Source organism: Caulobacter hibisci (genome assembly GCF_016135805.1).
In the GTDB taxonomy this organism is placed as follows: Bacteria; Pseudomonadota; Alphaproteobacteria; order Caulobacterales; family Caulobacteraceae; genus Caulobacter; species Caulobacter hibisci.
Map to the genome: position 1 here is coordinate 113,986 of NZ_JADWOX010000003.1, position 219,606 is coordinate 333,591.

Sequence of the window (219,606 nt, forward strand, 5' to 3'; positions counted from 1 at the left end):
GGCCGCCTGCGACGACTTCTCGGTCTCGATCTATTTCGACCGCGACTCCGCGGCCATCACCCGCGAGGCCCGGCAGGTGCTGCGCGGCGCGGCCGACATCGCCAAGGGCTGCGTGGCCAAGAACGTCCACGTGGTGGGCCTGGCCGACGCGGTCGGCGCGCCCGACGCCAACTTGGCCTTGTCCGAGCGTCGCGCCGCGGCCGTGACCGGCGCCCTGGCCAAGGTCGGCTTCCGGCAGGTATCGTTCGAGGTCAGCGCGGCCGGTGACGCCGGCGCCATCACCCAAGACGGCGAGGCCCGGCCGCTGCGCCGTCGCGCCGACGTGCGCATCGACCTCGAACTCCCGCCCAGGACCTGAAGAAGCCCAGACAGAAGAAAGGCGGGCCGGTCGACCGGTCCGCCTGAGGCATGACAGAAAGAGGGGGTGCGGAGGCGACAGGCCAGCTTTCGCCAGCCTCAAGTCGGGGGGGCGTCGCCGCCTCCGCAAAGAGTAAACGACCTCCCCCTGAGGGCGTTCCCGAGAATCTCAAAAAATTTTTCGCGTCTCCGGCGAGCGGAGATTCTCGACGCCGCGAGCTTGTAGCCGAGCGGAACATGACCGTGCGCGGAACGTTGTTTCTCCGACCCCGCGATTTCGCGGGCGAATGGGGAGCGATGCGATGATCCGCGCCTATCAAGCCGCGCACGGTGGACTGGTCTTCGAAACCCAGCATCGTCGAAGGCAGGCCCGGAGTTCGCGTCTGCTTGCCCTGGCGACTGTGCTGGGCATGGCGCTGGCGGTCGGCACCGTCCAGCATTTCGCCGCCGCCCGGCTCGACGCCGACCGCGCCGCCGCGTCGCAGGATGCGGCATGGGGCGCGGCCTGGACCGCGAACTAGACCGAGGAGGTCTCCATGGCGACCGACATCAATACCGACCACAGCCCCACCCTGAAGGCCACGCGCGCCCGCCAGGGGCGCTATGGACGCCACATCTTCTGGATCCTGGTGATCTCGACCGTGCTGGCGGCCATCGCCCTGTTCGGGGCCTGGGGCATGCGCTCAGGCGACCTGGCCTCGGTGGAGAACACCAAGGGCGCCACGACGACGGCCGAGGCCCAGCAGGGCACGACCGAGTTGACCGCGCCCAAGCAGGCTCCGGGCGAACAGACCGCGCCGGCCCACTAGGCCAAGCTGGACAGGGAAGGGCCCGCAGAGGCTGCAAGGAAACCGCCCAATGAAAAGCCCCCGGCGATCGCTCGCCGGGGGCTTTGTCGTTTCGAACCGTCCAGAACCGTCAGGCGGCCTGGCGGGCGCGGCGCGGGTGGAAGAACAGCGCCTGGCCGATGGCCGCCTTCACCGTTTCCGGCTGGAACGGCTTAGTGATCAGGAAGGTCGGCTCCGGACGCTCGCCGGTCAGCAGGCGTTCGGGGAAGGCGGTGATGAAGATCACCGGCACGTCGAGGCGGGCCAGGATGTCCTTGACCGCGTCGATGCCCGACGAACCGTCGGCCAGCTGGATGTCGGCCAGCACCAGGCCCGGCGTCTTGCGGGCGACGGCTTCGACGGCCTCGCCGCGGGTGGCGGCGATGTCGATGACGTCGTGGCCCAGTTCACGCACCAGCGCCTCGATGTCGGCGGCGATGACCGGCTCGTCCTCGATGATCAGGACTTCCGTGGCCAGTTCGGCGTCGATCTCGCTCTGGGCGTCGGCGATCAGTCGTTCGACCTCGCCGAAGTCGCAGTCGAGAATCTGGGCGGCCTCGGTCGGCGTGAAGCCTTCCAGGGCGGTCAGAAGGAACGCCTGGCGCGACCGCGGCGCGATGCGCAGCAGGCGTTGCGAGGCGTCGTCCGACAGATCGTCGCGACGGGCTTCGAGCTGGGCGCCCGAAGACAGCCAGATGGCGTGGAACACGCGGTACAGCGCCACGCGGGGCGACAGGGCCGCATCCAGAGAGCGCTCGCCGGCGGCCAGGGCCTCCAGCGCGACGCGGACATAGTGGTCACCGGTGGTCTGGTCCCCGGTCAGCGCGCGGGCGTATCGGCGAACGTAGGGCAGGTGCGGCGCCAGTCGGGCAAGAAGACTCATGACCCCTCCCGTAGAGTGTCTTCGAAACAAAAAAGTCCGTCCATCACGGCAAAGCTATGCCGTTCAGTCGGATGCATAACGTGCCCTGCGCGACGACGGTTCCGTAGGTCTTCGATTTTTGCCACTCTACGCTCAAGCTTATGGAACCCGATGCGGAATCTGGCGTTGACCTCCAGCATTTATAAATTCGGCCGCAGGGGGCGGACGCTGCGCACAACCGGCGTCGAGGACATGATCGAACACGTACCCATGGAAGATCAACGCAAGGGAGCCGCCTCGCTGGACGAGGCGCGGCTTCGTCAGCAGGCCATCGGCGTCAAGCTTCGCCAGATGTTCGACGAGGTGGTCAACGAGCCGATCCCGGACGAATTCCTCGACATTCTGCGAAAGGCTGAAAAGCCTTCGGGAGAGCGTTGAGCATGAGCGAAGCTCAAGTCGGCCGGTCGCCCATCGATCCGGTCCGTGACGAGGTGTTCCGCAAGGAACTCGTCACCCTCATCCCGCACCTGCGGGCCTTCGCGCGCACCCTGACCGGTGACCCGACGGCCGCTGACGACCTGGCCCAGGACGCCATGATGAAGGCGTGGGACGCCCGGGTCAGCTTCCAGCTGGGCACGAACATGAAGGCCTGGACCTTCATGATCCTGCGCAACCAGTTCTATTCGGAAAAGCGTCGCTCCTGGCGCCAGAGCCAGCTCGACCAGGAAGCCGCCGAGCGGACCCTGGTGGCGGTGGACGATCCCGAAGCGCCGGTGGCGCTGGACGAGCTGCGGATGAGCCTGGCCATGCTGCCGCCCGAACAGCGCGAAGCGCTGATCCTGGTCGGGGCCGGCGGCTTCGCCTACGAGGAAGCGGCCGACATCTGCGGCTGCGCGGTCGGCACGGTGAAGAGCCGGGTCAGCCGGGCCCGCCGGGCCCTGCAGGCCATCCTCGAGTCGGGAGGCTACGAACGCGACGGCGGCGCCGCGGGTGACGCGATGCACGCCATCCTGGCCGATGCGGAGCGCCTGAGCACCCAGCGGTGAAGCCCTTGTCCGGCCGCGCGGCGGAGGTCGTCGGCACCATCCGTGTCCGGCTCGGCCTCGCGCTGGCGCTGGCGCTGTTGCCCGTACTGCTGTTCGGCGTGCTGCAATCGATCCTGGCCTTCCGGGCCGAGGACGACGCGCGTCGGCAGAGCCTCGAGCTCGCCGCCGGGCGCAGCGCGGCGATCGCTCGCGCCCGTATCGAAGCGGCCGGCGTGCTGCTCCAGACCCTGGGCCCCGGCTCGGTGGGTCTGGAGTGCGCCCGGCGGCTCGACGCGGTGAAGGATCGCCTGCCCGGCTACGCCAACCTGATCCGCTTCGACACCTATGGCCGCGTCTCCTGCGCCGCCGGCACGACGCCGCGCGACCCGGAACGCTCGCAACGGCCCTGGTTCCTCGACCTGGCCGCCGGCGCCCACCTGGCCGTCGCCCCGACGCCGGGCGCGGTCTATGCCGGCGAGCCCTCGGTGCTGACCGCCGTGCGTTCCGAAGACGCGGCAGGGGTGTTCGACGGCGCCATGGCCGCGGTGCTGACCCTCTCCAGCCTCAAGCCCGAGACCGCGACCCGCTTCCTGCCGGACGGCGCCGAGATCGGCCTGGCCGACACCCGTGGCGCGGTGTTCTCGGCCACCGCGCCGAACGCCTTCAGCACGACGCCGCCGGACCTGCGCGAACGGGCGGGCGATGATCGCACCATCCTGTGGTCGGGCAAGGACGCCCAGGGCCGCCGCCGGCTGTTCTCGGCCGCGCCGCTGGTCGACGACGACGTCTTCGTGGTGCTGTCGGCCCCGGCCCCCGGAATCCTGTCCTGGGCCTCGCTGAGCCCGATCTCGCGGATGCTGCTGCCGATCCTGGCCTTCGCCCTGGCGCTGATCTCGGTGCTGTGGACGACCGAGCGCGCGGTGGTCCGCTGGATCGTCTATCTGCGCCGCGTGGCCTCGATCTACGCCCGGGGCCGCTTCACGGTGCGCCCCCTGCAGGCCGAACGCGCCCCGCCCGAGATCCGCGAACTGGCCGACGCCCTGGACCACATGGCCTCCGGCATCGTCCAGCGCGACGCCTCGCTGCGCGACAGCCTGGCCGAGAAGGACGCGCTGATGCGCGAAATCCATCACCGGGTGAAGAACAACCTGCAGATCATCACCTCGCTGCTGAACATGCAGCAGCGGGCCCTGACCGATCCGGCGGCGCGCACGGCGATGAACGACACCCGCCAGCGGATCACCGCCCTGGCCCAGATCTACCGCGCCCTCTACCAGGGTCCGGACCTCAAGCGCGTCGACCTGCGGCCATTCCTCGAGGAGCTTACCGCCCTGCTGCTGGCCGGCGACATCAACGGGCCGGGCGCGGTGCGCACCGAGGTCCACGCCGACCCCCTGGTCATCGATCCCGACCGCCTGGCCCCGCTGGCCCTGTTCGCCGTCGAGGCCATCACCAACGCCCAGAAGCACGCCCTTCACGACCGGGGCGGGGTGCTGACGGTCGACTTCTTCGTGCGCGGCGAAGAGGCCGAACTGGCCATCGGCGACGATGGTCCCGGCGCCCCGACGGGCCCCGGCGAGGGCGTCGGCCGCACCCTGATGACAGCCTTCGCCCGCCAGCTGCGCGGCACGGTGAAGTTCGATTCCAGCCCGATGGGCGGGCTGCTCGTGCGGCTCGTGTTCCCGACGCCGCAAGCCCTTCCGCCCCCACAATCCCAAGCCGGAACCTAGACCGGTCGGCCACGTTTGCTCTGGGCAATCATCGACGCCCGACAGGGCGAACAGTGGAGAACCTCCCCATGCGCAAGCTCGTCATCCTGGCCGCCCTGGCCGCCAGCCTCAGCGTCGCCGCCTGCAACACCGTCGAAGGCGCCGGCAAGGACGTCTCGTCGGCCGGCAAGGCGGTCACCGACACCGCCAAGGACGCCAAGAACTGATCCTGTCCCACCGGACTGGAAAATGAGGGACCCGCTTCAACCCTGGAGCGGGTCCCTTTCCATTTCGGATCGCCGCGTTACGCCGACGACGTCCAAAACCGGACGCGGCGCTCACCCAAGCCTCAAGCTTTGCAGCGCTGAAACGAAACAGCCCAGCTTTCTGTCCGCCGCGAGATAAGGCGGCCAAGTCCGCAAGCGACGCTGTGGGCCATGATGGTCCCGGTCGCCCCCCACGATCCCTCCCTGGCTCCCGTCTTCGTGCACAGCGGCTGGCGCTGCTCGAGCACCTATGTCTGGAGCCGGTTTCGCGCCCTGCCCGGCGTGCGCGCCTATTACGAGCCCTGGCACGAGCACCTGCAGACGATGACCCACGAGATCATCGCCCGCGAGACGCCCGAGCACACGCGGCTGCGCCACCCGGGCGGCGACCGTCCCTACCTGGCCGAGTTCTCCGAGCTGATCGCGCCGAACGGCGGCGTCGCGGGCTATCAAGAGCGTTTCGCGCTGGACGGCTATCGGCTCGACGCCGAACAGGACGACGCCGAACAGCAGGCCTATGTCGCCGGCCTCGTCGGCCACGCCCAGGCCCAGGGCGAGGTCCCCGTGCTGGCCTGCTGCCGCACCCTGGGCAAGATCGGCTGGTTGAAGCGCCGGGCCGGCGGCTTCCACATCGTGCTGATCCGCGACCCGCTGCAGCAGTGGCTGTCGTTCTATTCCCTGCGCAAGCGGCCCCGGCCGACCTATTTCGAGATCTGCCAGTACGTGCTGATGTCGGAATTCGCCGAGGCCGACGGCCTGCGCGCCGAGCTGCGCGTGCCCGAGTCCCGCGGCCGCGGCTTCGCCGGACGGCTGGCGGCGGTGCGCGAGCGGCTGAAGCGCGCGCCGGCGGCGGTGTCGTTCGCGGCCTTCCTGGCCGTCTATATCCTGTCCTACCTGAAGGCCCTGCCGGAAGCCGACCTGGTCATCGACGTCGACCGCCTGGGCCGCGACGCCGACTATACGGCCACCGTGTCGAAGGCCGTCGCGGCCGGCTGCGGCCTGGCGCCGGACTTTTCGGACTGCCGCACGCCCGAACCGCGCGACACCGCGCCGGCCGTCGCCTATCGGCGGATCTCGCGGCGCGTGGTCGAACGTCTGGACGTCCGGGCGGCCCTGGCCGCGCCGGGGGCCACGGCGCTGCTGTTCGGCAAGCTGGCGCGGGCCATGGTCGACGCGCCCGAACCGGCGCCGTCGTCATGGAAAATGCTGGGATCGTGGCTGCGCGGCCGTCGCGACGTCCTGGCCACGGCCATCGCCCGACGAGCCGCCGCCTAGCTAGGCTGCCGCCGCGCGGAAGGCAGGGTCGCGGGCGAAGACGCCCGGACGGCCCGCGACCGGATGCAGGGCGTCGGCGCCGCCGGCCAGGCTTTCGCCCTCGCCCAGCACCAGCAAGCCGTCGTCGGTAAGACGGGCGGCCAGGCTTTCGACCACGCGGCCGCGCACCGACGGGTCCAGGCCCGGCAGCACGTTGCGCAGCATGATCAGGTCGAAGGCGCCCATCCCCGACAGGTCGGCCATCAGGTTGATCCGCCGCCAGCGCACGGCCTGGCGGATGCGGGGCGAGATCGCCCAGGTCTCGTCCTGGTTCTCGAAATGCTCGATCAGCAGCCGGATCGGCAGGCCGCGCTGCACCTCGAACTGGGTGTAGAGGCCGCTCTGGGCCTTCTCCAGGCAGCGCTCGGACAGGTCGGAGGCGAAGAACTCGAAGCGGACGCCCGGCTCCAGGTCGCGCGCCGCGTCGGCGGCGATGGCCAGGGAATAGATCTCCTGGCCGGTCGAGCAGGCCGCGCTCCAGATACGCACCGAGCCGTCCTTGCGGCGCCGCGACAGCTCCGGCAGCGCCGTCTCGCGCAGATAGGCGAAGGTGGCCCGGTCGCGGAAGAAGGCCGTGTCGTTGACGGTCAGGGCCTCGACCACCGCCCAGATCAGCCGCTCCTCGCGCTTGGCGCGCAGGGCCGCGACCAGGGCCTCGATCGAGGGATAGCCCTCGCGCCGGGCCAGCGGGGCCAGGCGGCTTTCGACCACGTAGTGCTTGTCGATCTCGACCTTCAGGCCGGCGCGGGTGCGGCCCAGGGCCGCCAGCAGGTCCATGTCCTCGGGGGTCATATCAGGCCCGCCTCGGCGAACTTGGCGGCGATGATCTCGCCGTCGAAGGGCTTCATGATGTATTCGTCGGCGCCGTGATCGAGGGCCAGGCGGATGTTCTCGACCTTGTTCTCGACGGTGCAGAACACCACGACCGGCGTGGCGCCGCCCGGTTCCTGACGCAGGCGCTGAAGGAATTCCAGGCCGTTCATCACCGGCATGTTCCAGTCGAGAAGGACGGCGTCGGGCATGGCCGCGCGACACCAGGCCAGCGCCTCCATGCCGTCGGCGGCCTCGGCGATATCGAAGCCGATGTCCTCCAACGCACGGCGGGCCACCTTGCGTATCACCCGGCTGTCGTCGACGACGAGGCAGGTCTTCACGGCGCGCTCCAAATCCTAGACCGCCGAGAGTGGCCGATCCGGGTTAAGGAGCGGTGACGGTCGGGAAAAACGCCGACTTCAGTCCGCGGTTCAGTCGGCGGGCGTCCAGGCGGCGATGCTGACCCGCTCCTCGGCGATCTCGACGCCGATCTGGCCGCCGGCGGCGCGGACCACCGCGAACAGATAGGCCGCCTGCACCCACGGACCGCCCAGGCCTTCGCCCAGCGGCTCGCCCTTCAGGCCCGCCAGGACCTCGGGACGCAGGCGGGCGCGGGGACCGACGGCGTCGGCGGTGATGGCCGTGCGGCCGTCGGCGACGACGGCGCGCAGGGTGGCCGTGCCGCCGGCCGGCAGGGCGCTGGCGGCGATCTGGGCGATGTTGAGCAGGGCGCGCGAGGCGGCCTTGTTCAGCGACTGCGGCGCGATGTCCCAGGTCAGGTTAGGGCGCACATGGGCGAACACGCCTTGCTGAGCGAGTTTTTCCAGCTCGCGGGAATCGAAGTTCTCGGCCGAGGCCGAGGCGCCGAAGGCCACGCGGGTGAACTGCAGCAGCTCGGCCAGCTTGCGGGCCGAGCTGGTGATCAGGCTCATGGCGTCTTCGCGCATGTCCTGGGCGCTGGGATCCTCCAGCAGGTCCAGGCCCGAGACGATGGCGCTGGCCGGGCTGATGAAGTCGTGACACAGGCGCGCGGCCACCAGGGCGGCGAAATCCGGACCATTGACGTCGAGCGCGGCCGGCGGCGGGGCGGCGGGCGCGGGCGAGGCGGGGGCGTCTGCGTCGGTCATGGCCCGATCTTTGGCGTGATTTGGAACTTTGGCAAACGGGACCGCCAAATCGCCCCACCGACTTTTCAGGCGTCGCAGCGTCTAAAACCTCTCACGCTTTGCCCCGCCAGCCTCTATCAGGTGCGGGTGATGGATCCCTTTCTCGAACCCGGCGTCCTTGTGCGCCATCCGGGCCAACCCGACTGGGGGCTGGGCCAGGTGCAGTCGGTGACCGGCCATCGCGTGACCGTGAATTTCGAAGAGGCCGGCAAGCAGACGATCGACGCCCGCGTCGTGACCCTGGACTTCGTCGGCGACGACCCCCGAGGACAAGCATGACCGCCGCGCCCCTTCCCACCGACATTGGTCGCGACCTGGCCCGGATCGTCGAGGCCGCCGCCGAGGTGATCCTGCCATTCTGGCGCACCGAGCTGGACGTCGTGCGCAAGGCCGACGAGAGCCCGGTGACCGAGGCCGACCGGGCCGGTGAGAAGGTGATCCTGGCCCTGCTGGCCGAGCAGTTCCCCGACATTCCCGCCATCTCCGAAGAGCACGCCTGCGAATACGGCACGCCCGACGAGATCGGCCCGCGCTTCTTCCTGGTCGACCCGGTGGACGGCACCAAGGCCTTCGTGCGCGGCGACCCCAACTTCACCGTCAATATCGGCCTGGTCGACAACGGCCTGCCGGTGGCCGGCGCGGTCTGCGCCCCGGCGACGGGCGAGGTCTGGTTCACGGCCGACGGCGGCGTGGTCAAGCGCGAGGGGCCGAACGCCGCCGAGACGCCGGTGCGGGTCCGCGCCTGGCCGCAGGGCGAGGCCCTGGCCCTGGTCAGCCACACCATGAAGGAAGACAAGGCCACGGCCCTGGCCGACCAGTACGGCTTTTCCCTGCGCGCGCCGATGGACTCGTCGATCAAGCTGGCCCGCATCGCCGAGGGCGCGGCCGACATCTATCCGCGCCACGGGCCGACCATGGAGTGGGACACCGCCGCGGGCCACGCCCTGATCGTCGCCGCCGGCGGCCGCTTCACCACCCCGGAAGGCGAGCCCTTCATCTACGGCAAGGCCGACCAGGGCTTCCGAAACGGCTGGTTCGTCGCCCGCGGCGCCTGATCCTCTCCTCCTAGAGGCCTCCTGGCCCTTTCCGAGCATTCAGCGCCCGCCGGCTCCCACCGGCGGGCGTTTTCTTCGAAATGTTTCCGAAATATTGCGCCTAAGAATCATTCTTATTGCCTGGCTATGGCGATGTAGATAAGAACCGCTCGCAAATTCAACGGAGCCGCACAACGGCTCGAGCGGGGGTCTCGAAAAGACATGCGCAAGCCTTCCTCCCCGGCCGCCGTCGGCGTCCGCAGCCACGCCCGTCGCGCCCTCGGCGCCGCCGCCGTCGCCGGTCTGGCCGGCCTGGCGATCGCTCCGACCGCCCTGGCCGCCGAAGCCGACGCTCCGGTCGCCACAGCCCCGGCCACTGCCGACGCCGATGTCAGCGAAGTCTCGGGCGTGAAGGTCGACGCCCGCAAGCCGGCGCCGGAGTCGCCGAAATACACCGCCAAGCCGCTGGACACGCCCCAGACCATCACCGTCGTGTCGCAAGGCGTGATCGAGGCCCAGAACCTGCTGTCGCTGCGCGACATCCTCTCGACCGTGCCGGGCATCACCTTCGGCGCCGGCGAAGGCGGCGGCGGCTTCGGCGACAGCATCAATCTGCGCGGCTATTCGGCCAACAACGACCTGACGATCGACGGCGTGCGCGACAGCGCCCAGTACAGCCGCTCGGACCCCTTCAACCTCGAACAGCTGGAAGTCGTGAACGGCGCCAACGGCGTCTATTCGGGTTCGGGCTCGGTCGGCGGCACGATCAACATGGTCACCAAGCGCCCTGGCCGCCGCGACTCCATAGGCGTCAGCGCCGGCGTGGGCACCGAGGGCTATCTGCGCGCCACGGTCGACGCCAACCAGCGCATCGGCGAGACGATCGCCGTCCGCCTGAACGCCATGGCCCACAAGAACGACGTGCCCGGTCGCGACGTGGAAAAGTTCGAGCGCTGGGGCGTGGCGCCGTCGATCGTCTTCGGCCTGGAGGGCCCGACCCAGTTCACGATCCTCTACAGCCACCAGGAAGACACCAACACGCCGCAGTATGGGGTGCCGTTCTATAACGGCCGCGCTCTGCCGGGAGTCGATCCCTCGAACTACTACGGCTACAGCAACGTCGACACCCAGGAGCAGACGGTCGACGTCCTCACCGGCATCATCGAACATCGCTTCAGCGACAATTTCTCGATCCGCAACCTGGCGCGCTTCCAGAAGGTCACCCAGCTGACCATCGTCGATCCGCCGCAGGGGACCTTCTGCCTGGCCAACGGAACCAAGGCCGCCGCCTGGAGCCAGACCAACCTCACCGGCTTCACCGCCTGCCTGGCCACCGACCCCGCCCCCGGCTTCTACCAGCCCAGCGGTCCGCGCGGAAACCTGCGGGATTCCGAGAACACCCTGCTCTACAACCAGACCGACGCGACCCTGAGCTTCACGACGGGCGCCCTGAAGCATCGTCTGGTGGTCGGCGCGGCCTTCCTCAGCGAGGACTTCCACCTCGACACCGGCAACGTCCTGCGTACCGCGACCGGCGGCGCGGTGACCCTGCCGACGATGAACATCGCCAACCCGAACACGGTCTATGCCGGCCCGCGCAACTACTTCCGGTCCAGCATCCAGGACGGCGAGCGTCGCAACCAGTCGAGCTATGCGTTCGACAACGTCGAGCTCAGCGAGCAGTTCGCCTTCAACTTCGGCGTCCGTTACGAGTACAACGAAGGCGAGAACCGCACCGACAACTACGCGACCACCGGCGTGGTGACCCCGGGCACGGTGTTCGGCAACGACGAGCATCTGGTCTCGTATCGCTTCGGCCTGGTCTACAAGCCGATCCCCAACGCCAGCCTCTACCTGGCCTACGGCAACGCGCAGACCCCGTCGCAGGCGACGGTCAACGGCGCCGGCGCCTGCTCGGTCGCCACCTGCACGGTCGATCCCGAAGAGGCCGAGAACTTCGAGCTGGGCGGCAAGTGGGACCTGCACGGCGGCCGCCTGTCGCTGACCGCCTCGGTGTTCCGCAACGACCGCAGCAACTACAAGGTCGCCTCAGGCGATCCCACCGTGCCCGACCAGCAACTGGACGGCAGCGCGCGGGTCGACGGCGTGGCCCTGGGCGCTTCGGGTCGCCTCACCGACAAGTGGTCGGTGTTCGCCAACTACACCTATCTCGACAGCAAGGTGCTGCAGGGCGTGTCGGACTACAACGCGGCTCTGGGCCTGGACTTCACCAGGGGCGACCCGCTGACCAGCGTGCCCGATCACGCCTTCAGCCTGTTCACCACCTACGACCTGCCCCGCGACATCCAGGTCGGCTATGGCCTCACCTACCAAGGCGAATACTACCTGACCCAGCACGGCCAGGTGACCGCCGTCCCGCCGGTGCGCACCAGCTTCCCGCTGGTCACGGCCGAGGACTACTGGGTGCATCGCGCCACGGTGTCGTGGCGGGTGAACCGGTCGCTGGACCTGCGCCTGAACGTCAACAACCTGTTCGACGAGGTCTATTACAACCGCGGCCGCAACAACGGCTGGGCCACGCCGGGCGAACGCCGCAGCGCGCGCCTGACCCTGAACTACCGCTTCTAAGGTCGACGTCTCCACACGTCGATCAAGACCCCGCCCGGAGCGATCCGGGCGGGGTTTTTCGTTCCTGGACGCGGGGGTGCGAAATTCTTCGCCCTGCACGGTCGAACGCCAACCTAAAGTTTACCCTTGCACGCGACGATCCGCCTCACCTTCCGCCGGGAGTTGGGATTGTCCTCGCCGCCCTCGCCAGACACGCCGCCCGCGCCTCTGAGCCAGGCCGAGAGCGCCCAATGGTTCTTCGAGAACGCCCACGACCTGTTCGCCGTCGTGGTCGAGGGCCGCTTCGTCACCGTCAATCCGGCCTGGACCCGACTGACCGGCTGGGCGACCGCCGAGCTGATCGGCCAGCCGGCCTTCGACTTCGTCGATCGCGAGCACCACGCCGAGCTGGCCGAGGCCAGCAAGGTGATCCGCGCCATGGGCGGAACCGTGCTACGCGTGCAGATGGTCTGCAAGGACGGCCGCCGCGTCTGGCTGGAGGCGCACGTGCGCCTGGGTCCGGCCGGCGAGATGGTCGGCACCCTGCGCGACATTTCGGTCGAGGTGGCGCGCAAGGCCGAGCAGGCCGTCTCGCGCCGCACCCGCGACATGCTGGCCTCGGCGGCCGGCGTGGGCGTCTGGAGCTTCGATCCCGTCACCCAGCGCATAGACTGGTCGAGCGACATCCTCAGCCTGACGGGACTGCGTCCCGAGCAGGTCTCGACCCCGGACACGTTCTACGCCCAGCTCGACGAGCCCGAGCGCAGCCGCGTGCGGGCGACCTTCACCCGCGCCGTGCGCACCGGCCAAGGCGGCACGATCGAGCATCACATGCGCGGCGCCACAGGCCAGAAGTTCTCGTTTCGCGCCACCTTCCAGACCGAGCCGCGGCCGGGCGGCGTGTTCGCCCTGCGCGGCATCTCGCAGAACATCACCGAGGTCGCCCGCGACCGGGACCTGGCCCGCTGGGGCGAGCAGAAGTCGCGCCGGCTGGTCGAGAGCGCGCCCTTCGCCGTGGCCCTCTACGACCGCGACCTGCGCCTGAAGGTGGTCAGCCCGCGCTTCCTGGAGATCTTCCAGGCGACCGAGGCCGAGGTCGTCGGCAAGTCGCTGCAGGAACTGACCTACGGCGCCCGCAAGCGCTTCGTCGCCGCCGTCGAGCGCGCCCTCACCGGCCAGACCGTGGTCCGCCGCGAGGACAGCCTGACCGACGGCCAGGGCCGCGAGCATCGCCTGCGCTGGGAGGCTCGCCCGTGGCGCGACGCCACCGGGGCCATCGCTGGCGTCATCACCTACATGGACGACGTCACCGCCCTGGCCGACGCCCGCCGCGAGGCCCGCGCCAACGCCCGGCGGCTGAAGACCGCCCTCGGCGCGGCCCAGGCCGGGGTCTACGAGATCGACCACGTCGAGAAGTCGTTCTGGGCCTCGCCCGAGTTCCATCGCATCCTGGGCGGCCGCATCACCTTCGACGACGTGCGCCAGGCCATCTGGCCGATGATCCGCTCCGAGGACGTGGCCGCCGTCTACGCCGCCGGCGCGGTCGGCCGCTGGGGCGAGCGGGCCTTCGACGCCCGGGTCGTGCGCCCCAACGGCGAGGAGCGCTGGATCCGGCTGTTCCACGAGGTGCGCCGCGACGCCTCCGGTCGGGTGCGCAAGGCCTACGGCCTGGTGCTGGACATCGACGAGCAGAAGCGCGCCGAGCTGGCCCTGGTCGAGGCCGAACGCGCCGCCCAGGCCGCCAACGAAGCCAAGGCCCAGTTCCTGGCCAATATGAGCCACGAGATCCGCACGCCGATGAACGGGGTGCTGGGGATCATCCACCTGCTCAAGCGCCAGGGACTGTCGGCGGAGGCCGATCACCTGCTGGGCGAGGCCCTGGCCTGCGGCCGCATGCTCTCGACCCTGCTCGACGACATCATCGACTTCTCGCGGATCGAGGCCGGCCGGCTGGACGTGACGCCCGAGCCGATCGATCCGGCCGAACTGGTGCGCGGCGTCGCGCGGCTGCTGCGCGCCCAGGCCGAGCACAAGGGCCTGGCCCTGATCGTCGAGGCTCCGGACGTCGGCATCGTGCTGGCCGACCCCACCCGGCTGCGACAGGCCCTGTTCAACCTGGTCGGCAACGCCGTGAAGTTCACCCTGTCGGGCTCGGTGGCCCTGCGCCTGCGCCGGCTGCCCGATGATCGCCTGGTCTTCGAGGTGGCCGACACCGGCGTCGGCATCGCGGCCGAGGCTCAGGCGCGGCTGTTCCAGCGCTTCCAGCAGGCCGACGCCAGCACCACCCGCCGCTTCGGCGGCTCGGGCCTGGGCCTGGCCATCACCCGTCGCCTGGCCCAGATGATGGGCGGCGAAGTCGACTTCACCTCGGCAGAGGGCGAGGGCTCGACCTTCCGCCTGACCATCGCCGCCCCGCCGGTCGCCCAAGCCCCGCAGGACGACGCCGCCGGCGAGCGCATGCTGGAAGGCCTGAAGATCCTGGTGGTCGAGGACAACGCCACCAACCGCATGGTCGCGCGCCGGATCCTGGAGATGCTCGGCGCGGCGGTCGAGACCGCCGAGGACGGCCTGTCGGGGGTCGAGGCGGCCGAGCGCGGCTTCGACCTGATCTTGATGGACGTGCAGATGCCCGGCGTCGACGGGCTGGAGGCCTCGCGCCGCATCCGCGCCCTGCCCGGCCCGGTCGGCGCCACGCCGATCGTCGCCCTGACCGCCAACGTCCTGGCCCACCAGCGCGCCACCTACCTGGCCGCCGGCATGAACGGCGTGGCCGCCAAGCCGATCTCGCCCACGGCCCTGCTGGCCGAGATCGTCCGCGTGGCCGAGACCGCGGCGACGACGGCGAAGGCGGCCATCGCCTGACGCCAGGCGAGCAGACAGCGTTCGTCGACCATCGCTCCCAAGGCTTTCCACGACGCGGCGTTCCAGGCTAATCCTCCAGGCAATTAGGGGGATTTCCGAATGACGGAAACGACGGGCGGCCAAGGTCGCGGAGACGGCGCCTCGATGCGCACCGTGGTGGCGGCCTCGTCGGCCGGCACGGCCTTCGAGTGGTACGACTTCTTCATCTTCGGCAGCCTGGCCCAGGTCATCTCCAAGACCTTCTTCACGGGCCTGTCCGACACCGCCGGCTATGTCGCCGCCCTGGCGCTGTTCGGGGTCGGCTTCGCGTTCCGGCCGCTCGGCGCGCTCGTCTTCGGCAAGATCGGCGACCAGGCCGGCCGCAAGGGCGCGTTTCTGGCCACCGTGCTGCTGATGGGCGGCGCGACCTTCGCCATCGCCCTGCTGCCCACCTTCAAGCAGGCGGGGATCATCGCCCCGATCCTGCTGATCATCCTGCGCTGCGTGCAGGGCTTCGCCCTGGGCGGCGAGTACGGCGGGGCGGCGATCTACGTCGCCGAGCACTCGCCGGCCGGCCAGCGCGGCCGGGCGACCTCGTGGGTGCAGAGTTCGGCGTCCCTGGGCCTGTTCGCGGCGCTGCTCGTCATCCTGGCGACCCGCTGGCTGCTGGGCGCCCTCGTCGGCCCCGAAGCCTTCGACGCCTGGGGCTGGCGCATCCCGTTCGCCGTTTCGATCGGCCTGCTGGCGGTCTCGGTCTGGATGCGCCTCAAGCTCAGCGAAAGCCCGACCTTCGCCCGCATGAAGGAAGAGGGCGCCGCGTCCAAGGCGCCCTACGCCGAAGCCTTCGGCCAATGGAAGAACCTTAAGCTCGTGCTGCTGGCCTTCTTCGCCGTCATGTCGGCCCAAGGGGCGGTCTGGTACACGACCTTCTTCTACATCCAGACCTTCATGGAAAAGTTCCTGAAGGTCGCGCCCGCCACCATCAACGGCCTGATGATGGCGGCCGCGGCGGTCAGCGCGGTGCTCTACGTGGTGTTCGGCGCCCTGTCGGACCGGATCGGCCGCAAGCCGGTGATGCTGGGCGGCATGACCCTGGCCCTGGTCTTCTATTTCCCCGGCTTCCATCTGCTGGAGCGCGCCGCCAACCCGGCCCTGGCCGAGGCCTCGGCCCGGGCACCGGTCAGCGTCACGGCCGATCCCGGCGACTGCGCCCTGCAGTTCGACCCCATCGGCAAGGCCGCCTTCGTCTCGTCCTGCGACATCGCCAAGAGCAGCCTGGCCAACGCCGGCGTCTCCTACGCCAACCAGGCCGGCCCGGTGGGTTCGCCGGCCGTCGTCCAGATCGGCGAGACGCGCATCGTCTCGAAAAGCGCCAAGGGCCTGCCCCCGCAGGAGGCCAAGGCCGTAAAGGCCGCCGGCGAAGCGGCGATCAAGGCGGCGCTGGCCAAGGCCGGCTATCCGACCGTCGCGGACCGGGCCCGCATCAACCTCTGGGGCGTGTTCGGCGTCCTGCTGGTGTTCGTGATCGGAGCCACGGCCCTCTATGGCCCGCTGGCCGCGGCGCTCGTGGAGCTGTTCCCGACGAAGGTGCGCTACACGGCCCTGTCGCTGCCCTACCACATCGGCACGGGCTGGATCGGCGGCTTCGTGCCGTTCAGCGCCTTCGCCATCGTCGCGGCGGTGGGGGATATCTATGCGGGGCTCTGGTACCCGGTGGTCTTCACCCTGATCAGCGTGCTGACGACGCTGTTCCTGCTGCCGGAGACGAAGGGGCGGTCGCTGGATTGAAGCAGCCTTAGGAAAACCTCTCCCGTGGGGAGAGGGGCAGTTTAGTGATCCGCCGCGCGCGCCAGCTTCCAGCGGATCTTGGCGCCCTTCTCGGCGCGGACCTGGCTCTTGAGCACGATCACCCCGGCCTGCCGGGCATGGCCGTGGTCGAAATGGGGAGCCGCCAGCACCGACACGTCGGGAGCATCGTTGCGCAGCCACCAGCCGATGTTGGACGGGCCCTTGATCAGCACGCTCTTGCCGTCGCGCGCCAGGGAGGCGCGGGCGTCGGGATGCAGGTGGAAGCTGATCTTGAAGGGGTGGTAGCGACGCGGGCCGTCGGCCTTGGCCTCGGCCATCGGGATCAGGCTGTCCTCGCCCCGCAGTTCGTCGGCGGCGAGGTCGAGGAACAGGCGGCGGGCGTGCTTGAGGCCCAGACGCCGCCAGCCGTCATGGACGATGTCGAGCCAGACGCCCTGCTCGCCGTCGTGGCGGCGGGATTCGACGCTGGTCGCGCCGTCCACCAGCCAAGGGCCGAGGGCCGTCGCTCGGAAGCCCGACAAAGGCCGGCCGGCCGAGCCGTCGCCCACCGACACGGTCGAGGCGGCGTCGGACAGCCGGAACGCCTGGGCGTTGGCGGCCTCGGGGCTCCAGCCGCTGGAGGTGATCAGCCGGTCCTTGCCGCAGATGATCTCCAGGGCCGCCGGCTGGGCGCAGGCCGAGCGGCTCAGCGCGCCGACGGGCGGTGCGCCGGCGTCGGCCATCACCTGGATCGTGCCGCCCTGCATCTTCTGGAAGCCGGCGTGGGGCATGTCCATCGGCGGCTGCGGGCCGTGGTCGTCATGGGCGAGGGCTGCGGCGATGCGGGGCTGCTCGATCGCCTCGCCGCCATGGAAGGCCGCCAGCCGGCCGTCGGCGAGGGTGAAGAAGCGCGCGCCCGACGACAGCCGGTCGATGGCCCGGCTCATCGCCTCGGGCGTCGGCCGGCCGCGCTGGCCCAGGGCGTCATCGAGGGTCAGCAGGTCGAACAGAAGTTCCAGCCCGGCCTCGGGCGAGCGCGACGCGTGGCCGCCGTCGGCCAGGACGATCGTGTCGAGCTCGCGCTGCACGCGTCGCAGCCCCTCGCCCATCAGCCGGTCGCTGGCCTTGCCGACCAGGGCCGTGCCGGCGATCGTCACCACCACCGCCCGTTCGAGCACGCGGTCGGGGGCGTCCGAGGCCTTCAGCAGCTGGCGGGCGCCGCGGGCGATGTCGAGGGCCAGGGCGGTCGCCTCGGCGTCCGACGCGCCCGGCGAAAGCGTCTTTGCGGCGCAGGCCAGGTGAAAGGTGCGTCGCTCCAGGCATTCGCCCGACCACGAAAACTGGTTCCAGGTTCCAAACACCCGCCGCCAGTCCTGGATCAGGCGCAGAGCCCGGCGCGCGCCCTCGGGCCCCTGGGCCAGCAGGTTCGGCAACCAATCGAAGCGGTGCAGGGCGATGGCGAAGGCGCGCGAGGGGCTGGGGGTGTCGAAGGGATCGCCTTCGGCCCCGACCCGCAGGCTCTCGTCATGCAGCGTGAGGACCCCGTCGAGCAGCTGGCGGCCGCGATGGGCGTCGACCGGACGGGGATCGTGCGGCCGGGCCGCAAGACCGACCGGCTTGGGATTGGAGATCAGCGCCCGATGCGGCGGCGAGCCGAACCACTCGCGCTCGAACCCGGCGCGGGCCGAGGCGGCGATCGATCGCGCCAGCACCACGCCGCGCCGCAAAGGACGCCCCGGGGAACGTCCGTTCGGACGCCCGGCGGCCTTGGAAGCGGAGGGCGTGTCGGGCGCGCCGTTCATGCGGTGGCGTCAGTCCCCTTTGAGGGCGCGGATATTGGCGGCGTAGGCGTCCGGACCGCCCTTGAACACCGCCGAGCCGGCCACCAGGGCCGTGGCGCCGGCGGCGACGCACTGGGGCGCGGTGACCGGGGTCACCCCGCCGTCGACCTCGACGATGACGTCCAGGCCCTGGGCGTCGATCAGCTTGCGCAGGGCTTCGACCTTGCGCAGCTGGCCGGGAATGAAGCTCTGGCCGCCGAAGCCGGGGTTGACCGACATGACCAGCACCAGGTCGACGTCCTCCAGGATCCATTCAACGTGGTCGAGGCTGGTCGAGGGGTTGAACACCACCCCGGCCTTGGCGCCCAGCTGGCGGATGCGCTTGAGCGAGCGGTGCAGGTGCGGGCCGGCTTCCGGGTGGATGCTGATGATGTCGGCGCCGGCCTCGCGGAAGGCTTCCAGATACGGATCGGCCGGGCTGATCATCAGGTGCACGTCGAACGGGATCTTGGCGTGCGGCCGGATGGCTTTGACGATGTCGGGGCCGAGCGTGATGTTCGGCACGAAATGGCCGTCCATGACGTCGACATGCACCCAGTCGGCGCCGGCCGCCTCGATGGCGGCGACTTCGGCGCCCAACTTGGCGAAGTCGGAGGCGAGGATCGACGGAGCGATGATCGGCGCGGTCATGGTGTTCCTGGCTTACCGGGCAAAGGCTCGCGCCACAAGCGAGCGGTTGAGTTGCAGCCTTATGCGGCCTTGACGAAGCGGGCCGCGAAGAAGCCGTCCTGGCCGCCTTCGCGATGGTGCGGCAGCAGGCGCAGGGTTCCGCGCGGGGTCAGGCTGGCCTCGGGGGCGCCGCCCTCGCCGGCCGCGATCGGCGACAGCGAGAACTCCGGATGGCGGGTCAGGAAGGCCTCGACCTGGGCCTCCCCCTCCTCCGGCTCCAGCGAGCAGACGCAATAGACCATGCGGCCGCCGGGGGCGGTGCGCTGGGCGGCGCTGTCGAGCAGGGCCGACTGCACGGTCGCCAGGCTGGCGATGTCGCCAGGCCGGGCGGCCCACAGCACGTCGGGGTGACGGCGGAAGGTGCCGGTGGCCGAGCACGGGGCGTCCAGCAGCACGGCGTCGAAGGTCCGCTCGTCGGCCCAGGTCGCGGCGTCGGCGGCGACCACCTCGGCGGTCAGGCCGATCCGCGCCAGGTTCTCGCTGACCCGCTTGAGGCGCGAGGCCGAGCGGTCGACGGCGACGACGGCGGCGCCGGTTCCGGCCAGTTGCAGAGTCTTGCCGCCAGGGGCGGCGCAGAGGTCGACGGCGGTTTCGCCCGGCTTGGCGTCCAGCAGGCGGGCCGGGATGGCGGCGGCGGCGTCCTGCACCCACCAGGTCCCGTCCTCGAAGGCGGGCCAGGCGGCCACGTCGCCGCGACGGCGGGTGCGCAGGGTGTCGCCCGGCAGGACGTCGGCCTCGATCAGTTCGGCCAGGGCCGCGACGTCGGTTCCAGGCTTCAGCGACAGGTCGGTGGCCGGCTCCTCGGCGACCACGGCGGCAAGGGCGCGGGCGTCGTCCTGGCCCCAGGCGCCGGTCCAGCGGGCGTAGAGCCACGGCGGCACCAGGGCGGCCGGATCGTCGGCGGGCGGGCCGTCGCGCAGCAGGCCGCGCAGCACCGCATTGACCAGGCCCTTGAACGGACGGCTGGTCTTGTTGGCGCCGGCCAGCTCGACGGTCGTTGCGACGGCGGCGAAGGCCGGCACGTCGAGGAAGAAGGCCTGGGTCGCGCCCAGCCGCAGCAGGTTGCGCACGCGCGGCGGCGGCTCCTTGCTGAGCTTGGCGGCGAGCACGCGGTCCACGGGTCCCAGACGGCGCAGGGCGGCCATGGCCAAGGCGCGCGCGAAGGCGCGCTCTCGCGGCTCCAGGGCGCGGAAAGCGTTGGTCGTCGCGGCCTCGTCGAGGCCGCCGCGGCGCGAAAGGGCCGCGTCGAGTAGGGCGAGGGCCGCTTCCCGAGCGGGAAGGCCGTCGTTCAATTCCTGAGTCACCGCCCCGCCGTGCCCCGCAATGAGCCCGAGCGCAAGCCCCTTGGATGTTTGATCGACGCTCACGTGCTATGAAAGCGCATGTCCGACGACCTTTCATCCCCCGTTTCCGCGCCTGAAGACCCCGAACTGGCCCGTCTCGGCGCCGCGCCCGGCAAGGATCTCAGCCCCGCCGCCCGCCGCGCCCTGGAAGAAGCCGCCGCCCGCCGCGAGGCTGAGGCGGCCGCAGCGCTGCCGCCCGAACAAGGCGGCCGCCAAGGCCTCGAGCCCACGCGCTTCGGCGACTGGGAGCGCAAGGGCGTCGCGGTGGATTTCTGATTTCCCCTTCTCCCCTTGCGGGAGAAGGTGGCGCGACGCGCCGGATGAGGGGTCGCACCGACGAAAAACGCCGCGACGGCGGCCAGGCTGTCGCGGCGTCTGATTTTTGAGAGACCCCTCACCCGACCTCCCTTCGGGAGGCCACCCTCTCCCGCAAGGGGAGAGGGCTCAGGCCTTCGGCTTGCGCGGGGCCGCAGGCTTCTTGGCCGCGGTCGTCTTCGGCGCGGCGGGCGCCTTCGCGGCCGGCGCGGGCTTCTCGACCGCCTGAGCCACTGCCGCCACCGCCGGCGTGGCCAGCAGGTCGCGGATCTCGGTCAGCAGCTTTTCTTCCGGGGTCGGGGCCGGCGGAGCGGCGGGAGCCGGGTCGGCAGCGTCGGCGCGGCGGATCTGGTTGACCAGCTTGACCAGCAGGAAGACCACGGCCGCGACGATGAAGAACTGGATCAGGGTGTTGATGAAGGCGCCGTACTGGATCGCGACCTTCTCGACCGCCTCGGTGGCCGGATCCTCGGCCCGCAGCACCCATTCCAGCTTCGAGAAGTCGAGACCGCCGGTCAGCAGGCCAATCGGCGGCATGATCACCTGGTCGACCAGGCTTTTCACGATGCCGTTGAAGGCCGCGCCGATGATCACGCCGACGGCTAGGTCGATGACGTTGCCGCGGGCGATGAACTCGCGGAATTCCTTGACGATGCTCATACGCTCTTCCTCGCGCCTGCTCCCGGGGCTTACCGGAACGCCGAAAGGCTGAGCCGGTTCGCCGCCCTGGGCAAGCGATAGGCGGGCAAGAGAGTCGGGAAGCCGACTACTCGGCGTTCAGGCGCGCGCGCAGTTCCTTGCCGCTCTTGAAGAACGGAACGTGCTTGGCGCGGACGTCGACGGTCTCGCCGGTGCGCGGGTTACGGCCGGCGCGGGCCGGGCGCGAACGGACCGACAGGGCCCCGAAGCCGCGCAGTTCCACGCGGCCGCCGCTTTCGAGCGCGCCGATCATGCGCTCGAGGATCACGCCCACGACGCGCTCGACATCCTTCTGCGTCAGGTGCGGGTTTTCGTTCGCGAGCCTGGCGATAAGTTCAGACTTGATCATCGATATCCCCTGCGCCGAGGGAGCGGCGCGCCGCGACCTTTGCCCAAGCCCACCGCAATCTTCAAGGAAAAGGTTGCGATCAATTCCTAGAGACCCTTCGGCGCCCGGACGATCCGCGTTTCGGCGGCGGCCTTGCGAATGGCGGCGTTGGCGGCCTCGACAGAGGCGAGCGGCAGTTCACGCGCCTCGACGCGGGTGACGATCTCGAACCGCGCCACACCATCGACGATGCGGCTCGACTTCGTCACCCGGGCGCCGGTGGCGGTGTCGTCGCCGGCCCCGCCCTTGACGCTGAAGCCCTCGCCCTTGGCCGGCAGCACCACCTCGACCAGCGAGCGGCTGTAGAAGGGATAGCGCAGGGCGTAGGGCGCGTCGTCGTTGGGACCTTTCTCGCGGCGGGGAAAGGCGGACTGGAGCTCGGGCGGATCGAGACGGAACTCCCGAACGCCAAGGTCGTCGTTCAGCCGCCATTCGGGCGTGGCGGTTCCCGTCATGGTCACGCGCAGAACCCCGTCGTCGTCGCGCGCCCACTGGACGGTATCGAGGGTGATCCAGCTACGGGTCTTGGTGACGCCCTCCTTCAACATCGTTTCGGCCTCGGCGCGGGGCGCGGCCTCCAGAATGCGACTGAAGCCGCGCGCCGTTTCATCGCGCATCACCAGGTCGAAACGCACCGGCGCCGGCTTGTCGAGGCCGCCGGACACATCCAGGCGGAAGAGGGTTTCGTTCGACGCCTCGGCAAGCGGCGGCAGGTCGATCGGCTCCAGATCCGCGCCCGCGGTCCTCAGCGGCAAAGCCCACTGGAACGACGGCGGGCGCAGCCGGTCGAGGCCGCCCCGGTCGCCCGAACGCACGCCGTCGAGCCAGTAGCTCTTGCCGCCGATGCGGGCGCGCACGATGACGTGGTTGAACTGCGCCGCGGCGGGCACGCGCTCGTCCAGGCCGTCGCCGCCGCTCGCGTGGACCAGGGTCGGCTCGGCCTCGACGCCCAGCTCCCGCAGCAGGGCCAGCAGCAGGACGGTCTTGGCCTTGCAGTCGCCAAAGCGCCGGGTCCAGGTCTCGTCGGCCGGGGCGGGCTGGTAGCCGCCGTCGCCCATGCTGAGCGCCAGGTAGCGGATCTTGTCCTCGACCAACTGAAGGGCGGCGAACGCCCGAACCTTGGGATCCTGGCTCTGGCCGGCGATGCGGGCGGCCTCGGCGCGCACCGGCGAGGCCGGCGCCAGCTCGGCGGCCTTGGCGTAGAGCGGGGCCATTCGCCGCGACAGCTCCGCCCAGTCGGCATAGGTGGAGGCCTGCAGCTCGCCCACCCGCTGGAAGCGGATCGGAGCGCCGGCGGGGCGCCTCGGCGTCTCGATATCGGTCACATCGACGCTCAGGCGCGTAACGTCGCCGACCTTGGCGACGACGGGCTGGGGAAAGCCCGCTGAGGCCTTCCAGGTCACCGGCGTGTCCCGCGACCATTCCAGGCGCACGCGATAGCGACCGACCTTGCCGGCCCAGCCCATGCGCTCGAAATCGTGGACGCGATTGTCGAGCAGCGGCTCGCTGCGTTCGATGGTGTAGGCCCAGTCGATCACGTCGCCGACCCGCAGGTCCTTGACCTGGATGCTGGCGGTCAGCCGCCCGTCGAGCGCGGCCCGTTCCAGATTGGTTTCGCGGCGGATCACCAGCACGTCCTTGCCGCCCTGCAGCAGGTCGATGACCTGGTCGCCCCGGTGGATGGCCAGGGTGTGCAGCGTGACGCGCTCGTGGGTCGGGCTCCAGGCCAGAGAGAACGACCCGGCAGCGGACAGACCCTCGGGCTTCACGATACGCGAGACCCGACGGTTGTAGTAGGTCGCGCCAGAGCGATCGAGCCGGCTCTGGTTGTCGTCGAGCAGCCGCTGGACAATGGGCGCTTCGGGCCCGGGCGCGACCGCGGGGATCGGCGCGATATCGACCCACTTGGCGGGAGGCGCGTAAAGCGGGGCGTCGGCCGCCGCGGCCTGACCGACCAACGGACCCGCCCACAGGGCGGCCGCGACCAGCGCGGACGCCGCAAACGCCGTAATCCTGAACATGACGCCCCCGCACCGCTACGCCTACAAGCGCGACCATACAATCTCAGGGCGCATAGCCAAGTCTGCACGCAAAAGAAAAACGGCGGCCGGATCACTCCGGCCGCCGCCTGTCTTTCAGCTAAAGCCGTGAGGCTGAAGCCTATTCCTTCGGGGTGGCCCGCTCGCGCAGGGCGGCGCCGAGGATGTCGCCCAGCGAAGCGCCGGAGTCCGACGAGCCGAACTGCTCGATGGCTTCCTTTTCTTCGGCCATTTCCAGCGACTTGATCGACAGCGAGACGCGGCGCGCGGCCTTGTCCACGTTGGTGATCTGAGCGTCGACGCGGTCACCCACGGCGAAGCGCTCGGGGCGCTGTTCCTGACGATCGCGCGACAGGTCCGACTTGCGGATGAAGGCGGTCATCGGGGCGTCGTCTTCACCGAAGCGGACTTCGATGCCGCCCGAGGTGACTTCCGTGACGGTGACGGTCACGGTCTGGCTCTTGCGGAAGGTGTCGCCCGACATCGGGTCGCCGGCCAGCTGCTTGATGCCCAGCGAGATGCGTTCCTTCTCGATGTCAACGTCGAGCACCTTGGCCTTGACCAGGTCGCCCTTCTTGAAGCGCGCCATGGCTTCTTCGCCAGCGACGCTCCAGTCGATGTCCGACAGGTGCACCATGCCGTCGATGTCGTTATCGAGGCCGACGAACAGACCGAATTCGGTCGCGTTCTTGACTTCGCCTTCGACGGTCGAACCGATCGGGTGAGCCTCGACGAAGGCTTCCCACGGGTTGGCCAGGGCTTGCTTCAGGCCCAGCGAGACGCGGCGCTTGGACGGATCGACGTCCAGGACCACGACGTCGACTTCCTGCGAGGTCGAGACGATCTTGCCGGGGTGGACGTTCTTCTTGGTCCACGACATTTCCGACACGTGCACCAGGCCTTCAACGCCGGCTTCCAGCTCCACGAAGGCGCCGTAGTCGGTGATGTTGGTGATGCGGCCGGTGAACTTGGCGCCGACCGGGTACTTGGCTTCGACGCCGTCCCACGGATCCGACTGCAGCTGCTTCATGCCGAGCGAGATGCGCTGGGTGTCCGGGTTGATCTTGACGATCTGGACCTTCACGGTGTCGCCCACGGCGAGCACTTGGCTCGGGTGGTTGACGCGCTTCCAGCTCATGTCGGTGACGTGCAGCAGGCCGTCGATGCCGCCCAGGTCGACGAACGCACCGTAGTCGGTGATGTTCTTGACGACGCCTTCGCGGATTTCACCCTCTTGCAGCTGCGACACCAGTTCGGTGCGCTGCTCGGCGCGGGCTTCTTCCAGGATGGCGCGACGCGAGACGACGATGTTGCCGCGCGGACGGTCCATCTTGAGGATGGCGAAGGGCTGTTCCTTGCCCATGAGCGGGCCGACGTCGCGCACCGGACGGATGTCGACTTGCGAGCCCGGCAGGAAGGCCGAGGCGCCGCCGAGGTCGACGGTGAAGCCGCCCTTAACGCGACCGACGATCGCGCCCATGACGGGTTCGTTCTTGGCGTAGACACCTTCCAGGCGGGTCCAGGCTTCTTCGCGCTTGGCCTTTTCGCGGCTGATGACCGCTTCGCCCATGGCGTTCTCGAGGCGCTCGAGGAAGACTTCGACGGTATCGCCGGTCTTGATGGTCGCCTTGCCGTTCTCGTCGACGCCGAATTCCTTCAGCTGGACGCGGCCTTCGGTCTTCAGACCGACGTCGATGATCGCGAAGTCCTTCTCGATCCCAACGACGATACCCTTGACCACGGAGCCTTCCGCGAAGTCGCGGCCGCCCATGGAGTCGTTGAGGAGCGCTTCGAAATCGTCGCGCGTGGGGTTGAAGCTCATGTCGTCAGCCATGCTGATCTTTGGTCTCTGGGTTGTGGGAAGCCCTTGGGTGAGCGCCGTCCAGACGACGGTTCTCGGGATTCCGGGTGAAATGATTTTTGATGCGATCCGGCGCTTCCAAAGCGGCGGCGAGGCGGGCGTTAGATTAGCCCTTGGGGTTTCCCCACCGGGCGCGCGCCGTCTCGACGATGCGGAGAGCCGCATCGAAGGCCAGGGGTATAGTCATTTCCGACGTATCAAGCAAGGTCGCGTCCTCGGCCTGGGCCATGGGCGCGTCCTTGCGGCCGCCGTCGCGCTCGTCGCGCTTGCGGATGTCGGCCAGGATCTCTTCGAACGAGACGGTTTCGCCCTGGCCGGTCAGCTGTTTCCAGCGGCGATCGGCGCGGACTTCGGGGCTGGCCGTGACGTAGAGCTTGGCCGGCGCTTCGGGGGCGATCACCGTGCCGATGTCGCGCCCGTCCAGCACCGCCCCACCCTCTTGGCCGGCGAAAGCCCGCTGCAGGTCGAACAGGGCCGCGCGCACGCCGGGGTGGACGGCCACGCGGCTGGCGGCCTCGCCGGCGGCGCGGGTGCGCACCTCGGGGCGTTCCAGTTCGGCCAGATCCAGACCCCGGGCCGAGACCTCGGCGGCCGCGGCGTCGTCGAGATCGCCGCCGGCGTCCAGCAGCCTCACCCCGACCGCCCGATACAGCAGGCCGGTGTCCAGCATCGGCAGGCCATAATGGGCGGCCAGGCGCGAGGCGATGGTGCCCTTGCCGGACGCGGCGGGGCCGTCGACGGCGATCACGAAGCCCATGGGATCAGGCCTCGACGATCGAGCCGCCCAGGCCCGTCATCAGCGACACGAAGCCGGGGAAGCTGGTGGCGATCATGCCCGGCTCGTCGATCTCGACCGGCTCCTGGGCCGCCATGCCGAGGATCAGGTGGCTCATGGCGATGCGGTGATCGCCGTGGGTGATCACCTTGCCGCCGCCGCGCACCGGGTGGTTGCCGCCCTTGGTCCCAACCACGGTCATGCCCTCGGGCTCTTCCTCGACGGTGACGCCGCAGGCCGTCAGGCCCGCCGCGGTCAGGGCGATGCGGTCGCTTTCCTTGACCCGCATCTCGCCGATGCCGCGCATGACGGTCGGCCCGTCGGCGAAGGCAGCGGCCACGGCCAGGATCGGATATTCGTCGATCATCGCCGGAGCGCGTTCGGGCGGCACGACCACGCCCTTCAGCTGCGAGTGGCGGGCGGTGATGTCGCCGACCTCCTCGCCGCTCTCGACGCGGACGTTCGAGATCACCAGGTCCGCGCCCATCTCCTGCAGCGTCGTGAAGAGGCCCGTGCGCAGCACGTTGAGCATCACGCCCTCGACGGTCACTTCCGAGCCTGGGACGATCAGGGCCGCGACCAGCGGGAAGGCGGCTGAGGACGGATCGCCCGGCACCTGCACGTGCGTGCCCTTCAGCTTCTGCCCTTCCGGCAGACGCACGTGGCGGACGTTGTTTTTATCCTCGACGATCACTTCGGCGCCGAAGGCGCGCAGCATGCGCTCGGTGTGGTCGCGGGTGGCTTCCGGCTCGATCACCTCGACGCCGCCCTCGGCGTGCAGGCCGGCCAGCAGCACGGCCGACTTCACCTGGGCCGAGGCCATGGGCAGGGTGTAGACGAGGCCGCGCAGGCTCCCGCCCTTCAGGGTCAGGGGCAGGCGGCCCTTGTCGCGGCCGAGCCAGGTCGCGCCCATGCGGGCCAGCGGATCCAGCACCCGGCCCATGGGGCGGCCACGCAGGCTGCTGTCGCCGGTGAAGGTTGCGCACATCGCAAAGCCCGCCGCCGCGCCCATGATCAGGCGCACGCCGGTGCCGGCGTTGCCGCAGTCGACCACGTCGGAAGGCTCGGCGAAGCCGCCCTTGCCCTCGACGCGCCAGCGGCCGACGCCTTCCTGTTCGACGCGCGCGCCAAAGGCCTGCATCGCCCGGGCCGTGGCCAGGACGTCGTCGCCTTCCAGCAGCCCTTCGATCGTGGTGGTCCCTGTCGCCAGGGCCCCGAGGATCATCGAACGGTGCGAAATGGACTTGTCGCCAGGCGCCCGAACCGTACCGCGAAGGGCTCCGCCGGGGGTGCTCTTCAATCCAGCCGTCGTCATGCCGAAACCGGCTCCTTGCAACATAGGTGTTTCGCGAAGGGGTTTGCTTTTGACAGCGGCCCTTCGTCATGGCAAGTCAGCCGCCGCTTTTCCCATCAGGATCAAAGGGTCGCCACCTTGGCAAATCCCGACTTGGGCGCAAAACAAATCTGCCCCAGCTGCCAGTCGAAGTTCTACGACCTCAACCGCCGTCCGGCCGTCTGCCCCAAATGTGGTGAGCAGTTCGATCCGGAAGAGGCGCTGAAGTCCCGCCGTGTGCGCGCCCGCGCCATCACGCCGGACTATGACGCCGAGGACGAGAAGGAAGTCGTCGCGCCCAAGGAGCCGGACGGCTTCGAGGACGAGGTCGACGAGACCCCGGAAATCGACGAGGCCGTCGAGGCCGACGTCGTCGAGACCGATGACGAGGACGGCGATCCGACGGCGGCTCCGGCCCCGGGCGGCGACGACCTGGGCGTCGACTTCGCCGAGGACGAAGACCTGGCCGAAGACGAAGCCGACGACGTTCCGTTCCTGGAGGACGAGGACGACGACGACGATCTCGGCGACGAGATCGAAGGTCTCCCGGACGGCGACGACGACGACCGGTAAGATCGAATGCGCCGGGGTCGGAGCGATCCGACCCCGGGTTTTCGGGTTCTCCACAGCGTTTCGTCGCACCCCGAAAAAAAGTGCGCCGAGGGGGTTGATCCCGGAAAATCCTCGGCATAGGTTCCGCGCCTCTTCGGGGGACAGGCACTCGGAACCGTCGAAGAGACTAAGGAATTCAAGAGACAGTCTTCGCGACTTTCTTTCGAACCTTGGGGCTATAGCTCAGCTGGTAGAGCGCTTGAATGGCATTCAAGAGGTCAGCGGTTCGACTCCGCTTAGCTCCACCAAGACGGCCGCTTCCCTAAAGGGAGCGGCCGTTTCCATTTCCGGACCCTTCCTGAAAACTTGCGCCCAGCCTGTTGGATGGGGGTTGATCCGCAAGATCGACCGTCATAGGTTCCGCGCCTTCCCGGGGCGACCACCCGGGAGACCAAGGCCTTTTCGAAGCGCCTCGGGGCTATAGCTCAGCTGGTAGAGCGCTTGAATGGCATTCAAGAGGTCAGCGGTTCGACTCCGCTTAGCTCCACCAAGACGGCCGCTTCCCTAAAGGGAGCGGCCGTTTCCATTTCCGCAGGGGCCCTTCTCCCCTTGCGGGAGAAGGTGTCATCCGCAGGATGACGGATGAGGGGTCTCTCAGATCTGAGCCGCCTCACCCAAGCCGATCCGCCTTCGCGGCGGACAAGCCTTTCGACCCCTCATCCGACCGCCTTCGGCGGCCACCTTCTCCCGTAAGGGGAGAAGGACGGCAAATCTCAGCCCTCGATCAGCGCGGCCAAGCGCCGCACGCCTTCTTCGATCTGCTCCGGCGGCAGCAGCGAATAGCTGAGGCGCAGGGTGTTCTGCGCCGGAGCCTCGGCGAAGAACGGCGCGCCGGGCACGAAGGCCACGCGGGCCTCGACCAGGGCCCGCTCCAGCAGGGTCTTGCCGTCGATCCCCTCGGGCAGGGTCAGCCAGACGAACATGCCGCCCTCGGGCGAGATCCAGGAGACGCTCTTGGGCATGTGGCGCTCCAGCGCCGCCAGCATGGCGCGCGCCTGGCCGCCATAGGCCGCCCGCAGGCGTCCCAGGTGCTGGTCGTAGCCTTCGGAGACCACGCGGTGGGCGACTATCTGGTTGATGGTCGAGACGTGCAGGTCGCCGCCCTGCTTGAGCAGGACCAGCTTCTCGATCGCCGCCTTGGGGCCGCAGATCCACCCGATGCGCAGGGCCGGCGACAGGGTCTTGGACAGGGTGCCGCAGAACAGGGTGCGCGCCGCCTCTATCGAACCGTTGCGGGCGATGTCGAGGGCCAGCAGCGAGGGGATGGCCTCGCCGCCGAAGCGCAGCTCGCGATAGGCCGCGTCCTCGATGAGCGGGAAGTCCTGAGCCTGCGCCAGATCCAGCAGGGCCTCGCGCTCGGCCAGGGTCAGGCTGACGCCGGTGGGATTGGCGAAGTCGGGGACGAAGTAGCCCAGGCGCGGCGCGCGGGCCTCCACGACCTCCTGAGCCGCCGCATCGCCGCTCAGCGCGCCGTCGGGCAGGTCGAGATAGGCCGGCTGATAGGCGTTGAAGGCCTGCAGGGCGCCCAGATAGGTCGGCCGGGCCACCATCACCGTCGCGCCAGGATCGAGGAACAGCTTGCCCAGCAGGTCCAGCGCCTGCTGCGAGCCGGCGGTCAGCAGCACGTTGTCGGGCTCGCACGGCATGCCGTCGCGGGTCATGCGCTCGGCGATCCAGCGGCGCAGCGGGCCATGGCCCTCGCTGACGGTGTATTGCAGCGCCTGGGCGGCCTGGGCGCCGTCGGCGAGGATCTCGCCATAGGCCTGGCGAATCGTCTCGGCCGGGAACAGGGCCGGGTCAGGAATGCCGCCGGCGAAGGACAGGATGTCGGGCTGCTCCAGAAGCTTCAGCAGCTCGCGGATCTCGCTGGCGCGGATGCCGGCCATGCGCGCGGAAAAGCGCCCGGCCCAGTCTTGGCCAGCCGGGTCTTGGGTGTCGATGGTCATGAGGTCGGATTTTCTTGATCGAGTATCGGGTCGAGTAGTGCGGTCGAAGCGGCGTGGCCGCGATGGGGCGCAAGGGCGCCCGGCCTGATCCCTAGCGGTCAGGCGCGTCGTACGAGGCAGGTCGGTCCCAGGGAGCGGCGGCGCCAGAAGCGCCGCGGCCCGCGTTCGATCTCGAGCATGGCGGCAACCTAGCCGCCCGGCGGCCGCAAGGGAACCCGCCTTCGGGCCTAGAGGCGCGGACTGCTCAGGCTGTCGGTCCATTCCTCGTTGGGGTCCGGCGGGCCGCCGCTCGGCAGCCGCCATTCGCCGCGATAGGAGAAGTCCAGCGTGCCGCACAACCGCGCCTGGTCCGGCGCCTTGGGATCGTCGCCAAAGGCCTGGATGCGCAGGTCGCGGCGCACGGCGATGCGGCTGAAGCTCAGCCACAGCCGCTTGGAGCCGGGGCAGAAGGCCCGGACATAGACCTTGCCCTGCTCGGCCTGGCCGTTGACCTCGAACAGGGCCGCGTCGGTGTCGACGCCGCTCATGGCCGAAAGCCCGCCCTTGCCGAGGTCTTTCTCGGCGCCCTTGCGCAACAGGGCCTGGGCCGGCACGCCGGTGGCCAGCACCTTGATCGGCCGCGCACCCAGCAGGCTCTGCTCGAACAGCACGGTCAGCCCCGCCCCGGTCAGCCGCTTGGCGTCGGGCGAGATCGGGTCGTAGGAGAACATCCGGCGGTCGGCGGCCTCTGCGGGCCCCGCCAGGGCGCCCAGAAGCGCCGTGGAGGCCAGGAGGGCGTAAAGCGCGGCCCTCATCGCTTGAGCTGCAGGTTCACGGCCTGGGCGTCGAAACCCGACAGTCGCCAGGTCGCGCCCTCGCGGGTGAAGGTCAGCATGCACGGGCCGTCCTTCTTGGCGGCGCAGACACGGCCGTCGCCGGCCGGTCGCAGGGCCGAGGCGATGGCGATGCGGCCCGGGATCGGCTTGTCGGGGGTGTAGCCGTAGTAGTTGGCGGCGGCGCGGAACACTTCCGGGCGGATCAGGGCCGAGCCGGCGAAGTCGGCGGCCGGACCGGCCAGGGCGATGGCGGCGGCCTGCCAGCCGCCCTTCAGGCCCGACTTGCGGGCCTCCTCGACCATGCGGGTCTCCAGCGCGCCCTTCAGCGCCTGGTGGTCGACCAGGCTGTCGAAGGCGGCTCGATCGTTGTTGCGGATCGAGGTCAGCAGCGCGTGCACGTCGCCGGCCGCGTCATAGCGGTCGGCGGTGGCGCAGGCGCTCAAGGACGCGGCGGCCGCGGTCAGGGCGAGGAGGGCTCGTATACGCATGACACAGGGCTAGCGCCCAATTTCGGCGAATTCCAGTCCGGCGCGTATCGCCGGCCTCTCGGCACCGGCGAAGAGGCCAAGCAAAAGGGCGCGGCCCTCGCGGACCGCGCCCTCTGCATTTTCGATCTGGCGAAAGCTCCTAGTCGAGCTGGCGCTTGATCTCCTCGACGGTGAAGCACTCGATGGTGTCGCCGACCTTGATGTCCTGGAAGCCGGCGAACATCATGCCGCACTCCTGGCCGACCGGAACCTCGTTGACCTCGTCCTTGAAGCGCTTGAGCGTCTGCAGGGTGCCGAGTTCGAGCACGACGATGTCCTGACGGATGATCCGGACCTTGGCGCCCTTGCGGACCACGCCTTCGGTGACCTTACAGCCGGCGACCTTGCCGATCTTCGTGATGTCGAAGGCCTGCAGGACTTCCGCGTTGCCGAGGAAGGTTTCGCGCTGGATCGGGGCCAGCATGCCCGAGAGCACGCCTTTGATGTCGTCCAGCAGGTCGTAGATGATCGCGTAGTAGCGGATCTCGACGCCTTCGCGTTCGGCCAGGGCTCGCGCCTGGGCCGAGGCCCGGACGTTGAAGCCGATGACCGGCGCGCCGGCGCCCTTGGCCAGCATGACGTCGCTTTCGCTGATCGCGCCGGCGCCCGACAGGATGATCCGCGCGCGGACCTCGTCGGTCGACATCTTGTCCAACGAGCCGATGATCGCTTCGGCCGAACCCTGCACGTCGGCCTTGATGACCAGCGGCAGTTCTTTCAGCTTCTTGTCCTGCAGCTTGGCCATCATGTCGGCCATCGAAGCGCCGGCGCCCACCGGGGCCATCGTCTTCTCGCGCTTCTGGCGGATGCGGTACTCGGTCAGCTCGCGGGCGCGGGCTTCGTTCTCGACCACGGCGAAGGCTTCGCCGGGCGAGGGAACGCCGTCCAGGCCGAGGATCTCGACCGGGGTGGCGGGACCTGCTTCGGTCAGCTGCTCGTTGCGCTCGTTCAGCAGGGCGCGAACCCGACCGAACTGGGCGCCGGCGACGACGATGTCGCCACGCTTCAGCGTACCGCGGTTGACCAGCACGGTGGAGACCGCGCCGCGACCCTTGTCCAGCTTGGCCTCGATCACCACGCCGTCGGCGGTGCGGTCGGGGTTGGCCTTCAGGTCGAGCACTTCGGCCTGCAGCAGGATGGCGTCGAGCAGGTCGTCCAGACCCGTGCGGGCCTTGGCCGAGACTTCGATGATCTGGGTGTCGCCACCCAGGCTTTCGACGACGATCTCGTGCTGCAGCAGCTCGTTGACCACGCGGGTCGGATCCGAGCCCGGCTTGTCCATCTTGTTGACGGCGACGATGATCGGCACGTCAGCGGCCTTGGCGTGTTTGATCGCCTCGATCGTCTGCGGCATGACGCCGTCGTCACCAGCCACCACCAGCACCACGATGTCGGTGATGTTGGCGCCGCGGGCGCGCATCGCCGAGAAGGCGGCGTGGCCGGGCGTGTCGAGGAACGTCACGCGCTGGCCGTCCTTCAGGCGAACCTGATAGGCGCCGATGTGCTGGGTGATGCCGCCATGCTCGCCGGCGGCCACGTCGGTGGCGCGAAGGGCGTCGAGCAGGCTGGTCTTGCCGTGGTCGACGTGGCCCATGATGGTCACGACCGGAGGACGACCCTCCAGGTGATCGTCGTGGTCCTCGGCGCCGATGAAGCCTTCTTCGACATCGGCTTCCGACACGCGGCGCACGGTGTGACCGAATTCGGTCGCCACCAGCTCGGCGGTGTCGTTGTCGATGACATCGTTGATCTTCAGCATCACGCCCTGACGCATCAGGAACTTGATGATCTCGACGCCGCGCACGGCCATCCGGTTGGACAGCTCCTGCACGGTGATGACGTCGGGAATGACGACTTCACGGGCAACGCGGGTCTGTTCGGCCACGCCGCCGCGACGCTTTTCCTTCTCGCGCTCACGAGCCCGGCGAACCGAGGCGAGCGAACGCATCCGATCGGCGGAATCACCGTCACCGGCCACGGCCTGGATGGTCAGACGACCTTCGCGGCGCTGCGGAGCGCCCTTGGCGCGCGACACGGCCTTGTTCGGCGCGGCGCTCTTGCGACGATCGTCATCCTCATCCGGACGGCGATCGGTCAGGCCGCCGCCGGGCCGCGGGGCCGAGCGGGTGGCGCGTTGGATTTCCGGGGTCGCCGGAGCCGAGGCGGGCACGCCGGGACGCGGACCGCGCGGCGGACCGCCGGGACCCGTGCGGGCGCCGGGCGCCGGACGCGGGGCCAGGGCCGAATAGCGGACGGTCTGCTGCGGGCGGTCGCCTTGCGGACGATCCCCCTGCGGACGGTCACCGCCCGAACGGTAGCCGCCGCCGGCGCCGGCGCCGCCTTCCGGACGCGGGCCGCGCGGGCGGTCGCCTTCCGGACGCGGAGCGCGCTGGTTGTACGGGCCGTCCTGACGGGGGGCGCGTTGATTGTAGGGACCATCCTGACGCGGGGCGCGCTGGTTGAACGCGCGGTCGCCCTGCGGACGATCGCCTTGCGGGCGATCCCCTTGGGGACGCTCGCCGCCCGGGCTCGGACGGTAGGTCGTGGTCGTCGGACGGTCGTCGCGGCGCTCACGGCTGGGTTCATAGGTGCGGGTCTGGCCAGGCGAACCGGCGGCGGGGCGAGGGCCCTCGCTGCGCGGGGCTTCGGCGCGCGGAGCGGCGGCGACCGGCGCGGCCGGAGCCGGGGTCGGCGCGGGCGCCGGGGCCTGAGCCACGGGAGCCGGCGCTGCCGGAGCAGCCGCCGACGGCGCGACCGGCTTGGCGGCGGCGGCTTCAGCGGCGGCCTTTGCGGCGGCGGCCTTCGCAGCAGCTTCGCGAGCCGCGTTCGCCTCGGCGGCGGCGCGGGCCTCGGCGGCGCGGCGTTCGGACGCCTGACGCTCCTGGGATTCGCGAGCGGCCTCGATGGCGCGCTGACGCGCACGCATCTCGTCCTGCGACAGACCGCCGGCCGACGATCCGCCACCACCGCCTTGCCCTTGCGGACGCGGTGCGTCGTAACGACGCTCGGCCTGCGACGGCGCGGCGAGGTTGCCGGCGGCGGGCGCATGCGGACGCGTGCGCTTGGTCTCGACGACCACCGTCTTTGTCCGGCCGTGGCTGAAGCTCTGCTTCACAACGCCGGCGCTCACCGAGCCCTGGCGGGGCTTCAGGGTGATGGGCGCTCGCCCACCGGGGTTGGAACCAGGCCGACCGTTATCGTTCTCGTCGCTCATGCGCTCGCTTGTACTTCCGCCGGGCGGGTTCCCGGCCCAAAAACCGATCAATCCATACGAGAAAGGGGCCTGGACGTACCTCCATACGGAAGCGCGTTTCCCGGCCCTTCGCTCAAGAGCGAGACCGCATGGGCGGCTTGCTCCAACATTCAGGTTCTAGGCTTTTTTCGTCGCCGAATGAAGTCATCCGAGGACGCCTGAAGCCTAGGTCTCTTCGCTTTGACGCGCCGACCATTCCGGCGGCGCGAGAGGACGGAAGCCTGATAACCGCTCGACATCCAATGTCCAGCGATCCGTGCCCCGCCCCGCGAGGAGCGCCGTGTGTATCACATTCTCCCCGCCCAAGGCCAAACCCAATTCGTCGGATGTGAACATCCCGAGGATTCTGGGCGTGTTTGGCGCTCTGCGGGCGGCTGAAAACACCTTTCGGCGGCCGTCGTCGGCGCCGTTGGCGGCTTCGATGAGCCAGGCGGTCTTGCCCGAGGCCAGGGCCGCCAGAACTTTTTCATAGCCGGAGATAATGCCGCCGGAGCGGCGTGCAAGCCCCAGCCCGTCCAGAACCCGCTTGGCCAGGAGGCGTTCCACCTGGTCGGCCAGGTCGGCCGGGGCCGAAAGCTTGGTCTTGGCCGAGCGGGAGAAGGCGTTCTTCTTCACCGCCGCGGCGATCGACTCCCGGTCGGCCGCCACCCACATGCCCCGCCCCGGCAGCTTGCGCGCCACGTCGGGGATGACCACGCCGTCGGGACCGGCCACGAACCGCACCAGACGCGCCTCGTCGACCGCCTCGCCCAGGACGACGTCCTTGCGCAGGCGATTGGCTTCGGCGTGGGTCTTGGGCGCCTGGGATGCGGCCGGGTCGGTCATGAAGTCCTTGATGGGATCCTGAAAGGAAGCGGCCCCTCCGAAGGCCGGAGGGGCCGATCCGTCTTACTGCTCGTCTTGCGCCGGCTCTTCAGCGGCGGCGGGCTCGGCGTCTTCGGCCGGAGCCTCTTCGCCTTCCGTCGCTTCGGCCTCGCCGGGCTCTTCGGCGCCGTCTTCAGCGCCTTCGAACTCTTCTTCGTATTCCGGCTCGGGCGGCGCCTCGACCCAGCCCATGACGATGCGGGCGCGCATGATCAGCGCTTCGGCGTCGTCGGGCGACAGGTTGAAGGTCTCGAGGATGCCCGGCTCGCGCACGCGCTCGCCGTTCTTGCTCTCGAACCAGCCGCGCATGTCGTCGGGCACCAGACCGGCGAGGTCCTCGACCGACTTCACGTCGCCTTCGCCCAGGGCGACGGCCATGGCCAGGGTCACGCCTTCGATCTCGAGCAGGGCGTCCTCCACGCCCAGTTCGACGCGCTTGGCGTCGAGGGCGGCGGCTTCCTTCTCGAGGAATTCGCGGGCGCGGGTCTGCAGTTCTTCGGCGGTCTCTTCGTCGAAGCCTTCGATCGAGGCGATCTCGTGCGGCTCGACATAGGCCACGTCCTCGACGGCAGTGAAGCCTTCGGTGACCAGCAGCTGGGCGATGACCTCGTCGACGTCCAGGGCTTCCTGGAACAGGGCGGTGGCCTCGGCGAACTGCTTCTGACGGCGCTCGCTCTCCTGGCTTTCCGTCATGATGTCGATCTGCCAGCCGGTCAGCTGCGAGGCGAGGCGGACGTTCTGGCCGCGGCGGCCGATGGCCAGCGACAGCTGCTCGTCCGGCACCACGACTTCGACGCGCTCGTCTTCCTCGTCCATGACGACCTTGGAGACTTCGGCGGGAGCCAGGGCGTTGACGATGAAGGTGGCTTCATCTTCCGACCACTGGATGATGTCGATCTTCTCGCCCTGCAGCTCGGCGACCACCGCCTGCACGCGCGAACCGCGCATGCCGACGCAGGCGCCGACGGGGTCGATCGAGCTGTCGTTGGAGATGACGGCCATCTTGGCGCGCGAACCCGGGTCGCGGGCCACGGCGCGGATCTCGATGACGCCGTCGTAGACTTCCGGCACTTCCTGCGCGAACAGCTTGGCCATGAAGCCGCCGTGGGCGCGCGACAGCATGATCTGCGGGCCCTTGGTCTCGCGACGGACGTCGTAGATGTAGGCGCGGATGCGGTCGCCGACGTTGAAGTTCTCGCGCGGGATCGACTGGTCGCGGCGCATGATGCCTTCGCCACGGCCCAGGTCGACGATGACGTTGCCGTATTCGACGCGCTTGACGCTGCCGTTGACGATCTCGCCCGAGCGGTCCTTGTACTCTTCGTACTGGCGCTCGCGCTCGGCTTCGCGAACCTTGTGCATGACGACCTGGCGGGCCATCTGGGTCTGCACGCGGCCGATCTCGAACGGCGGCAGGATTTCTTCGTAGACCTTGCCAATCTCGGCGTCGCGCCAAGTGCGCTTGGCCGGCGTGATCTGGACCTTGCCGATCTCGCCTTCCATCTCGTGGTCGTCGCCGACCACTTCGATCACGCGCTTCTGGGTCGTTTCGCCGGTGCGCGGATCGATCTTGACGCGGATGTCGTGCTCGGCGCCGTAACGAGCGCGAGCGGCCTTCTGCAGGGCCTCCTCGATCGCCTCGATGACGACTTCCTTCTCGATGCCCTTCTCGCGGGCGACCGCGTCGGCGATCTGCAGCAGTTCAAGCCGGTTGGCGGCGATGCCGATGGCCATGGTCAGTCCTCTTCACTTTCGGACAAATCGTTGTCGTTCTCTGCGCCGACGCGGGCGGCGCGCTGGTCGGCGCCCCGCTTCATCAGCTGGTCGGTGAGGACCAGCTTGGCGTCGACGATCCAGGCGAACGGGAAATAGACGGTGACGTCGTCCTCGCCCTCGATGTTGAGGCCGACCTGGTCGTCCTCCACACCGGCGAGCTCGCCCTTGAAGCGCTTGCGGCCCTCGGCCACGCGGTCGAGCTCGATGCGCACCTCGAGACCGGCATAGGTCTCGAAATCCTTCAGGCGGGTCAGGGGGCGATCGACGCCGGGGCTGGACACTTCCAGGGTGTATTCGCCGGCGATCGGGTCGGCGGCGTCCATCAGCTCGGAAATGGCGCGGGACAGCTTGGCGCAGTCCTCGACGTTCATGTCGCCGCCCGTGCCGTCTTCCAGCAGCGGACGTTCGGCCATGATCTGCAGACGGCGCTGCTCGGCCCCGCCCATCAGGCGCAGGCGGACGATCTCGTAGCCGACGGTCTCGGCTATGGGATCGAGCATCTCGATCAGGTCCAGGTCTTCTCGCGTCTTGCCGCGCACGGTTCTCTTCTCAAATTCGGGGCGCTCGCCGGACCTAGAAGGCCAAGCTGGCGAGCGACCAAAGAAAAAGCGGCAGCCTTTCGGGCCGCCGCTCGAAAGCGCCAATCAGCGCTAACGGACGATGTAGGAGCTATATAGCGCGATAGGCGAGCGGGTGGAAGCCCCTCTGGAGCCGGCCCCGACGCCCCAGCGCCGTAAACCAAGTCATCGCGCTGTACATCGCGCTTCTCTGACGGTCACTCGACCGTTCCGAGCGCAGATGCCAATAGCTTTCGTTCCGTTCAGTGGAGGCTTGAGCAATCGGCCTCTTTCGCATCGCAACACTTGTGGCCTATACAGGCGGCCGCTCGAGGCCCGCCTCCCCGCGGGAGCCTTCCCACAACGAAGAGTCATTATGGACCTCTCCAAGATCGCCGTGGGCGTGAACCCGCCCTACGACCTGAACGCCGTCATCGAGATCCCGCAGGGCGGCGAGCCGGTGAAGTACGAGATCGACAAGGAAAGCGGGGCCCTGATGGTCGACCGCTTCCTGCACACGGCGATGTTCTACCCGGCCAACTACGGCTTCATCCCGCACACCCTGGCCGACGACGGCGACCCCGCCGACATCATGGTCGTGGGCCCGACCCCGGTGGTGCCCGGCGCGATCATCCGCTGCCGCCCGATCGGCGCCCTGATGATGGTCGACGAGGCCGGGTGCGACGAGAAGATCCTGGCCGTGCCGGTCGACAAGCTGCACCCCTTCTACACGGGCGTGAACAGCTGGCGCGACCTGCCGACCATCCTGACCGAGCAGATCGCCCACTTCTTCCAGCACTACAAGGACCTGGAAAAGGGCAAGTCGACCAAGATCACCGGCTGGGCCGATCCGGACGAGACCGCCGAACTGATCCGCGCGGCGATCAAGCGCCACGACGAAAGCTACTGATCCTTCCGAGATCAGCGAACGGCGCCGGAGACCTCTCCGGCGCCGTTTTCTTTTGGGGTTTCAAGCGCCCGGTGTGACCTCGGCGACCTTGCGCCAGGGGCTTCGCGACCCCATAACCTCGCCGGATGAGCGAGACCCCGCAAAAGCGCCTCTTTATCAAGACCTACGGCTGTCAGATGAACGTCTATGACAGCGAGCGCATGGCCGATGTCCTGCGCCCGCTGGGCTATGGCGTGGTCGATGATCCCGAAGGCGCGGACCTGGTGGTGCTCAACACCTGCCACATCCGCGAGAAGGCCACCGAGAAGGTCTATTCGGAGCTTGGCCAGATCAAGCTGATGAAGGACCGCAAGGCCCAGGCCGGCGGCAAGATGACCATCGCCGTGGCCGGCTGCGTCGCCCAGGCCGAGGGCCAGGAGATCATGAACCGCCAGCGGGCGGTCGATCTGGTGGTCGGGCCGCAGGCCTATCACCAGCTGCCCGAGCTGATCGCCCGCGCCCACCGGGCGACCGGCGAGCGCCTGGCCGCCGACTTCGCCGCCGACGAGAAGTTCGACGCCCTGCCGGCCGAGCGCCAGGTCGAGGGCGTCAGCGCCTTCCTCACGGTTCAGGAGGGCTGCGACAAGTTCTGCACCTTCTGCGTGGTGCCCTACACCCGCGGCGGGGAGTGGTCGCGGCCGCCCGAGGCCATCGAGGACGAGGCCCGGCGCTTGGCCGACCAGGGCGTGCGCGAGCTGACCCTGCTGGGCCAGAACGTCAACGCCTATGACGGCGGCGGCTCGACCCTGGCCAAGCTGGTGCGCCGGCTGGCGCACATCGATGGCATCGAGCGCATCCGCTACACGACCAGCCACCCACGCGACATGGGCGAGGACCTGATTGAGGCCCACGGCGAGCTGCCGGAGCTGATGCCCTATCTGCACCTGCCGGTGCAGGCGGGCAGCGACAAGATCCTAAAGGCCATGAACCGCGACCACACGGCCGAGAGCTATGTGAAGCTGATCGAGAAGATCCGCGCCGCCCGACCCGACATCGCCATGAGCGGCGACTTCATCGTCGGCTTCCCCGGCGAGCGCGACGGCGACTTCGAGAAGACCCTCGAGCTGGTCCGCCAGGTCGGTTTCGCCAGCGCCTTCTCGTTCAAGTATTCGCGCCGCCCCGGCACGCCGGCTTCGGCCATGCCCGGCCAGGTCGACGAGGCCGTGAAGTCCGAGCGCCTGGAGCGCCTGAACCAGCTGCTCGACGAGCAGCAGCGGGCCTTCAACGCCAGCCAGGTGGGCAAGACCCTGCCGGTGCTGTTCGAGAAGGCCGGCCGCCACCCCGGCCAGATCGTCGGCCGCAGCCCCTATCTGCAAGCCGTCCACGTTTCGGGCGGGGAGCACCTGATCGGGACGATCGTTCCCGTCCGTATCGAGAGCGCCGCCAAGATGAGCCTGGCCGGCGTGCTCGCCAACGAACCCGCTTTGGAGACCGCGTGAGCCGCACGCCCGAGTTCCTGCCGCTTTCCGACGACGCCGTCGTCGCCGTCACCGGCCCGTCCGGCCGTCATGCCGCCCTGATCGAGGACGCCTTCAAGGTGCTGCTCGAGACCCCTGGCGGCGGGGTCAAGATCACCGGCGATGTCAAGGGTCGCTCGTCGGCCAAGCGCGCCCTGCTGGCCCTGGCCGAGCGCGCCGACGCCGGCCATGAGGTGGTCGAGGCCGACATCCGCGTGGCCGTGGGCGAGGCCCAGAGCGCCGGCGGCCAGGCCTCGCCGCGGGCCGTGCGTCGCGGTTCGGTGTCGCCCAAGACCAAGGGCCAGGCCCGTTACCTGGAAATGATGCAGGCCGAGCCGCTGGTGTTCGGCCTGGGTCCGGCCGGCACCGGCAAGACCTTCCTGGCCGTCGCTCACGGCGCTGGCCTGCTGCTGCGCGGCGAGGTCGACCGCCTGATCGTCACCCGCCCCGCCGTCGAGGCCGGCGAGCGCCTGGGCTTCCTGCCTGGTGACCTGAACGAGAAGGTCGACCCCTACATGGCGCCGGTCTGGGAAGCCCTGACCGACATCATGGGCGCCGAGCAGCTGCGCCGCCGCCGCGACAAGGGTGAGATCGAGGTCGCCCCGATCGCCTTCATGCGCGGCCGCACCCTGGCGCACGCCTTCGTCATCGTCGACGAGGCCCAGAACTGCTCACGCCTGCAGATGAAGATGGTGCTGACCCGCCTGGGCGAAGGGGCCCGCATGGTCGTCACCGGCGACCCGACCCAGATCGACCTTCTGAACCCGCGCGACTCCGGCCTGGCCCACGCCGTCTCCATCCTGGACGGCGTCGAGGGCGTGGCCGTGGCTCGCTTCACCGCCTCCGACGTCGTGCGCCACCCGCTGGTGGAGCGCATCGTCAAGGCCTACGACGCCGATGCGGCCCTGGTGGCGACCACCCGATGATCACCGTCGATATCGAGATCGAGGACGAGGCCTGGACCAAGGCCGAGCCGGAAGCCGAAGCCCTGGTCTGGCGCGCCGCCCAGGCCGTGCTCGACGCCCACGAGGATATCGAGGGCAAGAACATCGTCATCCTGCTGGCCGACGACGACAGCGTCCAGGCGCTGAACCGCGACTTTCGCCAGAAGGACTACGCCACCAACGTGCTGTCTTTCCCGGCGCCCCAGGATCCCGGCGCCAATCCGGAAGGCCAGATCGGCGACATCGCCCTGGCCTTCGGCGTCTGCGCCCGCGAGGCGGCCGAGCAGGGCAAGCCCCTGGCGCACCACCTGCAACATCTTGTGGCGCACGGGGTGCTGCATCTTCTAGGATACGACCACGAGGGCGACGACGAGGCCGAGGCCATGGAAGCGTTCGAACGCGAGATTCTGGCGGGGCTGGACGTTCCTGACCCTTATGCCGAAGATATCTCGGCTTAGAGCGTGACAGCCGAAAGTGTGAGCGGTTTCGGCGTCTGTCACGCTCTAGATGTCAAAGATGGAGCCTGTCATTCGACAGGCTCCAAGCAGGGGTGAAGACCTAGGGCATGCCCGACGACGACCAGAGTTCCACGCCCGCCGGCCCGGCTCGACTTAGCCGAGGCCTGCGGGCGTTCTTCCGCAAGCTGCGTCGGGGCAGCGCGCCGGCCGAGCCCGCGCGGCCGATCGATCCCGACATGCCCCCCGCCCCCGACCTGGTCGACCAGGCCGAGGCCTTCAAGACCCTGAAGGTCGGCGACGTCATGACCCCCCGGCCCGACGTGGTCGCGGTGGAGGTCGACACCCCCTTCGCCGTGGTCGTGGCCCAGTTCGTCGAGGCCGGGCACTCGCGCATGCCGATCTATCGCGAGGCCCTGGACGCGCCGATCGGCGTGGTCCACGTCAAGGACGTCTTCCGCCTGCTGGCCGACGGCGACCTGCGGCCCGAGCCCGAGGATCGGGTCCTCGAACAGCTGCGCCGCGACATGCTGCTGGTGCCCGCATCGATGCGGGCGGCCGACCTGCTGCTGCGCATGCGCACCAAGCGCATCCACCTGGCCATGGTCATCGACGAGTTCGGCGGCGTGGACGGCCTGGTGACCATGGAGGACCTGATCGAGTCCGTGGTCGGCGAGATCGACGACGAGCACGACGACGCTGCAAGCGTCAGCGTCGTGGTCAATGACGACGGCGCCCTGGAGACCGACGGCCGCACCCCGCTGGAAGATCTGGAATTGATGGTCGGCGAGACCCTGGCCCCGCCCGAGCACGAGGAAGAGGTCGACACCGTCGGGGGCCTGGTCGCCGCCCTGGCCGGTCAGGTGCCCGAGCAGGGCGAGATCGTGCTGCATCCGGCCGGCTATGCGCTGGAAGTGCTGGAGGCCGACCCCCGGCGGGTGCTGCGCGTGCGCGTCCGCCGCTCGGACGAGCCGGCCGAGGCCGACGCCGCCCTCGACGCCGTGGACATCACTTGAAGCTTTCCCTGCTGACCGCTCGCTCGCCCTGGCGTGACCGCGTGCTGGCGCTCGTCGCCGGCCTGGCCGCGGCCCTGGCCCATCCGCCGTTCGGGGTGCTGCCGGGCCTGCTGGGCTACGCCCTGCTGTTGTGGCTGCTGGACGGGATCGACGGCCCTAGGCCCCTACGCTCGGCCTTCCTGCGCGGGTGGCTGGCGGGCCTGGGCTATTTCGGGCTGGGCACCTGGTGGATCGGCGAGGCCTTCCTGGTCGACGCCGCCAACCAGGGCTGGATGGCCCCCTTCGCCGTCGCCGCCATGGGCGCGGGTCTGGCGCTGTTTTGGGGTCTGGCGGCGGTGCTTTATCGCCGCTTCCGCCCCGCCGGCGCGGTGCGCGTGCTGGCCTTCGCCGCCGCCTTCTCCGCCCTGGAGTGGGTGCGCGGCCACGTGCTGACTGGCTTTCCCTGGAACCTGCCGGGCGAGACCTGGCGGGCCGGCTCGGCGCCGTCCCAGGCGGCCGCCCTGATCGGCGCCTACGGCCTGACCTTCGTCACCCTGGCCATCGCCGCCGCCCCCGCCGTCTGGCGCCAGGGACGGGAGGGCCGGATCGCCGTCGGCGCGGCGCTCGCGGTCCTGGGCGGGCTCTATGGCGGCGGCTGGCTGGCCCTGCGCGCCGCACCGCCCGAGACGACAGCCGGTCCCCGCATCCGCATCGTCCAGGCCAATGTCGGCCAATCGGCCAAGTGGGACGCCGCCAGCTTCCAGGCCATCGTCCGCGACTACGTCTCGCTGACCGCCCAGCCGCCGGCCGACGGCAAGCCGGCCGACATCGTCGTCTGGCCGGAAGGCGCCCTGCCCGCCGCCATCAACGACTACATGGCCCCCGGCGTGTGGGTGCGCCAGGCGATCATGGACGCCCTGGAGCCAGGCCAGTTGCTGCTGATCGGCGGCTATCGCTACGAGGGCTCGGCCGAGGCGCCGACCTACTACAACAGCCTGGTGGCCCTGCGCCGCGAGCCCGGCGGCTTGACCGTGGTCGGTGTCTACGACAAGCACCGCCTGGTGCCGTTCGGCGAGTACCTGCCGGCCGAGGGCCTGCTGACGGCCATCGGCATCAAGAGCATGGCCCACCTAGGCGACGGCTTCGTCACCGGCCCGCGCCCCGCCCCGCTGACGGTCGCGCCCGGCCTGAAGGTCCAGCCGCTGATCTGCTACGAGAGCCTGTTCCCGGGCCTGGCCAAGCCCGACCCGGCCGTGCGGGCGCTGGTCAACGTCTCCAACGACGCCTGGTTCGGAGTGACCTCGGGGCCGCTACAGCACCTGAATCTCGCCAGCTACCGCGCCATCGAGGCCGGCCGGCCGATGATCCGCTCCACCCCGACCGGGGTGTCGGCAATGATTGACGCCAACGGCCGGGTGGTGGGCGACCAGCGCCTGGATCTGGGCCGGCGCGGCGTCATCGACGCCAACCTGCCGGCGATCGGCCGCGACACTTTCGCGTCCCGCTTGGTGGATTGGCCGCTCGCTTTGCTGATACTCGCGTCGGTGGCGATCTGTATCGGAAGTTCGCGTATCGGCGGCCGCAAGTTTGCTGGCCTGAAAGATATGGGCTGAACTAAAACCGCAATCTCAGGTCTATGCCTAAGCATGACCGTCGCCATCGAATCCCCCGCCGAAATCGAGCGCTCGCCCAATCCCGTGGACATGCACGTGGGCGCCCGCATCCGCATGCGCCGCAAGATCCTCGGCGTCAGCCAGGAGAAACTCGCCGAGAGCCTGGGCCTGACCTTCCAGCAGGTGCAGAAATACGAGCGAGGCGCCAACCGCGTCAGCGCCAGCAAGCTCTACGAGATCGCCCGCAGCCTTCAGGCCCCGGTGGCCTACTTCTTCGAAGGTCTCGCCGATCCGGCCGAGCCCGGCGAAGGCGACAACCGCAACGACCTGCAGGTCCATGAATTCCTGATGACGCCGGAAGGCCTGGAACTGGCCTCGCTGTTCCCCAAGCTGACCAAGGCCCCGGTTCGCCGCCGCCTGCTCGACCTGGTGCGCTCGATGGCCGACGAAGAGGTCTGACGACCTCTTTCCGGCTGGAGACGCCCTCTGGGAAGCGGACGAAGAGGTCCAGGCGCCTCTCCGCCCGCTTGCGGACATAAACTTATCTTTATATGTTCCGCGGGAATGTTCGCGAGGCTGCCGCCCCGTGGGCGCAGGTCCCCAACCGGAGCGTTTCCACTTGAGCCGTTCGTCCTACATCTTCACGAGTGAAAGCGTCTCCGAGGGCCATCCCGACAAGGTGGCCGACCGGATCAGCGACACTGTCGTCGACGCCTTCCTGACCGCCGACCCCGAAGCTCGCGTCGCCTGCGAGACCCTGGTCACCACCAACCGCATCGTCCTGGCTGGCGAGGTTCGCGCCGGCAAGCCGGACGGCGACAAGGCCGCCAACAAGGCGCTGACCAAGGATATCCTCAAGTCACTGGAGCCCAAGGTCCGCGCGGCGATCAAGGACATCGGCTACGAGCAGAAGGGCTTCCACTGGGAGAAGGCCAAGTTCGCCAACTACCTGCACGGCCAGTCGGCGCACATCGCCCAGGGCGTGGACGCCACCGACAAGAAGGACGAAGGCGCCGGCGACCAGGGCATCATGTTCGGCTACGCCAGCACCGAGACCCCGGAGCTGATGCCAGCGACCCTGCAGTACAGCCACAACATCCTCAAGCGCCTGGCCGAGCTGCGCCATTCGGGCGAGCTCTCGGAGCTTGAGCCCGACGCCAAGAGCCAGGTGACCCTGGAATATGACGGCAACGGCGTGCCGCAGCGCGTCGTCTCGATCGTCGTGTCGCACCAGCACAAGAAGAAGATCGACGGCAAGGCCGCCACGTCCAAGCGCGTGCTGGATCTGATCAAACCGCACATCCTGCCGATCTTCCCGGAAGGCCTGATCACCAAGAAGACCCAATGGCTGGTCAACCCGACCGGCCGCTTCGAGATCGGCGGTCCCGACGGCGACGCGGGCGTCACCGGTCGCAAGATCATCGTCGACACCTACGGCGGCGCGGCCCCGCACGGCGGCGGCGCGTTCTCGGGCAAGGATCCGACCAAGGTCGACCGCTCGGCCGCCTATGCCTGCCGCTACCTGGCCAAGAACGTCGTGGCCTCGGGCCTGGCCGAACGCTGCACCATTCAGATCGCCTATGCGATCGGCGTGGCCCAGCCGGTCTCTTTCCACGTCGACCTGCACGGCACCGGCAAGGTGGATCCGGCGATCCTGGAAAAGACCCTGCCGCAGCTGATCGGCGGCGCCACCCCGCGCTCGATCCGCGAGCACCTGAAGCTGAACCGCCCGATCTACGCGCGCACCGCCGCCTACGGCCACTTCGGCCGCACGCCGGACAACGAAGGCGGCTTCTCCTGGGAGAAGACCGACCTGGCGTCGGAGCTGAAGGGCCTGGCGTAAGTCACACCCTTCTTCTGAATTGAAGAGCGGGCCCCGGTCGCAGGATCGGGGCCCGTTTTCATTTGCCCGTCAAAGCTCTAAACACCCGCTCCATGACCAATCCCCAACAGCCCCATGGGCCGCTGCGCTCGTTCGGCCGCCTGAAGTCGCGGCCGGTGAAGCCGCGCCAGCAGGCCCTGCTCGACACCCTGCTGCCGACCCTGGCCGTGCCGCACGAGGCCTTCCAACCCCGTGACCTGATGCCCGAGGCCAAGGAAGTCTGGCTGGAGATCGGCTTCGGCGGCGGCGAGCACATGGCCGCCCAGGCCGGTCGCCGTCCCGACGTGCTGGTGATCGGGGCCGAGCCCTTCGTCAACGGCGTGGCCAGCGCCGTGCGCCACGTCGAGGAGCAGGCGCTGAGCAACGTCCGCATCCACGAGGGCGACGCCCGCGACGTGGTCGGCTGGCTGCCCAACGCCAGCATCGACCGCCTGTTCGTGATGTTCCCCGATCCCTGGCACAAGGCCCGGCACAACAAGCGCCGGATCATCCAGCCGGAATTCGTCGCGGACCTGGCCCGGGTGCTGAAGCCCGGCGCGGCCTTCCGCTTCGCCACCGACTGGGCCGACTACGCCGAGTGGACGATCGAGCGGGTGCTGGCCAATCCCGCCTTCCGCTTCGCCGTCGAGGAGGCCGATCGCCAGGCCATCCCGGCCGACCACGTGACCACCCGCTACGAAGAAAAGAAGCTGGGCGACTGCGCCCCGGTGTTCCTGGATTTCGTGCGGGCCTGAAAACGAAGAAGGGGCGCGGACCGGATCCGCGCCCCTTCTTTTCGTCGGCTGGAGCCCGATCACTCCTCGAACGGCACGCCGTACAGTTCGAGCCGGTGATCAATCAGCTTGTAGCCGAGCTTCTTGGCGATCGCGTGCTGCAGAGCCTCGATCTCCTCGTCCACGAACTCGACGACCTTGCCGGTCTTCATGTCGATCAGGTGGTCGTGGTGATGGGTCGGGGTCTCTTCGTAGCGCGAACGGCCGTCGCGGAAGTCGTGGCGCTCGATGATGCCGCTTTCCTCGAACAGGCGCACCGTGCGGTAGACCGTGGCGATCGAGATGTGCGGATCGATGGCGTGGGCGCGGCGGTGCAGCTCCTCGACGTCCGGATGGTCGTCGGCGGACGACAGCACGCGAGCAATGACACGACGCTGGTCGGTCATGCGCATGCCTTTTTCGATGCAGAGCTTTTCGAGGCGGTCCAAGGCGCAATCTCCGTCGGGGGATTCGCGGCACAATAGGCAATCGCTTCTTAAGTGTTAAGCGTCCGCCGCATGACGACGGCGTCCTTGGCCCCGTCTGGATGGGGATAATAGCCCTTCCTGAGACCCACTTGCGAAAAGCCGGTCGCCTTGTAGAGGCCGATCGCCGCCAGATTGTCGGCCGCAACCTCGAGAAACAGGTCGAAGGCCTTGGCCTCGGTCGCGATTCCAGCGGCCATCTCGACCAAGGCCCCGCCCCAGCCGCGCCGGCGGGCGGCCGGATCGACGGCGATGGTCAGGATCTCGGCCTCGCCGGCGATCGCCCGGCACAGGATGAAGCCGCGCGGCTCTTCCGGCTCGCCCGAACCGCCCAGCACGGCGAAGACGCCGGGCGAGTTGAACAGCGCTTCGAACTCGGTGGGGCTCCAGGGCCGGTCAAAGGCCTTTTCGTGCAGGTCCGCCAGGGTCCAGCACGCTTCCAGTCCGACGGGGCGCAGGTTCATGCGGCGGGCATCGTGGCGTAGGGCGCCCGCAGATAGAGCGGCCGAGGCGAATGGGTCGGGGCCGGCCGGGCGGCGGCCAGGCGGGCGATGGCGACGGGGTCGGCGCTGGCGGGCGTCAGCAGGACCGCTTCGGGCAGCACGCCCTCCAGCAGGGTCGCGCCGGAGCCGACCAGGGTGGCCGGACCGCCCGAATAGAGCTCGGCCAGGCGGGCGGTCGCCGCGCCCAGGTCGAGGGCGTCGGGGGCCATCAGGGCCGTCCCGCCGTCGAAGACCTGCAGATAGACCTGGCCCATCTTGGCGTCGAGGACGGCGGCGACGAAGCCGGTCGCCCCCGACGAGACCGCCAGGGCCTCCAGGCTGTTGAGGCCCACGCAGGGGATCGACAGGGCCTGGGCCAGGCCCTTGGCGAAGGACAGGCCCACGCGCAGGCCGGTGAAGGATCCCGGGCCGACGGTGACGGCGATGCGGTCGAGCTGGGAAAAGGTGATCCCGGCCTCGGCGGCGACCGCCTTGGCCAGGGGCGCGATGCGCTCCTGATGGCCGCGGGTCATCGGCTCGGTACGGGCGGCCAGGACGCGGCCGTCCTCGATCACGGCGACCGAGGCGGCCGCCAGGCAGGTGTCGACGGAAAGAACGCGCAAGATCAGGCGGCCCCGACCTGGGCGGTCTCTGCCGGACGCCAGACGAATTCGTTGAGCTGGGCCTTGGCCTTGAGGGTCTTCTCGTCGGGCACGCCGCCCTTGGTCCAGCCGGGCACGCCAAAGACGTAGGAGACGCTGGGCGCCTCAGGGCGCACGCAGACCACCTGGTTGATGGTGCGGCCCTCGCCGGCGCGGCACTGGTCCACGGTGAAGCCCAGGGCCTCCCACTTGGCCAGCAGGCTCTCGCCCTTGGGGCCACGCACGTCGCCGGCGGCCAGGCGGATCTCGGAAATGCCGCCCTCGGGGCCCTTGCCGATCTCCAGCAGCGGGACCTGGTCCTGCTCGACGACGATGATCGGCCCGGGCGGACCCTCGCCGGTGTGGATAAAGGCGCTCTTGACCTGGGCCTTGGGGAACAGGGCCGCGATGGTCGGCTGGTCGAAGGCGGTGGCGGCGGTGATCGGGCCGACGCCCGCGTCGCCCACCTGCAGCGGACCGCCGACATAGGGGGTGATCCGCACGGCGACAGGACCGTTCGCCGGCTTGGCCGCTTCGGGAGCGGCCGAAGATTGGGCGGGGGTCTTTTCGGCGGGGCCGCAGGCGGCCAGCAGAGCCAGCGGGGCGGCGAGGAGCGCGAGGCGGAAGGTCATGATGAGGGTTTTAACGCCGAAGCGCGAAATTCGCACCCTTCGCCTCGTCTTCTCGCTTGTCCCTCCCCCGAGAAGTCATCGCCCGGCTTGTCCGGGCGACCCAAGCGGCCTGTCAGTATCGGCCAGCTGCGCTTGGGTGGCCCGCATAAAGCGGGCCATGACTTCCAAGGGGGGAGCGACCGCGATCAGACGATCGAGGCGGCTTCCTCGAAGTCGAGGCGCGGGCTGCGCGGGAACAGGTTCTCGTCGGTGCCGTAGCCGATCGAGGCGATGAAGTTGGACTTGATGTTCGTGCCCTCGAAGAAAGCCGCGTCGACGCCGGCGTTGTCGAAGCCCGACATCGCCCCAACGTCCAGGCCCAGAGCGCGAGCGGCGAGGATGAAGTAGCCGCCCTGCAGCGAGCTGTTGCGGAACGCGCCCCACTCCTTGGCCACGGGGTCGCCGAACCAGTTCTTGGCGCCCGGGGCGTGCGGGAACAGCTTGTCGAGGGTTTGCGGGAAGTCGAGGTCGTAGCCGATGATGACGGTGACCGGGGCCTTGCGGATCTTGGCGCCGTTCGAGCCCGACGACAGGGCGGCGAGCTTTTCCTTGCCCTCGTCGCTGGTCACGAAGACGAAGCGAGCCGGGGTCGAGTTGGCGGCGGTCGGGCCGAACTTCACCAGGTCGTACAGCTCGCGCAGCACCGCTTCCGGCACGGGGTCGGACTTCCAGCCGTTGCGCGTGCGCGCCTCGGTGAACAGCTGAGCGAGAGCGGCAGTGTCGAGCTTGGACATCAAGCGATCCTCATAGGAAACCATAATCGCAACTTATAGAGTTACAGTATGGTGCTCCCAGCGGATTTCGCAAGGGCGTCCGGCCCGCTAAGGCCGCCGAAAATCAGAGCGTCTGCTCGACCCGGGTCACTTCCGGCACATAGTGCTTGAGCATGTTCTCGACGCCCGACTTCAGCGTCGCCGAGGACGACGGGCAGCCCGAACAGGCGCCGCGCATGTGCAGCCAGACCACGCCGGTGGCCGGCTCGAACTTGCTGAACACGATGTCGCCGCCGTCCTGGGCCACGGCCGGGCGGATGCGGGTGTCGAGCAGTTCCTTGATCTCGGAGACGATCTGGGCCGCGTCCTCGTCATAGACGCCATCGTCGTCATGGCCGCTCTCGGCCTGGTCCAGCAGCAGCGGGCGGCCGCTGGTGAAGTGGTCCATGATGGCGGCCAGGATCGGCGCCTTCAGGTGCGGCCACTGGGCGTCTTCGCCCTTGGTCACCGTCAGGAAGTCCGGACCGAAGAACACCCGCGTCACGTCGCCCAGACGGAACAGGGCTTCGGCCAACGGCGAGGCCTCGCCTTCCTCCGGCGTGCGAAACTCCCGCGCGCCCTCGCCCAGCACTTCGCGGCCGGGCAGGAACTTCAGGACCTCGGGGTTGGGCGTGGTTTCGGTCTGGATGAACATGGGCGAGATGTGGCGCTTGAATGAGGGAAGAACAAGTAGCTTCTGGCCCGTTTCAATGCGAGCGGAGCTCGCATGCGTCCGTTGACGCTACTACCCCAAGCGCGTACCAACGGTTTTTGTTGTTTTTCACAACAGTTTTGGTGTTGGCCACACCGAAACAAGGCGAAGGGGCCGTACCGAAAGTACGACCCCCTCTAGTCCCCCAACGGGGCTGCGGACCGAGGCAACACGTCGGTTAGAACGGCCCGGACAGGCGGCGAATTGCACTCGCCGCCTGATCCAATTCGTTAACGCGACTCGGCAAGGCGAGTCCAGCACCTAACCCGCTGATAAGACTCAGATAAACATCGGACCGATATCGGCGATATTATCGGTGAGAGGCCAAGCAAGGCCTGCCCCTCAACCTTCTCAAGCCCCCCAGAAGCCGACCAGCTTCTTGACCTCGGCCACCGTCGGGGCGGCGACCTCGCGGGCTTTTTCGGCGCCGGCGGCCAGGATGCGGTCGAGCTCGCCCTTGTCGGACAGCAGGCCGCGCATCTTCTCGCCGACCGGGGCCAGCTTCTCGACCGCCAGTTCGGCCAGGGCCGGCTTGAAGGCGCCGAAGCCCTTGCCGGCGTAGTCGGCCAGCACCTCGGCCTTGGTCCGGCCAGACAGGGCGGCGAAGATGCCCACCAGGTTGTCGGCCTCGGCGCGGGTCGCCAGCTCCTCCAGGGTCTCGGGAAGCGGCTCGGGGTCGGTGCGGGCCTTCTTGATCTTGCCGGCGATGGCGTCGGCGTCGTCGGTCAGGTTGATGCGGCTGTAGTCCGAGGGATCGGACTTGCTCATCTTGGCCGAGCCGTCGCGCAGGCTCATGACGCGCGCGCCCGGGCCCTGGATCAGCGGGTCGGGCTGCGGGAAGAAGCCCGGGGCCTTGAAGTCGTGGTTGAACTTCTGGGCGATGTCGCGGGTCAGCTCCAAATGCTGCTTCTGGTCCTCGCCGACCGGCACGTGGGTGGCCTTGTAGATCAGGATGTCGGCGGCCTGGAGCACCGGATAGGTGTAGAGGCCGACGCTCGAGCGCTCCTTGTGCTTGCCGCTCTTCTCCTTGAACTGGGTCATGCGGTCGAGCCAGCCCAGGCGGGCGACGCACTGGAAGATCCAGGCCAGTTCGGCGTGCTCGGGCACGGCCGACTGCGGAAAGATGGTGGCCTTGGCCGGGTCGAGGCCGGCGGCCAGATAGGCCGCGGCGATCTCGCGGGTCTGGTCGGCCAGGGCCGCCGGCTCCTGCCAGACGGTGATGGCGTGCAGGTCGGCGACGAAGATGAAGGTGTCGATCTCGTGCTGCAGGCGGGCGAACTTCACCAGCGCGCCGAGATAGTTGCCCAGGTGCAGGGCGCCCGAGGGTTGGACGCCGGACAGCACGCGGGACGGACCCGTGTAGGCCCCATGGGGGGCAACGGGAGCTTGATCGGTCATGGCTTCAGCCTTGGGTGTCGGAAACGGGCGATATGGCGAGGCGCGCGAAGGCGCGGGCCGCATCCGGGAATGCGGCGGTCGGGTTCAGAGCCAGTTGCGCCATCGGGGCGCGCGAGAACCGTTGAAAGCCATGCGTGCTGGTTACCGGGCCTGAGCCCTCGGATCAAGCCTTGCCCCGACGCAGCACCGCCTTCAGCTCGCTGGGCTTGACCCCGCCGAACAGGAACAGCAGCGGCGGATAGACCACCGCGCCGGCCAGGCAGGTCAGGGCCAGGGCGAACTCCTTGGCGCCGATGGCGTGGCCGGTGAGGCCCAGGCTCCGCAGCGGCGCCTCGATCAGATCGCGCCAGTGCGAGGCGGCGGCCAGCAGCACGGCCATGCCCAGGCTGGCGGCCAGGATCCGCGCCAGGCGCGACCAGGTGTCGAGCGAGGGGTTGTAGTCCTTCTTGCGCCACAGGCCGAAAGCCATCTGGCCGACATTGATCCACGAGGCCACGGCGGTGGCGGCGGCGATGCCCTTCACCCCCATCAGCTGGAACAGGATCAGGCCCAGCACGATGTTGACCGCCACCGAGATCAGGGCGAAGCGCATCGGACTCTTGGTGTCGCCGCGCGCGAAGAAGGCCCGCGAATAGAGCTGCTGCAGCACGAAGGCCGGGGTGCCCAGGCCGTAGAAGAACAGCGCCGCGGCCGTCTGGCTGGCGTCGAAGGCGGTAAACTCGCCGCGGGTGTAGAGGCCGTCCGACAGGAAGCCGGGCATGGCCGCCAGGGCCGCCGCCGCCGGCAGGGTCAGGGCCATGGCCAGGGCGACGGCCTGGTCCATCGCGCCCTGGGCGTCGTCGCGGTCGCCCGAATGCACGGCGCGCGACAGCCGAGGCAGCAGGGCGACGCCGATGGCCACGCCCACCAGGCCCAGCGGCAGCTGGTAGAGGCGGTCGGCCGTGGCCAGCCAGGTGCGGCCGCCGGGAACGTGGCTGGCCAGGGCGCCGGAGATGAAGATGTTGACCTGGGTGGCGCTGGCCGCCAGGGCGCCAGGGATGGCCTTGCCGATCAGCTCGCGCACTTCCGGCGTCAGGCGCGGCAACCGCCAGTGCACCTTGGCGCCGGACTTGTTGACGCCCCAGGTCAGCAGGGCCGCCTGGGCGACGCCCGCCACCACGACGCCGGCCGAGCCCCAGGTCGCGGCCGAGACCGCCGTGCTCTGGGGCAGGATGAAGGCCAGGGTGAAGATGTTCAGCAGGATCGGCGCGCCGGCCGACAGGATGAAGCGGTCGCGGGCGTTCAGCACCCCCGACAGGTGGGCCACGATCGCCATGCACGGCAGGTAGGGCATGGTGATCTGGGTCAGCAGGACGGCCAGCTTGTACTTCTCGGTGCCCCAGCCGAAGCCCGGGCTGATCAGCATCATCAGCCACGGCATGGCCAGCTGACAGATGACGGTGATGATGATGGTCGAGGCCGCCAGGGTGGCCATGGCGTCGGCCGCCAGGATGTCGGCCTTCTCCTCGCCGTCGCGCTGCAGCGACTTGGCGTAGGCCGGCACGAAGGCGGCCGCGAAGGCGCCCTCGGCGAAGAACCGGCGGAACAGGTTCGGGAAGGCCAGGGCGGCGTTATAGGCGTCGGCCGCCGGGGTGGCGCTGGCGCCCATCCGGTAGGAGACGGCCAGGTCCCGCGCGAAGCCCATGAACCGGCTGACCAGGGTCAGGCCCGAATAGATCGCCGACGACTTCAGCAGTCCTCCGCCCTTCTTGGCGGCGGGAGCGGGCGTTGGTTCGGGCGCGGCGGTCGGAAGGTCGGTCACGCTCGGCTTCTGGGCGCTGGGCGAACAGGCGTCAAGCGGCGGCGCGGCGGCTGCACCGAGGTTTCACGGGAACTGCACCAGGAGCCCCGCTTCAGAAGGGCGTCAGCGTCACGTTGGCCGGCAGCGCCACGGGCGCTGTGTCGCCGCCCGCCTCCACCTTGGCGGCGACCGTCGTCAGGATCGTGGCCAGGGTCGCGCTGTTGGGACCATGACCGCCGCGCTGAACGACGAACATCGCGCCCGGTCGATGGGCCGCGACCGCCGCGGCGCGCAGGGTCTCGCCCTGGACGAAGGGGACCACCGGGTCGGCGTCGCCGTGGACCAGGAAATACGGCTCGTCCAGCTTCGCCACCGCGGCCTTGTTGTCGTAGCGGTCGATCAGCAGCGGCCGGGCGAACGCCGGCGCCATGGCCGGCAAGCTGGAGAACGTGCCGATGGTGACCAGGGCGTCCAGGGTCTGGCGGCCGGCCAAGCCGAAGGCGACGCCGCCGCCCAGGCTGTGGCCGACCACGATCAGCTTGCCCGCGCCGGCCGTCTGTCGCGCCCGGGCGTAGAAGGCGTCGGCGTCCGCCGCCAGGCCCTTCTCCGACGCCCGGCCCGGATTGCCGCTGTATTCGCGGTACTCGGCCGCCACCACGCCGTAGCCCTCGGCGACCAGCGGGGCCAGCCAGACGACGCTGCGCGAGGCCGCAGAGCCGTTGCCATGGAAGATCAGGAAGGTCGGCTTGCCCGGCCGGGGCGCGACCTCGATCCCCTTCAGCGACAGGTCGTCCGCCGTGGTCACGGTGATGAAGGCCGCCCCTTCGGGCAGGCCCGACAGGCTCAGCGGCGCGGTGGGGGCCGGGTAGATCCGCTCATGGATCTGACCGAAGGCCGACATGCCCGCCCCCAGAATGGAGACGGCGATCACCACGGGCATAGCCCAGCGCCAGCAACGGGTCATGTCCTGTACTCTCCCCCACGCGCGTCGCCGGTCGCTGCCGGCGACAAAGCCTCACGCAGCCAAGCTAGGCCGCATCCGACTTCGACGTAAAGTTGAATCGATCTAGCGGGCCACGCTGGCCCGAGCGCGCTTCAACCCTGGACGGGTGTTGGGCGCGCCGGCCTCGTTCTGCTCGAGGGCCGCCAGCAGGTCGGACTTCAAGGTCGAGATCTTGCGGTTGTCGGCCAGCTTTCCGCCTTCGCCGGTCTGGACGTAGAAGGCGTCGACCGCGCGCTCGCCATAGCCGTCGATGTGGGCCGACTGGATGGACAGGCCGTTGTCGGCCAGGGTGCGGGCCAGGGCCTGCAGCAGGCCTGGACGATCCCGGCCCGAAGCCTCGACGACGGTGGCTTCATTAGAGGCCTCGTTGTCGATCACGACGGTGGGGGCGATGGCGAAGGCGGCGGTGCGGGCCAGTTCGGCGCCCCGGCGGGCCTCGACGCTGACGCCCTCGCCGCGGCCGGCGGCTTCCAGGGCGTCGGCCAGGCGGCGCAGGGCGCGGGGGTTCTCGCAGCCGAGCGGCGCGCCGGTGACGTCCTGCACATAGAAGACGTCGAGCGCCTGTCCCTGGCGGGAGGTGAAGACCCGCGCCCCGACGACGTTGCCGCCCAGGGACGAGATGGCCAGCGCCAGATCTGCGAACAGACCGCGACGGTCCTTGGCGGCGACGACGATCTCGGCGGCGTTGGAGCCCGAGGCCACCCGCCCCTCGGCGGCGGCCCCGCCCTGGATGGCGGCGCGGCGGGCCAGGGCGGCGTGGTCGAGCAGGTCCTGCGAACCGAAGGCGCCGAAATAGGCGTCCTCCATGGCCGCGGCCCAGCCCTTGGCGGCCGGATCGGCGGCGACCAGGGCCTCGCGGGCCCCGGCGGCGGCGGCTTCCTGATGGCGCTGGACATGGACGGCCGCGTCGCTGCCGCGCCCGCCGCGGAACACCGCTTCGGTGGCGTTGTAGAGCTCGCGCAGCAGCTGGCCCTTCCAGCCGTTCCATACCCCCGGCCCGACGGCCCGGATGTCGGCGACGGTGATGACCAGCAGCAGGCGCAGGCGCTCGGGATTCTCGACGATGCGGGCGAAGGCCGCCACCGTGCCGGGATCGGAGACATCGCGCTTCTGGGCGAAGTCGCTCATGACGAGGTGGTTCTCGACGAGCCAGGCGACCAGCTCGACCTTGGTGCGCTCGACGCCCAGGCGCTCGCAGGCGCTGCGGGCGCTTCTGGCCCCGGCCTTCTCCTGACCGCCGACTCCGCCCTTGCCGGTGTCGTGCAGCAGCATGGCCAGGAACAGGGCCTCGCGGTCCTCGATCAGCGGCATGATCGAGACGGCCAGCGGATGGTCTTCGGAAAGGCGGCCGGCGGCCATGTCGCCGATCAGGCCGACGGCCCGCAGGGTGTGCTCGTCAACCGTGTACGAGTGGTACATGTTGAACTGCATCTGGGCCACGACCCGGCCAAACTCCGGGATGAAACGGCCCAGCACGCCGGCGTCGTTCATCAGGGTCAGGGTGCGATAGCTGCGCTTGCCGCGCGCCAGGAGATCCAGGAAGGCCTGGGTGGCGTGCGGATCGCGCCGCACCTTCGAGGTGATGAGCCCGAGGTTGCGGGTCACCGTCGTGAAGGCGTCGGGATGCAGGTCGAGATCCCGTTCGTCGGCGATCTTGAACAGGCGGATCAGGTTGACCGGGTCACTCTCGAAGACCTCTGGCCCGTCAATGTTCAGGCGGCCGCCGTCCTCGTAGAAACCCGGCGCGTCCAGGGCCTTGCGCTTGGGCTTGCCGCCCGGGAGGAAGCGCGAAATGCCCTTGGGCTCGTTCTTGAAGTGCTCGGCTTCCAGCTTGGCCGAGAAGGCGCGGGTCAGGGCCCCGACCTCCTTGGCGATCAGGAAGTAGCGGCGCATGAAGCGCTCGACCGCCGGCGCGTCGCCCCGATCGCCATAGCCCATGCGGCGGGCGATCTCGGGCTGCAGATCGAAGGTCAGCCGCTCTTCGGGGCGGCCGGTCGTGAAGTGCAGGTGGGCGCGCACCGCATGCAGGAAATCGAAGGCGCGGATGAAGCCCTTGGCCTCGCGGCTGGAGAACAGCTCCAGCTTGAAGACGTCCTCGGGCCGGTCGACGGGGTGCAGGTACTCGGCGATCCACACCAGGGTGTGCAGGTCACGAAGACCGCCCTTCCCTTCCTTGACGTTGGGCTCGACCATGTAGCGGCTGGCGCCGGCCCGGGCCTGGCGGTCGTCGCGCTCCTTGAGCTTGGCGGCCACGAACTGCTGGCCGGTGCCCTTCATGACCTCGTCGCGGAAGCGCTTCTTGAGGTCGGCCGCCAGGCGCTCGTCGCCCGTCAGCCGCCGCGCCTCGAGGATCGAGGTGCGGATCGTGAAGTCCTCCTTCGACAGGCGGACGCATTCCTCGATCGTGCGCGAGGCGTGGCCGACCTTGAAGCCCAGGTCCCACAGCGCATAGAGCATGTACTCGATCACGCTCTCGACGTGCGGCGTCTGCTTGTAGGGCCGCAGGAAGAGGAGATCGATGTCGCTGAACGGGGCCAGGGTGGCGCGGCCGTAGCCGCCGACGGCCAGCAGCGCCAGGCGCTCGCCCTCGGTCGGGTTGCGGGCCCGGAACACGTGCACCGTGGTGAAGTCGTAGAGGGCGGTGATCACCTCGTCGGTGACGCCGCTGAGCAGACGCGAGGTCTCGACCCCGCTGGCGCCATTCTCCAGCCGCTCCTTAGCGATCATCCGGCCGCGAAACAGCGCCTGCTTGAGGATCTCGATCGCCCGGGACCGCTGGGCGGCCTCGTCGCCGATGGCGTCCAGGGCGGCGGCCGACAGCCGGGCGCGCAGGGCGTGACCGTCGACGACATGTTCGAGAGGCGTGGGACGAAGGCGACGGGGCATGGCGATTATATGGTTACTCGAGCGAGACGACCAAAGCGGCCGGTCGAACCGACCGCCGCCATGCTCCTATGATTGTTCCTAGGTCTTGAGCAGACCCTTAAGACGATAAAGCGCCTCCAGGGCCTCGCGCGGGCTCATGCCGTCGACATCGAGGTCCTTGAGCGCCGCATCCACGACGCTGGGCGCCAAAACGGCAGGCGCCGCCATGACCGGCGCGGCGGCCGCGAACAGCGGCAGGTCGTCGAGCTTGGCCGGTGATTCGGTCTTGCTCTCCAGGCGGTCGAGCACCTCCTTGGCGCGGGCGACCACCTGCGGCGGCACCCCGGCCAGCTTGGCCACCTGCACGCCGTAGGAGCGGTCGGCCGGGCCGTCGGCGGCCTCGTGCAGGAAGACGAGGTCGCCGTTCCATTCCTTGGCCCGCAAGCTGAGGTTGGAGACGTGCGCCAGGCGCTCTTCCAGCGTCGCCAGCTCGTGATAGTGGGTGGCGAACAGGGCGCGGCAGCGGTTGGTGTCGTGCAGCGACTCCGCGCAGGCCCAGGCGATCGCCAGACCGTCATAGGTGGCTGTGCCGCGGCCGATCTCGTCGAGGATCACCAGGCTGCGCGGCGTGGCCTGGGTCAGGATGGCGGCGGTCTCGACCATCTCCATCATGAAGGTCGAGCGGCCACGGGCCAGGTCGTCGCCAGCCCCGACGCGGCTGAACAGGCGATCAACCACCCCCAGCCTGAAGCTCTTGGCCGGCACATAGCAGCCCGACTGCGCCAGGATGGCCAGCAGGGCGTTCTGGCGCAGGAAGGTCGACTTACCGGCCATGTTCGGGCCGGTGACGATCGAAAGACGCGCGGCGACGTCGCCGGCGGCGTCCAGCCGGCAGTCGTTGGGGGTGTAGGGGTCGCCGGCGCGGCGCACGGCCGCCTCGACCACCGGGTGGCGGGCGCCCTTGGCTTCGAAGGCCAGCGACTTGTCGACGGCCGGGCGTACGGCCCCGGCGTCCTCGGCCCATTCGGCCAGGGCGGCGGCGACGTCCAGCCGCGCCAGGGCCTCGGCGGCGGCCTGGATCGGGGCGGCCAGGGCGACGGCCTCGGCGCGCCAGTCCTCGAAGGCGGCCACTTCCATGGCCAGGGCCCGCTCGGCGGCCTGGGCGATGCGGGCGTCGAGATCGGCCAGCTCCACCGTGGTGAAGCGCACCTGGTTGGCCAGGGTCTGGCGGTGGATGAAGGTGGCGTTCAGCGGTGGCTGGAACAGCGGGTCGGCCTTGCCGGCCGTGGCCTCGACGAAATAGCCGAGCACGCCGTTGTGGCGGATCTTCAGCGAGATCCCCGCCTCCTGGATCAGCCGCTGCTCGAGAGCGGCGACCACCCGGCGGCTGTCGTCGCGCAGCGAGCGGGCCTGGTCGAGCTCGGGGCGCACGCCCGGCGCCACGAAGCCGCCGTCGCGAGCCAGGGCCGGCAGGTCTGGGCCAAGGCCGGCTTCCAGCGTGTTCAGCAGCTGCGAGATACCCTGGTGCAGCGATGGCGTCAGGGCGGCCAGGGCCGTCTCAAGTTCCGCGGGCGGCGGCGATAGCGGATCGCCCGAGCCGCCGACCATGCCGGCCAGCTTCTCGCCGGTCTTCAAGCCGTCGCGCAGGCAGGCCAGGTCCCTGGGACCGCCGCGGCCGAGCGCCAGCCGGGCCAGAGCCCGGGCCATGTCGCCCGCGCCCTTCAGCTGCTCGCGCAGGCGCTCGCGAAGGCTGCGGTGATCGACGAACCACTCGACGGCGTCGAGGCGCTGGTCGATGGCGGCGGGATCCAGCAGCGGCCGGGACAGGCGGGCGGCCAGCAGGCGCGCGCCGCCGGCGCTGACCGTGCGGTCGATGACCGCCAGCAGCGAACCGTTGCGGTCGCCGCCCTGGGTGCGGTCGATCTCCAGGCTGGAGCGGGTGGCCGGGTCGATCGACATGACGTCGGCCTCGGCCGCGCGGCGTGGGGCGCGCAGAGCCGGCAGCTTGCCGGCCTGGGTCATTTCCAGGTGGGCGGCGATCAGGCCCAGGGCGCCGATCTCGGCGGGCGCGAGACCGCCGAAGCCGTCCAGGGTGTCGACGCCGTAGAGACGCTTGACCCGGGTCTCCGAAGCCTGCGGCTCCGAAAGGGCCGAAGGCATCGGTTGGATAAGCCCGCCGCAGATCTTCAGGGTCTGGGCCAGGTGGTCGTCGGCCAGAAGGCGGTCGGCGACCAGGGTTTCGGACGGCGACAGGGCCGCCAGCAGCGCGCCGACGCCCTCCTTGCCGGTCGAGAAGCATTCGACCTCGCCGGTGGACAGCTCGACGGCGGCCACGGCGGCCTGGCCCGCGCGGATGGCCACGGCCGCCAGGCGGTTGGCCCCCCGGGCGTCCAGTAGGCCATCCTCGGTCAGGGTGCCCGGCGTGACGACGCGGACGATGTCGCGGCGCACCACCGATTTGGAGCCGCGCTTCTTGGCCTCGGCCGGATCTTCCATCTGCTCGCAGACGGCGACCTTGAAGCCCATACGGATCAGCTTGGAGAGATAGGCCTCGGCCGCGTGGTGCGGCACGCCGGCCATCGGGATCGGCTGGCCGTTATGGTTGCCCCGGAAGGTCTGGGAGATGCCCAGGGCGGCGGCCGCGCGGATCGCGTCGTCGAAAAACAGCTCGTAGAAATCGCCCATCCGGAAGAACAGCAGCGCATCCGGCTGCCGGGTCTTCATGTCGAAGAACTGCTGCATCACCGGCGTGGCGCCGGTGGCGTCGAAGGTCTGGACGGACGGAGAAACAGGGGCGTTCATCCCGCCAGACTTAACGTTTGACGCTGCTTCGCAGAAGCGCGATGTAGCGAGTTCATGTTTTGTACTGGGGACTTTTTGTGACCATGGGAGCGGCGGCGTGAACCGGGGCGAGATCGTTCTCTACAACACCGAGGACGGGCTTGCGCGCGTGCAGCTTCGGGCCGCCGACGGCACGGTGTGGCTAACGCAGGCCCAGATCGCCGAGCTGTTCTCGACGACGAAGCAGAACGTTTCGCTCCACCTGAAGAACCTGTTTTCCGAGGGCGAGCTGGCCGAGCCGGCAGTTGTCAAGGAATCCTTGACCACTGCCGCCGACGGAAAAGCCTATGCCACGCTGTGGTACAGCCTCGAAGCCATCCTGGCCGTCGGCTATCGCGTACGCTCTGTCCGGGGGATCCAGTTTCGCCAGTGGGCCACGACCCGGCTCAAGGAATATCTGGTCAAAGGCTTCGTCCTCGACGACCAACGCCTGCGCGACCCTGGGCCTTTCGACTATTTCGACGAGCTTCTGGAGAAGATCCGCGACATCCGGGCCTCGGAGAAGCGCTTCTACCAGAAGGTCCGCGAGGTCTACGCCACCGCCGTCGACTATGACGGGCGATCGGATTCCGCGCGCCTGTTCTTCGCCGCCGTCCAGAACAAGATGCTGCACGCCGTGACCGGGAAGACGGCCGGCGAACTGATCGTCGCCCGCGCCGATCCGGCCGCGCCCAACATGGGCCTGCAAAGCTGGAAGGGCGAACGCGTCCGCAAGGGCGACATCGACACCGCCAAGAACTACCTGGCGGCCGAAGAGGTCGAAGACCTCAACCGCATCGTGACCATGTTCCTCGACTTCGCCGAGGATCAGGCGCGGCGACGCAAATCGATGACCATGGCCGACTGGGCCGAGCGCCTGGACGCCTTCCTGGCCTTCAACGACCGCGACGTCCTCAAGAACGCCGGCCGAATTGGCGCGGACGAAGCCAAGCAGACAGCCCACAACCGCTTCGAGACCTTCGACGCCGCACGGCGCGACGCCGAGGCGCGCGACGCGCAGGCCGAGCACGTCGAGGAAATGCGGCGCCTGACCGAAGGACTTAAGCCCCCCCGAAAGCCCTAGCTGCCCGTCACTTCTTCCCAGAAGCGCTTGGCCTTGCCGACGAAGTTGGCGGACTTGGGGTTTTGCTTGTCGTCGCAGAGGCCGGCCAGCTCCTTGAGGAGCTCCTTCTGGCGGGCCGACAGGTGGGTCGGGGTTTCGACGAACAGCTCGACCACCAGGTCGCCGCGCTGGCGGTTGCGCAGCGACGGCATGCCCTTGCCCTTCAGGCGGACGGTCTTGCCGGTCTGGGCGCCCTCGGGAACCTTGACGCTGACGCGGCAGGTGCCGTCGCAGGTCTCGCCGCCTTTCAGGCACGGGGCTTCGATCTCGCCGCCAAGGGCCGCGACCGTCATCGGCACCGGCACGGTGCAGAGCAGGTCCAGACCGTCGCGCTCGAACAGCTCGTGCGGGGTCACCGAAAGGAAGAGGTAGAGGTCGCCGCGCGGGCCGCCGCGCACGCCCGCGTCGCCCTCGCCCGCCAGGCGGATGCGGGCGCCGTCGTCGACGCCGGCCGGGATGCGGACCGACAGGATGCGTTCCTTGCGGACCTGACCGTGGCCATGGCAGCCGGCGCAGGGGTCGAGGACCAGGCGGCCGGAGCCGCCGCAGCGCGGGCAGGCCCGCTCGACCGAGAAGAAGCCCTGGGTGGCGCGCACGCGGCCGGCGCCGCCGCACGAGCCGCAGACGGTGGGGCTGGTGCCCGGCTTGGCGCCCGAGCCGTCGCAGACCTCGCAGGTCATGGCGGCCGGAACCTTGATCTCGACCTCGGCGCCGGCATAGGCCTGCTCCAGGGAGATCTCCAGGTCGTAGCGCAGGTCCTGGCCGCGTTGCGGACCGTTGGACTGGCGGCGGCCGCCGCCGAACATCTCGCCGAAGACATCCCCGAACACGTCGCCGAAGATGTCGCTGGCGTCGAAGCCCTGGGCTCCGCCGCCGCCCTGCGGGCCGTTGACCCCGGCATGGCCGAAGCGGTCATAGGCGGCGCGCTTCTGCGGGTCGGAAAGAACCGAATAGGCCTCGTTGATTTCCTTGAACCGGCCGCTCGCATCCTCGCAGCCGCCGTTGCGGTCGGGATGGTGCTGCATCGCCAGCTTGCGGAAGGCGGATTTCAGGCCCGCGTCGTCGCAGGTCCGGTTCACGCCGAGAATTTCGTAATAGTCGCGCATCGTCAGCGTTCGGCGCCCGTAAGGCTCAACAGGACAAGGATTGTCGTAGGAGAGGTGGGGGAGGCCGCGTCCCGCCGCAAGGCGTCAAACGGGCGCACCTGAAAAGGAACGCGCCGGCGAACGGTCCTCGAAAGGGCGTTCGCCGGCGCGGCCATGGCTTAGGACGCCGGCTTGTCGGCGCCGTCGACTTCCTCGAACTCGGCGTCGACCACGCCGTCGTCCGCGGCGGCTTGCGCGCCGTCAGCGCCCTCGCCGTCCTGCTGCGAGGCGTACATCGCCTCGCCCAGCTTCATCGAGGCCTGGATCAGGGCTTGGGTCTTGGCCTGGATGGCCTCGACGTCCTCGCCCTCCAGGGCGGTCTTCAGCTCGGTGATCCCGGTCTCGATGGCGGCCTTCTCGGGCGCGCCGACCTTGTCGCCGTGATCGGCCAGGGCCTTCTCGGTCGAGTGCAGGATCGCCTCGCCCTGGTTCTTGGCCTCGACCAGCTTCTTCTTCTGCTCGTCCGCGGCCTTGTTGGCCTCGGCTTCCTTGACCATGCGCTCGATGTCCGCGTCCGACAGGCCGCCATTGGCCTGGATGCGGATCGAGTGCTCCTTGTTGGTCGCCTTGTCCTTGGCGTGGACCTGGACGATGCCGTTGGCGTCGATGTCGAAGGTGACCTCGATCTGCGGCACGCCGCGCGGCGCGGGCGGGATGCCCACCAGGTCGAACTGGCCGAGGATCTTGTTGTCCACGGCCATCGGGCGTTCGCCCTGGAACACGCGGATGGTCACGGCCGACTGGTTGTCGTCGGCGGTCGAGAAGGTCTGCGAGCGCTTGGTCGGGATGGTGGTGTTGCGCTCGATCAGCGGGGTGAACACGCCGCCCAGGGTCTCGATGCCCAGGGTCAGGGGGGTCACGTCGAGCAGCAGCACGTCCTTGACGTCGCCTTGCAGCACGCCGGCCTGGACGGCCGCGCCCAGCGCCACGACTTCATCGGGGTTCACGCCCTTGTGGGGTTCGCGACCGAAGAAGTCCTGCACCGCCTGCTGGACCTTGGGCATGCGGCTCATGCCGCCGACCAGGATCACTTCGTCGATGTCGCTCTTCTTCAGGCCGGCGTCCTTCAGGGCCTGTTCGCACGGACCGATGGTGCGGGCGATCAGGTCATCGACCAGGGCTTCCAGCTTCGAGCGCGACAGCTTGATGTTCAGGTGCAGCGGGCCCGAGGCGTTCATGCTGATGAACGGCAGGTTGACCTCGTACTGAGCCGTCGAGGACAGCTCCTTCTTGGCCTTTTCCGCCTCTTCGCGCAGACGCTGGAGGGCCAGCTTGTCCTTGCGCAGGTCGACGCCCTGCTCCTTTTTGAACTCGTCGGCCAGGTAGTCGACGATCCGCAGGTCGAAGTCCTCGCCGCCGAGGAAGGTGTCGCCGTTGGTCGACTTCACCTCGAACACGCCGTCGCCGATCTCGAGGATCGAGACGTCGAAGGTGCCGCCGCCGAGGTCATAGACGGCGATCTTCTTGCCGTCGTTCTTGTCGAGGCCATAGGCCAGGGCCGCCGCGGTCGGCTCGTTGATGATGCGCAGCACTTCCAGGCCGGCGATCTTGCCGGCGTCCTTGGTGGCTTGGCGCTGGGCGTCGTTGAAATAGGCCGGAACGGTGATGACGGCCTTGGAGACCGGCTCGCCGAGGTGGGCTTCGGCGGCTTCCTTCATCTTCTGCAGGATGAAGGCCGAGACTTCCTGGGGCGAGTAGTCCTTGCCGTGAGCCTTGACCCAGGCGTCGCCGGTCGGACCCTTGACGATCTCGTAGGGCACCATGCCCTTGTCCTTCTCGACCACCGGGTCGTTCGCATTGCGGCCAATCAGGCGCTTGATCGCGAACAGGGTGTTGGTCGGGTTGGTCACGGCCTGGCGCTTGGCGGGCTGGCCAACCAGGCGCTCGCCGTCCTCGAGGAAGCCGACCACCGACGGGGTGGTGCGTGCGCCCTCGGCGTTCTCGATCACCTTGGGGTTCTTGCCGTCCATGATGGCCACGCACGAGTTCGTGGTGCCAAGGTCGATACCGATAATCTTGCTCATGTGTGGTGCCTGCAGCTCCTCGAATGGCGGACGGCGGTGACAAGGGCCTATGAAAGCGCCCCGGTTTTTCTCGGTCCGTCCCCGTTGGTCGCGTTGATCCAAAATCCTGCCGCCCGCGAACGAGCGAAAGGAGAGGGTTCAATCGAAGTTGACGAGCCCGTCAACCCCGCTTCGATGCCCGATATGGGGGATACGCAGCGACCCGCAACCCCATTCCCGCAGGGAAAGAAGGGGAATCTGCAAGACAGGCCGCCGCAGCGTCGGCCTGTCGACGCTGCGGCGACGCTCAGAAAGGCCCGTTCAGCCGGCCTTGGAGACCCAGGCGGTGATGGCCGGCAGGCGTTCCTTGCGCACCTTGGCCCGGTATTCGATGGCCGAGATCGCCTTGTCGGCCTCCTTGCGCGAGCCTTCGGCGAGGTTGGCCGCGGCCCAGGTTTTCAGCTTAGCGGCCGTCTCGATCTTGCCCGAGGCCGTGGCCAAGCTGGGGATGAAGCGGCTGCGGGCGCCGTTGTCGACCTTGCCGTTGACCGTGTCCTTGTTGGCGGTCGCGAAGTCGAAGGCCAGATCCGGGTGGCGAGCGGCGACGCCCGAGATCATGCTGGCCGAATTGGTCTCGCCCGGCTCGGCGGTCAGGGCCAGATCCAGGGCCTTGCGGGCCAGGGCCTCGTCCTGCGCGGCCGCCAGCAGGCTGTAGAGCTGGGTGCGGACCAACGGGGTCTTCTCGGCCTTGGCCTGCGCGTGCAGGGCGTCCCAGGTCGCCGCGTCGGCATTGGCCGCGACGACGCCGAGGATGGCCTTGCGCAGCGGGGCCGGGATGGCCGTCGCATCAGTCTTGTCGGCGGCGTAGCGGCGCCGAGCCTCGGCCACCACGGCGGGGTCGCCCAGGCCGCCGAGCGTGGCGATCAGGTCGCCGCGCAGGATGGCGACGGGATCGGGCTCGCCGGCCTGGGGCGTCCAGCCGACGCGGGCCAGCATCGGCGACAGCTTGGCGATCGCCAGCTTGCGGAAGGCCGCGCGTTCCGGCTGGCCCTGGTAGTAACCGTCGATGGCCGACAGCACGCCGGCGACCTTGGCCAGCACCTGCGGATCGGCGTCGGCCGGCGTGGCGGCGATCAGGTCCAGAGCGTCGGCGGCGGGCTGCTGGCCGGCCGTGCCCATCGACCAGGCGTCCGACAGGAGGCCCAGCTGGTCGATGGCCGGCAGCTGGCCGAAGCGCTCGGCCAGCGCCTGGAAGCGGGCCGGGGCGTAGAGGGTGCGGTAGTAGCCGGTCTGGCCGGCGTTGACGACGACGGGGCCGCAGCCCTCGACCGTCAGGCTGGCCTTGCCGCCCTCGACCACGGTCTTGGCGACGGTCGAACCGTCCAGCGCCCTGGCGTTGACCGGCACGCGCCAGACCAGGGGCTTCTTGTCGGGGAAGTCCTTGCTGAACTCGCCCTGGGTCAGGGTCAGCACCTGCTTGCCGCCCTCGCAGGCGCCGCCGTCGACGCGGATCAGCGGCACGCCGGGCTGCAGGGTGAAGTCGTGGGCGATGGCCGTGATCGGCTTGCCGGCCGAGGTCTCGACCGCCTTCCACAGGTCGTCGCTGACCGTGTTGCTGTAGGCGTGGGCCTTGATGTAGGCGCGCACGCCGCCGCGCCAGGCGTCCTCGCCGACATAGCCCTCGAGCATGCGGATCACCGCCTCGCCCTTCTGGTAGGTGATGCCGTCGAAGGCCTGGCTGGCCTGCTCGACGGTCTCGACGTGCTGCACCACCGGGTGGGTCGAGACGAGGCCATCAAGGTTCATGGCGTATTCGCGGCCCGCCACCGCGCCCAGCTGGGCGTTCCACTCGGGATGGAACGTCTCGGTGGCCCGGCTCTCCATCCACGAGGCGAAGCCTTCGTTGAGCCACAGGTCATCCCACCAGGCCATGGTGACCAGATTGCCGAACCACTGGTGGGCGGTCTCGTGGGCGATCGTGGTGTAGATGTTCTGGGCGTCGCGCTGGGTCGAGATCGAGGGATCCATCAGCAGGGCGTATTCGAAGTAGAAGATCGCCCCCCAGTTCTCCATGGCGCTGAAGAACTGGCTGCGGCCCGGAGCGGCGATGTGGTCGAGCACCGGCAGCGGGTAGTCGACGCCGAAATAGTCGTTGTACCAGGCCACCAGAGGGCCAGCGGCCTCCAGGGCGAACTTGGCCTTGGGCAGGTCGCCCTTCTTGGTGACCACGCCGATGTCGACGCCGCCGGTCTTGACGCTGGCGCGGTCGAACTCGCCCAGGCCGAAGAACAGCAGGTAGGTCGACATCTTCGGCGAGGTCGCGAAGGTCACGCGGGTCTTGCCGCCGGGAAGGTCGACGCTCTTGGCGATCGGCATGTTGCCCAGGGCCATCTGGCCGGTGGGGATGGTCGCCTCGACGCTGAACGTCGCCTTGTGGAACGGCTCGTCCCACGAGGGGATGAAACGGCGGGCGTCGGAGTTCTCGAACTGGGTGTAGAGGGCGCGCTTGGGGCCCTGCTCGGTGTCGTAGTCGAGGGCGAACAGGCCGGCGGCCTGGGTGTAGATCTGGCCGGCGTAGTCGATGACCAGCACATGCTTGCCCTTGGCCAGCGGCGCCTTGACCGTGAAGGCCGCCGTCTGGGCTTCGTCGTCGACCTTGATGGTCGCGGCCTTGCCGTCGATGGCGGCCTTGGCGAAGGTCAGGTCGGCCGCCTGCAGCGTGATCGTCGCGGTCGGCTGGGTGACCTCGACGGTGATCTTCACCGACGCGGTGAAGCTCATCTTGGCCGCGTCGGGCGTGAAGGACAGGTCGTAATGGGTCGGATAGGCGCTGCGCGGCAGCTGGGTGGTGACGCTGGCGAAGGTGGCGCCCTTGGTCCCGGCGGGGGTTCCAGCGGGCGTTCCGGCGGCGAGAACGGTTCCGGAAGCAAAAACCAACGCGACCGCCGCGGCGGTGGACAGAAGACGACGCATGTACGGCCCTGGTATGCAACGATCGTGCGGCCAGCAGCCGCTCGGCGCGAAAACAACACCCATCCGGCCGCTGGGCGGCATTAATTCCGCGTAATGATGAATCCCGTCAGCCTCGTTCCCGGCTTCGATCTGTGGCCCGGTCTGCTGTCGCCAGACGCCCAGGCGGCGCTGGTCGTGGCGGTGCTGGACGCCGCGAAGATCGCCCCGGCCGCCCACTACGCCACGCCCTACGGCAAGGCGATGAGCGTAGCCATGACCAGCCTCGGCCCCCTGGGCTGGACCAGCGACGCGGCCGGCTACCGCTATGCCGAGCGTCATCCGGGCACGGGCGCGCCCTGGCCGGACATGCCGCAGGCACTGCTCGATCTCTGGACGGCCCTAGGCGATCCGAACGTGCCGCCCGACGCCTGCCTGGTGAACCTCTACGGCCCCGAAGCCCGGATGAGCCTGCACCAGGACCGCGACGAGGCCGACCCGCATTTTCCGGTGCTGTCGATCTCGCTGGGCGACACGGCCGTGTTCCGCATCGGCGGGACGAGCCGCAAGGACCCGACCCGCTCGGTGCGCCTGGCCTCGGGCGACGTCTGCCGGCTGTCGGGACCGGCGCGGCTGGCCTTCCACGGCGTGGACCGGATCCTGCCGGGGTCGTCGCGGCTCGTGCCGGACGGGGGGCGGATCAATCTGACGCTGAGACGGGCGCGGCCAGGCTAGCCGCCCCTCTCCCCTTGCGGGAGAGGGTGGCCTGCGAAGCAGGTCGGGTGAGGGGTCGCTCAGAAATCAAAGCTGCTTGCAGCGGCTAGGCCGGGCGAGACGTCTCATATTTGAGAGACCCCTCATCCGTCGCCTTTCGGCGACACCTTCTCCCGCAAGGGGAGAAGGAACCACGCAAACGAAAAAGGCCGCCCCTTGCGGAGCGGCCTCTTCAGTTCGACGTCAGAAGGCCGATCAGCCGCGCAGCTTGCGGGTGATGGTCTCCAGGTCCTGGCTCAGCACCGCGTCGTCCTGGCGCAGGGCCTCGATGCGGCGCACGGCGTGCAGCACCGTGGTGTGGTCGCGGCCGCCGAAGCGACGGCCGATGTCCGGCAGCGAGCGGGTGGTCAGCTGCTTGGCCAGCCACATGGCCGCCTGGCGTGGACGGGCGATGGCGCGGTTGCGGCGCTCGCTGAGCAGGTCGGCCTGCTTCATGCCGTAGTGTTCGGACGTGGCCTTCTGGATGTCGTCGATGGTGATCCGCTTCTCGCCGCCACGCAGGTGCGGGCGCAGGATCGCCTGGACCTCGTCGAGCGTCAGGCGCGACAGGCGCTCGCCGGCGCGGGCGGTCAGGGTGTTGAGCGCCCCTTCCAGCTCGCGGACGCTGTCGGTGAAGCGGTCGGCCAGGAACTGCAGCACTTCGGGGCGCACCGAGCCGACGAAGCCCTGGGCGCGGCCGAGGGCCTCGATCTTGCGCTCCAGGATGCCCAGGCGCAGCGAGCGGTCGGCCGGCTCCAGGCCGCAGACCAGGCCCGCCGACAGGTGCGAGCGGAGGCGGGCGTCCATCTCGGTCATGGCCGAGGGCGGACGGTCGGCCGAGAACACCACCCGGCGGCCGTCCTCGACGAGGGCGGTCAGGGTGTGGAACAGCTCTTCCTGGCTCGACTGCTTGCCGGCGATGAAGTGCACGTCGTCGATGATCAGCAGGTCGGCGCCGCGCAGCTCGTCCTTGAAGGCGGCGGTCTGGCGATCCATCACCGCGCGCACGAAGGTCGACAGGAAGCGCTCGGCGGTCAGATAGACCACGCGCTTGTTGGGCGCGTTGCGCATGGCTTCCCAGGCCAGGGCGTTCAGCAGGTGCGTCTTGCCGAAGCCGTAGGGGCCGTGGAACAGCACCGGGTTGAAGTGGCCGTCGGCCCAGCTGGCGACGCGGCGCGCCACGGCGTGGGCGAACTCGTTGGCCGGACCCGGGACGAAGGTGTCGAAGGTGAAGCGTTCCTGCAGGCCCTGGACCGGCGAGGTCTTGCCCGGGGTCGGCGCGGCGGGGACGTCGCTGGAGACCGGCAGCACGATCTCGATCGGCTGGGCCTTGGCCTCGACATAGACGGCGCCGGCGGTCGCCGAGGCGGCGTCGGCCGAGGATTCAAATTCCAGGCGCGACTTCAGATCGAGGCGGCGGCCCACGGCGTCGCCGGCGGCCCACAGCTCGCCGATGCGGCGCCAGGCGCTGCGACGGATCCAGTCACGGGCGATGCCGGTCGGCGTCACGAGGACGACGTCGCCCCCTTGGGTTTCGCGCAGCACGGCGGGCGCGATCCACGAGCCGAAGGCGGCGTCGCCCAGCTCGCGCTTCAGGGAGACGCAGACCTTGTTCCACACGATGCCGGCAGGCTCGCGCGTGACGGCGGCATAAGCCGCCGACAAATCCTGACTGGCCACCCCGACCTTGATCGACATCAGTTCACCGCCTCGCGCCTGCATACACACAATTACAGATTGTCGGTCGCAAGCCCCCCATGGCGCACGACCGTACTCGAACACTCCCCCACACATTTAGTGAAGACACACAGGGGCTTAACCGGCGAACGCATGGTGTCCGCCGCCGGCCGCTGTCGTCAAAGACTGGGAGAGCGTTGAGACGCTTAAACTAGCCACCGGCCCCCGCCGGTCAAACGGAAAACTTGCGTCCGATCGCGGATATTTCTGTTGACTCGCGAGAGCTCCTCGCTCGCCAAGGGAATGAGGTTTTATCGACTTTCGTTCGACGAGCGAGGAGGCAGGTATAGGGGTACGTAGACAAAGCAAAAGCCGATCGAGTTTCCTCGATCGGCTCTTACAAGTCTTTGAATTCGCTAGGATAACAGGGTTCGCTAACGATCTGGACTTAGGCGGCGGCCTTGTCCAGCTTCTTCAGGCGGGCAGCTAGGCGAGACACCTTCCGCGAGCCCGTGTTGGGGTGGACGACGCCCTTCGAGACGGCGCGCATCAGTTCCGATTGCGCTTCGACGAAGGCGGCCTTGGCGACGGCGACGTCGCCGGCGGCCAGGGCGTCTTCGAACTTGCGCAGGAAGGTGCGCACGCGCGAACGGCGAGCGGTGTTCACTTCGGTGCGACGGGCGATCTTGCGGATCGCTTTCTTGGCGCCGGGATTATTGGCCATGAGTTGGACCTTCAAACGGACAGCCGCGCGGGCGGCCGCGAAGCAGGAGAAATCAAGAGCGCGCGGATATACGGGAAGCCCGGGTTTGGGTCAATCCATCCACATGGGGATTCTTCGCCGCACGATAAGGTGAAGCTTCACGACCCCTTGAACGCCGGTTTGCGCTTCTCGACGAAGGCCGACATGCCTTCCTTCTGGTCGTCGAAGGCGAACAGCGAGTGAAACAGCCGCCGCTCCAAGGCCACGCCCGTGGTCAGGGTGGTCTCGTAGGCGGCGTTGACCAGTTCCTTGTTCATGGCCGTGGCCAGGGGCGACTGGGCGGCGATCTTGGCGGCGACCTTCAGGGCCTCGTCGACCAGCTGGTCGGCCGGGAAGATCCGCGACACGAGGCCCGAACGCTCGGCTTCGGCCGCGTCCATCATCCGGCCGGTCAGGATCATGTCCATGGCCTTGGACTTGCCGACCAGGCGGGTCAGGCGCTGGGTGCCGCCGATGCCGGGGGCGACGCCGAGATTGATCTCCGGCTGGCCGAACTTGGCGGTGTCGGCGGCCAGGATGAAGTCGCACATCATCGCCAGCTCGCAGCCGCCGCCCAGGGCGTAGCCGGACACCGCGGCGATGATCGGTTTGCGCACCGTCTCGATGGCCCGGGCCTGGGCCGTGAAGAAGTCGGCCTTGAACATCTCGGCGTAGGACTTCTCCGACATCTCCTTGATGTCGGCCCCGGCGGCGAAGGCCTTGGCCGAGCCGGTCAGCACGACGCAGCCGACGCCGTCGTCGCCCTGGGCCTGCGCCAGCGCCTGGCCGAGCTCGGTCAGCAGCACGCTGTTCAGCGCGTTCAGGGCCTCGGGCCGGTTCAGGCGGATCAGGGCCACGCCGGGCGCGGCCTCGGGGCGTTCGACGATCAGGGTCTCAAAGGCCATCGGCCGTCCTTCCAAGCTTGCGACCGTCTAGCGCGGTCCTTGCACGTCATAGCCCAGCGCGCGCAGGCGGGCCGGCAGGCCGTCGGGACCCAGAAGGTGCCCGGCGCCGACCACCACCACCGTCCGGCCGGAGCCGGCCAGGCGGGCTTGCAGGGCCTCCATCCACCGTGCGTTACGCTCGACGATGAAACGGCGATAGAGGGCCGGCGAAGATTTCCGCATTCCGCCGACGACGGCGCGTTCGAGCGCCTTCTGGTCGCCCTTCGACCATGCGGCGACGAGCCGGCGATAGGCGCCGGGGTCCTTGTCCAGTTGCCTGACCGTGGCGTTCAGGGTCTTGATCTGGTCGGCCTGCGAGGCGCCGGCGAACAGGGCCATCTGCTCGTCGGGGGTCTCGAAGGCCTTGCGGGCCACGGCCGGCGGCGCGGCCGCCTGCAATCTTCGCTCGACCCCGTCCTCGGCCAGGCCCTTGTCGAGGGCGAAGGCGGCCATGGTCAGCCGCACCTCGGCCATCCAGGGCTGGAGGCGCTCCAGCTCGCTCATCGGCACAGCCAGGCGATCGGCCAGCTTGCGCAGCCGGGCCGCGGCCCGGGGCTTAAGATGCGAGGTCAGAGCTTGGCCCGGCGGCAGCAGGCCGTAGGCGCCGGCCAGGGCCTGCATCCGCTGATCGGCCGCCGCGTCCATCGGCAGCTCGAACCACAGGTCGTCGGCCTTGGCGAGGGCGGCGTCCAGCGCCGGCGGCTCCCAGTCGAGGTCCTTGGGCAGAACGTGCATCGAGCCGAACAGCACGATCTCGGAATCCGCGTCGCGCACCGTCCACATGGCCGGCTTGGCTAGGGAAGGCTCGGCCAGGGCCGGTGTCGCCAGCAGCGCAGCCACAGCAATGAGAAGCGAACGAAACATCACGCCCAACCGAAAAGCCGCGCCTCAACTCAGCAAGGCGCGGCCTGGGTCATTTCTGACAAACGGGGCAGAAGAAGGTCGAACGCCCGGCCTGGACCTCGCGGGCGATCACGCCCTTGCAGCCCGGCGTCGGGCACGGCTCGCCCTCGCGATCGTAGACGCGGAAGCGGTGCTGGAAGTAGCCCAGCGCCCCGTCGGCCGCCGCGAAATCCTTCAGCGACGAGCCGCCGACCTCGACCGCCTCGGCCAGCACGTCCTTGATGGCCTCGGTCAGCGGCCCCAGGCGCTTGCCGGCGATCTGGCCCGACGGCTTGAACGGCGAGATGTGGGCCCGGTGCAGGGCTTCGCAGACATAGATGTTGCCCAGGCCCGCCACGGTCTTCTGGTCGAGCAGCAGGGTCTTGGGGCCCTGCTTGCGGCCGCTGAAGGCCTGGACCAGCGTCTTGGCGTCGAAGGCCTCGCTCAGGGGCTCGGGGCCCATGGTGGCGAACCAGGGGTGGCGATCGACGCGGTCGGTGGCGATCAGGTCCATGAAGCCGAACCGACGCGGGTCATAATAGGTGATCGTCGCGCCCTCTTCGGTCTCGAAGACGACGTGGGCGTGCTTGTCGTCGGGCTTGACCTCGCGGGCGAACTCGCCGGGCCGCACCGATCCCTCGGGGGCGGCGATCTCGAACCGTCCGGTCATGCCCAGGTGCATCACCAGCGTGTCGCCGCGATCCAGCGGGGCCAGCAGGTATTTCGCCCGCCGGTCCAGTCGCAGGATCTTCGCCCCCGTCAGCCTCTGGACGAAGCCCTCGGGCAAGGGAAAGCGCAGGTCGGGACGGTTGGCGCGCACGCGGATCAGACGCGCGCCGGACAGGACGGGCTCCAAGCCCCGGCGGACGGTCTCGACTTCGGGCAGTTCGGGCAAGACGGCTCCTTAAGACGGTGACGCGACGCAAGGCGCGGTCTAATAGGCGAAGATCATATAGAGAGCCCGACCCGTAGACGTCATGAGCAAGCCCTCCGCCACTTTCGGATTCAAGGACGTGGATCCTGCCCTCAAGGCAGGTCTCGTGCGCGGGGTCTTCGACCGCGTCGCCAAGAACTACGACCTGATGAACGACCTGATGAGCGGCGGCGTGCACCGGCTCTGGAAGGACGCGGTCGCGGCCCGCCTCAATCCGCAGCCGGGCGAGGTGATCATCGACTGCGCCGGCGGCACCGGCGACATGGCCCGCCGCTTCGCCAAGATGGCCCGCAGCGCCCAACAGCGCCGGGGTGGTCCGGACGCGACGATCAACATCGTCGACTACAACGCCGAAATGATCATGGCAGGGATCGAAAAGGGCGGCGAGCCCGAGATCACCTGGACCGTCGGCGACGCCCAGCGCCTGCCGCTGCCCGACGCCTATGCCGACGCCTACGTGATCTCGTTCGGCATCCGCAACGTCACCGACATCGACGCGGCCCTGCGCGAAGCCCGCCGCGTTCTGAAGCCCGGCGGCCGCTTTCTGTGTTTGGAGTTTTCGCGCCCGGCCACGGAAGCTCTGGCGAAAGCCTACGACGCCTACAGCTTCAAGGTCATCCCGCAGGTCGGCGAATGGGTCGCCAAGGACCGCGACGCCTACCAGTACCTGGTCGAGAGCATCCGCCGCTTCCCCGACCAGCGCACCTTCCTGTCGATGATCGAGGCGGCCGGCTTCAAGCGGGCGACCTACACCAACTTCACCGGCGGCGTGGCGGCCCTGCACCAGGGCTGGGCGCTCTAGGCCCATGCAACGCCTGTCCGCGTTCGTTCGCCTGATCGGCGCCGGCTGGCGCCTGGTGCGCGCCGACGCCCTGGTTCCCCGCGAGGTCGAGCCGCTGCTGCCGCCCGCGGCCAAGCTGGCCGGCCGGTTCCTGCGGCTGTTCGCCGGCGGCAAGACCCGCAAGGGCCGGCCGGGCGAGCGCCTGGCCCGCGCCCTGGAGGGCCTGGGCCCCGTGGCCATCAAGATGGGCCAGTTCCTGTCGACCCGGGCCGACATCTTCGGCGCGACCTTCGCCGAGGACCTGTCGCACCTGAAGGACCGCCTGGCTCCCTTCCCCACGGCCATCGCCCGCGCCGAGGTCGAGCGCAGCCTGGGCCGGCCGATCGGCGAGCTCTACGCCAGCTTCGGCGAAGTGGTCGGGGCGGCCTCCCTGGCCCAGGCCCACGAAGCCACGCTGCACGACGGGTCCAAGGTGGCCGTGAAGGTGCTGCGCCCCGGCATCGAACGCCGCGTCGTCGAGGACAGCGCCACCCTGCGCCTGGCCGCCGACCTGGCCCATCGCCTGGTCCCCGCCGCCCGCCGCCTGCGGCCGCGCGAGTTCGTCGAGGTGGTGATCCGCTCGCTCGACCTGGAGATGGACCTGCGCTTCGAGGCCGCCGGCTGCGCCGAGCTGGGCGAGGCCATGGCGCTGGATCCGCACATGCGCGCTCCGGCGGTGATCTGGGACGGCGTCGGCAAGCGCGTCCTCACATTGGCCTGGGCGCCAGGCACGCCGCTGTCGGACCCCGCCGCGCTGGAGCTGGAGGGCCTGGACCGTAAGGCCCTGGCAGAGAACGTCACCCGCGGCTTCCTGGCCCAGGCGCTGGACCACGGCCTGTTCCACGCCGACCTGCACGAGGGCAACCTGTTCGTCAGCGCGCCCGCCGCCATCACCGCCGTCGACTACGGCATCGTCGGGCGGCTGGGACCGGCCGAGCGCAAGTATCTGGCCGAGATCCTCTACGGCTTCCTCAGCCGCGACTATGTACGGGTGGCCAAGATCCACTTCGACGCCGGCTACGTGCCCGCCCACCAGGACATGGACGCCTTCGCCCAGGCCCTGCGCGCCGTCGGCGAGCCGGTGTTCGGCCGCGACGCCCGCCAGGTGTCGATGGGCAAGCTGCTGGCCCAGCTGTTCGAGATTACCGCCCTGTTCGACATGGCGCTGCGACCAGAACTGGTGCTGCTGCAGAAGACCATGGTCACGGTCGAGGGCGTGGCCCGCCGGATCGATCCGACCCACGACCTGTGGGCGGCCTCCGACCCGATCGTCCGCCGCTGGATCGCCCGCGAGCTGTCGCCCGTGGCCCGGATGAAGGAACTGGCCGACGAGGCCGTGCGGGCCCTGAAGGCCATGGCCCGCTACGCCGAGCAGCCCCAGGTCCCGCCGACCGTGATCGTCGAGAAACGCCCGGCTTGGCCGTGGTTCGTCGCCGGCGTGGCGTTCGCCGCCCTGGCCTTCGCCGCCGGCCTTGGCGTAGCGCTGCTCTAAGCCGCCCGGGCCCTGGCCGGGGCCGCGCCCGAACCGATCTTGAACCGGCCGACCAGCCGCGCCAGCTCGGCCGCCTCGTTGGACAGCGAGTGGCTGGCCGCCGTCGATTGCTCGACCATGGCGGCGTTCTGCTGGGTGGCCTGGTCCATCTGATTCACCGCGACATTGACCTGAGCCAGGCCCGTGGCCTGCTCCTGGGCGCCGGCGGCGATCTCGGCGACGGTGTGGTTGATGTCGAGCACCCCGGCGGTGATGCGGCGCAGGGCCTCGCCGGTCTGGCCGACCAGATCCACGCCCGCCTCGACCTGCTGGCCGGAGGCGCCGATCAGGCCCTTGATCTCCTTGGCCGCTTCCGCCGAGCGCTGGGCCAGGGCCCGCACTTCCGACGCCACCACCGCGAAGCCCCGGCCCGCTTCACCCGCACGGGCGGCTTCGACGCCTGCGTTGAGGGCCAGCAGGTTGGTCTGGAAGGCGATCTCGTCGATGACGCCGATGATGTTGCCGATCTCGCGCGAGCTGGCCTCGATCTGGGTCATGGCGGCGACGGCGCGCTCGACCACGGCCCCGCCGGCCTCGGCGTCCTTGCGGGCGGCGTCTACCGACTTGCGGGCCTGGGCCGCGCCCTCGGCGGCGCGGCGGACGGTGGCGGTGATCTCGTCGAGGGCGGCGGCGGTCTCTTCCAGGCTGGCGGCCTGCTGCTCGGTGCGGCGCGACAGGTCGTCGGCCGCGTGGCTGATCTCGCCCGAGCCGGCGCGAATGCCGCCGACCGCGCCGGTGATCGTCGTCATGGTCTCCTGCAGCCGGCCCATGGCGGCGTTGAAGTCGTCCTGCAGCTTGCGATAGGCGGGCGGGAAGGCATGGTCGAGGCGGGCGGTCAGGTCGCCGCCGGCCAGGCGCTCCAGCCCCTCGCCGACCTGGGCGACGACGACGGCCTGCTCGCGGGCCGACGCGGCGCGTTCGGCCTCGTTGGCGCCGCGCTCGGTCTCGGCTCGGCGGCGCTGCTCGACGGCCTCAGCCTCGACCCGCAGCTTCTCGACGGCGGCGTCCTTGAAGGTCAGCACGGCCTGGGCCATCGCCCCGATCTCGTCCTTACGGCCCAGGGCCGGCACGTCGACGGCGTTGTCGCCGCCGGCCAGGCGGCGCATGGCCGAGGTCATCGCGTCGACCGGCGCGGCGATGCTGCGGGCCAGAAGCCACCCCATCAGCACGGCGATGCCGACAGCGGCCGCACCGCCCAGCATCAGGGCCAGGCCGGCGCCGGCGAAGGCGCGCTTCTGCTCCTCGATGCGCTGGGCCAGTTGGGCCTGCTCGGCCTCGTCGATGACCTTCAGCGCCTTGCGCACAGTGGTCAGGCGGCCGCTCTTGCCGATGCCGACGCGGGCGGCCTCCAGCTTGGCGGGGTCCTGGGCGTCTGCAATCTGCGCCCTGGTTTCGGCGCGGAACACGGCGACGGCCTGGGTCAGGGTGTCGAGATGGGCCTTCTCGGCATCATCCTCGGCGCCGACGGTCAGGCCCTTGAAGGCCTCGTCGTACTTGCCCTGGTTGCTCTCGTACTTCTCGACGAACGACGGGTCGAGGCTGGCCACGAAGCCGCGGGCGGCGTTCTGCTGCTCGACTAGGTCGGCCCCGGCCTTCTCGACCAGCGCCAGGTAGTCGTAGCTGTGGGCGTTCAGCGCGGTGACCCGCTGGATCGATGCCAGGCCGCTCCACGCCAAGGCGCCGGCTCCGGCCACGGCCGCCACCAGGACGGCGAAGGCCAGGAGCAGCTTGTGCGCCACCTTGAGGTTGCTGAGCATGACGAGACTTCCCAGGAGAGTGTTGGGAACAGTTTCGCCGATGCGGATTAATGGATGTTATTCATGAACACACGACGCACAAGCCGAACGATGTTCTTGATTATTCAGCGCGTTCAAATCATTATCCGGCAAGGATAGAACGTAGGGTGCGACGTGTGGTCGCAGGCTTTGACTCTTCGAGTCGAGCCACTCGATATTCGTCCGTGTTCTGAGTATTATTGAATACAGCAGTCGACATCTCTCCGAATTGGAGAGCCGCGCCATTTTTCGCCTTTTGCGCGAATCGTGACATGAAAAACCGACGCGTGGTCGCAACCGGGGGACGGGGCCGCGCGTATTGCTAAGCAAGGCCGGACAACGGCCGACCGCGCCAAGGACGCGCCCCCCGATGGAAGCCCCCCGCCCCCTGCCCCTGGTCCGTCCCATGCTGTGGCTGGCCGCCGCCGCCTTCGCGGCCGGCTTCGGCGGCTACCTGCTGGTCGGCATGAGCGCGATGCGCTGAGGGCTCGAAGACCCCTTCAAAGAGAGGGGTCGAGCTACGGCTTAGCGCCCGCCGGTCGAGCCGAAGCCGCCGGCCCCGCGGTCGGTCTCGTCAAGGCTGGCCACCAGGCTCCACGAGGCCTGCACCACCGGCGCGATGACCAGCTGGGCGATGCGGTCTCCCCGACGAATGACGAAATCCTCGGCGCCGAGATTGGCCAGGATCACCTTCACTTCACCGCGATAGTCGCTGTCGATGGTGCCGGGCGAATTGAGGCAGGTGATCCCCGCCTTGGCCGCCAGGCCTGAGCGCGGCCGCACCTGGGCCTCGAAGCCGGCCGGCACGGCGAAGGCCAGGCCCGTGGGGACCATGAACCGCGCGCCCGGCTTCAGGGTCAGGGGCGCATCCTCCTCGACGGCCGCGCGCAGGTCCATGCCGGCGGCGCCGACGGTCTCGTAGGCGGGCAGCGGCAGGCCGTGGGCGTGGGGCAGCTGGACGACAGGAATGTTCGGGGAGGTCATGCTTTCAGGGCTTCCGCGATGCGTTGGGCGATGGCCTGGGCGACGTCGTCCTTGGACGCGCGCTCCCAGCGTTCTGTATGGTCCTTGGCGATCAGCAGGACGGCGTTTTCCGTCCCGCCCATGACGCCGGGCTCGGTCACGTCGTTGGCGATGATCCAGTCGCAGCCCTTGCGCGCCAGCTTGGCGCGGGCATGGGCCTCGACGTCGTCGGTCTCGGCCGCGAAGCCGACCACCAGTTTCGGCCGGTTCGGGCCGGTGGCGGCCAGGGTCGCCAGGATGTCGGGATTCTCGACGAAGGTCAGGGCCGGCGGGCCGCCCTTGTCCTTCTTCAGCTTGGAGCCGAACACCTCGTCGACCCGCCAGTCGGCGACGGCCGCGACGAACACGCCGACATCGGCCGGCAGGGCGGCCTTGGCGGCGGCCAGCATCTCGCGGGCGGTCTCGACGTCGATACGCTCGACGCCTGCTGGGGTCGGCAGCGACACCGGCCCGCTGACAAGGGTGACCCTGGCGCCCAGCTTGGCCAGGGCGCCGGCGATGGCGTAGCCCTGGCGGCCGCTGGAGCGGTTGGTGATGCCGCGCACAGGGTCGATCGGCTCGAACGTCGGACCGGCCGTGACCAGGGCGCGCTTACCGGCCAGAGGCCAGGACTCGAAGATCTCTTCGGCGGGAGTGTTCAGCGCCTTCACGATGGCGGCGAAGATTTCGGGCGGCTCTGCCAAGCGGCCGGGTCCGAATTCGCCACAGGCCATGGCGCCCTCGTCGGGCCCGACGAACGACACGCCGTCGGCCTTCAGGGCCGCCACGTTGCGCTGCACGGCCGGGTGCAGCCACATGCGCACGTTCATGGCCGGGGCCATCAGCACCGGCTTGTCGGTCGCCAGCAGGGTGGTCGAGGCGAGATCGCCGGCCAGGCCGTTGGCCGCCTTGGCGATTAGGTCGGCCGTGGCGGGCGCGACCACCACCAGGTCGGCCGAGCGCGACAGCTGGATGTGGCCCATCTCGGCTTCGTCGGTCAGGGAGAACAGGTCGTCATAGACCTTGTCCTCGCTGAGCGCGGCCAGCGACAGAGGCGTGATGAACTCGGCGCCCGCCTTGGTCAGGATCGGCCGCACGGCGATACCGGCCTTGCGCAGCAGGCGGGTCAGCTCCAGCGCCTTGTAGGCCGCCACGCCGCCGCCGACGATCAGGAGCACGCGCTTGCCGCCCGGGATGTCGCTCACCTTGAAGGCCTCTCGTCCGCCGGTTCCCCTCCGCGCATAGAGCGCCTCGCGGCCGCAGGCAATCGCGCCCGGCGACCGAACGCGGAAAGTGCATCGAGCGACTCGACTCGCGTTCCTTTTTCGTTCACTAATCGTTAAGGTAGCAAAATCGGGGAGCGAGCGATCATGACGGGAGCGTTGCGTTTCGGAATCCTGGCCTTGTCGGCCATGGTGTTGACAGCCTGCGACGGCGGGGCCTCGGCGGTGAAGGCGTCCAACGGCGGACAGACGGCGGCGGCCGGTGAAAACGTCGGCGGCAACGCCGCGACGACGCCCGCCGAGGTCGCCGACGCCTCGGGCGCGGCTCGACAGGCCGCCGACCCGCGCGACGCGCCGGTGACCCTGATCGCCGGCCGGCCGATGTGGGCCGCTAACAAGACCCGCAGCGCCGAGGAAAACGCCCAGCGCGGCTTCGAGCGGTTCGGCGAGGCGTTCGGCGCGCGCGACGTCGACGACTATGTGCGCAAGACCCACGCCTTCGTGGCCAAGCCGCCGGCCGGCAGCCAGACCCTCAAGCGAACCAATGGCGACACCCTGATCTACGACCCGGCCGGCAACGTCTTCGCCGTCGTCACCAAGGCCGGCGCGCCGCGCACCATGTTCAAGCCCGACGACGGGGCCGACTACTGGCGCCAGCAAAAGGAGGGCCAGGCCCGCCGCACTGCCGCCTCCGAACGCCGGGGCGACCGGGGCGGGAACGGCTGAGGCCAAGCGGGCGCGAACCGGCGCTAAAGGGGGAGCACATGAGGGAGCAACCGATCCCGGCCGCGGCCCTGCGCGATGCGGGCGCGACCGAGATGGCGCGGATCTGGGTCGCCGAGCACGGCCTGCATTGCGGTCTTTGCATCGGGATCTACGAGGAGGCCCCGATCGACGAGGCCCTGGCCTGGGGCGTGATGCTGGCCGACCTGCTGCGCCATCTGGGCCGAGGCCTGTCGGCCTATTATCACCGCGATCCGACCGAAGTGGTCGATACGGTGCTCGGCGCCATGCGCGACGAGCTGGCCAGCCCGACCACGCCGATGGAAGGCGACCTGGTCGGATCGCTCGACGATGAGCCCGACGAGGCGGCGAGCCGGTCGCACTGAGCCGGTCCGGATGTGGAGCGCGGGTCGTGGCGCGCCCTAGGCGCCCGCCCCCCGCAGCCGCGCCTCGGCCAGGTCGAGTTCGCGGGTCAGGCGGGTCTGGGCCTCGCCCCCGACGGCGCGCTGGCGGATCAGGGTCAGCAGGGCCTGGCGCTCGGCCTGGACGGCCGCCAGGCGCACCTCGCGCTCGAAGCCTCGGCCTCGACGAGCGGCGACGGCGACCTCGCCGGACTGGGCCAGGCTATCGAGCCGGTCGCGATAGATGTCGACGACCCGGGCCGAGGCCGCCTGGAAGTCGGCGTCGGCGGCGTGGGGCGAGGCGGCCTGCATCTGCTCCACGGCCTGGACGGCGGCGATGGCCAGGGCCTCGCGGGCTCTCTCGGCCTGTTCCTGGCCGTGGAGGTCCGGCGGCAGCTCCAGGTTCTTCATCAGCAGCGGCAGGGCGGTGCTGGAAATCAGCAGCGACAGCACGATCACCCCGGCCGCCAGAAAGATCGCCAGGTCGCGGGCCGGGAACGGCGAGCCGTCGCCCATGGCCAGGGGCAGCGTCAGGACGCCGGCCAGGGTGATGGCCCCGCGCGCGCCGGCGCAGGCGGTGGCGGCGATGATCTTCCAGTCGGGGCTGGCGCGATCCTCGCCCCGGCGGCGGGCGCGCAGCAGGGTCAGCTTCAGCGAACCCCAGACCCAGGCGAAGCGCAGGGCCCCGAGGCTGAGGGTGATGGCCACGACGTAGATGGCCAGCCACCAGGGCTCGTGGTGGCCGGTGGTGCGCACGGTCTCGACCGCCCCGGCCAGGATCGACGGCAGCTGCTCGCCCAGCAGCACGAAGATCACGCCGTTGGCGGTGAACTGCAGGGTGTCCCAGACCATGTTGCGGCGGACGCGGGTGGCGGCCACGGTCTGGCGGGCGACTTCGGAAAAGCTCATCGCCACTCCTGCCGCCACGGCCGCGAGGATGCCCGAGGCATGGACCTTTTCGGCCAACAGATAGGCCGCGAAAGGGATCAGCAGGCTGACCAGGGTCTGGGGACCGGCGTCCTCGGCCCCGGCCCGCGACAGCCAGGCGTTGAGGGTGGTGACCACCAGGGTCGTGGCCACGCCGATGACCACGCCGGCCAGGGCTACCCAGGCGAAGTTCAGCAGCGCCTCATGCAGCACGAAGCCGCCCGTCAGGGCCGCGGCGACGGCGAAGCGCAGGCAGACCAGGCCCGAGGCGTCGTTGAGCAGGGATTCGCCCTCGAGGATGTGCATCAGCCGCTTGGGGATGGGCACGCGCTGGGCGATGGCCGAGACGGCGATCGGATCGGTGGGCGAGACCACCGCGGCCAGGGCGAAGGCCACGGCCAGCGGCATCGACGGGATCATCCAGTGGATCAGCAGGCCGACCCCGACCACGGTCAGCACCACCAGCCCCAGGGCCAGTTCAAGGATCACCGGCAAGTCCTTGAAGAACTCGCTCTTGGGGATGCGCCAGCCATCGAGGAACAGCAGCGGCGGCAGGAACAGCAGGAAGAAGAGGTGCGGGTCGAGCGAGACCGGCGTCTTGGTGAGCAGAGCGATCAGCGCGCCCAGGCCGATCTGCACCAGGGGCGCGGGCACGGCCAGGGGCAGGAACCGGGCGGCCGCGCCGCTCAGGACGACGGCGGCCAACAGGGCCAAAACGATCTCGACGGTCTGCACGCTCACCTCTTCGCCGTTGAAGACGTCGGGAGCTTAGGGGCATGCGGCGGGCGGAGCGAGCCGCCTTGAGCGGCGGCCGGTCAAAAATGGGCTGGCGGCCGCCCCGCTCCAGATGGTCGCGTCAGCGGCGCTTCTTGCGGGCCCCCGAGGCGGCGGGTTTCTTCTTGCCGCCGCTCTTGACCGCCTTGCCCTTGCCGGCCTTGCCCTTGCGCGCCACCGAGCCCTTGCCCGATTTCTTGGCGGCGGCGGCGCACTTGGCCTTGGCGGCCTTCAGCGCCTTGCCCTTCTTGCCCTTGGTGACGCAGGGCGCGGCCTTGGCCGGGGCGGCGGCCGTACGGGCGGCGGGGGCGATGCGCGGCGGCCAGACGACCGGACCGCGGGCGGCGCTGGCGTAGCCAGCCGGCAGGACCATGGCCCCGGTGCGCTCGACGCCGACCGCCGTGGCGGCCACGCCGTCCTCGGCCAGGCGGCCGCTCCAGGCGCCGTCGGGGCCGACGGTCAGCGACAGGGTCGAGCCGACCCCGGCCCGGGCCATGAACCGCACGGCCGCGCCGCCGTCATAGGTGCGCTCGATGCTGTCGATCAGGCCGGTGGATCCGACCGCGCCCGGGCGGCGCAGGTCGCGCCAGGCGCCCTCGACCGGGCCGTAGCCGCCGGCCGGATCGACGATCTGCAGGGCGTAGAGCGCGGTCCCGTCGGCGCCCCGGATCGTCCAGCCGCCGTCGAGCGGGCCTTGCAGGCCCTGGGCGGCGGCGATCGAGCCCTTGACCCGCAGTTCATAGGCCTGCTCGACGCTCATCGCCCCGCCGGGCGCGGCCGGGGCGGCGGTCTCGGGGGCCGGGATCGGCAGGATGGTCGGCTTGTGGCGCGGAGCGGGCGCGGCGGGCTGGGCCTCGTCCTCCTCGTCGGTGGTCTGGGGACCGCTGGCGGCGATCAGGTCGGCCAGGGGATCGGTCACGGCGGGCGCCGGCGTCGCCGGAGCAGTGACTGGCGGGGCGGCGACCACCGGGATCGCGGGCGCGGTCGCCACCGCTTCGGTCGGCGGCGTCGGAACAGGCGTCTGGGCCAAGGCGCCCATCGGCATCGACAGCAGGGCGGACAGCAGAACCGGCAAGAAAAGGCGACGCATGAGGTTCCTTATCAGCCCGCCGTTTTCGCGGCGATGGCCTCGGACACGGCGACCAGCCGCTCGGCCTGAACCAGATGCAGGCGCTCGGCCATCTTGCCCTCGACCCGCAGGGCGCCCTTGCCGGCATTGTCCGGGTCGGCGAAGGCGGCGATGACGGCGCGGCTCCAGGCGATCTCGTCGGCCGACGGCGAGAACACCCGGTTGCAGATCTCAAGGTGCTTGGGATGGATCAGGGTCTTGCCGTCGAAGCCGAAGTCGACGGCCTGGCCGCAGACGGCTTCCAGAGCGACGAGGTCCTCGATGTCGTTGTGCACGCCGTCGAGGATCGACAGGCCATGGCCCCGCGCGGCGGCGACCGACAGCGACAGGATCGGCAGGAAGGCCTCGCGGCCCGAGGTCTGGCGGGCCCGCATCTCCTTGGCCAGGTCGTTGACGCCCATGACCCAGGCCGACAGCCGCGTAGTCTTCGATGCTTCGGCAATCTCCCACAGGTGGAAGGCGGCCTTGGCGGTCTCGATCATCGTCCACAGCCTGGTGTGGATCGGAGCGGCGTGCAGGGCCGCGTCATAGGCGTGGACGTCGCCGGCGTCGTTGACCTTGGGCACCAGCACCGCGTCGGGTCCGGCCTCGGCGACGGCCTTCAGATCGTCGGCGCCCCAGGGGGTGTCGAGGCCGTTGGTGCGGATGACGATCTCGCGTGGGCCAAAGCCGCCGGCCTTGACCGCGGCCACGGCGGCCTCGCGCGCGACCAGCTTCATCTCCGGCGCCACGGCGTCCTCAAGGTCGAGGATGATCACGTCGGCGTCGAGGGTGCGGGCCTTCTCCACGGCCTTGGCGTTGGAGGCGGGCATGTAGAGGGCGCTGCGGCGCGGCCGGGCGATGTCGGTCATGGGTCGGGCGGGCTCGCGCGTTTTCCGGGGTCGCCCGACCTGTAAAGCACCTGCCGCGCGGGCCGGGAAGTGGAGATATCGCGCCAGGTATCGTGTCGGGCGAAGCCATGGCGGGATCGGCGCAAACGGGTTTAAGCTCGCGCCATGACGACGCGCGCCACGCCCATGCGATACGACGAGACGGCCCGCAACGTGCTGGGCGGCGAACTGCTCCCCTGCTCGCTGGACCCGGTGACCGGCTTCTACCGCAACGGCTGCTGCGAGACCGGGCCGCACGACCTGGGCCTGCACACGGTGTGCGCGGTGATGACCGACGAGTTCCTGGCCTTCTCCAAGGCCGGCGGCAACGACCTGTCGACCCCGCGTCCGGAATTTGCCTTCCGCGGCCTGAAGGCCGGCGACCGCTGGTGCCTGTGCGCCGGCCGCTGGCGCGAGGCGCTGGACGCCGGCATGGCCCCGCAGGTGATCCTCGAGGCCACCCACGAGGAGACCCTGGCGATCGTCTCGCTGGGAGTGCTGAAGGACCATGCGGCGGCTTAAGGCGGCCGCGCCATGACCGGAGCCCCGATGGTCGATTACGAACGCAGGCTGCTGGTGCTGGTCGGGCTGATCGCCCTGGCCTTCCTGCCGTTGCTGGCCGCGTCGCTGTTCTTCCTCGCCCGCGTCTCGACCACCCAGGACCGGCTGGACGCGGTCTATACCCGCACGGTGATCCTCGCCCACGAGCTGCGCGGCGAGAAGATGCGCCAGAACGCCCTGGTGCCGGTGATCGTACTGACCGGCGAGCGCCGGCTGCTGGACGAGCTGGAGGGCTCCAACAAGCGCTTCGACAGCCTGGTCGGCGACCTGCGCGGCCAGGCCCGCGACGGTGAAGACCGCGCCGCCCTCGACGCCGTCGCCGCCCTGCAGCGCCGCCTGCTGGCGATCCAGCGCACCGGCGTCGCCCAGCGGCTGGACGGCGGCACGACCACCGCCACCAACAGCTATTTCCAGCGCAACGCCGGCCCGCTGACCAGCGACATCGAGACGGCCATCGACCGCTTCACCGACCACGCCGCGGGCCGCTACGCCGCCGAGCGCGCCCACAACCAGCGTGTGGTGCGCATCGTGTTCTGGGTGCTGGCTGTCGCCTCGGTCTGCGCCTTCGCCTTCTGCGCGTTCCTGGGCCGGCTGCTGCTGCGGCTGGTCGAACAGAAGCGGGCCTATGACCAGGTCGCCGCCCAGCTGGCCGAGCGCGAGAAGGCCGTCTCCCACGCCCGCAAGGAAGCGGTCGAGGTGGTGGCCCACGACCTCAACAACCCGATCACCACCATCCTGTTCGCCAGCGAGAACCTGCTGGAGGATCCCGACCTGGAGGCGCTGCCCAGGACGCGGCGGGCGATCGAGAACATCCAGCTGGCCACCGACACCATGCGGCGGCTGATCCGCAACATCCTCGATCACTCCAAGATCGAGGCCGGCGGGCTGGTGCTGAGCAAGGAGACGGTCGACCTGCGGCGACTGCTGGCCGACATCGCCGGCCAGTTCGAGCTGTCGGCGGCCCGCAAGGGCGTGGTCTTCTCCTATGCGCCCGACGAACACGGCGCGATCCTCGAGGCCGACGGCGCCCGCATCGGCCAGGTGGTGGCCAACCTGTTGTCGAACGCCATCAAGTTCACCGCTCCCGGCGGCCAGGTGTCGCTGTCGAGCGCCCTGTCGGACGACGGCGTCGTGGTCGAGGTGCGCGACACCGGCTGGGGCATGACCGCCGAACAGGCCGCCCGGATCTTCGACCGCAACTGGCAGTCCGACGCCGCCGCCCCGCACGGCAACGGCCTGGGCCTGACCATCAGCAAGGCCATCGTCGAGGCCCACGGCGGCCGCCTGGGCGTCGACAGCCGGCCCGGCGAGGGCTCGGCGTTCCGGATGGTGCTGCCGCTGGCGGCGTGAGCTTGCCTCGGTGTTCCTTCTCCCCTTGCGGGAGAAGGTGGCGGCCGAAGGCCGTCGGATGAGGGGTTTCTCGGATGTCGGACGCTCCGCCCGGTCTGTCCGCGGTACGCGGCTGCGAGGTTTGAGAGACCCCTCACCCGACCCCCGCCTTCGCGGGGGCCACCCTCTCCCGCAAGGGGAGAGGGGCATGGGTTTGCGGCCTCTCGCGGAAATCCGCGAAAGTGGATGGGAAGGCGCGGAGCGGCCGGGCGGAGCCCGGAGACCGTAGGGTTTGTTTGCGTTTCGGCTTCGTCTGACCGCTCCGCCGCATCATTTGTCTCGGAGGGGCCAGGAGCGCGGGTGCTATTTCAACCCAAGTGCCAGCCTTGCCCCCGGACGGGCAGGATCAACAGCCCCGCGGTAATCCGGCGGCGGCCTCGGCTGATCCTGTTAGGCCGGTTTAACGATCCCGACCCTGTCGACCCGCTTGTCTCGTCACGGAACGGCTGGCGGCCCAATCACGCCTTCTGAGCGATCCTGCAAACCCGCCCTTCCCGCAACGCCCCAAGCGGCCCCGCTCGATGCGATCACAGCCGCAACTTGGGCCGGTACCAAGAGCCCTCCCCATGGCTGGGATGGAGTGATTATGCGGGCGGTTTGAGTGGGTGGGGATCGATTGGGGTCGAGAAAGTTTATGGCTTTGAATTGGCTCGATTCTTTTCCGAGTTCACCGTGTGAGTGGTGTGCGTATCGCCCTTCTTCTCCCTTCCCCCTTGATGGGGGAAGGGCCGGGGTTGGGGGTGGTTGCGGCGGTTCAGCTCGAAAAGCCTTGCAGGTGGAACGCGCGGCTCCACCCCCATCCCAACCCTTCCCCCATCAAGGGGGAAGGGCTTTGGGGACGGCCGCAGTTGCAGAAAAAGCCTGGGTCCCCGCTTTCGCGGGGATTTTACGGGTGGGGGCGAACGGGGGATGGGACCGCTGGCGGTGTAACCCCTCACCCTCCCAGGCTATCGCCTGGGCCCCTCCCTCTCCCTATGGGAGAGGGTCTCGCCTAGTCGAGCGGCTTCAGCTCGCCCAGGACGGTGGGGATCAGTTCGGAGACCGTCGGGTGGATCGGCACGGTGCGCTGGAGGACCGTGTACGGCGCCTTGGCGTACATGATGTCGAGGATGCCGTGGATGGCCTCGTCGCCGGAGACGCCGAGGATCGAGGCGCCGAGGATCTGCTTGGTCTCGGCGTCGACCAGCACCTTCATGAAGCCTTGGGTCTCGCCCTTTTCGATGGCGCGGCCGACGCGGGTCATCGGGCGGGTAGCGACCAGGGCGGGGCGGCCGCGGCTGCGGACCTCGGCCTCGGTCAGGCCGACGCGGCCGAGCGGCGGGTCGGTGTAGAGGGCGTAGGCGGTGAGGCGGTCGGTGACCTTGCGCGGATCATCATCGAGCAGGTTGGCGGCGATGATCTCGAAGTCGTTGTAGGCGGTGTGGGTGAAGGCGCCGCGGCCGTTGCAGTCGCCCATGGCCCAGATCGACGGGACGTTGGTGCGCAGGGCCTCGTCGACCTGGATGTAGCCGCGCTTGTCGAGGGTGACGCCGGCGGCGTCGAGGCCCAGGTCGTCGGTATTGGGCTTGCGTCCGACGGCCAGCAGCACATGCGAGCCCACCACCGCCGGCTCGCCCTCGCGGCAGGAGACGTGGACGCGAATACCCTCTTCGGAGGGCGAGAAGCTGATGCATTCGGAGTTCAGCCGGAAGGCGACGCCTTCGGCCTCGAGGATCTCGCGCACGGCGTCGGAGACCTCCGGATCCTCGCGGCCGATCAGGCGCGGGCCCATCTCGACGACCGTGACCTGGGCGCCGAAGCGCCGGTACATCTGGGCGAACTCCAGGCCGATATAGCTGCCGCCGACGATGACCAGGTGCTGCGGCAGGACGTCGAGCTGCATCATGCCGGTGTTGGTCAGGTAGGGCACGTCGTTGACGCCGGGCATGTCGGGCACGTTGGCGCGGCCGCCGACATTGAGGAAGATCTTCGGGGCTTCCAGCACCTCGTCGCCGACCTGAACGGTGGTGGGCGAGGTCAGGCGGGCGTGGCCTTCGAAGACGGTCAGGCCGTCCATGCCCTTCAGCCACTTTTCGACGCCGCCACGGGCGTTGTGGACGACGGTCTGCTGGCGGGCCTTGACCGCCTTCATGTCGATCCCGACCTCGCCCTGCAGCACGACGCCGTAGTCGGCGGCGCGGCGGGCCAGGTGCGCGGCATAGGCGCTGGCGACCAGGGTCTTGGTCGGCATGCAGCCGGTGTTGACGCAGGTGCCGCCGAACAGCTTGCGCTCGACCAGGGCGACCTTCCAGCCGGCGGCGGTGAGGCGGCCGGCCAGGGACGGTCCGGCCTGGCCCGCGCCAACGATGATCGCGTCGAAAGCCCGGGACATCAGCCGACCGCCGAGACGATCAGGTAAGCGCCGCCGAGGGCGACGACGTCCTCGATCAGGGCGGCGGGGGTGTCGCGCTTGAAGACCTTGGCCAGGCGGCCGCGGCCTTCGGCGCCGCCCAGCGTGCCGAGCACCGCCCCGACCACGCCGAGGGCGGCCCCGGCGATCCAGGAGCCGGCGACGAAGCCGATGGCCGCGCCCGAGAAGCCGCCGGCGACGATGCGGGCGCCGAACTGCGGCGGGACCTTGCGGCTGGGAGTGAAGGGCAGCTGGTCGCTGACCAGCTCGACCGCCGCCAGGGCGGTGAAGATCCAGACGGCGATGTTGCCGCCCAGCCAGGCCAGCGGCGTGCCGTGCAGCGGGATCCAGCCCAGGTGCGCGCCCCAGGCGACGGCGGCGGGGGCGGTCATGGCCCGCAGGCCGGCAATGACCCCGATCAGCAGGGCGAGGACGTAGAGGGTCATGCGAAAGCTCCCGAGCGTCGCCGTGATCAGGCGCGCAACCGGGAGCAAACCGCAAGCCCGGCGTGCGGGCTTGGACGTTTCGGCCGCTACGGGAGCGGCGGCTGGAGCTACTGGAGCTCCAGGGCCGCGCGCGCCGCCGCGATCGCCGCTTCGCGCAGGTCGTCGGGATAGGCCAGGCCGGCGCTGTGGCCCCAGACCGGCCCCGGCCAGGCCGGATCACCGTCGCGGCGGCCCAGGACGTGGACGTGCAGCTGGGGGGTGACGTTGCCCAGGGCCCCGACGTTCAGCTTGTCGACCGCCAGGCCCAGCACGGCGGCCACGGCCCGCACGGCGGCGCCGGCGGCGACGATCTCCTCGGTCAGGGCGATACGGCCTTGCGGCGACAGGTCCTCGATCTCGACCAGGCCGTCGGCGCGGGGGATCAGGACCAGCCACGGATAGCGGGCGTCGTCGTGCAGGCGCAGGTGGCACAGTTCCAGCTCGCCGACGGCGTGGGAGGAGGCCGGGAAAGCCGGGTGAAGATCGAAGTCAGCCACGTTTCGGAACCGCCGCCCAATAGTCGAAGTCGAGGATCACGGCGGGGTCATAGACGCCTTCACCGTCCTTGTCGGGGAAATCGGCGCAGGGCTTGTCCTTGGTCGCCACCAGCCGCAGGCGCAGGGCGCCGACACTGCCCAGGTCGGCTTTGTCCAGCACCTGGCTCCAGGCGAACACCGTCGCGCCGGCGAAGAATGGGGCCACGTGGCGGCCGCCGTTGATCCCCAGGATCAGGCCGGCGTTCTGCAGACCGTTGAACGACAGGGCCTTGGCGGTCGAGATCACCACCCCGCCATAAACGAGGCGGCGGCCGGACGGGTCCTTGGCGCGCTCGAACTGGTTGAAGTGGACCTTGGCGGTGTTCTGCCACAGACGGGTGGCCATCTGGTGCTCGGCTTCCTCCACCGCCATGCCGTCGACATGGTCGATCTTCTCGCCGATCTCGTAGTCCTCGAAGGCGTGCGGCGCGCCGGCCAGGGCGTAGTTGTAGACGGAGAAATCCAGGCCGGGCGGCGCGACCAGGTCCGAGGGCGCGACCGCCTTGGCCAGGTCCGGAACCGACTGATCCGCGACCACTGCGGCCGGATCGCGCTTTCGCACCATCACCCAGCGCACATAGCTCAGCACCGCCTCGCCGCGCTGGTTGGTCCCGGTGGTGCGGACATAGACGACGCCGGTCTTGCCGTTGGAATTTTCCTTCAGGCCGATGACGTCCGAGGCCGCCGTCAGGGTGTCGCCGGGGAAGACCGGGGCCAGGAACCGGCCCTCGGCATAGCCGAGATTGGCGACGGCGTTCAGGCTGATGTCGGGGACGGTCTTGCCGAAGACGATGTGGAAGGCGACCAGCGGATCGATAGGCGCAGCGGCCAGGCCGCTGGCGCGGGCGAATTCGTCCGACGAGAACAGCGAAAATCGCGGGCCGTACAGGGCAGTGTAGAGCGCCACGTCGCCGGCGGTCACCGTTCGCGGGGTCGCGTGGACCAGCCTTTGTCCCAGCTGGAAGTCCTCGAAGAAGTTCCCCGGATCGGTCTTGCTCACGGCGCCTCTCCTTATCGGTGTTCAGATCGTTTTGCCGCAGCGCAGCGAAACGGGAAAGGGGGCTTGAGACTGAGCCGCTACGGGCGTAGACCGCGCCCCGACATTTCCTGTCCACAGCCTGATGGAGACACCATGGCTCGCGCGAAGATCGCCCTCATCGGCGCCGGCATGATCGGCGGCACCCTGGCCCACATCGCCGCTCGCGAAGAGCTGGGCGACGTGATCCTGTTCGACATCGCCGAAGGCACCCCGCAGGGCAAGGCCCTCGACATCGCCGAAGCCTCGGCCGTGTTCGGCAAGGACGTGGCCCTGAAGGGCGCCAACGACTACGCCGACATCGCCGGCGCCGACGTCTGCATCGTGACCGCCGGCGTGCCGCGCAAGCCGGGCATGAGCCGCGACGACCTGCTGGGCATCAACCTGAAGGTCATGAAGGCCGTCGGCGAAGGCATCAAGGCCCACGCCCCGAACGCCTTCGTCATCTGCATCACCAACCCGCTCGACGCGATGGTCTGGGCCCTGCAGCAGTTCTCAGGCCTGCCCAAGGAAAAGGTCATCGGCATGGCCGGCGTCCTGGACTCGGCGCGCTTCGCCTACTTCCTGGCCGAAAAGACCGGCGTGTCGGTCGAAGACATCCACGCCTGGACCCTGGGCGGCCACGGCGACGACATGGTGCCGATGGTCCGTCACTCGACCGTGGGCGGCCTGCCGCTGCCGGACGCCGTGAAGGCCGGCTTCCTGACCCAGGAAGAGCTGGACGCCATCGTCGAGCGCACCCGCAAGGGCGGCGGCGAGATCGTCGCCCTGCTGAAGACCGGCTCGGCCTTCTACGCCCCGGCTGAAAGCGCCATCGCCATGGCCACCAGCTACCTGAAGGACAAGAAGCGCGTCCTGCCGTGCGCCACCTTCCTGAACGGCGAATACGGCCTGTCGGGCCTGTATGTCGGCGTGCCGGTGGTGATCGGCGCGGCTGGCGCCGAGAAGATCATCGAGTTCGACACCAACGAAGCCGAAAAGGCGATGTTCGCCAAGTCGGTGGAGTCGGTGCAGGGCCTGATGGAAGCCTGCAAGGCCATCGACCCGTCGCTGGTCTAAGACCGGTTCGACAGTCCGAAACGACGAAGGGCGGCTCCTCGCGGAGCCGCCCTTTTTCTTTCGTCCCTCTCCCGGAGGGGAGAGGGAGGGGCCCGCGCGAAGCGTGGGAGGGTGAGGGGTGACGCCGTCAGCCGGCGTGCCGGCACGCCGTCAGGCCTCGTAACCCCTCATCCGGCGCTTCGCGCCACCTTCTCCCTCTGGGAGAAGGGAGCCCGTTCAGTGCGCCGCCTCGCCGTCCTGCGAGATCTCTTCCAGCGTCTTGCCGACCTGCTTGGCGCCGTAGTCCTTGGCCACATCGCCCAGGGACAGGATGCCGGTCAGGTTGCCGGCCTCGTTCAGCACCACCAGGCGGCGGACCTGGTTGTTGGCCATGCGGGCGGTGGCGTCGGCCAGGATGTCGTCTTCCTTGACCGACAGCACCTCGCCGTCGCTCATCACCTCGGAGACCGGGCTGTCGAAGCTGCGGCCCTCGGCGACCACGCGCAGGACGATGTCACGGTCGGTGACCAGGCCCAGCACCTTGCCGTCCTCGACGATCGGCACCACGCCACTGTCGATCTTGGCCATCACTTCGGCGACCTTGCGCACGCTGTCGCCGGGACGGGCGACCGAGACCTGGCTGGTCATGGCGTCGCTGACTTTCATCGGGTGTTCCTCCTTCAGGGGGAATGCAAATAGGACCCGACAGAAACCCCGCGACGCCGCAGACCGTTCCGCTTGCTTCCGCGGCGGCGCTTAGGCCAGGGCCGCCTTGTTGGCCGCCAGGAAGGCCGCGACGCTGGTCGGGGCCTTGCCGGTCAGGCGCTCGACGGCGTCGGTGACGATGGCGTGCTGGCCTTCGGCGGCCTGGGCGTCGAAGTCGGCCAGGACGTCGACATAAACGGGCGGCAGGCCGGCCTGGGCGAGCCCGGCGCGCAGGGCTTCGAGCGGGATGTCCTGATGGGCGACCGGCTTGCCCGAAGCCTCGGCGAGCAGGGCCGCCAGCTGGTCCTGGGTCAGGGCCTGCGGGCCGGAAACGTCGAGGATCTGGCGGCCTTCCGCGCCCAGCAGGGCGGCGGCGTCGATCGCGGCGCAGTCCTCGCGGGTGACATAGGCGCGGCCCTGGGCGGCGGTGGCGGCGTAGAGCGTGCCGCCGGCGATGGCCTGGCCGGCGCCCATCAGGATGGTCTCGGCATAGAGGTTGTGGCGCAGGATGGTCCAGTCGAGCGACGGCTGGGCGATGATCGCCTGCTCGCTCCAGAAGTGGTCGTCGATCACCCCGCCGCCGGCCTGGGGCCGGGCGCCGGGGGCCGAGGTGTAGAGCACGTGGCTCACGCCCGCCTCTACGGCCGCGGCGACGGCGGCGCGATGCTGGGCAATGCGGCGGCCGGGCTTGTCGAGGCTGTCGGTGCTGACCAGCAGCACCCGGTCGGCGCCGGCGAAAGCGGTCTTCAGCGAGGCCGGATCGTCGAAGTCGGCGGCGCGGACGTCGACGCCCCTGGCGGCCAGGTCGGCGAGCTTGGCCGGATCGCGGGTGGTGGCGATCACGTGCGGGGCGCCGGCCTCGAGCAGCAGCTCGACGATGCGGCGGCCCAGCTGGCCTCCGGCGCCGGTCACCAGGAGGCGGTCGTTGAGGAAGGGGCGAGCGGCGGTCATCTACGGCGTCCTTTGCTGGTCTCTTTTCGAGACCTGGTGTAAATGTGAGAGCAAGGCTCCGTCGTAAAGACGGCAGTTTTCCGGGAGATAGGCACCTTGAAGGAACCACCTACGCTTTCACCAGAGGCGCTCTGCGAGGCGATGGACGACTGGCGGGGCCAGGGCTTCAGCAGCGCCGATTGCCCGGTGCGCGATGTCGTCGATCACCTGGGCGACAAGTGGAGCACGCTGATCCTGTCGCTGCTGTTCATCGGCCCCAAGCGGTTCGGCGCCCTGCGGCGGGCCGTGCCCGATATCTCCCAGCGCATGCTGACCCAGACCCTGCGCGACCTGCAGCGCGACGGCCTGATCCTGCGCGAGGTGTTCCCCACCAAGCCCCCCAGCGTCGAATACAGCCTCTCGCCCCTGGGCATGTCGCTGCAGACGCCCCTGAACGCCCTGATCGCCTGGGCCGTCGAGCACCACGGCGCCATCCGCGCGGCGCGGTCGCGCTATGACGAGGCTGAAGCGGCGGCTTAGGAGATCCTCTCCCCTTGCGGGAGAGGGTGGCCCGCGCAGCGGGTCGGGTGAGGGGTCGAAAACCCTGTCCGCCGCCAAGACGGATCGGCTAGGTGCGGTTGTCGGGATCTGAGAGACCCCTCATCCGACGCCTTCGGCGCCACCTTCTCCCGCAAGGGGAGAAGGGTTACATGCGGTCGCCAAGCCTAACTGGAGCCTCCATGACCATCACCGCACACCGCGTCAGCGTTCCCGTCTTCGTCCAGGGGCTGAAGGGCCTGTCGGGCGTGTTGGCCAAGGCCGCCGCCCATGTCGAGGCGCTCAAGCTCGATCCCGAGGCGCTGCTGAAGGCGCGGCTCTATCCCGACATGTTCCCGCTGATCCGCCAGGTGCAGATCGCCACCGACTTCGCCAAGGGCGCCAGCGCCCGCCTGGCCGGGGTCGAGGTTCCGGCCTGGGACGACGCCGAGACCAGCTTCGCCGACCTGTCGGCCCGCGTGGCCCGCGCCATCGCCTATGTGGAAGGCCTGGACCCGGCCGCCTTCGACGGCGCCGAGGACCGCACCGTGGCCCTGACCCGTCGGGGCGAGACCACCGAGCACAACGCCCTCGACTATCTGACCGGCCAGGCCCTGCCGAACTTCTACTTCCACCTGACCACCGCCTACGCGATCCTGCGCGAGAACGGCGTGGTCGTGGGCAAGCGCGACTTCCTCGGGACCGCTTGAGGAAGAAAGGCGGCGGCCCCTCTAGGGCCGCCGCCGGATCGCCCAGACCAGGCCGGCCAGCGCCGTCAGCACCCCGCCGGCCGCCGACAGCACGACCGCCAATTCCTTCAAAACCTCCGGCTCCATCGCTCCACCCGTCTACTCACCCCGCATCGCGGTCACGGCTCAGCCTGACCTGCGCCGACGTCGAGTCCGGACGTATGTTGCTATTTTGTTCTCACTCGGATTGGGCTGCGCTCCAGCGGGAGGGACACAGCTTGGCCTGGGAACGCTTCGCCTCGCCAAGCGGGGATTACGACCTTTCCCATCTGGATCCTTTCCTCCTCACCGTCTCGCCCCAGGACGGCTCTGCGGGCTACCGCGTGCTGGTCAGTTTCGGCCACCACACCTTCACGCGAGAAGTTCGCGCAGGCGATGAGGAAGGCCTGAAACACGCCGTCGATGGCGACGTTCGCTGCTTCTGCGCCGAGCGCCATCGCTGCTCGCTGCGCCTGCCGGCCATCGTTCGGGCCTCGGGCCGAGGCCGGGCATACTTCAGCCAAGGCCGAAACTTTCTGCTGGTGGAAGACATGCCGGGGGCGAAGGGTCCGTATGCGGTCTTCTTCAACATCGGAAGGGCGAGGGCCAAGGCGTTCGACGCCAATCTCTTCGTCGTCAGCGCCTATCTCAAACCGAACCTGCCGCCGCGGCGAAAGCTGGCGTCCATCACTCTGGTCACATTGATCGGCAAGACGGTCCGCGGAGAACCGATCACGCGTCCCAAGCCGCGGATGAAAAAATAGCCCCTCCGAAGAGGGGCCATTTCCGTGCGAGAACCCCTTGCCTTCGCGCGCCGCGAAACCCTTGCGGGCGGGATCGTCGTTTTTCGCTCGCCATCGACGATCTTTGAAATCTACCGGTTTTCGGGTGGAAATTCAAGAAAAGTCAGAGGCCCGCGACATCGCTACGCCACCTCCTGCACCGCGACGGCCTCCATCCCCAGGATCGCGGCCTTGCGGGCCAGGCCCCAGTGGTAGCCGGTGAGGCGGCCGTCCTTAGCGATGGCGCGGTGGCAGGGGATGAGCAGCGAGATCGGGTTGGCGCCGATAGCCCCGCCGGTGGCCTGGAAGGCCTTGGGCTTGCCGGCCCAGGCCGCGACCTGGCCGTAGGTGGCGGTCTCGCCCGCCGGAATGCGCAGCAGCGCCTTCCAGACCTGCACCTGGTAGGGCGACCCGATCAGCACCACGGGCAGGGGGCCTTCGCCCATGCCGAAGGCCCGCAGGGCCGTCTCGGCGGCGGCCGCGTCCTCGCGCAGCCAGTCGGCGCCGGGCCAGCGACGGTGCATGTCGGCGAAGGCGAAGTCGTCGTTCCCGTCAGAGAAGGCCAGACCCGCCAGACCGCGCTCGGCCAGCACGAACAGGCCGCGCCCGAACGGGGTGGGCGCCCAGCCCCAGCGCAGGGTCATGCCCGCGCCGCGCCGGCGCACGTCGCCCGGGGTCGCCGCCTCCTGGGCGATGAACAGGTCGTGCAGGCGCGAGGGGCCCGACAGCCCGGCGTCATAGGCCGCGTCGAGTACGCTGGCCCCGGCCTCCAGCGAGCGGCGGGCCTCGGCATGGGCGATGGCGGCGACGAAGGTCTTGGGGCTGACCCCGGCCCAGCGGGTGAAGATGCGCTGGAAGTGGAACGGCGACAGGCCGACGGCGGCGGCGGCCTCGTCCAGCGACGGGCGATCCATCCAGCGCTGGGCCAGCCAATCGAGGGCCACGGCCATGCGGTGATAGTCGGCCGAACGTTCGGCGAGGCGCGCGAGGGTTTCGGAAGGCGAGACGTCGAGAGGCATCGGTTCAGTCTAGCCCCGGCGGGGGAGGGCGTCCGCCCGCTTCTTGCGCTCGGACGCGCCTCACGACCACCGCTCGGCCCGCGCCGCCTTGATCGCCCGCTCCAGGGCTCGTGCGAAGGCCACGCGCTCGTCGGGGCTGAGCGCCCGGGCCAGGGTCAGGCGGCGGCGCGACATGAAGAGGCGCACGCGGCTTTCGTGCTCGCCGGGCTGGTCGAGGTCGACGCGGGTGAAGGCGGTGGGCGAGGTCCAGACCACATGAGCGCCCTTGGCGTCCTCGCGGCTGACGGTGATCGCCTCGGCCGTGACCCGCACGCGTTCGGACCGCGACAGGGCGCGGTTGCTGGCGCGCAGGGCCAGCCAGACGGCCAGGACATCGAGCCCCAGGAACGGCAGCACCGGCGGCGCCCCCAGCACCAGCAGGAACACCGCGACCATCAGGTTGAAGGCGACGACCACGCCCAGAACCACCGCCGTGCCGGTCGGGCTCAGCGAGCGGTTGGGCCGGATGACGGCGTCCATGTAGAGGGCGGCGGCCATGACCGGGATTTACGCCGCTTGCGCCGCCTTGGCGAGCCGGCCGCATCACGGCATGGTCGCGGCGATGGCCGCCTCCCAGAAACCCGCGATAACTCTCGTCAGGAAACGCCCCGCGACCAAGCGGATCTCGCCCGCCGAGCGCGAGCGGGTGCGCATCCTGTTCGAGCGCTTCGAGAGTCTCGAACTTCGGCCCAAGACCGAGCTGAACTATTCCAACCCCTATGAGCTGGTCACCGCCGTCGCCCTGTCGGCCCAGGCCACCGACGTGCAGGTCAACAAGGCCACCGGCCCGCTGTTCCAGGTCGCGGGCAGCGCCGAAAAGATGCTGGAACTCGGCGAGGATGGGCTGATCAAGTACATCGCCTCGATCGGCCTGTTCCGCACCAAGGCCAAGAACGTCATCGCCTCGGCCCACATCCTGATGGACCGCTATGGCGGGCAGGTGCCGCTGAACCGCGAGGCGCTGGAAAGCCTGCCGGGCGTGGGCCGCAAGACCGCCAGCGTGGTGCTGAACGAGCTGGACGTCGAGCCGGCCATCGCCGTCGACACCCACGTGTTCCGCGTCTCGCACCGCCTGAAGCTGTCGGCCGGCAAGACGCCTGACGCGGTCGAGGACGACCTGATGCGGATCGTGCCGGGCCCGTACCAGACCCGCGCCCACCACTGGCTGATCCTGCACGGCCGCTATGTCTGCATCGCCCGCAAGCCCAAGTGCGAGATCTGCAAGATCGCGGATCTCTGTCCGTCGATCGGGCTGTTCTGAGGCGTCGGGACACGCGCTTTCGGCATTTTCGCCGCCCCGCGCGAACCATGGGTTGCGCCAGGGCCCAGCTTCTGGTCTTGCAGCGCGCAGTGCGCCTTTCGCGACCGGGGTGATCGTCGTGACGTCCAAGACCAAGTACGGGCGGATCCTCGCCGCGACCCTGACTCTGGCGCCGGCGCCGTGGCTGGGCGGCGCGGGCTCCGTCCTCGCCGATCCGGGGATCATCGCGCCCGCGTTCAGCGAAAAGACCTATGTGATCACCCGCGGCGCCGAGGGCAGCATCACCACCGGCCGGATGAGCCTGGCAGGCCGCGGCCTGCCCGATCCCCTGCCGGCGACCTTCGCCTGGAAGGGCGAGGTTCTGGAGCACCGGCCCACCGGCCTGCGCTTCCCCAGGACCCACGCGGGATGCCGCCTGGCCGGGATCGCGCCGCTGGACGCGACCGGCTACCAGCGTGGCGGCCAGGTCGAGTACGACTGCCGCCCCGAGACCGGCCTGACCTATGTCACCGTGGTGTTCGAGGGCGGCGCCTCGTCCCTGGCCAAGAAGAAGCCCGAGGTGTTTCCCTATGTCCTGGCCCAGATCGCCGCGGGCATTACGACACGCGAGTCCAAGACCTACACCGCGCCTTGCAAGCTGGTCGATCTGACCGCCGTGTCCGGCCACGTCAATCGCGGCTTCGTGGGCGCCTCATGCGGGGCGCGCTGGGCCACGGAGGAGGGCGGCGAGCAGTTCGGCACCGCCGCCTACATCCTCGGGCGCGGCCAGACCTATGCGGCCTTCACCAGCACCTGCGCCGGAGAAAAGGCCTGCGACGCCCGCCTCACGAAGCTGGGTCCATTCCTCGACAGCTTCGACGTGTCGACGATGAAGGGGCGCTGACCCGTCAGCCGACGCGAGCGTCCGGCTTGAACCGCGTGGCCATCACCATCATCGCCACGACGCCGAAGGCCATCAGCAGCCAGGCGCCCGACAGGTCGGACGAGGCGTCGCGCACCCAGCCGGCCAGGAACGGCATGACGCTGGCCATGACGTAGCCGCCGCCCTGGACGAAGGCCATCAGGTCGCCGGCCTGGTCGGGGTCGGCGGCGTGGTCGAGGGTGACGATCAGCGACAGCGGGAAGATCGCGCCGATGCCCGCGCCCAGCAGGCAGACGGCCGGCAGGACCAGCCACGGCGCGAGCAGCAGGAAGCCGATGCCGGCCAGCAGCGAGGTCAGGGCGACGGCGAGCAGGGGACGGCGGTCGGGGCGGCGGGCGATGGCGGCGGACACGGCCAAGCCCGCGGTGACTTCGCAGACTGTCAGGGCCGACAGGGCGTAGCCGGCCTGGTCGGCGGTCAGGCCGCGGCTGGCGTAGAACGGCGGAAACCAGGCCAGCACCAGGGTGTAGGCGCCGGTGCCGACGCCGAAGAAGGTCAGCAGCAGCCAGGCGCGGGGGCTCTTCCACAGGGCGTTCCGGCGAACGGCGACGGGACCGCCGGCCGGGGCGGCGGCGGGCGAGCGGCGGGTCGCGCCGGTCCACAGCAGCAGGGCCAGCACGGCGGGAAGGGCCCACAGGCCAAACATCGCCTGCCAGCCGGCCAGGCGGGTCAGGCCCGTCGCACCGGCCGCGGCCACGGCGGCGCCGGCCATGATGCCGGTGGTATAGAGCCCCGTCAGGCGGGCGGCGTCGTCGCCGGCGAAGCGCTTGATGAAGCCGGGCATCAGGGCCTGGACGGCGGCGACGCCGATCCCGACCAGGGCGGCGCTGGCGAACAGGCCCGAAAGGCCGGGCCACACCGCGCGCAGGCCGCAGGCGACGGCGATGGCGACGAGGCCGGCGGCCACGCCCTTGCGCTCGCCAAGCGCCCGCCGCAGCGGTGCGGCCAGCAGGGCGCCCAGGCCCATCAGCAGGATCGGCAGGGTGGTCAGCAGGCCGGCCGCCGCCGACGAGGCGCCGGTGGCGGCCTTGACGGTGTCGAGCACCGGCCCGAGCGCGGCCAGGGCCGGGCGCAGGTTCAGGGCCGCGACGACGATCGCCGCGATGGTGAGCAGGGCGCCGCTTTTGGCGGCATGTCGCGACGCAAGGGCCGATTGGCGCGCCTTGGCGTCTTCTTCGTAAGCGAGGACCACGATATATCTCGAAGGAAAGTATCTTGATGGCGAGATATATCCGATGACGGCGAAAGCCAAGCGTCACGACCGCGCAGGCGCGGCCTCGGTCCAATGGCGGCGCGAGCGGCCAGACCTCGATCCGTTCCCGATGGAGCTGGTAGGCCGCCTGTGCGAGGCGGCCGAGATCGTGCTGAAGGACCGGCTTGCGCCGTTGTTCGCGGCCCACGGCCTGCAGCGCGGCGAGTTCGACGTGCTGGCCACCCTGCGCCGGGCCGGCGGCGACTTCGCCCTGACGCCGACCGACCTCTACGAGACGGCCATGGTCTCATCGGGCGGCATGACCGCCCGCATCGACCGGCTGGAGAAGATGGCCCTCGTCGAACGCCGGCCCCATCCGAGCGACCGGCGGGGCACGCTGGTGGCGCTGACGGGCGAGGGCCTGGCGGTGCTCGACAGGATCCTGCCGCTGCATATCGACAACGAGCGGGCGCTTTTGGCGGCGCTCGACGATGAGGAGCAGCAGGTGCTGAGCGGCCTGTTGGCCAAGCTGCTGGTGGGGCTCGAGGCGGAGTAGCGGGTGAAAACCTCGCCCTTCGACAGGCTCAGGGTGAGGTTTTTCAATCGCCGAGCCTATCCTTGGTCCTCATCCTGAGCTTGTCGAAGGACGAGGACCACGCAGTGCTTTGGCAGAAGCCTAAAGCCCCAGCCCCAGACCGCCGCGCGCCTTGGGCGGGTTGATGTGGCCGGCCTCGCGGGCGCGGGTCCAGTTCAGCTTCTCGATGTTTTCGCGGAAGGCAAAACGCAGGATGTGGTCGGCGACCACCTGCTCCAGCCTGGCCAGGGCCTCGAAGTCGTCGGCCTCGACGGTGATGTCGAGGCCTTCGGCGTCGGCCGTCATGCGGCAGGGGCCCAGCGGCAGCGGGAAGGCCGCCGTGCTCTCGGTCAGCTCGACCTCGAACTTGTGGCCCCAGTGCTTGGCCAGCTGGGTCATGTAGCGGGCGGCCTTGTCGGTGACGAGGCGGGCGTGGCTCTGCATGGCTCTGCTCCTTGGCTCCCCGACGTCAGACAGCTTCGATCGCCGCGGCCGCGTCGTCCAGGGCCTTGGCCACGGCCGCGATCTGCTCGGCCGACAGGGCGCCGGCGTGCAGCTTGAGCCGCAGGGCGGTCTTGAGGTTCTCGCGGGCCCGCAGGATCTGCGGCGCGAAGGCGGCGCTGCGCGAGGCGGCTTCGGCCATGCGGGCGAAGAGGCCGTTCACCGGCTGGGCGTTGGCGTCCAGGAAGACCTGGCCTTCGTCGGTGAGGGTGTAGAGCTTCTTGCCGCCGCCGGCGTCGGTCGCGGCGACGTAGCCGAGCTCTTCCAGCAGGGTCAGGGTCGGGTAGATCACGCCCGGGCTGGGGCTGTAGGCGCCGCCGGCCGCGGTCTCGACCGCCTTGATAAGCTCGTAGCCGTGGCTGGGCTTCTCGGCGATCAGCTTCAGGACCACCAGGCGCAGGTCGCCGTGGTCGAAGAACCGGCCGCCGCCGCGCGGACCGCCGCGGCCGAAGCCCCGACCGCCCATGCCGCCGCCGTGCTCGCGACCGTCGAAGCCGAAGGGATGGCGGCTGTGATGACCGCCGTGGCGGCCGTGGTGGGGATGGTGATGACGTCCAAACATGTATGCTCTTTCGATGCAGTTTCGTTATATCGAAATGATAGATATATCGAAATCGCAGGACGTCAAGAGCTGTTTAGATATATCTGATGCTATCGGTTTGCGACCGGCTTGGGAAAGGCCTGGGTGCAGACCTCTTCGCCGAAGGCGTCGCTGAGCTGCTCTTCGGCCTCGCCCATCTTGATGACGGCCAGGCGGCCGCCGACGATCGTCTTGCCGATGGCGTAGTCGCCGACCACCTTGCCGGTGCGCACGTCGACCAGTCGGGCCTTGCCGCGCAGGACGTTGGCGCCGGCGACCAGGGCGGTCATGGCCGGATTGGCCTTGTCGAAGCGGTCCAGCTTGGCCTCCAGCCGCAGCGGCCGGTCACCCTTGGCGCAGCCGTCGAGCTTGGCCTGGACGTGCTGCTTGAAGAGGGCGTCGAAGCCGTCGGTGACCTTGAGGTCGCCACGCGTCAGCCGCACCTCGGAGACCTTGGCCTGGGCGCGCCAGTCGGCCGGCAGGGTCTCGACCGCCGTACTGCGCGAAAGGCTGACGCAGCCGCTAGCCATCGTCGCAACGCCCAGCAGGGCCAAGATCGTCGCCGTCTTCATCGCGTGCTCCAGTTCCGGTCCCGGCAGCAACGCGCCGAGCGGGGAAAGGTCGCAGAGTCGGAGAACGATGGTTGGACGAAGGCGCTGAGAGCGGCTTCCATCGGCCATCACCCCCCCTTGAGGAAGTCATCGCCCGACTTGTTCGGGCGACCCAAGCGGCCGGTCAGGATGTGGCTAAGTCGGCTTGGGTCGCCCGCATGAAGCGGGCGATGACTTCTGGTGGGGGTGGCCGTTCAACGAAGACGCGGCGATCAGGCCGCGCGCAGGGTCTCGGCCAGGAGCCGCCCCTCGGGGGCGCGGCTGGAGCCGGCGCGCCAGGCGACGACGATCTCGCGGCTGGACTGGGCGGTGTTCAGCGGCCGCACGGTCACCGGGGCGTTCTCGGCAAGGCCCGCTTGCACGGCCATGGCCGGCAGGAACGACACCCCCAGGCCCGAGCCGATCATCTGCACCAGGGTGGGTAGGGAGGTGGCCGCGAAGCTTTCGTCCTCGCCGTTGGTCTTGGGCGGCTCCAGGCCGCAGGCCGACAGGGCATGGTCGCGCAGGCAGTGGCCGTCTTCCAGCAGGATCAGGTCCTGGCCGTCGAGGCTGGACGGATCGACCCGGTCCTGCAGGGCCATCGGGTGGTTGGCGGGCGCGGCGGCCAGCAGTTCGTCGTCTTCGACATGGGCCCAGTCCAGGCCGCTCATGTCGTAGGGCAGGGCGATCAGGGCGGCGTCCAGCGAGCCGGCCTTCAGCGAGGCGATCAGGCGCTGGGTCAGGTCCTCGCGCAGGAACAGGCGCAGCTTGGGGAACTGGTCGCGCAGCATCGGCAGGGCGCGCGGCAGCAGGTAGGGCGCGACGGTCGGGATCACCCCCAGGCGGAAGCGGCCGGCCAGCGGCTGGCCCGCGCCGCGGGCGGCCTGCACCAGGTCTTCGGTTTGGGCGAGGATGGCGGTGGCGCGGCGCACGGCCTCCTGGCCGGCGGCGGTCAGGATCACGCCCGAGCGGGCCCTGTCGACCACCGGGGCGCCGAGGATCTTCTCCAGCTCCTGGATGCCGGCCGACAGGGTGGGCTGGGTGACGTAGCAGGCCTCGGCCGCCCGGCTGAACGAGCCGTGCTCGGACAGGAGCTTGAGGTACTGCATCTGGCGAAGGGTGGGGAGCATGGCTCCGATATAGGCCCGATCTATCGAAAAGCCAAAACCGATCGACCGATAGCGACGCCCTCTCGCTCTGAAACGCCGATCATGCGCATCTCCCGGGCACGAACCCCTCCGGACTGCGCCCATGCCGCCCCTCGACGCCCTCGCCTCGACCCTGCCCGCCTACGCCCGCGACGTGGCGACCAATCTGCGGGTGCTGAGCGAGGAGACCGTGCTGGGCGAGGCGGCCAGATGGGGCTGCTTCGTCGCCTGCGCCCATGCGGTCGGACCGGCGGCGCTGGTGCGTGCGGCGAGCGCCGCGGCGCTGGAGGCCGGGGTTTCGGCGGAGACGATCGCCGCGGTCAAGGCGGCGGCCGCGACCATGGCCATGAACAACGTCTACCACCGCGCCATCCACCTGATGGACAACGCCGAGTACCGCGCCCTGCCCTCTCGGCTGCGGATCAACGTGACACGCAATCCCGGCGCGCCGCGCGTCGACTTCGAGCTGTGGTCGCTGGCCGTGTCGGCGATCAATGGCTGCGGCGCGTGCCTGGACGCCCATGAGGAAGAGCTGCGGGCGCTGGGCGTAACCGCGCTTCAGGTGCAGGCGGCCCTGCGCATCGCGGCCGTCGTCCATGCGGCGGGCCGGGTGCTGGCGGCGGAGGCGGTTTAGGTTCTTTTTCAAGAAGTCATCGCCCGCTTCATGCGGGCGACCCAAGCTGACTTGGCCAATTCTGACGCGCCGCTTGGGTCGCCCGGACAAGCCGGCCGATGACTTTCTTTTGTTTGTTAGGCCTTTTGAAGCTGAAGCCTCTACATCGCCGACTTCACCGCCTTGGCGAACGCCGCCCCGTGGTCGTGGGCGTGTTCGAGGAAGAGGTCGGGCTCGATGATCTCCAGCTCCATCAGCTGGGGCGTGTGGTCGAGGCCGCGGATCAGGTCGACGCGGGCGTAGGTCAGGGGCTGGCCGACGGCGTCCAGCACCATGCGGGCGGCGTGCAGGGCCTCGGGCTCGGGCGCGATCTCGGAGACCTTGCCGCCATACTGCGGCTGCACCCGGAAGTCGCCGGGCACGGCCACCTTGGTCACCGCGTGGCTGAAGGCGCCGTCGAAGAAGAACAGCGACAGCTCGCCCTCCTCGCCCACCGCCGGCAGGAACGGCTGGATCAGCGCAGGACCGGTCGGCGCGCCGGAAAGGTCGAAGTCGCGGCCGAGCTTCACCGTCTGGTGCGAGCCGCCGGAGACCTGCGGCTTGGCGACCACGACATCGACCTGGAAGCGATCGCGGGCCTCGACCACCGCCTCGGGCGTGACCTTGTCGAGCGTGACGGTCGGCACCACCGGCGCGCCCTTGGCGGCCAGTTCGGACAGATAGGTCTTGGCGGTGTTCCAGCGCAGCAGGGCTGGCGGATTGGCCGTGCGCACGCCGGCCGCCTCCAGGGCGTCGATCCGCGCATGCCATTCCGGCTCGCGATGGTGATAGCCCCATGACAGCAGCGGCAGGACGATCCCCTGCCCGCCCGCCTCGACCGGATCGGTCCAGGACCGCGAGGCGACGCTCAGGCCCAGCGCCCGCAGCGGCGCGGCCAGGCGCTCGAACAGCGGCGGCCAGCTCTGGGCGAAGCGCGGCTCGTCGGCGGCGGGGACCAGGATCAGGACGTCGGGAAAGGTCGTGCTCATGCCCACAGGGTTAGAAAGCCGCACCATATCGGGCAAGCCCCGCGTTGCCTTGCCGGCCCCGTTCCTTTACTTGCCAACGGTTCTCTTTTCGCAGTCCCCATCGGAACCGCCCCATGACCGCCCTCTACGACGTCGCAGCCATCGGCAACGCCATCGTCGATGTCATCGCCCAGTGCGACGACGCCTTCCTGGACGCCCAAGGGCTCGTGAAGGGCTCGATGGCGCTGATTGACACGACGCGCGCGGCCAGCCTGTACGACGCCATGGCGGCCGGCATCGAGGCCTCGGGCGGCAGCGCCGGCAACACCGTGGCGGGCGTGGCCAGCTTCGGCGGCAAGGCCGCCTTCATCGGCAAGGTCGCCGACGACCAGCTGGGCCGGGTGTTCACCCACGACATGCGCGCCATCGGCGGAACCTTCACCACCCCGCCGCTAGCCGAAGGCCCGGCGACCGCCCAGTGCCTGATCAACGTCACCCCCGACGCCCAGCGCACCATGTCGACCTATCTGGGCGCCTGCGTCGAGCTGACCGCCGCCGACGTCGATCCGGCGATCATCGAGGCCGCCCAGTACGCCTATCTGGAAGGCTACCTGTTCGACCCGCTGGAAGCCCGCCGCGCCTTCGCCAAGGCGGCCGCCCTGAGCCACGGCGCCGGGCGCAAGATCGCCATCACGCTTTCCGACAGCTTTGTCGTCGACCGCCACCGCGAGGCCCTGCTGGGCTTCGTCGAGACCCAGTGCGACATCGTCTTCGCCAACGCCTCGGAAGTCTGCGCCCTGTTCCAGACCGACGATTTCGACGCGGCCGTGAAGGCCCTGGCTTCGCGGGTCGAGATCGCCGCCGTCACCCGAAGCGAAAAGGGTTCGGTGGTCGCCCAGGGCGACAGCGTTCAAGAAATCTCCGCCTTCCCGGTGGAAAAAGTCGTGGACACGACGGGCGCGGGCGACCAATACGCCGCAGGTTTCCTCTACGGCCTGTCCCAGGGCCGCTCGCTGGCCGACTGCGGCAAGCTGGGCTCCCTGGCCGCCGCCGAGGTGATCGCCCACTATGGTCCGCGCCCGCAGGTCAAGCTGCGCGAGCTGGCCGCCCAGAACGGACTCTAACCACCCAAGGCCCCCCGGGGCCTTCAAGGACGAAGCATGGCCCGCACCGCTGAAGTGGTCCGCGAGACGAAGGAGACCCAGATCCGGGTCTGGATCGATCTCGACGGGACCGGCGCCTCGACGATCTCGACCGGCATTGGTTTCTACGACCATATGCTGGAGAGCTTCGCGCGCCACGGCGGCTTCGACCTGAAGATCGAGACCAAGGGCGACCTGCACATCGACATGCACCACACGGTGGAAGACACCGGGATCGTGCTGGGTCAGGCGATCAACAAGGCGCTGGACGGCTTCAAGGGCATCCGGCGCTTCGGTCACGCCTATATCCCGATGGACGAGACGCTGACGCGTTGCGCCATCGACCTGTCGAACCGCGCCTATCTGATCTGGAAGGTCGAGTTCAAGCGGCCCAAGGTCGGCGAGATGGACACCGAGCTCTTCAAGGAGTTCCACCACGCCTTCGCGATGAACTGCGGCGCGTGCATCCATCTGGAGACCCTGTACGGCGACAACACCCACCACGTGGCGGAGAGCGGCTTCAAGGCGCTTGCCCGGGCCCTGCGCCAGGCGGTGGAGTTCGATCCGAAGACCGGCGGCCAGGCGCCGTCGACCAAGGGCGTACTGTAGGTTCCATGCAAACTCTCGCCCTGATCGACTACGGGTCGGGCAACCTGCGATCGGCGGAAAAGGCCTTGAACGAGGCCGCCCGCCGGCGCGGCGTCGCCGCCTCCATCGTCGTCACAGCCGACCCCGACATCGTGGCCAAGGCCGACCGGGTGTTCCTGCCCGGCGTCGGCGCCTTCGCCTCGTGCCGCGCGGGCCTGGACGCCTCGGGCGTCTATGAAGCCATGAACGAGGCCGTGCACCAGCGCGGCGCGCCGTTCATGGGCATCTGCGTCGGTCACCAGCTGCTCGCCACCGAGGGCCTGGAGTTCGGCGTCACGCCGGGCCTGGACTGGATCTCCGGCCAGGTGACCAGGCTCGAACCGACCGACCCTTCGCTGACCATCCCGCACATGGGCTGGAACGCCATCGCCTTCCGCCGCGCTCATCCCCTGTTCGTGGGGATCGAGGACGGCGCCCACATGTACTATGCCAATTCCTTCGCGCTCTCGGCGGCCGATCCGGCCGACGTGGTGGCGACCAGCGACCACGGCGGCGCGTTCGTCGCGGCGGTGGCCAAGGGGAATGTCGCGGGCGTACAGTTCCACCCCGAAAAATCACAAGCCGCCGGGCTCGCCCTGCTCGCCAACTTCCTGGAATGGCGCCCATGATCCTCTATCCCGCCATCGACCTGAAGGACGGCCAGTGCGTGCGCCTGCTGCACGGCGACATGGACAAGGCCACGGTCTTCAACAACAGCCCGGCCGACCAGGCCCAGCGGTTCGTCAAGGACGGCTTCTCGTGGCTGCACGTGGTCGACCTGAACGGCGCCATCGAGGGCAAGTCGGTCAATACCGACGCCGTGCAATCGATCCTGGAGTCGATCTCGATCCCGGTGCAGCTGGGCGGCGGCATCCGCACCCTGGAAGGCATCGAGGCCTGGATCGAAGCCGGCGTGTCCCGCGTGATCCTCGGCACCATCGCCGTCCACGATCCGGAGCTGGTCAAGAAGGCCGCCCGCCTGTGGCCCGAGCAGATCGCCGTGGCGGTCGACGTGCGTGACGGCAAGGTCGCGGTCGACGGCTGGACCGGCCTGTCGGACATCGACGCCATCACCCTGGGCAAGCGCTTCGAGGACGCGGGCGTCGCCGCCCTGATCGTCACCGACATCAGCCGCGACGGCGCCCTGACCGGCGTCAATGTCGAGGGCGTGGGCGAACTGGCCGACGCCGTCTCGATCCCCGTCATCGCCTCGGGCGGCGTGGCCGCGGTGGCCGACATCGAGCGGCTGAAGGCCCGCAAGGGCGTCGAGATCGCCGGGGCGATCCTGGGCCGCTCGCTCTACGCCGGCACCATCAAGCCCTCCGAAGCCCTGGTCGCGGCGGCGCTCTGATGCTGAAGACCCGGATCATTCCTTGCCTCGACGTCAAGGACGGCCGGGTCGTCAAGGGCGTCAACTTCGTCGACCTGCGCGACGCGGGCGACCCCGTCGAGCAGGCCGCCGCCTATGACGCGGCCGGCGCCGACGAGCTGATGTTCCTCGACATCACCGCCTCCAGCGAGGGTCGCGGCCTGATCCTGGACGTGATCTCGCGCACCGCCGAGGTCTGCTTCATGCCCGTCTCGGTGGGCGGGGGCGTGCGCCAGGTGGCCGACATGCGCCGCCTGCTGCTGGCCGGGGCCGACAAGGTCTCGACCAACACCGCCGCCGTCGAGAACCCCGACCTGATCGCCGCCGGCGCCGACGCCTTCGGGGCCCAGTGCGTGGTGGTGGCCATCGACGCCAAGGCCCGGCCCGACGGCTCGGGCTGGAACGTCTGGACCTATGGCGGCCGCAAGGACACCGGTCTCGACGTCGTCGACTGGGCCGCCAACGCAGTCGAACGCGGGGCGGGTGAACTCCTGCTGACCTCGATGGACCGCGACGGCGCCAAGATCGGCTACGACATTCCTCTGCTGCAGGCCGTGACCGACGCGGTCAACGTGCCGGTGATCGCCTCGGGCGGCGCGGGCAAGACCGAGCACCTGGTGGAAGCCGCCCGCGACGGCCACGCCGCCGCCGTGCTGGCCGCCTCGATCTTCCACTTCGGCGAGATCTCGATCGGCCAGGCCAAGGCCGCCATGGCCGCGGCCGGCGTGCCGGTGCGCCTGGATCCAGCCGCATGAGCCGGTTGTTCGAGGTCCTGGAGCGCCTGGCCGCTACGGTCGAGAGCCGCAAGGGCGGCGACCCGGGCGCGTCCTACACCGCCAAGCTGCTGAACGATCCGGCCCTGGCCGCCAAGAAGCTGGGCGAGGAAGCCGTCGAGACGGTGATCGCCGCCGTGGCTCAGGGGCCCGAGGCCCTGGCGGCTGAGAGCGCCGACCTGCTGTACCACTGGCTGGCGTTGATGGCGGCGGCCGGGGTGTCGCTGGACGCCGTGGCCGAGAAGCTCGAGGCCCGCGAGGGGACTTCGGGGCACGCGGAAAAGGCGGCGCGGGGCGGCTGATCCTTCTGGCCGGAAGGTCGGCTCACGACACTTTCCGGATCTATTCAATAACACCCGTCATTCCCGCCCTTGTGGCGGGAACCCCTCTGTCCGCCGCAAAAGCGGGAGGGGCGGACTGCCGGGCAGTCCGCAGGCGTCTCACGTGTCAGCTGAACCAGGGTTTCCCGCCACAAGGGCGGGAATGACGGGAGGTAAGAAGCGGCGCCCTCAGCCCGACATCACCCCTTCCGCTTCAGCGCCACGTAGAGCGCGCCCTCGCCGCCGTGGCGTTGGTCGGCCGGCGACACCCCGGCGATCATCTCGCGCAGGGCCGGGGCGGCCAGCCACTCGGGCGTGCGCTGGCGCAGGACGCCGTGGCCGATCTTGCCCTTGCCGGTGATCACCAGCACCGCCCGGTGGCCGTCGTCGAACGCCCGGCGGATGAAGCGCTCCAGGGTGGCGCGGGCCTGGTCCTGGTCGAGGCCGTGCATGTCCAGCCGCGCGCCGATCGGGTCATGGGCCTTGGCGATGCGGCGGTGGCGGTTGGGCTCGATGCGCTCGGGCGGCGGCTTGGCGGCCTTGGGCTTGGGCTTGAGCGCCGGAATGTCGGCCGGGTCGATGCGCAGCGGCGCGATCGAGGCCAGGCGGGTCGGCGGGGCGACCTCGGCGGCGTGACCCATCAGCTCGGTCTTGGCCGGACGAACCTTGACCTTGGCGCGCATCTTCAGCGGCGCCTCGCCGGCCTTGGCGCGCACGGTGGAGGCCACCAGCCGCCAGAGGCGCTGGCCGTCGTCTTGGGGCGGCCCCTTGCTCATCGGCCTAGAACTGGGACTGGGGGACCAGACGCCACAGGCGCAGGTCGTGGCGCACGCGGCCGGCCTCGGTTCCGGCAGCCTGGCCGGTGCCCATGTAGAGGTCGGCCCGCACCGCGCCCTTGATGGCGCCGCCGGTGTCCAGCGCCATCACCGCGCGGCGATAGGTCGGAAAGGCCCCTGCCAGCTTGGGCGCGCTGGCGTCGATCCAGTAGAGGCCGCCCAGGGCGTTCTGGCTGGGATCGACGGCGATGGCCCGGCCAGCCGGCAGCGGCACATTGGCCGCGCCCGTGGCCTGGCGGCCGTCGTCGGGGAGGGTCTGGAAGAACACGTAGCGCGGGTTCAGGCGCATGATCTCGTCGGCCCGGGGACCGCGATTGGCCGCCAGCCAGCCGCGGATGGCCTCGCCCGAGGTGTCGCCGTCGGCCAGCAGGCCGCGGTCGCGCATGGCCGTGGCGATGCCGACGAAGGGCTTGCCGTTATGGGCGGCGAAGGCGGCGCGAACCCGGCGGCCGTCGGGCAGGGTCAGGACGCCCGAGCCCTGGATCTGCAGGAAGAACAGGTCCTCGGGCCGCATCCAGGCCAGGGGACGGTCCAGCGGCGAGGCCTCGATGGCGGCGCGGTCGTCATAGGGAACAAAGCCCGCCCCGGCGACGCGGCCGGCGATGGTCTTGCCCTTCAGGCTGGGATCGAAGCCGCCGAGGTCGAGCATGACCAGGTCGGCCGGCCGGCCGCGCACCGGGGCGCTGAACTCGGCCGAGCGCGACATGCGGGCGTCGTATTCGGGGGCGAAATAGGCGGTGAGCAGGCCCTGGCCGGCGATCGGCTCGGGGCGGAAATTGGCCTCCAGGAACAGCCGCGCGCGGGCGTCGTCGACCGGGCCGGCGGCGCGGGCCTTGCGGCAGATCCCGGCCGTGGCCGCATCCTTGGAGACGCCGCAGGTCTCGCGGAAGGCCTGCAGGGCGGCGGCGTGGTCTTCCTCGCTCCAGCCTTGCAGGGCCGCGAAACTGCCGGTCGCGGGCGCCGGAGGCTGTTGCGGCGTCGGTTGCGGAGCCTGGGTCGAGGGCGAGACCGGCGTGGTCGGGGCGATGGGCGGCGGCGGCGTGGCCGTCGTACAGGCGGCCAGCAGCAGCGCGGCCGCCGCGGCGGTCAGGACGTTGCGCAGCATCAGGCTTCGGCGACCGCGACGCGCACCAGGGTCCAGTTGGGGTCGCGGCTCTTGAGGTCGCGCTCGAAGGTCCAGAGGTCGGCCGTGCGGCGGTCGTCCACGGCGTCGCCGGCGGCGCTGCTGGAGCGGGTGCGCACCTCGGCCAGGATCCGCACCACGGCGCGGCCGACGTCGCCGTCGACGGCGGCGCTGTCGAGGTCGACGCGCGGCGGGGCCAGGATCTCGACGCTCTCGGTGCGGCCGTCGGCCTCGCGGGCGACGATGGCGGCCTCGAAATTGGCCATGACGTCGGGGGCCAGCAGCGGCTTTAGGGTCTCGCGATCGCCGGCGGCGAAAGCCTTGAGGATCATCGCATAGGCCTGGCGGGCGCCCGTCAAAAAGCGGCCGACGTCGAAATCGGGCTGGCGGGCGCGCAGGGCGGCCACGCCGGTAGCGGCGACGGCGGGCACGGGCTCGGCGTTGTCGGCCGGACGGCCGGCGGCCGGGGCCGCCACGGCGGCGGGCGTGTCCTCGGGCTGACGGCCGACGCGGCGCCCGAGGGTCGCGTACAGCTGGTAGAGGACGACGGCGGCGAGCACCGCGAAGACGATCAGTTCAGGCACGACAAATTCCGCAACGGGCCGTCGATGGCGACGACAGCCTTCCTATATAGGCGAAGCGACCGCCCGCGTCAGGCGCCTGACGTTGCACGGCGTTCTTGCACATGTTAGCAGCGCCGCTCACGCCTAGCGGCCGGGCGTCCCGCGCCGAGTATGGAAAAACCGTTCATGACCGACATCACCGGCGCTCCGTCCGCCGCCCAGGACGACAACGAAGCCGCCGCCGCCGGCATCCGCATCGTCGCCCAGTTCGTTCGCGACCTCTCGTTCGAAAACCCGCTGGCTCCGGATTCGCTCCGCGCCGCCGCCGAACAACCGGCGATCGACATGGGCGTCGAGATGAACGCCCGCGGCCGCAACGACGGCCTGTTCGAAGTCGACCTGAAGCTGTCGGCCCGCGCCACCCGCGGCGAAACCGCCGTGTTCCACGTCGAGGTCGTCTATGGCGGCCTGTTCCACATCAACGGCGTGCCGGAAGAAGCCCTCGAGCAGGTCCTGCTGATCGAGTGCCCGCGCTTCCTGTTCCCGTTCGCCCGTCGCCTGATCGCCGACGTCACCAGCGAAGGCGGCTTCCCGCCGTTCCTGATCGACCCGATCGACTTCGCCGGCGTCTACGCCGCGCGCAAGGCCCAGGCCGAAGGCGCGCCGGTCGGCAACGCCTAAGTCCAGGCGCACGCCACCCGAAAACGAAGAAGGCCCGGAGCGAAAGCCCCGGGCCTTTCTTTTTGTCGCCCGCCGGCGGCGCGGCTAGGGCTGAAGCCGGTAGCCGCCCGCCTCGGTGATCAGGATCCGCGCCACGGCCGGATCGGGTTCGATCTTCTGGCGCAGGCGGTAGACGTGGGTTTCCAGCGTGTGGGTGGTGACGCCGGCGTTGTAGCCCCAGACCTCGGTCAGCAGCTCCTCGCGCGACACCGGCTTGGAGCCGGCGCGGTAGAGGTACTTGAGGATGTTGGTTTCCTTCTCGGTCAGCCGCACCTTCTTCTGCTTGTCGTCGACGAGCAGCTTGGCCGAGGGCCGGAACTCGTAGGGACCGATGCGGAAGAGCGCGTCCTCCGAAGCCTCGTAGCTGCGCAGCTGGGCGCGGATGCGGGCCAGCAGCACCCCGAAGCGGAAGGGCTTGGTGACGTAGTCGTTGGCGCCCGATTCCAGGCCCAGGATGGTGTCGCTGTCGCTGGCGGCGGCCGTGAGCATGATCACCGGCGCGGTGACGCCGTTCTTGCGCATCAGCCGGCAGGCCTCGCGGCCGTCCATGTCGGGCAGGTCGACGTCGAGCAGGATCAAGTCCGGCTTGATCTCGCGGGCCTGGCGCACGCCTTCGCCGGCGGTGGCGCACTCGGCCACGGCGAATTCCTCGTGCAGGGCGAGCTGTTCGGCCAAGGCGCCGCGCAGGTCGTCGTCGTCGTCGATGAGAAGCAGGGTCTTGCGTTGCGCCATGAGCCGGAACATGACCGTTGCGAGGCCCGGCGCCAAGGGGCGAGGGCTTGCGGGAGCTGGGTTTGCGATGATCTTCCAGGCGCGGGCGGCCGGAAACACCCATAGCATCGACCTGGGCGACGGCCAGACGGTGCGCTGCGCCCTCGGCAAGGCCGGGGTGATCGCCGCCGCCGACAAGCGCGAGGGCGACAACCGGAGCCCGCTGGGGACCTGGACGATCCGGCAGGTGCTGTACCGCCCCGACGTCTATCCGGACGGCCCCAGCACCGCCCTACCCGTCGCCCCGATCGCGCCGGACGACGGCTGGTGCGATGCGCCGGGCGATCCCAACTACAATCGCCCGGTCAAGCTGCCCTACCCCGCCAGCGCCGAGCGGATGTGGCGCGACGACAGCGTCTATGACCTGGTCGGGATCCTGGCCCACAACGACGATCCACCGGTTCCAGGGATGGGCTCGGCGATCTTCCTGCACCTGGCGCGGGAGGGGTATCCCGGCACGGAGGGCTGCGTGGCCCTGGCGCGGGCGGATATCGAGGCGCTGCTGGCGAAGGCGCAGCCGGGGGATGCGGTGGGGATCTCGGAGGCTTGAGGATCACCAAATTCAGAAGTCATCGCCCGCTTCATGCGGGCGACCCAAGCCGACCTAGCCACATCCTGACAGGCCGCTTGGGTCGCCCGAACAAGTCGGGCGATGACTTCTGTTTATTGACTGCGGTTGGGATCGATCAGCGAGAACCGAACAGCGCCGAGCCGACGCGCACCGAGGTCGCGCCGCAGGCCACCGCCACTTCGAAATCGTCGCTCATGCCCATGGAGAGCTTGGCGACGCCGTTGCGGGCGGCGATGTCCGCGAGCATGCGGAAATGCGGCGCGGGGTCCTCGTCGGCGGGCGGGATGCACATCAGGCCTTCGACGTTCAGGCCGTAGGTCTCGCGACAGGCCGCCACGAAGGCGTCGGCCTCGGCGGGGATGATTCCGGCCTTCTGGGGCTCCTCGCCAGTGTTCACCTGCACATAGAGGCGCGGGGCCTTGCCCTGGGCTTGGATCTCGTCGGCCAGCACGCGGGCCAGCTTTTCGCGGTCGAGGGTCTCGATGACGTCGAAGAAGGCCACCGCGTCGCGGGCCTTGTTGGTCTGCAGCGGGCCGATCAGGCGCAGCTCGATCTGGCCACGGTGCTGCGCCCAGCGTTCCTTGGCCTCCTGCACACGGTTCTCGCCGAAAACCCGCTGGCCCCCGTCGAAGACCGGGGCGATATGGTCCCAGGGCTGCAGCTTCGACACCGCCACCAGCTGGACGGCGTCGGCCGGGCGGCCGGCGGCCAGGCTCGCGGCGGCGATGCGGGAACGGATGGAGATCAGGGCTTCGGACATGGCGAACCAGGGAACGGACAGTCTGGAGACCCTCTCTAGAACGGCCGCGCGGCTTCGCCCATGGGCCTGGCCGGGCGATCCCCTGCCCCGGCTGCTGTTTTTCACCGATCCGGTCCGTACGCCCGACCCCGAAGCCGTCGCCGAACGCCTGCCGGCCGGCGCCGGGATCGTCTACCGACCGTTCGACTCGCCCGACGCGGTCGAGCGCGGCCTGCGCCTGGCCGCCATCGCCCGCCGGCGGGGCCTGCTGCTGCTGGCCGGCGCCGATCCGGCCCTGGCCGAGGCGATCGGCGCGGCCGGCCTGCACCTGCCCGAGCGCCTGGTGGAGACCGCGCCGGCGATCCGCGCCGCCCATCCGGCCTGGCGACTGACCGCGGCGGCGCACGATGCGGCGGCGGCGCGGGCGGCCGAGTTGGCGGGGGTGGAGGCTCTGGTCGTCTCGCCGGTCTTCGCGAGCAACAGCCCCTCGGCTGGAACGCCGCTGGGCGTGGAGGGCTTAGCGGCGATCGCGAGCCTGACCGCCCTGCCCGTCTATGCCCTGGGCGGGGTCAGCGCCGAGACTTCGGACGCCCTGATCGATGCGGGGATCTACGGCTTGGCGGGGATAGAGGGGTTCGGCTGATCATCTCCCCCTCCCTCTCTCAAAGAGAGAGGGTTCCTAGGCAGAGGCCAGCGCGCACGAACGAGCTCCCGGCTTGAGCCGAGATAGCTGGAAGATTTGAAATCTTTGGGATCGAGCTAGACGCTCGGATCAGAACTTGAACGCCGTCTCGAGCTTCACGCGCGGGGCGGGCTCGCGGGTTTCGTTCTTGCGGGCGGCCAGGGCGGGGTTGTTCTCGCCCAGGGCCACAGCGCCGCCGACGCGGATCGACGGGGTGACCTTGAAATAGGCCCCGGCCTGGACGTCCTTCAGCTCCATGTCGCGCCCGACCGGCTGGTCGAGGTCGAGCTTCAGGCCCCACTTGCCCTTGCGAGCGTCGAATTCGAGGGTCTTCTTCGGGCCTTGCGGGCTGAACGGGGCGCCTTGCGAGCCGGTGAAGTCGTTCTTCACGGCGAAGTCGGCCGTAGCCGGCGCGGTGCGGGTCTTGGTCTGGGCGTGCGCAATCGAAGCCGATCCCGTCAGGATCAACGCGGCGGCTGCGCCGGCCATCACATACTGGGTCGCGACCTTGGTCACTCGACACCTGTCCCCAAAATTACCCCTGCCCGCACCTATATAGGCACGAACACCCTGAACGCCGAATAAAGGCCGGAATACAACGCGGTCAACAGGCCTTGGATCACGCTGATCGTCGCAGGTTACGATTCAAGCGGCGCCTGTGGCGGTCATGTCACGCGATTCCTGTTTTGACGTCGCGCGGCCATGCTATAGAGCCGTTCCGGCTGCGGGGGCGCGCCTGAGCTGCGCGAATGCGCCGGCAGACATTTGGAGCAAGGTACTATGGCGTTTGAGCGTGGGTCGGTGTTGCGCGGCGTCGCCGCTGGCGTTCTGGCGCTGTCGGTTCTCGGCGTGGCCGCGTGCAGCAGCAACAAGCCCCCCAAGACCTTCACGACCCAGAGCGACGAAGGCGGCTTCCAGCCCTTCGGCCTGTTCAAGAAAGACGCGCCCAAGTCCGCCCCGAGCGAAGGCTCGATCGGCGTCAACGGCTTCCTGTGGCGCGCCTCGCTGGACACCCTGGCCTTCATGCCGCTGGCCTCGGCCGACCCGTACGGCGGCGTGATCGTCACCGACTGGTACGTGAACCCGGAAAAGCCGGACGAGCGCTTCAAGGCGACCGTCTACATCCTCGACACCCGCCTGCGCGCCGACGGCCTGAACGTGACCGTCTTCAAGCAGGCCAAGGACGCTTCGGGCGCCTGGATCGACACGGCCGCCGCCGACCAGACCGCGACCGACATCGAGAACGCCATCCTGACGCGCGCGCGCCAGCTTCGCCTCTCGAACATCAAGACCAACTAAGGACTCATCAGTCCTTCGCGCCTTTCGGGAGCCCCCTGGCGACAAGGGGCTCCCGTTCGCATATTTAGGCGCGCCCGTATTTAAGCGCACTCTGGCCGCGAAACCGCTTATGACCATTGCGGAACGCGCCAAACGCGTCCTGTCCGTAAGCACTGTCTGGTTTCCATGGCCCGCTACAATCCCAAAGACACCGAGCCGAAGTGGCGTGAAACCTGGGCCAAGGCCCAGACCTTCCTGACGCCGATCACCCCGGATGCGCGGCCGAAATACTACGTGCTCGAGATGTTCCCCTATCCGTCGGGGCGCATCCACATGGGCCACGTGCGCAACTACGCCATGGGCGACGTCGTGGCCCGCTACAAGCGCGCCCAGGGCTTCAACGTGCTGCACCCGATGGGCTGGGACGCCTTCGGCATGCCGGCCGAGAACGCCGCTATGGAGCGCGGCGTCCACCCCAAGGGCTGGACCTACGACAACATCGCCGCCATGCGCGAGCAGCTGAAGGCCCTGGGCCTGTCGGTCGACTGGTCGCGCGAGTTCGCCACCTGCGACCCGGAATATTACGGCAAGCAGCAGGCCTGGTTCCTGCGCCTGCTGAAGCGCGGCCTGGTCTATCGCAAGGAAGCCTCGGTCAACTGGGACCCGGTCGACATGACCGTCCTGGCCAACGAGCAGGTCATCGACGGCAAGGGCTGGCGCTCGGGCGCGACCGTGGAGAAGCGCAAGCTGACCCAATGGTTCCTGCGCATCACCGACTACGCCGACGCCCTGATCGACGGCCTGAAGACCCTGGATCGCTGGCCCGAGAAGGTCCGCATCATGCAGGAGAACTGGATCGGCCGGTCCAAGGGCCTGCGCTTCAAGTTCCAGTTCGAGGGCGAGGCGCCCGACGGCCTGGCCGAGGGGCTGGAGGTCTACACCACCCGTCCCGACACCCTGTTCGGCGCCAGCTTCGTGGGCATCGCTCCCGAGCATCCGCTGGCCGAGCAGCTGGCGGTCGAGAACCCCGACCTGCAGGCCTTCATCGCGGAGTGCCGGAAAGGCGGGACCTCGGAAGCCGACATCGAGGGCGCCGAGAAGCTGGGCCGCGACACTGGCCTGCGCGTGAAGCACCCGCTGGACCCGTCGATCACCCTGCCCGTCTGGATCGCCAACTTCATCCTGATGGACTACGGCACCGGCGCGATCTTCGCCTGCCCGGCCCACGACCAGCGCGACCTGGACTTCGCCCGCAAGTACGACCTGCCGGTCAAGCCGGTGGTGCTGCCGGCGGGCGCGGACCCGGCCGAATTCGAGGTCGGCAAGGAGGCCTATGTCGGCCCCGGCAAGATCTTCAATTCGGAGTTCCTGGACGGGCTGGACGTCGAGGCCGCCAAGGCCGAAGCGGTGGCCCGCATCGAGGCCGCCGGCCAGGGCCAGGGCGCGACGGTCTATCGCCTGCGCGACTGGGGCGTCTCGCGTCAGCGCTACTGGGGCTGCCCGATCCCGGTGATCCACTGCGAGGCCTGCGGCCCGGTGGCCGTGCCGGAAGACCAGCTGCCGGTGGTGCTGCCCGAGGACGTCACCTTCGATCCCAACAAGCCGGGCAACCCGCTGGTGCGGCACCCGACCTGGAAGCACGTCAACTGCCCGCAGTGCAACGCCCCGGCCGAGCGCGAGACCGACACGCTGGACACCTTCGTCGACAGCAGCTGGTACTTCGCCCGCTTCACCGACCCGACCGCGGCCGAGCCGATCGACAAGGCCTGCGCCGACCACTGGATGCCGGTCGATCAGTATATCGGCGGCGTCGAGCACGCGGTGCTGCACCTGCTGTACGCGCGCTTCATCACCAAGGCCCTGAAGGACGAGGGCCTGCTGTCGGTGGACGAGCCGTTCGCGGGCCTGTTCACGCAAGGGATGGTCACCCACGAGGCCTACAAGAACGAGGCCGGCGAATGGGTCGAGCCGTCGGACGTGGTGATCACCGCCGAGGGTAACAGCCGCAGCGCCAAGCACGCCAAGACCGGCGCGCCGATCGTCATCGGCGACATCGAGAAGATGTCGAAGTCCAAGAAGAACGTCGTCGCTCCCGAGGACATCTTCGAGGCCTACGGCGTCGACGCCGCGCGCCTGTTCGTGATGAGCGACAGCCCGCCCGAGCGCGACGTGCAGTGGACCAATTCCGGCGTCGAGGGCAGCTGGCGCTTCACCCACCGCCTGTGGAACGAGTTCGACAGTCAGCCGGCCGGCGACTTCGCCCATGACGAGGCGGATGAGGCCGCCCTGTCGCTGCGCAAGGCGGCCCATAAGCTGATCGGCTTCGTCACCGACAGCATCGAGGGCTTCCGCTTCAACAGCGGCGTGGCGCGGCTGTACGAGTTCCTGAACGCCCTGAAGGCCGCTCCGGCTGAAGGCGCTTCGGATGGCGTGCTGGCCGCCCGCGTCGAGGCCCTGGACATCCTGGCCCGCCTGGTCGCGCCGTTCACGCCCCACCTGGCCGAGGAGGCCTGGGTGCGCCTGGGCCGCGAAGGCCTGGTGGTCGACGCGCCGTGGCCCAAGGCCGACCCGGCCCTGGCCGCCGACGACGAGCGCGTGCTGCCGATCCAGATCAACGGCAAGCGCCGCGGCGAGATCAAGGTCAAGGCCGGCGCCGCCGACGACGAGGTCCAGAAAATCGCTCTGGCGGATCCGGCCGTCATGGCCCACCTTGAGGGCGTCACGGTCCGCAAGGTGATCGTCGTCAAAGACCGCATCGTCAACATCGTGGCGAACTGATCCATGAAGCGTCTCCTGGCGGCCGCCGCCCTCCTCTCCTCGCTCGCCCTGTCGGCCTGCGGCTTCACGCCCCTGTACGGCCAGCAGGGCGTCACGGGCGGCCTCGGGGCCATCGAGGTTGTGGCGGCCGAGGGTCGCGCCGGCTACCTGGTGCGCGAGCAGCTGGACGACGCCCTGGCGCGCAATCCCAACGTGCTGGCCTCGCACCGCCTGAGCTACACGGTGAAGGAAAACCGCTATGCGCGCGGCGTGCGGGTCGACAACGTCGCCAACCGCTACGAGCTGAACATGAAGGTCGACTGGAAGCTGGTCGACATCACCACCGGCAACGAGGTCCGCAAGGGCCAGGCGACCGCCGTGGTGACCTACGACTCGGCCGACCAGCCCTATGCCGCCATCTCCGCCCAGCAGGACGGCCAGGATCGCGCCGCCGCCGAGGTGGCGCGCAAGATCCAACTGGACCTCGCCGCCTGGCTGGCCGGCAAGGCGCCCGCCTGACCTCGTGGCCATTCTTTCCAAGCGGCAGGACGTCGAGCGGTTCCTGAAGGACCCGACGCCGGACATCCGGGCCGTCGTCATCTATGGCAAGGATCGCGGCGTGGTGCGCGACCGCGCCGTTCAGCTGGCCCACAAGGTGGTCGAGCGGCCCGATGACCCCTTCGACACCGCCCTGCTGACCGAGGGCGACCTCGACAGCCAGCCGGGGCGTCTGGAAGACGAGCTGGCGGCCCTGTCGATGATGGGCGGCAAGCGCCTGGTGCGCCTGCGGCTGATGGGCGAGAAGGCCGGTCCCGACAAGCAGGCCGCCGAGGCCCTGACCGCCCATGTCGAGGGCCGCCTGAACCCCGAGGCCTTCTTCCTGGTCGAGGCCGGGGCCCTGGGCCGCGACTCCGCCCTGCGCAAGACGGCCGAGAAAGCCAACGGCTGCTTCGTCATCCCCTGCTACGAGGACGAGGTCGGCGACATGGCGCGCCTGACCCGCGACGCCCTCTCCAAGGACGGGGTCAGCCTGAACGGCGAGGCCCTGGACCTGTTCGTCAACCGCCTGCCGAAGGAGCGCGGCGTGGCCCGCGCCGAGATCGAGCGGCTCGCGCTGTTCCTCGGCCCGGGCAGCGGCGTGGTCGCCACCCCGGCCGACCTGACCGACTTCCTCGGCGTCGAGCCGGAAGCCTCGCTGGGCGACGCCGCCGTCGACGCCTTCGGCGGCAAGATCGGCGCGGCCCACGCCGGCCTGCGCCGCGCCGCCCAGGAGGGCGAAGGCGGTCCGGCGGCCGTGCGGGCCATGGGCTTCCACCTGGGACGCCTGCGCCGCACCCTGACCCTGCACAAGAACGGCGTCGACCTCGCGGCCGCCGCCAAGGCCTCGGGCGTGTTCTGGAAGACCGAGCGCGAGTTCCTGCGCCAGGCCCGCGCCTGGACGCTCGAGCACCTGCTGACCGTGCAACAGGACATCCTGGTGGCCGACAAGGCCTGCAAGACCTCTGGCTCGCCCGACCAGCTGATCTCCGAGCGCCTGGCCCTGCAGATCGCCGGCCGCGCTCGGCGGCTGGGGCTGTGACGCGCTAACACGACACGGTCCGTGAAGCTGCACGCAGGGCGTGGGACCGTCACCGGCCCGCGACTGCGATTCGCGCTCAAGGTCAAAGATTTGACGAGCGGGGCCGGCGATTTTTCACGAAAAAGGCCGCCGAAGCAGCCTTTCCGGCGTCGGCGGCCCGGCCGCATTTTCCCTTGCAGCGCAGGGCTTTATCCCAGAATTGGGCGCGCGCCGCCCTCGCCTGTGGCGAACGGCGTGGCCCGGAGTACGGCCACGCCCTCTTCCGTGCGCGACAGAAGACCCTCTCAGACGCCCCGGGTCAGGCGGTTGCAGAGGTCGTCCAGCTGCTCGAGCGTCGCGTAGCGGACGATCAGCGAACCGGCCCCGCCGCGATGGTCGATCTCGACGTCGAGGCCGAGCACCGACGACAGGTCGGCCTCCAGGGCCTGGGTGTCGGTGTCCTTGACCCGCGGACCCTTGGGCGGGGCGCCGGCCTTGGCGCGCGGCGTGGCGTCGCCGGTCTGGGCGACGCGGGCCAGGGCCTCGGTCTCGCGCACCGACAGGCCGCCGTCGATGACCTGCTGGGCCAAGGCCGCCGGGTTCTCGGCCGTGGCGATGGCGCGGGCGTGGCCGGCGGTCAGGGCGCCGGTGACAAGGTGCTGTTGCACGGCTTCCGGCAGGGCCAGCAGACGCAGGGTGTTGGCCACGTGGCTGCGGCTCTTGCCGATGGTCTGGGCGATGGCGTCCTGGGTGCGGCCGAACTTGTCCATCAGCACGCGGTAGCTCAGCGCCTCTTCGAGGATGTTGAGGTCGGCGCGCTGGACGTTCTCGATGATGCCGATCTCGAGCACGGCCAAGTCGTCGAGCTCGCGGACGATGATCGGCACGGTCTTGAGGCCAGCCCGCTGGGCGGCGCGCCAGCGACGCTCGCCGGCGACGATCTGGTACTCGCCCGGAGCCCCCGGCGCCGGCCGCACCAGGATCGGCTGCAGCACGCCCTTCTCGGAAATCGAGTTGGCAAGTTCTACCAGGTCATCCTCGCGGAAGGTCCGGCGGGGCTGATCGGGATTACGCTTCAGCAGTTCGATCGGCGCCTCGCGCGAACCGCCGGCGTTGTCGCCGGGCGCCTGGGCGGGGGCCGTCTCGACCTCGCCCAGCAGCGCCGACAGGCCGCGACCCAGACCCCGACGGCCTTCCGACATCCCCGCTTCACCGACCACAACCGTCTCCTCGAAACTTCAGATTCAATAACGACTTCGACCCGTATCCTCAGGTCGTCTGACCTTCAGGATCAGGCCGCCTGGGCCTGGCGATCCTTCTCGCGGCTGATGACCTCGCGGGCCAGGCGCAGATAGGCCTGCGACCCGGCGCACTTGAGGTCATACAGCAGCACCGGCTTGCCGAACGACGGCGCCTCCGACACCCGGACGTTGCGCGGTATGACCGCGTCATAGACCTTGTCGCCGAAGTGATCCCGGACATCCTTGGCCACCTGCTCGGACAGGCTGTTGCGCCGATCGTACATGGTCAGCACCACGCCCTGGATCTCCAGGCGGGGATTGAGGCTGCCACGGACGCGCTCGATGGTGCGGATCAGCTGGGTCAGGCCCTCCAGGGCGAAGAACTCGCACTGCAGCGGCACGAACACCGCGTCGGCGGCGGTCATGGCGTTGACCGTCAGCACGTTCAGCGACGGCGGGCAGTCGATCAGCACATAGGTGTAGGGACCGTTGGCGCGCAGCGGTTCCAGGGCGTCGCGCAGGCGGTAGGAGCGGCGGGCGGTCTGGCCCAGCTCCAGCTCGACGCCCGACAGGTCGGCGTCGGCCGGGATCACGTCCAGGCCCGGCAGCGAGGTCTGGACGGCAGCCTCGACGATCGGGGCCTCGCCCATCAGCACGTCGTACAGCGTCTTCTTGCGCTGCAGGCGACCGATGCCCAGGCCCGTGGAGCAGTTGCCCTGCGGGTCGGCGTCGATCAGCAGCACGCGCTCGCCGCAGGCCGCCAGGGCGGTGCCCAGGTTGATGGCCGTGGTGGTCTTGCCCACCCCGCCCTTCTGGTTGGCGACGGCCAGGACTCTCAGCTCAGACTTTGCGGACACGGCTCAGCCCCTTGATTTGCACGACATGGCCGCGCGGATCGCTCTTGGAGCCCCGCACGTCCGACTCGAACTTCCAGGTCTTCTTGGCTTCAGCGATCTCGGCGGCGACCTCCTGGCCCTTCAGGAGCCAGGCGACCGCGCCGCGCTTGAAATAGGGTTGGGCGAACTCCAGCAGGCGCGGCATCGGCGCGCAGGCCCGGGCCGTGACCACCTGGACCTTGAGGTCCAGGCTCTCGGCGCGGGCGTTGTGGATCTCGACCGGCAGGTCCAGGGCGCCGCAGACGGCGTCGAGGAAGCGGCAGCGCTTGGCCATGCTCTCGACCAGGTGGACCTTGGCTCCCGGCGTGTCCTTCAACAGGATGGCCAGCACGACGCCCGGCAGGCCGGCGCCGGCCCCCAGGTCGGCCCAGACCTTGGCCTGCGGGGCGAAGGTCAGCAGCTGGGCGCTGTCCCAGGCGTGACGGTTCCAGTAGGCGGCCATGGAAGCCGGACCCACCAGGTTCATCACCGCGTTCCACTCGGCCAGCAGCTCGCGATAGCGGGTCAGGTCGGCGATCTGGACGTCGCTCGCCCCCGTCAGCCGCTGGAAGGCCGCGGCGTCGACCGGGTCGAGGGCCTCGATGACCAGTTCGGAGGTCGCTTCGGGAAGGGCCATCAGGCGGCGCGACCGCGACGAACATGGGCCAGCAGGGCCGTCAGGGCGCCGGGGGTGACCCCCTCTATGCGGGCGGCCTGGCCCAGGGTCAGGGGCTTCACCCGGATCAGCTTTTCGCGGACCTCGTTGGAGAGGCTGCCGATGTCGCGATAGTCGAGGTCGGCCGGCAGGCGCAGGTCCTCGTCCTTGCGCAGGGACTCCGCGTCGGCGCGCTGGCGGTCGAGATAGCCGGCATAGGCCGCCTCGATCTCGATCTGCTCGCGGGCCATCGGGCTCCAGTCGGCGATCTCGGGCCAGACGCGAACCAGGTCGTCGAGGCCGACGTCGGGATAGGCCAGCATGGCGAGGACGTCACGGCGCTGGCCGTCGGCATTGACCTTGAAGCCGGCCTTCACGGCCTCGGCCGGGGTCATGTTGAGGGCGCGGGCACGGGTCCGGACGGCGTCCAGCTCGGCCTTCTTGGCGTCCCAGGCCGCAGCGCGAACTTCGCCGACCACGCCCAGTTCGACACCGCGGCCGGTCAGGCGCTGATCGGCGTTGTCGGCGCGCAGCGTCAGGCGGAACTCGGCCCGGCTGGTGAACATCCGGTAGGGCTCGGTCACACCACGTGTGACGAGGTCGTCGATCATCACGCCGATATAGGCCTCGTCGCGCGCGAACACCGCCGGCTCCTTGCCCAACGCGGAGAGCGCGGCGTTCATGCCGGCGACCAGGCCCTGGGCCCCGGCCTCTTCATAGCCCGTGGTGCCGTTGATCTGGCCGGCCAGATAGAGGCCCGGCAGGCGCTTGGTCTCCAGCGTGGCGTAGAGCTCGCGCGGATCGACATAGTCGTATTCGATCGCATAGCCGTAGCGCACCACCTCGACGGCCTCGAGGCCCGGGATGGTGCGCAGGAACAAGAGCTGGGTTTCGGCCGAGACCGAGGTCGAGACACCGTTCGGATAGACGGTGTCGTCGTCCAGGCCTTCCGGCTCCAGGAACACCTGGTGGCTGGTCTTGTCGGCGAAGCGGACGACCTTGTCCTCGATCGACGGGCAGTAGCGCGGGCCGATCCCCGTGGCGCGGCCGCCATAGACGGCGGATTCGCCCAGGCGCTCGGCGATGATCTTGTGGGTTTCCTCGGTCGTATAGGTGATGCCGCAGCGGATCTGCGGCACGTCGATACGGTCGTTGAGGAACGAGAACGGCACGGGATCCTCGTCGGCCGCCTGCATCTCCAGGCGATCCCAGGCGATGGTCTTGCCATCCAGGCGGGCTGGCGTGCCCGTCTTTAGGCGGCCCATGTCGAAGCCCAGGCCGTAGAGGCGGTCGGACAGGCCGATCGACGGCTGGTCGCCGACGCGGCCGGCCGGGATCCGGGTCTCGCCCTGATGGATCAGGCCCTTGAGGAAGGTGCCGGTGGTCAGCACGACCTTGGGGGCGCGGTAGACCGTCCCCTCCCCGTCCACGGCGCCGGCCACGTGGCCGTCCTCGACGATCAGGTCTTCGGCGGCGGCGGCGATGACGTCGAGGTTCGGATAGGCGAACAGCTCGGCCTGCATGGCCTCGCGATAGAGCTTGCGGTCGATCTGCGAGCGCGGACCGCGGACCGCGGGGCCCTTGGAACGGTTCAGCATCCGATACTGGATGCCGGCCTTGTCGGCCATGCGGCCCATCAGGCCGTCCAGGGCGTCGATCTCGCGAACCAGGTGGCCCTTGCCCAGGCCGCCGATGGCCGGGTTGCACGACATCTCCCCGACGGTTTCACGTTTGTGGGTCAGCAGCAGGGTGCGCGCGCCGGTGCGCGCGGCCGCGGCCGCGGCTTCGCAGCCGGCATGACCGCCGCCGATGACGATGACGTCCCAGGCCTGTTGGCCAAGGTTGGGCGAGGTGTTGGACAAGGAAGAAGCGCCTCAATGCGGAACGCCCCCGTCGCGGCGGGGGCGTGTGCAGACTTATAGCCGCAAGCCGCCCTGTGGGCGAGTCGCGACCGGCGCGTTTCACGTGAAACGCCGTGGGCCTATCTGTGGTCAGGCTGTGGACGGTTCAAGGCGGTGTTCCACGTGAAACATTCATTTGCCGATGCAGAAGCTTGAAAACACTCGCTCAAGCACGTCTTCCGGATCGATACGGCCGGTGATGCGCGACAGCGCCCGGGCCGCGAGACGAACATCTTCCGCCACAAGTTCCACGTCGTCTGTCTCCGCCAAAGCACGCTCCAGAAAGGCTCTCGCCTCATCCAGACGCTCGGCATGGCGGATGCGAGTGGCCGCCGGGAACTCCGCACCCGACAATGCCTCCACCACGTGGGCGGTCAAAGCCGACCGGATCTGGTCCGCGCCATCTGCCCGCGCCGACAGCGCCACCACGTGCAATCCCAGCGCGGCCGTCGCGGCGCGTATGGCCTCTACAGCTGCTGGCGCTACCAGATCGGTTTTGTTGATCACCAGCCAGTCGCCGGGCCGGACAATTATGTGGGTATCGGAATGTTTCACGTGAAACTGCGCGGCGTCCACGACCCACAGCCGCAGATCCGCCTCCTCCGCCCAGGCTCGCGCCCGGCGCACGCCCTCGGCCTCGATATCGTCGGCGGTCTCGCGGATCCCGGCCGTATCGGCCAGCAGGGCCTTGTAGCCGCCCAGCACCAGCGGAACCTCGATGACGTCCCGCGTGGTGCCCGGCGTGGCGGTGACGATGGCCGCGTCGCGCTCGGCCAGGGCGTTGAGCAAGGTGCTCTTGCCGGCGTTGGGCGCGCCGACCAGGGCGATGCGGAAGCCATCGCGCACCCGCCTGCCACGTGAAACATCGTCCAGGGCCGCGTCGATCTCGGCGGCCAGGATCTCAAGCCCGGGCCGTGCCCGAGCGGCGACGTCTTCCGGCAGTTCCTCGTCGGGGAAATCGACGGCGGCTTCCAGCATGGCCAGGGCCTGGACCAGCAGGTCCCGCCAGGCGTCGTAGCGGCGGCCCAGCGCCCCTCCCAGCTGGCCCAGGGCCTGTTTGCGCTGCCCTTCCGTCTCGGCGTCGATCAGGTCGCCCACGGCCTCGGCCTGGGCCAGGTCGAGCTTGCCGTTCTGAAAGGCGCGGCGGGTGAACTCGCCGGGCTCGGCCAGACGTAGCCCCAGGGCCGACAGGGCGCCCAGCAGCGCCTCGACGACCGCCCTGCCCCCGTGCACGTGAAACTCGGCGGCGTCTTCGCCGGTGTAGCTGGCCGGCCCCTGGAACCACAGCACCAGCGCATCGTCGAGCGCGGCGCCGTCGTGGCGCAGGGTGCGCAGGGCCGCCTGGCGCGGCTTGGGCAGGTTTCCCGTGAGGGCGCGCACGGCATCGCTGCTGGCCGGACCCGAGACGCGGATCACCGCCACGGCGGCGCGGCCGGCGGCCGTCGCCGGCGCGTAGATCGTATCGACCATCAGATCAGTCGCGCTTGCCGACCGCCGCTCCGGCCGCGGCCGTCATCAGCTTGCGGAAGCTGTCCTGAGCGCCGGCCCCGAAGGCCATCCAGTTCTTCAGCAGCTCCTCGGGGGCCAGCATGGCCATGTTTGAATCCATCCGCGCCTGCATCTCTTTGACCAGATGCTCGTTGAGGGGGCTCACGTCCGGCAGGCCCAGAAAGGCCCGGGCCTCGACCGGGGTGCAGTCGATCTCGATCGTCATCTTCATCGATAGAGGTTCCTTGGGAAAAGGTTCCCTGGCGGCGGGCCACGAGATTGTGACGTCGCACCCTGCTCGCCCCAGGTTAGAGCGCTTCGGTCGAAAGTCCCAATCGGGCCGGAAAACGGCCGAGCGTACGGAGAGAGCCCCTTGAGCGAGACCCTCACGATCAACACCCCCGACGGCGACTTCTCGGCCTATGTGGCCCGACCGGCCGGCGCCACGGGTGACAATCCCCCTGCCATCGTGGTCATCCAGGAGATCTTCGGCGTCAACCAGGTGATGCGCGACATCTGCGACAAGCTGGCCGGCGAAGGCTTCCTGGCCGTCTGCCCCGACCTGTTCTGGCGGATCGAGCCCGGCATCGACATCACCGACAAGTCCGAGGCCGAGTGGAAGAAGGCCTTCGAACTGTTCAACGCCTTCGACGTCGACGCCGGCGTGGCCGATATCGACGCCACGATCGACGCCGTCCGCCCGCTGTCGTCGGGCAAGGTCGGGGCGGTCGGCTACTGCCTGGGCGGCCTGCTGGCCTTCCTGACGGCGACCCGCACCGACGCCGACGCCGCAGTCTCCTATTATGGAGTCGGCCTGGAGAAGCATGTCGGCGAGGCCGAGAAGCTGGAAAAGCCGCTGCTGCTGCACGTGGCCGAAGAAGACCAGTTCGTGCCCAAGGAAGCCCAGCAGGTGATCTTCGCCGCCCTGAAGGATCATCCGCAGATCACCCTGCATACCTATGCCGGCCGCGACCACGCCTTTGCCCGCGACGGCGGCGAGCACTATGACGCCGCCGACGCCGCCACGGCCAACGGCCGCAGCCTGGCCTTCTTCCAGAAGACCCTCGCCTGATGCTGGCCGTCGAAGCCAAGGCCGCTGGCGGCCCCGAAGTGCTGGAGGTCGTCGAGCGCGACCTCCCCTCGCCCGGCCCCGGCCAGATCCTCGTCCGCCATGCGGCCGTCGGTCTGAACTTCATCGACACCTATCACCGCTCGGGCCTCTACCCGGTGAAGTACCCGCAGGTGCTGGGCCTGGAGGCGGCTGGCCACGTGGAAGCCATTGGTGACGGCGTCAGCCGCTTCGCCGTCGGCGATCGCGTCGCCTATAACGGCACGATGGGCGCCTATGCCGAAGCCTCGGTCGTGCCGGCCGATAGGGCGGTGAAGGTTCCGGAAGGGGTCAAGCTGGAGGTCGCCGCCGCGGTGCTGCTGAAGGGCATGACGGCCGAGTTCCTGGTCCGCCGGTGCTTCCCCGTCCAGGCCGGCCAGACCGTGCTGGTCCACGCCGCCGCCGGCGGGGTCGGCCAGATCCTGGTGCAGTGGGTCAAGGCCCTGGGCGCCAACGTCATCGCCACGGTGGGCTCGGAGGCCAAGGCCCAGATCGTCCGCGATCTCGGCGCCGACCACGTGATCCTCTACGACCACGAGGACGTCGCCGCCCGGGTGGCCGAGATCACGGGCGGAGCCGGCGTGCCGGTCGTCTATGACGGCGTCGGCAAGGACACCTTCCAGGGCAGCCTGAAGAGCCTGGGCCGTCGCGGCGTGCTGGTGACCTACGGCAACGCCTCGGGCCCCGTGCCGCCGTTCGCCCCGCTGGAGCTGGGCGCCAAGTCGGCCTGGATCACCCGCCCCCGCCTGTTCGACTACATCGTCACGACGGAGGAGCTCGACGAGAGCGCCGCGGCCCTGTTCGAGGTCCTGGCCTCGGGCGCGGTGAAGATCGAGATCGGGCAGCGGTTCCCGCTGGCGGAGGCCCGTCAAGCGCATGAGGCGTTGGAGGGACGGAAGACGACCGGAGCGACGGTGTTGGTGCCGTAGGCGGGGTAACACCCCCTCCGGCCCTTCGGGCCACCTCCCCCAGAGGGGGAGGATCTCCGGGCCAGATGCTCCCCTTCTGGGGGAGGTGGCCCGAAGGGCCGGAGGGGGTCAGCCCCAACAAAAAAGGCCCCGGAGCGATCCGGGGCCTTTCTCGTGTTTCACGTGAAACACCAAGCTTAAGTATTCATGCTCTGGAAGAAATCACCGTTCGTCTTCGACTGGCGCAGCTTCTCGAGCAGGAACTCGATGGCGTCCGAAGCGCCCATCGGATTGAGGATCCGGCGCAGCACGTAGGTCTTCTGCAGCTGGTCCCGCGGGGTGATGAGCTCTTCCTTGCGGGTGCCCGACTTGAGCACGTCGATGGCCGGGAAGATGCGCTTGTCGGCCACCTTGCGGTCGAGGACGATTTCCGAGTTACCGGTGCCCTTGAACTCTTCGAAGATGACTTCGTCCATGCGGCTGCCGGTGTCGATCAGGGCCGTGGCGATGATCGACAGCGAGCCGCCCTCTTCCACGTTACGCGCGGCGCCGAAGAAGCGCTTGGGACGCTGCAGGGCGTTGGCGTCGACACCACCGGTCAGGACCTTGCCCGACGACGGCACCACGGTGTTGTAGGCGCGGCCGAGGCGGGTCACCGAGTCCAATAGGATGACGACGTCGCGCTTGTGCTCGACCAGGCGCTTGGCCTTCTCGATCACCATCTCGGCGACTTGCACGTGGCGCGTGGCGGGCTCGTCGAAGGTCGAGGCGATGACCTCGCCCTTCACCGTGCGCTGCATGTCGGTGACTTCTTCCGGGCGCTCGTCGATCAGCAGGACGATCAGATAGCACTCGGGGTGATTGGTCTCGATCGACTTGGCGATGTTCTGCAGCATCACCGTCTTGCCGACCCGCGGCGGGGCGACGATCAGGCAGCGCTGGCCCTTGCCCAGCGGAGCGACGATGTCGATGACCCGGCCCGAGCGATCCTTGATGGTCGGATCGGGCAGTTCCATGTTCAGGCGCTCTTCGGGATAGAGCGGCGTCAGGTTGTCGAAGTGCACCTTGTGGCGCACGTTCTCGGGGCTTTCGAAGTTGATCTTGCTGACGCTGGTCAGGGCGAAATAGCGCTCGCCTTCGCGCGGCGAGCGGATCGCGCCCTCGACGCTGTCGCCGGTGCGCAGGCCGAACTTGCGGATCTGCGAGGGCGAAACGTAGATGTCGTCCGGACCCGGCAGGTAGTTGGCTTCCGGCGAGCGCAGGAAGCCGAAGCCGTCCTGGACGACTTCCATGGTGCCCGACCCGAAGATCTCCACGCCTTCTTCGGCGAGGGTCTTCAGGATGGCGAACATCATGTCCTGCTTGCGCATAGAGTTGGCGTTCTCGACCTCGAAGGTCTCGGCGAACGCCAGCAGGTCGGCCGGGGACTTTTCCTTCAGTTCCTGCAGCGACATGCGCGTCAGGCCCATGGCGGCGATGGCGGCGGTGATTTCGGCGTTGTCGTCCTCGTCGCCGACGTCGCCTTCAGCGGCGCTGTCGGTGGAGGCTTCGACGGTGGTGTCGATCGCGGCGTCTTCCGTCGTCTCGACGGTTTCCAGCTCGGCGGGGATTTGCGGGTCGGTGTCTTCAGACATGCATGGACTCACGGTGGCCCGGATACGATCCGGGCTTGGGTAGAAATTCAGCCGGCCTCCACGTGGAAGCGGCGATGGGGTCGCGCCATTGACGACGGCGCGGATCGATCAGGGGAACGGATCATGAGGCGCACCAGGACGGGCGCGATCCGTGAAAGGCGGGAACGCTGCGGTATGGCCGCAACGTCTGACCAAGACGGGAACCACAAGGCGGCCCTGGGGTCAAGCGCTACCGGAGGAGTCCTGTGGGCGCTCGTCATCCTGCCTGAGGATGAGGGTGGAGGAATGCGGGAGCCAGGCTCCCGCTCCCCGTCAGTTCAGGTACTTGGTCGTCACCGACAGCACGATGACGATGGCCGCCACGAAGGGCAGCTCGTTGGTGGCGCGCCAGAATTTTTCCGAGCACGTGTTCTGGCCGGCCTCGAAGGCTTTTCGGGCCTTCGACAGGAAGCCGTGCCAGCCGAACAGGAAGAACACGCCCGCCAGCTTGGCCAGCATCCAGGGCTTCAGCAGGAAGTCCCAGCCGCGGATCGCGCCGTCGGCCATGATCAGACCCAGGCCGAAGACCAAGGCCGCGATCATCGCCGGGTTGATGATACCGCGCAGCAGCCGGCGCTCCATGACCTTGAAGGTCGCGTCCATCTCCGAGCCGAGCGTGGCGCCGGTGTGATAGACGTAGAGGCGCGGCAGGTAGAGCATCCCCGCCATCCAGGCGATCACGGCCAGGATGTGCAGGCCGCGGATCAGGTTGAAATGCTCGACCAGGAAGTCGGTCACGCGGCGGCTCCTGCACAAGGTTGGTCGTCTTCGCAGATCAGCGACGACGGATCAGCGAGGGCCTGCGTGACCAGAGTCCCCAAACAATCGATGAACGCCGGCGTCACGCCCAGGGCCGGTACGCGGACATAGATCGAGCCGCCGTGCTTGTAGGCCAGCTCGCGATATTCGACGTCGAGCTCGACCAGGGTCTCGATGTGCTCGGAGACGAAGGCAATCGGGGTGACCACGAGCGCAAGACCCGCCTTGGCCGCGGCCTCGACCTCCTCGTCCGTCGACGGACCGATCCACTTCAGCGGACCGACCCGGCTCTGGTAGCTGATCTTCCAGTCGACGCCCTCGCCGAGGATGTCGCCCAGCTGGGCGACCACGGCGGCGGCCGTGGCCTCGACATGGCGCTGGTAAGGGTCGCCGCCGAGGATCACCTTCTCAGGCAGGCCATGGGCCGAGAACAGGATCCGCGCCGGCTTGGGCGATCCGGCCTTGAGATATTCCGCCCGGATCAGATCCGCGTGCGCCTGCACGAAACCCTCGGCGGTCGGATAGCAGCAGACGGTCGTGGTGCGGCTGGCGTCCTTGCGACCAGTGAGCTTGCGCCAGGCGCGTTTCCACGCATTCAGCGACGAGGCCGTGGTCGTGGTCGAGTACTGCGGATAGAGCGGCAGCAGCACCACCTCGTCCGGCGCGAAGGCCTTGACCGCCTTGGCGGTCTCGCCGGTCAGCGGGTTCCAGTAGCGCATGGCGATGAAGGTCTGGACCGTGTCGCCCGGCAGGCGCTGGGCCAGCACCGCCTCGAGCGCCTTGGCCTGTTTCTGGGTTTCCGGGAGCAGCGGCGAGCCGCCGCCCATCAGGGCGTAGTTCTCGCGCGCCAGCTTGGCCCGGGTGGTCGAGATCAGGGTCGCCACCGGATAGCGGACGAAGAACGGCGCCTGGATGATCGCCGGATCGCGGAACAGGTTGAACAGGAACGGCCGCACGGCCGCCTGGCCGTCGGGCCCGCCGAGATTGAACAGGACGACGGCGATCCTGCGCCCGCTCTTCAGCTCGCTCATTGGCCGGTCACGCGCTTGAGCACCTGCTCGACATGCGGGATCGGCGTGTCGGGCAGGATGCCGTGGCCCAGGTTGAATATATAGGGGCCCTGCCCCCACTGCTCCAGCATCTGGTCGACGCGAGCGTCCAGCGCCGGTCCTCCGGCCCGCAGCAGCAGCGGATCAAGGGCGCCCTGGATGGTCTTGGTCTTCTGGATGGTCTGTCCGAGCTTCGCCGAGGCCGAGGTGTCGAGCGCCACCCCCTCCACCGGCACGGCCTGCGCGTAGGCCTCGACCAGCGTTCCGGCCCCCCGCGGGAAGCCGATGATCGGCACGGTCACGCCGCGGGCGCGCAGGCCCTCGACGATGGCGATGTGCGGCCGGGTCACCAGGCGCTCGAACAGCGGCTCGGACAGGCCCTCGGCCCAGCTCTCGAACAGCTTCAGCGCCTGGGCGCCCGAGGCGGCCTGCATGGCCAGGTAGTCCACCGTAGCGTCGACCAGGATCTGGATCAGGCGATCGAGCTTGTCGGCGTTCTGGTAGGCGAAGGTGCGCGCGCCGGAGCGATCGCTGGAGCCGCCTTCGATCATGTAGGTGGCCACGGTCCAGGGCGCGCCGGCGAAACCGATCAGGGCCTTTGAGGGGTCGATGTCGGCGCGAACGAGCGACAGCGTCTCGCCGACTGCCTTCAGGGCCTCGCCCGCCTGGTCCACCTTGTCGGCCATGGCGTCGAGATCGGGCAGTTCGCCAAGCTTGGGACCTTCGCCGGCCTCGAACCAGACCTTCTGACCGAGAGCGCCGGGGATCAGCAGGATGTCGGCGAAGACGATGGCCGCGTCATACGGAAAGCGGCGCAGCGGCTGCAGCGTCACCTCGGCGGCCTTTTCCGGGTTCAGGCAGAAGCTGATGAAGTCCGGCGTCGTCGCCCGCACGGCGCGGTACTCGGGGAGATACCGTCCCGCCTGGCGCATGAACCAGACCGGAGGACGCTCGGCGGTCTCGCCAGCCAGCACGGAGAGAAACTTCGGGATCGGGGCGCTCGTCATACCGGCGTTAAATCCCGGCGAGCCGTTCCACTCAAGTCCGGGAGACCCCGTACCCTCTTATTCTTCTTAAAAATAAGATTCTTAGAAAGATAGGAGGAAGGGGATGGGCAGGTGCAAGGCGGGGATAAGTCCGTCTTTGTGGAGGACTCCCACCGGCCCTACTCAGTATGCCCAAGCTTGGTCCACATGGGGGTCATACCTTGTGAACTCCGTGGACAAGCCGCCAAGCCGCCGGAATCCCTCAGGAACCCAGCGGCTGGTAAAGACGAAATTAACCCTTCGTTAGGAGTTTCCACAGGCGTGGACGGACGCTCGGGCACAGGTCCCGGATCACAGGTTCAAGCTGGGGATTGTCCGGCGTCAATGAGGCCGTTTATCACAGGGGCGCGGCGCAAGGTCGCGACGAGGCGCATTTGGCGCCCGCTTGTCCCCAGGGGGCGCCCAGAGTGGTAAAGCAATCTTTAACGGACGATCCACAGGAAGGCGCCTCGGCTGAGGCCGATCGCCACACCGCGCGGTTCGCCACCTACTTCCACATCCACCTGGTGTCGGACTCCACGGGCGAGACGCTCAACGCCATGGCGCGCGCGGTTTGCGCCCGTTTCACCGACATCCTGCCCATCGAACACATCTACGCGCTTGTTCGTTCCACCCGTCAGTTGGACCGGGCGCTGGAAGAGATCGCCGGCGCGCCGGGCGTGGTGATGCACACCATCATCGACCCCAACCTGCGGGCGGCGCTGGAGGAAGGCTGCCGCAAGCTCGACATGCCGTGCATCGCCGCCCTGGATCCGGTGGTCAGCGCCATGTCGCGCTATCTGGGGGCCAAGATCTCGACGCGGGTGGGCGCGCAACACGCGCTGAACAACGATTATTTCGACCGCATCGAGGCGCTGGACTACGCCATCGCCCACGACGACGGCCAGGGCGGCCAGGATCTGACCCAGGCCGACGTCATCCTGGTGGGGGTGTCGCGCACGTCCAAGACCCCGACCTGCATCTATCTGGCCCATCGCGGCGTGCGGGCCGCCAATGTGCCGCTGGTGCCGGGCCGCCCGCCCCCCGACCAGCTGTTCGAGCTGAAGAACACCCTGATCGTCGGCCTGATGACCAGCCCTGAGCGGCTGATCCAGATCCGTCGCAACCGCCTGCTGTCCCTCAAGGAGAACCGCGAGAGCGACTATATCGACACCGACAGCGTGCGGGCCGAGATCATCGCCGCCCGCCGGCTGTTCGAGAAGAACGGCTGGCCGATCATCGACGTCACCCGCCGGTCGGTGGAAGAGACGGCGGCGGCGATCATCAACCTGCTGTCGGGCGGCCGCGGCCAGGTCGAGGTGCTGGGATGAGCGCGCCTCCGATCACCCTGGCCTCCACCAGCTGGACGCGTCAGACGATCCTCAAGAACGCCGGCGTGCCGTTCGAGGCCGTGGCTTCGGGCGTCGACGAGGATGCCGCCAAGGCCGGGCTGCTGGCCGAGGAGGTCACGCCGCGCGACGTCGCCGACGCCTTGGCGCAGACGAAGGCGGTCAAGGTTTCGGGCAAGCGCTCGGGCCTGGTGATCGGCTCGGACCAGACCCTGGAGCTGAAGGGCGCTCTGTTCGACAAGGTCGACACGATCGAGGCGGCCCGCGCCCGGCTGCTGGAACTGCGCGGCGAGGTCCACAAGCTGCATTCCGGCGTCGTCGTCGCCCGCGACGGCCAGCCGATCTGGCGCGTGGTCGAGACGGCGAAACTGTCGGTGCGGCCGTTCAGCGACGCCTGGCTCGACGGCTATCTGGAGCGCAACGGCGAGCAGATCCTGTCGTCTGTCGGTTGCTACATGCTCGAGGGCGAAGGCCTGCAGATGTTCGACCGTATAGACGGCGACTATTTCGCCATTCTCGGGCTGCCGATGACCGGCCTGCTCGATTTCCTGCGCCTGCACGGAGCGCTTCAGGCATGAGTTCTCAACACGGCCAGGCCATTACCGGCGCAGCCCTGGTGGCCGGCGTCTGCGGCCAGCCGATCATCCATTCGATGAGCCCGATCCTGCACAACGCCTGGTTGGCGGGGGCCGGGATCGACGGCGCCTATGTGCCGATGGGGCCGGCGGAAGACCGCTTCGAGGCCTTCGTGAACGGCTTTCGCGGCGGGGTGATCCGGGGGCTGAACGTCACCATTCCCTTCAAGGAACGGGCCCTGGCCTGCGCCGACACCGCCAGCGACCTAGCCCGCCTAGCCGGCGCGGCCAACCTGCTGCGCTTCCACGCGGACGGGACGATCACCGCCGACAATACCGATGGTCCCGGCATGCTCGGCGCGATCGCCGCCCAGGCGCCGGACCTCGCCATCGCCGGCTGTTCGGCGGTGATCCTCGGGGCCGGCGGCGCGGCCCGAGGCGCGGCGGCGGCGTTGCTTCTGGAGCAGGCGCGCGAGGTGCGGATCGTCAATCGCACGGTCGAAAAGGCCCAGGCGATCGCCGACGCCCTGGGGGATGTGGCCACCGCCCATGGCGAGGCCGAGCTTCCGGCTCTTCTGGCGACCGCCGACCTGGTCATCAACGCCACCTCCCTCGGGCTGGGCGGCGGCGACGGTCCGGCGGCGGATCTTTCCCTGACGCCGAAAGGCTGCGTGGTGATGGACATGGTCTACAAGCCGCTGCGCACCGAGTTCCTGGCGCGGGCCGAAGCCGCCGGCCGGCGCACCGTGGACGGGCTGGAGATGCTGCTGCTGCAGGCCGTGCCGTCGTTCGAGGCCTTCTTCGGGCAGGCGCCGCCGGCCGACGTGGACGTGCGCGCCATCGCCCTGGCGCATCTGGGGATCAGCAAGTGATCATCCTCGGCCTCACCGGTTCCATCGGCATGGGCAAGTCGACGACCGCAAAGATGTTCGAGGCCCAGGGCGCGCCGGTCTACGATTCCGACGCCGCGGTGCATGCCCTGTATACGGCCGGCGGCGCGGCCGTGGCGCCGGTCGAGGCGGCGTTTCCGGGCGTGGTCGTCGACGGCGCGATCGATCGGGCGCGGCTGAGCGCTCAGGTGGTCGGCGATCCGCAGGCGCTGGAGAAGCTGGAGGCCATCGTCCACCCGCTGGTCGGAGCCCATCGCATCGGCTTTTTCGAGAAGGCCGCCAACGAGGGCCACCAGATCGTCGTGCTCGACGTGCCCCTGCTCTACGAGACCGGCGGGCAGAAGCACGTGCACAAGGTCGTGGTGGTCTCGGCGCCGGCCGAGGTGCAGCGCCAGCGGGTGCTGGCCCGGCCGGGCATGACCGCCGAAAAGCTCGACGCCATCCTGGCCCGCCAGCTGCCCGACGCCGAAAAGCGCGCGCGCGCCGACTTCGTCATCGATACGGGCCAGGGCCTGGCGGCCGCCGAGGACCAGGTGCGCGACATCCTGACCCTGTTGAGAACCTCCGCCCACGCTTGATGCGCGACTCGAACCGGCCCATTGAAAGGTCATGGCCCGGGAAATCATCCTCGACACCGAAACCACCGGCTTCGATCCGAAGACGGGCGACCGCCTGGTCGAAATCGGCTGCATCGAGGTGGTGGACTTCATGCCCACCGGCCGCTCGTTCCACGAATATTGCGACCCGCTGCGCGACATGCCGGCCGAGGCCGAGAAGGTGCACGGCCTGTCGGCCGCCTTCCTGACCGGCAAGCCGAAGTTCCACGAGATCGCCGACAAGTTCCTGGAGTTCGTCGGCGACAGCGTCGTGGTCGCCCACAATGCCGCGTTCGACCGCAGCTTCGTCAATTTCGAGCTGGAAAAGTGCGGCCGCGCGCCGCTGCCGGAAGAGCGCTGGATCGACACCCTGGCCATGGCCAAGAAGCGCTTCCCGGGCATGTACAACTCGCTCGACGCGCTCTGCAAACGCTTCAAGATCAGCCTCGACAGCCGCGACAAGCACGGGGCGCTGATCGACTCGCACCTGCTGGCCGAGGTCTATCTCGAACTGCAGGGCGGCAAGGAACGTGCGCTCGAGCTGACCCATGCCGTGGCGGTAAACGCCGTCAGCGCCGCCCGCGCCGGCGGCTACGGCGCCCGCCCGCGCCCCCTGCCCTTCCGCTCGACCGACGCCGAGCGCGCGGTGCATGCCGACTGGGTCAAGTCGACCCTGAAGGACAAGGCTGTCTGGCTGAAGTTCGACCTGCCGGAGCTGGCGCCGCCGGCGGCGGAATAGGCTAGACCTTCAAATCCGCCGTCACCGGGGCGTGGTCGCTGGGGCGTTCCCACTCGCGCACGGTGTCGTGCACCTTGGCCGAGACCTTGCCGTCGACGATCGCCGCGTCGCGCAGGCCGGGGCTGGCCAGGATGTGATCCAGACGCAGGCCGCGGTTGGATTTGCGGAAGTCGGCCGCGCGGTAGCTCCACCAGGAAAACAGCTTTTCCGGCTCGGGCACGGCCAGGCGCGGCAGGTCCAAGAGGTCCATCGACTTGATCATCGCGTCGAAGGCTTCGAGCTCGGCTGGGGTATGGCTGACCACCTTCAGCATCTGGCGATGGCTCCAGACGTCGTTTTCGCCCGGGGCGATGTTCAGGTCGCCGGTGACGATCAGCGGGGCCTTGGGATCGCGCTTCTTCAGGGCGGCGGTCAGGGTCTCGTAGAAATCCAGCTTGTGGTCGAATTTCGGGTTGCCGACCCGGTCGGGCGTGTCGCCGCCGGCCGGGATGTAGAAGTTCTGGATGTCGACCCCGGCCACCTTGACCGCCACGCAGCGGGCGTGGCCCTCGCGGCAGTTCATCAGGGTCGGAACGTCCTCGAACGGCAGGCGCGAGGCGATGGCCACCCCGTGCCAGCCCTTCTGGCCGGCGATCTTCAGGTGCGGCAGGCCCATGGCCTCGAAGGCCTCGCGCGGAAACTCGCCCTCCTGGCACTTGATCTCCTGCATGCACAGGACGTCGGGCGCCTGCTCGTCGACGAAGCGGGCGGCCTGTTCGGCGCGCAGGCGGACGGAATTGACGTTCCAGGTGGCGATACGGAGGCGCATGCCGCTCCCCTACCCCGCTTTTATGGTCGCCGAAAAGAAAAACGCCCGGACGCGAGGGGCGTCCGGGCGAAAGTCAGGTCTCTCATGCCGCCGCCGGGAGGGGATAGATCCGGCACGGTTTGCGAAGAGCGGGTCGGGCGCTCATCGCCATGCGTGGTAAAAGTGCCACGGCGAAATTTTAAGTTCAAGAGGAAAAGTGCTTGGCGCTTGCATGTTGTGAGAATGTCACAAAACGACGACGCCAAGCGCGAGCGCTCAACCGGTGGCCTGCTTGCCGACGCGGCGGCGCGGATCGGTCAGGACGAACAGCTTGGGATCGATCGCGCCGACCTTTTCCAGATCCGCCAGGCGCACACGGGTCTGGCCGCCCTTCACGTCGCTGATGGTCCAGCCGATCAGTTCCGGGCCATTGCTGAAGTTCAGCTCCAGCCGGCCAAGGGTCTGGCGACGGGCGTCCTGGGCGACGATGGTGAAACCGTCGGACAGCTTGCGCACGCCGGTGATCTTCACGCCGCGATCCAGGCGCACCTCGCGCGCCAGCAACAGCGCCAGCGGCGTGCGGCTGAGCGGGTAGCTCTCGAAGGTCTTCAGGCGGCTGTCGAAGATGTTGACGTTGTTGCCGTTGCTGACGACCAGCAGGCCGCCCGGGCCGTCATATTCGAAGCGGGCCTTGCCCGGACGCTGCAGCCACAGCGTGCCTTGGGTGGTCACGCCGCGCGGATCGGTCTGGACGAAGCGGCCCTTGGCGTTGGTCAGGCCCTGGATATAGGCCGTGGCCTTGGCGATCAGGGCCTTGTCCTCGGCCGAAAGCGCCTGGGCGAAAGCGGGCGCGCCGATCGCGGCGGCCGACAGGCCCGCGCCGGCGGCGGCGATCAGGAAACGGCGGGTCGGGTTGGTCTGCGTCATGCGAACTCCTTCAACTCAACCTTTGCCCTGTGCGCGCGTCGCGGGAAAGGCCATGGCGCGGCCGTTTTCCGGCGCCGCGATGAAGGGCCGTTCAGGTTGGGGTCGATGCAGAACCCCTGGCGGAGCTCATGGTTTCGCTTGATCGACCACGATGGTCGTACCGTTCGCCAGCTTGGTCGCCAGAACGCGCTTGCGGTCAGGACGCCAGAGTTCAGCGGCCATCCCCTCGGCATCCAAGGCCGCAAAGGCTGCGATCGCTTCGGCGTCGTCGCGAAAGGCCAGAGTCCCGAGGGCTCGGAATTTCCGATGACCGACGTCGAAGCGGAAGGCGTATTTGGGCAAGGGCGCCTTAGAGCGCCGGCGGAGGCGGCGCGAGGATCTCGCGCTTGCCGGCGTGGTTGGCGGCGCCGACGACGCCTTCCTTTTCCATCCGCTCCATCAGCGAGGCGGCGCGGTTGTAGCCGATCTGCAGGCGGCGCTGGATGTAGCTGGTCGAGGCCTTGCGGTCGCGGGTGACCACGGCCACGGCGTGGTCGTAGAGGTCGTTGGCCCCGCCCTCGCCGGCGAAGGCGCCCTCGATGGCCTCTTCCTGCTCCTCGTCGCCGCCGGCCGTGACCTCCTCCAGATATTGGGGGATGCCCTGGTCGCGCAGGAACTTGGCGACCTGCTCGACTTCGCCGTCGCTGACGAACGGGCCGTGCAGACGGGTGATGCGGCCGCCGCCGGCCATGTAGAGCATGTCGCCCTGGCCCAGCAGCTGCTCGGCGCCCTGCTCGCCCAGAATGGTGCGGGCGTCGATCTTGGAGGTGACCTGGAAGCTGATCCGGGTCGGGAAGTTGGCCTTGATGGTGCCGGTGATGACGTCGACCGACGGGCGTTGCGTCGCCATGATCAGGTGGATGCCGGCGGCGCGGGCCATCTGGGCCAGGCGCTGGACGGCGCCTTCGATGTCCTTGCCCGCCACCATCATCAGGTCGGCGACCTCGTCGATCACCACGACCAGATAGGGCATGGCCTCGGGGCGGATCTGCTCGGTCTCGTAGATCGGGCGGCCGGCGTCGTCGAAGCCGGTCTGCACGGTCCGCTCGAAGTGCTCGCCCTTTTCGAGGGCCTCGTTGGCCTTCTCGTTGTAGCCGCCGATGTTGCGCACGCCGATCTTGGACATCCGGCGATAGCGGTCCTCCATCTCGCGGACGGTCCACTTCAGCGCCACGACAGCCTTCTTCGGGTCGGTCACGACCGGGGCCAGGAGGTGCGGGATGCCGTCATAGACCGACAGTTCCAGCATCTTCGGGTCGATCATGATGAAGCGGCACTTCTCGGGCGGCAGCTTGTAGAGGATCGACAGGATCATGGCGTTGACGCCGACCGACTTGCCCGAGCCGGTGGTGCCGGCGATCAGCAGGTGGGGCATCTTGGCCAGGTCGGCGATGTAGGGCTCGCCGCCGATGGTTTCGCCCAGCGCCATGGGCAGGATCGAGCTGGCCTTGTCGTAGTCGGCGCTCGACAGCAGGTCGCGCAGATAGACGGTCTCGCGACGCGAGTTGGGCATCTCGATGCCGATGGCGTTGCGGCCCTGGGCCACGGCCACGCGGCACGAGATCACGCTCATCGAGCGGGCGATGTCGTCCGCAAGAGCAACGACGCGGGCGGTCTTGACGCCCGGGGCCGGCACCAGCTCGTACATGGTGACCACGGGGCCGGGGCGGATCTGGTCGATCTGGCCCTTGACCCCGAACTCGGCCAGCACGCTTTCCAGCAGGCGGGCGTTCTGGCGCAGGGCGCCTTCATCGAATTCCGACGAGCGCGGCTTGGACTTGGCCAGCATGGCCAGTTCCGGCAGCTGGAAGCCGTCTTCGTCCTCTTCGAAGTCGAAGGTCTTCTGCTGCTCGCGCAGCTCGCGGCCGCTGGTGGCGGCCGGGGCCTTGGGCTGGCGGATGGCCAGGGGACGGGCGTCGAAGCTGGGCGCGAAATCGTCTTCGTCGTCCACCGGCGGCGGAGCGGCGCGGGCGGCCTTGGCGGCGCGGGGCGCGGGTTGGGGGGCCACCGGAATGTCGGTTTCGTCGTCGGCCGGCGCAGGGGCGCGGGCGTTGCGGCGGGGCGAGGGAGCCGGCTGGTCGTCGATGGCGTCGATGGCGTCGCGCACCGGACGGCGGGCGGCGGCCTTGGCGCGCGGGGCGCGGACGGGTTCCGGCTCGGCCTGCCTGTCCATGGGACGGGGGGCGCGTTCGCGCGGCGCGGTCAGGCGGGCGATCAGGCTGATGATGCTTTCGGGATCGACGCGGCGCACGCCCAGGGCGTAGCCGACGCCGAGCAGGGCGCCGACGAGCAGCAGCAGGGCGGCGACGATCCGCGCGCCGGGAATGTGGGCGAAGCCGAACAGGCCGCCGAACAGGTTCAGGAGGCCGTCGCCCCAGAAGCCGCCCAGGCCCTTGGCCAGCGGCCAGACGGCCGGCGGCGCCAGCACGGTCAGGAAGCCGGCCAGGGCCAGCAGGCCCAGAACGCCGACGCCGGCTCGCACGCGCAGTTCCTTGCGGTGGGCGTCCGGATCGGGCTGGGCGGTGCGGGCCAGGCCGAACACCAGCATCATGATCGCCGCGATCCAGCCGGCCAGGCCGAGGGATTGCACGACCACGTCGGCGATCATCGCGCCGGCGCCGCCCAGAGCGTTAGTCGCCGGGGCGCTGCTGACGGCGTTGAAGCTGGGGTCGGCCGCGTCGTAGGTGGCCAGCGACAGCAGCAGGCCCGCGCCGAGCACGGCCAGCACGCCACCGCGGAATCGGGCCGTCCACGGCTGCGCCCAGCCGTAGCGGATCGCCTCCCAGACCAGCTCCAAATTCGATCGCCGCGCCACTCGCGCCATGAACCGCTCCAAAGTCGTATGGAGCGCATCTTGTGGGCCGGTTTGGTTAAGAGCCGTTTACCGAGCCAGGCCGTCGGCGCGGTTTACGAACGAAGACTTAGTGTCGCAGGGGTTGTGGAACGAACGCGCGGCCGCGCGCATTTCACCCTCGTATCCCCTAGTAAGTCCCCTCTGATTTCAGGCCCGGACGGCGACGCCCGGGCCTTTCTTCGTCTCTGTTGATCCTTCTCCCCTTGCGGGAGAAGGTGGCGACCGAAGGTCGACGGATGAGGGGTCTCTCAAACCTGAGACTCCGCACCCGCCTGGCCGCCGCTTGCGGCTTGGATTTCTGAGAGACCCCTCACCCGACCTGCTTCGCAGGCCACCCTCTCCCGCAAGGGGAGAGGGATTCAAAAGTGGGACTTAAAGAATATACCGGCTCAGATCGGCGTTGGCCGCCAGGGCCCCTACCCGCTCCTTCACGTAGGCCGCGTCGATGGTCACGGTCTCGCCGCCGCGGTCGGCGGCGGTGAAGCTGATCTCCTCGACCACCTTTTCCAGGATCGTCTGCAACCGGCGGGCGCCGATGTTCTCGACCGAGCCGTTCACGGCTACGGCCGCGTCGGCCAGGGCGTCGATGGCCTCGTCGGTGAACACCAGCGTCAGGCCCTCGGTGGCCATCAGGGCTTGGTGCTGGCGCAGCAGGTTGGCTTCCGGTTCGGTGAGGATGCGGCGCAGGTCATCGCGGGTGAGGCCCTTCAGCTCCACGCGGATCGGCAGGCGGCCCTGCAGTTCGGGCAGCAGGTCCGACGGCTTGGCCACGTGGAAGGCGCCCGAGGCGATGAACAGGATGTGGTCGGTCTTCACCGGCCCGTACTTGGTCGACACCGTCGTGCCCTCGATCAGCGGCAGAAGATCACGTTGGACCCCTTCCCGGCTGACGTCGGCGCCCGAGCGCTGCGAGGAGCTGGCCACCTTGTCGATCTCGTCGAGGAAGACGATGCCGTGGTTCTCGGCCAGGGCCAGGGCCTCTTGGGTGAGGGCCTCCTGGTCGAGCAGCTTGTCGCTCTCCTCGGCGATCAGCGGGGCCCAGGCGCCCGAGACCGTGGTCTTGTAGGTCTTGGTGCGGCCGCCGCCGCCGAACGACTTCATCATCTCGCCGAGGTTCAGCACCGAGGCGCCGGGCTGGCCGGGGATCTCGAACATGCCGCCACCGCCGTTGTCGGCCAGTTGCAGCTCGATTTCCTTGTCGTCCAGCTCGCCAGCCCGAAGCTTCTTGCGGAAGCTGTCGCGGGCGGCCGTGGCGCCGGGGCCGGTCAGGGAATCGAGAATGCGGTCCTCGGCGGCCGCTTCGGCTTTCGCCTTCACGCCGGCCCGGCGCTTGTCGCGAACCATGCCGAGAGCGCTTTCGACCAGGTCACGGACGATCTGGTCGACGTCGCGGCCGACATAGCCGACCTCTGTGAACTTGGTGGCCTCGACCTTCAGGAACGGGGCCTGGGCCAGGCGGGCCAGGCGACGGGCGATCTCGGTCTTGCCGACGCCCGTGGGGCCGATCAGCAGGATGTTCTTGGGCGTGATCTCGTCCTGCAGGTCGGCCGGCGTGCGGCGGCGACGCCAGCGGTTGCGCAGGGCCACGGCCACGGCGCGCTTGGCCTCGGCGTGGCCGACGATGAAGCGATCCAGTTCGGAGACGATTTCGCGGGGGGAGAACTCGGTCATCAGAGGCTCTCCACCGTGAGATTGCCGTTGGTGTAGACGCAGATCTCGGCGGCGATGGCCATCGCCTTGCGGGCGATCTCCTCGGCGGTGAGGTCCTGGTCGATCAGGGCCTTGGCCGCGGCCAGGGCGTAGTTGCCGCCCGAGCCGATGGCCGCGACCGCGCCGCCGCCCGCGCTTTCGCCCGGCTCCAGCACGTCGCCGACGCCGGTGACGGTGTAGATGGCGTCCTTGTCGGCCACGAGCAGCATGGCCTCGAGCCGGCGCAGGTAGCGGTCGGTGCGCCAGTCCTTGGCGAGATCCACGCAGGCCCGGGCCAGCTGGTTGGGATATTGTTCGAGCTTGGCTTCCAGCCGCTCGATCAGGGTGAAGGCGTCGGCGGTGGCGCCGGCGAAACCGGCGATGACCGCGCCGCCGGCCAGGGGACGGACCTTGCGGGCGTTGCCCTTGACGACGGTTGGCCCCATGGAGACCTGTCCGTCGCCGGCGATCACGGTCTGGCCGTTCTTGCGCACCGCGAGGATGGTCGTGCCGTGCCAGTCGGGAAACGAATTCGAGCTTTGCATGGCTTCGCATGTGGCGAGGCCGGCCTGGAGGGTCAAGCTGCCATGAGCTTTTCGCAAGGCGAGGTCGAGCGCTACGCCCGCCATCTGGTGCTGCGCGAGATCGGCGGACCGGGCCAGCAGAAGCTGAAGGCGGCCAGGGTGCTGCTGGTCGGCGCCGGCGGCCTGGGCGCGCCCGCCGCCCTCTATCTGGCCGCCGCCGGCGTGGGCATGATCGGTCTGGCGGACGCCGACGCGGTGTCGCTGTCGAACCTGCAGCGCCAGGTGCTCTATGCCGAGGCCGATGTCGGCCGGCCCAAGGTCGAGGCCGCCGCCGATCACCTGACGGCGCTCAATCCGAACGTGACGGTCGTGCCCCACCCCGTCTGGCTGGACGGGGCCAACGCCCGCGAGATTGTGCGCGGCTACGACATCGTGCTCGACGGCACCGACGATTTTTCCACCCGCTTCGCCGTCAGCGACGCCTGCTTGGCCGAGGGCAAGACCCTGGTCAGCGGGGCCCTGGGCCGCTGGACCGGCCAGGTCGGGGTGTTCCACGGCCAGCCCTGCTATCGCTGCCTGGTGCCCGAGATCCCGCCCGACGCCGAGACCTGCGCCCTGGTGGGCGTGGTCGGGGCGCTGGCGGGCGTGATCGGCTCGATGATGGCCCTGGAGGCGGTGAAGGTGATCACCGGCGCCGGCCAGCCCCTGGCCGGGCGCCTGCTGATCTACGACGCCCTGGCGGCCGAGACTCGCACGGTGCGGATCGGCGCGGATCCCGCCTGCCCGAGCTGCGGCCCATCCTCCAAGGGCTAGGCGAACCCCTTGCGGATGTGCTCGACCGACTTGGTCAGCAGCATCTTCCAGTTGTCGTCCGACCAGTCGCGGTGGCCGACGCCCTTCATCTCGACCAGTTCGTACGGCTTGCCGGCCGCCTTCAGGGCCTTGGCCATGATCTTCGACTGCTTGGGCGTGACAATGGTGTCCTCGGTGCCGTGGATCAGCAGCACCGGGGCCTTGATCTCGGCGGCGCGCTCCGACGGCGAGGCGGCGATGAGCTTGGCCTTGTCGGTCTTGGGATCGCCGATCGTCTTGACCCAGTAGGCGTAGGTGTCGGAGTCCGCCCCGTCTTCCGAGCGTGAGAAGGCCAGGGTCTCGACCAGGTCGGCGTCGCCGGCGATGGCCACCACGGCCTTGTAGAGCTCAGGCTTGCGCACCGCGCCCATCAGGGCCGCGTAGCCGCCGTAGCTGGCGCCGCAGATGGCGATCTTGTTGGGATCGGCCGCGCCCGAGGCGATGACCTGGGCGATGGCGTCCTCGACGTCCTCCTGCATCAGGTCGCCCCAATGCTTGCGGCCGCTGTCGGCGAAGGCCTTGCCGTAGCCGCCCGAGCCGCGGAAGTTGGGCTGCAGCACCAGCCAGCCCTGGGCCGCGAAGGTCTGGACGAAGAGGTCGAAGTCGAGGGTGTCGCGCACCTCGGGGCCGCCGTGCGGCAACACCACCATCGGTCGCGGCTTGTCCGAGGCGATGACCGGCGTCGACAGGTAGGCGGTGATCGTCTGGCCGTCGCGGGTCTTGACCTTCAGCGTCTTCATCGGCGCCAGGCGCTCGGGGCTCAGCCAGGGACGGCTTTCGCCCAGTAGCTCCAGGTCCTTCTTCTCGACGTCGTACAGCCAGAAGGCGCCCGGATGGCGCGGGCCGCTGACGTGGAAGATGAAGCGCTTGTGGTCGCGGCTGACGTCGAACGGCCGCACGTTGCACTCGTTGCCGAAGTAGTTGTTCAGGCCCTTGTAGTGGGCGGCCAGCTTGGGATCGAGGAAGCGATGGTTGGTGCGGTCGTCGACGCTGGACACGCTCAGCGCGTTGTAGGCCTCGTCGAAGAATACGCCGTCGATCGGCCGCTGGGCGTCCTGCGAGAACACCTCTCCCACCTGCATCGACTTGGTGTCGAACCGCCGGATGGTCGGCATGTCGGCGCCTTCGTCGGTGGTCAGCATCAGCAGCACGCCGGGCTCGGGCGTCGGGGCCACGAAGTCCAGGTCCGGCAGCTTCTTCAGCTCGTTGCGGCGGACCTTGCGATAGAGCTTCCAGTCCTTCTCGCCCGGGGCGCGCGCATAGACGCTGACCACCGTGCCGCGCGAATTGGAATCGTAGCGGATCACCGGCACGCCGTTCTGGGTGTCCCAGCCGTCGGTGAAGGTCGAGCCGCGCTCGTAGAACACCGCCTCGCCCGAATAGACGTCGACGAGATAGAGCGTCTCGCACTCGGTCTTCACGTCCCAGATCTGCATCAGGATGCGCCGGGGATCGGTGTTCATGCGATCGACGACATTGGCCAGATTGAACTGCCGCTTGAGCACGCCCTTCTGATTGTTGAACAGCACGACCGCGTCCGCGCCGTCGGCGCCGATGGCCACGAGGCGCCGCACGGGGATCGGGATGAACTCGCCGTAGAAGTCCATGCCGGTGGGCCGGCCCTTGGGGTCCTTCTCCATCCGGGTCCAGATCAGCAGCCGGTCCTCGTTGGCCCACTCGACCTGCTCGACCTGCATCTGGCCCAGCCGCACGGGCTTGGCGACGTCGCCCTTGCCGGAGGTGTCGTAGAACACCACCAGGGCCTCGGTCTTTTCCTTGACCAGCCGCTCGATCAGGATCGCCACCCGCGAGCCGTCCGGCGAGAGGGCGGTGTCGAGGACCTCGGCGCCCTTCAGCAGTTCGTCGATGCTGGGCGGGACGATGGCCGCCTTGTCGTTCTTGTCGCCGTCCGCGGCGAAGGCGTCATGGATGAACAGCGGCGCCGTCGAGGCGGCCGCGATGACCAAACGTCGAGTAAGCAAGGATGCGGCCCCCCGGTCGCGTTACGATACCCGCGCGACCCAGGCGGTCGCGCACTGTCGAACAGTCGCGAGTTTTCGGCGGTTTTGCAATTGCAAGATGCGCCGGCGCCCTCGCCTACAGCATCGCCGGGATGACGCGGTCGGGCGGACGGTGGCCGTCCATGAAGGTCTTCACGTTGACGATGACCTTCTCGCCCATGTCGATGCGGCCCTCGACCGTGGCCGAACCCATGTGCGGCAGCAGCACGACATTGGGCAGCTTGAGCAGCTTGGGATTGATCGCCGGCTCGTGCTCGTAGACGTCGAGGCCCGCGCCGGCGATGTCGCCCCGGGCCAGCATGTTGGCCAGGGCCCCCTCGTCTATCACCTCGCCGCGGGCGGTGTTGACGACGATGGCGTGCGGCCGCAGCAGCTTCAGGCGCCGGGCCGACAGCAGGTGGTAGGTGGCGGGCGTGTGCGGGCAGTTGATCGAGATGATGTCCATCCGGGCCAGCATCTGGTCGAGGCTTTCCCAGTAGGTGCAGCCCAGCTCCTCGGCGATGCGCGGGCTGACGGGCTTGCGGTTGTGATAGTGCACCTGCATGCCGAAGGCCTTGGCCCGGCGAGCGACCGCCTGGCCGATGCGGCCCATGCCGACGATGCCCAGGCGCTTGCCCCACAGGCGTCGGCCCAGCATCCAGGTCGGCGACCAGCCGTGGAAGTCGCCGGCCTTGACCACCTCGGCCCCCTCGACCACGCGGCGCGCGGCGGCCATGATCAGGGTCATGGTCAGGTCGGCGGTGTCTTCGGTCAGGACGCCGGGCGTATTGGTGACGATGATGCCGCGGGCGTTGGCCGTGGCGACGTCGATATTGTCGACCCCGGCCCCGAAATTGGAGATCAGCTTGAGCCGCTCGCCGGATCGCGACAGAAGGCGCGAGTCGATGCGGTCGGTGATAGTCGGCACCAGAACATCGGCCCGTCCCATCGCCTCGACCAGCTCGTCGGCGGTCAGGGGCTTGTCGGACAGGTTCAGTTCGGTGTCGAACAGCTCGCACATCCGCGTCTCGACGGGATCGGGCAGCTTGCGCGTGACGACGACTTTGAGCTTGCGAACGGGCATGGGGGGTCTGAAAAGCCTTCCCTGACGGGCGTTCCAAATCTGTAGCAAAGGGGCCGGAAGCGGCCAAGCAACATGCCGGTGAAAAGCAAACATCGTTCGCTTGGTGGTTTTGGCGGCTTGCTCGCGGTGGCCGCGGCGCTGGGCGCGGGCGCCGCGCTCGCCCAGCCGCCGACCACCACCCCGTCGGGTCTGCCGGTGCCCCGCTACGTCGTGCTCAAGTACGGCGAGGTCAATGCGCGCCAGGGCCCGGACGAGGATCACAAGCTGTTGTGGATCTACAAGGCCAAGGGCCTGCCGGTGCAGGTGGTGGCCGAAACCCGCGAGTGGCGGCGGATCTGCGATCCGGAAGGAGGCCTGGCCTGGGTGCACAAGCGCACCACCGACGGCCGCCGTACGGCCATCCGGGTGCAGGACAGCCCCCTGCCCCTGCGCGCCTCGCCCAAGCCGGAATCGCGGATCAGCGCCTATCTGCGCGGCCGTTCGATCGCCACGCTCGACAAGTGCGAAAAGGGCTGGTGCCGGCTGAAGGCTGACGGGGAGTCCGGCTGGGCCCCGGAAACCGAATTCTGGGGCGCCAACGAGGCGATCCAGTGTCCCGAAGCCCGCTGACTCGACCGCGTCTTCGCCTTCCAATGCTCGCTTCAGTGAGCCGTCTTCACTCATTGTCGCAGAATGTAACATTGAGGCCCGCCCCGGCGCCGTGCTAGGGGCGTTCGCATGCAAAAGAGCGCCTACACCTTCGAAGAGCTCCTGGCCTGCGGCCGGGGCGAGTTGTTCGGACCCGGCAACGCCCAGCTGCCTGTGCCGCCGATGCTGATGTTCGATCGCATCGTCCGCATCGAGGCCGACGGCGGCGCGCACGGCAAGGGCTATATCGAAGCCGAGTTCGACATCAATCCGGACCTCTGGTTCTTCGGCTGCCACTTCATCGGGGACCCGGTCATGCCCGGCTGCCTGGGCCTGGACGCCCTGTGGCAGCTGGTCGGCTTCTTCCTCGGCTGGTCGGGGGCCCCCGGCCGCGGCCGCGCCCTGGGCGTCGGCGAAGTGAAGTTCACCGGCCAGGTGACGCCGAACATCAAGAAGGTCGTCTACAAGATCGACCTGAAGCGTGTGATCATGCGTAAGCTGGTCATGGGCATCGCCGACGGCGTCATGGAAGCCGACGGAAAAGTGATCTACGAAACCAAAGACCTCAAGGTCGGCCTGTTCACGGCCGAACAGATGGCGGGTTGATCCAACCGGCTAGCCGGCCGTTCTGCAAGGAGCCGGCTCCGGCGGATCGGGGAGAAAGAGGTACTGATATGCGTCGCGTCGTCGTCACGGGACTGGGCATCGTCTCGTCCATCGGCAACAACGCCAACGAGGTGCTGGCTTCGCTGCGCGAGGCTAAGTCCGGCGTGGTGACCGCACCGGAATATGCCGAGCTCGGCTTCCGCTGCCAGGTTCACGCCGCGCCCCAGATCGAGTGGGAAGGTCTGGTCGACCGTCGCGCGGCGCGTTTCCTCGCGCCCGGCACGGCCTACGCCCACATCGCCATGGAGCAGGCGATCGCCGATTCCGGCCTCGGGGAGACCGACGTCTCCAACGAGCGCACGGGCCTGATCGTAGGGTCGGGCGGTCCGTCCACCCGCGTCATCGTCGAGGCCGCGGCCACGACCAAGGAGCGCGGTCCCAAGCGGATCGGTCCGTTCGCGGTGCCCAAGGCCATGAGCTCGGGTCCGTCGGCGGTGCTGTCGACCTGGTTCAAGATCCGGGGGATCAACTATTCGATCAGCTCGGCCTGCGCGACCAGCGCCCACTGCATCGGCGCGGGCGCCGAGCAGATCCAGCTGGGCAAGCAGGACATCGTCTTCGCCGGCGGCTGCGAGGAGCTGGACTGGACCCTGTCGAACCTGTTCGACGCCATGGGCGCCATGAGCAGCAACTTCAACGACCGCCCGTCCGTGGCCAGCCGCGCCTACGACAAGGACCGCGACGGCTTCGTGATCGCCGGCGGCGCCGGCATCGTGGTGCTCGAGGAATACGAGCACGCCAAGGCGCGCGGGGCCAAGATCTATGGCGAGCTGATCGGCTACGCCGCCAATTCCGACGGCTACGACATGGTCGCCCCGTCCGGCGAAGGCGCGGCCCGCTGCATGAAGCTGGCCATGGCCCAGACCGGCGGCCGCACCATCGACTACCTGAACCCGCACGGCACCTCGACGCCGGTCGGCGACAGCAAGGAGATGGGCGCGGTGCGCGAGGTGTTCGGCGACAAGGCGCCGCTGATCTCGTCGACCAAGTCGCTGACCGGCCACAGCCTCGGCGCGGCCGGCGCCCAGGAGGCGATCTACAGCATCCTGATGCTGAAGAACGGCTTCGCCGCCGAGAGCGCCCACATCGAGAACCTCGATCCCGAGTTCGCCGACCTGCCGATCCTGCGCGAGCGGTCGGACAAGCCGCTGGACACGGTGATGTCCAACAGCTTCGGCTTCGGCGGCACCAACGGCACGCTGATCTTCGGCCAGGCCGACTGACCTGGTCCGGGCCGCCGCGATCGACTGGATCCGCGGCGGCGCCGGCCGGCTGTGGTCGGACGCGGTGTCCGACGGCGCCGCGACGGCCGCGATCAGCCTGATCGGCGGCGCGCCCATCGGGGCCCTCCGGCCGCTGGACGGCGCCTGGGCCGAGCTTTGCCGCGCGGCCGCCCTGCCCGCTTCCCGTCTCGAACATCGACTGCCGGCCCTGATCGACACGGGCGCCGTGCCCTATGGCGTGATCGGCGACAGCCATGGCCGGCTGCTCTGCCGCCGCAGTCGCCGCCGAGGGCGCTGGCTGCTGCCTGTCTGGAGCCTGGAGACCGGCGCCTCGGCGCGCGGCCTGCCGGGCGACGGCCGCTCCGGGGCCGGGCCTCGGGTGCGGGCCGCCCTCGCCCGCCTGCTGGCCCTCGACGTGCCCGTGCTGGTCAAGTTCGGCCAGATCGACGTCGAGTTCGTCCACGTCTTCAAGCGCCTGGCCGGCGGGCCGGACGCCTTCGATCCGGCCGAGTTCGCGGCCTTCGCCGACCGGACGATCGAACGCTATCTTGAGTTCCTGACCGACGCCGTGCCGCCGGTCGCGCGGTCCCGGGTGCGGGTGATGTCGCTGTTCCCGCCGACCCTGTCGGACGCGGCCTGGCGCGAAGGCTATCTGAACGCCCACCTCGTCGACGTCCACGGGCCGGCGGACCACGCCGATCTTGCCGCCGCCCTGGGCCGGCTGGAGATTCCGGATCTCGCCCGGCGCACCGCCCTGCATGCGGCCGTCAATGTGCGCCTGAGGGCGGCGGTCGAGGCCGAGGGCTTCGCCTGGGGCGACGACTTCGCGCCCTGGTTGGGCGACGGCGACGTGGTCGATCGGGCCTGGCAGGGCCCGGCCGCCGGGCGCGATCACCACCTGGACCATCACGCCGTGCGACAGCGGATGCTTGACCACCTATGGTCGATCCTCGATTGATCGCTTTCCCGACAGTGCAGCTTTCGTAGACCGCATGCCCGCCGAGCCCGCCACGCTTCGACCCGAGATTCCCTGGATCGACTCCGATCGCCTGGAGGAGCGCCTGGCGGCGTCCGGCGCGCCCGAGGCGCACAAGGCCTTCGCCCGCGACCTGGCCCGCGACGGCCTGGCGATCATCGACCTGGGCGACGACCTGATCGGGCTTTGCGAACGCATCGAAGCCGAGGTCGCCCACCACTTCGCGCCCGGCATCACCCGGGTGCACGACGCCTGGCGGCGGTCCGAGGCCATCCGCGCGGTGGCGACCCATCCGGAGATCCTGGCCCGCCTGGCCCTGGCCTATGGCCGTACGCCCTTCCCGTTCCAGAGCCTGAACTTCCATCGCGGCAGCCAGCAGGACGTCCATGCCGACACCCTGCACTTCCACGCCGAGCCGGCCGGCTTCATGTGCGGGGTCTGGCTGGCGCTGGAGGACGTGCGGCCGGAGTCCGGGCCGCTGGTCTATTATCCCGGCAGCCACCGCCTGCCGGTGCTGGGCATGGCCGAGGCCGGCGCGATCGACGGCGCGACGACGCCCGCCAACTACAATGACCTCTACGGGCCAGCGATCCTGCGACGGCTGGACGAGGCCGGCCTGAAGCCTGGCCTGGCGATGCTGAAGAAGGGCCAGATCGCGGTGTGGGCGGCCAACCTGGCGCATGGCGGCTCGAAGATGCTCGATCCGGCCTCCACGCGGCGCTCGCTGGTGCTGCACTACTATTTCGACGACTGCGTCTACTACACGCCGATGCTGTCGACGAAGACCCGCCAGGCCCGCCGCCTGCCGGCCGACATCGCCACCGGCGGCTGGCGCTGGCCGCGTCGCGCGGGCCGTCCGGTGAGCGTTCCCGCCAAGCAGTTCGCCGCCGCCATCCTCCATCGCCTGACCCGCCGCACGCCGCGTTTCTAGGGGGCCGGGGTTCCGTCGCCGCGACGGGACTGCTAACCAGCGGCCAAAGATCAAGGAGCGCCGACCCATGGCCGACGATTACGCATTCCCCAAGGGCGAGCTGATGGCGGGCAAGAAGGGCCTCGTCATGGGCGTGGCCAACCACAACTCGATCGCCTGGGGCATCGCCAGCCAGCTGGCCGCCCAGGGCGCCGAGATGGCCTTCACCTACCAGGGCGAAGCGCTGGAGCGCCGCGTGCGCCCGCTGGCCGAGAGCATCGGCGTCAACACCCTGATCCCGGCCGACGTCACCGACGACGCCTCAATGGACGCGGCCTTCGCGGCGATCGAAGAGAAGTTCGGGACCATCGACTTCGTCGTCCACTCGGTGGCCTTCGCCAACAAGGACGAGCTGAAGGGCTCGTTCGTCGACAACACCACCCGCGAGGGCTTCCTGACGGCCCTGAACATCTCGGCCTTCAGCTTCGTCGACGTGGCCAAGCGCGCCGCCAAGATCATGCCGAACGGCGGCTCGCTGATCACCATGACCTATCTGGGGTCGGAGCGGACCATCCCGAACTACAACACCATGGGCGTGGCCAAGGCCGCCCTGGAAGCGGCGACCCGCTACATCGCCCGGGACCTCGGCCCCAAGGGCATCCGCTGCAACGCCATCTCGGCCGGCGCCATGCGCACGCTCGCGCTCGCAGGCATCGCCGGCGGCCGCGGCATGATCGCCCAGGGCCGCGCCTTCAGCGCCATGAAGGAAGACACCTCGATGGAAGGCGTCGCCGGCGCCGCCCTGTGGCTGGTCTCGGACCTGGGCCGCTCGACCACGGGCGAAGTCGTCCACGTCGACGCGGGCTTCCACATGATGGGCATGCCCGACGAAGCCGAGGGCTGATCGCCTTTGGCCTCGGCTGAACGAACCAAGCCCGGCGGAGCGATCCGCCGGGCTTTTTCGTGGGCGTCGACAGTGTTAGCGTACTGGGCATGAGCACGCTGAACATCGCTCTACCCGAGACGCTCCAGGCCTTTGTCGAGGAGCAGGCTTCCGCCCAAGGCTATGAAGGCGAGGCCGATTATGTGCGCGAACTGATCCGTCGTGAGCAGGATCGAGAGACCCTCAGAGCAAAGGTGCTTGAAGGCGCTCAATCGCCTCTCGGCCCCCCTGCCGATGATGCTTATTTCGATGAACTGCGCGCCAGGGCCATAAGAGGCCAGTGACCGCCAAATCGGTCGTCCCTACCGTCAAGGCCAGAGCCGATATCAACGCGGCGTTCGAATGGTATTTGCGGGAAGCGGGATCGTCCGTCGCCGTCGGTTTCGTTGACGCTCTGCAGAACGGCTATCGAGTCATCGCCGCTCGGCCGGCGGCGGGATCGCCACGCTATGCCCACGAACTGAAGTGGCCGGGTCTTCGGACCTGGCCGCTCAGGCGCTATCCGTACCTAGTGCTTTATGTCGAGCAGTCCGATAAAATCGAGGTCTGGCGCGTGCTTCATACCAGACAGGACATACCTGCCTGGATGCGGCGGTAGCTAAGGCGCGTAGGCCCGCATGAACCGCGCCGCGGCGGCGGCGGCCAGGGCGTTGAATTCCGCGGCCGTGCGGTCCGATGGCAGGCGGAGCAGGGCGCGCAGCTGGCTGTGGCCCAGGACCATGCCGGCGAAGAACTCGGCGGCCTGTTCGGCGTCGTCGACGGCCAGGCGGCCGAGCCTGGTCTCGGTCTCCAGGAACGCCGCCAGCTGTCGGCGGGTCTGGCGGGGGCCCGACTCGAACACCTCGTTGGCGACGTCCGGCATCTCGCCCGCGCCCTGGATGATCACCCGCAGCACGGAATAGCCGTTGGTGGTGATCACCGTCTCGAGCATTGAGCGGGCGAAGCCTTCCAGCGCCGCCTGCGGGTTCTCCTCGGCGCCGGGCTCGTTGAGCGGGGCGGTGATGCGGGCCACGCGGCGGGCCATCAGGGCCTTCACCAGCTCGGCCTTGGAGCCGTAGTGGTTGTAGACCGTCTGCTTGGAGACCCCCGCGCGGCGGGCGATCTCCTCCATGGGGGCCGAGAGGCCGCGCTGGCCGATCACCTCGACGGCGGCGTCGAGGATGGCTTCGGTCTTGGCGACGTCGATCTGTCCGGCGATCCTGGGCATCAGTGGGCGTCCGATGGCGGGGGCGGCAGCACCTTGGGCGGGGCGGCAAGCAGGCTGACCACCGAGGCCACGAAGCAGCCGTAGGCCAGCAGGGTGAAGCTGTCGCCGAAGGCCATCACGGTCGACTGCTGGGTCAGCATCTGGCTGATCGCCTTGCGGGCCGCGCCCTCGGGATCGGTGACGCCCAGCTGCTGCATGCGCGCGGCCAGGCCGGCCATCATCGACGAGGTCTCGCCGCCGGCCATCACCTTGGACGACATGTCGTTGAAGTAGAGGGCGGTCTGCTGGGTGATGCTGGTGGCCAGCAACGCCAGGCCGATGGCGCCGCCGGTGTTGCGCGACAGGTTCACGAGGCCGGAGGCGTTCTTGACCATGTGCTGGGGCAGGGTGCTCATCGTGATCTGCTGGGTGGCGATCATCGCGATCATGACCCCGACGCCGCGACAAGCCTGGACCCCGGCGAATTCCCAGAAACCCCAGTTTTTGGTCACGCCATGGGCCATGTACATGCCCCAGCCGGCCAGCAGGAAGCCGATGCACATCGGGATGCGCGGATCGACCTTGCGCACGATGCGGCCGGCGATCGGTCCGGTGGCGAACATCGACAGGCCTGAAACGACCATCGTCGTGCCCACTTCCGAGGCCGAATAGCCTCGCACGCGGCTGAGAAACTGCGGCAGCAGGAAGGTGCCGCCGAACAGGCTGGCGCCCGAGATCGCGGTCATCATCACGCCGATGCTGAAGTTGCGGTTGGCGAAGGCCTTCAGCTCGACGATCGGGTTCTTGTAGGTCAGCTGCCGCCAGATGAAGACCACGCCGGTGACCACGGTGACGACGGTCAGGCCCAGGATCAGGTCGTCCTCGAACCAGCTTTCCTTGGCGCCTTCCTCGAGCACGTACTGCATGCTCATCAGGAAGGCGGCCATGAAGCCCAGACCCGTCCAGTCGAAGCCCTTGGCGAGGCTGGGATCGCCCTTGTCGAAGTCGCCCCACTTGGCGACCGCGAACAGCACCAGAATCCCGGGCGGGACGTTGATGAAGAACAACCAGCGCCAGGACAGCCACTCGGTCAGGTGGCCGCCCAGGGTCGGGCCGACGGTGGGGGCCAGGGTGACGATCAGGCCCATGATGACGCTGGCGGTGATCCGGCGCTCGGGCGGGAAGGCGGTGAAGGCCACGGCGAACACCGTCGGGATCATCGCCCCGCCGATGAAGCCCTGCAGGGCCCGCGTCAGGATCATCATGTCGATCGACGAGGACAGGCCCGTCGCGACGCTCATCAGGATGAAGCCCAGGCACGAGGCCATGTAGACCCGCTGGGTGCCCCACAGCCGCGACAGATATCCCGACAGCGGGATCATCACGACCTCGGGGATCAGGTAGGCGGTCTGGATCCAGCTGACCTGGTCGGCGCTGGCCCCGACGCCGGCCTGGATCTGCGGCAGCGAGGCGGCCACGATCTGGATGTCGAGGATGGCCATGAACTGGCCGATGACCATGGCCCCGAAGCCGAGGAACAGCTTGGTCCAGTCGACCTCGGCCGCCGGTTTGGCGGCGGGCTTGGCGGAAGCGGGGAGGGCGGCGTCGGTCACGACGGCGCGCCCTTAACGGGTCTGCGTTGGTTTGGGGGCCTCCTGGCGGGCGACCTCCGGGCCGGCGCCCGTCGCGCTGGTTTGGGCGGCTTCCGCGAAGGACGGACCCGAGCGGTCGCGGACGTCGACCTTGACCTCGACCGACAGGCCGGGGCGCAGCGCCGCGCCCAGCTGGCTGCGGTCGACGACGATCTTCACCGGCAGGCGCTGAGTGATCTTGGTGAAGTTGCCGACGGCGTTCTCGACCGGGATCAGGGCGAACTCCTGGCCGGTGGCCGGGGCGAAGCTGTCGACCTTGCCGAGGATCTTCTGCTTGCCGAAGGCGTCGGCCTTGATCTCGACCGGCTGGCCGACGCGCAGGCGCGAGACCTGGGTCTCCTTGAAGTTGGCGACCACGAAGCTCTGGCCCAGCGGCACCACCGACATCAGCGACGTGCCCGGCTGCACCAACTGGCCCGGACGCACGCTGCGGGCGCCGACCACGCCGGCGGCGGGGGCGCGGATCACGGTGCGCTCCAGGTCGAGGCGGGCCTGGTCGACGGCGGCGTGGGCGGCGGCGGCCTGGGCGATGGTCTGGGCGCGGGCCGAGCCCAGCGCGCCGGCGGTGCGGCGCTCGGCTTCGAGGGCGGCCTGGGCGCTGGCCACGGCGGCGTCCGACTGCTTGGCGCCGGCCGCTTCGGTCTGGACCTTCTGTTGCGAGACCCAGCCCTGCTTGGCCAGGGAGTCGTAGCGCTGCAGGTCGGCGCGGGCCCGGCCGGCGTCGGCCTGGGCGCTGGTCACGCCCGCCTGGCGCTGCTGGATCAGGGCCTGTTCGAGGATGGCCTTGTCTTCGACGCCCTTGATGGCGGCGTCCAGGGCCTGGGCGTTGGCGATCGCCTGGTCGAGCTTGGCCTGGAAGGTCGAGGGATCGATCTTGGCCAGCACCTGACCGGCCTCGACCCGCTGGTTGTCGGCGACCAGGACCTGGACGATGTAGCCGGTGACTTGCGGGCTGACCGAGACGGTGTCGGCCTGGACGAAGGCGTTGTCGGTGCTCTCGAAGCGCTGCTTGTCGATGTACCAGAACACCCCGCCGACCAGGATGGCCACGCCCGCGACGCCGGCTGCCAGCAGCGGAACCAGCTTCTTCTTCTTCGCCTCGGCCATGGCCTGATCCTGCAGAAAGGAGGGCGTCCGGATGCGGCGACTATTCGCCAGGCGGACGCGACGGGGGATAAATGGACGACTTCGTCCAAAGATCAAGCGCGTAACGCTGTGTCATTGTGCAGCGCCGCATGGTTTATCGAGAGGGTGTTGCGGGCAGCCGCCGCTTTGCCGGCCCAAATCCGTAAAATCCCCGCGAAAGCGGGGACCCAGGCTTTTTCTGAAACCCTCGGTGCTCGACGATAAAACACCTGGGTCCCCGCTTTCGCGGGGATTTTACGGTGAAAGCAGCTCCACCGATCCTTAGGCCGCCTTCTTCTCCGCGATCCAGGCGTCCACCTGCGCCTCCAGCACGTCCAGCGGCACGGCGCCGTTCTTGAGCACCGCGTCGTGGAAGCCGCGGATGTCGAACTTCGGACCCAGGGCCGTCTCGGCCCGGGCCCGCAGCTCGCGGATCTTCAGTTCGCCCAGCTTGTAGGCCAGGGCCTGGCCGGGCCAGGTGATGTAGCGGTCGACCTCGGCCTCGATATTGGTGCGGGTCAGGGCGGTGTTTTCCAGCATGAAGGCGATGGCCTGGTCGCGGGTCCAGCCCTTGGAATGGATGCCGGTGTCGACCACCAGCCGGCAGGCGCGCCACATCTCGTAGGACAGGCGGCCCATGTCCTTCTCGGGGGTGTCGTAGAGGCCCATCTCGATGCCCAGGCGCTCGGAATAGAGCCCCCAGCCCTCGACGAAGGCGGTGAAGAAGGCCGCGTTCTTGCGGAACTCCGGCAGGTCCAGTTCCTGCTGCAGGGCGATCTGGTGGTGATGGCCGGGCACGGCCTCGTGCACCGTCAGGGCCGGCATCTCGTAGAGCGGCCGCTGGTCCAGGTGGGTGGTGTTGACGAAATAGACCCCCGGCGCGCCGGTGCTGGCGAAGCCGGCGTTGTAATAGGCGGTGGTGTTGCCCTCGGCGATCTCGGCGGGGATCTCGCGCACCGTGTAGGGCAGGCGGGGCAGGGTTCCGAACAGCTTGGGCATCCAGCCGTCGATGGTCTTGGCCAGGAAGGTCGCCTCGCGCATCAGCTCGCCTGGGGTCTTGGCGTAGTACTTGGGATCGGTGCGCAGCTTGTCGATGAAGGCCTTGCGGTCCGGGGCGATGCCGCTCTTGCGGGCGACCTCGTCCATCTCGGCGCGGATGCGGGCCACTTCCGAAAGGCCCAACTGGTGGATCTCGTCGGGCGTGCGGGTCGTGGTGGTCATCAGCCGCACCTGGTAGGCATACCAGGCCGGACCCTGGGGCAGGGCGCTGGCGGCGACGGTCGTCCGGCACTTGGGCGCGTAGTCCTTCTCGTAGAAGTCCGACAGCGCCTGGTAGGCGGGATTGATCTTGCCGGTGATCGCCGCCTTGGCCCGGGCCTGCATGGTCGCCCAGTCGGCGTCGCTGATCGTCGAGGGCTTCTTGGCCTTGAACGGCTTGTAGAAGGCCGAGGCCTCCGGATCCTTGGCGATCGAGGCGGTGATCGTCGCCCCGAAGGCCTTCATCGGCGCGCAGGGCTGGACGTAGCCCTTGTTCAGTCCGTCGCGCACCGTGGCGATCGCGGCGGCGTTGTAGGCCGGATAGAGGTCGAGCCGCGTCAGGTAGCTGTCGTAATCGGCCTTGGTGAAGAACGGCAGCATGTCGGGCAGGGCGGCGAAAGACTGGTGCCAGCTGCCGATGCTGGAGAACAGCATGGTGCGCTGGCCAAAGCCGTTGCCCTCGACCTGCTCGGCCAGCATCCGGTGCAGGATGGCCTTGTTGACCCGGTCGGGCTGGGAAAGGCCGGCGTCGGGGATGGCCTCCAGGCGCTTCTGGAAGGCGGCCGCTTCGGCGGCGCGGCGGTCGGCAAAGGCCAGGGACGGATCGTCCAGCTGGTCGTCATAGGTGCGCACGCCCAGCAGGGTGGCTTGCAGCGGCGAGCCCTTCAGCCACCAGGCCCAGTGCTCGTCGATCAGGGTCTTCAGGGCCTGAGCAGCGGGGGAGGGCGCCGCGGCGGCGGCCGGGGTTTGGGCCTGGGCCAGGACCGGCGAAGTCATCGCTCCGGCCAGCACGGCGGCCACGCAGGCCGCGCTCATCAGTTTGCGCATGTCTTCCCCTCCCAGGTCGCCGAGCGACGCGCGCAGACAGCCATGCGCCGGGGGCTCACGCAAGCCACGCCCCCGTTTCGCCATTCGCCGACGTGCACTATGTCTTTTCCGCCCGCAGGAGGAGGACGCATGGCCGTTTCGAGGATCGCCCCCATCGCCGCCCTTCTGGTCGTTCTGGCCGCGCCGGCCCTGGCCCAGGAGCCGACCGTCGAGCTGCAGCCCGCCGATCCCGGCAGCGCGGTGGTCGAGGAACTGCTGGTCGTCGCCCGTCCGCCCGGTCCGGCCCTGTGGCTGGTCGAGAAGAACGGCGCCAAGCTCTATGTGCTCGGCTCGGCCGCGCCCCTGCCGCACCAGCTGAAGTGGGACAGCCCGCGGCTCAACCGCGCCCTCGACCAGGCCGGTCTCGTGCTCTTGCCGCCCGAGGCCTCGGTGGGGCCGATGCAGATCACCAAGTTCATGCTGACCGGTGGCGGCGGGGTGCGGCAGGGCTTCGGCAAGAAGCTGGAAGACCGCCTGCCGCCCGACCTGAAGGCGCGCTTCATCAACGCCCGCACCCAGGCCCGGCGCACGGCCATTCCCTACAAGGACTGGAAGCCGGCGGTGGCGGGTTTCCTGGTGCTGTCGGACTTCCGCCAGGCGGCGGGCCTGTCGGAGGCCAAGCCGGTCAGCACCATCGAGCGGATGGCGAAAGCCAAGGGCGTCAAGGTCAAGGCGATGAGCCAGTATCGCCTGGGGCCCGTGCTGGGCGCGGCCGGCAAGCTGTCGGACGAGGCCAACCTGGCCTGCCTGAAGGACGCCCTCGACGAGGTCGACTACGAGGCCCCGCGCTGGCGCACCCTGGGCCAGGACTGGGCCGACGGCGACATCGCCGCCGTCCGCGCCCGCTATTCCGCCAGCGCCGCCCAGCGCTGCCTGCTGCGCGCGCCCGGCGGGGCTGGCCTGCTTGACGACCAGATCGGCCAGTCGGCCAAGGCGCTGTCGGAGGCGCTGGCGCGTCCGGGCGTGACCGTGGCGGTGGTGGACCTGGCGTTCCTGCTGCCGAGGAATGGCGTGCTGGACCGGCTGCGGGCGCAGGGGGCGACGGTGACGTCGCCGAACTAGCCCTTCTATCCTCTCGTCATTCCCGCCCTTGTGGCGGGAACCTCTCTATCAGCCGCAAGGGCGGATGGGGCGGACCGCCAGCGGTCCGCTTGAGCTTCACTTGCGAGCGGAACTAGGGGTTCCCGCCACAAGGGCGGGAATGACGTGAGAATGAGGATAAGGTAGCGGCCCCTACCCCGCCTTGCCGGTCTCCACATAAGCCTTCAGCCGATCCTGCTGCTCGGCCAGCACCTGGTCGACGGCCGGGGCGATCTTGTCGAGCCCGCCCTTGCGGTAGCCGCCGACGTCGTAGGTCCAGGTCAGGGTGGTCCTGCCGTCGGCTTCGGCCAGGGCCCAGACCAGGTGGCCGCTGGCGCCGGACATCTGCAGCGGACCCAGGCCCCCGAACAGCGTCAGCTGCTTGCCGGGCTGGGCGTTGACCGTGGTCATGTGCAGCACCGAGCCGCCATTGGGCATCTTCTCGCAGAAACACGCCCCCGAGGCCGCGCCCAGCGACAGGTTCGCCGCCGAGCCCGACCAGGTGTGGGACGAATTCCACCACTTCGAAGGCTGCACCAGCGCCGCCCAGACCTCGGCGGCCGGCTTGGCGATGACCACGGCGCGCCGGGTCTCGAACCCGTTCGGCTGGGCGTCGACCACCTCGGCCCGCGCGCCGCCGGCGGCCAGCAGTGTCAGGACGGCGAAAACGGGGGCGGCGAGCTTCATGGCGCGTCTCCGGAAGGGGCGTTCCGGGATCAAGCGCCGCCACGAATTGGCGGGCAAGAAAAAACCCCGCACGGGCGGGGTTTGATCTACGCCGTGAAATGGCTTGGTGTCGCCACGCTCCACGACGGCCCCCGAAGGGGTCTTAGACGCGGATGGCCAAGCCAGAGCCGCTAACGAAACATAAGTAGAATTTCAGAGGTGTTTTGTCAAGTGAGAGAGGCCGAGTCCCACCAGGACACGTCCTCGGATTTCAGACATGGTTTGTCTATCCAACCGGTGAAAGTAGTATTTTCGACTTCCGTCTTCGCGTTTTCCGGTTCGGATGAAATCCAGTCGTTCCAAAGAGACGGTACAAATCATATCGCCCTTTACCCAAAGACCTGAACTCACAAAGCGTTCTGGCAAGGGCGGCTCGATTTCGATCTGGCAGTGATAGGCCATGCGAGGAGCAGGGGCCGTCGTGCTGAGCGGCACAACCGTACAAAGACCCGGCCTGTTGCGGATCTTCGGGCTGATCACGACTACCGGCCGGCGCTTGACCATTTCCGGCACGCGAAAGCCGCCGCCGAAATCGCACATCAGCACTGTTCCGGTGTCCGGATGTTCCCTGAGGCCCACGACAACTCCCTAAGGTCGTTCCGTGGTCAGATTTGAAAGCAACCTCAGGGTGCGAGCAAGAGCGCCCGCTCCCGCCTACGCCTTCTCGAACACCAGCGGGCCGCCCCAAAAGCTCTGCACCAAGCCGTTCTGCGGGCCAGGATGACCCGTCGTCAGGAACACCCGGCCGCCGCCCGTGCCGGGGTCGTACTCGGGATGGCGTTCGAGGTAGCGCTCCAGGGAGTCCGCAGTGGACGCCGGCTGGTGGATCACCGGGGTGCCGGCCGGCAGGGCGGCGCGGAAGATGTCGGCGATGATCTCGTAGTGGGTGCAGCCCAGTACGGCACGGTCGGGATAGCGGCCGATGCGGGTCTTCAGCGCCTGGACATAGCCCTCGACGGCCTTGGCCAGGTCCACCACGCCGGCGTCGGCCTCGATCATCGGCACCAGGTCGGGACAGGGCTGGGAAAACACCGCCAGGTCCTGCTTGCGCTTGTCGATCTCGATCTCGTAGACGCGCGAATTGGTCGTGCCCTGGGTGGAAAACACCCCCAGCACGTCCAGCTGCTCGACCTTGTCGCCGCGGCGCTCGGCCTCGTGCTCCCAGGGCAGGCCGGTGGCAGCCTCGATGGTCGGCACGATGATGCCCAGGATATTGATCGGCCGGCCCAGCGACTTGCGATAGCCCGGCAGCCAGGTCTGCTGCAGCCGGCGAAGGGCGATGGCGCTGGCGGTGTTGCAGGCCAGGACCACCAGGCTGGCGCCGGCCTCGAACAGGCGCTCGCAGCCGGCCCGCGTGAGATCGACGATCTCCTCGCCGGACTTGCCGCCATAGGGTGCGTTGGCCTGGTCGGCCAGATAGACGAAGTCCGCCTGCGGCAGACGCTGCACGAGGGCGCGGTGGACGCTGAGGCCGCCCACGCCGGAGTCGAATACGCCGATGGTCATGGCCTGAGCATTAGCCGCGCCGGGGGCCTCCGTCCATGCGCTCGCGCGGCCGAAAAGACGTCGGCTTTGAAAAGGTTACGGTCCTGTCATGTGACGGGGGCACGGGCATGGCCTAGGGTCCGGCCACACTCAACGGAGAGCCATCCGTGCAACGTCGCACCTTCCTGCTTTCGACCGCCGCGGCCGCCGCCGCGAGCGCCGCCGCGCCCGCCCTTTCCTTCGCCGCGGAGACCAATCCCTTGCTCGCTCCCTGGACCGGCCCGTACGGCGGCGTCCCTGCCTTCGACAAGATGAAGGTCTCCGACCTGACGGCCGCGGTCGACACCGCGATCGCCAGGAACCTGGCCGAGGTCGACGCCATCGCCGCCAACAAGGACAAGCCGACCTTCGCCAACACCATCGCGGCGTTGGAAGACACCGGCCGCACCCTGGCCGACGTCGGCTGCTACTACGGCATCTGGGGCTCGAACATGAGCTCGCCGGAGTACCAGGCCATCGAGCCGGCGATCGACGCCAAGTTCTCGGAGATCGGCGACAAGATCACCCAGAACGCCGCGCTCTTCGCCCGCATCGAGGCGGTCTACAACAGCCCCGAGAAGGCCAAGCTGACGGCTGAGCAGCAGCGTCTGGTCTGGATCTACTATACCAACTTCGTGCGCTCGGGCGCCAAGCTGGCCCCCGCCGCCAAGGCCCGGGTCGCGGCCATCAACACCGAGCTGTCGGGCCTGTTCACCAAGTTCAGCCAGAACCTGCTGGCCGACGAAGAGACCTATATCGAGCTGACCGAAGCCGACCTGGCCGGCCTGCCCGACGCCATCAAGGGCGCGACGGCCTCCAGCGCCGAGCAGCGCAAGCTTCCCGGCAAGAACATCATCGTCAACACGCGCTCCAGCGTGGACCCCTACCTGACCAACTCGCCGGTGCGCGCCACCCGCGAAAAGGTCTGGAAGGCCTTCGTCAACCGCGGCGACAACGGCGGCGCCACCGACAACAACGCCCTGATCGCCAAGATCCTCAAGCTGCGGGCCGAGCGCGCCAAGCTGCTGGGCTTTGCGACCCACGCCCACTGGCGCCTCGAGAACGCCATGGCCAAGACGCCCGACAAGGCCATGGCCCTGATGGAAGCCGTCTGGACCCCGGCCATCGCCCAGGTCGCCAAGGACGTCGCCGACATGCAGGCGATCGTCGACGCCGAAGGCGGCGGCTTCAAGATCGAGCCGTGGGACTATCGCTACTACGCCGAGAAGGTCCGCAAGGCGAAGTACGACCTCGATATGAACGAGGTGAAGCCGTACATGCAGCTGGAGAAGCTGCGCGAGGGCATGTTCTGGGCCGCCGGCCAAGTCTACGGCTTCGAGTTCAAGAAGGTCGACGGCCTGCCCGTCTACCACCCGACCATGACCGTCTACGAGGTCGTCCGCGACGGCAAGCACGTGGGCCTGTGGTACTTCGACCCCTATGCCCGCCAGGGCAAGCGCTCGGGCGCCTGGATGAACGCCTACCGCAACCAGGAGCGCTTCAAGAAGCCGATCTCGACGATCGTCTCCAACAACTCCAACTTCATCGAGGGCAAGCCCGGCGAGCCGGTGCTGATCTCGTGGGACGACGCCAACACCCTGTTCCACGAGTTCGGCCACGCCATCCACGGCCTCAATAGCGACGTCACCTATCCGACCGTCTCGGGCACCAACGTCGCCCGCGACTATGTCGAGTTCCCCAGCCAGCTGAACGAGCACTGGCTGTCGACGCCCGAGGTGCTCAACAAGTTCTGCGTCCACTACAAGACGGGCGAACCGATCCCGCAGGCCCTGGTCGACAAGATCAAGAAGGCCTCGACCTTCAACCAGGGCTTCGACACCACCGAGTACCTGGCCAGCGCCCTGATCGACATGAAGCTGCACCTCGCGGGCGGCGTCGACATCGATCCGGACAAGTTCGAGCGCGAAGAGCTGGCCAAGCTGAACATGCCCAAGGAGATCGTCATGCGGCACCGTACGCCGCAGTTCGGTCACGTGTTCTCGGGCGACGGCTATTCGGCCGGCTACTACAGCTATCTGTGGGCCGACACCCTGACCGCCGACGTCGCCGAGGCCTTCCAGGAGGCGCCGGGCGGCTTCTACGACAAGCCCACCGGCCAGCGCCTGATCAAGACGATCATGTCGAAGGGCAACTCGGTCGATCCGGCAGAGCAGTTCCGCGCCTTCCGCGGCCGCGACGTCAAGATCGGCGCCCTGATGCGCGATCGCGGCTTCCCGGTCCCGCCGGGCGCCTGATCGCTCTCTTGAGCTGAACTGAAGACGCCCCGTCCGGTGAAAGCCGGGCGGGGCGTTTTTCGTTCTGGGCTTTGGAGTGGAGGCAGAAGGTCACCCAAATCCGATCTTCCCCGCGAAGGCGGGGATCCAAGCTGATCTTCAGGGTGAGGCGCTGATCGTGGATCATCCCCGACGCGGCTTGGATCCCCGCCTTCGCGGGGATGCACGGACCAAGTAGTCCAGACTGGAGAAGTATGACCCGCCTCAGCCTTGAAGCGGATACTCCCGCTCCAGCCGGTAGGCCGAGCCTTCCTTGGTCTGCCAGCTGGAATAGAGGCCGAACCGATCGACGCGGAACGGCGGCGAGTGCAGCAGGTTGTGGCGCTGGACCCAGGCGCCGACCTCGGGAACCGTGGCGCGCTTCAGATAGGCCAGGGTGACGTGCGGCAGGTAGCCCCGGGTCTCGGGCTTGAGGCCGACATGGCGGGCGGCGCTTTCATTGGCCTTCTGCAGGCGGCGCAGCAGCGGCTGGTCCTCGACCCCGGCCCAGACGGCGTGCATCTCGACGCCCTCGCCGAAATGGCCCGCGCCCTTCAGCTCCAGGTCGAAGGCCGGAGCCTCGATCTCCGAAAGCGCTTCGTCGAGGTCGGCCGCGTCGGTCTCCTGCACGTCGCCGATGAAGCGCAGCGTGACGTGCAGGGCTTCCAGCGGCCGCCAGTGGGCGCCTTCTATGCCGGACTGGCGAGATTGCAGCGGGCCGCCGATTTCGGGCGGCAGGGCGATCGCGGTGAACAGGCGGATCATGCCGCCAGCCTAGCCGACGAGGCGGCGAGACGTCCATGCAGGTCCGCGCGGACTTCCGCCGAGGAAGACAAACCGATAAGGGCGATGACCACCCCGCTCGCGCCTCGAACGCTCTTCAACCAGGTTCGCCGATGTCCGAAGATCCCGACTACAGCCGCGGTTTCGGCGGCGCCGCCCTGGCCGCGCGGCTGCGGCGGGCGTCCGAACGCCTCGACCGGGACGGCGCCCGGGTCTACGCCGCCCACGGCGTGCGCTTCGAGCAGCGCTGGTACGGCGTGATGCGCCAGCTGGTCGAGCATGGCCGGCCAATGGCGGTGGGCGAGATCGCCGCCATCCTGCACATCACCCACGTCTCGGTCAGCGAGACCAGCCGGTCGATGGAAAAAGCCGGGATCGTCGCCTCGGTCGCCGCCGTCGAGGACGGCCGCCGGCGCCTGCTGGATCTGACCGACGAAGGCAGGACCCTGGCGGCGCGGCTGACACCGCTGTGGAACGCCTTCAACGGCGCCGCCCGCGAGCTCGACGCCGAAGCCGGGGAACTGACCCGCCTGCTCGACCGGCTGGACGACGCTCTGGACGAGCGCTCGATGTTCGATCGGATCATGGCCCGGACGGAGACCGACCAGGAACCCGATTGACATATCCGTAGGCGCCTACATAGATTCCGGCGAACGGAGATCGTCGATTATGACCCCCTCGCGCCGCGCCCTGCTGGGCGCCCTGCCCGTCCTGGCCTGCCTGCCCCGATCCGCCTTCGCGGCGCCCTCGGCGGCGGCTCTCTATCGTGACGCCGTCGTGATCAACGGCAACCTGATGCTGCCCATCGACGACGAGAAGCCGCTGGACAAGGAAACCCGCGACCTCATCCGGGCCTCGGGGCTGACGGCGGCCAAGATGACGATCGGTGGTTCGGGCGGCGAGACGCGGGCCGAGGTGGTCGAAAGCATCGCCGGCTTCGACAAGGCCGTCGCCCTCAATCCCGACCTCTACATGAAGATCACCGGCCCGGCCGACTTCGCCCGCGCCAAGGCCTCGGGCCGGCTGGGCGTGATCTATTCGTTCGAGGCGGCCGAGATGCTGGAGGGCGACCTGGCCGCCATCGACCAGTTCCGCGGCCTCGGCGTGCTGATCATGGGCCTCAGCTACAATCGCACCACGCCGTTCGCCTCGGGCACGATGTCGCCGCAGTCCATGGGCCTCACCGCCCTGGGCCGCCAAGCGGTCGAGCGGATGAACGCCAAAGGCGTGACCGTCGACGTCAGCCACAGCGACGAGACATCGAGCCTCGCCGCCATCGAGGCCTCGACCAAGCCGGTGCTGATCACCCATGCCGGCAGCAGCGCCGTGCACGCCCACCCGCGCAACAAGTCCGACACGCTGATGCGCGCCCTGGCCAAGCGGGGCGGGGTGATCGGGATATACGAGCTCAGCTACCTGACGACCGCGCCGGCCCAGCCTTCGCTGGAGGTCTATCTGGCCCACCTGACCCACGCCCTGAAGGTCTGCGGCGAGGACCATGTCGGCATCGGCAGCGACGCCCTGCTGTGGCCCTTCGACACTTCGCCCGAAAGCCTGGCCGAGTGGAACAAGAGCCTGGAACAGCGCAAGGCCGCCGGCGTCGCCGCCCCGGGCGAAGGCCCGCCGCCGTTCGTCACCGAACTGAACCGGCCCGATCGCTGCGCGGTCATCGCCGACGCGCTCTGCAAGAAGGGCTATTCCAGTCGGACGGTGGAGAAGGTGCTCGGCGGCAATTTCCGGCGGGTCTTCAACGAGACGTGGACCGCCTGAGACGCGCCTAGTCCTCTTCGCCGAAGTCCTCTTCGGACGGCCCCTCGGGCTCGCCCACCAGGTTCGGCGGATCGGCCAGGACGACGCGTTCGGCCAGCTTCACCTCGGGCGCGGCGGCGCGGGTGAAGGGCAGGTACCAGGTCTGTCCACCCAGGGGCGGGATGATCTCGAGCAGGTCGCCAGCCCCGAAATCCTGGACGCTCTTGATCTTGCCCAGGTCCTCGCCGGTGGCGATGTGGCGCACGGCCAGGCCGATCAGGTCGGTGAGGTAGAACTCGTCCTCGTCAGGCTCGGGCAGGGCCGAGCGCGGGACGAACAGCTTGAGGCCGCGCAGGGCGTCGGCGGCCTCCTTGGTGGTGATCTCCGCGCAGCGGCAGATCAGGCCGTCCTTGACCGGACGGGCGGAGGCGAGGCTCAGGGCGACCCCGCCGTCCTGGCGCAGGAGCCGCTTGAAGCCCTTCAGGGCCATCGGCTCTTCGGTATAGGTCGAGATCCGAACCTCGCCGCGCACGCCAAAGCCGCCGGCCACGCGGCCGACCAGGATCAACGGGTCATCGGGAGAGATGGGCATCGACGGGAAACTTTCCGGACGAAGCCGGGAGGCGTTTGTAGAGAAGAGAAACCCTCGTCCTTCGACAAGCTCAGGGTGAGGGTTTCTATAGTGACGCCGGCTATGGTCCTCACCCTGAGCTTGTCGAAGGGCGAGGACCACGCAGAACGCCGGAAGGGATTAGCCTTCCGAAGCTTCTTCGGCCGGGGCCTCGGCGGCCGGGGCTTCTTCAGCGGCGGCTTCTTCGACCGGAGCCGGAGCAGCGGCGGCTTCGGCGGCCGCGGCGGCGGCGGCTTCAGCGGCGGCCTTGGCGTCTTCCTTGGCCTGGGCTTCGGCGGCGGCGCGCTCTTCTTCGCGCTGGGCGCGCTCGGCGGTGCGTTCCTTGGCCTTCTTGCCCGGCTCGCCCTTGTTCGGGTTGTTGCCGGCGGTCCAGGTCGACAGGCCTTGGGCGGCCAGGAAGCGCGCGACGCGGTCGGTCGGCTGGGCGCCCTTCTTGAGCCACTCCTGGATCGACTCGACCTTCAGGGTCACGCGAGCCGGGTCGTCCTTCTTGAGGAGCGGGTTGTAGGTGCCGACCTTCTCGATGAAGCGGCCATCGCGGGGCGAGTGGCTGTCAGCGATGACGATCGAGTAGTACGGGCGCTTCTTGGCGCCGCCACGGGCGAGACGGATCTTCAGCATTTTCGTTAGTCCTTGGATCTAAAGCTATTTTTTCTTGAACGGATTGAAGCCGGGCGGCAGGCCGCCCAGGCCGGAGAGCGGGTTGGCCCCGCCCCCGAGGCCCGGCAGACCGGGCAGCCCCGAGAGGCCTTGGCCTCCCGTCGCATTGGGATCGGCGGCGGGCATCTTGCCGCCGCCGAGGGATTTCAGACGGGCCGCGTCGCCGCCGCCGAGCATGCCGGCCATGCGGGCCAGGCCCTTGCCGCCGTCCTTGGACATGGCCTTGAACATGTCGGCCATCTGGCGGTGCTGCTTGAGCAGGCGATTGACCTCGGCCACGTCGACGCCGGCGCCGGCCGCGATGCGGCGCTTGCGCGAGGCGGCCAGCACGTCGGGCTTCTTGCGCTCCAGCTTGGTCATCGAGCTGATGATCGCCTGCTGGCGGCGGAAGATGCTGTCGTCGATGCCGCTTTCGGCGATCTGCTTCTTGACCTTCTGGACGCCCGGCAGGAGGCCCATGATGCCTTCCATGCCGCCCATCTTCTGCATCTGGGACAGCTGGGCCGACAGGTCGTTGAGGTCGAACTGGCCCTTGGCCAGCTTCTTGGCCATGCGCTCGGCTTCGGCCTGGTCGAGGTCGGCGGCAGCCTTCTCGACCAGCGCGACGACGTCGCCCTGGCCCAGGATCCGGCCGGCGACGCGACGGGCGTCGAAGACGTCGAGCTGGTCGATCTTCTCGCCGGCGCCAAGGAACTTGATCGGCAGGCCGGTGACGTGGCGCATCGACAGCGCGGCGCCGCCGCGGCCATCGCCATCGGCGCGGGTCAGGATCAGGCCGGTCAGCGGCAGGCGCTCGTGGAAGGCCTTGGCCGTGCGCACGGCGTCCTGGCCGGTCAGGCTGTCGGCGACCAGCAGGGTCTCGGACGGATTGGCGATGCGGGCGATTTCCGCCGCTTCGCTCATCATCGCCTCGTCCAGCGTGGTGCGGCCGGCGGTGTCGAGGATCAGGACGTCGTAGCCGCTGAGGCGGGCGGCCGTCATGGCGCGCTTGGCGATGTCCGTGGCGCTCTGGCCGGCGACGATCGGCAGGCTCTCGACGCCGACCTGCTGGGCCAGGGTCGCCAGCTGCTCCATGGCCGCCGGGCGGCGGGTGTCGAGCGAGGCGACCAGCACCTTCTTGCGCTCGGTCTTGCTCAGACGCAGCGCCAGCTTGCCGGTCGTGGTGGTCTTGCCCGAGCCCTGCAGGCCGGCCATCAGGATGATGGTCGGCGGGTTCAGGGCCAGGTTCAGCCCGGTGGGAACCTCCCCGCCCAGCATCTCGACCAGGCCGTCATAGACGATCTTGACCACCTGGTCGGCCGGCTTGACCGAACGGATGACCGCTTCGCCGCCGGCGCTTTCCTTGGCCTTGGCGATGAAGTCCTTGACCACCGGCAGGGCGACGTCGGCTTCCAGCAGGGCGACGCGGACTTCGCGCAGGGCTTCGTCGATGTCCTTTTCGGACAGCACGCCGCGACCGCCGAGGCGGTCGAAGACCCCTGAAAGTCGCTCTGTAAGGCCGTCGAACATGTCGAACCCTGGTTAAAACTACAGACCAAACGCAATCAGCCCCCGTGGACGATAACGTCGACGGGGGTCCTCGCCGTCCTCGTCCGCGTGGGATCCCGGGCTACCGGGGCGGGGTCGTGACGGTGGAGGCGCTGCTGATGAAGCGCCGGAAGCGAGCGCTTATGCGGGAGGACTGTGGAAAAGGCAAGGATTTCGAGTCGATTGCGGGGTTGCGGCCGGGAAGACACGATGCGAGTGGAACCGCGCGGCCAAGGGTCGGCCAGGCTTTGCCTTTCCGCCTGCGGAGGATTATGGGCTCATTGAACGCGTTCGACGGGATGCGGTCAGGGATTGGGGTCCCGTTTCTGGTCTGATCGCAAGGACTCCATGTCGACCAAGCTCCTGCCCGCCCTGCTGGCGGCCGCCGCCTTCATCCTGCCCGCCAGCGCCCTGGCCCAGGCCCTGCCCTACAAGGACATCGAAGCCCCCTCGACCTGGGAGGTCGATGTCGGCGGCGGTCCCGTCTATGGCTTCAGCCCCGGCGGCAAGGATCCGCACAAGACCAACTTCACCCTCTGGGGCAGCGCCACCTGGAAGGACAAGGTCTACGCCAACGGCCTCGACGGCCTGGGCTACAATGTCGTCAAGCAGGACGACCTGCGGGCCGGCGTGCAGCTGCGCCCGCGCTGGGGCGGCCCCGACGACAGCTCCAGCGGCATCGAGAGCCCCGACACCGGCGCGGACCTAGCGCTCTACGCCTACAAGCGCACCTGGAAGGACTGGGTGGTCGGCGGCCGCGTCGGCCATGACGTCACCGGCGTGTCCGATGGCTGGGACGTCTGGGGCTCGGTCTCGCGCCAGGACGTCACGCCCGTGGGCCTGCTGCAATCGATGCTCTACGCCCGCGGCGGGGACAAGAAAACCAACCGCACCTTCTACGGCGTGTCAGCCAAGGACGTGGCGGCCGTGCCGAGCCTCATGCAATACGAGCCCAAGGCCGGCCTGAACCAGGTGGGTCTGGCCTTCCTGATGATGACCCCGATCGGCGACAAGTACGCGGTCGGCACCTTCGCCAACTACGAACGCATCCTGGGCGAAGCCGCCGACAGCCCGCTGATCGAGCGCTTCGGACAGCAGGACGAATACCGCGGCGGCCTGATCGTGGTGCGGCGGTTCATCGGGCGGTAGGGCGCGCAGAGCGTCGCTCTCGCTCCCTTCATTCTCATCCTTGTGGGGAGAAACCCTCTGTCAGCCGCAGGGGCGGGTGGGGCGGACTGCCGAGCAGTCCGCTGGCGCTGCAGGTGCGAGCGGAACCAGGGGGTCCCGCCACAGGGGCGGGAATGACGGGAAAAGCAGAGACTCAGTGCAGCCCGCGCAGCAGGTCGATGCGGCGCATGGCCTTGCCCGGCAGTTGCGACATCCGGCCCAGCGGCAGGGCCTCGGCGACTTGGCGCACGCCCCAGGCGGCCGAGCGAACGAAGGTGGCCGGGGAGGGCGCGCCGTAGAAGCCGAACACCACGGTCTGGCGGGCGTTGGAGAGCTCGCGCTTGAAGCGGTAGTCCCCGGTGCCGAGGTCGAGCCGGGTATAGGGGCCGCCGTCCATGCTTTTCAGGATGTCCTGGAACAGCAGCAGGCCGGGCGAATAGCGGTCGAACTTGGCGTTGTGGGCGATCAGCCAGCCGTGGATCGTATGGGCCCCGCGAAGATGCAGGTGCACGGCCGCCAGCTCGTCGCCGAAATGAAGGGTGTAGAGACCGCCGCCGAAATCCGCGTCGCGGCGGGCGAACAGGTCGTCGACCAGGCGGCCGACCCAGTCGGTCTTGAAGAGGTCGGTCTGGCCGGTGGCCAGCAATTGCTCGCGCTTCCAGGCGATCAGCTGGTCGAAGTCGACGCGGCTGTCCGACATGGCGGTAAAGCGGGTCGGACCGACCTCGCGCTCGACCTTGCGGCGCTTCTTGTCGATGTCCTTGAGCACGCCCACCCCAGACGTCTTGCGGTCGGCGGCATAGGCGTCGTAGCCGGCGGAGACGTCGACGATCCACGAGTCGGCCTGGCCGCGGCCGTGGCGGGCCAGGGTCTCGTCATCGGCCAGCATGTGGCAGAAATCCAGGCGCTGGGCCTTCAGGGCGGCCAGCAGCCGGCGCGGGTCGACCGCCACGTCGGGGGTCGAGACCAGGGCCTGATAGTCGCACATCGGCGCGCCGGCCGGCATGGCCACGCCCGCCTTCACCCGCACGGGCAGATAGGCCAGGGCGTGGCCGTCGTCGTCGCGGATGATGGCCACCTTCACCCGCTCGCCCTTTTCGCCCTGGGCCGTGGCGACGGCCTTGGCCCATTCGGGAGACAGGAAAGGAGAGTCGAGACGGGGCTGCAGCGCCTGGAGGGCGATCCAGCGCTGGCCGTCCTCCGGCGATAACTGCAGGGCCTGGATGACGTCGATCTTCACGGGCGCCCCCCGAGCGCTGATCCGGACCTTCGAAAAAGGTCAGCCCGGATCATGACGCCCAGAGATTGCGTTCCGGTTTACATCGCCCAACCTTGGGCTTGCCGCGTCAATCCATCAGTTTGCGGGTCAGATACGTGTATTCCAGCGACACCCGGCGGGCGGTCTCGGCCAGGTTGGCGCTGGCCGCGTGGCCGCCGTCGACGTTCTCGTAGTACAGCACCGGATAGCCCAGGGCCTCGAGCTTGGCCGCCGCCTTGCGGGCGTGGGCGGGGTGGACGCGGTCGTCCTTGGTCGAGGTCTCGATGAACACCTCGGGGTACTTCTGGCCGGCCTTGAGGTTCTGGTAGGGCGAGTACTTCTCGATCACCGCCAGGTCGGACGGGATCTGCGGATCGCCATATTCGCCCATCCACGACGAGCCCGCGCCGATCTGGCTGTAGCGGACCATGTCGAACAGCGGCACCTGGATGACGATGGCGTTGTAGAGCTCCGGACGCTGGGTCAGGGCCACGCCCATCAGCAGGCCGCCGTTCGATCCGCCCATGACGCCCAGGCGACGCGGCGAGGTGATCTTGCGGGCGATCAGGTCCTCGGAGACCGCGAAGAAGTCGTCATAGACCCGCTGGCGGTTGGCCTTCAGGCCCTGCTCGTGCCAGCTGGGGCCGAACTCGCCGCCGCCTCGGATGTTGGCCACGACATAGGCCCCGCCGCGCTCGAGCCACAACTTGCCGGTGGTCGCCGAGTAGCCCGGCGTCATCGAGGCCTGGAAGCCGCCATAGGCGTAGAGCAGGGTCGGGGTCGAGCCGTCGTACTTGATGCCCTTGGGGCGGACCAGGAAGTACGGGATCTTGGTGCCGTCCTTCGAGGTGGCCTCGAACTGCTCGACCACGTGGGTCGAGGCGTCGAACTTGGCCGGGGCGGCCTTGACCTGGTCGAGCTTGCCGGTGGCCGCGTCGGCCAGCCAGTAGGTGGTCGGGGTCAGGTAGCCGGTCACGCTGACGAACAGGCGGTCGTCCTTGTCGGAGGCCGAACCGAGGCTGACCGTCGAATTGGCCGGCAGGGCCAGCTTGGTCCGACCCCAGGCGCCGCCCTTGAAGTCGTAGGCGTAGGCCGCGCCCTTGACGTTCTCGAACAGGGCCACGACCAGCCGGTCGCGGGTGGCGGTGACGCCCTGGACGGACTCGCGCGCGGTCGGATGCAGGATCAGGGTAGCCTTGGCCTTCGTGGCGTCGGCCTTCAGCGCGGCGAGGTCGAAGGCGGCCAGGTCACCGGTCTTCAGGCCCTGCTCGGCCCAGTCCTGCTCGACGCTGAACACCAGCTGACCCTTGACCAGGGCCTGGATCGACGACTTCAGCGGGAAGGGCAGCTTCACCGTCTTGTCGCCGACCACCAGGTGGGTCTCGGCGTTGAAGGTGTCGAGCGGGCGCAGCACGAACACCGCCTGCACCACGCCGTCATGATCGCGCAGGGCGAAGGGAGAGACGCCATAGCCGCCGTCGTCCTTGGCGCCGCGGTAGATCTCCTTGGCGGCCGCCAGGGGCTGACCGCGTTTGACCAGCTTGACCACGTAGGGATAGCCCGAGGTCGTGACCTCGCCGGGCGTCCAGTCGGTGGCGACGATCAGGGTGTCCTTGTCCAGCCAGTCGATGCGGTGCTTGCCCTCGGGCAGGGTGAAGCCGCCCTCGACGAAGGTCTTGGCGACGGTGTCGTACTCGCGCACGACCACCGCGTCCTTGCCGCCGTTCGACAGCGAGACCAGGCAATACCGGCTTTCCGGGGCCAGGCAGTCGGCGCCTTTCCAGACCCAGTTCTTGCCCTCGGCCTTGGCCAGGGCGTCGAGGTCGAGGATGGTTTCCCACACCGGCTCGGCCGTGCGGTAGCTGACGAGGCTGGTGCGCCGCCAGACGCCGCGCACGTGGTCGGCGTCCTGCCAGTAGTTCCGAAGGTCGGCGTCGGCGATGAACGACACGCCCGGGATGCGGTCCTTGGCGTTGACGATGGCCAGGGCCGAGGCGTGCAGGCCGGCGTAGCGCGGGTCGTTCTGCAGGATCGGCAGGCTGCGGTCGTTCTGCGCCTTGGCCCAGTCGAGCGCGCGCTGGCCCTCGATCTCCTCCATCCAGAGGTAGGGATCGTCCTTGCCCAGTTCGGTCAGCGGCGTGCGGGGCGCGGTGTCGGCAGGGGCGGCGTGGGCTGAAACGGTCATCAGGCTCGATGCGGCGAAGAGGGCGAGAACAAGCTTACGCATTTAGTGATCCATCAGCTGGCGCGACAGGTAGGTGTAGTGCAGCGCCCAGCGCTTGGCGTTGGCGGCCGGGTCTGCGCCGTTGGCGTGACCGCCGTCGGTGTTCTCATAGTAGAGGTAGGGCTGGCCCAGATCGCCGAGCCGCGCGGCGAACTTGCGGGCGTGGCCGGGATGGACGCGGTCGTCCTTGGTCGAGGTGGTGATGTAGGCCAGCGGGTATTTCACCCCGGCCTTGAGGTTCTGGTAGGGGCTGTAGCGCTCGATCCAGGCGCGTTCGGCCGGGATGGCCGGATCGCCATACTCGCCGATCCACGAGGCCCCGGCCGGCAGCTGGGTGTAGCGGATCATGTCCAGCAGCGGGCTTTCGACCACCACCGCGTTCCACAGGTCGGGCCGCTGGGTCAGGGCCACGCCCATCAGCAGGCCGCCGTTGGAGCGACCGTAGGCGCCTAGGTAGCGCGGGCTGGTGACCTTGGTGGCGATCAGGTCCTCGGCGACGGCGAAGTAGTCCTCGTAGGCCCGTTGGCGGTTGGCCTTCAGCGCCGCCTCGTGCCAGGCCGGACCGAACTCGCCGCCGCCGCGGATGTTGGCCACCGCGTAGCTGCCGCCGCGCTCGAGCCACAGCTTGCCGACCAGCGGGTCGTAGACCGGCAGCTTCGACAGCTGGAAGCCGCCGTAGGCGTGCAGCAAGGTCGGGGCAGAGCCGTCAGGCTTGGCGCCCTTCTGGCTGACCAGGAAGTAGGGGATCTTCGTGCCGTCCTTCGAGATGGCTTCCTTCTGCTCGACCTGCAGCTTGGAGGCGTCGAAGCGCGCGGGCAGGGTTTTGACCGTATCGGCGCCGGCCTTGGGGTTGAACGCATTGGCCAGCTTCAGTTGCGTGGGCGTCACGAAACCTTCGACTGAATAGAACAGCTGGTCGCCCTCGTCGGCGGTGGCGACGATCGAGACGGCGGCATTGTCGATCACCGGCAAGGTCGCGCCGTCCCAGCCCCATTCGCCGCGATCGCTGAAGCTGCGCAGGCCGCCGCGGACATTGTCGTAAATCACCGCCACCACGCGGTGGTCGGTCACCGCCACCTGGTCGATCGACTGGCGCGGCCCGGGCGCGAAGATCTGGCAGGGATTGCAGTCGTTGCTGATGACCAAGTCGCTGGTCTTGGGCGGCAGCAGCCGCTCGGGATTGACGGCGACCAAGGCGCCGGCCGGGAACACGCGCGGCGCGGCGTTCGGCGCGAACCTGTAGCTCCAGTCCTCCTCGACCGTCAGGATCAGTTCGCCGCCGATCATGCCGCGGATCGACGAGCGTTCTGGGATCGGCAGCGGGGTCGCCTTACCGGCATCGTCCAGCAGGAAAGTCTTGGTGTGGAAGAAGTCGGTGGCCCGCTCGATCAGCACCACGCGGTTGCCGGCCGCGTCGCGCAGAACGTGCGGACGGGCGCTGACGTCGGCCTTCTCGCCGCGGAACACCTCGACGGCCTGGTCGAGACCCTGGGCGCGCTTGAGGGTCTTCACCACCATGCCGTAGCCGCTGTCGGTGGTCGTACCGGCGCCCCAGTCTCGGGTCAGGATCAGGGTGTCGGCGTCCAGCCAGTCGACGGTCTGCTTGCTCTCGGGCAGCACGAAGCCGTCCCTGACGAAGCTCTTGGTCGTCAGGTCGAATTCGCGCACCTCGACGGCGTCCTTGCCGCCGTTGGACAGATTCACCAGGCAGCGGTCATGGGTCTTGGGCCTGCAGTCGGCGCCCTTCCAGATCCAGTTCTTGCCTTCCGCCTTGGCCAGGGCGTCCAGGTCGATGACCGTCTCCCACTTCGGGTCGGCCGAGCGGTAGCTTTCCAGGCTGGTGCGGCGCCAGACGCCGCGCACGTGGTCGGCGTCCTGCCAGAAGTTGAACACCGTGGTCCCGACGAAGCTGGGGGCGGCGATACGGTCCTTGGCGGCCAGCAATTTCAGCGCCGCGTCGTGCAGGCCCTGGTAGCGCTTGTCGCCGGTCAGGACGGGCAGGGTCTTGGCGTTCTCGCCCTGCACCCAGGCCAGCGAGGACGGCGTCTCGACGCCCTCCAGGGCCAGATGCGGATCCTCCTGGGCGCGGACGGGGCCGCCGGCGAGGAGGGCGAGGACCAGGACGGCGGGCGAAACGGAGCGGAGCGTCAGCATGGCGGGGGACGTTAATGCCATTCCCGGCGCTGGCTAGGCCATTTTTGACCTCAAGTGCATGGAGGCGAAACCCTCGTCCTTCGACAGGCTCAGGATGAGGGTTTCGAATGCACGGCCTCCGCCTTGATCCTCACCCTGAGCCTGTCGAAGGGCGAGGATCACGAGCAATGGTTCACAGCCCGTCGTCGGGTATGGCCAGGATCCGGCCGCAGGCCTTGCAGTGCACCGCGTCGGGGTCGTGCTTGCGCAGGCCGCAGTCGGGGCAGGGGAAGGTCACCTTGTGCGGTCGCAGGATCGACTGGATCAGGCCGATGAACAGCGACACCCCGCCCAGCATCACCGCCATCGACAGCAGCTTGCCCCAAATCCCCGGCAGGGTGACGTCGCCATACCCGGTGGTGGTCAGGCTGGTGACGGTGAAATAGAGGGCGTCGACATAGCCGGCCACGCCCTCGTGCCGGCCGGCGAAGCTCGTATAGACGAAGCCCGTGACCACGAAGATGAAGGTCACCAGGCTGGCGGCGGCCCGGCCGATGTCCTCGATGCGGGTGTCGTCGTAGCGCCGGCCGACGGTGCGCCAGAAGAACTCGCTGTTGACCAGGGTCCACAGCCGCAGCGCCCGCAGGAAGCCGAAGTTGAACAGCCAGGCCGGGAACAGCAGGGTGGCCAGCACGAACAGGTCGATCCAGGTGATCGGCTTCTTCAGCCAGCTCTTGAGATCGCCATGGGCGATGGCCCGGGCCACGAGATCCAGCGCCAGGAAGGCCGCGACCCCGTAGTCGATCAGGTAGAAGGTCATGCCGTGGCGATGCATCAGCGGCGCGGCCACGAAGAAGGCGATGATCGCCAGGTCGATCAGGATCACGGCGTAGCGGAACCGCACCGCCGCCGGCGAGGCGCCGTGATAGAGGGCCCGCAGCCGGGCGCGCAGGCGAAGAGCGTCAGCCATTGTCGGCGACCAGCCGCAGCGGCGCCCGCTCGCGCAAGACCGGCTCGGGCGGCGGACCGCCGACCAGGGCCAGGGCGGTTTCATAGCCGCCGCCGAAGTCGATCCGCGTCACGGTCGCCAGCCGCCGCGCCGTGGGCTGGGCCTCCCAGGCCGCGTCCGGGCCGATGTCCTGCATCCAGACCACCCCGCCCTCGACGCTGACGATCGCGCCGATATGGCAGGCCTCGGGCGTGTCGGCGGCGGCGTGAACGGTGACGACGCCATACAGCCGGCCGGCTGTGACCAGGATGTCGCTGGCGCTGTTTAGCGCCACGGCCGGCGTTTCGGGAAAGACCTCGCCGCGCTTTTCGAGCGCCGCTTCGATGAACTCCGGATAGGGCGCGGGCTGCAGGTTCTTGACGTCGCCCAGGCGATAGCAGCCGAAACCGTTGAAGCGGACGTGGTCGCTGACCTCGCAGAGCATCAGGAAGACGGGGCCGATCCCGACCACGTAGCCGTTGACCCAGCCGTCCTCGAAGCGCCGATGGAAGCGCATAAGGCGGCGCTCCTGCAGGGCGCGGGTCAGCTGTTGGCGCGTGTTCTTGGCCGTCATCTCACTGCGTCGTCCCGCTGCGGTGCATTTTGCACCGCTTTCCACTATATAGCGGCCTCATGAGCCGCACCTTCCTCAAGATGAACGGCCTCGGCAACGACTTCGTCGTCATCGAGACCCTCAGCCAGCCCTTCACGCCGACCGCCGACGAGATTCGGGCGATCGCCAAACGCGGGGATGGGGGGATCGGCTGCGACCAGGTGATCGCCATCGATCCGCCGAAGGCCGAGGGCGCTTCGGCCTATGTGCGCTTCTGGAACGCCGACGGCGAGGAAGCCGGCGCCTGCGGCAACGGCACGCGCTGCGTGGCCTGGCTGCTGATGCAGTCGGGCGGCAAGTCGGACGTGGCCTTCGACACCGTGGCCGGGCGCCTGTCGGGCGTCATGGCCGGCGACAAGCGCGTCACGGTCGACATGGGGCCGCCGCGCCTGGACTGGACCCAGATCCCGCTGTCGGAAGAGATGGACACCGCCCGCGTCGAGCTGCAGGTCGGCCCGATCGACGCCCCGTGGGTGCACACCCCGGTCTGCGTCTCGATGGGCAATCCGCACGTGGTGTTCTTCGTCGACGCCCCGGTCAGCGACGAGTTCGCCGAGAAGACCGGCAGCCTGGTCGAGCACCACCCGCTGTTCCCGGAAGGCGTCAATGTCGGCTTCGCCCACGTCGTGTCCCGCGACCACATCAAGCTGAAGGTCTGGGAACGCGGCGCTGGCCTGACGTCGGCCTGCGGCACCGGCGCCTGCGCCGCCCAGGTCGCCGCCGTGCGTCGCGGCCTGACCGATCGCACCGCCACCGTCGAGTTCGAGAGCGGCCCGCTGGTCATCGAATGGCGCGAGGCCGACGGCCACGTGATCATGACCGGCCCGGTGGCCCTGGAGTTCACCGGCAAGCTGCCTGAGCTGGCCTCCGCATGAGCGAGCTGCACCCCGCCCTCGCCCCCGGCAAGACCGCCGTCGTCACCGGCGCCGCCGACGGCATCGGCCTGGCCGCCGCCAAGGCCTTCGTCGAGCTGGGCCTCAACGTGGTCATGGCCGACGTCACGGGCCGCAAGCTCAAAGCAGAAGCCGAAGCCATCGGCGCTGTGGCCGTGCCGACCGACGTCGCCGACCGCGCCGCCGTCGAGGCCCTGCGCGATATCGCGATCGAGCGCTTCGGCGCCGTCGACGTGCTGATGAACAACGCCGGCGTCGGCGGCGGCGGCGACGCCTTTTCGGGCGACGACGCCTGGAAGCGCATCCTCGACGTCAACCTGTGGGGCGTGATCAACGGCGTCCAGGTGTTCGGCGAAGAGATGGCCGAGAGCGGCCGCCCGGGCCTGATCATCAATACCGGCTCCAAGCAGGGCATCACCCAGCCGCCGGGCGACACGGCCTACAACGTCTCCAAGTCGGCGGTGAAGGCCCTGACCGAGGGCTTGGCGCACACCCTGCGCGAGATCGTCGACTGCCAGGTTACCGCCCACCTGCTGATCCCCGGCTACACCTTCACCGGCATGACCAAGCGCGGCCCGGGCGGCAAGCCCGACGCGGCCTGGACACCCGAGCAGGTCGTCCACTTCATGCTGGCCCGCATCGCCGCCGGCGACTTCTACATTCTGTGTCCGGACAACGACGTGTCGCGCGCCGTGGACGAGAAGCGCATGGCCTGGGCCATGGGCGACATCATCGAGAACCGCCCGGCCCTGTCGCGCTGGCACGACGACTGGAAGGACGCCTTCGCGGCGTTCATAGCCCAGCCGTGACCGTCTACACCGTCATCAAGGCCACGCCGGCGCCCAAGCCCGCAGTGGGTGAAGAGGGCGGCCCGGCGGTGGTCGCCTCGGGCCCGAACGGCGTCGACGTCGTCACCTTCGGCTGCCGGCTGAACGCCTATGAGAGCGAGGCCATGCGCGCCCGCGCCGCCGCCGACGGCCTGTCGGACGCGGTGGTGTTCAACACCTGCGCGGTGACCAACGAGGCCGTGCGCCAGGCCCGCCAGGCGATCCGCAAGGCCCGCCGCGCCCGCCCGGACGCCCGGATCATCGTCACCGGCTGCGCCGCCCAGATCGATCCCGCCGCCTTCGCCGCCATGCCGGAAGTGGATCTGGTGCTCGGCAACGCCGAGAAGGCCGCCCCCGGCGCGCTGATGGAGACCACGGCCCGCGTGCGGGTCAACGACATCATGTCGGTCAAGGAGACGGCCGGTCACCTGATCGACGGCCTCAAGGACCGCGCCCGGGCCTATGTCGAGGTCCAGAACGGCTGCGACCATCGCTGCACCTTCTGCATCATCCCCTATGGCCGCGGAAACTCGCGCTCGGCCCCGGCCGGCGAGGTCGTGGAGCAGGTCCGCAAGCTGGCCGCCGAAGGCTATCGCGAAGTGGTGCTGACCGGCGTCGACGTAACGTCCTGGGGCACGGACCTGCCGGGCGAGCCGACCCTGGGCCAGCTGGTCGGGCGGATCCTGCGGATGGTTCCCGACCTGCCGCGCCTGCGCCTGTCGTCGATCGACGCGGCCGAAATCGATCCGGACTTGCTGAAGCTGTTCGCCGAAGAGCCGCGGCTGATGCCGTACCTGCACCTGAGCTTGCAGGCCGGCGACGACATGATCCTCAAGCGCATGAAGCGCCGGCACAATCGCACCGACGCCCTGAACCTGGTGGCCAGCGTGCGGGCCGTGCGTCCGGACGTGGCCTTCGGCGCCGACCTGATCGCCGGCTTCCCGACCGAAACGGAAGAGGCCTTCGCCAACACGGTCCGCCTGGTCGAGGAGGCGGGCCTGGCCTTCCTGCACGTCTTCCCCTACAGCGCCCGCCCCGGCACGCCGGCCGCGCGGATGCCGCCGGTCAAGGGTCCGGTGATCAAGGACCGCGCCAAGCGCCTGCGCGAGGCCGGCCAGCGCGGCCTGGAGCGTCACCTCCAGTCCCAGGTCGGCCGCGTCCTGCCGGGCCTGGTCGAGCGCGACGGCCTGGCCCGGGCCGAGGACTTCACCGAGATCGCCTTTACCGGCGAGGCGCCGGCTGGCCAGATCGTCAGCTTCCGTGTCACCGGCCACGACGGAACCCGGGTGATCGCCGAGCGCGCCGCTTGAGGACGGTGCTGACGGCCGCCCTGGTCCTGGCCCTCGCGCCTATGGTCGCGCGAGCCGACGACGCCGTCCGCTTCAGCGTCATGAGCTACAACGTGGCCGGCCTGCCCTGGCCGGTGAAGACCAAGCGCGGCAAGGCGCTCGAGCGCATCGGCGACGAGCTGGCCAAGATGCGCGCCGCCGGGACCGAGCCGGACGTCATCCTGATCCAAGAGGGCTTCCGAAAGGAGATCGGCGAGCTGATTGACCGCTCCGGTTACCCCTACGTGGCGCGTGGTCCGAAGAAGGGACAGCGCGACGCCAGCCTGTGGCCCAAGGGCGAGAAGCCCGACTATCGCCGCGTCGCCTATCGCCGCCGGGGCGAGGGCCTGGGCAAGTGGGGCTCCAGCGGCCTGTGGGTGCTGAGCAACTATCCGATCGAGGACGTGAAGTCCCACGCCTATCACTACTGCGCGGGCCTGGACTGCCTGGCCAACAAGGGCGTCATGCTGGTCTCGCTGAACGTGCCGGGCCTGCCCGCGCCGGTCGAGATCGCCAACACCCACCTCAATTCCAAGGGCGCCTCGCGCGTGCCCCGCTCGCGCAACCGCATGGCCCACCACCTGCAGGCCGACGAGCTTAAGATGTTCATGCGCGAGGATCGCACGCCGGGCGCGCCGCTGATCGTCGGCGGCGACTTCAACGTCATGCACGCCCCCGACCGCTTCGACTACGTGATGGCCGACTATCCGTTCGAGGTGGTCAGCCGCTGGTGCCACGCCCTGCCGGGCGCCTGCGACACCCAGATCTCCTATGACGGCGACGCCCCCTGGCTCGACACCCAGGACCTGATCGGCTTCCTCGACGGCGCGCGGGTAGCCGTCACCCCGGTCAAGGTCGAAGCCACCTTCGACGGGGCCAGCGAGCCGGTGCTGTCGGATCACGACGGCTATCGGGTGACGTTCGAGCTGAGGCCGAAGGGGTAGGGGCGCGAGAACTGCGATACTCGGTCCCCTCTCTCCTTGCGGGAGAGGGTGGCCCGCGAAGCGGGTCGGGTGAGGGGTCGATGATTGTCGACGCTGCAGCGGCTGAATGGCGGGGTGCGGCGCTGGCGTTCTTAGAGACCCCTCATCCGTCGGCTACGCCGCCACCTTCTCCCGCAAGGGGAGAAGGATCAGGATTGCTTCTCCTCCCCGCCCATGAACCCCGGCAGGCTCCAGCCGAACTTGATGGCGCAGGCTCTAAGACCAAAGGCCGCGACGAACCCCGCGATCCCGGCCGGCCAGAAGCCGACATTCAGCCATTGCAGCACCGCGAACACGGCCGCGCCCAGCAGGGCGGCGGTGATGTAGATCTCGCGGCGCAGGAGGAGATTGGGCTCCTCGGCCAGGACGTCGCGCACGACGCCGCCGAAGGCGGTGGTCAGCACGCCCATGATCACGGCGGTGAAGGGGTGGACGCCCAGGCTCAGGGCCTTGGCGGTGCCGACGACGGCGTAGGCGGCCATGCCCAGGGCGTCGAGCCACAGCAGGGCACGGAAGCGCCAGCCGCGCTTGCCCAGCAGCCAGACCACGGCCGCGGCCGCCAGGCAGGCCAGGATGTAGCCGGGCCGCTGGATCCAGAACACCGGCGCCCCGATCAACAGGTCGCGCAGCGTGCCGCCGCCCACCCCGGTGATGGCGGCGAAGAAGCCGAAGGTGATGATGTCGTGCTTGCGCCGGGCGGCGGCCAGGGCGCCGGTGGCCCCGAAAACGGCGGCGGCGGCGTAGTCCAGCCAGAAAAGAGCGGTCGAAAGCGGGTCCATGGGCGTTAGATGCCATGGGCGCGGTTCAAGCGCGACCGCCTCGCCGCTAACCGCGAATCGTAAATCGCGTCTTCACTTTTCCCCCGGTGTCGCTACAGGAGCGCGGATGAGCGAAAAGTCCGCGCAGAAACAAGGCTGGTTCCAGCGCCTCACGGCCGGCCTGACCCGGTCGTCCCAGGCGATGACGGACCAGGTCACCGGCGCCTTCACCAAGAAGCCGCTGGACCAGGAACAGCTCGACGCGCTGGAGGAGATGCTGATCGAGGCCGACCTCGGCCCGCAGATCGCTGCCCGCATCGCCGACGCCTTCGGCAAGGCCCGCTTCGGCAAGGCCTCGACCGACCACGAGATCAAGGAAGCCCTGGCCGAACTGATCGCCGCCGAGTTGGCCGACCGCGAGGGCCGCTTCGACCCGCTGGGCGGGCCGCGCCCCTATGTGGTGCTGTTCATCGGCGTCAACGGCTCGGGCAAGACCACGACCCTGGGCAAGATCGCCGCCGACCTGACCGAGAAGGGCGCCCGCGTCCTGATCGCCGCTGGCGACACCTTCCGCGCCGCCGCCGTCGAGCAGCTGAAGGTCTGGGCCGACCGGGCCGGGGCCGACTTCATGTCCAAGCCCACCGGGTCCGACGCCGCGGCCCTGGCCTACGAGGCCGTCGAGCGCGCCAAGGCCGAGGCCTATGACGTGGTGCTGATCGACACCGCCGGCCGCCTGCAGAACAAGCAGGGCCTGATGGACGAGCTCCTGAAGGTCATCCGGGTGGTCAAGAAGGTCGATCCCGACTTCCCGCACGAGACCCTGCTGGTGCTCGACGCCACCGTCGGCCGCAACGCCCTGGCCCAGGAAAAGGTGTTCGGCAACAGCGTCGGCGTCTCGGGCATCGTCATGACCAAGCTGGACGGCACCGCCCGCGGCGGCGTTCTGGTGCCCGTCGCCCGCGCCTCGGACAGCCCGATCAAGCTGATCGGCGTCGGCGAAGGCGTCGACGACCTGCAACCGTTCGACGCCCGCGCCTTCTCGCGCTCGCTGGTCGGGCTGGAGGACTGAGCGCGTGACCGAACAGACGCCGGCCCCGGAAGCCACGAAGACCGAAGCCGCCAAGAAGAAAACCGCCTGGGTCCGCACCGCCGTCGACTACGGCGCGCCGATCGCCTTCGCGGCCGCCTATTTCACCACCAAGGACTTCCAGCTGGCCACCTGGGTGCTGGTCGCCGCCTCGGCCCTGGCCCTCGTCGTCGGCTACGCGGTCGAGCGCCGGGTGGCCCTGCTGCCGCTGTTCTCGGGCCTGATGGCCCTGGTGTTCGGCGTGCTGGGGCTGGTGTTCCACAGCGACGTCTTCGTCAAGATCAAGGTCACCGTCGTGAACGGCGCCCTGGCGGCCTTCATGATCGGCGGCGTGCTGACCAACCGCGCCCCGCTGAAGGCCCTGATGGGCGAGGCCCTGCACATGTCGGACGCGGCCTGGCGCACCCTGACCCTGCGCTACGGCGGCTATTTCGCCTTCGCCGCCATCGCCAACGAGGTGGTGCGCCTGACCCAGGACACCCCCACCTGGGTGAAGTTCCGCATTGGTCTCTTGCCTCTTGCCATCGTCTTCTCGCTGACCCAGACGCCCTTCATCATGAAGCACATGGCCAAGCCGGACGACCAGAAGACCCCCGAGCCGCCGGACGCGGGCTTCTAGTCCGCCCAATCCGCCGCCCACGGACCATCTGTCGTCAAACCGACGCGTAAGCGTGCTAGCTGGACGTCCGTCAACGGAAACGGGGCGGATGACATGGCCAAGCACAAGACCGACAAGACCGCGTCGCGCGAGGTCGGGGTGCTCGACCGCTCGCCCAGCCACCTGCTGCACCGGGTGCTGCAGACCGCTCTGGACATCTATGTCGAAGAGACCGGCGCGGGCGGCATCACCCAGCGCCAGTTCGCCGTGCTAGCCGCCGTGGCCGAGCACGAGGGCGTCACCCAGACCGGCCTGGTCAAGGCCACCGGCATCGACCGCTCGACCCTGGCCGACATGGTCGCCCGGATGATCGCCAAGGGTCACCTGGAACGTCAGCGCTCGGAGCAGGACGCCCGCGCCAACTCCGTACGCCTCACCGACGCCGGCCGCCTGGTGCTGGAAGAGAGCCTGCCCAAGGTCGGCGCCGCCGACGCCCGCATCCTCTCGCTGCTGAAGCCCGGCAAGCGCGACGGCTTCCTCGACCTGCTGGCCGAGATGGCCGCCGTCGACGTCCACGCCCCGGCCGCCGAGCCGAAGGTGAAGAAGCCGAAGGCCGAAAAGGCGGACAAGCCGAAGAAAGAGAAGAAGGCCAAGAAGGACAAGGACGCCCGCAAGGCGGCTTGAGGGTCTTCGACCCTCTCCCGTGGGGAGAGGGCGGGGCCCGCGCCGTAGGCGTGGGAGGGTGAGGGCGTACGCCGTCGGCGGTCCCGTCACCCGTTCAATGTGCGAAATCGGTGAGGCCTTAACCCCTCACCCTCCCAGGCTATCGCCTGGGCCCCTCCCTCTCCCTATGGGAGAGGGTCGAAAAGCCTAGACCACGATATTCAGCAGCGAGCCGGGGCGCAGCACCTTCTGCGGCTGTTCGGTCGGGGCCGTGAAGGTCCTGGGGGCCGTGCGCTGGGCTTGCGGCTGGGTCTGAGCCTGCAGCTGCGCGCTCATCGCCGACTGGGTCGGGCGCGTGGCGGTCGTCCCGGAAGCCTCGGTGACCGCCGCCTGGAAGAAGGCGGCCGCCCGCGACTGGCCGGCCGGAGTCACGCCGCCGGACGAGGGTCGGGCGGGGACGGCGGGCAAACCGGTGGGGCGAACGGTGCTCATGACGCGCAGATTAGCATGGTTAATGCATCGTGCGCGAGTGTGGTTAACGACGATCTAACCGGCCCGGCGCGCGGCCGTTTACCGCAGTTTGGCGACCAGGGCGTCGAGATCGGCGGGCGTGAGCGGGCCGGTGTGCTTGGCCACGACCATGCCTTGCGCATCGACCATGAAGGTCTCCGGCACGCCGGTGACGCCGAACTCCACCCCCGCGCGGCCGTCGCGATCAACCAGGCGGGCGGCGAACGGGTCGCCCAGTCGGCCAAGGAACGCCTCGGTATTGGCCGGGGCGTCCTTGTAGGCGACGCCGACGATGCGCACGCCGCGCGCCTTCAGGGCCATCAGCTGCGGATGCTCGATCTCGCAGGGGGCGCACCAGGAGGCGAAGAAGTTGACCAGCATCGGCCCGTCGCCCGCCTGGCGGACCGCCGCCGGCGTCCCGCTGTCGAGGTCGGGCAGCGACAGGGTCGGGACGGGCTTGCCGACCAGGGCGTCGGGGCTGACCTGCGGATTGCGCTTCAGGGCATAGCCGGCGAACAGCACGGCCAAGGCGGCCAGGACGATCAGCGGCGCGAAGGCCAGCCAGCGCTTCACTTGGACGGGCCCTTGGCGTCCGCCTGACGACGCTCGGCCTCGGCGCGCCAGCGGCGGGCGCTGGCCAGGCTGTCGGCGATCATCCAGACGAAGACCACGGCCGTCAGGGCGAAGGCGGGCCAGACATAGACGGCGTACTTGCCGGCGTCGAAATCGAAACTCATGACGTCAGGCCTCCGCCGCCTTGAGGGCCAGGGCCCGGGCCTTGCGCCGCCAGACCAGGGCGCGGATCCGCACCAGCCACAGCGCGCCGAAGGCCGACAGATAGGCGAGGCTCATCACCAGCATCGGCCAGGCATAGACGACCGGCAGGCGGTTCTCGGACTTGGCGAACAGGGTCGAGGAGCCCTGGTGCAGGCTGTTCCACCAGTCGACCGAGAACTTGACGATCGGCAGGTTGATCAGGCCGACCAGGGCCAGGATGGCGGCGGCGCGGGCGGCCTTCTGCTCGTCGTCGAGGGCGCCGCGCAGGGCCAGGTAGCCGAGATAGAACAGCAGCAGCACCAGCACCGAGGTCAGGCGCGCGTCCCACACCCACCAGGTTCCCCACATCGGCTTGCCCCACAGCGAGCCGGTGGCCAGGGCCAGGACGGTGAAGGCCGCGCCCAGCGGGGCGCAGGCCTGGGCGGCGGCGTCGGCCAGCACGTGGCGGAAGACCAGGGCCAGGAAGCTGGCGATCCCCAGGCACAGATAGACGAAGCTGGCGAGGATGGCGGCGGGTACGTGGATGAACATCATCCGCACCGTGTCGCCCTGCTGGTAGTCCTCGGGGACCGTGAAGGTCAGGATCAGGCCGATGACGGCCAGCACGCCGGCGATCGCCCCGAACATCGGCGCGGCCCAGCGCGAGAAGGCCATGAACCGCTCGGGGTTGGCCAGGAAGTCGAACGGGTTCTTGTTGTTGTGGGCGCCCATCAACCTTGCATTAGAGCGGCTGACGGACGCCCGCAATCGTCTCGGTTGTTTACGAGCCCGACTTGCGCTCGATGATCACCCGGCGCTCGCCGCGGCCGTCGAAGCCGCGCGGGCCAGGACCGCGGGTCTCGATGCGGCGCACGCTCACGCCGGGGCCGCCGCCGACCTCGGGGCCGAGGATGTCGAAGGCCTTCTTCTGGCTGGGCGACAGGGCGTTGTAGAAGGCGCGGGTGGCGTCGGCGCGGGCCTTGAACTCGGCCGAGACCTTGGCCAGCTGCTCGGCTTGGCGATCGAGGCGCTCCAGCGTGGTCGGCGGGGCCTTGTCGGCGGCTTCGGGGCCGTCGTCCTTGATCGGCCGGGGCTCGGGGCGTTCCTTGGGGCCGGTGGCGGCGACATAGGCCTTCAGGGCGCCTTCCTGGCGGTCGGTCAGCTGCAGCACGTCGCGCAGGTGCTTGGCGCGGGCTTCCGGATCGCGATGGGCGCGAATGGCCATCGGCGGCGGGCCGCGGAAATTGAGGCGATCGACGCCCGGAGGGGGCGGCGGCTGGGGGGCTTCCGGCGGAACGGGCGGGGCCGGCGGCTGGCCGGTCTGGGCCGAGGCGGCGACGACGCCGGCCGTGAGCGCGGCGGCGCCGGCGAGCGCGAGGGTCTTGAGGGCGGGGCGCATGAGGATCTCCATCCAAGGGGGCGGATACGAACTGCAGCCTAGGTTGAGGTCGGTTGTGGCGCGAAAATGTCCGAAGATGCGAACCGTGTTACGCGAATGAAACCTGCTCCACCCCGAAGATCCGAAGCGAAGAAAAATCAATGGCTTGTCTCTGTGTCCCGAAGGTCTCGCCGAGACTCATTTCGATAATTTCATGTTACGCGGCCGCCTGCTGACAGCTCCTGTCACCGGCCTGGGCCATATCCCTTCGTGTTCGAATACGGCATGAGGCCCCCGATGAAACGCGTCGCCTTCCTCGCCCTGATCCTGGCCGGCCTGCTGTGGGGACTCGGCTTCCCGCTGGGCAAGCTGGTCCTGCGCGAGACCGACGCCGCCCACATGGTGCTGCTGCGCTTCGCCGTCGCCGCTGTCGTGGCCGCGCCGTTCGCCCTGCGGACCAAGGAAGCGCGTGCGCTGTTCCGCTCGCCGGTGATGCTGGGTTCGGGCGCGCTCTACGGCGTGGCCTTCATGGTGCAGTTCGAGGGGCTGTCCCATGTCAGCGTCACCCTGGCGGCCCTGCTGGTCGGGGCGATGCCGGCCCTGATCGCCGTCTGCGCCAAGGTGATGGGCGAAAAGGTCAGCCGGGCCTCGTGGATGGGCGTCGGCGCGGCGACCCTGGGCGCGGCCCTGATCGCCGGCAAGCCCGACGGGGCCGGCTCGCCGCTGGGCGTGGCCCTGTCGCTGGGCTCGCTGCTGATCTTCCTGGCCTGGCTGGTGGTGCTCAAGCGCGCGCCCAAGCCGCCGACCCCGATGGCCATACCGGCGGTGACCGTGATCGTGGCGGCCTTCACCGTGCTGCCGATCGCCCTGGTCATGCACGGCCCGCCGAAGCTCGATCTGACGCCGATGGCCTGGAGTGCGGTGCTGGGCCTGGGCGTGCTGTCGACCCTGCTGGCCACGGCGGCCTGGCAGTTCGGCTCGGCCCGCGTCGGCAGCGCCAGCGCCGGAGTGTTCATCAACATCGAGCCGCTGATGGGCGCCAGCATCGGCGTTCTGCTATTCGGCGACCACCTGACCCTGGCCCTGGCCGTCGGCGGCCTGATGATCATCGCCGGCAGCTTCGTGACGGTGCTGGGCGAAAAGCACGCGGCTCCCGACAGCCTGCAGGCGACGCCGGCCCCGGCGCCGTAGTTCGAGATCCTCCCCCTGAAGGGGGAGGTGGCGGCGAAGCCGACGGAGGCGGAAGTCTCTGAAGACCGGCCCCCTCTGCGGAAGCTGAAAACGGCCCCCCTCCGGCCCTCCGGGCCACCTCCCCCAGAGGGGGAGGATCTTGTTCGCTCACCTAGCCTCGCTGCCCAGCCGCCACAGATAGAGCTGCCGCGCGGGCGTTCCGGGGCGGATGTCCTTGAGTTCGTCCTGCTCGGCCTTGGTCAGCTTGAACTTCGAATAGCCGCGCTCGGCCAGGCACTTCTCCAGGGCCGGGACCGCCTGGTCGCGGACGTTGCGCCAATTGCGGTTCATCCTCAGCCGGAAGGTGTCGGCATAGCTGTAGGCGGCCTGGGCGGCGGTGGTCGGCGGAGCCGCGCCGGTGGGGCTGATGGCGGGATCGACCGGCAGGTCCATCTCGAAGGTCAGGTCCACCTGGGCCAGGGTCACCGGCGCCTGGCTCTCGACGTAGTGCAGGCATTCGGCCGCGTCGGTGCGGTACTTCAGATAGCTGATCCCCGGCTTGCCCCAGCTTTCCTTGCGGGTCGGGGCCGCCTGGGCCGAGGCGTCGACCAGAAGAGGGGTGGCCAGGGCGAAGGCGGCCAGCAGCGCCAGCGTCGCGCGCGGGGTCTTGGTCATCCTGGCGGCTCCCTTCACCGATCGTTGGCCGACCGGTTGATCGTTCGAAGACCCATGTTACCGTGACCATCAAAGAAGAAAAGAGCGCCGCACGCGCTCGTTGGGAGGCTGCCCGTGGACGTCCATCTGCTTTTCGCCGCGGGCCTGCTGATGGCGGTCCAGGCGGCCGCGCCCGTTCCACCCGCCGCCCAGACCTCGGTCGACGGCGTCACCGTCACCGCCCAGGAGAAGGCCAAGGCCCTGCCGCCCTGGGCCGACAAGGTGCGGTCCGACGGCTGGCCGTTCTTCGCCGCGGCCGAGGAGGGGATGGTCCTGATGTTCGCCAAGACCGCCAAGGGCAACGACGGCCTCGCGCCGCGCGGCCAGGTCTGGGTGCGCCACGAGTTCCGCACGCCCCGCACCGAGGCCGAGGCGCCCGCCGCCCCAGCATTCCGGTCGGAGAAGCTGCTGGTCGAGGTCGACTGCACGGCCGGCCGCTTCCGCAACGCCGCCGCCTTCCGCTATCCGAACAACAACCTCGAAGGGGCCGAGGACGCCTATCGCTTCGAACAGGACTGGCAGGCTCCCGCGGCCGGCACGCTTGACGCCACGGTGGTCGAGGCCGCTTGTTTGACGCCTTAGTTTTATCTTCCCTAAAGCTCGTCATCCCGGAAAGCGCGCAGCGCTTATCCGGGACCCAGGGGACTGGGCTCCGAGATGGGATCAAGCGCCCTGGCGGTGGTCGATACGATGCGGCGGCCCATGGGTCCCGGCTCTACGCTGCGCTTCGGCCGGGATGACGGCTGAAGGGGTGAAGGTAAAGATCAGTCCAGCGCGTTCCTGCACGCCGCCGCCATGGCTAGCGGGCTGAGGGCCACGGCCGCGGCGCTGTAGGCCAGGAGGAACAGCAGGCCGCCCGTCCACGGCAGGCCGCCGGCCAGGCTGTCGAGCGCGCCGGCCCCGAAGATCACCGGCGGGGCGTAGAGCGGCAGGACGATCACCGCCACCAGCAGGCCGCCGCGGCGGCTTCCCAGGGCCAAGCTCGCGCCCAGTCCGCCCAGGAACGAGAAGGCCAGGCCGCCCGCCAGGGCGCAGACGGACAGCAGCGGTGCGATCGACGGCGAGGCGCCGAGCGCGACGGCGGCGATGGGCGCGGCCAAGGCCAGCGGCGCGCCGGCCGCCAGCCAGTGGGCCAGGCACTTGGCCACGGCGACCGCCTCGAGGGGGACGGGACCCAGGGCCAGCAGGTCCAGGGCGCCGTCTTCGAAGTCGCGTTCGAACAGTCTTTCCAAGGAAAGCAGGGCCGACAGCGCCAGGGCCAGCCAGGCGATGCCGGGGGCCAGGGCCGCCAGGCGCTCGGGCGCGCGGCCGGCGGCCAACGGCAGCAGGGTGACGACGCAGGCGTAGAAGGCCAGGGCCAGCAGCGGTCCGCCGCCCCGGCCCCAGGCCAGAGCCAATTCGCGGCGCAGAAGGATGGCGAAGGCTCTCATGCCCCCACCTCCACGCTGCGGGCCGGGATCGGCAGCGGGTCGTGCACGGCGGCCAGCAGCATGCCGCCGCCGGCTAGGTGCTCGGCCAGGATCTCGCCGAACACGGCGCGGTGGGCGGCGTCAAGCGGGGCCATCGGCTCGTCGAGCAGCCACAGCGAGCGGGGGCTGGCCAGCAGGCGGGCCAGGGAGACGCGCCGGCGCTGGCCGGCCGACAGGCGGCGGACCTCAAGGTCGAGCAGGCGCGACAGGTCCAGCCGCTCGACGGCGGCGCGGGCCGAGGCTTCCGTCCCGCCGGTCCACTGGACCTGGAACAGCAGCTCCTCCCAGGCGGTGCGCGTGGTCTTCAGCCCGTCGTGGTGGCCGGCGAGGTGCAGGCCTTCGGCGCGGGCGATCTCCGCCTCCAGCGGGGCGCCGTCGGGGCCTTCGAAGGCGATGGTTCCGGCCTGGGGCCGCAGCAGGCCGGCGACGGCCCGCAGCAGGCTGGTCTTGCCCGCGCCATTGCGGCCCAGAAGGGCGGCCGCCTGGCCGCTTTCGAGGTCCAGATCGAGCCCCGAAAACAGGGTCCGCTCGCCCCGCGCGAGGCTCAAACCCTTTATGCGAACGGCTCTCATCATCGCAAGTCCATGCGCCGCGCATGGACGTTGTGGGTAACCGGCGCTAAGAAGCGCTCGGCCGTCACCCTCCGCTTTGGATGGGGCGTACGCGGCGCGAGGATGGACGCTGTGGGTCCGCCTCGATCGCGCGATCCCGGGAGTGGTTTTCCGGCGGCCGTGGACAGAGAAGGGATCCTTCGAAATGGCGTCTGTGGACAGCCTCAAAACCCGCCGCGAACTCGTCGTCGGCGGTAAGACCTACGTCTATTACAGCCTTCGCGCCGCCGAGGAAGCCGGTCTGGCCGGTACGGGCTCGCTGCCCGTCTCGATGAAGGTGCTGCTGGAAAACCTGCTGCGCTACGAAGACGGCGTTTCGGTCAACGAAGCCGACCTCAAGGCCGTGGCCAACTGGCTGGAAAACAAGGGCTCGGTCGAGCACGAAATCAGCTTCCGCCCGGCCCGCGTGCTGATGCAGGACTTCACGGGCGTGCCCGCCGTCGTCGACCTGGCCGCCATGCGCGACGCCATGGTCGCCCTCGGCGCCGACCCGGCCAAGATCAACCCGCTGAACCCCGTCGACCTGGTCATCGACCACTCGGTGATGGTCGACAACTTCGGCGACTCCAAGGCCTACGACGCCAACGTGAAGCGCGAATACGAGCGCAACATCGAGCGCTACCGCTTCCTGCGCTGGGGTTCGTCGGCCTTCAACAACTTCCGCGTCGTGCCCCCTGGCACCGGCATCTGCCACCAGGTGAACCTGGAATACCTCGCGCAAACCGTCTGGACCGCCCTGGTCGACGGCGCCGAGGTGGCCTACCCCGACACCGTCGTCGGCACCGACAGCCACACCACCATGGTCAACGGCCTGTCGGTCCTGGGCTGGGGCGTCGGCGGCATCGAAGCTGAAGCCGCCATGCTCGGCCAGCCGATCCCGATGCTGATCCCGGAAGTCATCGGCTTCAAGCTGACCGGCGCCATGCCGGAAGGCGCGACCGCGACCGACCTGGTGCTCACCGTCACCCAGATGCTGCGCAAGAAGGGCGTGGTCGGCAAGTTCGTCGAATTCTACGGCGACGCCCTGGCCAACCTGACCCTGGAAGACCAGGCGACGATCGCCAACATGGCTCCGGAATACGGCGCCACCTGCGGCTTCTTCCCGATCTCGGCCGCCACCATCGCCTTCCTGAAGGGCACCGGCCGCGAAGCCGACCGCGTCGCCCTGGTCGAGGCCTACGCCAAGGAACAGGGTCTGTGGTGGGAGCCCGGCGTCGCCGAGCCAACCTTCACCGACGCCCTGGAGCTGGACCTGTCGACGGTTCTGCCGTCGCTGGCCGGCCCCAAGCGCCCGCAAGACCGCGTGCTGCTGTCGGACGCCGCTTCGAAGTTCGCCGAGTCGCTGGTCGGTGAGTTCGGCAAGGCCGAACAGCCCGAGCTGCGCGCACCGGTCGAAGGCGAGAACTTCGACGTCGGCCACGGCGACGTGGTGATCGCCGCGATCACCTCGTGCACCAACACCTCCAACCCCTCGGTCCTGATCGCCGCCGGCCTGCTGGCCAAGAACGCGGTCGCCAAGGGCCTGAAGGCCAAGCCGTGGGTGAAGACCTCGCTGGCCCCCGGCTCGCAAGTCGTCACCGACTACCTGGCCAAGGCCGGCCTGACCAAGCACCTCGATGCTCTCGGCTTCAACCTCGTGGGTTATGGCTGCACCACCTGCATCGGCAACTCGGGCCCGCTGCCGGAAAACATCAGCAAGACGATCAACGACAACGATCTGGTCGCCTGCTCGGTGCTGTCGGGCAACCGCAACTTCGAAGGCCGCGTGAACCCGGACGTGCGCGCCAACTACCTGGCCTCGCCGCCGCTGGTGGTGGCCTACGCCCTGGCCGGCTCGCTGAAGATCGACCTGAACACCCAGCCGATCGGCCAGGACAAGAAGGGCAACGACGTCTACCTGAAGGACATCTGGCCTTCGAACGAAGACATCGCCGCCCTGCAGCGCAAGTCGATCAACGAGAAGATGTTCGCCAGCCGTTACGGCGACGTCTTCAAGGGCGACAAGAACTGGCAAGGCATCAAGGTCACCGGCGGCCAGACCTACGCCTGGGAGGGCGAGTCGACCTACGTCCAGAACCCGCCCTACTTCCCGAACATGTCGATGACCCCGACCCCGGTCACCGACATCGTGGAAGCCCGCGTCCTGGCCGTGTTCGGCGACTCGATCACCACCGACCACATCAGCCCGGCCGGTTCGATCAAGACGTCCAGCCCGGCTGGCCAGTACCTGGTCAACAACGGCGTCGAGCCCATCGACTTCAACGGTTACGGCGCTCGCCGCGGCAACCACGAAGTCATGATGCGCGGCACCTTCGCCAACATCCGCATCCGCAACAAGATCACCCCGGAGATCGAAGGCGGCGTGACCAAGCACTTCCCCTCGGGCGAAGTGATGCCGATCTACGACGCGGCCATGAAGTACCAGGCCGAAGGCCGTCCGGCCGTCGTGTTCGCCGGCAAGGAATACGGCACCGGCTCGTCGCGTGACTGGGCCGCCAAGGGCACCAAGCTCCTGGGCGTCCGCGCGGTGATCACCGAAAGCTTCGAGCGCATCCACCGCTCGAACCTGGTCGGCATGGGCGTGCTGCCGCTGCAGTTCATCGCCGATGGCTGGCAGAAGCTGGAACTGACCGGCGAAGAGCTGGTCTCGATCCGTGGCCTGCAGGACCTGGCGCCGCGCAAGCAGCTGATCGTCGAGCTCTACCGCCCGACCGACGGCCGCATCGCCCGCTTCCCGGTCCGCTGCCGCATCGATACGCCGACCGAGCTCGAGTACTTCAAGAACGGCGGCGTCCTGAACTACGTGCTGCGCAACCTGGCCAAGGCCGACTAAGCGAAGCGCCTTTTCAGGCTGAAGAACGAGACGGCCGGTCCTTCGGGACCGGCCGTTTTCGTTTGTCGGATGGCCGACATCGTCGTCCCGGGGGCGCTGCGGGGCGCTGGCGGCGTTTTCTCGGGGGTGAAGCGGCCATTTCACGGCCTCGTGAGCGGCGACGCAGCGGTTTCTTGGCTTAAGTGCGCCGCACATGCGTACGGCTCTGATCTCCCTTGTTTCCCTCGTCCTGACGAGCGTCGTCGCCGCCCCGGCCGCGGCCAAGTCGCCCATGCTGGTCGAGCTGTTCACGTCCCAGGGCTGTTCGTCCTGCGGCAAGGCCAATCAGGTGGCCGCCGACCTGGCCGAGCGCGAGGACGTGCTGGCCCTGACCTATTCGGTCGACTACTGGGACTATCTGGGCTGGAAGGACACCTTCGCCAAGCCGGCCTTCGCCGAGCGCCAGCGTGTCTATGCCAAGGCCTTCGCCCTGCGGGACGTGCCCACGCCGCAGGTGGTGGTGGCCGGCAAGGTCCAGGCCTCGGGCGCCAAGGCCGAGACCGTCGAGAAGCTGATCGAGTCCACCACGCGCCCGCCGGCCCCCGACATGGAGTTCGTCGGGACCAATCGCGTGGCCGTCGGCTCGGGCCAGGCCCCGCGCGGCGGCGGCGAGGTGTGGCTGGTGCGCTTCGATCCGCACAAGCAGGAGATCGCCGTCAAGCGCGGCGACAATCGCGGCCAGACCATCGTCCACCGCAATGTCGTGCGCGAGCTGGTCAAGCTGGGTCCGTGGTCGGGCCGGGCCAAGATCTATCGCCTGCCCGCCGCCACCGACGAAGACTTGGCCACCGCCGTGATCGTCCAGGGCGCCAAGGGCGGCCGGGTGCTGGGCGTGCTGCCCCCGGGCGGCAAGAGCCGCTAGAGCGCGCTTTCCTTCTCTCCCCCACGCACCGCGCAAAAGAAACCCCGCCTCGCCTAGGGGATGGTCGGCGAAGCGGGGTCTTTAGGGAGAGGGGAATTAGAAATACGCGTTTGTCGGCCGACCGGCGCCTCGTGGCCCGGGTGGGCTGGAGGGGCTGTTCAGGTCCCGGACCGCGTGGCGTTCCGATCGACCGACCATGACAATCTAGGCGCCCTCCACGGCCGTCGAAGGGCGCGATCGGGGTCCTTTCGCGACCGGATGCGGCGCCTTCGTGGCCATCTTTGCAGGGGCGGAAACAGCCGGAAGCCGGACAAGCAAAAGCCCGCGCGGGAGGGGGGAAATCCGCGCGGGCTCTGCAGAGAAAAGAGAGGGGTTCTCTTTGGAAGTCTGTCGGCCGACCGGCCCGCGATCGAGGGGGGCTGGGGGGGCTGTTCAGGATCCAGGACCGTGGGGTGTCCGATCAGCCGACACTGACTTTTTCGTCCGCCAAACAGGCGAGCGCAGGACCAAAACAAGGTCATTTCGTGGCCTAGTGGAGCTTGGATCGTCACTTCGTCGAACGATGTTGCGGTTTTGCGACGCTCGAGCCTGTCGGGTTCGGATGGCCAGCCGAACCCGATAAACAGGCTAGAAAATCAAAAACTTAAAGCGCGTTTGGCGGGCGAAACCGCTCACACTTTCGCCCAACGCGCTCGCATGGAAGGCTGATTTGGGGTTAGGATTCGTTGATGGCCCTGGATGCTCCCTCCCCCGTCGGCGGCGTCGTGTTCTTCGAGCGGCGCGAGATCGACCAGTTGCTGCGGCTGTACGGCCGGATGGTCGCGGCCGGCGAATGGCGCGATTACGGCATGGGCGGCGCGGCCGACCACGCGGCCTTCTCGATCTTCCGCCACGCCGCCGAGGCCCCGCTCTATCGCGTCGAGAAGTGGCCAGAGCTCTCCCGCAAGCAGGGCCAGTGGCTGGTGCGCGGGCAGGGCGGCGTGGTGCTCAAGCGCGGCCACGACCTGGCCCAGGTGCTGCGGCTGTTCGACAAGGGCAAGTTCAGGGTGGTCGAGTAGGGCTACGAAAAAGCCCCGGTGGAGCGATCCACCGGGGCTTCGTCGGTCTGTCCGGGATCAGGCCTTAGCGGCGGTCGCCCAGGAAGAAGAGCAGGAAGCGGAACAGGTTGATGAAGTCCAGGTACAGGTTCAGCGCGCCGTAGTTGGTGGCCACCGACTTGGCGGCCGCGTCGCCCCCGACCTGGTAGTAGGTCATCTTCAGGTTCTGCGTATCCCAGGCGATCAGGCCCGCGAAGATCAGCACGCCGATGGCGTTGATCGCGAAGACCAGCGGGCCCGACGGGAAGAACACCGACACGATCGAGGCCAGGATCAGGCCGACCAGACCGATGATCAGGAAGCTGCCGAAGGCCGACAGGTCCTTCTTGGTCGTGTAGCCCACCAGGCTCAGGCCGCCGAAGGCCGTGGCCGTGATCAGGAAGGTCGAGGCGACGCTGGCGCCGGTGAAGCGCAGCATGACGGTGCCCAGCGAGGCGCCGATCAGCGACACGATGGTCCAGTAGATCACGCCGGCGGTGCGCGGGGTGATCGACTTCATCACGAAGCCCGAGAACAGCAGGATGCCCAGCGGAGCGAAGGCGATGACGGTGCCCAGCAGGGTGTAGCCGACGCGGTTGCCGTTGACCTGGAACATGAGGTCGCGCACTGGCGGGAACGAGCTGGTCAGGAAGGCCAGGGCGGCCGACAGCAGCAGGCCCAGCGCCACCTTGTTGTAGACGCCGAGCATGAAGCTGCGCAGCCCGGCGTCAACCGACATGTCGGCGCGATCCGTCGGGATCGAGCGCGCATAGTCGCGGTTGAAGTCGTTCATCGAAGGAAGCCCTTTATGTTTCCGTCCCCGAGGGGGACACGTGTCAAATATCGTGTCGAACGGCGTCCTGCGCAAGGCGCCGCCGTACGGCCCGGCTCGAGCGACTGTAACAAAGCATGTCCAAGGTCACGGTCTGTTCCGGTTGGCGCGTCCTTTGGGGTTCTCGCGGGCGCGCGGGCCGTCCTAAATAGGCGCTCGAAGCCAGTCAGGAATCTTCATGGACTACGTCGAACTCGGCCGCACCGGCATCCAGGTCTCGCGTTGCTGCCTGGGCACCATGACCTGGGGCTCGCAGAACACCGAAGAAGAAGCCCACGCCCAGATGGACTACGCGCTCGAGCGGGGCGTGACCTTCTGGGACACCGCCGAGATGTACGCCAGCCCGCCGTCGCCGGAGACGCAGGGGCGAACCGAGCGCTACATCGGCACGTGGCTGGAAAAGACAGGGAGGCGGTCTGAAATCGTGCTGGCCTCGAAGGTGGCCGGCCGGGGCTCGGCCTTCGGCGGCCTCTCCTGGATGCGCGCCGACGGGGCGACCACCCGCCAGACCAAGGCCCAGATCGACGAGGCGGTGGAAGGCTCGCTGAGGCGGCTGCGGACCGACTATCTCGACCTCTACCAGCTGCACTGGCCCGACCGCGCCGTGCGGGTGTTCGGCGGCCAGACCTACAAGGACTATGACGACGACTACCAGCGCTTCGGCGACATCCTCGAGGCGCTGGACGTCCATGTGAAGAAGGGGACGATCCGGGCCCTGGGCGTCTCCAACGAGTTCCCCTGGGGCGTGATGAAGTTCCTGGCCGAGAGCGAGGCCAAGGGTCTTCCGCGCATCGCCTCGATCCAGAACGCCTATCACCTGGCCAACCGGGTGTTCGAGTTCGGCCTGGCCGAGATCGCCATGCGCGAGCAGGTGGGCCTGCTGGCCTATTCGCCCCTGGCCCAGGGCCAGCTGACCGGCAAGTATCTGGGCGGCCAGTTGCCGGAAGGCTCGCGCAAGGCCCTCTACAACCGCATGCAGCGCTATGAGGGCCCCGGCGCGCTGGAGGCCTTCACGGCCTATGTGGATCTTGCCCGCCGGCACGGCCTGGACCCGGCCCAGCTGGCCCTGAAGTTCGTCGACGCCCGCCCCTTCGTCACCGCCACCATTATCGGCGCGACGAGCCTGGACCAGCTGAAGACCGACATCGACGCCTTCGACGTGGATTGGACCGAAGAGCTGGAGACGGCCGTCAACGCCATCCACGCGACGCGGCCGAATCCTTGCCCGTGATCTAGCGGGGCTTGAACCTCCCCCTCTGGGGTAGGCGATCGCGTAGCGATCGGTGGGGGGAGATCGGTCGAAGCCTCATAAGCTGAAAACGTCCCCCCTCCGGCCCTCCGGGCCACCTCCCCCACAGGGGGAGGATCCCTTAAACCACCCCGCGCGCCTTCAATTCCGCCACCTTGTCCGCCGCCAGCCCGGCCACCTCCGCCAGCACCGCCTCGGTATGCTCGCCCAGCGTCGGGCCCGGCCATCGCACCCCGCCGGGGGTGTCGGTCAGGCGGGGGAAGGCGTTCTGCATCTTTACCTGGCCGAACACCGGGTGGGGCACCGAGACGATCGAGTCGCGGGCCTGGAACTGCGGGTCGGCCAGCATGTCGGGCGCGCGGTAGATGCGGCCGCAGGCCAGGCCGGCCGTCTCGAGCTTCGGCAGCAGGTCGTCGATGTCCTGGTCCAGGGTCCAGGCGGCGATGCGGGCGTCGAGCTCGGCCTGGTTGATCCCGCGAGCGGCGTGGTCGCGGTAGCGGGGGTCGTCGGCGAGGTCCGGCCGGCCCATCAGCTCGCACAGCCGCTTGAACAGGGTGTCCTGGTTGGCGCCGATCAGGACGAGTTCGCCCGAGCGGGTCGGATAGACGTTGGACGGGGCGATTCCGGGCAGCACGGCGCCCGAGCGCTCGCGGATGTAGCCCGTGAGGTCGTATTCGGTGACCAGGTTCTCCATCACCGTCAGCACGCTCTCATAGATCGCCGCGTCGACCACCTGGCCCTTGCCGGTGCGCTGGCGGGCGTGGAGGGCCATCATCACCCCGAGGGCGGCGTTGAGGCCCGACAGGCTGTCGCCGATCGAGATGCCGGCGCGGGCGGGATTGCGGTCGGGCTCGCCGGTGATGTGGCGCAGGCCGCCCATGGCCTCGCCGACCAGGGCGTAGCCGGCCCGCTTCGAATAGGGCCCGGTCTGGCCGAAGCCCGAGACCCGGGCCATGACCAGCCCCGGATTGATCACGGCCATGGCCTCGTAGCCCAGGCCCCACTTCTCCAGCGTGCCGGGGCGGAAGTTCTCGACCACGACGTCGGCCTTGGCGATCAGGGCGCGGGCGATGTCGCGGCCCTCGTCGGTGCGCAGGTCGATCGTCACCGACTTCTTGTTGCGGCCGATCACCGGCCACCAGGGCGACAGCCCCTTGGGCAGGGAGCGCCCCCACTGGCGCATCGGGTCGCCGGTCTTGGGATCCTCCAGCTTGATGACCTCGGCGCCGAAGTCGCCCAGCACCTGGCCGCAGAACGGGCCGGCGATCAGCTGGCCCATCTCGATCACGCGAACGCCCGCCAACGGCCCTTCGGTCATTTTGTTCCTCTCCCCGATCACGGAACCATCACGCGGCCGTGAACCTTCTTGCTGCCACACGGCGACGCGCGACGCCGACCCTTCTTGCCCAGAAAAACGCGCAGGGAAAGAAAGCCATGACCCGCAAGCTTCTCATCGTCGGCGCCGCCTTCGCCGCTCTCAGCCTCGCCGCCTGCGGCCAGAAGACCGAAGAGACCAAGGGCGCCGCCACCCCGGCCGAACAGGCCGCCACGCCGGACGCCAATCCGTCCGCCACCGTCCCGACCCCGGCCGACGAGGCCAAGGCTCCGGACTTCGCCGCCAAGGCCGCCGCCAGCGACATGTTCGAGATCGAGGCCGCCAAGGTCGCCCTGAAGCGTTCGACCAACGCCGAGGTCAAGAAGTTCGCCCAGGCGATGATCGACGCCCACACCGCCACCAGCGCCGGGCTGAAGGCCGCCATCGCCGCCTCGGGCGTCAGCATCACCCTGCCGACCGCCCTGCCGTCGGACCTGCAGGACAAGCTGGACGACCTGAACAAGGCCGACGCCAAGGACTTCGACAAGACCTATGCCGACGATCAGGTCGACGCCCACCAGGCGGCCCTGAACCTGCTGCAGCGCTACGCCCAGGACGGCGATGTTGCCGCCATCAAGACCTTCGCCGCCGAGACCGCGCCGAAGGTGCAAATGCACCTGAACGAAGCCGAGGGCCTGAAGAACGGCCTGAAGTAGGGTTCGGATCTAGTCTGAATACGGAAATCCCCCGGTCGAAAGGCCGGGGGATTTTTCGTGGGCGAAGCTCTCGTGGCCCCTTAATGGAAGTCATCGCCCGGACAAGCCGGGCGATGACTCTCTGTAAAGGACGGCTTCACTCGAAGCCCCCTCAGTTCCCCGCCTTCACGACGTTGTCGTCGCCGTTGCGGTCGATCACCAGGTTGTAGGGATCCACTCCCGCGAAGCGCGGAGCGACCTTCGTGACGAAGGTCAGGGTCTGGGTTCCGGTGCGGATCGGCCGGCGCTCGAAGGCGATGACGTTCTTCTGCTCGAAGCCCTTCTTGCCCGGCTCGGCGGTGAACAGGCCCACGTCCAGCACCTCGTTCAGCGGCGCGTTCGTCTCCTTGCCGCGACCGTCGGCGTACATCTTGCGGGCCTCGACCACGAGCGAGACGTCGTAGCGGCCGTCGGGACGCTTCTTCACCGTCGCGCTCTTGGTCTTCAGGTCGTAGAGCGTGATCTTCTCGAACAGGTCGGTGATCAGCGCCTGCTTGTCGGCCGGGACCTCGGCGCGGAGGATCCGCAGGAAGTCGAGCGTGGTCGGATAGGGCGCGCCCTTCAGGCCGTGCTCGGCGATCAGCTTGCGCAGGGCCCGGTTGACCGTCTCCTCGCCGACCTCGTGCTGCAGCCGGTACATGACCAGCGAGCCCTTGCGGTAGTGGACGTACTGCTGGTTCTCGACCCGGGCCAGCGGCTGCTCCTCCAGCACGTCGCCGCCGCGCGCGCGCAGGTAGCTGTTGAGCTCGAACTTCAGGAACTTGCGGATCTGGGCCTCGCCGTACATCCGCTTCATGACCATCAGGGCCGAGTACTGGGCGAAGCTCTCCGACAGCATGGTCGAGCCCTGCTGGTCGGCGCCGAGCACCTGGTGGGCCCACCATTGGTGACCGATCTCGTGGGCCCCGACATAGGTGACCATGTCGATCTTCTCGGGGTTGCGGTAGTCGGCGATGAAGAACATCGCCTCCGACCACGGGATGGTGCCGGCATAGGCCTGGGCGAAGCTCTGGTAGGCCGGGAACTCCAGGAAGCGCAGCTGCTTGAACTGATAGGGGCCGAACGCTGGCTGGTAGTAGTCGAGCGAGGCCTTCATAGCGCCGCGCATGCGCTCGATGTTCCAGGCGTGCTGGGGGTCGTAATAGACCGCCAGGTCGACTCCCTTGTAGGTCTCGCGGGAGACGGCGTAGCGGGCCGACTGGATCGACAGGAAGGGCAGGATCGGGGCGTCGGCGACGAAGCGCGCCGTGCGGCGGTCTTCGGCGCCGGACTTCCAGGTCCGTTCCGACACCAGGGTGCCCGGCGCGACCGGCGTCTGGTCGGCGTCGGTGGTGACGGTGATGTCGGAGGTCACGAAATCGGCGTCGTGGCGCAGGTAGTTGAACTGCCGGCTGGCCGCGTCGCCCAGCTTGGCCACCCGCAGCTCGGGCGGCAAACCGTACTTGCGACGCTTGGCGCGGTCCTGCAGCAGGCCCTCGCGCGACATGCCCAGGATCGGCGCGATCTCGAAGTTGTTGAGGAACGTGCCGTTGTCGACGACGCGGTTCTCGTTGCCGTTGTTCTTGAAGCCTTTCTGGCTGCGCTCGGTGATGAAGCTCATCCGGCGGGTCTCGCCGGGGGCCAGGGGGGTGTCGAAGGCGAAGATCCGGTAGTTGAAGCGGTCGAAGGTCTGCTTGGGCCGCGCGCCCTCGATCGACAGGCCGCGCACGACGAGGTCGCGGTCGAAGCGGACGTGGATCTCCTTGATCGGCGCGCCGGTCCTGTTCTGGAAGACATAGGCGCCCCGGGTCACCGCGCGCGGCTCGTGCGGGTGCAGGTCGACGTCCAGCTTCATGCCGGTGATCTTCGGCTGGGGCGTGTTCTCGTAAAGCAGCAGCGCCTTCTCGAAGTCGGCGGTCCAGCGCTCGTCGTCGAGATTGGTGCGGTACTCGTTCCAGACGTTGGTGTTGACGAAGATGAAGCCGCCCAGGCCGGCGAAGGCCGCCAGCAGCACGCCGAAGACGATCCCGTTGGCGCCGCGCAGGCGATAGGGCAGGCGCTTCAGCCGGGGCAGCAGCCGGGTCTCGGTGCCGCGCCGCCACAGGGCGTAGGAGACGATGGCCATCAGGGCGGCGAAGGCGATCCAGTAGGCGCGGAACCACCAAGCCCCGACCCAGAAGTCGCCCAGGCGGTTCATGTCCGAGAACGGCATGCCGGGCGCGCCGCTGTAGCGGTAGAGATTGTGCTGCAGGCCCAGGTTCACGAAGGTCAGCTCGGCGACGATGTAGACCACCATCAGGCCCCAGCCGATGAACTTGTGCGGGCTCAGCACCTGCAGGAACACCGCCAGCACCGCCAGCAGGATCAGGTCGACGGCCTGGGGCAGGACGTACCACAGCAGGTACTTGTCGAGCTCCAGCCGGAAATAGCCGTGGCCGATCTGGCTGATGACGGCGGCCAGAACGCTGACCAGCAGGGTCGACAGCAGCACCAGCGCGATGGCCGCGATCTTCGGGGCGGTGAACGACCAGTCGCCGACGGGAGTGGAATCGACGATCTCGTGAGTGCGCCGCTCGCGTTCGCGCCAGACCAGCTCGCCGGCGTAATAGATGGCGATGATCATCGGGATCAGGCCGAACGAGCCCATCAGCGGCAGCAGCAGGGCCCGGGTCACCGGATAGATGACGCCGCCATAGCCGGTGGCGTCGGTAGCGAACCACAGCGAACCGGCGGCGTTGAACAGCCCCAGCGCCAGCAGCACGAAATAGGCCGGGCTCTTGAACACCTGGCCCATGTCCAGGCGGGTGCGGGCGGCGAACTGGGTCCAGGCGGCGGCCCGGTCATGGCGCGGGGCGGGCAGGGGGCGCGGCGTGGGCGGCTGCTCGGCGTCGGCCCTGGCCTGCTTGCGCGACGGCTTCTTGGCGCCCGACAGCTCGGCCGACTGGAAGCGGAACAGGCCGTAGGCCAGGCCCAGCAGGCCGGCCGACAGGACCACCATGAAGACGCGGTTGAACAGCAGGGCGCCGGCCAGGGCCGGGATCACGGTGTTGCGCTCGCTGGCCGTCCAGTAGCGGGTCAGAAGGCTGAAGGCGCTGAGCCCGAGCGGGTCCCACATCGCCACGGCGTGCTCGAACTCGGGCTTGTCGAGGGCGATGTTGCCGATCACCCACAGCACCATGAAGCCGATGACGCCGACATAGGTCCACATCACCGAGCGGGTGATGGTGGCCAGGGCGAAGAACATCGCCGAGGTCAGCAGGATGTTGGGGACGGCCAGGGCGAGGTAGGAGAACAGGTAGGCGCCCGGCATGAACGGTCCGAGCATCTCCTTGTCGACCCACGGCATCAGCGAGCCGAGGAAGATCGCCAGCGGCACGGCCAGGAACGAGGTCGCCGCGGCCAGGAAGGCCCCGGTGAAGCGGCCGTAGAGATAGTCGAACTTGCCGATCCGCGTGGCCCGCAGGATCGGGCCGTAGCCGGTCTCGTCGTCGCGGACGATGACGTTGGCCACGAAGGCCGTCGTCACGAACATGTAGAACAGCGAGAAGATCAGCGCCGAAATCGACAGGGCGAACGGCCCGTTGCGGTGGTCGCTGGGGCCCAGGCCGATGCTGACCTGGGAAATGGTCGTGGCGCCGAACGCCAGCAGGAAGAACAGCACCGCCACCACCCAGAACACCGGGGAGCGCAGCTGGTAGCGGTACTCGAAGCCCGCGATCTTGCCGAACATGGTCCTCGCCCCCTAGGCCGCGCAGCGGGTCGTGGCGAGGGTCGAGAAATAGACGTCCTCGAGCCCGCCAGTGACGGGCGCGAAGCCCTGGCCCGGATCCTGGTCGGCGAGGATGTGGATGACGGTGCGGCCGCCCAGCAGCCGGGTCGAGATCACCTGGTGGGCTTTCTTGGCGTCCTCCAGCTCGGCCTTGTCGATGGTCTTCTTCCAGATCCGGCCTTCCAGCTGGCGGATCAGGTCGGTGGGCGCGCCTTCGCGCACGATGCGGCCGTCGCAGATGATGGCCATGGCCGGGCAGAGGTCGGAGACGTCCTCGACGATGTGGGTCGACAGGATCACCACCACGTTCTCGCCGATCTCGGCCAGCAGGTTGAGGAAGCGGTTTCGTTCTTCGGGGTCGAGGCCGGCGGTGGGCTCGTCGACGATGATCAGGCGGGGGTCGCCGATCAGGGCCTGGGCGATGCCGAAGCGCTGGCGCATGCCGCCCGAGAAGCCGGCGATGGCCTTGTTGCGGACGTTCCACAGATTGACCTGCACCAGCAGGCTCTCGACGGTGTCCTTGCGTTCCTTGCGGCCCGAGATGCCCTTCAGCACGGCCATGTGGTCGAGCATGTCGTAGGCGCTGACGCGGGGATAGACGCCGAAGTCCTGCGGCAGGTAGCCCAGCACGCGGCGCAGGGCCTCGGGATCCTTCAGCACGTCGATGTCGCCGAAGCGGATGTGGCCCGAGGTCGGGGCCTGCAGGGTGGCGATGGTGCGCATCAGGGTCGACTTGCCCGCGCCGTTGGGGCCGAGCAGGCCGTACATGCCGCGCGGGATGGTCAGGCTGACCTCGTCCAGGGCGCGCACGCCGTTGCCGTACACGTGCGTCAGGTTCTCGATGATCAGCATCGTCGCTCGTCGCCCCCTAGTGTTAACGCCACAGTCCCCAGTCCGTCATGACTCGATGGCGCAACCCGGGGCAAGTGAAAGAACGTTTAGGCGGTCGGGTTCCCGACGAACGCCGTTCGGGATGTCGTTTCGGGGCGGGGTTCCGATCAGTCGCGTTTGGGTCTAAGCAGGCGGCCATGACGACCTTCGCCTTCCCCCCGCCCGTGCAGGCTTCGGTTCCGGTGGAAGGAACCGACGCGGTCTTCCCGGTCCGGCGCATCCTCTGCGTGGGACGCAACTACGCCGCTCACCGCGCCGAGATGGGCGGCGACGAGCGCGATCCGCCGTTCTTCTTCGCCAAGCCGGCCGACGCCGTCGCGCCGCTGCTGGACGAGGTGCCCTATCCGCCGCGCACCGCCGACCTGCATCACGAGATCGAGCTGGTCGTGGCCCTGAAGTCCGGCGGCGCCGACATCGCCGTCGAGGGCGCCCTGGACCACGTGTTCGGCTATGCGGTCGGCGTTGATTTGACCCGCCGCGACCTGCAGGGCGCGGCCAAGGCCAAGGGCCAGCCCTGGGAAGCCGGCAAGGCCTTCGACCACTCGGCCCCGATCTCGGCCATCCGCCCGGCGGCGGACGCCACGCTGGACGGGTCGATCTGGCTGACCGTCAACGGCGTGCAGCGCCAGACCGGCCTGATCGCCGACATGATCTGGAACATCCCCGAGATCATCGCCGAGGCCAGCAAGCTGTGGACCCTGGCGGCCGGCGACCTGATCTTCACCGGCACCCCCGAGGGCGTCGCCGCGGTGGTCAGGGGCGACAGGATCGTCGGCGAGGTCGACGGCGTCGGCGCCCTGGCCTTCACCCTGGTCTAGAGGGAGCGCTCGGCCGTGACCCTGACGCTGTTCGGCTACTGGCGGGCGGCCGCGCCCTATCGCGTCCGCATCGGCCTCAATCTCAAGGGCCTGGCCTATGACCAGAGCCCGGTGAACCTGCTCAAGGGCGAGCAGCGGCAGGGGCCGTATCTCGACCTCAACCCGCAGGGGCTGACGCCGGCCCTGGCGCTTAGTGGCGATGGCGGCGACGGCGTGGTGCTGACCCAGAGCCTGGCCATTCTCGAATGGCTGGACGAGACCTATCCTGACGCGCCGCTGCTGCCGGCCGATCCGCTGGGCCGGGCGCGGGTGCGGGCCATGGCCATGACCGTCGCCTGCGACATCCATCCGCTGAACAATGTCCGCGTCACCGGCGAACTGGCCGCCCGCGGCCAGGATGAGCCGGCCCGCCGCGCCTGGATGGCCCGCTGGCTGGCCGAGGGCTTCACCGCTCTCGAGACCGCGATCGCCGCCCACGGCGGAACCTACGCCTATGGGGATGCGCCGAGCCTGGCCGACATCTGCATCGTGCCGCAGGTCTATGGCGCGCGGCGCTTCGAGATCGACCTTTCGCCCTATCCGACCCTGGTCGCGGCCGCCGATCGCGCCGCCGACCATCCCGCCTTCGCCGCTGCTCACCCCAGCCTCCAGCCGGACGCCGCCGATGCTTGAAGACCTGAAACTCAACAACGCCAACTGGTCCAAGGGTAAGACCGAGGTCGACCCCGCCTTCTTCAAGCGCCTGGAGAACCAGCAGAGCCCCGAATATCTGTGGATCGGCTGCAGCGACAGCCGGGTGCCGGCCAACGAGATCGTCGGCCTGGATCCGGGCGAGCTGTTCGTCCACCGCAACGTCGCCAACCTGGCCCCGCCGCAGGACGCCAACTACCTGTCCGTCCTGCAGTTCGCGGTCGACGTGCTGAAGGTCAAGCACGTGATGGTCGTCGGCCACTATGGCTGCGGCGGCGTGGCGGCGGCCATCGACGGCAAGCGCCGGGGCCTGGTCGACCACTGGCTGCACCCGATCCGCGAGGTCCACGCCGAGCACAAGCACGAGCTGGAAGCGATCCCGGAAGAGCGCGACCGCCTCAACCGCCTGTGCGAGCTGAACGTCATCCGCCAGGTGCGCAATGTCGCCTCCGACGTCTTCGTGCAGGACGCCTGGGCGCGCGGCCAGAGCTTGGCCGTGCATGGCTGGGTCTATTCGCTGTCGAACGGGTTGGTGACGGATCTCAACGTCGGCATCGCAAGCCTGGACGACTATGAGCGCGTGGTCGCGGGCTGAAGGCTTAGATCCTCCTCCGCTGGGGGAGGTGGCCCTGAGGGCCGGAGGGGGCGGCGCCGGCTTAGGCCGAGCAGACCCCCTCAGTCGCTCCGCGACAGCTCCCCCACAGGGGGAGCATTTAGGCGCGCCGTATCGCCGCACCTGGCGAAAGCCACATTCGCTCTTACCTGTTCGTCACCTTGTTGCGGCACGGTGAGCGCATGGACGCCTTCCTCCAGACCCTGCACGACCTGGTCGTCGAACACCGCCTGCTGGTGTGCGCGATCCTGGCGCTCGTGACCCTGCTCGAAGCGCTGCTGCTGGTCGGGGTGCTGATTCCGATCATGGCGGTGATGCTGACGGCGGGGGCGCTGATCGCGACGGGCTCGCTGCATCCGGTCGAGGTGGTGGTCTGGTGCAGTATCGGCGCGGCCGCCGGCGACGCCATCTCCTACCTGATCGGCCAGAGGATCGGCGCCAAGGCAGTGCGCCATCCGGCCGTGGCCAAGCACCGCCGCACCGTGGCCCGCGCCCGGCTCTACACCCGTCGCTACGGCGTTCTGGCCCTGCTGGTCGCCCGGTATCTCGGCCCGCTGCGGCCGTTCGTGCCGATGGCGGCTGGCATGTCGCGGATGCGCGACTGGACCTTCCACGCCGCCAACACCGTCACCGCGCCGCTGTGGGTGGTGTCGGTCCTGGCCCCCGGCTACCTGGCGGCCCGCAATCTCGGCTACTGGAAGCCCGATCCCCAGTGGCTGACGGCCCTGGCGGTCGGCGGCCTGCTGCTGGTCGCCACCGTCGCCGTCGTCCGCGCCGCGCCGTTCAAGGTTCAGCCCTCGAAGGCCTAACCCGGCGCCTTGATCCGCACCCGCGCGCTGGCCGCCCGGCCCTGGGCGTCGACCACCCGCAGCTTGTAGAAGCCCGCCGCCGCCGGCCGCCAGATCGGCTTGCCGCTGACCGGATCGCTGTCCAGCGGCGCGCCGTTTACGTACCACGACAGGTCCTCGCCGCCGGCCGCCAGCACCAGGCCGCGCGCGCCCTTGCCCAATCCCTCGACCTGCACCGTCGCCCCGTCCGGCGGGAAGATCAGGCGCGGGCCTTCGTCGGCGACGGTCTGCAGGCGTTGCAGGGCGCCGGGCGCCGACTTCGGCGCGATCGGGCGCGGGGCGGTGGGCGGCGCGCCGACCAGGTCGGCGACGTCGAACAGCGTGGGCAGGGCCGCGTCGCGTCCCGTCAGCCCGCCGCGCGCCCCGCCGTCGGCCCGGCCGGTCCAGACGACGATGGCGTGGCCTCCCACGACCCCGGCCGCAACCGCGTCGCGGAAGCCGTAGGAGGTGCCGGTCTTGAAGGCCATGGCCGGTCCGCCCCGGGTCAGGGCCGAGGGGGCGCGGCCGCGCGGGCCGGGGGCCTCGCGCAGGATGTCGAGCACCTGGTTCACCGCCTCGGTCCGGGCGATGCGGGTTCCGCCCTGGCGCTCGCGGGCCTTGGCCTCCTCGACCGTATAGGCCAGCGGCTTGGCCACCCCGCCGTCGCCGAGGGCGGCATAGAGGGTGACCAGATCGCGCAGGGTGATGCCGGCCCCGCCCAAGGCCAGGGCCAGACCGGCGGCCTTCACCTCGGCCTTGGGGCGCAGCAGCCTGACGCCGCCGGCCTCGAGCCGGGCGGCGAAGGCCTCGGGGCCGATCTTCTCCAGGGTGGCGACGGCCGGCACGTTCAGCGAATAGGCCAGGGCCTCCCGGGCGGTGACCTTGCCGTGGAACACCCGGTCGAAGTTCTCCGGCTGGTAGTCGGCGAAGCGCGTCTGGGCGTCGTCGATCTGGGTGTCGGGGGCCAGCATGCCGTCGTCGAAGGCGAACGCGTAGACGAAGGGCTTCAGGGCCGAGCCTGGCGAGCGGGCGGCGCGGGTCATGTCCACCCAGCCGCCGGGGCGGTCGCGGCCGGCCGAACCGACCAGGGCCCGCACGGCCCGGTCCTTGATGCGCACGACGATGATGGCCGAGGTCGCCTCCGGGCCCTGGCTGGCGGCGACGGCGGCGGCCATCGGTTCGAGGCGCGCCTGGAGGTCGGGATCGATCGTGGTGATCACGCTGGGCCGGTCGGCGGGCGCGGCGGCGGCGAGCTGGCCTGATAGGTGCCAGGCCATGGCCGGGAAGACGCTGCGGCGCGGGATCGGCTCGCCCTCGGCCTCGACGGCGGCGATATCGGTCAGAACCCCGGCGCGGACCATCTTGTCGAGCACCGCGCGGCGGGCCTCGCGCGCGGCTTCCGGCCGGCGGTCGGGGCGGCGGCCTTCGGGGGCCTGGGGCAGGGCGATCAGCAGCGCCTGCTCGCCGTCGGTCAGGCTGGACGGCTCGTGGCCGAAATAGGAGAGGCTGGCGCCGCGCACGCCTTCCAGATTGCCGCCATAGGGCGCCAGGGTCAGGTAGAGCGCCAGGATCTCGTCCTTGCTCAGCCGGCTCTCCAGCTGCACGGCGCGGACCATCTCGATCAGCTTGCTGCCCAGGTTGCGGGGGCGAGGCTCCAGCAGGCGGGCGGTCTGCATCGACAGGGTCGAGGCGCCGCTGCTGACCCGGCCGTGGACGATCGCCGAGCCGGTGGCGCGGACCAGGGCGATCGGATCGACCCCTAGGTGCCAGCGGAATCGGGCGTCTTCCACCGCCACCAGGCGCTTGAGGAAGGTCGGGTCGGTGCGCTCCAGATCGGCCCGCACGCGCCAGCGACCGTCCTCGACCGGCAGGGCGAGCAGCCACGCGCCGCGCTCGCCCAGCACGACGGGCGAGGAACGCCTGGCGCGGCCCATGTCCGGCGGGAAGGCGGCGCTGGCGGCGAAAAGCACGACCTGGGCCGCGAGGAAGCCGGTCAGCAGGCGTACGATCAGCGGGACTTTCCCCTCCCCCTCGATGGGGGAGGGGTCAGGGGTGGGGGTGACTTCGGAGCTGGCGGTGGTCACGGCGCTTCACCTTCAAGCGCTGTCACCCCCATCCCCGGCCCTTCCCCCATCAAGGGGGAAGGGAGCAGTTCCAGCATCATTGCCCGGCGATCGTCGTGCGGCCGGCGTCCGAGCGGGCGGAGATGCTCGGGCGGTACATGTCCTTGGCCACGGCCCCGGGCAGGAAGAACTCGCCCGGCGTCACGGCCCGCGCGATGTAGGCCATGGCGAAGGGCTTGTTGCCCTCCAGGTCCAGCGCGGCGATGTAGCGGTCGTCGCGGCTTTCCTGGGCGTCGGGGCTGGACAGTTCGCCGAGGAACCTGAACGGCCCGTTCTGGGCGTCGTCGGCGCCGAGCGGGGCCTCGATCTCGAAGCCGGCCGGCAGGGCGTCGTCGACCACCAGGGCGGTCGAGCGGGCCTGCAGCGACCGGCCCTGGATCAGCACGATCACCCGCTCGCCCTGGCGGACGGCGAAGGGATCGACCGCCCCGCCGCTCATCGTGAACAGCCTCTTGCTCACCGTCAGGCCGTTGCTGGAGGCCCCGGGGGCGAGGATCGGCGTGCCGCGCACGCTGACCGTCCGCCACAGGGCGCCCTTGCCCCTGTTGGTGAACTTGGCGTCGGCCAGCTTGCCCACGGCCCAGCGCGGCGCACCGGCCGCCGGCGGCAGGCCGCGGGCGCCCTGGGCGTCGATGCTGATCGGGCCGGCGGCCTTCATCAGCTGATGGGCGGCGAACAGCAGCTGGGCCTGTTCCTGGGTGTTCAGGGCGTCGGGATCCTTGACCACGTTCTCCAGGCGGCCTTGCAGGCGGGCGGCGATGTCGGTCTGGCCGGCCTGGACCGCCAGGGCCGTGACCGCGGCCACGTCGCGCAGCGGGCTCTGATACCAGTCGTACTCGTCGCGCCAGTTCAGGGAGTTGACCGCCTGGCGCATGGCCGAGCGGGCCCGGGCGTGGTCGCCCATCAGGGCGAGGCCGGCGGCGACCTGGGCCTTGGCCAGCGGCTGGTCCTCGTCCTTCATCTGCACGTCGTGCCACCAGCGCAGGCGGGCCAGGTCCCCGCGCCCGGCCTTGGCCAGGACGTAGAGGGCGTAGGCGCTGGCCCGCCGGCGCATGCGCTGGGTGGCCTTCTTGCTTTCGTCCTCGTTGCGGCCCCACCAGGAGGGATATTCCATCCGGTAGGCGACCGAGGCCCAGCTGTCGGGACGGCTGATCTGGCGCATGGCGTTCAGCGCCTTGTCCAGGGACTCGTCGGGCACCGCGACGCCTTGGGCCTTGGCTTCCAGCAGGAAGTCAGTGGCGTAGGCGCCCAGCCAGGCGTCGGCCTCGCCGTCGCCGACCCGCCACAGGCCGAAGGCCCCGTCGAGGGTTTGGCGGTCCAGCAGGCGGCCCACCGCATTGGCCAGGGCGGCCGGGGTGCGCTTGAGCTTCGGATCGTTGGAGACGCTCTGGGCGTAGAGCAGCGGATAGGCGGTCGAGACCAGCTGCTCGGTGCAGCCGTAGGGATAGCGTTGCAGGGCCACCGCGATCGCCGACGGGTCGAAGCCCTTGAACGGCGAGTAGCTGACCTGCAGCGTCACATCCCCGGCCGCCAGGCCCGAGAGCAGCTGGTAGTTGGGGGTGTAGGTCGCGCCAGGCGCTTGCAGCTCGGTGGTGGTGCGCACCACGTCGCCCCAGCCCAAACGGGTCTGGATCGGATAGTCCTTGGCCGTTGCGAAGCCCGGGCCGCTGACCTTGAAGCCGATCTTGCCGATGCCGGTGACGTCGGGCGCCAGGAAGGGGATCTTCTCGGCGACGCGCTGGCCCAGGACCAGGGTGATCACCTTTCGGAAGGCGACCTTCAACCCGCCGGAGGCATTGGCCTCTGCGGTGTAGGCGCCGGGCTTGCCCTCGACATTGTGCAGTTCCAGCGTCGCGGTCGGCTTGTCGCCGGGCGACAGGAAGCGCGGCAGATTGAGGTCGGCGACCACCGGCTGGCGCACGGTCAGGGGCTTGGAGCCCGAGCCGACGGCGTTGTCGGTCCAGGCCACGGCCATGATCCGCAGCTCGCCGTTGAAGTCGGCGGCCGGCAGCTTGATCGTCGCCTTGCCGTCGAGGCCGGTCTCGACCACGCCCGACCACAGGGCCACGGTCTTGATCGGTGTGACCGTCAGGCCCTCGCCGCCCAGCTCGTCGCCGCCGAAATTGACGTTGGCCGGCGCGCCCATGTTGGGGTCGAGCAGGCGGCCGTAGTCGTCGCGGTAATTCAGGGTCAGGGCCCGCTTGCCGAAGTACCATTTCACCGGATCTGGGCTTTCCTGGCGGGTCAGGCGCAGCACGCCCTCGTCCACCGCCGCGACGGTGACATGGGCCTTCTGGCCAAAGCCCAGCCCCTGCACCTTCAGCGGGATCTCGACCATCGCCTTGGAGTCGATCTTCGGCGGCGTGCCAATATCGACCGTCAGCTTGCGGCCCTTGGGTTCCAGCGGCACGTAGACCAGGCCCAGGGCCCGCTTGGGCTTGGGCGAGGCCACGGGGTCGCGCGGCTGGATGACGGTGACCATCACATAGGCCCCGCCGCCCCAGGCGGCGCTGGTCTTCAGCTTGACGGTCGTGCCCTTCTCGCCGACCGACACGGTCTGGAAGTCGATCAGCCGGTCGGTAGCCACGGCGATCTGGGCCAGGCCGGCATAGGGGGCCTTCAGGGCGATCTCGACGGTGTCGCCCTGCGCATAGGCCTTGGTCCCGGCCGAGACACGGACGAAGTCGGGGGCCTCGGCGTCCTTGGCCGGCGAGCCCCAGCCCGACGAGAACCGGGTGATGGTCTTGGTCCCTTCGGCGCCCTCGATGACCAGGCGGTAGTCGCCCCAGCCCAGGCGGCGGTTGACCCGCGCGCCCTGGCCGGCCGAGACGTTCAGCGCGCCCTTCATCACCACCGCGTCGCGGCTGGTGCGCCGCCACTGCCAGCGGCCGTCCTGCTGGAACCAGTCGTAGTTCCAGTTCTCGCTGATCAGGGTGTAGTTGGCGGTGGTCGAGATCCGCTTGCCGGCGGCGTCGACGGCGATGATGTCCAGGCTGACCGGCGGGTCGCCGCGGTCGTTCTGGCCCTGCTCGACCTTGACGCCGTAATAGATCGGCTTGCCGCGGACCTTGAGTTCAAGGCCCTCGCGCACCGGCCGGCCGCCGGGTTCGAACACCGAAGCCGTGACGGCCGCGACCAGGGGCTGGCCGGTCTCGCCGACGTCGCTGGTGCCCAGGTTCAGAACCGCCCGACCCTCGCCGTCGGTGACGGTGTTGCCCAGCTCGATCAGCTTTTCGTCGAACGGCGCCTGGGCGTCGCCCCACTCGTAACCCTTGAACTGCGGGAAGGGGTCGGTATCGCGGCGCAGGCGGGCCTCGCCCTGCGTCTGCAGGCCCGAGCCCGGCGCGCCGTAGAGGAAGCGGGCCGAGACGTTGATCTGGCGGGTCTCGCCGATCCGGATCGGCGCGCTCTCCTGGCCCGTGGCGGTGACCGCCAGACGCTGAGGCGCGAAGTCCTCGACGCTGAAGCTCAGCGAACCGGTCGAGGCCTCGATGCCCTCGATATGCAGTTCCGCCGTCCAGCGGCCGCGCGGGGCGCTGCGGGGCAGGGCGATGTCGATCGGCACGGCGCCGGCGTTGGCCTGGCCGAACCACCAGCGCTTGTACTCGACGCCCGAGGGGCGCTTGACCAGGATGTAGCCCTTGCGGTCGTTGACCGCCTTGGCCATGCGGTCGCGGACCATGGCCGTCAGGTGCACGGTCTCGCCGGGGCGATAGATGCCGCGATCGGCATAGAGCCAGCCGTCGATGTCGCTGCCGACGGCGCGGCCGCCCTCGCCCTCGGTGCGGCCGCCGACGCCCTGCTTGGACAGGTCGACGGGCGAGCGGTCGAGGTCGAGCACCGACAGGTCGCCTTGCGGGCCATAGGCCATGACCATCTTGGCGTGCTCGGCGCCTTCGCCCTCCAGCAGCGGGCGGGCGAAGCGGACACGGCCGTCGGCGTCGCTCTTGACCTCCGCCAGGGGCTCACCGTCGCGGGCGACCAGGGCCACGCGCACGCCCGACACCGTCTTGGCGGTCTTCAGCGAGCGGACCACGACGTCCAGCGCCTCGGAGCCGTCATAGGCGATCAGGGCCATGTCGGTGAACATGATCCAGCGCCGGGCCTGGGCCGGCGGGGTGTCGCCCTCGCCGTCGGGATCGCGGCCGCCTGAGGCGTCGCGGGCCTTGATGACATAGGCGCCGGGCTTCATCTCCTTCAGCACCGCGCCCAGCGGGAAGACGGTGGTCGCCTTCTGGCCGGCCGCGCCGTCGACCGACACCTCGCCCTTCCAGATCCGGCGGCCGTCGTCATTGGGGCTGTCTTCGCCGTAGTCGCTGTTCCAGTCGCCCTCGCCGGTGGGGTCGGGGGCGCTGATCGACTTGCGGACCAGGTTGCGGTCCGACACCCGCCAGACCTCAACCGCCAGCTTGGAGACGTTCATGGTCTCGATGGCGACGCCGTCGGATTCCTCGCGCGGCAGGATCACCCCGTCGCCGGCGAAGCCGACGTAAGGGGGCTTCTCCCCGAAGGTGAAGTCGACGTCGGCGTTGGCGGAGAGGGTCTCGCCGCCCTTGGCGGGCAGGCCCTTCAGCAGGGTGACGCGGTGGTCGGTGAAGCCCAGGCCGCCGACGCACAGCTCGTCGCCCTTGACCCGCACGGCCGGGGTGCGGCCGAGCTCGGGCGAGACCATGACGAAGTCGGCATAGGCCTTGGACGCATCCAGCGCCCGGCTCATCTGGATACAGGCCAGCGGGTCGCCGCCGGAGCTGTCGATGCGGGTGCGCCAGACGGCGAAGCCCTCGGGCTTGGGGACGCCGCGCCGGCGGGCGTCGGCCGAGCGCGGCTTGCCGAACAGCGACCAGGCCTCGCCCTTGACCGCGCCGCCGCTTGACGCTGTCTGGGCCCGACCGCCGCCGCCGAACCAGCCGAGATCGGCGGTCTTGGCGGCCACGAAGCCGCCGCCGAAGCCGACGACCAGGGCCGCCGCCGCGATGGCCGCGGCCGGGGTTTTCAGGTGCGGTTTCAGGCGGGTCCAGACGGAGGCCTTGGCGGGGCCGCTGGCTTGCGGCGTCTCGTCCGTCGACATCCGTCGTCTCTCCCAAATCGCATGCGAAAACAGCGAGGTTTGGGGGACTTGAACCTAAGCGCGAGCGGGGGTCAACGGCGCCGCCGTGACATCCCGTCCGGTATCATCATACGTCGAACTTCACCTCGGCCGTCGACAGGTCGTAGCAGGCCGACAGGACCTTCAATCGTCCCTGGGCGATGCGTTCGGCCAGGGTGCCGTCGCAGACCTTCAGGCGGGCGGCGGTGTTGCGGACGTTGCGGCGGATGGCGGCGTCCTGCAGGTCGGCAGGGTGGTCGCTCTCGGCGTCGAACACCGCCGGCAGGATCGGCAGGATCATGTCCTGCAAGGCCCCGTGCAGGTGGGCGTGCTTGGTGGCGACATCGACGGCCGCGCCCACGGCGCCGCACTTGGTGTGGCCCAGCACGACGATCAGCGGCGCGCCCAGGTGCTCGACGGCGTAGAGGATCGAGCCCAGGCCTTCCGGACCGACGGTCGAGCCGGCGACGCGGACGATGAACAGTTCGCCCAGATTGCAGTCGAAGATCAGTTCGGGGGCGGTGCGGCTGTCACTGCAGCCGACGATCACGGCGAACGGTTTCTGGCCGCCGGCCAGTTCCGAGATGCGGGCCACCGAGGGCAGCATCAGGCTGGCGCCGCCGCGGGCGAAGATAGCGTTGCCGTGCTTGAGCCGGCCCAGCGCCTCGTCCGGGCTGACGGCCGGCGCCGCCTCGACCTTGACGCCGGAGACCTGGGTCGGTCCGGCGGCGGGCGCGCCATGGGGCGCCTGGCCCTCCATCGGCGGCACGCTGGAGACGGCCTTGTCCAGGGCGACCTTGTCGGTCGCCTGGGTGGACAGGGCCTTGGTGACCCGTCGGGCCTTGCGGGCCTGCGGCGTCACCGCCGGCAGTTCCGGTACGTGCAGGCCTTCGGCATAGGCGAGCGCGGGCGCGGCCAGGCCAACGCCCAGCGCGCCCAGAAGGGTGCGTCGTGAAACCATGGTCTTCCCCCGAAGCCGGTGAATGTCGGGCTCGACCCTAGACGCGGGAGGGTTAATCCCCCGGCAACGCTGAGGCTCGCCCTAAAGCGGCAATTCGACGCGTTTGACCACGGTGCGCATGGCGATCGACGAGCTGACCCGCACCACGCCGGGGATCCGGGTCAGTTCCTGGCTGTGCACCCGCTCCAGGTCGTCGACGTCGGCCACCACGAGGCGCAGCAGATAGTCCGAGCCGCCGGTCATCAGGTAGCATTCGGCCACCTCGCGCACATTGGCCACGGCCTTCTCGAAGGCGGTCAGGGCGGCCTCGGCCTGGGACGACAGGGTGACGGTGACGAAGACGCTGAGCGGCAGGCCCACGGCCCGCTCGTCGATCACCGCGGCGTAGCGGCCGATGACCCCGGACTCCTCCAGCGCCCGCACCCGCCGCAGGCAGGCCGACTCCGACAGGTTGGCCGCCCTGGCCATGTCGACATAGCTGGCCCGACCCTCGCGCTGAAGCAGGCGGAGGATCTTTCGGTCGAAGATGTCGAGCGTCACCGGGGATTTCTTCAACGATCCGGCCCTTCTGCGCAGGATTCCTGCATACACTGTTTTTTGAAGGGCGAAAGAACCAGGAAACCTGCGAACGGAGAGGCGTACACCAACGTTAAAGCTCAAAAGCGAGGAAACATCATGCGCGTTGGCGTCCCCTCCGAGATCAAACCGGGCGAGCACCGGGTCGGCCTGACCCCCACGGCCGTCCGCGAATACGTCGCCCATGGCCACCAGGTGCTGGTGCAGCAGGGCGCAGGGCTCGGCGCCGGCTATGCCGACGACGCCTACGTCAAGGCCGGCGCGACCATCGCCCCCGACGCCGACGCGGTGTTCGCCGGGGCCGAGATGATCGTTAAGGTCAAGGAGCCCCAGAAGATCGAGTGGGAGCGCCTGACCGACCGCCACATCCTCTTCACCTACCTGCACCTGGCGCCCGATCCGGCCCAGACCGAAGGCCTGCTGAAGAGCGGCTGCGCGGCCATCGCCTACGAGACCGTCACCGATGCGCGGGGCGGTCTGCCGCTGCTGGCGCCGATGTCGGAAGTGGCCGGCCGCATCGCCGTGTTCTCGGCGGCCGAGACCCTGCTCAAGCACAATGGCGGCATGGGCCTGCTGCTCAGCGGCGTGCCCGGCGTGCCGCCGGCCCGCGTGGCGGTGCTGGGCGGCGGGGTGGTCGGCTCCAACGCCGCCCGCAT

209 protein-coding genes, 2 tRNA genes and 2 pseudogenes (2 of these 213 cut by a window edge) are annotated in these 219,606 nt (G+C 69.2%); 96 read left to right on the top strand and 117 right to left on the bottom strand.

The features are described from left to right. The 3 genes from I4Q42_RS06595 to I4Q42_RS06605 all read left to right on the top strand — a co-directional run. Nucleotides 1–358, top strand: partial view of an OmpA family protein gene (locus tag I4Q42_RS06595; RefSeq protein ID WP_198575271.1) — the 3' portion only. The gene continues 107 nt to the left of window position 1, outside the view; 358 of the gene's 465 nt are visible here — the last part of the coding sequence; its start codon lies beyond the left edge, outside the window; its stop codon occupies nt 356–358. 301 nt (nt 359–659) lie between these two features. Then, the gene (locus I4Q42_RS06600; protein ID WP_198575272.1) at nt 660–878 is read left to right on the top strand and encodes a hypothetical protein; all 219 of its coding nucleotides are present in this window, start codon (nt 660–662) and stop codon (nt 876–878) included. Between the two features lie 15 nt (nt 879–893). Beyond that, the gene (locus tag I4Q42_RS06605; protein WP_198575273.1) at nt 894–1,166 is read left to right on the top strand and encodes a hypothetical protein; all 273 of its coding nucleotides are present in this window, start codon (nt 894–896) and stop codon (nt 1,164–1,166) included. 109 nt (nt 1,167–1,275) lie between these two features. Here I4Q42_RS06605 and phyR read toward each other — a convergent pair whose 3' ends face one another. Then, a complete protein-coding gene (phyR, locus tag I4Q42_RS06610) occupies nt 1,276–2,067 on the bottom strand; it encodes an anti-anti sigma factor/receiver protein PhyR (RefSeq protein WP_198575274.1) in 792 nt (263 codons plus the stop codon). A 231-nt stretch (nt 2,068–2,298) separates the two neighbouring features. Here phyR and nepR point away from each other — a divergent pair, with 231 nt between their 5' ends. The 5 genes from nepR (at nt 2,299) to I4Q42_RS06635 (ending at nt 6,321) form a co-directional block, all read left to right on the top strand. Further along, entirely contained in the window at nt 2,299–2,484 is a 186-nt protein-coding gene (gene nepR / locus I4Q42_RS06615) for an anti-sigma T factor NepR (protein ID WP_198575480.1), read from the top strand. 2 nt (nt 2,485–2,486) lie between these two features. Beyond that, complete coding sequence (locus I4Q42_RS06620; RefSeq protein ID WP_198575275.1) at nt 2,487–3,092, top strand: sigma-70 family RNA polymerase sigma factor; 606 nt, start codon at nt 2,487–2,489, stop codon at nt 3,090–3,092. After that, a complete protein-coding gene (phyK, locus tag I4Q42_RS06625; RefSeq protein ID WP_198575276.1) occupies nt 3,089–4,801 on the top strand; it encodes a sensor histidine kinase PhyK in 1,713 nt (570 codons plus the stop codon). Before I4Q42_RS06620 ends, phyK begins: the two co-directional genes overlap by 4 nt. A gap of 68 nt (nt 4,802–4,869) precedes the next feature. Further along, entirely contained in the window at nt 4,870–5,007 is a 138-nt protein-coding gene (locus tag I4Q42_RS06630; protein ID WP_198575277.1) for an entericidin A/B family lipoprotein, read from the top strand. 210 nt (nt 5,008–5,217) lie between these two features. After that, the gene (locus I4Q42_RS06635; RefSeq protein WP_198575278.1) at nt 5,218–6,321 is read left to right on the top strand and encodes a hypothetical protein; all 1,104 of its coding nucleotides are present in this window, start codon (nt 5,218–5,220) and stop codon (nt 6,319–6,321) included. Here the strand turns inward: I4Q42_RS06635 and I4Q42_RS06640 are convergent, their stop codons facing one another. From I4Q42_RS06640 to chpT, 3 genes are all read right to left on the bottom strand, one after another. After that, entirely contained in the window at nt 6,322–7,152 is an 831-nt protein-coding gene (locus tag I4Q42_RS06640) for a CheR family methyltransferase (RefSeq protein WP_198575279.1), read from the bottom strand. Beyond that, a complete protein-coding gene (locus I4Q42_RS06645; protein ID WP_198575280.1) occupies nt 7,149–7,526 on the bottom strand; it encodes a response regulator in 378 nt (125 codons plus the stop codon). Before I4Q42_RS06645 ends, I4Q42_RS06640 begins: the two co-directional genes overlap by 4 nt. 78 nt (nt 7,527–7,604) lie before the next feature. Further along, nucleotides 7,605–8,300 (bottom strand): histidine phosphotransferase ChpT, encoded by a 696-nt coding sequence (chpT, locus tag I4Q42_RS06650; protein WP_198575281.1) that lies wholly within the window; start codon nt 8,298–8,300, stop codon nt 7,605–7,607. A gap of 126 nt (nt 8,301–8,426) precedes the next feature. Here chpT and I4Q42_RS06655 point away from each other — a divergent pair, with 126 nt between their 5' ends. The 5 genes from I4Q42_RS06655 to I4Q42_RS06675 all read left to right on the top strand — a co-directional run bounded on the left by I4Q42_RS06655 (nt 8,427) and on the right by I4Q42_RS06675 (nt 16,570). Further along, on the top strand, nt 8,427–8,618 hold the full coding sequence (locus I4Q42_RS06655; RefSeq protein ID WP_198575282.1) for a DUF3553 domain-containing protein: 192 nt from the start codon (nt 8,427–8,429) through the stop codon (nt 8,616–8,618). After that, complete coding sequence (gene cysQ, locus I4Q42_RS06660) at nt 8,615–9,394, top strand: 3'(2'),5'-bisphosphate nucleotidase CysQ (RefSeq protein ID WP_198575283.1); 780 nt, start codon at nt 8,615–8,617, stop codon at nt 9,392–9,394. Before I4Q42_RS06655 ends, cysQ begins: the two co-directional genes overlap by 4 nt. 201 nt (nt 9,395–9,595) lie before the next feature. Then, nucleotides 9,596–11,962 (top strand): TonB-dependent receptor, encoded by a 2,367-nt coding sequence (locus tag I4Q42_RS06665; protein ID WP_198575284.1) that lies wholly within the window; start codon nt 9,596–9,598, stop codon nt 11,960–11,962. A 168-nt stretch (nt 11,963–12,130) separates the two neighbouring features. Then, complete coding sequence (locus tag I4Q42_RS06670) at nt 12,131–14,803, top strand: PAS domain S-box protein (RefSeq protein WP_232792928.1); 2,673 nt, start codon at nt 12,131–12,133, stop codon at nt 14,801–14,803. A 99-nt stretch (nt 14,804–14,902) separates the two neighbouring features. After that, a complete protein-coding gene (locus I4Q42_RS06675) occupies nt 14,903–16,570 on the top strand; it encodes an MFS transporter (protein WP_198575285.1) in 1,668 nt (555 codons plus the stop codon). A 41-nt stretch (nt 16,571–16,611) separates the two neighbouring features. Here the strand turns inward: I4Q42_RS06675 and I4Q42_RS06680 are convergent, their stop codons facing one another. The 3 genes from I4Q42_RS06680 to I4Q42_RS06690 are packed head-to-tail and all read right to left on the bottom strand — an operon-like array spanning nt 16,612 to nt 20,384. Further along, nucleotides 16,612–18,372, bottom strand: a complete 1,761-nt coding sequence (locus I4Q42_RS06680; protein WP_198575286.1) for a heparinase II/III family protein — start codon at nt 18,370–18,372, stop codon at nt 16,612–16,614. Nucleotides 18,373–18,381: 9 nt separating this feature from the next. Beyond that, nucleotides 18,382–19,041 (bottom strand): ribulose-phosphate 3-epimerase, encoded by a 660-nt coding sequence (rpe, locus tag I4Q42_RS06685; RefSeq protein ID WP_198575287.1) that lies wholly within the window; start codon nt 19,039–19,041, stop codon nt 18,382–18,384. Between the two features lie 59 nt (nt 19,042–19,100). Next, nucleotides 19,101–20,384 (bottom strand): RsmB/NOP family class I SAM-dependent RNA methyltransferase, encoded by a 1,284-nt coding sequence (locus I4Q42_RS06690; RefSeq protein WP_198575288.1) that lies wholly within the window; start codon nt 20,382–20,384, stop codon nt 19,101–19,103. 78 nt (nt 20,385–20,462) lie between these two features. Here I4Q42_RS06690 and I4Q42_RS06695 point away from each other — a divergent pair, with 78 nt between their 5' ends. Further along, complete coding sequence (locus tag I4Q42_RS06695) at nt 20,463–20,699, top strand: DUF1674 domain-containing protein (protein ID WP_198575289.1); 237 nt, start codon at nt 20,463–20,465, stop codon at nt 20,697–20,699. 291 nt (nt 20,700–20,990) lie between these two features. Here I4Q42_RS06695 and mscL read toward each other — a convergent pair. The 6 genes and pseudogenes from mscL to aroA form a co-directional block, all read right to left on the bottom strand. Continuing rightward, nucleotides 20,991–21,398, bottom strand: a pseudogene (gene mscL, locus I4Q42_RS06700) (large-conductance mechanosensitive channel protein MscL); the annotation flags it as partial. 106 nt (nt 21,399–21,504) lie between these two features. Continuing rightward, nucleotides 21,505–21,786: an integration host factor subunit beta gene (locus tag I4Q42_RS06705; RefSeq protein WP_198575290.1), complete on the bottom strand. Its 282-nt coding sequence runs from the start codon at nt 21,784–21,786 to the stop codon at nt 21,505–21,507. An 86-nt stretch (nt 21,787–21,872) separates the two neighbouring features. After that, nucleotides 21,873–23,846 carry a DUF3857 domain-containing protein gene (locus I4Q42_RS06710; protein ID WP_198575291.1) on the bottom strand — a complete coding sequence of 658 codons (1,974 nt, stop codon included), beginning with the start codon at nt 23,844–23,846 and terminating at the stop codon, nt 21,873–21,875. Between the two features lie 139 nt (nt 23,847–23,985). Beyond that, nucleotides 23,986–25,698, bottom strand: coding sequence for a 30S ribosomal protein S1 (gene rpsA, locus I4Q42_RS06715; protein WP_198575292.1), 1,713 nt, complete (start codon nt 25,696–25,698; stop codon nt 23,986–23,988). 133 nt (nt 25,699–25,831) lie between these two features. Beyond that, a complete protein-coding gene (cmk, locus tag I4Q42_RS06720) occupies nt 25,832–26,482 on the bottom strand; it encodes a (d)CMP kinase (RefSeq protein WP_198575293.1) in 651 nt (216 codons plus the stop codon). 4 nt (nt 26,483–26,486) lie between these two features. Then, a complete protein-coding gene (gene aroA / locus I4Q42_RS06725) occupies nt 26,487–27,815 on the bottom strand; it encodes a 3-phosphoshikimate 1-carboxyvinyltransferase (RefSeq protein WP_198575294.1) in 1,329 nt (442 codons plus the stop codon). 117 nt (nt 27,816–27,932) lie between these two features. Between aroA and I4Q42_RS06730 the strand changes: the two genes are divergently transcribed. From I4Q42_RS06730 to I4Q42_RS06740, 3 genes are all read left to right on the top strand, one after another. Further along, complete coding sequence (locus I4Q42_RS06730; RefSeq protein WP_198575295.1) at nt 27,933–28,406, top strand: TIGR02300 family protein; 474 nt, start codon at nt 27,933–27,935, stop codon at nt 28,404–28,406. A gap of 211 nt (nt 28,407–28,617) precedes the next feature. Continuing rightward, nucleotides 28,618–28,693: transfer RNA gene (locus tag I4Q42_RS06735), tRNA-Ala, on the top strand. A 166-nt stretch (nt 28,694–28,859) separates the two neighbouring features. Then, nucleotides 28,860–28,935 (top strand) — tRNA-Ala (locus I4Q42_RS06740). 223 nt (nt 28,936–29,158) lie between these two features. Here I4Q42_RS06740 and I4Q42_RS06745 read toward each other — a convergent pair. The 7 genes from I4Q42_RS06745 to rimP all read right to left on the bottom strand — a co-directional run bounded on the left by I4Q42_RS06745 (nt 29,159) and on the right by rimP (nt 38,165). Beyond that, on the bottom strand, nt 29,159–30,391 hold the full coding sequence (locus tag I4Q42_RS06745; protein ID WP_198575296.1) for an aminotransferase-like domain-containing protein: 1,233 nt from the start codon (nt 30,389–30,391) through the stop codon (nt 29,159–29,161). 227 nt (nt 30,392–30,618) lie between these two features. Continuing rightward, nucleotides 30,619–31,185: a hypothetical protein gene (locus tag I4Q42_RS06750; RefSeq protein ID WP_198575297.1), complete on the bottom strand. Its 567-nt coding sequence runs from the start codon at nt 31,183–31,185 to the stop codon at nt 30,619–30,621. Beyond that, a complete protein-coding gene (locus I4Q42_RS06755; RefSeq protein ID WP_198575298.1) occupies nt 31,182–31,694 on the bottom strand; it encodes a DUF2939 domain-containing protein in 513 nt (170 codons plus the stop codon). The genes I4Q42_RS06750 and I4Q42_RS06755 overlap by 4 nt, the downstream gene beginning before the upstream one ends. Nucleotides 31,695–31,833: 139 nt before the next feature. Continuing rightward, nucleotides 31,834–34,947 (bottom strand): translation initiation factor IF-2, encoded by a 3,114-nt coding sequence (infB, locus tag I4Q42_RS06760; protein ID WP_198575299.1) that lies wholly within the window; start codon nt 34,945–34,947, stop codon nt 31,834–31,836. A 204-nt stretch (nt 34,948–35,151) separates the two neighbouring features. Beyond that, complete coding sequence (locus I4Q42_RS06765; protein ID WP_198575300.1) at nt 35,152–35,811, bottom strand: RNA-binding protein; 660 nt, start codon at nt 35,809–35,811, stop codon at nt 35,152–35,154. A 63-nt stretch (nt 35,812–35,874) separates the two neighbouring features. Continuing rightward, on the bottom strand, nt 35,875–37,584 hold the full coding sequence (nusA, locus tag I4Q42_RS06770) for a transcription termination factor NusA (protein WP_198575301.1): 1,710 nt from the start codon (nt 37,582–37,584) through the stop codon (nt 35,875–35,877). Nucleotides 37,585–37,586: 2 nt separating this feature from the next. Then, nucleotides 37,587–38,165 carry a ribosome maturation factor RimP gene (gene rimP, locus I4Q42_RS06775; protein WP_198575302.1) on the bottom strand — a complete coding sequence of 193 codons (579 nt, stop codon included), beginning with the start codon at nt 38,163–38,165 and terminating at the stop codon, nt 37,587–37,589. A gap of 394 nt (nt 38,166–38,559) precedes the next feature. Between rimP and ppa the strand changes: the two genes are divergently transcribed. The 9 genes from ppa to trmB all read left to right on the top strand — a co-directional run bounded on the left by ppa (nt 38,560) and on the right by trmB (nt 47,212). Continuing rightward, nucleotides 38,560–39,093, top strand: a complete 534-nt coding sequence (gene ppa, locus I4Q42_RS06780) for an inorganic diphosphatase (protein ID WP_110118428.1) — start codon at nt 38,560–38,562, stop codon at nt 39,091–39,093. 125 nt (nt 39,094–39,218) lie between these two features. Further along, a complete protein-coding gene (gene miaB / locus I4Q42_RS06785) occupies nt 39,219–40,571 on the top strand; it encodes a tRNA (N6-isopentenyl adenosine(37)-C2)-methylthiotransferase MiaB (protein ID WP_198575303.1) in 1,353 nt (450 codons plus the stop codon). Continuing rightward, nucleotides 40,568–41,515 carry a PhoH family protein gene (locus I4Q42_RS06790; RefSeq protein ID WP_198575304.1) on the top strand — a complete coding sequence of 316 codons (948 nt, stop codon included), beginning with the start codon at nt 40,568–40,570 and terminating at the stop codon, nt 41,513–41,515. Before miaB ends, I4Q42_RS06790 begins: the two co-directional genes overlap by 4 nt. An 11-nt stretch (nt 41,516–41,526) precedes the next feature. Then, nucleotides 41,527–41,991, top strand: coding sequence for an rRNA maturation RNase YbeY (gene ybeY, locus I4Q42_RS06795; protein WP_198575482.1), 465 nt, complete (start codon nt 41,527–41,529; stop codon nt 41,989–41,991). A 107-nt stretch (nt 41,992–42,098) separates the two neighbouring features. Further along, a complete protein-coding gene (locus tag I4Q42_RS06800; RefSeq protein WP_198575305.1) occupies nt 42,099–43,004 on the top strand; it encodes a hemolysin family protein in 906 nt (301 codons plus the stop codon). Beyond that, the gene (gene lnt, locus I4Q42_RS06805; RefSeq protein ID WP_198575306.1) at nt 43,001–44,596 is read left to right on the top strand and encodes an apolipoprotein N-acyltransferase; all 1,596 of its coding nucleotides are present in this window, start codon (nt 43,001–43,003) and stop codon (nt 44,594–44,596) included. The genes I4Q42_RS06800 and lnt overlap by 4 nt, the downstream gene beginning before the upstream one ends. Nucleotides 44,597–44,629: 33 nt before the next feature. Next, complete coding sequence (locus I4Q42_RS06810; RefSeq protein WP_198575307.1) at nt 44,630–45,055, top strand: helix-turn-helix domain-containing protein; 426 nt, start codon at nt 44,630–44,632, stop codon at nt 45,053–45,055. 160 nt (nt 45,056–45,215) lie between these two features. After that, the gene (metK, locus tag I4Q42_RS06815; RefSeq protein WP_198575308.1) at nt 45,216–46,439 is read left to right on the top strand and encodes a methionine adenosyltransferase; all 1,224 of its coding nucleotides are present in this window, start codon (nt 45,216–45,218) and stop codon (nt 46,437–46,439) included. A 92-nt stretch (nt 46,440–46,531) separates the two neighbouring features. Beyond that, on the top strand, nt 46,532–47,212 hold the full coding sequence (trmB, locus tag I4Q42_RS06820; protein WP_198575309.1) for a tRNA (guanosine(46)-N7)-methyltransferase TrmB: 681 nt from the start codon (nt 46,532–46,534) through the stop codon (nt 47,210–47,212). 59 nt (nt 47,213–47,271) lie between these two features. Here the strand turns inward: trmB and I4Q42_RS06825 are convergent, their stop codons facing one another. The 11 genes from I4Q42_RS06825 to mutS all read right to left on the bottom strand — a co-directional run bounded on the left by I4Q42_RS06825 (nt 47,272) and on the right by mutS (nt 60,821). Continuing rightward, on the bottom strand, nt 47,272–47,679 hold the full coding sequence (locus I4Q42_RS06825) for a Fur family transcriptional regulator (RefSeq protein WP_101713123.1): 408 nt from the start codon (nt 47,677–47,679) through the stop codon (nt 47,272–47,274). A gap of 47 nt (nt 47,680–47,726) precedes the next feature. Beyond that, on the bottom strand, nt 47,727–48,179 hold the full coding sequence (locus I4Q42_RS06830; RefSeq protein ID WP_198575310.1) for a GNAT family N-acetyltransferase: 453 nt from the start codon (nt 48,177–48,179) through the stop codon (nt 47,727–47,729). Continuing rightward, on the bottom strand, nt 48,176–48,820 hold the full coding sequence (tsaB, locus tag I4Q42_RS06835; protein ID WP_198575311.1) for a tRNA (adenosine(37)-N6)-threonylcarbamoyltransferase complex dimerization subunit type 1 TsaB: 645 nt from the start codon (nt 48,818–48,820) through the stop codon (nt 48,176–48,178). The genes I4Q42_RS06830 and tsaB overlap by 4 nt, the downstream gene beginning before the upstream one ends. 2 nt (nt 48,821–48,822) lie before the next feature. Beyond that, nucleotides 48,823–49,470: a DUF1131 family protein gene (locus I4Q42_RS06840; RefSeq protein ID WP_198575312.1), complete on the bottom strand. Its 648-nt coding sequence runs from the start codon at nt 49,468–49,470 to the stop codon at nt 48,823–48,825. Nucleotides 49,471–49,655: 185 nt separating this feature from the next. After that, nucleotides 49,656–50,243: a malonic semialdehyde reductase gene (locus tag I4Q42_RS06845; protein ID WP_198575313.1), complete on the bottom strand. Its 588-nt coding sequence runs from the start codon at nt 50,241–50,243 to the stop codon at nt 49,656–49,658. Nucleotides 50,244–50,346: 103 nt separating this feature from the next. Next, nucleotides 50,347–50,916: a NifU family protein gene (locus I4Q42_RS06850; protein WP_198575314.1), complete on the bottom strand. Its 570-nt coding sequence runs from the start codon at nt 50,914–50,916 to the stop codon at nt 50,347–50,349. Nucleotides 50,917–51,324: 408 nt separating this feature from the next. Then, a complete protein-coding gene (gene trpS, locus I4Q42_RS06855; protein ID WP_198575315.1) occupies nt 51,325–52,371 on the bottom strand; it encodes a tryptophan--tRNA ligase in 1,047 nt (348 codons plus the stop codon). Nucleotides 52,372–52,534: 163 nt separating this feature from the next. Continuing rightward, a complete protein-coding gene (gene murJ / locus I4Q42_RS06860; protein ID WP_198575316.1) occupies nt 52,535–54,172 on the bottom strand; it encodes a murein biosynthesis integral membrane protein MurJ in 1,638 nt (545 codons plus the stop codon). Between the two features lie 91 nt (nt 54,173–54,263). Next, nucleotides 54,264–55,115 (bottom strand): alpha/beta hydrolase family protein, encoded by an 852-nt coding sequence (locus I4Q42_RS06865; protein ID WP_198575317.1) that lies wholly within the window; start codon nt 55,113–55,115, stop codon nt 54,264–54,266. A gap of 102 nt (nt 55,116–55,217) precedes the next feature. After that, nucleotides 55,218–58,040 carry a [protein-PII] uridylyltransferase gene (locus I4Q42_RS06870; RefSeq protein WP_198575318.1) on the bottom strand — a complete coding sequence of 941 codons (2,823 nt, stop codon included), beginning with the start codon at nt 58,038–58,040 and terminating at the stop codon, nt 55,218–55,220. A gap of 78 nt (nt 58,041–58,118) precedes the next feature. Beyond that, nucleotides 58,119–60,821: a DNA mismatch repair protein MutS gene (mutS, locus tag I4Q42_RS06875; RefSeq protein WP_198575319.1), complete on the bottom strand. Its 2,703-nt coding sequence runs from the start codon at nt 60,819–60,821 to the stop codon at nt 58,119–58,121. A gap of 97 nt (nt 60,822–60,918) precedes the next feature. Between mutS and I4Q42_RS06880 the strand changes: the two genes are divergently transcribed. Continuing rightward, complete coding sequence (locus tag I4Q42_RS06880) at nt 60,919–61,923, top strand: virulence RhuM family protein (protein ID WP_198575320.1); 1,005 nt, start codon at nt 60,919–60,921, stop codon at nt 61,921–61,923. Here I4Q42_RS06880 and dnaJ read toward each other — a convergent pair. The 3 genes from dnaJ to I4Q42_RS06895 form a co-directional block, all read right to left on the bottom strand. Further along, nucleotides 61,920–63,068, bottom strand: a complete 1,149-nt coding sequence (gene dnaJ, locus I4Q42_RS06885; RefSeq protein ID WP_198575321.1) for a molecular chaperone DnaJ — start codon at nt 63,066–63,068, stop codon at nt 61,920–61,922. The two genes, I4Q42_RS06880 and dnaJ, sit on opposite strands and share 4 nt — an antisense overlap. Nucleotides 63,069–63,226: 158 nt before the next feature. Next, nucleotides 63,227–65,131, bottom strand: a complete 1,905-nt coding sequence (gene dnaK / locus I4Q42_RS06890; protein WP_198575322.1) for a molecular chaperone DnaK — start codon at nt 65,129–65,131, stop codon at nt 63,227–63,229. A 300-nt stretch (nt 65,132–65,431) separates the two neighbouring features. Next, nucleotides 65,432–68,083 (bottom strand): M1 family metallopeptidase, encoded by a 2,652-nt coding sequence (locus tag I4Q42_RS06895; RefSeq protein WP_198575323.1) that lies wholly within the window; start codon nt 68,081–68,083, stop codon nt 65,432–65,434. 93 nt (nt 68,084–68,176) lie between these two features. On the opposite strand from I4Q42_RS06895, the gene I4Q42_RS06900 reads away from it, so the two are divergent. Next, the gene (locus I4Q42_RS06900; RefSeq protein ID WP_198575324.1) at nt 68,177–68,794 is read left to right on the top strand and encodes an alpha-ketoglutarate-dependent dioxygenase AlkB; all 618 of its coding nucleotides are present in this window, start codon (nt 68,177–68,179) and stop codon (nt 68,792–68,794) included. Nucleotides 68,795–69,028: 234 nt separating this feature from the next. Here I4Q42_RS06900 and dnaA read toward each other — a convergent pair whose 3' ends face one another. The 5 genes from dnaA to mutM form a co-directional block, all read right to left on the bottom strand. Next, nucleotides 69,029–70,510, bottom strand: coding sequence for a chromosomal replication initiator protein DnaA (dnaA, locus tag I4Q42_RS06905; protein WP_198575325.1), 1,482 nt, complete (start codon nt 70,508–70,510; stop codon nt 69,029–69,031). Nucleotides 70,511–70,937: 427 nt separating this feature from the next. Continuing rightward, on the bottom strand, nt 70,938–71,213 hold the full coding sequence (gene rpsT, locus I4Q42_RS06910) for a 30S ribosomal protein S20 (RefSeq protein WP_110118379.1): 276 nt from the start codon (nt 71,211–71,213) through the stop codon (nt 70,938–70,940). Nucleotides 71,214–71,350: 137 nt separating this feature from the next. Further along, nucleotides 71,351–72,136 carry an enoyl-CoA hydratase gene (locus I4Q42_RS06915; protein ID WP_198575326.1) on the bottom strand — a complete coding sequence of 262 codons (786 nt, stop codon included), beginning with the start codon at nt 72,134–72,136 and terminating at the stop codon, nt 71,351–71,353. 27 nt (nt 72,137–72,163) lie between these two features. Beyond that, a complete protein-coding gene (locus I4Q42_RS06920; protein ID WP_198575327.1) occupies nt 72,164–73,039 on the bottom strand; it encodes a TraB/GumN family protein in 876 nt (291 codons plus the stop codon). Between the two features lie 49 nt (nt 73,040–73,088). Beyond that, nucleotides 73,089–73,952, bottom strand: a complete 864-nt coding sequence (mutM, locus tag I4Q42_RS06925) for a bifunctional DNA-formamidopyrimidine glycosylase/DNA-(apurinic or apyrimidinic site) lyase (RefSeq protein WP_198575328.1) — start codon at nt 73,950–73,952, stop codon at nt 73,089–73,091. An 82-nt stretch (nt 73,953–74,034) separates the two neighbouring features. Between mutM and I4Q42_RS06930 the strand changes: the two genes are divergently transcribed. Further along, nucleotides 74,035–74,793, top strand: coding sequence for a class I SAM-dependent methyltransferase (locus I4Q42_RS06930; protein WP_198575329.1), 759 nt, complete (start codon nt 74,035–74,037; stop codon nt 74,791–74,793). A 4-nt stretch (nt 74,794–74,797) separates the two neighbouring features. Further along, nucleotides 74,798–76,303 (top strand): 2-polyprenylphenol 6-hydroxylase, encoded by a 1,506-nt coding sequence (gene ubiB, locus I4Q42_RS06935; protein ID WP_198575330.1) that lies wholly within the window; start codon nt 74,798–74,800, stop codon nt 76,301–76,303. Here the strand turns inward: ubiB and I4Q42_RS06940 are convergent. Further along, a complete protein-coding gene (locus I4Q42_RS06940) occupies nt 76,300–78,099 on the bottom strand; it encodes a methyl-accepting chemotaxis protein (protein ID WP_198575331.1) in 1,800 nt (599 codons plus the stop codon). The two genes, ubiB and I4Q42_RS06940, sit on opposite strands and share 4 nt — an antisense overlap. 388 nt (nt 78,100–78,487) lie before the next feature. On the opposite strand from I4Q42_RS06940, the gene I4Q42_RS25915 reads away from it, so the two are divergent. Continuing rightward, nucleotides 78,488–78,601 (top strand): hypothetical protein, encoded by a 114-nt coding sequence (locus tag I4Q42_RS25915; RefSeq protein WP_232792933.1) that lies wholly within the window; start codon nt 78,488–78,490, stop codon nt 78,599–78,601. Between the two features lie 41 nt (nt 78,602–78,642). Here the strand turns inward: I4Q42_RS25915 and dut are convergent, their stop codons facing one another. Both dut and coaBC read right to left on the bottom strand, forming a co-directional pair. After that, nucleotides 78,643–79,101: a dUTP diphosphatase gene (gene dut / locus I4Q42_RS06945; protein ID WP_198575332.1), complete on the bottom strand. Its 459-nt coding sequence runs from the start codon at nt 79,099–79,101 to the stop codon at nt 78,643–78,645. Then, complete coding sequence (coaBC, locus tag I4Q42_RS06950; RefSeq protein ID WP_198575483.1) at nt 79,098–80,315, bottom strand: bifunctional phosphopantothenoylcysteine decarboxylase/phosphopantothenate--cysteine ligase CoaBC; 1,218 nt, start codon at nt 80,313–80,315, stop codon at nt 79,098–79,100. Before coaBC ends, dut begins: the two co-directional genes overlap by 4 nt. 174 nt (nt 80,316–80,489) lie before the next feature. Between coaBC and I4Q42_RS06955 the strand changes: the two genes are divergently transcribed. Beyond that, nucleotides 80,490–81,068, top strand: coding sequence for a hypothetical protein (locus I4Q42_RS06955; protein ID WP_198575333.1), 579 nt, complete (start codon nt 80,490–80,492; stop codon nt 81,066–81,068). A 38-nt stretch (nt 81,069–81,106) separates the two neighbouring features. Continuing rightward, on the top strand, nt 81,107–81,451 hold the full coding sequence (locus I4Q42_RS06960) for a DUF5076 domain-containing protein (protein ID WP_198575334.1): 345 nt from the start codon (nt 81,107–81,109) through the stop codon (nt 81,449–81,451). A gap of 36 nt (nt 81,452–81,487) precedes the next feature. On the opposite strand, the gene I4Q42_RS06965 is transcribed toward I4Q42_RS06960, so the two are convergent. From I4Q42_RS06965 to I4Q42_RS06975, 3 genes are all read right to left on the bottom strand, one after another. After that, nucleotides 81,488–83,134: a Na+/H+ antiporter gene (locus I4Q42_RS06965; protein WP_332873034.1), complete on the bottom strand. Its 1,647-nt coding sequence runs from the start codon at nt 83,132–83,134 to the stop codon at nt 81,488–81,490. Between the two features lie 115 nt (nt 83,135–83,249). Then, a complete protein-coding gene (locus I4Q42_RS06970; protein ID WP_198575335.1) occupies nt 83,250–84,257 on the bottom strand; it encodes a hypothetical protein in 1,008 nt (335 codons plus the stop codon). Nucleotides 84,258–84,268: 11 nt separating this feature from the next. After that, the gene (locus I4Q42_RS06975) at nt 84,269–85,147 is read right to left on the bottom strand and encodes an HpcH/HpaI aldolase/citrate lyase family protein (protein WP_198575336.1); all 879 of its coding nucleotides are present in this window, start codon (nt 85,145–85,147) and stop codon (nt 84,269–84,271) included. 144 nt (nt 85,148–85,291) lie between these two features. Between I4Q42_RS06975 and I4Q42_RS06980 the strand changes: the two genes are divergently transcribed. Further along, nucleotides 85,292–85,687 (top strand): DUF2237 family protein, encoded by a 396-nt coding sequence (locus I4Q42_RS06980; protein ID WP_198575337.1) that lies wholly within the window; start codon nt 85,292–85,294, stop codon nt 85,685–85,687. Nucleotides 85,688–85,699: 12 nt separating this feature from the next. After that, nucleotides 85,700–87,076: a sensor histidine kinase gene (locus I4Q42_RS06985; protein ID WP_198575338.1), complete on the top strand. Its 1,377-nt coding sequence runs from the start codon at nt 85,700–85,702 to the stop codon at nt 87,074–87,076. Between the two features lie 1,030 nt (nt 87,077–88,106). On the opposite strand, the gene I4Q42_RS06990 is transcribed toward I4Q42_RS06985, so the two are convergent. The 4 genes from I4Q42_RS06990 to I4Q42_RS07005 form a co-directional block, all read right to left on the bottom strand. Next, on the bottom strand, nt 88,107–89,486 hold the full coding sequence (locus I4Q42_RS06990) for an FAD-containing oxidoreductase (RefSeq protein WP_198575339.1): 1,380 nt from the start codon (nt 89,484–89,486) through the stop codon (nt 88,107–88,109). Next, the gene (locus I4Q42_RS06995) at nt 89,486–89,950 is read right to left on the bottom strand and encodes a DUF4126 family protein (RefSeq protein ID WP_198575340.1); all 465 of its coding nucleotides are present in this window, start codon (nt 89,948–89,950) and stop codon (nt 89,486–89,488) included. Before I4Q42_RS06995 ends, I4Q42_RS06990 begins: the two co-directional genes overlap by 1 nt. 107 nt (nt 89,951–90,057) lie before the next feature. Further along, nucleotides 90,058–90,486: an HIT domain-containing protein gene (locus tag I4Q42_RS07000; RefSeq protein WP_198575341.1), complete on the bottom strand. Its 429-nt coding sequence runs from the start codon at nt 90,484–90,486 to the stop codon at nt 90,058–90,060. Then, the gene (locus I4Q42_RS07005) at nt 90,479–91,525 is read right to left on the bottom strand and encodes a MaoC family dehydratase (protein WP_198575342.1); all 1,047 of its coding nucleotides are present in this window, start codon (nt 91,523–91,525) and stop codon (nt 90,479–90,481) included. Before I4Q42_RS07005 ends, I4Q42_RS07000 begins: the two co-directional genes overlap by 8 nt. Nucleotides 91,526–91,657: 132 nt before the next feature. Between I4Q42_RS07005 and mdh the strand changes: the two genes are divergently transcribed. Beyond that, the gene (gene mdh / locus I4Q42_RS07010; protein WP_198575343.1) at nt 91,658–92,620 is read left to right on the top strand and encodes a malate dehydrogenase; all 963 of its coding nucleotides are present in this window, start codon (nt 91,658–91,660) and stop codon (nt 92,618–92,620) included. Between the two features lie 216 nt (nt 92,621–92,836). Here the strand turns inward: mdh and I4Q42_RS07015 are convergent, their stop codons facing one another. Both I4Q42_RS07015 and I4Q42_RS07020 read right to left on the bottom strand, forming a co-directional pair. After that, entirely contained in the window at nt 92,837–93,265 is a 429-nt protein-coding gene (locus tag I4Q42_RS07015) for a CBS domain-containing protein (protein ID WP_198575344.1), read from the bottom strand. A 90-nt stretch (nt 93,266–93,355) separates the two neighbouring features. Beyond that, nucleotides 93,356–94,255, bottom strand: coding sequence for an NmrA family NAD(P)-binding protein (locus I4Q42_RS07020; RefSeq protein ID WP_198575345.1), 900 nt, complete (start codon nt 94,253–94,255; stop codon nt 93,356–93,358). A 96-nt stretch (nt 94,256–94,351) separates the two neighbouring features. Here I4Q42_RS07020 and I4Q42_RS07025 point away from each other — a divergent pair, with 96 nt between their 5' ends. The 3 genes from I4Q42_RS07025 (at nt 94,352) to I4Q42_RS07035 (ending at nt 96,263) form a co-directional block, all read left to right on the top strand. Beyond that, complete coding sequence (locus tag I4Q42_RS07025) at nt 94,352–94,774, top strand: winged helix-turn-helix transcriptional regulator (protein WP_232792934.1); 423 nt, start codon at nt 94,352–94,354, stop codon at nt 94,772–94,774. A 200-nt stretch (nt 94,775–94,974) separates the two neighbouring features. Continuing rightward, nucleotides 94,975–95,481, top strand: a complete 507-nt coding sequence (locus tag I4Q42_RS07030) for a DUF1993 domain-containing protein (RefSeq protein WP_198575346.1) — start codon at nt 94,975–94,977, stop codon at nt 95,479–95,481. Nucleotides 95,482–95,738: 257 nt separating this feature from the next. Continuing rightward, nucleotides 95,739–96,263, top strand: coding sequence for a hypothetical protein (locus tag I4Q42_RS07035; RefSeq protein ID WP_198575347.1), 525 nt, complete (start codon nt 95,739–95,741; stop codon nt 96,261–96,263). 161 nt (nt 96,264–96,424) lie between these two features. Here I4Q42_RS07035 and I4Q42_RS07040 read toward each other — a convergent pair whose 3' ends face one another. After that, nucleotides 96,425–97,300: a methylated-DNA--[protein]-cysteine S-methyltransferase gene (locus I4Q42_RS07040; protein ID WP_198575348.1), complete on the bottom strand. Its 876-nt coding sequence runs from the start codon at nt 97,298–97,300 to the stop codon at nt 96,425–96,427. Nucleotides 97,301–97,360: 60 nt separating this feature from the next. Then, nucleotides 97,361–97,837, bottom strand: coding sequence for a DUF2244 domain-containing protein (locus I4Q42_RS07045; RefSeq protein ID WP_198575349.1), 477 nt, complete (start codon nt 97,835–97,837; stop codon nt 97,361–97,363). A gap of 52 nt (nt 97,838–97,889) precedes the next feature. Here I4Q42_RS07045 and nth point away from each other — a divergent pair, with 52 nt between their 5' ends. Both nth and I4Q42_RS07055 read left to right on the top strand, forming a co-directional pair. After that, nucleotides 97,890–98,600, top strand: coding sequence for an endonuclease III (gene nth / locus I4Q42_RS07050; RefSeq protein ID WP_198575486.1), 711 nt, complete (start codon nt 97,890–97,892; stop codon nt 98,598–98,600). Between the two features lie 118 nt (nt 98,601–98,718). Then, a complete protein-coding gene (locus tag I4Q42_RS07055; RefSeq protein WP_198575350.1) occupies nt 98,719–99,483 on the top strand; it encodes a hypothetical protein in 765 nt (254 codons plus the stop codon). Nucleotides 99,484–99,487: 4 nt separating this feature from the next. Here the strand turns inward: I4Q42_RS07055 and I4Q42_RS07060 are convergent, their stop codons facing one another. Next, on the bottom strand, nt 99,488–100,714 hold the full coding sequence (locus I4Q42_RS07060) for an MFS transporter (RefSeq protein ID WP_332873035.1): 1,227 nt from the start codon (nt 100,712–100,714) through the stop codon (nt 99,488–99,490). Between the two features lie 43 nt (nt 100,715–100,757). Between I4Q42_RS07060 and I4Q42_RS07065 the strand changes: the two genes are divergently transcribed. Further along, a complete protein-coding gene (locus I4Q42_RS07065; RefSeq protein WP_198575351.1) occupies nt 100,758–101,270 on the top strand; it encodes a MarR family winged helix-turn-helix transcriptional regulator in 513 nt (170 codons plus the stop codon). A gap of 120 nt (nt 101,271–101,390) precedes the next feature. On the opposite strand, the gene I4Q42_RS07070 is transcribed toward I4Q42_RS07065, so the two are convergent. From I4Q42_RS07070 to I4Q42_RS07085, 4 genes are all read right to left on the bottom strand, one after another. Next, the gene (locus tag I4Q42_RS07070; protein WP_198575352.1) at nt 101,391–101,732 is read right to left on the bottom strand and encodes a DUF2218 domain-containing protein; all 342 of its coding nucleotides are present in this window, start codon (nt 101,730–101,732) and stop codon (nt 101,391–101,393) included. 25 nt (nt 101,733–101,757) lie between these two features. Beyond that, complete coding sequence (locus tag I4Q42_RS07075) at nt 101,758–102,351, bottom strand: PadR family transcriptional regulator (RefSeq protein WP_198575353.1); 594 nt, start codon at nt 102,349–102,351, stop codon at nt 101,758–101,760. 89 nt (nt 102,352–102,440) lie between these two features. Beyond that, complete coding sequence (locus I4Q42_RS07080) at nt 102,441–102,941, bottom strand: hypothetical protein (protein ID WP_198575354.1); 501 nt, start codon at nt 102,939–102,941, stop codon at nt 102,441–102,443. A gap of 251 nt (nt 102,942–103,192) precedes the next feature. After that, nucleotides 103,193–104,089 (bottom strand): hydrogen peroxide-inducible genes activator, encoded by an 897-nt coding sequence (locus I4Q42_RS07085; RefSeq protein WP_198575355.1) that lies wholly within the window; start codon nt 104,087–104,089, stop codon nt 103,193–103,195. 121 nt (nt 104,090–104,210) lie between these two features. Between I4Q42_RS07085 and I4Q42_RS07090 the strand changes: the two genes are divergently transcribed. Next, entirely contained in the window at nt 104,211–104,741 is a 531-nt protein-coding gene (locus tag I4Q42_RS07090; RefSeq protein WP_198575356.1) for a carboxymuconolactone decarboxylase family protein, read from the top strand. 140 nt (nt 104,742–104,881) lie between these two features. Here the strand turns inward: I4Q42_RS07090 and I4Q42_RS07095 are convergent, their stop codons facing one another. Next, entirely contained in the window at nt 104,882–105,748 is an 867-nt protein-coding gene (locus I4Q42_RS07095; RefSeq protein WP_198575357.1) for an ATP-grasp domain-containing protein, read from the bottom strand. A 113-nt stretch (nt 105,749–105,861) separates the two neighbouring features. Here I4Q42_RS07095 and I4Q42_RS07100 point away from each other — a divergent pair, with 113 nt between their 5' ends. Genes I4Q42_RS07100 through I4Q42_RS07125 form a run of 6 tightly spaced genes read left to right on the top strand, consistent with a single transcriptional unit; the run spans nt 105,862 to nt 109,940 of the window. Then, nucleotides 105,862–106,851: an adenosine kinase gene (locus I4Q42_RS07100; RefSeq protein ID WP_198575358.1), complete on the top strand. Its 990-nt coding sequence runs from the start codon at nt 105,862–105,864 to the stop codon at nt 106,849–106,851. Between the two features lie 36 nt (nt 106,852–106,887). Next, nucleotides 106,888–107,478, top strand: a complete 591-nt coding sequence (gene hisB / locus I4Q42_RS07105; RefSeq protein ID WP_101713144.1) for an imidazoleglycerol-phosphate dehydratase HisB — start codon at nt 106,888–106,890, stop codon at nt 107,476–107,478. 5 nt (nt 107,479–107,483) lie between these two features. Next, nucleotides 107,484–108,125 carry an imidazole glycerol phosphate synthase subunit HisH gene (gene hisH / locus I4Q42_RS07110; RefSeq protein ID WP_198575359.1) on the top strand — a complete coding sequence of 214 codons (642 nt, stop codon included), beginning with the start codon at nt 107,484–107,486 and terminating at the stop codon, nt 108,123–108,125. Next, nucleotides 108,113–108,847, top strand: a complete 735-nt coding sequence (gene hisA, locus I4Q42_RS07115) for a 1-(5-phosphoribosyl)-5-[(5-phosphoribosylamino)methylideneamino]imidazole-4-carboxamide isomerase (RefSeq protein WP_198575360.1) — start codon at nt 108,113–108,115, stop codon at nt 108,845–108,847. Before hisH ends, hisA begins: the two co-directional genes overlap by 13 nt. Further along, the gene (gene hisF, locus I4Q42_RS07120; protein ID WP_198575361.1) at nt 108,847–109,620 is read left to right on the top strand and encodes an imidazole glycerol phosphate synthase subunit HisF; all 774 of its coding nucleotides are present in this window, start codon (nt 108,847–108,849) and stop codon (nt 109,618–109,620) included. The genes hisA and hisF overlap by 1 nt, the downstream gene beginning before the upstream one ends. Continuing rightward, on the top strand, nt 109,617–109,940 hold the full coding sequence (locus I4Q42_RS07125; RefSeq protein ID WP_198575362.1) for a phosphoribosyl-ATP diphosphatase: 324 nt from the start codon (nt 109,617–109,619) through the stop codon (nt 109,938–109,940). Before hisF ends, I4Q42_RS07125 begins: the two co-directional genes overlap by 4 nt. A 218-nt stretch (nt 109,941–110,158) precedes the next feature. Here I4Q42_RS07125 and I4Q42_RS07130 read toward each other — a convergent pair whose 3' ends face one another. Genes I4Q42_RS07130 through timA form a run of 3 tightly spaced genes read right to left on the bottom strand, consistent with a single transcriptional unit; the run spans nt 110,159 to nt 112,501 of the window. Beyond that, nucleotides 110,159–110,734, bottom strand: a complete 576-nt coding sequence (locus I4Q42_RS07130) for a Smr/MutS family protein (protein WP_198575363.1) — start codon at nt 110,732–110,734, stop codon at nt 110,159–110,161. 4 nt (nt 110,735–110,738) lie between these two features. Beyond that, nucleotides 110,739–111,899, bottom strand: a complete 1,161-nt coding sequence (gene mltA / locus I4Q42_RS07135) for a murein transglycosylase A (RefSeq protein ID WP_198575364.1) — start codon at nt 111,897–111,899, stop codon at nt 110,739–110,741. Beyond that, on the bottom strand, nt 111,899–112,501 hold the full coding sequence (gene timA, locus I4Q42_RS07140) for a TIM44-related membrane protein TimA (RefSeq protein WP_198575365.1): 603 nt from the start codon (nt 112,499–112,501) through the stop codon (nt 111,899–111,901). The genes mltA and timA overlap by 1 nt, the downstream gene beginning before the upstream one ends. Before the next feature lie 165 nt (nt 112,502–112,666). On the opposite strand from timA, the gene secB reads away from it, so the two are divergent. Beyond that, nucleotides 112,667–113,161: a protein-export chaperone SecB gene (gene secB / locus I4Q42_RS07145; RefSeq protein WP_198575366.1), complete on the top strand. Its 495-nt coding sequence runs from the start codon at nt 112,667–112,669 to the stop codon at nt 113,159–113,161. A gap of 84 nt (nt 113,162–113,245) precedes the next feature. On the opposite strand, the gene I4Q42_RS07150 is transcribed toward secB, so the two are convergent. Next, nucleotides 113,246–113,932 (bottom strand): response regulator transcription factor, encoded by a 687-nt coding sequence (locus tag I4Q42_RS07150; protein ID WP_198575488.1) that lies wholly within the window; start codon nt 113,930–113,932, stop codon nt 113,246–113,248. Nucleotides 113,933–113,999: 67 nt separating this feature from the next. On the opposite strand from I4Q42_RS07150, the gene I4Q42_RS07155 reads away from it, so the two are divergent. Further along, a complete protein-coding gene (locus I4Q42_RS07155; RefSeq protein WP_198575367.1) occupies nt 114,000–114,521 on the top strand; it encodes a L,D-transpeptidase family protein in 522 nt (173 codons plus the stop codon). A 136-nt stretch (nt 114,522–114,657) separates the two neighbouring features. On the opposite strand, the gene I4Q42_RS07160 is transcribed toward I4Q42_RS07155, so the two are convergent. Next, entirely contained in the window at nt 114,658–115,302 is a 645-nt protein-coding gene (locus I4Q42_RS07160) for a YggS family pyridoxal phosphate-dependent enzyme (RefSeq protein ID WP_198575368.1), read from the bottom strand. Here I4Q42_RS07160 and I4Q42_RS07165 point away from each other — a divergent pair. Continuing rightward, complete coding sequence (locus I4Q42_RS07165) at nt 115,301–115,924, top strand: thiamine phosphate synthase (RefSeq protein ID WP_198575369.1); 624 nt, start codon at nt 115,301–115,303, stop codon at nt 115,922–115,924. The genes I4Q42_RS07160 and I4Q42_RS07165 overlap by 2 nt on opposite strands. 129 nt (nt 115,925–116,053) lie before the next feature. On the opposite strand, the gene I4Q42_RS07170 is transcribed toward I4Q42_RS07165, so the two are convergent. Continuing rightward, nucleotides 116,054–116,479, bottom strand: coding sequence for an NtrZ family periplasmic regulatory protein (locus I4Q42_RS07170; protein WP_332873036.1), 426 nt, complete (start codon nt 116,477–116,479; stop codon nt 116,054–116,056). 249 nt (nt 116,480–116,728) lie between these two features. Here I4Q42_RS07170 and I4Q42_RS07175 point away from each other — a divergent pair, with 249 nt between their 5' ends. From I4Q42_RS07175 to holA, 4 genes are all read left to right on the top strand, one after another. Beyond that, nucleotides 116,729–117,262, top strand: a complete 534-nt coding sequence (locus I4Q42_RS07175) for a DUF3576 domain-containing protein (RefSeq protein ID WP_198575370.1) — start codon at nt 116,729–116,731, stop codon at nt 117,260–117,262. Nucleotides 117,263–117,427: 165 nt separating this feature from the next. Next, nucleotides 117,428–120,019 (top strand): leucine--tRNA ligase, encoded by a 2,592-nt coding sequence (gene leuS, locus I4Q42_RS07180; protein WP_198575371.1) that lies wholly within the window; start codon nt 117,428–117,430, stop codon nt 120,017–120,019. Between the two features lie 3 nt (nt 120,020–120,022). Next, nucleotides 120,023–120,517 carry an LPS assembly lipoprotein LptE gene (lptE, locus tag I4Q42_RS07185; protein ID WP_198575372.1) on the top strand — a complete coding sequence of 165 codons (495 nt, stop codon included), beginning with the start codon at nt 120,023–120,025 and terminating at the stop codon, nt 120,515–120,517. A gap of 10 nt (nt 120,518–120,527) precedes the next feature. Further along, nucleotides 120,528–121,577 (top strand): DNA polymerase III subunit delta, encoded by a 1,050-nt coding sequence (gene holA, locus I4Q42_RS07190; RefSeq protein ID WP_332873039.1) that lies wholly within the window; start codon nt 120,528–120,530, stop codon nt 121,575–121,577. A gap of 284 nt (nt 121,578–121,861) precedes the next feature. Here holA and I4Q42_RS07195 read toward each other — a convergent pair whose 3' ends face one another. The 6 genes from I4Q42_RS07195 to I4Q42_RS07220 form a co-directional block, all read right to left on the bottom strand. Then, the gene (locus I4Q42_RS07195; protein WP_198575374.1) at nt 121,862–122,758 is read right to left on the bottom strand and encodes a ParB/RepB/Spo0J family partition protein; all 897 of its coding nucleotides are present in this window, start codon (nt 122,756–122,758) and stop codon (nt 121,862–121,864) included. A gap of 89 nt (nt 122,759–122,847) precedes the next feature. Continuing rightward, nucleotides 122,848–123,654, bottom strand: coding sequence for a ParA family protein (locus I4Q42_RS07200; protein WP_198575375.1), 807 nt, complete (start codon nt 123,652–123,654; stop codon nt 122,848–122,850). Next, the gene (gene rsmG / locus I4Q42_RS07205) at nt 123,638–124,309 is read right to left on the bottom strand and encodes a 16S rRNA (guanine(527)-N(7))-methyltransferase RsmG (RefSeq protein ID WP_198575376.1); all 672 of its coding nucleotides are present in this window, start codon (nt 124,307–124,309) and stop codon (nt 123,638–123,640) included. The genes I4Q42_RS07200 and rsmG overlap by 17 nt, the downstream gene beginning before the upstream one ends. Beyond that, nucleotides 124,309–126,189, bottom strand: a complete 1,881-nt coding sequence (gene mnmG / locus I4Q42_RS07210; protein WP_198575377.1) for a tRNA uridine-5-carboxymethylaminomethyl(34) synthesis enzyme MnmG — start codon at nt 126,187–126,189, stop codon at nt 124,309–124,311. The genes rsmG and mnmG overlap by 1 nt, the downstream gene beginning before the upstream one ends. A gap of 171 nt (nt 126,190–126,360) precedes the next feature. After that, complete coding sequence (mnmE, locus tag I4Q42_RS07215) at nt 126,361–127,698, bottom strand: tRNA uridine-5-carboxymethylaminomethyl(34) synthesis GTPase MnmE (protein ID WP_198575378.1); 1,338 nt, start codon at nt 127,696–127,698, stop codon at nt 126,361–126,363. 4 nt (nt 127,699–127,702) lie between these two features. Continuing rightward, entirely contained in the window at nt 127,703–127,948 is a 246-nt protein-coding gene (locus I4Q42_RS07220; RefSeq protein ID WP_110121131.1) for a DUF6489 family protein, read from the bottom strand. 141 nt (nt 127,949–128,089) lie between these two features. Between I4Q42_RS07220 and I4Q42_RS07225 the strand changes: the two genes are divergently transcribed. Together I4Q42_RS07225 and I4Q42_RS07230 are read left to right on the top strand one after the other, a co-directional pair. After that, on the top strand, nt 128,090–128,788 hold the full coding sequence (locus I4Q42_RS07225) for a dienelactone hydrolase family protein (RefSeq protein ID WP_198575379.1): 699 nt from the start codon (nt 128,090–128,092) through the stop codon (nt 128,786–128,788). Continuing rightward, entirely contained in the window at nt 128,788–129,753 is a 966-nt protein-coding gene (locus tag I4Q42_RS07230; protein WP_198575380.1) for a quinone oxidoreductase family protein, read from the top strand. Before I4Q42_RS07225 ends, I4Q42_RS07230 begins: the two co-directional genes overlap by 1 nt. 176 nt (nt 129,754–129,929) lie before the next feature. Here the strand turns inward: I4Q42_RS07230 and rho are convergent, their stop codons facing one another. The 4 genes from rho to hemE form a co-directional block, all read right to left on the bottom strand. Continuing rightward, entirely contained in the window at nt 129,930–131,366 is a 1,437-nt protein-coding gene (gene rho / locus I4Q42_RS07235; protein ID WP_198575381.1) for a transcription termination factor Rho, read from the bottom strand. 312 nt (nt 131,367–131,678) lie between these two features. Beyond that, nucleotides 131,679–132,179, bottom strand: coding sequence for a CopD family protein (locus tag I4Q42_RS07240; protein ID WP_269816473.1), 501 nt, complete (start codon nt 132,177–132,179; stop codon nt 131,679–131,681). After that, complete coding sequence (hemH, locus tag I4Q42_RS07245; RefSeq protein WP_198575383.1) at nt 132,140–133,195, bottom strand: ferrochelatase; 1,056 nt, start codon at nt 133,193–133,195, stop codon at nt 132,140–132,142. Before hemH ends, I4Q42_RS07240 begins: the two co-directional genes overlap by 40 nt. Next, nucleotides 133,192–134,220 carry a uroporphyrinogen decarboxylase gene (hemE, locus tag I4Q42_RS07250; protein WP_198575384.1) on the bottom strand — a complete coding sequence of 343 codons (1,029 nt, stop codon included), beginning with the start codon at nt 134,218–134,220 and terminating at the stop codon, nt 133,192–133,194. Before hemE ends, hemH begins: the two co-directional genes overlap by 4 nt. 446 nt (nt 134,221–134,666) lie before the next feature. Between hemE and I4Q42_RS07255 the strand changes: the two genes are divergently transcribed. The 5 genes from I4Q42_RS07255 to dnaQ are packed head-to-tail and all read left to right on the top strand — an operon-like array spanning nt 134,667 to nt 138,387. Further along, nucleotides 134,667–135,569, top strand: coding sequence for a pyruvate, water dikinase regulatory protein (locus I4Q42_RS07255; protein ID WP_198575385.1), 903 nt, complete (start codon nt 134,667–134,669; stop codon nt 135,567–135,569). Next, nucleotides 135,566–136,165: a Maf family protein gene (locus I4Q42_RS07260; RefSeq protein WP_198575386.1), complete on the top strand. Its 600-nt coding sequence runs from the start codon at nt 135,566–135,568 to the stop codon at nt 136,163–136,165. The genes I4Q42_RS07255 and I4Q42_RS07260 overlap by 4 nt, the downstream gene beginning before the upstream one ends. Continuing rightward, nucleotides 136,162–137,034 (top strand): shikimate dehydrogenase, encoded by an 873-nt coding sequence (gene aroE / locus I4Q42_RS07265; RefSeq protein ID WP_198575387.1) that lies wholly within the window; start codon nt 136,162–136,164, stop codon nt 137,032–137,034. The genes I4Q42_RS07260 and aroE overlap by 4 nt, the downstream gene beginning before the upstream one ends. Next, nucleotides 137,031–137,630 (top strand): dephospho-CoA kinase, encoded by a 600-nt coding sequence (gene coaE, locus I4Q42_RS07270; protein WP_198575388.1) that lies wholly within the window; start codon nt 137,031–137,033, stop codon nt 137,628–137,630. The genes aroE and coaE overlap by 4 nt, the downstream gene beginning before the upstream one ends. 31 nt (nt 137,631–137,661) lie before the next feature. Continuing rightward, nucleotides 137,662–138,387, top strand: coding sequence for a DNA polymerase III subunit epsilon (dnaQ, locus tag I4Q42_RS07275; RefSeq protein ID WP_198575389.1), 726 nt, complete (start codon nt 137,662–137,664; stop codon nt 138,385–138,387). 1 nt (nt 138,388) lies between these two features. Here dnaQ and I4Q42_RS07280 read toward each other — a convergent pair whose 3' ends face one another. The 6 genes from I4Q42_RS07280 to hslV all read right to left on the bottom strand — a co-directional run bounded on the left by I4Q42_RS07280 (nt 138,389) and on the right by hslV (nt 145,264). Beyond that, complete coding sequence (locus tag I4Q42_RS07280; RefSeq protein WP_198575390.1) at nt 138,389–139,195, bottom strand: exodeoxyribonuclease III; 807 nt, start codon at nt 139,193–139,195, stop codon at nt 138,389–138,391. Between the two features lie 255 nt (nt 139,196–139,450). After that, entirely contained in the window at nt 139,451–140,101 is a 651-nt protein-coding gene (locus I4Q42_RS07285) for an outer-membrane lipoprotein carrier protein LolA (protein WP_198575391.1), read from the bottom strand. A gap of 126 nt (nt 140,102–140,227) precedes the next feature. Next, nucleotides 140,228–140,443, bottom strand: coding sequence for a hypothetical protein (locus I4Q42_RS07290; protein ID WP_198575392.1), 216 nt, complete (start codon nt 140,441–140,443; stop codon nt 140,228–140,230). A 7-nt stretch (nt 140,444–140,450) separates the two neighbouring features. Further along, nucleotides 140,451–142,964, bottom strand: a complete 2,514-nt coding sequence (locus I4Q42_RS07295; protein WP_198575393.1) for an FtsK/SpoIIIE family DNA translocase — start codon at nt 142,962–142,964, stop codon at nt 140,451–140,453. A gap of 402 nt (nt 142,965–143,366) precedes the next feature. After that, on the bottom strand, nt 143,367–144,665 hold the full coding sequence (gene hslU / locus I4Q42_RS07300; protein WP_198575394.1) for an ATP-dependent protease ATPase subunit HslU: 1,299 nt from the start codon (nt 144,663–144,665) through the stop codon (nt 143,367–143,369). After that, the gene (gene hslV / locus I4Q42_RS07305) at nt 144,665–145,264 is read right to left on the bottom strand and encodes an ATP-dependent protease subunit HslV (RefSeq protein ID WP_198575395.1); all 600 of its coding nucleotides are present in this window, start codon (nt 145,262–145,264) and stop codon (nt 144,665–144,667) included. Before hslV ends, hslU begins: the two co-directional genes overlap by 1 nt. A 6-nt stretch (nt 145,265–145,270) precedes the next feature. Here hslV and I4Q42_RS07310 point away from each other — a divergent pair, with 6 nt between their 5' ends. Beyond that, on the top strand, nt 145,271–146,020 hold the full coding sequence (locus I4Q42_RS07310; RefSeq protein WP_198575396.1) for a HesA/MoeB/ThiF family protein: 750 nt from the start codon (nt 145,271–145,273) through the stop codon (nt 146,018–146,020). Here I4Q42_RS07310 and I4Q42_RS07315 read toward each other — a convergent pair. Next, the gene (locus tag I4Q42_RS07315) at nt 146,017–148,041 is read right to left on the bottom strand and encodes an alpha/beta hydrolase family protein (protein ID WP_198575397.1); all 2,025 of its coding nucleotides are present in this window, start codon (nt 148,039–148,041) and stop codon (nt 146,017–146,019) included. The genes I4Q42_RS07310 and I4Q42_RS07315 overlap by 4 nt on opposite strands. Nucleotides 148,042–148,156: 115 nt before the next feature. Continuing rightward, nucleotides 148,157–149,143: a 2-hydroxyacid dehydrogenase gene (locus I4Q42_RS07320; RefSeq protein WP_198575398.1), complete on the bottom strand. Its 987-nt coding sequence runs from the start codon at nt 149,141–149,143 to the stop codon at nt 148,157–148,159. A 72-nt stretch (nt 149,144–149,215) separates the two neighbouring features. Here I4Q42_RS07320 and I4Q42_RS07325 point away from each other — a divergent pair, with 72 nt between their 5' ends. The 8 genes from I4Q42_RS07325 (at nt 149,216) to I4Q42_RS07360 (ending at nt 155,086) form a co-directional block, all read left to right on the top strand. Further along, nucleotides 149,216–149,752, top strand: coding sequence for an SH3 domain-containing protein (locus I4Q42_RS07325; RefSeq protein ID WP_198575399.1), 537 nt, complete (start codon nt 149,216–149,218; stop codon nt 149,750–149,752). 108 nt (nt 149,753–149,860) lie between these two features. Continuing rightward, nucleotides 149,861–150,376 (top strand): 3-hydroxyacyl-[acyl-carrier-protein] dehydratase FabA, encoded by a 516-nt coding sequence (gene fabA, locus I4Q42_RS07330; protein WP_198575400.1) that lies wholly within the window; start codon nt 149,861–149,863, stop codon nt 150,374–150,376. Nucleotides 150,377–150,444: 68 nt separating this feature from the next. Then, on the top strand, nt 150,445–151,659 hold the full coding sequence (gene fabB, locus I4Q42_RS07335; protein ID WP_198575401.1) for a beta-ketoacyl-ACP synthase I: 1,215 nt from the start codon (nt 150,445–150,447) through the stop codon (nt 151,657–151,659). A gap of 64 nt (nt 151,660–151,723) precedes the next feature. After that, complete coding sequence (locus I4Q42_RS07340) at nt 151,724–152,617, top strand: hypothetical protein (RefSeq protein ID WP_332873037.1); 894 nt, start codon at nt 151,724–151,726, stop codon at nt 152,615–152,617. A gap of 34 nt (nt 152,618–152,651) precedes the next feature. After that, on the top strand, nt 152,652–153,566 hold the full coding sequence (locus I4Q42_RS07345) for a phytanoyl-CoA dioxygenase family protein (protein ID WP_198575402.1): 915 nt from the start codon (nt 152,652–152,654) through the stop codon (nt 153,564–153,566). 67 nt (nt 153,567–153,633) lie between these two features. Then, the gene (locus I4Q42_RS07350; RefSeq protein WP_198575403.1) at nt 153,634–154,449 is read left to right on the top strand and encodes an enoyl-ACP reductase FabI; all 816 of its coding nucleotides are present in this window, start codon (nt 153,634–153,636) and stop codon (nt 154,447–154,449) included. 89 nt (nt 154,450–154,538) lie between these two features. After that, the gene (locus tag I4Q42_RS07355; RefSeq protein ID WP_198575404.1) at nt 154,539–154,772 is read left to right on the top strand and encodes a ribbon-helix-helix domain-containing protein; all 234 of its coding nucleotides are present in this window, start codon (nt 154,539–154,541) and stop codon (nt 154,770–154,772) included. Continuing rightward, nucleotides 154,769–155,086 carry a type II toxin-antitoxin system RelE/ParE family toxin gene (locus I4Q42_RS07360; RefSeq protein WP_198575405.1) on the top strand — a complete coding sequence of 106 codons (318 nt, stop codon included), beginning with the start codon at nt 154,769–154,771 and terminating at the stop codon, nt 155,084–155,086. Before I4Q42_RS07355 ends, I4Q42_RS07360 begins: the two co-directional genes overlap by 4 nt. Here the strand turns inward: I4Q42_RS07360 and I4Q42_RS07365 are convergent, their stop codons facing one another. From I4Q42_RS07365 to I4Q42_RS07380, 4 genes are all read right to left on the bottom strand, one after another. Continuing rightward, nucleotides 155,087–155,695, bottom strand: coding sequence for a TetR/AcrR family transcriptional regulator (locus I4Q42_RS07365; RefSeq protein ID WP_198575406.1), 609 nt, complete (start codon nt 155,693–155,695; stop codon nt 155,087–155,089). Next, nucleotides 155,695–157,287 (bottom strand): DHA2 family efflux MFS transporter permease subunit, encoded by a 1,593-nt coding sequence (locus I4Q42_RS07370; protein WP_198575407.1) that lies wholly within the window; start codon nt 157,285–157,287, stop codon nt 155,695–155,697. The genes I4Q42_RS07365 and I4Q42_RS07370 overlap by 1 nt, the downstream gene beginning before the upstream one ends. A 12-nt stretch (nt 157,288–157,299) precedes the next feature. After that, on the bottom strand, nt 157,300–158,433 hold the full coding sequence (locus tag I4Q42_RS07375; RefSeq protein WP_198575408.1) for an HlyD family secretion protein: 1,134 nt from the start codon (nt 158,431–158,433) through the stop codon (nt 157,300–157,302). A gap of 300 nt (nt 158,434–158,733) precedes the next feature. Next, nucleotides 158,734–160,536 carry a DUF885 domain-containing protein gene (locus I4Q42_RS07380; RefSeq protein ID WP_232792936.1) on the bottom strand — a complete coding sequence of 601 codons (1,803 nt, stop codon included), beginning with the start codon at nt 160,534–160,536 and terminating at the stop codon, nt 158,734–158,736. Between the two features lie 129 nt (nt 160,537–160,665). Between I4Q42_RS07380 and I4Q42_RS07385 the strand changes: the two genes are divergently transcribed. Further along, nucleotides 160,666–161,637, top strand: coding sequence for a TraB/GumN family protein (locus tag I4Q42_RS07385; RefSeq protein ID WP_198575409.1), 972 nt, complete (start codon nt 160,666–160,668; stop codon nt 161,635–161,637). Nucleotides 161,638–161,808: 171 nt separating this feature from the next. Here I4Q42_RS07385 and I4Q42_RS07390 read toward each other — a convergent pair whose 3' ends face one another. From I4Q42_RS07390 to I4Q42_RS07400, 3 genes are all read right to left on the bottom strand, one after another. Further along, nucleotides 161,809–162,342 carry an SRPBCC family protein gene (locus I4Q42_RS07390; protein WP_198575410.1) on the bottom strand — a complete coding sequence of 178 codons (534 nt, stop codon included), beginning with the start codon at nt 162,340–162,342 and terminating at the stop codon, nt 161,809–161,811. A gap of 192 nt (nt 162,343–162,534) precedes the next feature. After that, nucleotides 162,535–162,960 (bottom strand): type II toxin-antitoxin system PemK/MazF family toxin, encoded by a 426-nt coding sequence (locus I4Q42_RS07395; protein WP_198575411.1) that lies wholly within the window; start codon nt 162,958–162,960, stop codon nt 162,535–162,537. A gap of 75 nt (nt 162,961–163,035) precedes the next feature. Continuing rightward, nucleotides 163,036–163,887, bottom strand: a complete 852-nt coding sequence (locus tag I4Q42_RS07400; protein ID WP_198575412.1) for a glutamate racemase — start codon at nt 163,885–163,887, stop codon at nt 163,036–163,038. Between the two features lie 146 nt (nt 163,888–164,033). Here I4Q42_RS07400 and I4Q42_RS07405 point away from each other — a divergent pair, with 146 nt between their 5' ends. Further along, the gene (locus tag I4Q42_RS07405; protein ID WP_198575413.1) at nt 164,034–166,160 is read left to right on the top strand and encodes a M3 family metallopeptidase; all 2,127 of its coding nucleotides are present in this window, start codon (nt 164,034–164,036) and stop codon (nt 166,158–166,160) included. Between the two features lie 243 nt (nt 166,161–166,403). On the opposite strand, the gene thpR is transcribed toward I4Q42_RS07405, so the two are convergent. Next, nucleotides 166,404–166,943, bottom strand: coding sequence for an RNA 2',3'-cyclic phosphodiesterase (thpR, locus tag I4Q42_RS07410; protein ID WP_198575414.1), 540 nt, complete (start codon nt 166,941–166,943; stop codon nt 166,404–166,406). Between the two features lie 131 nt (nt 166,944–167,074). Between thpR and I4Q42_RS07415 the strand changes: the two genes are divergently transcribed. Next, nucleotides 167,075–167,581: a MarR family winged helix-turn-helix transcriptional regulator gene (locus I4Q42_RS07415; protein WP_198575415.1), complete on the top strand. Its 507-nt coding sequence runs from the start codon at nt 167,075–167,077 to the stop codon at nt 167,579–167,581. A gap of 49 nt (nt 167,582–167,630) precedes the next feature. Continuing rightward, a complete protein-coding gene (locus I4Q42_RS07420; RefSeq protein WP_198575416.1) occupies nt 167,631–168,731 on the top strand; it encodes a dipeptidase in 1,101 nt (366 codons plus the stop codon). Between the two features lie 7 nt (nt 168,732–168,738). Here the strand turns inward: I4Q42_RS07420 and rimM are convergent, their stop codons facing one another. The 4 genes and pseudogenes from rimM to ffh form a co-directional block, all read right to left on the bottom strand. Further along, the gene (rimM, locus tag I4Q42_RS07425; RefSeq protein ID WP_198575492.1) at nt 168,739–169,302 is read right to left on the bottom strand and encodes a ribosome maturation factor RimM; all 564 of its coding nucleotides are present in this window, start codon (nt 169,300–169,302) and stop codon (nt 168,739–168,741) included. A 48-nt stretch (nt 169,303–169,350) separates the two neighbouring features. Further along, nucleotides 169,351–169,443, bottom strand: a pseudogene (locus I4Q42_RS25925) (hypothetical protein); the annotation flags it as partial. 18 nt (nt 169,444–169,461) lie between these two features. Continuing rightward, on the bottom strand, nt 169,462–169,962 hold the full coding sequence (rpsP, locus tag I4Q42_RS07430) for a 30S ribosomal protein S16 (protein WP_198575417.1): 501 nt from the start codon (nt 169,960–169,962) through the stop codon (nt 169,462–169,464). A 24-nt stretch (nt 169,963–169,986) separates the two neighbouring features. Then, a complete protein-coding gene (ffh, locus tag I4Q42_RS07435) occupies nt 169,987–171,510 on the bottom strand; it encodes a signal recognition particle protein (RefSeq protein ID WP_198575418.1) in 1,524 nt (507 codons plus the stop codon). A 366-nt stretch (nt 171,511–171,876) separates the two neighbouring features. On the opposite strand from ffh, the gene I4Q42_RS07440 reads away from it, so the two are divergent. Continuing rightward, on the top strand, nt 171,877–172,677 hold the full coding sequence (locus tag I4Q42_RS07440) for a MipA/OmpV family protein (RefSeq protein WP_198575419.1): 801 nt from the start codon (nt 171,877–171,879) through the stop codon (nt 172,675–172,677). A gap of 172 nt (nt 172,678–172,849) precedes the next feature. Here I4Q42_RS07440 and I4Q42_RS07445 read toward each other — a convergent pair whose 3' ends face one another. The 5 genes from I4Q42_RS07445 to I4Q42_RS07465 form a co-directional block, all read right to left on the bottom strand. Further along, nucleotides 172,850–173,935, bottom strand: a complete 1,086-nt coding sequence (locus I4Q42_RS07445) for a GNAT family N-acetyltransferase (protein ID WP_198575420.1) — start codon at nt 173,933–173,935, stop codon at nt 172,850–172,852. A gap of 106 nt (nt 173,936–174,041) precedes the next feature. Beyond that, on the bottom strand, nt 174,042–176,180 hold the full coding sequence (locus I4Q42_RS07450) for a prolyl oligopeptidase family serine peptidase (protein ID WP_198575421.1): 2,139 nt from the start codon (nt 176,178–176,180) through the stop codon (nt 174,042–174,044). Beyond that, nucleotides 176,181–178,352: a prolyl oligopeptidase family serine peptidase gene (locus tag I4Q42_RS07455; protein ID WP_232792937.1), complete on the bottom strand. Its 2,172-nt coding sequence runs from the start codon at nt 178,350–178,352 to the stop codon at nt 176,181–176,183. Nucleotides 178,353–178,503: 151 nt separating this feature from the next. After that, a complete protein-coding gene (locus I4Q42_RS07460) occupies nt 178,504–179,280 on the bottom strand; it encodes a potassium channel family protein (protein ID WP_198575423.1) in 777 nt (258 codons plus the stop codon). Further along, complete coding sequence (locus I4Q42_RS07465; RefSeq protein ID WP_198575424.1) at nt 179,273–179,872, bottom strand: hypothetical protein; 600 nt, start codon at nt 179,870–179,872, stop codon at nt 179,273–179,275. Before I4Q42_RS07465 ends, I4Q42_RS07460 begins: the two co-directional genes overlap by 8 nt. A 59-nt stretch (nt 179,873–179,931) precedes the next feature. On the opposite strand from I4Q42_RS07465, the gene dapF reads away from it, so the two are divergent. From dapF to I4Q42_RS07485, 4 genes are read left to right on the top strand one after another with little or no spacing between them, the layout of a single operon-like run. Further along, nucleotides 179,932–180,786 (top strand): diaminopimelate epimerase, encoded by an 855-nt coding sequence (dapF, locus tag I4Q42_RS07470; RefSeq protein ID WP_198575425.1) that lies wholly within the window; start codon nt 179,932–179,934, stop codon nt 180,784–180,786. Continuing rightward, nucleotides 180,783–181,613: an SDR family NAD(P)-dependent oxidoreductase gene (locus tag I4Q42_RS07475; protein ID WP_198575426.1), complete on the top strand. Its 831-nt coding sequence runs from the start codon at nt 180,783–180,785 to the stop codon at nt 181,611–181,613. Before dapF ends, I4Q42_RS07475 begins: the two co-directional genes overlap by 4 nt. Beyond that, on the top strand, nt 181,610–182,941 hold the full coding sequence (gene mtaB, locus I4Q42_RS07480; RefSeq protein ID WP_198575427.1) for a tRNA (N(6)-L-threonylcarbamoyladenosine(37)-C(2))-methylthiotransferase MtaB: 1,332 nt from the start codon (nt 181,610–181,612) through the stop codon (nt 182,939–182,941). The genes I4Q42_RS07475 and mtaB overlap by 4 nt, the downstream gene beginning before the upstream one ends. Nucleotides 182,942–182,946: 5 nt before the next feature. Then, nucleotides 182,947–183,903 carry an endonuclease/exonuclease/phosphatase family protein gene (locus I4Q42_RS07485; protein ID WP_332873040.1) on the top strand — a complete coding sequence of 319 codons (957 nt, stop codon included), beginning with the start codon at nt 182,947–182,949 and terminating at the stop codon, nt 183,901–183,903. 188 nt (nt 183,904–184,091) lie between these two features. Here I4Q42_RS07485 and I4Q42_RS07490 read toward each other — a convergent pair whose 3' ends face one another. Then, nucleotides 184,092–184,721 carry a trimeric intracellular cation channel family protein gene (locus I4Q42_RS07490; RefSeq protein ID WP_198575428.1) on the bottom strand — a complete coding sequence of 210 codons (630 nt, stop codon included), beginning with the start codon at nt 184,719–184,721 and terminating at the stop codon, nt 184,092–184,094. Between the two features lie 106 nt (nt 184,722–184,827). On the opposite strand from I4Q42_RS07490, the gene ftsY reads away from it, so the two are divergent. From ftsY to I4Q42_RS07505, 3 genes are all read left to right on the top strand, one after another. Then, a complete protein-coding gene (gene ftsY / locus I4Q42_RS07495) occupies nt 184,828–185,769 on the top strand; it encodes a signal recognition particle-docking protein FtsY (RefSeq protein ID WP_198575429.1) in 942 nt (313 codons plus the stop codon). 4 nt (nt 185,770–185,773) lie between these two features. Further along, nucleotides 185,774–186,406 (top strand): inner membrane-spanning protein YciB, encoded by a 633-nt coding sequence (locus I4Q42_RS07500; protein WP_198575430.1) that lies wholly within the window; start codon nt 185,774–185,776, stop codon nt 186,404–186,406. A gap of 93 nt (nt 186,407–186,499) precedes the next feature. After that, nucleotides 186,500–187,069 carry a MarR family winged helix-turn-helix transcriptional regulator gene (locus I4Q42_RS07505; protein ID WP_198575431.1) on the top strand — a complete coding sequence of 190 codons (570 nt, stop codon included), beginning with the start codon at nt 186,500–186,502 and terminating at the stop codon, nt 187,067–187,069. Between the two features lie 186 nt (nt 187,070–187,255). Here I4Q42_RS07505 and I4Q42_RS07510 read toward each other — a convergent pair whose 3' ends face one another. From I4Q42_RS07510 to I4Q42_RS07530, 5 genes are all read right to left on the bottom strand, one after another. Next, nucleotides 187,256–187,540: a hypothetical protein gene (locus I4Q42_RS07510; RefSeq protein ID WP_198575432.1), complete on the bottom strand. Its 285-nt coding sequence runs from the start codon at nt 187,538–187,540 to the stop codon at nt 187,256–187,258. A gap of 78 nt (nt 187,541–187,618) precedes the next feature. Beyond that, a complete protein-coding gene (locus tag I4Q42_RS07515; protein WP_198575433.1) occupies nt 187,619–188,131 on the bottom strand; it encodes a DsbE family thiol:disulfide interchange protein in 513 nt (170 codons plus the stop codon). Further along, on the bottom strand, nt 188,128–188,295 hold the full coding sequence (gene ccmD, locus I4Q42_RS07520; protein WP_198575434.1) for a heme exporter protein CcmD: 168 nt from the start codon (nt 188,293–188,295) through the stop codon (nt 188,128–188,130). The genes I4Q42_RS07515 and ccmD overlap by 4 nt, the downstream gene beginning before the upstream one ends. A gap of 4 nt (nt 188,296–188,299) precedes the next feature. After that, nucleotides 188,300–189,046, bottom strand: a complete 747-nt coding sequence (gene ccmC / locus I4Q42_RS07525; protein WP_198575435.1) for a heme ABC transporter permease CcmC — start codon at nt 189,044–189,046, stop codon at nt 188,300–188,302. 49 nt (nt 189,047–189,095) lie between these two features. Continuing rightward, entirely contained in the window at nt 189,096–189,713 is a 618-nt protein-coding gene (locus I4Q42_RS07530) for a Spy/CpxP family protein refolding chaperone (protein WP_198575436.1), read from the bottom strand. A gap of 276 nt (nt 189,714–189,989) precedes the next feature. Here I4Q42_RS07530 and I4Q42_RS07535 point away from each other — a divergent pair, with 276 nt between their 5' ends. Further along, nucleotides 189,990–190,883: a DMT family transporter gene (locus I4Q42_RS07535; protein WP_198575437.1), complete on the top strand. Its 894-nt coding sequence runs from the start codon at nt 189,990–189,992 to the stop codon at nt 190,881–190,883. A 147-nt stretch (nt 190,884–191,030) separates the two neighbouring features. On the opposite strand, the gene I4Q42_RS07540 is transcribed toward I4Q42_RS07535, so the two are convergent. Beyond that, nucleotides 191,031–191,537, bottom strand: coding sequence for a hypothetical protein (locus I4Q42_RS07540; RefSeq protein WP_198575438.1), 507 nt, complete (start codon nt 191,535–191,537; stop codon nt 191,031–191,033). A gap of 114 nt (nt 191,538–191,651) precedes the next feature. Between I4Q42_RS07540 and I4Q42_RS07545 the strand changes: the two genes are divergently transcribed. After that, complete coding sequence (locus tag I4Q42_RS07545; protein WP_332873038.1) at nt 191,652–192,158, top strand: surface-adhesin E family protein; 507 nt, start codon at nt 191,652–191,654, stop codon at nt 192,156–192,158. Between the two features lie 182 nt (nt 192,159–192,340). On the opposite strand, the gene ccmB is transcribed toward I4Q42_RS07545, so the two are convergent. Both ccmB and ccmA read right to left on the bottom strand, forming a co-directional pair. Beyond that, complete coding sequence (gene ccmB, locus I4Q42_RS07550; RefSeq protein ID WP_198575439.1) at nt 192,341–193,006, bottom strand: heme exporter protein CcmB; 666 nt, start codon at nt 193,004–193,006, stop codon at nt 192,341–192,343. Beyond that, a complete protein-coding gene (gene ccmA, locus I4Q42_RS07555) occupies nt 193,003–193,620 on the bottom strand; it encodes a heme ABC exporter ATP-binding protein CcmA (RefSeq protein WP_198575440.1) in 618 nt (205 codons plus the stop codon). Before ccmA ends, ccmB begins: the two co-directional genes overlap by 4 nt. 181 nt (nt 193,621–193,801) lie before the next feature. On the opposite strand from ccmA, the gene acnA reads away from it, so the two are divergent. From acnA to I4Q42_RS07570, 3 genes are all read left to right on the top strand, one after another. Further along, complete coding sequence (gene acnA, locus I4Q42_RS07560; protein ID WP_198575441.1) at nt 193,802–196,489, top strand: aconitate hydratase AcnA; 2,688 nt, start codon at nt 193,802–193,804, stop codon at nt 196,487–196,489. 193 nt (nt 196,490–196,682) lie between these two features. Next, nucleotides 196,683–197,390, top strand: a complete 708-nt coding sequence (locus I4Q42_RS07565; RefSeq protein ID WP_198575442.1) for a DUF1223 domain-containing protein — start codon at nt 196,683–196,685, stop codon at nt 197,388–197,390. Between the two features lie 728 nt (nt 197,391–198,118). Beyond that, nucleotides 198,119–198,448, top strand: coding sequence for a DUF2794 domain-containing protein (locus I4Q42_RS07570; protein ID WP_198575443.1), 330 nt, complete (start codon nt 198,119–198,121; stop codon nt 198,446–198,448). A gap of 64 nt (nt 198,449–198,512) precedes the next feature. Here the strand turns inward: I4Q42_RS07570 and I4Q42_RS07575 are convergent, their stop codons facing one another. After that, nucleotides 198,513–199,259, bottom strand: coding sequence for a Bax inhibitor-1/YccA family protein (locus tag I4Q42_RS07575; protein WP_198575444.1), 747 nt, complete (start codon nt 199,257–199,259; stop codon nt 198,513–198,515). A 217-nt stretch (nt 199,260–199,476) separates the two neighbouring features. Between I4Q42_RS07575 and I4Q42_RS07580 the strand changes: the two genes are divergently transcribed. Then, nucleotides 199,477–200,529 (top strand): aldo/keto reductase, encoded by a 1,053-nt coding sequence (locus tag I4Q42_RS07580; protein ID WP_198575445.1) that lies wholly within the window; start codon nt 199,477–199,479, stop codon nt 200,527–200,529. Nucleotides 200,530–200,668: 139 nt separating this feature from the next. On the opposite strand, the gene I4Q42_RS07585 is transcribed toward I4Q42_RS07580, so the two are convergent. Then, a complete protein-coding gene (locus I4Q42_RS07585) occupies nt 200,669–201,865 on the bottom strand; it encodes a CaiB/BaiF CoA transferase family protein (protein ID WP_198575446.1) in 1,197 nt (398 codons plus the stop codon). 116 nt (nt 201,866–201,981) lie between these two features. On the opposite strand from I4Q42_RS07585, the gene I4Q42_RS07590 reads away from it, so the two are divergent. Then, nucleotides 201,982–202,578, top strand: coding sequence for a DUF4142 domain-containing protein (locus tag I4Q42_RS07590; protein WP_198575447.1), 597 nt, complete (start codon nt 201,982–201,984; stop codon nt 202,576–202,578). 151 nt (nt 202,579–202,729) lie between these two features. Here I4Q42_RS07590 and I4Q42_RS07595 read toward each other — a convergent pair whose 3' ends face one another. Together I4Q42_RS07595 and I4Q42_RS07600 are read right to left on the bottom strand one after the other, a co-directional pair. Further along, a complete protein-coding gene (locus tag I4Q42_RS07595; RefSeq protein WP_198575448.1) occupies nt 202,730–206,326 on the bottom strand; it encodes an ABC transporter permease/M1 family aminopeptidase in 3,597 nt (1,198 codons plus the stop codon). Between the two features lie 12 nt (nt 206,327–206,338). Beyond that, nucleotides 206,339–207,217 carry an ABC transporter ATP-binding protein gene (locus tag I4Q42_RS07600; protein ID WP_198575449.1) on the bottom strand — a complete coding sequence of 293 codons (879 nt, stop codon included), beginning with the start codon at nt 207,215–207,217 and terminating at the stop codon, nt 206,339–206,341. 176 nt (nt 207,218–207,393) lie between these two features. On the opposite strand from I4Q42_RS07600, the gene I4Q42_RS07605 reads away from it, so the two are divergent. The 4 genes from I4Q42_RS07605 to I4Q42_RS07620 all read left to right on the top strand — a co-directional run bounded on the left by I4Q42_RS07605 (nt 207,394) and on the right by I4Q42_RS07620 (nt 210,186). Continuing rightward, the gene (locus I4Q42_RS07605; protein WP_198575450.1) at nt 207,394–208,074 is read left to right on the top strand and encodes a fumarylacetoacetate hydrolase family protein; all 681 of its coding nucleotides are present in this window, start codon (nt 207,394–207,396) and stop codon (nt 208,072–208,074) included. Nucleotides 208,075–208,089: 15 nt separating this feature from the next. Then, nucleotides 208,090–208,746: a maleylacetoacetate isomerase gene (gene maiA / locus I4Q42_RS07610; protein WP_198575451.1), complete on the top strand. Its 657-nt coding sequence runs from the start codon at nt 208,090–208,092 to the stop codon at nt 208,744–208,746. Then, a complete protein-coding gene (locus I4Q42_RS07615) occupies nt 208,739–209,359 on the top strand; it encodes a carbonic anhydrase (RefSeq protein WP_198575452.1) in 621 nt (206 codons plus the stop codon). Before maiA ends, I4Q42_RS07615 begins: the two co-directional genes overlap by 8 nt. A gap of 200 nt (nt 209,360–209,559) precedes the next feature. Then, the gene (locus tag I4Q42_RS07620) at nt 209,560–210,186 is read left to right on the top strand and encodes a DedA family protein (protein ID WP_198575453.1); all 627 of its coding nucleotides are present in this window, start codon (nt 209,560–209,562) and stop codon (nt 210,184–210,186) included. On the opposite strand, the gene pbpC is transcribed toward I4Q42_RS07620, so the two are convergent. The 4 genes from pbpC to I4Q42_RS07640 all read right to left on the bottom strand — a co-directional run bounded on the left by pbpC (nt 210,183) and on the right by I4Q42_RS07640 (nt 218,929). Further along, nucleotides 210,183–212,240, bottom strand: coding sequence for a penicillin-binding protein 1C (gene pbpC / locus I4Q42_RS07625; RefSeq protein WP_332873041.1), 2,058 nt, complete (start codon nt 212,238–212,240; stop codon nt 210,183–210,185). The two genes, I4Q42_RS07620 and pbpC, sit on opposite strands and share 4 nt — an antisense overlap. A 124-nt stretch (nt 212,241–212,364) precedes the next feature. Then, a complete protein-coding gene (locus I4Q42_RS07630) occupies nt 212,365–217,395 on the bottom strand; it encodes an alpha-2-macroglobulin family protein (RefSeq protein WP_198575455.1) in 5,031 nt (1,676 codons plus the stop codon). Between the two features lie 106 nt (nt 217,396–217,501). Further along, nucleotides 217,502–218,374 (bottom strand): carbonic anhydrase, encoded by an 873-nt coding sequence (locus I4Q42_RS07635; RefSeq protein ID WP_198575456.1) that lies wholly within the window; start codon nt 218,372–218,374, stop codon nt 217,502–217,504. Nucleotides 218,375–218,455: 81 nt separating this feature from the next. Continuing rightward, nucleotides 218,456–218,929 (bottom strand): Lrp/AsnC family transcriptional regulator, encoded by a 474-nt coding sequence (locus I4Q42_RS07640; protein ID WP_198575457.1) that lies wholly within the window; start codon nt 218,927–218,929, stop codon nt 218,456–218,458. 120 nt (nt 218,930–219,049) lie between these two features. Here I4Q42_RS07640 and ald point away from each other — a divergent pair, with 120 nt between their 5' ends. Then, on the top strand, nt 219,050–219,606 hold the 5' portion of the coding sequence (ald, locus tag I4Q42_RS07645; protein ID WP_198575458.1) for an alanine dehydrogenase. The gene runs 556 nt beyond the window's last position; only the first 557 of its 1,113 coding nucleotides appear in the window; the start codon lies at nt 219,050–219,052; the stop codon falls past the right edge of the window.

What these genes read in the sequence shown, in the direction of transcription:
- I4Q42_RS06600 (WP_198575272.1), top strand. Translation starts at nt 660, where the DNA reads ATGATCCGCGCCTATCAAGCCGCGCACGGTGGACTGGTCTTCGAAACC.
- I4Q42_RS06605 (WP_198575273.1), top strand. Translation starts at nt 894, where the DNA reads ATGGCGACCGACATCAATACCGACCACAGCCCCACCCTGAAGGCCACG.
- phyR (WP_198575274.1), bottom strand. Translation starts at nt 2,067, where the DNA reads ATGAGTCTTCTTGCCCGACTGGCGCCGCACCTGCCCTACGTTCGCCGA.
- nepR (WP_198575480.1), top strand. Translation starts at nt 2,299, where the DNA reads ATGATCGAACACGTACCCATGGAAGATCAACGCAAGGGAGCCGCCTCG.
- I4Q42_RS06620 (WP_198575275.1), top strand. Translation starts at nt 2,487, where the DNA reads ATGAGCGAAGCTCAAGTCGGCCGGTCGCCCATCGATCCGGTCCGTGAC.
- I4Q42_RS06630 (WP_198575277.1), top strand. Translation starts at nt 4,870, where the DNA reads ATGCGCAAGCTCGTCATCCTGGCCGCCCTGGCCGCCAGCCTCAGCGTC.
- I4Q42_RS06635 (WP_198575278.1), top strand. Translation starts at nt 5,218, where the DNA reads ATGATGGTCCCGGTCGCCCCCCACGATCCCTCCCTGGCTCCCGTCTTC.
- I4Q42_RS06640 (WP_198575279.1), bottom strand. Translation starts at nt 7,152, where the DNA reads ATGACCCCCGAGGACATGGACCTGCTGGCGGCCCTGGGCCGCACCCGC.
- chpT (WP_198575281.1), bottom strand. Translation starts at nt 8,300, where the DNA reads ATGACCGACGCAGACGCCCCCGCCTCGCCCGCGCCCGCCGCCCCGCCG.
- cysQ (WP_198575283.1), top strand. Translation starts at nt 8,615, where the DNA reads ATGACCGCCGCGCCCCTTCCCACCGACATTGGTCGCGACCTGGCCCGG.
- I4Q42_RS06665 (WP_198575284.1), top strand. Translation starts at nt 9,596, where the DNA reads ATGCGCAAGCCTTCCTCCCCGGCCGCCGTCGGCGTCCGCAGCCACGCC.
- I4Q42_RS06675 (WP_198575285.1), top strand. Translation starts at nt 14,903, where the DNA reads ATGACGGAAACGACGGGCGGCCAAGGTCGCGGAGACGGCGCCTCGATG.
- I4Q42_RS06680 (WP_198575286.1), bottom strand. Translation starts at nt 18,372, where the DNA reads ATGAACGGCGCGCCCGACACGCCCTCCGCTTCCAAGGCCGCCGGGCGT.
- rpe (WP_198575287.1), bottom strand. Translation starts at nt 19,041, where the DNA reads ATGACCGCGCCGATCATCGCTCCGTCGATCCTCGCCTCCGACTTCGCC.
- I4Q42_RS06695 (WP_198575289.1), top strand. Translation starts at nt 20,463, where the DNA reads ATGTCCGACGACCTTTCATCCCCCGTTTCCGCGCCTGAAGACCCCGAA.
- I4Q42_RS06705 (WP_198575290.1), bottom strand. Translation starts at nt 21,786, where the DNA reads ATGATCAAGTCTGAACTTATCGCCAGGCTCGCGAACGAAAACCCGCAC.
- I4Q42_RS06710 (WP_198575291.1), bottom strand. Translation starts at nt 23,846, where the DNA reads ATGTTCAGGATTACGGCGTTTGCGGCGTCCGCGCTGGTCGCGGCCGCC.
- rpsA (WP_198575292.1), bottom strand. Translation starts at nt 25,698, where the DNA reads ATGGCTGACGACATGAGCTTCAACCCCACGCGCGACGATTTCGAAGCG.
- cmk (WP_198575293.1), bottom strand. Translation starts at nt 26,482, where the DNA reads ATGGGCTTCGTGATCGCCGTCGACGGCCCCGCCGCGTCCGGCAAGGGC.
- aroA (WP_198575294.1), bottom strand. Translation starts at nt 27,815, where the DNA reads ATGACGACGGCTGGATTGAAGAGCACCCCCGGCGGAGCCCTTCGCGGT.
- I4Q42_RS06745 (WP_198575296.1), bottom strand. Translation starts at nt 30,391, where the DNA reads ATGACCATCGACACCCAAGACCCGGCTGGCCAAGACTGGGCCGGGCGC.
- I4Q42_RS06750 (WP_198575297.1), bottom strand. Translation starts at nt 31,185, where the DNA reads ATGAGGGCCGCGCTTTACGCCCTCCTGGCCTCCACGGCGCTTCTGGGC.
- I4Q42_RS06755 (WP_198575298.1), bottom strand. Translation starts at nt 31,694, where the DNA reads ATGCGTATACGAGCCCTCCTCGCCCTGACCGCGGCCGCCGCGTCCTTG.
- infB (WP_198575299.1), bottom strand. Translation starts at nt 34,947, where the DNA reads ATGAGCGACGAGAACGATAACGGTCGGCCTGGTTCCAACCCCGGTGGG.
- I4Q42_RS06765 (WP_198575300.1), bottom strand. Translation starts at nt 35,811, where the DNA reads ATGACCGACCCGGCCGCATCCCAGGCGCCCAAGACCCACGCCGAAGCC.
- nusA (WP_198575301.1), bottom strand. Translation starts at nt 37,584, where the DNA reads ATGGCCATCGGCATCGCCGCCAACCGGCTTGAACTGCTGCAGATCGCC.
- ppa (WP_110118428.1), top strand. Translation starts at nt 38,560, where the DNA reads ATGGACCTCTCCAAGATCGCCGTGGGCGTGAACCCGCCCTACGACCTG.
- miaB (WP_198575303.1), top strand. Translation starts at nt 39,219, where the DNA reads ATGAGCGAGACCCCGCAAAAGCGCCTCTTTATCAAGACCTACGGCTGT.
- I4Q42_RS06800 (WP_198575305.1), top strand. Translation starts at nt 42,099, where the DNA reads ATGCCCGACGACGACCAGAGTTCCACGCCCGCCGGCCCGGCTCGACTT.
- I4Q42_RS06810 (WP_198575307.1), top strand. Translation starts at nt 44,630, where the DNA reads ATGACCGTCGCCATCGAATCCCCCGCCGAAATCGAGCGCTCGCCCAAT.
- trmB (WP_198575309.1), top strand. Translation starts at nt 46,532, where the DNA reads ATGACCAATCCCCAACAGCCCCATGGGCCGCTGCGCTCGTTCGGCCGC.
- I4Q42_RS06830 (WP_198575310.1), bottom strand. Translation starts at nt 48,179, where the DNA reads ATGAACCTGCGCCCCGTCGGACTGGAAGCGTGCTGGACCCTGGCGGAC.
- I4Q42_RS06840 (WP_198575312.1), bottom strand. Translation starts at nt 49,470, where the DNA reads ATGACCTTCCGCCTCGCGCTCCTCGCCGCCCCGCTGGCTCTGCTGGCC.
- I4Q42_RS06845 (WP_198575313.1), bottom strand. Translation starts at nt 50,243, where the DNA reads ATGTCCAAGCTCGACACTGCCGCTCTCGCTCAGCTGTTCACCGAGGCG.
- I4Q42_RS06850 (WP_198575314.1), bottom strand. Translation starts at nt 50,916, where the DNA reads ATGTTCATCCAGACCGAAACCACGCCCAACCCCGAGGTCCTGAAGTTC.
- trpS (WP_198575315.1), bottom strand. Translation starts at nt 52,371, where the DNA reads ATGACCGATCAAGCTCCCGTTGCCCCCCATGGGGCCTACACGGGTCCG.
- I4Q42_RS06865 (WP_198575317.1), bottom strand. Translation starts at nt 55,115, where the DNA reads ATGACCCGTTGCTGGCGCTGGGCTATGCCCGTGGTGATCGCCGTCTCC.
- I4Q42_RS06870 (WP_198575318.1), bottom strand. Translation starts at nt 58,040, where the DNA reads ATGCCCCGTCGCCTTCGTCCCACGCCTCTCGAACATGTCGTCGACGGT.
- mutS (WP_198575319.1), bottom strand. Translation starts at nt 60,821, where the DNA reads ATGAACGCCCCTGTTTCTCCGTCCGTCCAGACCTTCGACGCCACCGGC.
- dnaJ (WP_198575321.1), bottom strand. Translation starts at nt 63,068, where the DNA reads ATGCGCGACTATTACGAAATTCTCGGCGTGAACCGGACCTGCGACGAC.
- dnaK (WP_198575322.1), bottom strand. Translation starts at nt 65,131, where the DNA reads ATGAGCAAGATTATCGGTATCGACCTTGGCACCACGAACTCGTGCGTG.
- I4Q42_RS06895 (WP_198575323.1), bottom strand. Translation starts at nt 68,083, where the DNA reads ATGCGTCGTCTTCTGTCCACCGCCGCGGCGGTCGCGTTGGTTTTTGCT.
- I4Q42_RS06900 (WP_198575324.1), top strand. Translation starts at nt 68,177, where the DNA reads ATGATGAATCCCGTCAGCCTCGTTCCCGGCTTCGATCTGTGGCCCGGT.
- dnaA (WP_198575325.1), bottom strand. Translation starts at nt 70,510, where the DNA reads ATGTCGATCAAGGTCGGGGTGGCCAGTCAGGATTTGTCGGCGGCTTAT.
- rpsT (WP_110118379.1), bottom strand. Translation starts at nt 71,213, where the DNA reads ATGGCCAATAATCCCGGCGCCAAGAAAGCGATCCGCAAGATCGCCCGT.
- I4Q42_RS06915 (WP_198575326.1), bottom strand. Translation starts at nt 72,136, where the DNA reads ATGGCCTTTGAGACCCTGATCGTCGAACGCCCCGAGGCCGCGCCCGGC.
- I4Q42_RS06920 (WP_198575327.1), bottom strand. Translation starts at nt 73,039, where the DNA reads ATGTTTCGTTCGCTTCTCATTGCTGTGGCTGCGCTGCTGGCGACACCG.
- I4Q42_RS06930 (WP_198575329.1), top strand. Translation starts at nt 74,035, where the DNA reads ATGAGCAAGCCCTCCGCCACTTTCGGATTCAAGGACGTGGATCCTGCC.
- ubiB (WP_198575330.1), top strand. Translation starts at nt 74,798, where the DNA reads ATGCAACGCCTGTCCGCGTTCGTTCGCCTGATCGGCGCCGGCTGGCGC.
- I4Q42_RS06940 (WP_198575331.1), bottom strand. Translation starts at nt 78,099, where the DNA reads ATGCTCAGCAACCTCAAGGTGGCGCACAAGCTGCTCCTGGCCTTCGCC.
- I4Q42_RS25915 (WP_232792933.1), top strand. Translation starts at nt 78,488, where the DNA reads ATGGAAGCCCCCCGCCCCCTGCCCCTGGTCCGTCCCATGCTGTGGCTG.
- dut (WP_198575332.1), bottom strand. Translation starts at nt 79,101, where the DNA reads ATGACCTCCCCGAACATTCCTGTCGTCCAGCTGCCCCACGCCCACGGC.
- I4Q42_RS06955 (WP_198575333.1), top strand. Translation starts at nt 80,490, where the DNA reads ATGACGGGAGCGTTGCGTTTCGGAATCCTGGCCTTGTCGGCCATGGTG.
- I4Q42_RS06960 (WP_198575334.1), top strand. Translation starts at nt 81,107, where the DNA reads ATGAGGGAGCAACCGATCCCGGCCGCGGCCCTGCGCGATGCGGGCGCG.
- I4Q42_RS06970 (WP_198575335.1), bottom strand. Translation starts at nt 84,257, where the DNA reads ATGCGTCGCCTTTTCTTGCCGGTTCTGCTGTCCGCCCTGCTGTCGATG.
- I4Q42_RS06975 (WP_198575336.1), bottom strand. Translation starts at nt 85,147, where the DNA reads ATGACCGACATCGCCCGGCCGCGCCGCAGCGCCCTCTACATGCCCGCC.
- I4Q42_RS06980 (WP_198575337.1), top strand. Translation starts at nt 85,292, where the DNA reads ATGACGACGCGCGCCACGCCCATGCGATACGACGAGACGGCCCGCAAC.
- I4Q42_RS06985 (WP_198575338.1), top strand. Translation starts at nt 85,700, where the DNA reads ATGACCGGAGCCCCGATGGTCGATTACGAACGCAGGCTGCTGGTGCTG.
- I4Q42_RS06990 (WP_198575339.1), bottom strand. Translation starts at nt 89,486, where the DNA reads ATGTCCCGGGCTTTCGACGCGATCATCGTTGGCGCGGGCCAGGCCGGA.
- I4Q42_RS06995 (WP_198575340.1), bottom strand. Translation starts at nt 89,950, where the DNA reads ATGACCCTCTACGTCCTCGCCCTGCTGATCGGGGTCATTGCCGGCCTG.
- mdh (WP_198575343.1), top strand. Translation starts at nt 91,658, where the DNA reads ATGGCTCGCGCGAAGATCGCCCTCATCGGCGCCGGCATGATCGGCGGC.
- I4Q42_RS07015 (WP_198575344.1), bottom strand. Translation starts at nt 93,265, where the DNA reads ATGAAAGTCAGCGACGCCATGACCAGCCAGGTCTCGGTCGCCCGTCCC.
- I4Q42_RS07020 (WP_198575345.1), bottom strand. Translation starts at nt 94,255, where the DNA reads ATGACCGCCGCTCGCCCCTTCCTCAACGACCGCCTCCTGGTGACCGGC.
- I4Q42_RS07030 (WP_198575346.1), top strand. Translation starts at nt 94,975, where the DNA reads ATGACCATCACCGCACACCGCGTCAGCGTTCCCGTCTTCGTCCAGGGG.
- I4Q42_RS07040 (WP_198575348.1), bottom strand. Translation starts at nt 97,300, where the DNA reads ATGCCTCTCGACGTCTCGCCTTCCGAAACCCTCGCGCGCCTCGCCGAA.
- I4Q42_RS07045 (WP_198575349.1), bottom strand. Translation starts at nt 97,837, where the DNA reads ATGGCCGCCGCCCTCTACATGGACGCCGTCATCCGGCCCAACCGCTCG.
- nth (WP_198575486.1), top strand. Translation starts at nt 97,890, where the DNA reads ATGGTCGCGGCGATGGCCGCCTCCCAGAAACCCGCGATAACTCTCGTC.
- I4Q42_RS07065 (WP_198575351.1), top strand. Translation starts at nt 100,758, where the DNA reads ATGACGGCGAAAGCCAAGCGTCACGACCGCGCAGGCGCGGCCTCGGTC.
- I4Q42_RS07070 (WP_198575352.1), bottom strand. Translation starts at nt 101,732, where the DNA reads ATGCAGAGCCACGCCCGCCTCGTCACCGACAAGGCCGCCCGCTACATG.
- I4Q42_RS07075 (WP_198575353.1), bottom strand. Translation starts at nt 102,351, where the DNA reads ATGTTTGGACGTCATCACCATCCCCACCACGGCCGCCACGGCGGTCAT.
- I4Q42_RS07080 (WP_198575354.1), bottom strand. Translation starts at nt 102,941, where the DNA reads ATGAAGACGGCGACGATCTTGGCCCTGCTGGGCGTTGCGACGATGGCT.
- I4Q42_RS07085 (WP_198575355.1), bottom strand. Translation starts at nt 104,089, where the DNA reads ATGCTCCCCACCCTTCGCCAGATGCAGTACCTCAAGCTCCTGTCCGAG.
- I4Q42_RS07090 (WP_198575356.1), top strand. Translation starts at nt 104,211, where the DNA reads ATGCCGCCCCTCGACGCCCTCGCCTCGACCCTGCCCGCCTACGCCCGC.
- I4Q42_RS07095 (WP_198575357.1), bottom strand. Translation starts at nt 105,748, where the DNA reads ATGAGCACGACCTTTCCCGACGTCCTGATCCTGGTCCCCGCCGCCGAC.
- I4Q42_RS07100 (WP_198575358.1), top strand. Translation starts at nt 105,862, where the DNA reads ATGACCGCCCTCTACGACGTCGCAGCCATCGGCAACGCCATCGTCGAT.
- hisB (WP_101713144.1), top strand. Translation starts at nt 106,888, where the DNA reads ATGGCCCGCACCGCTGAAGTGGTCCGCGAGACGAAGGAGACCCAGATC.
- hisH (WP_198575359.1), top strand. Translation starts at nt 107,484, where the DNA reads ATGCAAACTCTCGCCCTGATCGACTACGGGTCGGGCAACCTGCGATCG.
- hisA (WP_198575360.1), top strand. Translation starts at nt 108,113, where the DNA reads ATGGCGCCCATGATCCTCTATCCCGCCATCGACCTGAAGGACGGCCAG.
- hisF (WP_198575361.1), top strand. Translation starts at nt 108,847, where the DNA reads ATGCTGAAGACCCGGATCATTCCTTGCCTCGACGTCAAGGACGGCCGG.
- I4Q42_RS07125 (WP_198575362.1), top strand. Translation starts at nt 109,617, where the DNA reads ATGAGCCGGTTGTTCGAGGTCCTGGAGCGCCTGGCCGCTACGGTCGAG.
- I4Q42_RS07130 (WP_198575363.1), bottom strand. Translation starts at nt 110,734, where the DNA reads ATGAGCAAGGGGCCGCCCCAAGACGACGGCCAGCGCCTCTGGCGGCTG.
- mltA (WP_198575364.1), bottom strand. Translation starts at nt 111,899, where the DNA reads ATGCTGCGCAACGTCCTGACCGCCGCGGCGGCCGCGCTGCTGCTGGCC.
- secB (WP_198575366.1), top strand. Translation starts at nt 112,667, where the DNA reads ATGACCGACATCACCGGCGCTCCGTCCGCCGCCCAGGACGACAACGAA.
- I4Q42_RS07150 (WP_198575488.1), bottom strand. Translation starts at nt 113,932, where the DNA reads ATGGCGCAACGCAAGACCCTGCTTCTCATCGACGACGACGACGACCTG.
- I4Q42_RS07155 (WP_198575367.1), top strand. Translation starts at nt 114,000, where the DNA reads ATGATCTTCCAGGCGCGGGCGGCCGGAAACACCCATAGCATCGACCTG.
- I4Q42_RS07165 (WP_198575369.1), top strand. Translation starts at nt 115,301, where the DNA reads ATGGCGAACCAGGGAACGGACAGTCTGGAGACCCTCTCTAGAACGGCC.
- I4Q42_RS07160 (WP_198575368.1), bottom strand. Translation starts at nt 115,302, where the DNA reads ATGTCCGAAGCCCTGATCTCCATCCGTTCCCGCATCGCCGCCGCGAGC.
- leuS (WP_198575371.1), top strand. Translation starts at nt 117,428, where the DNA reads ATGGCCCGCTACAATCCCAAAGACACCGAGCCGAAGTGGCGTGAAACC.
- lptE (WP_198575372.1), top strand. Translation starts at nt 120,023, where the DNA reads ATGAAGCGTCTCCTGGCGGCCGCCGCCCTCCTCTCCTCGCTCGCCCTG.
- I4Q42_RS07195 (WP_198575374.1), bottom strand. Translation starts at nt 122,758, where the DNA reads ATGTCGGAAGGCCGTCGGGGTCTGGGTCGCGGCCTGTCGGCGCTGCTG.
- rsmG (WP_198575376.1), bottom strand. Translation starts at nt 124,309, where the DNA reads ATGGCCCTTCCCGAAGCGACCTCCGAACTGGTCATCGAGGCCCTCGAC.
- mnmE (WP_198575378.1), bottom strand. Translation starts at nt 127,698, where the DNA reads ATGGTCGATACGATCTACGCGCCGGCGACGGCCGCCGGCCGCGCCGCC.
- I4Q42_RS07220 (WP_110121131.1), bottom strand. Translation starts at nt 127,948, where the DNA reads ATGAAGATGACGATCGAGATCGACTGCACCCCGGTCGAGGCCCGGGCC.
- I4Q42_RS07230 (WP_198575380.1), top strand. Translation starts at nt 128,788, where the DNA reads ATGCTGGCCGTCGAAGCCAAGGCCGCTGGCGGCCCCGAAGTGCTGGAG.
- rho (WP_198575381.1), bottom strand. Translation starts at nt 131,366, where the DNA reads ATGTCTGAAGACACCGACCCGCAAATCCCCGCCGAGCTGGAAACCGTC.
- hemH (WP_198575383.1), bottom strand. Translation starts at nt 133,195, where the DNA reads ATGAGCGAGCTGAAGAGCGGGCGCAGGATCGCCGTCGTCCTGTTCAAT.
- hemE (WP_198575384.1), bottom strand. Translation starts at nt 134,220, where the DNA reads ATGACGAGCGCCCCGATCCCGAAGTTTCTCTCCGTGCTGGCTGGCGAG.
- I4Q42_RS07260 (WP_198575386.1), top strand. Translation starts at nt 135,566, where the DNA reads ATGAGCGCGCCTCCGATCACCCTGGCCTCCACCAGCTGGACGCGTCAG.
- aroE (WP_198575387.1), top strand. Translation starts at nt 136,162, where the DNA reads ATGAGTTCTCAACACGGCCAGGCCATTACCGGCGCAGCCCTGGTGGCC.
- dnaQ (WP_198575389.1), top strand. Translation starts at nt 137,662, where the DNA reads ATGGCCCGGGAAATCATCCTCGACACCGAAACCACCGGCTTCGATCCG.
- I4Q42_RS07280 (WP_198575390.1), bottom strand. Translation starts at nt 139,195, where the DNA reads ATGCGCCTCCGTATCGCCACCTGGAACGTCAATTCCGTCCGCCTGCGC.
- I4Q42_RS07285 (WP_198575391.1), bottom strand. Translation starts at nt 140,101, where the DNA reads ATGACGCAGACCAACCCGACCCGCCGTTTCCTGATCGCCGCCGCCGGC.
- I4Q42_RS07295 (WP_198575393.1), bottom strand. Translation starts at nt 142,964, where the DNA reads ATGGCGCGAGTGGCGCGGCGATCGAATTTGGAGCTGGTCTGGGAGGCG.
- hslU (WP_198575394.1), bottom strand. Translation starts at nt 144,665, where the DNA reads ATGACCGAGTTCTCCCCCCGCGAAATCGTCTCCGAACTGGATCGCTTC.
- I4Q42_RS07310 (WP_198575396.1), top strand. Translation starts at nt 145,271, where the DNA reads ATGAGCTTTTCGCAAGGCGAGGTCGAGCGCTACGCCCGCCATCTGGTG.
- I4Q42_RS07320 (WP_198575398.1), bottom strand. Translation starts at nt 149,143, where the DNA reads ATGCCCGTTCGCAAGCTCAAAGTCGTCGTCACGCGCAAGCTGCCCGAT.
- I4Q42_RS07325 (WP_198575399.1), top strand. Translation starts at nt 149,216, where the DNA reads ATGCCGGTGAAAAGCAAACATCGTTCGCTTGGTGGTTTTGGCGGCTTG.
- fabA (WP_198575400.1), top strand. Translation starts at nt 149,861, where the DNA reads ATGCAAAAGAGCGCCTACACCTTCGAAGAGCTCCTGGCCTGCGGCCGG.
- fabB (WP_198575401.1), top strand. Translation starts at nt 150,445, where the DNA reads ATGCGTCGCGTCGTCGTCACGGGACTGGGCATCGTCTCGTCCATCGGC.
- I4Q42_RS07345 (WP_198575402.1), top strand. Translation starts at nt 152,652, where the DNA reads ATGCCCGCCGAGCCCGCCACGCTTCGACCCGAGATTCCCTGGATCGAC.
- I4Q42_RS07350 (WP_198575403.1), top strand. Translation starts at nt 153,634, where the DNA reads ATGGCCGACGATTACGCATTCCCCAAGGGCGAGCTGATGGCGGGCAAG.
- I4Q42_RS07355 (WP_198575404.1), top strand. Translation starts at nt 154,539, where the DNA reads ATGAGCACGCTGAACATCGCTCTACCCGAGACGCTCCAGGCCTTTGTC.
- I4Q42_RS07365 (WP_198575406.1), bottom strand. Translation starts at nt 155,695, where the DNA reads ATGCCCAGGATCGCCGGACAGATCGACGTCGCCAAGACCGAAGCCATC.
- I4Q42_RS07375 (WP_198575408.1), bottom strand. Translation starts at nt 158,433, where the DNA reads ATGGCCGAGGCGAAGAAGAAGAAGCTGGTTCCGCTGCTGGCAGCCGGC.
- I4Q42_RS07380 (WP_232792936.1), bottom strand. Translation starts at nt 160,536, where the DNA reads ATGCGCAAACTGATGAGCGCGGCCTGCGTGGCCGCCGTGCTGGCCGGA.
- I4Q42_RS07385 (WP_198575409.1), top strand. Translation starts at nt 160,666, where the DNA reads ATGGCCGTTTCGAGGATCGCCCCCATCGCCGCCCTTCTGGTCGTTCTG.
- I4Q42_RS07390 (WP_198575410.1), bottom strand. Translation starts at nt 162,342, where the DNA reads ATGAAGCTCGCCGCCCCCGTTTTCGCCGTCCTGACACTGCTGGCCGCC.
- I4Q42_RS07400 (WP_198575412.1), bottom strand. Translation starts at nt 163,887, where the DNA reads ATGACCATCGGCGTATTCGACTCCGGCGTGGGCGGCCTCAGCGTCCAC.
- thpR (WP_198575414.1), bottom strand. Translation starts at nt 166,943, where the DNA reads ATGATCCGCCTGTTCACCGCGATCGCCCTGCCGCCCGAAATCGGCGGC.
- I4Q42_RS07415 (WP_198575415.1), top strand. Translation starts at nt 167,075, where the DNA reads ATGTCCGAAGATCCCGACTACAGCCGCGGTTTCGGCGGCGCCGCCCTG.
- I4Q42_RS07420 (WP_198575416.1), top strand. Translation starts at nt 167,631, where the DNA reads ATGACCCCCTCGCGCCGCGCCCTGCTGGGCGCCCTGCCCGTCCTGGCC.
- rimM (WP_198575492.1), bottom strand. Translation starts at nt 169,302, where the DNA reads ATGCCCATCTCTCCCGATGACCCGTTGATCCTGGTCGGCCGCGTGGCC.
- rpsP (WP_198575417.1), bottom strand. Translation starts at nt 169,962, where the DNA reads ATGCTGAAGATCCGTCTCGCCCGTGGCGGCGCCAAGAAGCGCCCGTAC.
- ffh (WP_198575418.1), bottom strand. Translation starts at nt 171,510, where the DNA reads ATGTTCGACGGCCTTACAGAGCGACTTTCAGGGGTCTTCGACCGCCTC.
- I4Q42_RS07440 (WP_198575419.1), top strand. Translation starts at nt 171,877, where the DNA reads ATGTCGACCAAGCTCCTGCCCGCCCTGCTGGCGGCCGCCGCCTTCATC.
- I4Q42_RS07450 (WP_198575421.1), bottom strand. Translation starts at nt 176,180, where the DNA reads ATGCGTAAGCTTGTTCTCGCCCTCTTCGCCGCATCGAGCCTGATGACC.
- I4Q42_RS07455 (WP_232792937.1), bottom strand. Translation starts at nt 178,352, where the DNA reads ATGGCATTAACGTCCCCCGCCATGCTGACGCTCCGCTCCGTTTCGCCC.
- I4Q42_RS07460 (WP_198575423.1), bottom strand. Translation starts at nt 179,280, where the DNA reads ATGGCTGACGCTCTTCGCCTGCGCGCCCGGCTGCGGGCCCTCTATCAC.
- I4Q42_RS07465 (WP_198575424.1), bottom strand. Translation starts at nt 179,872, where the DNA reads ATGACGGCCAAGAACACGCGCCAACAGCTGACCCGCGCCCTGCAGGAG.
- dapF (WP_198575425.1), top strand. Translation starts at nt 179,932, where the DNA reads ATGAGCCGCACCTTCCTCAAGATGAACGGCCTCGGCAACGACTTCGTC.
- I4Q42_RS07475 (WP_198575426.1), top strand. Translation starts at nt 180,783, where the DNA reads ATGAGCGAGCTGCACCCCGCCCTCGCCCCCGGCAAGACCGCCGTCGTC.
- I4Q42_RS07490 (WP_198575428.1), bottom strand. Translation starts at nt 184,721, where the DNA reads ATGGACCCGCTTTCGACCGCTCTTTTCTGGCTGGACTACGCCGCCGCC.
- ftsY (WP_198575429.1), top strand. Translation starts at nt 184,828, where the DNA reads ATGAGCGAAAAGTCCGCGCAGAAACAAGGCTGGTTCCAGCGCCTCACG.
- I4Q42_RS07505 (WP_198575431.1), top strand. Translation starts at nt 186,500, where the DNA reads ATGGCCAAGCACAAGACCGACAAGACCGCGTCGCGCGAGGTCGGGGTG.
- I4Q42_RS07510 (WP_198575432.1), bottom strand. Translation starts at nt 187,540, where the DNA reads ATGAGCACCGTTCGCCCCACCGGTTTGCCCGCCGTCCCCGCCCGACCC.
- ccmD (WP_198575434.1), bottom strand. Translation starts at nt 188,295, where the DNA reads ATGAGTTTCGATTTCGACGCCGGCAAGTACGCCGTCTATGTCTGGCCC.
- ccmC (WP_198575435.1), bottom strand. Translation starts at nt 189,046, where the DNA reads ATGGGCGCCCACAACAACAAGAACCCGTTCGACTTCCTGGCCAACCCC.
- I4Q42_RS07530 (WP_198575436.1), bottom strand. Translation starts at nt 189,713, where the DNA reads ATGCGCCCCGCCCTCAAGACCCTCGCGCTCGCCGGCGCCGCCGCGCTC.
- I4Q42_RS07535 (WP_198575437.1), top strand. Translation starts at nt 189,990, where the DNA reads ATGAAACGCGTCGCCTTCCTCGCCCTGATCCTGGCCGGCCTGCTGTGG.
- I4Q42_RS07540 (WP_198575438.1), bottom strand. Translation starts at nt 191,537, where the DNA reads ATGACCAAGACCCCGCGCGCGACGCTGGCGCTGCTGGCCGCCTTCGCC.
- ccmB (WP_198575439.1), bottom strand. Translation starts at nt 193,006, where the DNA reads ATGAGAGCCTTCGCCATCCTTCTGCGCCGCGAATTGGCTCTGGCCTGG.
- ccmA (WP_198575440.1), bottom strand. Translation starts at nt 193,620, where the DNA reads ATGATGAGAGCCGTTCGCATAAAGGGTTTGAGCCTCGCGCGGGGCGAG.
- acnA (WP_198575441.1), top strand. Translation starts at nt 193,802, where the DNA reads ATGGCGTCTGTGGACAGCCTCAAAACCCGCCGCGAACTCGTCGTCGGC.
- I4Q42_RS07565 (WP_198575442.1), top strand. Translation starts at nt 196,683, where the DNA reads ATGCGTACGGCTCTGATCTCCCTTGTTTCCCTCGTCCTGACGAGCGTC.
- I4Q42_RS07570 (WP_198575443.1), top strand. Translation starts at nt 198,119, where the DNA reads ATGGCCCTGGATGCTCCCTCCCCCGTCGGCGGCGTCGTGTTCTTCGAG.
- I4Q42_RS07575 (WP_198575444.1), bottom strand. Translation starts at nt 199,259, where the DNA reads ATGAACGACTTCAACCGCGACTATGCGCGCTCGATCCCGACGGATCGC.
- I4Q42_RS07580 (WP_198575445.1), top strand. Translation starts at nt 199,477, where the DNA reads ATGGACTACGTCGAACTCGGCCGCACCGGCATCCAGGTCTCGCGTTGC.
- I4Q42_RS07585 (WP_198575446.1), bottom strand. Translation starts at nt 201,865, where the DNA reads ATGACCGAAGGGCCGTTGGCGGGCGTTCGCGTGATCGAGATGGGCCAG.
- I4Q42_RS07590 (WP_198575447.1), top strand. Translation starts at nt 201,982, where the DNA reads ATGACCCGCAAGCTTCTCATCGTCGGCGCCGCCTTCGCCGCTCTCAGC.
- I4Q42_RS07595 (WP_198575448.1), bottom strand. Translation starts at nt 206,326, where the DNA reads ATGTTCGGCAAGATCGCGGGCTTCGAGTACCGCTACCAGCTGCGCTCC.
- I4Q42_RS07600 (WP_198575449.1), bottom strand. Translation starts at nt 207,217, where the DNA reads ATGCTGATCATCGAGAACCTGACGCACGTGTACGGCAACGGCGTGCGC.
- I4Q42_RS07605 (WP_198575450.1), top strand. Translation starts at nt 207,394, where the DNA reads ATGACGACCTTCGCCTTCCCCCCGCCCGTGCAGGCTTCGGTTCCGGTG.
- I4Q42_RS07615 (WP_198575452.1), top strand. Translation starts at nt 208,739, where the DNA reads ATGCTTGAAGACCTGAAACTCAACAACGCCAACTGGTCCAAGGGTAAG.
- I4Q42_RS07620 (WP_198575453.1), top strand. Translation starts at nt 209,560, where the DNA reads ATGGACGCCTTCCTCCAGACCCTGCACGACCTGGTCGTCGAACACCGC.
- I4Q42_RS07630 (WP_198575455.1), bottom strand. Translation starts at nt 217,395, where the DNA reads ATGTCGACGGACGAGACGCCGCAAGCCAGCGGCCCCGCCAAGGCCTCC.
- I4Q42_RS07635 (WP_198575456.1), bottom strand. Translation starts at nt 218,374, where the DNA reads ATGGTTTCACGACGCACCCTTCTGGGCGCGCTGGGCGTTGGCCTGGCC.